The organism is Paenibacillus sp. FSL R10-2778 (genome assembly GCF_038593035.1).
Taxonomy (GTDB): Bacteria; Bacillota; Bacilli; order Paenibacillales; family Paenibacillaceae; genus Paenibacillus_AQ; species Paenibacillus_AQ odorifer.
Genome location: NZ_CP151956.1, coordinates 1,153,295 through 1,383,980 on the forward strand (window position 1 = coordinate 1,153,295; position 230,686 = coordinate 1,383,980).

Here is a 230,686-nt window from a genome sequence, read left to right on the forward strand (position 1 = left end):
CCGCAGGTTCCGCGGCGGTTGTTTTGGTCTTGGCTGTTTTTCTTTTGGCAGCAGGAGCCGCTTTAGTTTTGTTTTTTGTGTTGCCTGTTAATGAAGGACCAGGGTCTGAAGGAATATGCTGCACAGCTTGAATACTAGCCTGCAAGGCGGCCATTAGATCAATCACATTGCTTTCCTGTTTAGCAGGAGCGATATGAAATTCCTCGCCTGCAATTTTATGTGAGATCAGATCAAGCATACGCTGGCGATAATCATCGGTATATTTTGCCGGATCAAAAGGAGTGGATAGCTGTGAGATCAGCAGCTTAGCCATTTCCAGCTCTTTATCGTTCACTGTCCCTGCTTCGGGCAGACCAGGCACTTGCGAGATCGGCCGTACCTCATCAGGATAAAAAATGGTCTCAATCGCAAGGCAATCCTCAAGCACACGGATCGCTGCCAGACTGCTTTTTGAGCGGATTGAAATTTTGGCGATGCCAATTTTACCTGTCTGCTTCATGGCCTCCATAAGAAGTCGATAAGCATTTGATCCTGCCTGATCCGGGGATAAATAGTAGGTTTTTTGAAAATAAATCGGATCGATCTCCGTCAGGTCTACAAAGTCGAGAATGGAGATGCTTTTACTGGTCTCGTCGGATAGTTGATCCAATTCCTCTTTGTCGAAGAGCACAAACTTCCCTTTTTCATACTCATATCCTTTACCGATCTCTTCCCAAGCAACCTCTTTGTCACACACCGGGCATTTGCGTACATACGACAGCGGGCTGCCACACTCCTTATGGATATAACGCAGAGAAATGTCCTTGTCTTCCGTAGCGGAGAACATTTTAACCGGAACATGCACAAGCCCGAAGCTGATGGCTCCTTTCCAAACGGTATGCATGAGAAACACCTCCTGATCTAAGTTGATTTGCTTTGGGTTAGTATGAGGCAGGAAAGGCTTTTCTAGCCGGGTGCATTTTTTGAGAAGCTTGGGAAAAAATAAACTCGGACCTGTGAAGTTGAGGAGGAGAATCTAAGGTATGGAACCAAGAGATAACGAATGGAGCGATGCGCTGAGCGAGCAGGATATTCCGGCCACAGTTGTGGATTGGGAGAGCATTATTGCGTCCACGGAGGCCAGTCAGGTTTCCGATTCGGAAAAGCTGGATGCGGAACGAACCCTCGAAGATACGTCACCCTTAGAATCGTAAACTTTAGGAAAGATAAAGGAGGAGAACAGTTGTGGACGTCAAACGGGCACAGGATATTTATGCTTCTAAAGAAACTGTAAGTGTACATTTGGATGGGGAGCCTGTATGGATTGAACATGTGGATGAAGAGAACGGAATGGCTACGGTACAAGTTGGCTCTCGACCAACCAATACGCACACTGTGGGTGTTGAACGACTCGAAGAGCAAGAGCACTAACAAAGGTCTACTTAGAGCGTACGTTAAAGCTGAATTATAGTTTTAAAAAAAGAGACTTTTTATGCTTAAGTTTGCGTAAAGGTCTCTTTTTTGATTTGGAGCATAACTGACGTCAAGGTTGACGGTGTAAGATTTAAACCAATATATTGGATCAGGCAGGACAGTCCATTATTGTTACGCTGTGTTCAGGAGTTATTGCCACAGTATTATTCTTTCAAGCTACAGATATGGTAGGAGCAGCATGAGCGGATTAACGGCAGTCGAAGCCACCCATTCTCGCAGCGTTCGGTATCGAAATTCAGCTTAACCACGCAAGTGAAGAAGAGGGCTGTACCTCCTTCGGCTTAAACAATGGGCGGGACAGTTGTTGCGGTGGATGGACCATACCGATATAATTGAATGTAATGGTTTTCGACAGGTATATTTTAAAAGGTGGTAGTTGTAGTTGGACAAAACAGTCGAAACGGTGTTCACTTACCGTTCTTACAATCTGCAGGATACGGAGCAACTGGCAAGTGCAATAGCTGCTGCTTCAACGGCAGGCATGGTTATCGGTTTGGACGGTGATCTAGGCGCAGGAAAAACGGCCTTCTCGCAAGGTTATGCTCGCCATCTTGGAGTGAAAGGGATCGTAAACAGTCCTACTTTTACTATTATTAAAGAGTACGAAGGTCGTCTGCCGTTATATCACATGGATGTATATCGGATTTCACTTCAGGAAGCAGATGAGCTTGGATTGGATGAGTATTTCTATGGTCAGGGTGTTTGTTTGGTAGAATGGAGCAGTATTATTACGGAGTTAATGCCGCCGCGGCATATGCATATATACATGGAAACAGTTGGACCGGAGGAAAGAATCATTACGGTGACCGCAATCGGGGAGCCTTATGGTGAGCTTTGCCGGGAGCTGATCCAGAAGTGGGGTTAATAAAAATGACGAACGAGAATACAGAGCCGCGCAAGCGGCTTTTAGCGCTGGATACATCAACTGCCGTATTGGGGGTTGCAGTGACCGAGAATGGAGAATTATTGCATGAAATTAATGCTTCCGGTGAACGGAATCATTCGGTGCATTTGCTGCCGATTATAGAGCAGGCGCTGCAAGCTTCGGGAACAACCGTTGCTAATCTGGGCGGGATTGCGGTTGGTGTGGGCCCGGGATCTTATACGGGAACACGGATCGCGGTTACCGCTGCCAAAACACTGGCTTGGGCATGGAATGTCCCGGTAGTTGGTATTTCGAGCCTGCATGCTGTGGCATGGGGTGGGTATGAAATAGCCCTTAAGAATAAGACGACAGCAGAGTCAGGCCAAGCCACTGCGAACAGTGGCTACGGTCCAGACTGGATCATTCCACTGATGGATGCGCGTCGGGGACAGGTCTACACAGGATTATTCGCAGCGGATGGGAATAGTTCTCTTAGCCGCCTTGAACCAGATGCCATCCGGTTGATGGCCGACTGGGTGGAGTACTTGGCAGAACGTTTACAACAGGCTTCAGCTGAAGGAACTAAACCAGCTATTCTATGGTTTGTTGGAGAAACCGCTGTACATGGCAGCGAAGAATCACTACATCCGCTGGCGGAACTCGGCACTTCTGTAGCTGTTCCATATGAGCTGGAGGGCCGCTGGACAGGCTTCCTTGGTGAAGCCCGGCTGCAAGTAGAGAATGATGATATTCATAGCTTGATCCCTAACTATACTCAGATTTCGGAAGCGGAGGCCAATCTGCGGTTAAGTAGTAAAGGAGGCTTAAAACGATGACGGAAGTGGAAGCATTGAGAGCACAAGAGGCTGACCTTGTTTTTCGTCTGATGAAGCTGGAGGATATTCCGGACATTCTTATTATTGAGCGCGAAGCCTTTACCATGCCGTGGACGGAGGAAGCTTTCCGGAATGAGCTGACGCATAATCATTTTGCTAAATACATGGTCATGGAGCTGGCGGGTCATATCATTGGCTATGCTGGAATGTGGGCTATCGTGGATGAGGCGCATGTGACGAATATTGCCTTACTCGAAGCTTATCGTGGACGTAAATGGGGGGAGCGCCTGTTGGAGGAGTTAATGAATACAGCCTCTTACGTAGGCATGAAATCCATTACGCTTGAGGTACGGGTATCCAACGAGGTAGCTCAGAATTTATATCGTAAAAAAGGCTTTCGTTCTGCCGGCACGCGCAAAGGATATTATTCCGATAATCGCGAGGATGCGCTCATTATGTGGGCGGATCTACCGGAGTATAAGGAGCATGGCTATTTGGAAGGAAGCGTGGACTTGAAATGAAGACAGAAACGGGCGCAGATCAACCTGTACTAATACTTGCTATAGAGACCAGTTGTGATGAAACCTCGGTGGCCGTGGTCAAAAACGGATCAGAAGTGTTATCCAACATCATCTCGAGTCAAATAGAGACACATCGCGCTTTTGGGGGCGTGGTGCCAGAAGTGGCTTCCCGTAAACATGTGGAGGTAATTACGCTCGTAATCGAGGAAGCGCTCGCCAAGGCAGGCGTTACACCCGAACAATTGACTGCGGTAGCGGTGACTCAAGGCCCGGGTTTGGTGGGAGCTTTACTGGTCGGGGTAGTAGCAGCTAAAAGCCTTGCTCTTGCATGGGGCAAGCCGTTAATTGGCACGCATCATATTGCAGGCCACATCTATGCTAACCGTCTGGTTGCAGAGTTGCAGTATCCATGTATGACACTAGTGGTGTCAGGTGGACATACTGAACTGGTTCATATGGAGCGTGAGGGTGAGTTTCGAATTATCGGCCGCACGCGTGATGATGCTGTAGGTGAAGCATATGATAAAGTGGCTCGGGCGCTAGGGTTCCCTTATCCCGGCGGACCCCATGTAGATCGCCTGGCACGCGAAGCGACGGAAGTTGTTGCATTGCCGCGGGTATGGCTGGAGCCGAACTCTTATGATTTCAGCTTCAGCGGTCTAAAATCGGCGGTGCTGAATGTGGTGAATCAGAGCAAAATGAAAGGTCTTGAACCCAATGTCGCAGGCATCGCCCGGGGGTTCCAAGAATCCGTAGTTGAAGTGCTGGTGGAAAAGGCGGTACGCGCCGTTAAAGCCACTAACTCCAGACAGTTATTGCTCTGTGGGGGGGTCGCTGCTAATGGCGGACTCCGCTCGGCATTAATTTCGCGCTGTGAAACGGAGGGCATTGAACTTATTATTCCTCCACCGGTGTATTGCACGGATAATGCGGCGATGATTGGAGCGGCTGCATACGTGAAGTGGCAGCATGACGGTGGAATACCGCTGGATATGGTAGCTGACCCTGGATTCTCACTGGAACAATGGTCTGTATCTGCCTATTGACATCATTTGGAGCTAACGAGTATAATCAGTTCAATTAAACAAGGCAAACGCGATGAGCGGAAGTAGTAAGGATACTCTGGGATAAGAGAACTGCGGGTGGGTGCAACGCAGTCGAAGGAGTCCTGAACTCGTCTGGGAGCGGAGCGGTGGAAGCATTACTGGCAATTGTCGCCGGAACGTTTGTACACCGTTTACGGGTAACCTCCGTGATAGGGTGGTCTAGTACCTAACATACTGGACCGTAGAGTGGATGTTCAATTGGAATCGGTAGGAACTTAGCCGATACAGAGCATCAACAAGAGTGGTACCGCGAAGGTTAACAGCCTGTCGTCTCTTGAATGAGATGGCAGGCTTTTTTGTATGGATTTAGAGTGGTGAGTAATTTATATAATACACGCTAAGAACGGGAGTAGTAGAGTTTGACGGTGAACAGAGAGCTGCGGGTTGGTGCGACGCAGTCACCGGATTTCTTGAAGCTCGCCCGGGAGCGGAGCGGCGGAACAAGAGTACGCTGCCTACGGCTGTCCTCGTTATCGGACCTTTCCGGATTTAAGCTGGCATGCCAGCTTGAACCGGGAAGAAGAGCTGGACGCAGCTTTGAGGCTTGTTATTAGTGACAGCTGATGCGTCAAAAAGAGTGGTACCGCGGAGGGGTAACCCGCCGTCTCTTTATTAGAGACGGCGGGTTTTTGCGTTCTTGTAGAAGAAGTCCGGGGAATGGACTCAACGCTACATAAGACGCCAAAAGTGAACACTCTGCACATTGTGCAGAGATTCATTTGTTTCAGCTGCCGGCAGCAGTGGGTGGGAAATGAGCAGAACCGCAAGTCGACGTGTGGTTCTGCGCTGAAGCATAGGATAGAGATAAGGCATCCAATTACATGAAAACAAAACTAGGAGGAATTCAGATGATTATTCCAGTTAAGAAACGTATTCAAATTTTCGATACGACCCTGCGTGACGGTGAGCAGGCCCCTGGGGCTAGTCTGACTCCTGAGCAAAAAATATTGCTGGCTTATAAGCTAGCTGATCTGGGTGTTGATGTAATGGAGCCGGGGTTCCCGGTATCGAGTCCTGGAGATTTTGCAGCGGTGCAGACGATTTCGCGCAAGGTGCGCAACGTGGAGATTTGTGGTTTCGCGCGGGCCGTAAAAGGGGACATCGATGCTGCAGTCCGGGCCACTCAAGATGCTGAACGTCGGCGGATTCACTTGTTTATCTCCTCTTCTGATATTCATTTGCAGCATCAACTGCGTATGAGCAGAGCTGAAGTCGTAGCTAAAGCGCGTGAGATGACGGCTTATGCGCGACAATTCTGTGATGTAGTTGAATTCACGGCCATGGACGCTGCGCGGACAGGGATTGATGATCTGATTGAAATGGTTGAGGCGGTTATAGAGGAAGGGGCCTCCATTATTAACCTGCCGGATACAGTAGGATACGCATTGCCACATGAATATGGCGAGATGTTCCGGAGAGTGCGGCAGGGAGCAAGAGGTGGTGGCAAGGTCAGCTATAGTGCCCACTGTCATAATGACTTGGGGCTGGCTGTAGCTAACAGTCTGGCAGCGATTGATGGAGGGGCGACTCAGATAGAAGTCACCGTGAACGGTGTAGGCGAGCGCACAGGGAACTGCGCACTGGAAGAGCTTGTTATGGCGCTTGAAACCCGCGGCGATGCAATCGGTGCAGAAACAGGTATCGTGCTGGATAAACTGTATGATACTTCCCGGCTGATTAGTGGAGCGATGCATTTCCCAATCGCCTATAACAAGCCGGTCGTCGGAAGAAATGCCTTCCAGCATGAGTCCGGGATTCATCAGGATGGCCTGCTCAAGGATCGTAGTACCTATGAGATTATGGATCCCGAACGGCTGGGCATCCCCCGCAGCATGATCATTCTGGGCAAACATTCTGGCAGACATGCGCTGAAGGATCGGGCTGCGAAGTATGGAATAACGCTGGAGCCTGCGGAGCTGGATGCACTTTATGAGTCCTTTAAAGAGACCGCTGACCGTCAAAAGGTTGTCAGTGATGACCAGCTGCTGCAAATGGTAAGCAGTACAACTGGACAACAAGCTCAGGTCTATGAGCTGGGTGAGGTTCAGGTATTGGCGGGCAGTGCCCAGCGCCGTGTAGCTGCAGTTACGGTACGCCATCTGCAGACTGGCCGGGAAACGTCACATACCAGCACTGGCGAAGGCCCGCTTGAAGCGATTATCGCCGCTATTGGGCAAGGGATCGCTGAGGAGATAGACTTTGCAGGACTCGAGCTTCATTCGCTTGGAAGCGGAGAGAATGCGCAAGCAGAAGCAGCGGTGATGGTGGAGTGGGAGGGCCTTAAATTCAGAGGCACGGCCACTCACCAAGATATAATTATGGCGGCAGGCATCGCTTATATCGCAGCCTGTAATGCCGCCCTGCTCTCTACACAGATTGTCTAAAATACGACGTGCCCGCTGTCAGTTTAGGAGATAGCGGGTTCTTTTTTAGCAGAAAATCAGTCTTGTAAAATGGGGTTACGTCTTTTGTCAAGTTGTGGACAACGTTATCCACATATTCTGCCTGAGTTGTGTAAAAAGTGCGTAAAATCAGCAATAACGGCTTTTTTCAAAATGCTCTAATAAACAATTTTGTTGGCAATGAAACACTGTGAGAATTGTGGATAATGTGGATAGATCCGTGGATAATAATTCCTTTTCCTTGAAAATACCGATTTAACGCATAAAAAAGACCCCGAAGGGTCTTTTGAAGTAGGGAGTTATACACGAAACCTGTGTATAGAGCTGTGGATAACTATTTATGAACAAATCTAGAACGATGAAAAAATATTTATAAGGAGGATTTACATTATTCGTCAGCAAGGATTTCCCATTCGCTAAAGAAATCTGTCAGCTGAGATTTTTTGTTCTTCAGGTCCTCTTCATAACCTTGAAGTGCTAAATAATCCTGATAAACTTCAGGTTTAGTCATTTCATGCTCTATAAATACGATTGATTCTTCAAGTGAGGCGATGTTCTCCTCAAGCTCTGCGATACGCCGTTTGCGGTTACGCTCTTCACGCTTAGCCTGCTTGTCTGCTTCAAAAGAGGTTACAGCGCTTTTTTCAGGTACAGCAGTGTCCTTATTGACGTTTTTAGTAGCTAGTTCAGCGGCATCTTTTGCAATCTCTTCTAATTCTCGTTTCTTCTCGACATAGTCATCGTAGTTGCCGAGGTATTGGTCGATCCCTTCGGGATGTAGCTCCAGTACTCTTTCCGCCATTTTGTTCAAAAAATAACGGTCATGGGAGATGAACAGCAGGGTGCCTTCGAAATCAATTAAAGCAGATTCCAGAACTTCACGGCTGACCAGATCCAAATGGTTGGTAGGTTCATCGAGAATTAGCATATTTGCACCGCGGAGCATTAGTTTAGATAACGAAACCCGAGCTTTTTCGCCGCCGCTGAGTGCGGAAATCTTCTTAAGAACATCCTCTCCGCTAAAAAGGAAATTACCAAGGATCGTACGAATTCTGGCTTCCTCGATCATTGGATATTCACTCCACAGTTCTTCCATAACCGTATTTTGTGGATTAAGGCGGGTCTGTTCCTGATCATAATAAGCAATTTTTACTTTAGTGCCCCAATTCACCGTTCCAGCAGAAGGCTCACGGGTTCCGGTCATACACTGCAGCAGTGTGGATTTACCGATACCATTGGGACCGATCAGGGCAGCAGTCTCCCCCCGACGAAGCTCAAAAGAAGCGTCCTTAAATAAAGGTGAACCTTCATTAAAGGCAACCGCAACATTGCGCACTTGAAGCACCTCTTTTCCAGACATAAAGTCTGGCTCAAAGGAGAAGCTAGCCTTCTTCAGATCACCCATTGGACGATCTAGACGATCCATCTTCTCAAGCGCTTTGCGTCTGCTCTGCGCACGTTTTGTGGTGGAAGCCCGGACAATATTTTTCTGAACGAAATCCTCCATTCGAGAAATTTCATCCTGTTGCTTCTCATATTGCTTCATCCGTGCTTCATATTCGGCAGCCTTCAAATCTACATAACGACTGTAGTTACCCGTATAACGCCGGGACTGGTGCCGCTCGATCTCTACAATAGTGGTCACGAGACGGTCTAGGAAATAACGGTCATGGGATACAACCAGAATCCCGCCAGCATAGCTGCGGAGGTAATCCTCCAGCCACGTTAACGTTTCGATATCCAGATGGTTAGTAGGCTCATCCAGCATCAGAAGATCTGGAGCCTGAAGCAAAATACGGGCCAGCGCGAGCCGGGTCTTTTGGCCTCCACTAAGGGTAGAAATGGGTGTATCTGGTGGGAAATCACTGAAGCCCATGCCGTGTAGGACACTGCGAATCCGTGTATTCATTTCATAGCCGCCGTGGTCCTTGAACCAATCCGAGCGCCGCGCATATCGTTCAAGCAGTTCTTCGTACCGCTTGGGGTCTTCCGCGAGCTTAGGATCAGCAATACTTACTTCTAACTCTCTCAGCTCCGTTTCGGCTTCGATCAGCGGAGCGAAGACCGCCATCATTTCTTCATGAATGGTTTTGTCAGATTGCAGTCCGCTATTCTGAGCTAAATATCCGATTGTTGTTTCTTTTGATTTATGAATTTGACCGCTGTCATAAGACATCTCACCGGCCAGAATTTGTAGAAAAGTTGATTTGCCGGCACCATTCACACCCACTAGCCCGACACGTTCCTTTTCATTTACCTGTAGGCTTATGCCATCCAGTACGTTCTGTATACCATATGATTTAGTAATTCCTGTCGCTTGAAGAAGCATAACGATGAAACCTCCACCCTTGCATATTTCGCCTTGGTATTTATCCCTCAGCCGTATGAACAACTTATTCTATAGTTTACATGAAAAGCGTTTCCCAAGCGAGGGTTCGATCTAATGTAAGGAGGGAATAACGACCTAGTCCGATAACACAGTTCTATCCACCTTGGCGAACCGGGGAGAAGAGTGGTAAACTGGATTTACAAACAAGGATAAGCTAGGGATGAATAAGAGGGGGAGGCCGACAATGTCCAGCAAGGAGTCGGAGATCTCCAAAGTAAAGCAACAATTACGAACGGAGAAGACCATCGCCCGAAACGAGCTGTCTTCGGACCAGAGAAGTAAACTATCATCTGAAGTCTGCCACTATGCATTGGAGTGGCTGGAGACGAAGGGTATAACTTCACTAATGGCCTATGTGTCTTTTCGTTCAGAGCTTGATACCCGCCCACTTATCACACAGGCGTGGAAAGATCAGCGTAAGGTGCTGTTGCCGCGTGTAATTCCAGCAAGCGGTGAAATGAGTATCCACGCGGTGAATGCATGGAGCGATTTAGAGCCGGGGGCTTATGGTATCCAAGAACCTATTGTCTCCAGCAGAGATTTATTAGAGATTGAAGAGATTAAGCTACCTGCTGTTGTGTTCGTACCAGGGCTAGCATTTGATCTTCAAGGCGGCAGGCTTGGCTACGGTCGAGGATACTATGACCGGTTACGTGCGTCTTGGGAGAAAGCCGGGGACGTTAGCGCACAGCCCCCGATATGGATCGGGTTAGCTTACGGCATGCAGTTGGTTCCAAGGGTGCCGATGGATGAGCATGATGCTTTAATGGACATGCTGATTACTGAAAATGGTATAGTGCACTGCCGAAAAGGAGAGTGAGCCATGGAATTGACCCATTTCAACGAGCAGGGAAGAGCTCGTATGGTGGATGTGAGTGAGAAGGAGATTACGAAGCGGACAGCTGTCGCGCGGAGTATGATCAAGATGGCTGCTGGAACGCTGAGCGCCATTAAGAGTGGCAAGATCAGCAAAGGTGATGTCCTTGCTGTTGCACAGATCGCCGGGATTATGGCGGCTAAGAAGACGTCAGACTGGATTCCGATGTGCCACCCGCTGCCACTTACCGGTATTGATATCAGCTTCTCCGATAACAGCGAAGATGAACTTTATATAGAAGCAACAGTCCGTACTACAGGAAAAACCGGAGTAGAGATGGAAGCCTTAACCGCTGTTTCTGCCTCAGCACTAACGGTGTACGACATGTGTAAGGCTATTCAGAAGGATATGATTATCGGACCGACGCTTCTGGTATCTAAGAGCGGGGGCAAGAACGGAGATTATGCGCTCGAATAAGTATCAGCTGCTTTTGTTCGAAGCGCTGAGGCGAGCAGGCTGAACTGTACAGCCAACTATACATATAGAGAGGAAGGACAAACCTATGGCGTGGAAGACAGCAATCCTAACGGCCAGTGATAAAGGGGCCAGGGGCGAACGGGAAGACACGAGCGCCCAGGTTATTCGGGAGCTGGTGGAAGAGGAACTAGGTGGCGAGATCATTGAATATCGAATCGTTCCCGATGAACAAGATGAGATTATCGCAGCCTTGATTGAACTGACGGACTATTTTCAGGCAGATTTGGTACTGACCACCGGAGGCACAGATCTGGCGATTCGTGATGTGACCCCGGATGCTACTCGGCGAGTAGTAGAACGGGAAGTGCCTGGGCTCTCAGAAGCTATGCGAAGCACAGTGATGCAAAAAAACCGTGCAGCTATGCTTTTTCGTGGGATATGCGGCATTCGCGGTCGCACGTTGATTGTCAATTTACCTGGAACGCCGAAGGGTGTTCATGAGAATCTGGCAGCTATTATGGATCAATTACCGGAAGCACTGCTCATGGTAACTGGCCAATACCGCCAATAACCCTTTGTCATCTTCTTGTCACGTCACAATGATAATCTATTTATAGAAGAAAGTGGATGTAACTGTGACATAAGTTATGGTATTATTAAATTAAAGTAAACGATACCATGAACGGACAGGTGGACAAGGAGGAATAATAATGTTTAGTGGAATTGGTACTCCTGGTATTATTTTGTTGGTCATACTGGCACTTCTGCTCTTTGGCCCAAATAAACTGCCAGAGCTAGGCCGTGCAGTTGGACGAACCTTCCGTGAATTTAAGGAAGGCGCGCGTGAAATCATCGGGGATAATGAACCGGTGAAGAAGAGCGAAGCTCCTGTGCCGACGGCCCCGCAAACGGTCGCTGCAGATATTCCTCAGGACAAACGCCTGCCGGAATAATAGAAGATCTTTCAATGGGGCATTCTCAGGAGTCTACTAGACTTGAGGAGACGCCCCTTTTTCTTTGCTTTCCGCAGCAACGGACACTGCTTTGAAGAAAGTTAGTGTTATCTTTTTTACTCTTGTCATGGGATGGTGTCTGGATGTCTCTGAAATCGGAAGAAATGTCGGTGGTGGATCATCTCACCGAGCTGCGCAAACGGATTATTTATGTGTTAATCGTATTTGTCCTTGGATTAATAGGCGGATTATTTTGTGCAAAGCCCATTTACGATTATTTGATTAGCACGGACCTGGCGCAAGGTTTTGTTCTGCATGCATTCTCATTCTGGGATGGCATTGGGATGTACATGAAGATCGCGATGGCCGTTTCGCTAGTGATTTCTGTCCCGTTTATTGCCTACCAGCTGTGGGCGTTTATCAGTCCGGGCCTGCGGCCGGAGGAGCGAAGTGCGACACTTCGATATGTTCCCTATGTGTTTGTTCTTTTCCTTATCGGTCTTTCTTTTGCTTATTATATTGTTTTTCCAATGGCACTTTCGTTCACAATCTCAATTACCAGAAGCATGGGACTGGAAGAGACCTACGGGATTGCACAGTATTTCAACTTCATGTTCAGCCTGGTATTGCCGCTGGCATTGCTGTTTGAACTTCCATTGCTGGTGATGTTTCTGACCAAACTAAGAGTTCTCAACCCGCTACGCTTGCGTAAAATGCGTCGGTACGCCTATTTCACGCTTGTTTTTATTGCTGTAGTTATCACGCCCCCGGATTTTATCTCAGATTTTCTGGTGACGATTCCACTGCTCATTTTGTATGAGTTCAGTGTATTTTTATCTGCATTTGTCTACCGCAAGCAACTTGCTGCGGACGCGGCACGGGATGAACGGTATGTTCAGAAGCAGGAGTGAGGAGAGAGGCTGCCGCTAAGTAGATTTTCTACGAATGTGGCAGCTTTTTTGCTATAAGTTGATTTCATTAGTTGGATTGAATACACTTAGTAAGTAATTGTTATCGATCGATCAGGATCATTAGATGCAAAGGTCTAACCATTCTAGCAACGTTCATATCTATAAGGGGTGAGAGGAAAGCGCTGGAATCCTACGCATATTTTCAAAACCCGTGGATACAATGTAATAGAGTGTGTGCTTGGACAAGCATTGAAACGTATTTTTTTGCGAAAACTAATACGAATTTGTGTAAAAAGACTTGAAATCCGGGCTCAAGTTGAGTATCATAAAAATTGTTGTTAGCACTGCACGCTGTTGAGTGCTAACGCTCTTGAAAAATAGGAGATGGGCTGGAGATTAGCAGGGTTCCATTGATATTTTTCAAGAACATCACAGCATTCTAAGTTTGACCGGTAAGTTCTAAACTATGTTTTGAAGCAAAATAACATAATTTTAAAGGAGGCTATTTTTTCATGATCAAACCATTAGGTGAACGCGTATTGGTGCTACCGAGCGAGCAGGAGGAAACAACTTCATTCGGGATTGTGCTTCCGGACTCCTCGAAAGAAAAGCCACAAGAAGGAACTATTATTGCAGTAGGCAGCGGAGCTTTGAAAGATGGAGTACGTGTAGCACTTGAAGTTAAAGAAGGCGACCGTGTTCTTTTCTCAAAATATGCAGGAACAGAAATCAAATATGAAGGTAAAGAATATTTGATTATGAAAGAAAGCGACATTCACGCGATTCTTGACTAAGTAAGAGTCGATCATAAGCTAAATCTAAACTACTTAAAGTAATAGGATATACAAAAAATTCTAGGAGGTAATTACACAATGGCTAAAGAAATTAAATTCAGTGAAGAAGCTCGCCGCTCTATGCTTCGTGGTGTAGATGCTCTGGCAAATGCGGTAAAAGTTACACTTGGACCAAAAGGCCGCAACGTGGTGCTTGAGAAGAAATTTGGTAGCCCACTCATCACTAACGATGGTGTAACGATCGCTAAAGAAATCGAACTTGAAGATGCATTCGAGAACATGGGTGCTCAACTGGTTAAAGAAGTTGCTACTAAGACTAATGATGTAGCCGGTGACGGTACTACAACTGCAACGGTTCTGGCTCAAGCTATGATCCGCGAAGGTCTGAAGAACGTAACTGCTGGTGCTAACCCAATGGTTATCCGTAAAGGTATCGACAAAGCGGTTCGTGCAGCTGTTGAAGAATTGCAAAAAATCGCTAAGCCTATCGAAGATTCCCAAGCTATCGCTCAAGTAGCTGCTATCTCTGCTGCTGACGATGAAGTAGGTCAATTGATCGCTGAAGCTATGGAAAAAGTAGGTAAAGACGGTGTTATCACTGTTGAAGAATCCCGTGGATTCGCTACTGAGCTTGAAGTAGTAGAAGGTATGCAATTCGACCGTGGTTACATTTCCCCATACATGATTACTGATACAGACAAAATGGAAGCTGTTTTGGAGAATCCATACATCTTGATCACTGATAAAAAAATCAGCAGCACTCAAGAAATTCTTCCATTGCTTGAAAAAATCGTTCAACAAGCTAGACCGCTTGTTATTATCGCTGAAGATATCGAAGGCGAAGCACAAGCTATGCTGATCGTGAACAAACTGCGTGGAACATTCAACGCTGTTGCTGTTAAAGCTCCTGGCTTTGGCGACCGTCGTGAAGCTATGCTGCAAGATATCGCTGCCCTGACTGGTGGCCAAGTGATCACTGAGAAGCTCGGTCTTGATCTGAAGAGCACTTCCATTGAACAACTGGGTAACGCACGTCAAGTACGCGTAACTAAAGAAAACACAACAATCGTAGACGGAAGCGGCGACAAAGCGGACATTAATGCACGCGTAAGCCAAATCCGTGCTCAACTGGAAGAAACAACTTCCGAGTTCGACAAAGAGAAATTGCAAGAGCGTCTGGCTAAATTGGCTGGCGGCGTAGCCGTTGTCAAAGTTGGCGCTGCAACTGAAACTGAACTTAAAGAGCGCAAACTTCGCATCGAAGATGCCCTGAACGCAACTCGCGCAGCGGTTGAAGAAGGTATCGTATCCGGTGGGGGTACAGCTCTTGTGAACGTATATAACGCTGTTGCTGCTGTAGACGTAACTGGCGACGAGAAAACAGGCGTTAACATCGTGCTTCGCGCGTTGGAAGAGCCAATTCGCACCATCGCAGCTAACGCTGGTCAAGAAGGTTCCGTAATCGTGGACCGCTTGAAAAAAGAAGAAGTAGGTATCGGCTACAACGCTGCTACTGGTGAATGGGTGAACATGTTCGAAGCGGGTATCGTTGACCCTGCTAAAGTAACTCGTTCCGCGCTTCAAAATGCTGCATCCGTAGCGGCTATGTTCTTGACTACTGAAGCAGTTATCGCTGACAAGCCTGAGCCTGAAAAAGGCGGCGGCATGCCAGATATGGGCGGCATGGGTGGAATGGGCGGCATGATGTAAGGAAATCATTATCGAAGCAATTCGATGATGAGTTTCCTTGAGAGGAAACACCATTTGACCACATAGTACAAAAATGAGAGACCTTTCATAAGTTCATTGAACTTTTGAGAGGTCTCTCATTTTTTTGTGGGTATAATTTAATCTAATTCTTGCTCTAAAACAGTTTTTACTAAACGACGTACTTCATCTGTTGATCTTGTATCCATTAATTGATTTCTTAGTTCGCCTGCGCCTCTAAATCCACGAACATAGATTTTGAAAAAGCGAAGAAGTGGTTTAAATAAACGTGGCTCAAGTTCATTTGAATATTTATCGTGAAGATCCAACTGTAAAAGAAGTAAATTGAGGAAATCCTTCGCGCTGTGTTCTTTAGGTTCTTTTTCAAAGGCAAATGGGTTGGTGAAAATGCCGCGGCCAATCATGACTCCATCAACGCCGTATTGTTCTACTAATTTTAATCCTGTTGCGCGGTCAGGAATATCTCCATTAATAGTTAACAACGTATTTGGAGCAATTTCATCGCGTAATTTTTTTATTTCAGGGATTAGTTCCCAGTGTGCCTCTACTTTACTCATCTCTTTTTTTGTACGAAGGTGAATGGAAAGGTTCGCAATATCTTGTTTCAATATATGTCCTAACCAGTCGCGCCACTCGTCAATGTCAGAGTAACCTAATCTTGTTTTAACACTAACCGGCAATCCACCTGCTTTTGCTGCTTGAATAATTTCTGCTGCAACTTCAGGATGTTTTATTAATCCGGCACCTTTTCCATTCGATGCGACGTTTTGTGCTGGGCACCCCATGTTTAAATCGATACCACGAAAACCAAGTTTTTTCATATCAATGCTCATCTGTTCAAAAAATACGGGTTTATCACCCCAAATATGAGCGACAATCGGTTGCTCATCTTCTGTGAACGTTAATCGACCACGTACACTGTCTTTTCCTACAGGGTGACAATAGCTTTCTGTATTTGTGAATTCTGTGAAAAATACGTCGGGTTTCGCAGCTTCACTAACGACGTGCCGAAATACAACATCTGTGACATCTTCCATGGGCGCTAATATAAAAAACGGCTTCGGTAAATCAAGCCAAAAGTTTTGTTCGTTACTCATATTATCTCCTCTTGTTGTAATATATAAAAACGATATAAGGATAGCAAAGTCCTATACCCATCATACATAGTATCATTTTTTTTCGTTTGATGCACAGAATCAATGATATGAGAATGTTCATCCACGGCTATTTGTTTATAATCTGTTTATTGATACTTGTTATAATCCTGTAGATGAAAAGTTTGTAATATAAAGTCGAATTGTGTTAACGAATCGATTATAGACAAACGACATAACGCATCCAAAGAACAGGGGGATAAGCAAGTGAACAAAAAGCAATGGATAAGCTCTATATTGGCTGCTGCTGTATTATCAAGCCCTATCATTATGCCGACCAAAGGATCGGCAGCGGCTTCCTTTATTGATATTGATGGCTCATATGCAAAGAAAGCGATTGTTGAGCTATTCGATCAGGGGATAGTGACCGGTGTCGGAGAGAGTAAGTTCTATCCTACGTCGAATATTACAAGGCAGGATTTTGCAATTATTTTAGCAAAGACATTAAAGCTGGATGTTTCGAACCCTCCTGCACTGCCAACCTTTCTGGACGTTCCCACAAGCAACTACGCATACAGCTATGTAGAGGCAGCTGTCAAAGCCGGATTGATTAAGGGCACAGGCAGTAATCTTTTCGGTACGGGGCAAAATTTATCACGTCAGGATATGGTCGTCATGTTCGTGAGAGCATTGGGAGTCAATCCTACGGGTAAAGCTGGAACTTTGCAATTTGCTGATAGTAGCCAAATTGCTGATTATTCCAAAGATTTTATAGCTGCTGCTGTGGAATATGGATTGATTACCGGATATAATAATTTTTTTAATCCTGATGCCAAAGTAGATCGTCAGGCCGTAGCTCTAGTAGCCTCTAAGTTTCTGAAGTTTAAGGAGAACGGAAACACTGAGCAGCCCGCCTCCACCCCAACTGCTCAACCGAGTAAAGAGCCGGTAACAGTGCCTACTCCTGTTGTTGGAGGGTCTTCCTCTTCGCAAAGTGAGCATAGCAGCAATTCAGATACAAATGCACCTATGGTTGAAAGTACCAAGTTCGAGGCGATCGATAACTACAACGGGACACAAGATCAGCTTCGCGGGTTAGCGGGAGCCATTGGCGAGCAAGGAGCAGCGGTACAAGCCTACCTGTGGACGGATGCGAATGAGAACGGTGAAGTAGATGCCGATGAGTTAGGAACAGCCATCGCATTAGGCACCAGCGAAGCAGACGGATCTGTGAGTGCGGCCAATATTGGGGATCTGAACGCAGGAACGTATCGTTTCGTGATTACCGCTAAGGATTCATCCAATAATGAATCAGCGAAGAACGCTGCACATGCGGTTACGGTGACCTTAAGCAAAAACGAAGTTCCGGATACGAGTGCACCAGTAGTGGACGCAACTAAGTTCGAAGCGATTGACAACTACAACGGGACACAAGATCAGCTTCGCGGGTTAGCGGGAGCCATCGGCGAGCAAGGAGCAGCGGTACAAGCCTACCTGTGGACGGATGCGAATGAGAATGGTGAGGTAGATGCCGAAGAATTAGGAACAGCCCTCGCATTAGGCACCAGTGCAGCAGACGGATCTGTGAATGCAGCCAATATTGGGGATCTGAACGCAGGAACGTATCGTTTCGTGATTACCGCTAAGGATTCATCCAATAATGAATCAGCGAAGAACGCTGCACATGTGGTTACGGTGACCTTAAGCAAAAACGAAGTTCCGGATACGAGTGCACCGGAAGTGGACGCAACTAAGTTCGAAGCGATCGACAACTACAACGGGACACAAGATCAGCTTGGCGGGTTAGCGGGAGCCATCGGCGAGCAAGGAGCAGCAGTACAAGCCTACCTGTGGACGGATGCGAATGAGAACGGTGAAGTAGATGCCGATGAGTTAGGAACAGCCATCGCATTAGGCACCAGTGAAGCAGACGGATCTGTGAGTGCGGCCGATATTGGGGATCTGAACGCAGGAACGTATCGTTTCGTGATTACCGCTAAGGATTCATCCAATAATGAATCAGCGAAGAACGCTGCCCATGCGGTTACGGTGACCTTAAGCAAAAACGAAGTTCCGGATACGACTGCACCGGTAGTGGACGCAGCCAAGTTCGAGGCGATCGACAACTACAACGGGACACAAGATCAGCTTCGCGGGTTAGCGGGAGCTATTGGCGAGCAAGGAGCAGCGGTACAAGCCTACCTGTGGACGGATGCGAATGAGAACGGTGAAGTAGATGCCGATGAGTTAGGAACAGCCATCGCATTAGGCACTAGTGCAGCAGACGGAGCTGTGAGTGCGGCTAATATTGGGGATCTGACCGTAGGAACGTATCGTTTCGTGGTTACGGCTAAGGATTCATCCAATAATGAATCGGCGAAGGACGCTGCGCATGCGGTTACGATTGAGCTTGTTAATGGTATTCTGACCACACCTACGGTTACTAGCTCTATATATGGCTTTGACGGAGGTGGCGGTTCAAAAACAAAACAACTGATAACGGGTTCTACACAATCGCGCATTCGCTTCGACTTTTTCTCCGGGGAAAGCTTTACGAATGCTGAAATTCAGGTAACGCTGGAAGGAATTACCTTTACCGCAAACGACTATTATACCATTAGTGGATGGACACATCCGACGAGTGATCAAATTAGCAATAATGGGCATACGTTAACTTTCACAGGAAGTAACATAGGTGTTTCGGATATCGCTTTTGAACTTCATAATAAAGTGATGCCGGCACCCGGGACCTATCTCATTAAGTTCAAAGCAGATGCGGATGGACCTGGAACAGCCAGATCTTATTCCGAGGAACAAGTCATTACCTTAATTATTTTGCCACCGGCTTAAACTAGAAGCTTCTCATGAGTTCTTTGAACTTGTGGGAAGCTTCTTTTTTATGAAAAATAGGATTGCTCAATATAGTCTAAATGAGTATTATGAGTAAGGTATGTTCATATAAAAATAGAGATAAACAGGATGGAGAGCACCATGAAAACAACACGTCAGAACGCATTGATTTTCTCGTTTACTTTTATGGCTTTTATTCTGGGTACGACGGAGTATATTATTGTTGGTTTACTCTCTCAAATATCCTCAAGCCTCGGAGTTACGCTTGCGACAGCCGGGGGATTGGTATCTGGCTTCGCGATTTCTTATGCCATTGGCACACCAATTATGATGTCCTTGTGCAGCCGTGTTCCGAAACGGATTACGATTCTTGTATCACTTGTATTGATTTTACTGCTAAATTTGTGGAGTGCTGTAACTGGAACTTACAGTATGCTGCTGGTGACTAGAATAGTTACTGCCATACTATGTGGCTTTGTTCTTTCTGTAGCCATTACGGTAGCGAATGAAGCGGTTGATCAGGAGAAGAGAGGCAAAGCGATTGCTACAATTTTGAGTGGCTTTGCTATTGCGAATGTTTTTGGTGTGCCGATTGGTACTTTCGTCGGGCAGTTTTTTAATTGGCCAGCAGCGTTTGTTCTGAATGGGATATTAGCTGGAGTTGCCATAGTCCTAAATTATATCTATATACCACGCCAATTACCGAAACCTGTGCCTAGCTCACTTAAGGATCAGATCGGATTGCTCACAAACGGCCGCATTATTCTTGCATTTCTCATTCCGGTTACGGCAGTGGGAGCCGTATTTGTGATGTACACTTACATTACACCTATACTGGAGCAAGTCATGAACGTTCCTAAAAGCTCGGTTAGCGGTGTGCTGTTTGTATACGGAATTGCCACGATTGTCAGCAACTGGATTGGTGGCAAGGTTGCGACCGGGAATGCGGTTAGTAAGCTGAGATTCGTGTTCCTTATCCAAGCTGTGGTCTATGTTATCTTTAGTATGACCGCATCTGTTTCCATTCTAGGAATGATTGTGCTAATGGCTCTAGCCATGATGTCGAGTATTGTGAGCGCCCCTGCGCAGCTCTATTTGATTGACTTAGCTAAGCAGTTCTCACCAAAAACGAAGGATCTTGCTGCCTCATTGAATCCAGTAGCCTCAAACCTGGGAATTGCAGGCGGGTCCGCGATCGGTGGAGTGGTTGCCGGGCATGGAGGATTAATCTCTCTTCCTGTAGCTGCTGCCATCCTGGCGATATTGGCCTGTGTGATTACGTTGATATGTTATAAGATGGATCATCAAAGCCAAGCAGCGGTCATCACTCAGCATCATAACTTAACCTAATGAGATGATATAAAATATCCCGGCTTCATACGAGTTCATTGAACTTGTGTGGAGCCTTTTTTATATGGAAAGCTTCAAAGCGTTGACTTCCTACAGATTCAGTGCTAAACTTATCTTAAGTTAAAGATATTTAAAGTGAAGATAAAAACTCGATGCTATCCACCAAAGAGCTTGTACAGTAGAAAAAGATCTTTTTTTTAAGTAATATCTTAACATTAAGATAATTAAACTAAACTTTCTTGTTCTTGGGAATTATATTACGAGTCAAAATCAACTAAACATTAGGAGGGTATAACAATGAGAAACTTAAAAGGGATTCACCACGTTACAGCCATCACAAGCAGCGCAGAGAAAAATTACGAGTTTTTTACTTACGTGTTAGGTATGCGTCTAGTGAAGAAAACAGTTAATCAAGATGATATTCAGACGTATCATTTGTTTTTTGCAGATGATAAGGGCAGCGCCGGAACAGATATGACCTTCTTTGATTTTCCTAACATCCCTAAAGGGGTTCATGGAACTAACGAGATTGCGAAAACATCCTTCCGGGTACCAACAGATGCTTCATTAGACTACTGGGTTAAGCGTTTTGATCGGCTTGCAGTGAAGCATACCGGCATTAAAGAGCAATTCGGCAAAAAGACATTATCCTTCGTAGATTTCGATGATCAACAGTATCAACTTATTTCAGATGAATTGAATAAAGGTGTCGTATCAGGTACACCGTGGCAAAAAGGACCTATCCCTTTGGAGTATGCAATAACTGGTTTGGGACCGATCTTTGTACGAATTGCTGATTTCAACTACTTCAAAGAAGTATTGGAGAAAGTGATGTTGTTTAAAGAAATTGCTCAGGAAGAGACGTATCATTTATTTGAAGTTGGCGAAGGCGGAAACGGTGCACAAATTATTGTAGAGCATAATGAGTTCTTACCGAATTCACGCCAAGGTTTTGGGACTGTTCACCATGCTGCTTTCCGTGTAGAGGATCGTGCGATGCTGGACGAGTGGACAGAGCGTTTTGAAGGCTTTGGATTCCAAACTTCAGGATATGTAGATCGTCACTTCTTCGAGTCGTTGTATACACGTGTTGCACCACAAATATTGTTTGAGCTTGCCACTGACGGGCCAGGATTTATGGGAGATGAGGAATATGAGACCGTTGGCGAGAAGCTTTCATTGCCACCTTTCTTGGAACCTAAACGTGAGCAAATTGAGAAGTTAGTCCGTCCTATTGATACCGTTAGAAGTACGATCGACTTTGTGAAAGAGTGAAGAAGGGGCTGAGGAAATTGATTTCAATTGATCCAAAGCACAACAGTGAGCGGGAAAATTACAAATTATTAATTGGCACTATTATTCCTAGGCCAATAGCCTTTGTCACAACACAATCAGAAGAGGGTCTCTTAAATGGTGCACCTTTTAGCTATTTTAATATCGTTTCGTCTAATCCTCCAATGGTTTCATTGGCAATTCAAAGACCAGCAGGGCGTTTAAAAGATACAGCCCGTAATATTTACGATAATCAACAGTTTGTTGTGCATATTGTAGATGAGGAGAATGTTGCGAAGATCAATCAGACTGCAGCCACATTACCTGCTTCTGAAAGTGAAATTGAATTGGCGAATCTTACACCGATTCAAAGTACAAGTGTAGCTGTGCCTGGCGTTTTGGAAGCGAAGGTGCGGATGGAGTGCAAGCTTGTTCAAGCAATTCCTCTAGGGGGCGAAGAACCTGGGAGTGACTTGTTTATTGGCGAAATTGTTCAATTCCATATCGATGAATCGATCTATCAGGAGGGGCATATTGACCCGAGAGTTCTAAACGCTGTGAGCCGCTTGGCGGGAAATAATTACGCAACCCTTGGAGAGATTTTTACAATAGATAGGCCGGAATAAGCAACTATAGAATAGACCTGCTAGTAAGCAATGAAGCCTACTTAGCAGGTCTTTTTGTGTACCGAAGCTACAGCTCGTCCGCAACCCCCAACAAAGCAATCCCTAGAATCACAACGATAATAACGGCATATTGTGCCTTGCTTAGTTTTTCTTTGAGGAAGATTCGCGATAATATTACGGAAAAAATGCTGTATGAAGCAATAAGTGGTGCCGCGATAATCGCGTTGCTGGACATAGCAAATACGTAGAAGAATTGTCCGGTCGTTTCCAGAATGGCTGCGAAGCCCTTATCCCGTTCTTTAAATAGGTTGAACTTTACCTTTTTTAAAAATTTCAGGTATGTAAAAGACAAGATGGCACATATAAAGAAGGTGTATTCATACGCGAGCAGAGCTGCTTTTTCGCTAATCAGGCTGAGTTCATCCAAATAAATAGCATCGGCAAAGGTGCCAAGTCCATCGATTAGGCAGTATAGGATTGGAAAAATGATGGCGATCACACCAATCTGATATTTTTTATCAATCTGTGCGGCACTTTTTTGAAGCGCTTGGTGTTCTGCTTTCTTTTCCAAGATGGCGATCCCGATAATGCCCAAGGTGATAACGGCAACACCAACGATTTCAAGCGCCCCTAGCTCATGGGTGAAAAAGATAAATAATAATATCGTCGTTACAGCGCCTGATGAATTTTGTACGGGGGAGGCAATGGATAACTCAATATATCTAAGTCCAATATAACCAACTGTCATCGACAGGATATAGAGTGCAGACACAGGGAAATATCGGATTAAGTCCATAGGATCAAAGGTTAATCCTTGAATGAGCATATAAGCTGTTGCGTGAATACCCATGACTATCCCCACGATAATGACAATCTTAATATGGCTATACCGATCCTGACTATCGGTCCCCTTTTTATAAAATAAGTCAGCCCCTCCCCAAGCGAAGGCTGTTAATAATGCAAACATAAACCACATGATCATTGCTCCTTGCTGTAGATTAAAATCCCCGCCGATTATACCAGATTAGATTCTACACAGGGTGCTCATTTCGTCACACATAAAAAATACACCCGCTAGAATCGACTGGACAAACCAAAGGTTTATCAAATGTCTATTCTAAAGGGTGTACTTCATAACATAACAGAGGGGTAAGGCGTTCTAGCTTAACGTAGAGTTTTCAATGCGCCACTCCAAGCCAAGACTTGATCCAGCATCCCATTAAGATTGGTAAGATGCAGATCCGCCGGTTTAAACACAGTTCCGTTCTCGAAATCAGTGAACAGTGACAATGCAGGGTGTACACGAACGTCTGCTACAGATAGTTCTCCCAAGATTCCGCGTAGATGTTCAGCTGCACGAGCGCCCCCTACGGAACCATAACTTACGATACCTGCTGCTTTATTATTCCAAGCTTCACGGGCATAATCGAGCGCATTTTTCAGTGATGCAGAAATACTATGATTATATTCTTGTACGATAAATACGAAACCGTCTAGTGTAGCAAGTTTAGTGTTCCATGCTGTTGCTTGTTCAGTTGCATCAGCCTCACCCAATAGTGGAAGCTTGAAATCTGCAATATCTATGATCTCATAATTAGCATCCCCGCGTGCATCCGCAATCTTTTTAACCCATTCTCCTACTTGCGGGCTTAAACGACCTTGACGAGTACTTCCAAGAATAATACCGATGTTTAATTTTGACATTGTTTGTTCCTCCTCAAATTTTGTTCTACCAAATAGTTTGTCTAGAAATCCCATGAAGTACACAACCTTTAAAAATTATTTATCTCAAGAGTAGTAAACTCTGGTTGTCTTTAAGTTAAGTATCTTTAAGATGAGATAATAATACCGCACATAGTGTGCTTTGTCAAGCAACTTTATAATAGTTAGTTTATAGCTTTGCTTCACCTTTACAAAATTAGTTGTTAGGAATATAATTGTTTAAGCAACTATTAAAACAGTGTTAATTGAGAAGGGATACGATCATGACGACAAAGCATAACCAATCCGAGCTTACGTTAGGATTTATGATGGGCACGACTTATCGTAAATTAAGCATGTTATTTCAAAGTGGGCTGAAAGAACATGATATAACACCGGAGCAATGGTCAGTCCTTTTTCATATTGACAGAACGGAAGGTTTGATTCAGAAGGACATTGCTAAGCGCTCTGGTAAGGATAAGCCAACTACAACGCGAATTCTGGATCATTTGGAAGGAAAGGGACTGATCTACAAAAGAACCGGCGAGAACGATCGGCGTTCTTTTAAAGTCTATATTACGGAAAAAGGAAGGTCTCTGGTGAAGGAAACCGTTCCTATTGAAGATAAGGTGACAGAAGAGATTATGAACTGTATTTCTAGTAAGGAATATGAGTTGCTCATGGAATTGCTGCTAAGAATAAACAATCATGTAGATCAAATAACAGATGGAGAGTAGGAAGGCAAGTTATGTTAGAACAACAAGAACTACGTACGAAATTATGGACCAAATCTTTTATTGCTTTAACGATTAGTGCTTTATTTTTATTTATGAATTTACAGATGCTGTTATCTTCATTTCCGTCTTACGTAAAAAGCGAATTTCAGGCCGGAGATATCATGGTCAGCCTCGTTACCAGCGTCTTTGCATTAACTGCGATCGCTTCACGTTTTATGACCGCTTTTCTGATGCGGAAGGTTAGCCGCAATGTATTATTATATATTGGTTTAGTAATTGCCGCCGCTATTACCGGCCTTTATGTTGTAGCAGATTCCATTGGCTCGCTGCTGCTGATGCGTGTGGGCTATGGGATTGGATTCGGGATTGCCAGCACGATTATTCCAACGATTGTTTCGCAGATTATTCCGAGCAAAAGAATGGGTGAAGGGATAGGATATTTCGGTTTATCTACCAGCCTGGCGATGTCGATCGGTCCAATGATTGGTTTGAATGTGATGAAACAATCGGGTTTTGGAACACTGGCTATGATCGGTATGGTAACCTTACTTCTTGCCTTTCCAGTACTTTTATTTTCTCGTTCACTTCCAGCGCAACCGAAAAAAAAGCCTACCCCAACTCAAAGCGAATCCACCAAACCTCTCAAGGTTCCATTTAATACAAAGTTAGTATTGCCCGCCATTCTAAACGTCATGTTGGCAATTACCTACGGGGGATTGCTAAGCTTTATCGCTTTATTCGGCGAATCAGTTCATCTGGAGCAAGTGGGTTTGTTCTTTTTATTTAATGCGGTTACGATCATCATTATAAGACCTATCTCCGGCAGATTATTTGATAAAAGAGGACCAGCTTCTGTCCTAATCCCGGCGGCGGTTTGCGTCGTTGCAAGCTTAACTGTGCTTTCTTATACTACCTCTATGCCAATGCTCATCGTTTCTGCACTGCTATATGGACTTGGCTTCGGCGCTATTCAGCCAACGATCCAGGCTTGGATGCTTCGCACCTCAACTCCAGCACAATATGGTATGGCCAACAGTATGTTCTATAACTCAACGGATTTGGGTGTAGCCAGCGGAGCCATTATTCTGGGGGCAATCTCGGCAGCAACTGATTATGGGATAATGTATCGTTATTCGGCTGGGTTTATGGTGTTGTTCCTTATCGTGTATGTGGGAATTCAGATTAACAAGGCTAGAGTGAATCCATCAACCTTAAGTCAATAGGGTTCGGAGATTAAGCCAATCTTTATCTACTATTCATATTATTTTAAGCTAAGAGGGTTATAGTAATCACATAACCCCCTTATAATATAGACTTTGACCCTGCCGGACGTTGGCAGGGTCCTTTTTTTGTGTATGAAGAGAAGAAGTACATTATGTCGATGCACTTTTCTGGCAGGATGGATTATGCTTAGAAGAATAGGAATCGAAGGGGGAGAGATTTGCGGATGAATATGACATGGAACTTAGATAGTTTATATCCTTCCTTTGAATCGGAGCAGTTAAAAAGGGATCGCAAGCTACTGGACCAGCATATACAAGATTTAAAGCGGTGGGCTGAGCACCATTTGAAAGTAAAAGACGTTACAGCCATGTCTGTGGAGGGCTTTTTAAGAATTTATAATGATTATAAAAGCATATATGTATGCTTGTTAGCTTATGCAGAGTTAACACTCAGCGCAGATAGTTGCTACGAGGAAGCCATGAATCTTGCTGATGATATTGAGGAGGCCAATTCAGAAATCATAGGGGTAGTTGTGGCTTTTAAGCGCTGGTTTAGCACTTGTGATCATATGGATGAGCTTATCGTTAGCTCACCTTATCTAATGGAGCATCAATTTTGTTTGCGAGAACTCCTGTTACAATCCCGCTATGAGTTAAGCGAAGAACTTGAAATGGCTATAGCCAAAATGCAGAGTACAGGATCCAAAGCATGGAGCAGACTGTATATGGAGAGGACTTCAAGTGCACTTGCAGATTTAGTGGTAGATGGGGAAACTAGTCAAGTGACACTTGCGGAGCTAAGAAGTATGGCTTATGAGAATAATGCCAGCTTAAGAAAAGCTGCTTATGAAGCAGAGGCAGAAGCCTGTAGTCTTATTGCTGAGGTCTGCGCAGCCAGCTTAAATGGCATTAGTGGTGAGGCGGTGACGATTTATGGCATGCGGGGTTATCAATCTTCTCTGGAAAAAGTGTTAATCGCTTCGAGAATGGACAGTGAGACTTTAGCCGCTATGCTCACTGCTCTTCGGGAGAGCCTGCCAGCCTTTCATACCTATTATCAAAAGAAAGCCGAGCTGCTGGGACATCCGGCAAAGCTGCCTTTTTACGATATTTTTGCACCAGTCGGTGTAGAAAACGGGAAAATTACATACGCTAACGCCAAAGATACAATCATCTCGAGCTTCGCAACCTTTAGTGAGGAACTGTCTTGTTTTGCTCAGAAGGCTTTTGATCAGCAATGGATTGATGCAGAACCTAGATCAGGCAAAGGGGGGTATGGACTTTGCATTGATATTTTTCCGATTGGCGAGAGCAGAATTATGACCCAGTTCACCGGAAATGCCATAGATATTAGTATCCTTGCCCATGAGCTCGGCCATGCCTATCATAGCTCCTGTCTGGCTAATGAAACGATGCTGAATACGGATTACCCGATTCCGATTGCTGAAACGGCTTCGATTTTTTGTGAGACGATAGTGAACCATGCCATAATTACAAATTCAACGGAGAAGGAAGCTCTGCTTATTCTGGAGAGAAGTATTTCTGATGCCGGTTATTATCTTGTAGACTTTTATGCCCGTTATTTATTTGAGATCAAATTATATGAGAGAAGAGCATTAGGCCCGCTGTCTGTTCAAGAGCTAAATGAATTGATGATTGCCTGTATGGTGGAAGCCTATGGTGAGGGCATTGACCCGGGTACAATCCATCCGTACATGTGGATGAACAAAGCTGGATATTTTATGGCTAGTAATGAATTTTTGAATTTTCCGTATTCCTTTGGTTTGTTATTCTCTAAAGGGCTGTACGCGGAATATTTAAAGAGGGGCGAAGAGTTCGCCCCTAAGTATCGCCAGTTCCTTAGGGATACGAGCAAACATAATATTGTTGATGTAGCAAAAACAATGGATCTAGATGTTCACTCCGTCGACTTCTGGAGAAGTGCGTTGAAGCTGATAGAGAGCGATATTGGGGTGTTCATCGCTAAAGCCTAAACAACTCTCCAATTATGGTCACAGGCAGCTTCAATTTGGCCATGCTTTTCAATGTAGTCCGTGACAATTTCAGATATGTCGATCATAATTTCTTGAACAATCGCTTTACCCTTATACATCTCATAATCTCCGCCACCGCTGGCTCTATAATTGTTCATAACAACCTCATATTCTTTAGAGTCCTCTATAGGCTGTCCTTGGTACAGCAGATGGAGGACTCTTTCGCCTGCAGGTCTAGCGGTATCAAGCTCGTATTGTATTCCTTCCCACATATCATAATTGTAATGCTGCGGTTTAGGCTCGATGTAGGCGGGGTTAACGATTATTATTCCGTTCTCGTCTTGTTGGAAATAGTTAGCGGTTTGTTCTAAGGCCTCTCTAATATCTTGTCCTGTCAGTCTTAGGACGGTTAAGGTGTTGGGATAAATGAAGTTCGATAAAATGTCTCTGCGTGTGATGGTTTCGCTGAAACCCTTGCAATCGTTACTGAGTAAGGCTGCTGTAGAAATATCTACGCCAGTAGCCTCCATTTGTACCTTATTCATAAATTCTATAAAAGGGTGGTCAGCTAAGCGGCATTCATCAGCACTGGAAATAGACAGGTCCCCGATAACCGTTCCTATTCTCTCATCCAGCCAAGTTTGTGTTTCTGATTCAAGAGTACTGCTCAGCTCTAGGATTATTTCATCTGCAGCTGTTGTCTCATTAGCGTTAAGGAGCTCGGCATGTTTACGCTGAATCTTCCAGTGTGTATTTTCTTTTTGGAAAATAACCGAAATTTTACCGAGGGAAAGTCCATTACAACCAGGTTGTATGATTGTAACACCGTTCAACTCCCCAGCTATGGAGCGGTGCTGATGTCCGGTAATTAGCACATCTATGCCCTCTACCTCTGTACACATGGCGTAGGCTTGATTCTCCCCCGTTAGTCTTTCTACAGGTTCTCCACTGCTTAGATCGCGTTCGAATCCGCCGTGGTAAGCTACAACGAGCAGATCAGGCTGCTCTTCTGCCCGTATAATGGCACACCAATGCTTTACAGTCTCTAGCGAATCCTCAAATTGAAGCCCTTCAATATGGCTAGGGTTCTCCCAGTGGGGGATGTAATGCGTCGTAACCCCTAGAACGGCTACTTTGATTTTATCTACCCATTTGATGATATAGGGTTTACCAAAGGCGGGTTGATTTGTCGTGTTATCTATAATTCCAGCTGATAACCAAGGAAAGCGGGAATCCTGAACGGCTTTATTCAGCAGAGTTTTGCCAAAATTGAATTCATGGTTGCCAATAATTGCAGCGTCATATTTCAATTCATTTAGTGCAGCTATACCCGGATTCAGCTCATTACTATAATGTGTAGCTGCATAATAAGTTAACGGTGTGCCTTGAATAAGATCACCGTTATCTATAAGGATCAGCTCAGGAGTATGGGATCTTTCTTGTTTAATGAGGGTAGCAATTGTTGCTAAGCCTGCTGGTCGTTTCTCCCCCGTGCGGTAATCGACGGGCCCAAAATGTCCATGTACATCACTTGTTACGAGGATTTCACAGGTTATTGAATTCTCTTTATTCATAGGTAGCCCCTCCTGATAATAAGTTCAGACCTCATTCTAGCAGATAATTGGCTAACTTTAAGAGATTGGAATAAATTTTACATATATTTGATGCTTGGTTGCTATTGATTTAATAAAACACATCTATAGTTTAGAAGTACTCAAAAATAAAAATAGAAAACAGTGGAGGTCTTTCGTTTGAGAAAAATCAGTAAATTCGTATTGCCGCTAATGATGTCTATTACATTGCTTAGTGGTTGTGGCGCTAACAACACTACAAATAATGCAAACCAAGGATCGACAGAAGGGGCAAATGCACCGAAGGAAACGGCAGCTCCTGTAGCAGAGGGTTATGTTCCAGAGAAGCTTACTGTACAATTTGTTCCTTCTCAAAATGCAGATACGCTCGAAGCTAAAGCGAAACCTCTTGAAAAATTACTGGGTGACAAGCTCGGTATTCCTGTAGAAGTAAGTGTCTCTACTGATTACAACACCGTTATCGAAGCTATGGCCTCTAAAAAAGTGGATGTAGGTTTCCTTCCTCCAACTGCTTACGTGTTAGCTAAAGAAAAAGGAGCAGCTGAGGTTATTCTTCAGGCTCAACGTTTTGGTGTAAATGATGAAACCGGTGGTCCAACAGATGAATTAGCGGATTTCTATAAATCTATGATTATCGTCAAGAAAGATTCTGCGATCAAATCGGTTGCCGATTTGAAAGGTAAAAAAATTGCCTATCAAAACGTTACATCCTCTGCAGGATTTGTATGGCCGGCTGCAACGCTTATGGATGCGGGACTTGATCCGCTGAAGGATGTACAAGCCATTACGGTTAAAGGTCATGATCAAGGCGTGCTTGCTGTGCTGAATGGTGACGTAGATGCAGCAGCTATTTTCCAAGATGCCCGGAACACGGTCGTTAAGGATTATCCAAAAGTATTTGAAGATACTCAAGTTCTCGCCTTTACTGATAAAATTCCTAACGATACGATTTCGGTCCGTTCAGATATGAATAAAGAATGGATTGAAAAAATCCAGCAGGCATTCATTGATATCGCAGCTGACACAGAAGGCCATGAGATTATCAAAGACATTTACTCTCATGAAGGTTATGTGAAATCACAAGACAGCAACTTTGACATTGTTCGCGAATACAACAGTAAAGTAAAAACAGAGTAGAACAGGCCATTCAAGGATACAACGATGTTGGTGTATAACAGGCATTAAGGATAGCCAGCTCCGGATTCCCCCCCGGATCTGGCTATCTCTTTTATACGAATATACGAAAACACATAAAGGGATGATTTCATGATAGAGCTTCGTAATGTATCCAAAACGTATCTAAACGGAACCAAAGGATTAAACAACATTAACCTGACCATTCCAGCCGGAGAATTTGTAGCTATTGTTGGTCTTTCGGGAGCAGGGAAGTCGACCTTGCTGCGTTCCATTAACCGGCTTCATGATATTTCCGAAGGTAATATTCTTATTAACGGGCAGTCCATCACGAATGCAAAAGGAAGCCGGCTACGAATGATCCGTAGGAATATCGGAATGATCTTTCAAAGCTTCAACTTAGTGAAACGTACGACTGTGCTTCGTAATGTTTTGGCAGGACGGGTGGGCTATCATTCCACACTGCGGACGATACTTGGCAGATTCCCACAAAAGGATATCGATTTAGCCTTCGAATCCCTTGATCGGGTAAATATCGCCGAGAAGGCCTATACACGTGCAGATCAGCTATCTGGAGGTCAGCAGCAACGTGTAGCTATTGCCCGTGTTCTTGCGCAGGAGGCACAGATTATCCTCGCAGATGAACCTGTAGCTTCACTAGATCCGCTCACAACCAAGCAGGTTATGGATGATCTAAAGAAGATTAATATGGAACTCGGGATTACAACCATTGTGAATTTGCATTTTATTGATCTGGCTAGAGAATACGCTACCCGGATTATCGGGCTCCGGGCAGGAGAGGTTGTCTTCGATGGTCCTGTATCAGAGGCAACCGATGAGAGGTTTGCTGAGATTTACGGCAGACCGATTCATCAGGATGAGTTGTTAGGTGAGCCTGTACTCGGAGGCGTGTGAGATGAGTGTGAATGCAGAGAAGCTACATCCCAAACCGCCAAGGAAGATAAAACATTATTTCACAGCCATTATATTAGTAGTATTACTGTGGAGAAGTGCTGTCTTAACCGATTCATCCTTCGGGGAGCTGATCTCCGGTCTGCCGAATATGCTTGATTTGCTTAAGGAAATGTTTCCCCCGAACTGGGGGTATTTTGACAACATTATAGATGCGATGCTGGAGACGATCCGGATGGCGCTGGTTGGCACAACGTTTGGTGCCATTCTTGCGGTTCCGGTTGCGCTGTTGTGTGCAAGCAATATTACGCAAAGCCGTTGGCTTCATTATCCGGTTCGTATGCTGCTGAACCTGATCCGTACGATTCCCGATCTGCTGTTGGCTTCTATCTTTGTGGCTATTTTCGGCCTCGGTGCGCTTCCTGGGATATTTGCATTGACGATATTTTCGTTGGGGCTGATCGCTAAGCTTACCTATGAAACGATGGAGACGATTGATCAAGGACCTTTGGAAGCAATGACTTCAGTGGGGGCTAATAAGATTCAACGCATTATGTTCGGAGTCATTCCACAGGTACAGGCTCATTTTATGTCTTATGTCCTATATGCCTTCGAGATTAATGTTCGTGCTGCGGCGGTTTTAGGTCTGGTAGGAGCGGGTGGGATCGGCCACTATTATGAAGTCACCCTAGGCTTTTTGGAATACGATAAGACTTGCACCATCATCTTGTTCACATTAGCAGTAGTACTGATTATTGATTATGTAAGCACTAAGCTGCGGGAGAAATTAATATGAGTAAATCATGGAATACCCTTGTCCCTAAACCCCGTAAAAATCGTTTTCGTTGGCTGATTTATGTAGCCCTAGCCGCGTTATATATTTGGGCTTTTTCGGGAGTGCCGTTTAATGGATTCAAAGAAACCGCCGGGATCATTACTAAAGCAATTTTTGCCGGGATATTCTCACCTGACTGGGCCTTCGTTTATTTACCAGATGGGGAGGATCTCCTGCGGGGATTGCTCGAGACGTTAGCTATTTCAATCCTAGGCACTTTTATCTCGACCTTTTTATGTATTCCTTTTGCATTTTGGGCTGCAGTTAACATGAGCAAGGGAAAGGTAATTTCAGGTTCCGGCAAGCTGATGTTGAGCTTTATACGAACCTTCCCTGAGATTATTATGGCTTTGTTATTTATCAAGGCTGTTGGACCGGGTTCTTTTGCAGGTGTGCTGGCTCTGGGACTACATTCGGTGGGCATGCTCGGCAAATTGTTCGCGGATGAGATTGAGAATATCGACAACGGTCCACTCGAAGCTTTAATTTCTTCTGGTGCCAGCCGCATGCAGGTATTGTGGTTTGCGGTGTTGCCGCAGGTACTGCCGGGATTCTTATCCTATACCTTATATAGATTCGAAATTAACGTTCGTTCGGCTACGATTCTAGGTGTGATTGGAGCAGGGGGGATCGGCACACCGTTAATCTTCGCGCTCAGTTCACGGAATTGGGACCGCGTGGGGATTATACTGCTAGGTATCATTGCGATGATCACAATTATTGATTTGATTTCCGGCAAGATCCGGAAGAAGCTGGTGTAACCGAGTTGCATAATGATATGTGAGACAAAGACCTCCTTAGGGTATGAACCGAACCTAGGGGAGGTCTTTTATGATATGATCCATACTATATTGGACCATTCGAAAATGTATGAAAAAGTAATAATTATTTTTTCTGAAACATATGTTGGTCTATCCGACTTGTACCAAAGGAGTTGAAGGTTTGGAATCTGCGCTTATTGGCAGCTTTGTATCGGCAATGGCTACCGTTCTTGGAGCATTTCCGATCCTGTTCGTGAAGAGGTTATCCGAGAAGTGGAAAGATATCCTCGTAGCCTTCACTGCGGGGATTATGGTGTCCGCCTCCACGTTTGGACTCATGCCGCAATCGATCAAAGAATCGGGGATTATCGCTTTAACCTTGGGCTTGATTACCGGAGTGCTGCTGCTTGATTTAATTGAAAATAACATCCCACATATCGATGTGGAGAATAAGCCCGGTTATACCAATATGGATTCAAAAGCGCTGCTTGTTATGATTGCGCTGTTCATCCACAACATACCAGAAGGCCTCAGTACAGGTTTCAGTTATGCCAGCGAACAGGCCAGTTTAGGTCTTACCGTGGCGATTGCCATTGGCGCACAGAATATGCCGGAAGGTTTGATTCTTGCGGTCTTTCTGATGAATTCGCGAACTAGCAAGCTAAAAGCCTTAGGAATCGTTACACTTACCGGCTTGATGGAGATGGTATCTGCGGTGATCGGGTATTTTACTGCTAGTTACCTGCATAATGTTGTGGGTTATGGTCTAGCTTTTGCAGCCGGGGCTATGCTCTTTATCGTTTACAAGGAGCTGATTCCGGAGAGTCATGGCCATGGTTATGAGCGGCCTTCGACGTATTCGTTTATTTTTGGATTATTGATCATGGTGTACATCACGCAGATATTTGGGTGAGCAAATATAAGGATTTTCCTTGAGTCTTGTCGAACAAGATTAATTATGTGACGACACATAAACTTGAAAAACTACCATTTTACACTTTACTTATTTTTATCGTTGCTGGATCTATAGGAGCGGGGTAATTTTACCCTCGTTCCTTTTTGGCGTTGATGGCAGTGCTCCATGGAGTAACGGCTGCGCTGATCCTGGTTGTGATTGGAACCATTGCTTTTGTGTTCATTAATAGAAGCAGTAAGTGCATTTTGTTGGTGGTGGTTTTTCGTTTCTATACCCTTCTGTATATGTAATATACGTACATTACATAGTTTGCAGATTGCACTGGATGTCGGAGTGATCGGGGTGTTGGTGTTCATCGCAATGATGGGTATGTTGAATAAAGTGGATGATAGTCGAAAATAACACGGTGTATATTAAAAAATACATTGTGATTTGTTAGATTATGTTTTACTATAGGTAAGTATTTCCATAGCATACATATTTAATGAGGAGAAGATTATCTGCGGTTTTCTTTCTACTACAGGAGCTCCTATTTTTGAAGAAGGTTGTGGGAGGTATTCAGCGAAAGGTATGAAAAAGTTATTTGGTTCAGAAGAATCTTACTGAGATAATCCATTAGTAACCCAACGAGTAACCTAATGTTTTACATACTAAGGGATGCATCAATTACATCTAGGGGGTAATATGTTTATGCAAGTGAAGAAGTCTGTATTTATCAGTTCATTAGTAGTATGCAGCTTAGTGTTCGGGGTAGTTGGAGCAGGAGCAGCAAATGGTATCACAAAGATTCAAGCTGCTTTAAATTCAAATATCAAGTTTAAAGTTGATGGCAATTCATGGCAACCAAAAGATGGTAATGGAAAGAATCTCTCCGCGCTTGTCTATAACGGTACTACCTATCTACCATTACGTTCTACAGCAGAGGCTCTTGGTGTCAACTTGTCGTTGAACAGCGCAACACAAGTGATTTCACTGGATAGTGGTTCTGCAAACGGGATTCCTTATAATGATGCGACGACTTCAGTCGCAGCTCCGAGTACAAGCACATCATCGACTCCAGTCGCATCTCCAAGTACAAGCACATCATCGACTTCTAGTGATATCAAGGTACTTTCTGGAACTACATCACAAATGACTAGCAAATTAAAGGAACAAGCTGTGATTCTTCTTAAAATGTACGGAGATTCCCTATTAAGTGGAGATACTTCCAACTACGCCGCTTATTTATCGAAAAATGTATCTACTTCTCGTGAAAATTCGGGAACTTCTTTGGGGGATGACTACTTTATAGATAATTATTCTGATTTGGTAACAGGCACAAAGAAAGCGAATTCGGCATCAACTCTCAAGTCTTTTGCAAAGGCTTTACAGGATGTTAAACTTTCTGATATTGAGGTTGGGCTTATCAGTGATAAAAATGAGTACTTCCAACGTTTCAGCTTCTCTTTTCAGCCGAAAGACTTTAATGCTCTCAGTACTGTTAACGTCTATTTTTCATATGATGTAGAGACCTATAACAGTAGCACTTATATATTGTCCGAAGCCTACGTAGACTAGGAACTCGAACAAAAATATCTTTCAATCAAGCCTATTCCTCAGAATAGGCTTTTTATTTTGGCTTTAAAGTTGACTTCATTCTAATGAGTGCAATTGATCTCCAAGCTTTAATCTAAAATGTTAAAAAAACGGCCAATGAAGTGCCAGAGCAGCATAAGCTGCCTGATCTCATTGGCCGTATTGCAGAAACGGCTTCCACCTCTAAAAGTACGGTAATGCCGTTTCCTCTTGTTTAGTCCACAATTATCCCCGCAGAATTGCCTCAATTTGCTCTAGCTCTTCAGCGCTAAGCTCTGGGGCATTTAAGGAAGCGACGGCATCTTCAATCTGGCTTACCTTACTTGCGCCGATCAATGCAGAAGTTACTTTGTCTCCACGGAGTACCCAAGATAACGCTAGCTGAGACATTTTTTGTCCACGTGCAGCAGCAATCTCGTTCAGTTTGCGAACCTTGCCGATCGCCTCTTCGGTAATGGCATTCTCAGACAGGAATACACTTGGACCAGCGGCACGGGAATCAGGAGCGATTCCGTTTAGATAGCGATCGGTCAGTATGCCACCTTGTAGCGGGGAGAACACAATGGAGCCGATGCCTTCTTCAGACAATACATCCTGCAAGCCATCTTCAATCCAGCGGGACATCATGGAATAGTTTGGCTGATGAATCAGGCATGGCGTGCCTAGTCGACGCAGAATTTGTGCCGCTTCGCGTGTTTGTTCAGGTCCGTAATTCGAAATCCCGACATACAGCGCTTTACCTTGGCGTACCACGAGGTCCAGCGCAGCCATGGTTTCTTCCAGTGGTGTATTTGGATCTGGACGGTGGTGATAGAAAATATCAACATAATCCAGTCCCATACGTTTTAAGCTTTGATCTAGGCTGGAGACGAGATATTTTTTGGAGCCCCATTCACCATAAGGACCAGCCCACATATAATAACCAGCTTTAGTAGAGATAACCATCTCATCACGATAAGGGGTCAGATCCTTTTTAAGAATTTGGCCAAAACTTTCTTCGGCGGAGCCTGCGGGTGGACCGTAATTATTGGCAAGGTCAAAATGAGTGATTCCAAGATCAAAAGCTCTTCTTACCATGGCGCGGCCATTCTCAAATAAGTCGTTGCCGCCAAAGTTATGCCATAGACCAAGCGAGATCGCTGGCAGGAGTAGACCGCTCTTTCCGGTGCGATTATATTTCATATTGTCATATCTGGTAGCGCTTGCGTTATACATGATTTATTCCTCCTATAAACACTTATTACTTAGTACGTTACGTCCTTATTGTAGCGAAAGATCGCGGACAAACGTATGTCAGCAAGGAAGAAGTTTATAGTACAATGTCATTTTCGAGATGACGGCTACGGTATTCTTTTGGCGAACAACCTTTCACCTTCTTGAACATCCGCGAAAAGAGTAAGGGGTCCTGATAGCCCACAGAACGTGAGATTTCACCAATCGTGCATAAGGTCTCTGTCAGCAGCTCGCACGCCTTAGCGATGCGGAAATTTAATAAATACTGCTGTGGTGGCATACCTATTGTCCGTTTGAACAAGGAGGATAAATATTTGCGATCCAGCTTGAGCGAAGAGGACATCATCTCAACCGAAATATTTTCACAATAATGTGTATGCAAAAAGTGCAGGCATTGCTCGACGTAAATACTCTTTTGACGTGGTAAAGGAAGTACATCTGGAACTGCTGGCACCGCTCGAAGTAACAGAGAAAAGAACTCATACATAATTGCTTTTAGAGGTAGATCCAGACTGTCCGAAGCTTCAGCTGCTTGTGTCAGGAGCTCGTATAATTTCGGCATAAGCTGTTCATCCATTGGAAAGATCGGGTGCTCAGGTGACAAGGCGGTTTTGGCCAAAATATAATCAACCTGCTCCCCGGTAAAAGCTACCCAAGAATAGGTCCATGGATTTGCAGTGTCTGCTGTGTAGGCAGTTACGATATGCGGATAGGTGAGAAAAGCTTGTCCTGGCCTAAGATAATGGGTCTGTTCACCCACAGTAACTTCACCTGTTCCTGCATGGATAAAATGTATTTTATATACGTCACGGACCCCAGGTCCAAAAAAATGTCCGGGAAGACACTGCTCCCGCCCCCAGTAATGGAGATGCAGGTCGGGATTGCCTCGGAAGGGACGCTCAGAATTATAGTTAAATATCGCCATGGATGATTCCTTCTCTTTCTTCTATAGAGTTAATCAAGGTAGTTGTACCCGCTTACTTTTATTATACAGCATATTTTAGAAGGAATATTAACTCGGAATTGCAGACAATTCAAAGATCGTAGTTTATCCCTGTCCAGTTTGGTTAAGTAAGCTATGAAGCTGAACGTATGAGCTAACTACATCAATAGGAGGTAATGGAGATGAATAAGAGAATAGTGGGTGTCTTTGCTGCCGAATACGAAGCTTCGCGAGCTATTGAGGAGTTGAAGCGTCAGGGCTGTAGGACAGAGGATATTTCGATTATCGCGAGAAATAAAGCGGATGAGGAAACTCTTAGAGACGAGTCAGGAACCGTGGCCCCGGAAGGTATGGCTACAGGTGCAGCTACTGGTGGCCTGCTGGGTGGAGTAACGGGGCTGCTGATGGGAATTGGCGCTTTGGCTATTCCTGGTATTGGACCTATTATTGCAGCCGGCCCTCTTGCGGCAACACTAGCCGGAGCGGCGATAGGCGCAGGCAGTGGCGGGTTAGTCGGCGGACTTATTGGCCTTGGCATCCCTGAAGAGGAAGCAGAGAGCTACGATAATTACGTGGATGAAGGTCATATTCTAGTAATGGCGGATGTGGAAGGCGAGCAGAAGGAGCAAGAAGTGAAACAAATCTTCGCAAAGTATAACAGCCTGAACGCAGAACGCTTTGAGAAAGTTGCTAATATAGATCCATTAGCGAGTGAACGTATTGGAAATAAATAAGAAGCAATTAGCATTCAGTGTAAAAAAACAAAACAGGCTATCTCACTAGCAAAGGATACTGCTAGTGAGATAGCCTGTTTTTTGTGGTTTTATAGAGAGACAGCATTTTGCCTAACGGTTAGCGCAGCCGGTATTTCTTTTCCTGGCAGGAAATGAATGCTGCGGATATAGCGGATCGTCCCGCTCTGTGCCCGCATAATTACCGAATGTGTCTCCGCGCGTTCTTTACCGATGAAACGGACGCCGTTCAGGAACTCACCTGACGTTACACCCGTGGCGGCAAAGAGGACGTCGCCCGTGCCAACCATGTCTTCCATGTATAGCACTCGCGTTGGATTGGCAATTCCCATGCGTACACAGCGCTGTAGCTCTACTGGTCCATCCGGGAGCAATCTGCCCTGCATTTCACCACCAAGGCATTTCAGTGCAGCGGCAGCAAGAACACCTTCGGGTGCTCCGCCGGAACCCATATATAAATCGACATCGCTGTCTGGCAGTGCAGCCGCAATAGCGCCAGCGACATCTCCGTGACCAAGCAGCTTAATTCGTACCCCGGCTTCACGCAGGCTATTAATCAGCTGCTCATGCCGTTTGCGATCCAGCACCATTACGGTTAACTCGGAGAGGGATTTGCCAGTGTAATGGCAGGCTTTTTGCAGAGTGATCTCTACAGGGTCCTCGAGTCTAAGCTTACCGGCAAGTTCAGGCCCGCAGGCTAACTTTTCCATATAAATGTCCGGGGCATGCAGCAGGCTGCCTTTATCTGCTATAGCAATAACAGATTGCGCATTATGCAGGCCACAGGCAACAACCTCAGTTCCTTCGAGAGGATCGACGGCTACATCGACAGAGGGACCTTTTTGGTTCCCGACTTTCTCACCAATATAGAGCATTGGAGCATCATCCATCTCTCCTTCACCTATCACAACAGTTCCGTCGATGGACACAGAATCGAACATGGAACGGATCGCAGTCGTGGCTGCATCATCTGCCGCATTTTTATCACCCCGTCCAATCCAACGAGCCGAGGATAAAGCACCTAGTTCAGTTACCCGTACAATCTCAAGGGCCAGTTCGCGCTCCATTCTAATTCCCTCCAGTGCATTCTATATATTTTGTAAACTGAAATTTAGATATAACCCATAATAATACCAGCGGTTTCTTCTATAGCCTTGTCAGTAATATCAATTACAGGACAGCCCAGCTTGTTGAACAATGAAGCGGCGTATTCCATCTCTTCGGTGATCCGCTCCAGACTTGCATATTGGGAGCCTGTCGGTAATCCGAGAACCTTAAGCCGCTCAGAGCGGACCTTCAGCATGTACTCGGGTTTCATGGTTAATCCGATAAGCCGGTTCGGCGGCAAGCTTAATAGTTCTTGCGGAGGACCAATCTCCGGGATAATTGGATAGTTAACGACTTTTTTTCCTCTATGGGCCAAAAAGATGCTAAGCGGTGTCTTTGAAGTACGGGACATGCCCAGCAGAACGATATCGGCTTTGAGCATGGCACCCAGATCACGGCCGTCATCACAGGCGACGGTGAATTCTATAGCTTCTATGCGGCGGAAATAATTCTCGTCGAGCTGGTGGAGAAGACCTGGCCGCTGCTGAGGAGCATCGTCGAAGGTATCAATGAAGGCCTGCATCATAGGGCCCATGATATCAACGATCCGTAAATCAAGACGTACCGCTTCCTCGCGGATCATTTCTCTTAATTCTGGCTGAACTAATGTATAGGCGACAAAACCTTTATGCTGAGCTGCTTCTTCCATAAGGTTGCGTAGCTCGTCTTCATGCCTAATATTGCCGTATCTTTTAATGGTGACCTGCTGATTCTGAAATTGGTGAATAACGGCCTGCACGACAGCCTCTGCCGTATCTCCTATAGAATCCGAGCATATCGTTATTAAGTTGGAAGATTGCTCGATGCTCATGGGTTCCTCCTGTTATCCTTTGGCTTCAAGTTCGAGGAGAAGTTTGATGATGGAGGTTTTTGTTAAACGTCCTACCACATCCAGTTTTGTACCGCCGTCTTCAGCGGCGCTGGGAACAACCACCGGCAAACTGTCTACCTCGTGAAAAATCATCTTATGTGCAGCTTCAAGCACCGGCTCATCCGGTGAAGTTGTGACCACTTTGGGCTGGCGCGTCATAACCATGCTTACGGGCATGGAGACTGCACCGGGGTTACCCAAGGTTACCTTTAAGAAATCCTTACGTGAAGCAACGCCCGTGAGTTTACCCTCTTCGTCACAGATAATAAGAGTGCCTACATCCTGTAGAAAAAGCGTAACTACGGCATCTTGAATAGTTGTGGTCTCACGGATAACTATAGGTACACTTTGAATTTCTTTGACCATCGTTTCCTGCAGCAGATAACCGCTTCCCTGACGACTGGATGATTTCAATCCTGGGAAGTACCCGACCTTCGGCTTGGCGTCGATATATTTGAGCATAACCAAAACAGACAGATCCGAGCGAATTGTTGGCCGGGTAAGATTCAAACTTTCGGCAATCTGTTCGCCGGTAATCGGAGCTCTTTTGTTAACGATATCGATAATCTCTATTTGACGTGATGTCAGTTCGATCACAATTCCCTCCACTTCCGATAAAAAAGGCATTCCTCTTTAGAAAAGAAGCGCCGTTAAGCGAATCCTCCTTTCATATATGAGTCATATTTAGCTGTGTTTAATTTAACTTGTTTATATAATACGCAATAGTGGTCATAAATGCAATATATAGTACGTCATATATTTGATTTTTTTAACGCAACAGTGTTGATCTTCTTTTTTTGCAGTAATTGCTTTAGAGCATCAGCATTCACTAGGATTGTTCCGGCAATGATGGTGAACACTCCAAGAATTGTAATCCAAGATACGGACTCCTTGTAAAAGAAAAAGCCTACACCCACCGCAATCGGTGGAGAAATATAAAGCCAGGTAGAAGGAAACACTGGGTTGGTCTTAGCTACGAGCCAGTAGAACAAGGTATGGCCGACCATGGAGCCGATAACTGTGAGATAGAGCAGTGAACCTGCTGTTTCGAATGAGAAGAGAAATGCAGGATGTACTTTTTCCGTGGCAAAAGAAAGAATGAATAACAACGCACCGCCATACATCATTTGAGCCGCATTCAGCGCAATCGGTGAGACCTCAGGCATACTGTTAATTACTTTTTTGGAGTAAATCGCACCTACAGCATAGCAACACTCTCCAATTAGGACTACGGCGCAACCGATGAGCCACAGTGGTGAAATATCAACGGCGAGATTGGGGAGAACCAGCAGCAGTACGCCAGTGAAGCCGATGATGCAGCCATATAGGGAGATGGCGGGTGCTTTTTGCCGAAGAATAGAGGTTTGGAGCAGCAGGATCATGATCGGTCCAGTGGCAGAGAGTACAGCTGCAAGCCCTGAAGAAACATATTGTTCAGCCCAGTAGAGACCCGCGAAGGTGCCGAAGGTTAGAGCAGACCCGGTGAACAACATTTCTTTGCGCAACAGCAAGGAGAAGCTGGCTTTACGTTTCCAGACCATCCATAGGAATAGAACAGCGCCCGCGACAAAAAATCTTAAGCCCGCTGAAAAGAAAGGAGGCGCACCGGCATCTACGCCGATTTTGATAGCTAGAAAGGTCGTGCCGAAGATCAGACATACAAGTGCATAAGCAAATAAGATCATTTTGAAAGTCCCCTTTTGTGTGCTTTATAAAATATAAGAATTTATAAGCTGGCATTTTGTTAATCATATAGGGGAGAGGACAGAACAGATTGCCTTGTGTAGAACAGATTAATTCGGAAATCGTGTACAATATGATTACAAGGTTGTTCGGAGAGGAGTTGTAGCCAGATGAAAAAGGTTGTGGGAGCGGAGCATAATCATCCTTTGTTTCGGCAGGTCTATGAATTTTTATTAAATCGCATGGAGCGAGGGGAGTGGGTCGCACATGATAAGCTTCCTTCTATACGGCTGCTGGCGGAGGAGCTTAAGGTACATCGACTGACCGTATTCAAAGCGTACAGACGGTTGACGGAGGATGGAAAGGTTTATGTAAAAGATAAATCAGGATATTACGTGGCACCCATAATCTCGCTTCCTGCTATTGAAGTAGGAGCCGCAGTATCGGCTTATGCGCTCACTAACCCGCTGTCTGATATTCAGAGAGTGCCAGTTAAGTATCAGTTCTCGCAGGCGCTGATTGATCCGGGGCTGCTGCCGAATCTTTTTCTATCTGACTATGTTAAAAAAGTGTTCGATCTATATCCCAAGGTAATGGGAACGTATGCCTCGGTCCAGGGGGATAACGAGCTGCGTGAGACGTTAAGCCACCACTTTCGGAAGCAACATCGGCTGCAGTTAACTTCGGAAGAGCTGCTTATTACCTCGGGTGCGCAGCAGGCGATCAATCTGATTGCCCGGATTGTGCTTGGTCCTCTGGATACGGTGCTTGTGGAGCGGCCTACTTATAGTGTTGCTATGGATATTTTTCGCCGGGAGGGGGCACGGTTGGTTCCGGTAGAGATCACTCCGGAGGGATATGATCTGGAGGAAGTAGAAGCTTTGATGAAAAAGCATAAACCGCGTATGTTCTACATTAATCCAACGCATCACAATCCAACTGGATACACGGTGCCTGTGCAACAGCGCAAGCTGTTGGTAGAACTGGCCGAACGTTATCGCTGTTTACTGGTGGAGGATGACCCGTTCCGCGATATGTATTTTGATGAGGAGCCGCCGCCGCCCTTTTTTGCTTATGATACGGAGGGGTGGGTGATCTATATCAGCAGCTTCAGTAAATATGTAGCCCCTGGCTTACGAATCTGTGCGGTGGCTTGCCGATATCCATTTATGGAACGTCTAATCACGGCCAAATCACTCGCAGACAATGGCACTCCGCTGCTGAATCAAAAAATATTTCTACATTACTACACCTCCCCGCGCTTGCAACAGCATCTCGGTAAGCTGCGTATTGCGCTTCAAGTGCATAAGGAAATTGTAGAAGAGGAGCTGGCGGGGACTGGCTGGGAATGGACGACTCCGCAAGGCGGACTAAATCTATGGGTGAAACTACCGGAGCAGCTTACGATGGATCGCCTGTTTGCTTCAAGTATGGCGCAGTCGATCGCTTTTGTTCCTGGGGAGTTATTTGATCCACTGGGGGAAATGAAGTCAAGGCTTCGCCTAAGTTATTCCTTTGCAAGCGAAGGGGTGCTGCGCGAAGGAATACAGCGTTTGATTGGGATCGCACACAGTTTGTGAGTGGTACAGCAGGTATGGGGGATTAATGAAGAGGATATGAGGAGTTAAAGAAGATTAGGGTAATTAAAGAAGAGGATTAGAGGAATTGCTACCGGATAAACTTGTATCACTTATTTGGGAATTCCTGTAACACTTTCCACGTTTGCTCCGTCTGTAAGGTAAAGAAGGGGGTTATCAAAGTGCGAAAGATCAATTTCCGAAAGATCAATTTCCGAAGTCCAATGATGATATTTCTAGGTGTCCTATTAATATTTACGGCTTTGCTGACGGTACGGCCCTCGGTCACTTACGCATGTTCCTGTGTTATGCCTGCAGAGCCACTGGAAGCTCTTGAGAAAAGTACAGCTGTTTTTGTCGGGAAAGTAGTGGATATGAAGGAGCCGTCACAGGGGAACATAATTTCTTCTGCTGATCCAGTAAAGGTAACCTTTGAGGTGGATTCCAGCTGGAAAGGGGTCGAGGGGAATCAAGTTACATTAACTACGGCATTATCTTCTGCAAGCTGCGGCTTTGAATTTGTGGAAGGGGAAAGTTACATTGTCTATGCTTATGCTAGAGACGGCGGAGACTCTGGTAATCTGGAGGCTAGTTTATGCAGTCGAACTAAGCGGCTAACCGCTGACTCAGTGGATCTGAAAGAGCTGGGACCGGGTATTTCGCCTACAACGCCTACCGCTTCTCCGGAGGTAACCCCGAATAATTCACCGGAGTCAGAAGCTGGGAGTAATGAGCCTGATCAAACGGGGAACCCGGCTGGGGACAGTGATTCCTTTCCACTTGTTAATGTGGGGATTAGTGGAATAATTATCGTTCTAGCAGCTATAGCTGGGGCTGTTCTATACCGTCGTAGAAATGATGGAACGCGCAAAAAATGACTCTAACTGTAGAGTCACGTCATGTAATGTAATGGTGGGATCAAGTTAGGACGTAAGAGTATATAAGGGGTTGTGATAAAATAAGCGGTCGCTCGGGATAAACATCCGAGCGACCGCTTATTTGTTTGAGAAGACCTTGAGTAACTGGTGTTGGGCTGTGTTGGTGGACCAGTGGTGGAGTATGTTGGTGGGCGAAAAGGTACTGATGCTAATGCTGGTGTGTGCTGAAGGGCGGCGTAGGTCTAGAGTTGGTATGTGTGGAAGGGCGATGCAGGTCTAGTGCTGGTGCTGGTGCTGGTGCTGGTGCTCAAGTGTAGCTCGGAATCATCTAGAATCAATAATTAGGGAAATCCTCCCTGATTTTATCGTGTTTTACTCATTAATAGCGATAATTGGGGAATTCCTCCCTAAAATTCTGCGGAAATTGCCCTTTTTGCCTATAATCGGCTAATTATTAGGGAGAAATTCCGCAATAAGTTTAACGCGCGCCTATAAAGTTCGATTATTAGGGAGAAATTCCCTAAATATGATTTCAAAGTGGGCGGAACTTTGTGAAGCAAATTCTAGTTATTGTTGGGTGTTGCAAAGTGAAGCAAGATGAACTCTAGATATTGTAGGGTGTTGCAAAGGGAAGCAAGTTGAACTTTAGATTGTAAGGTAAAGTAAGGTGAATTCCGTGTAGCAAGGTTAATTTGGGTGATGTGATTAAGGTGAATTTAGTGAGTTAATGATGAATTTTTGCGATGTAAGTTGAAATCAGTTGAAGTGAGTTGTGAAGTCAGTTGAAGTTACTTGAAGCTAGTTGAAGTCAGATGAAATCAATTAAAGTTAGACGATGTCACTTGAGTTTAGATCGCAAGCCTACCTCACCCTCGTCACACCCACCCAAATAACCGGGCAAGCTGAGCGACAGCAAAGGTTACTCCGATGGCGATACCCAGCGGAATGACTGCTGAGAGAACGGCCCACTTCATGCTTTTTGTTTCCTTGTAAATGTTCACGAGTGTCGTACCACAAGGATAGTGGAGCAGGGAGAACAGCATCATGTTGAGTGCGGTCAGCCAGGTCCAGCCATGTGAGAGAAAGACATCTTTGATACTGCCTAAGCTGTCGATATCAACCATAGCGCCTGAGGACATATAGCCCATAAGCAGGATAGGCAATACGATTTCATTCGCAGGAAGTCCAAGAATAAAGGCCATGATGATAAAGCCATCCATGCCGAGCAAATGTGCGAACGGATCAAAGAATGCAGCCATATGATTCAGTACAGAATCGCCGCCAATAAACAGATTGCCTAGAATCCAAGTGATAATCCCGGCAGGGGCAGCAACGACGATAGCCCGGGTAAGTACGTTAAGGGACTTATCTTTGGAGGAAATAAGTATGGTCTTCCAGATTTGTGGACGGCGGTAGGGAGGAAGCTCCAGTGTGTAATGTGTGGGAACCCCACGCAGCGCAGTTTTGGACATGACCCAGGAAACGGTTAAGGTAACAATGATGCCGATTAGAACCATTCCCATTAGGACGGAGGCAGTGGTGAATGTACGAAGCGCGCCTGTCGTAGCGGCTCCTGCCATAAATAAGGAAGACAATAAAATCAGCGTGGGCCAGCGGCCGTTGCAAGGGACAAAATTGTTGGTCAGTATAGCCAGCATTCGTTCACGCGGCGATTCGATGATTCGTGTGGAGAGGATCGCAGCCGCGTTACAGCCGAAGCCCATGGACATGGTTAAAGCTTGCTTGCCATGACCACCTGATTTTTTGAACAGTCGGTCCATGTTAAAAGCTACGCGTGGCAGATACCCGAAATTCTCAAGCAGAGCGAATACGGGGAAAAAGATCATCATCGGTGGCAGCATGACACTGATTACCCATGAGGTGCCCCGATATAATCCAAGCACAAGCACGCCGTGCAGCCAAGCTGGGGCATGGAGAGCCTCAAATCCCGCTGTCAGATATCCTTCGATGAAGCCAAAGAAGGAAGCGAGCCAGCTAGAAGGGTAGTTAGCCCCGGCAATCGTAATCCAGAATACGACACCGAGAATGGCGAGCATGATGGGAAAACCCCAAATTTTGGAGGTCACGATATTATCCAGCTTATAAGTGCTGTTCAGTTTCTTCTTATCCCGATAAGTAACTGCATCTCCGCAGATGCCTGCGGATACGCCATATATACCACTGACAATCTCATCCCGAATGGCTCCGCCGTCAGCGAGCTTTTTTGCGGTGGACAATAGGGAATCTAGAGCGTCAGATCCCTTAGTGATAGGCAGTGACTCCATGGCCGATGACCTCCTTTGCTTCGGGTAAATCCTTGCTTTTCATATGCTCTTTAAGTGAAGTAAGCAGGCTGTCATCACCGTCCAATAAGCGCAGTGCAATCCAGCGAGCGGGATATTTGGTACCGATGGTTTGCTCTACCAATGGTGTAAGCTCGGCAATTCCCCGTTCGATCTCTTCGTTGTAACTAATCCGCAGCGGCTGCGCTGTGAATGAGCCTGTAGCCACTCGCTCCACTTGATCCAATAAGGCATCGATCCCTATTTTATTGCGTGCCGATATCGCAACGACGGGAACGCCGAGACGTTTGGAGATACTCTTCAGGTTGATGTCGATGCCCAGCTTACGTGCTTCATCAATGAGGTTGATGCAGACAACCGCCCGTCCGGTAATCTCCAGCACTTGCAAGGCAAGATTGAGATTACGTTCCAGCGAAGTAGCGTCAAGCACTACAAGTGTCACGTCTGGCTGTTCAAAAATAATATAATCTCTAGCCGCTTCTTCATCCGCGGAATTTGAGTATAGGGAGTACGTTCCTGGTAAATCTACCGCGAGGTATGAATGGTTATTGTGTTTGAATTCGCCTTCGGCAGTAATGACGGTTTTACCTGCCCAGTTTCCAGTATGCTGTCGCATGCCGGTTAGCAGGTTGAATAGTGTGCTTTTTCCGGTGTTAGGATTGCCTGCAAAAGCGACGGTGAACTGACTCATGCTTCTACACCTCCAATTAATTCTCCGAAGATTAAAGAACTTTCTTCTCTACGCAGTGCAATGGTCGTATTGCTTACCCGAAAAGCTATAGGATCTCCTAATGGACTACGCCGCAACACCTCTACGATATTCCCGACTACGAACCCGAGGTCCAGTAATCTTCTTCTAAGCACACCTTGAACTTCAATGTCGCTGATGCGCAGCGTGCTACCCTTTGCAGCCTCTGATAAAGGAATAGTTGTTCCAGTCATGAGATCCCTTCTTTCATTTATATTTTTACCGCCTATGGTTTTTATTTTGTGTATTAGAACATTTCTTGTAGTCTGGCACAACATTAGTATATGGCAACAACTTTGTCCCTGCAACAAGAATGTTTCCCTTAGGCAAAATAAAATTAAGCAAAAAAAGCCCCTGACGAAAGAGAGCTTGTACGCTCTTTTCCGCAGGGTTGAGCTTAATTCCTAATTCCTAATTAACATTAAAATTACGACCAGCTGCCAAAATCAAGTGTACCTCCGGTTTCGACCAAGGTTTTAATATTACTCAGAACCTGCCACCAGGCGTTGATACTGCCAGCATATGAAGGATCATCAGGATGCCATTCATCGTGGATAAGCGTAAGCTTAGTAGTTCCACCCACCGGTTCAAGCAGCCAAGATATACGCGATTCATATCTTTCTGTCCCCTTATGATAGGAGGGGCCGACCTTATGCGTGAAACGAAACGCTTTTTGTGGAGTGAACTCCAGCAGAGTCCCATATACATGTATCGTTTCATCGCCATCTGCACCGGGACCAACATATTCCAGCAATTCACCTTCTTTAAAGGTGGATTGGATTACGCTCCCGTAGTAAATCTGTTTAGTACCTTCGGGAGAGATCAAAGTCTCCCATACCTGCTCAGGTGTTCCGCCAATATAAAATTCATAGTGAAGTTCTTTCATTCCTTATTCCTCCTTGGTTTGTACAATCATTTATTCCCTTAGACTTATTTACACTATACAAAAGGATCACTGACAACTACGGTCAGTGATCCTAAAATAATCATTTTAAGTCTTATAATAAGCTGCCAGATCGGTAGCTATAGCGGACAGCTTTTGTTTCAGAGCTAAAGGCTCTAGGATTCGTAGTGTTGATCCATAAGGCAACAAGAAGTAAGGCGCATAAGTCAGTAAGGAGGTCTCATCGACTTGAAAACGGGCTTGTCCGTCAATGCGCTGCACCAGCGTATGTCCAAATAGCCAATGACTGCATAGATCGTTCAGGATTCCTTCATCGGCGGCGATGACTACTGCTATGAGTTTCTCTGGAGTATTTGGTGTTGGCAGCAAGCTTTTTAATAAAAAATCCCGTGCAGAGAATTCAGCAGGACGGGCAAACAGAGCTTCTGTGCGGTGCAGTTCAGTTATTCTATCGACTCGGAAAGACCGAATTTCTTGCCTCTGATGGCAATAAGCAACGGTGTACCATTGCCCTTTCCACAGGACAAGTCCATAAGGATCAATAGCGCGGGAAGAAATCGTCTCCCCGTTTCCCTTTCGATATTCCATCTGGAGGGTATGTCCGTTCGCCGTCGCTAATTCAAGCTCTTGCAGCAGGTGGGGAAGCGGCGCAGCAGGGGAGTGGATGGTTTCTATCCCGCTCTCATGACGCTCCATCTGTTCTAATTGCTGCGCATTGCTGTACCGTTTCAGTTTGGCGATTGCTTGATCTAGAGCTTCTACATAAGGATATCCAGTTCCCCGCGCAAAGGAGGCGGCTTGCAGGAGGGAACGTTGTTCGTCGGAGTCAAAGAATAACGGGGCCTCGGAAAAATGCTCCGGAAGGCTATAGCCACCACCAGGTCCACTATCCGCGATAATGGGTACGCCACTGATGCATAACGCGTCGATGTAACGATAGACAGATCGGACACTGATCTCTAGCGCTTCTGCTAGTTCCCCGGCGGTTCTTCCCCGTTGCTTGAGCATCCAGAGAATGGATAACATGTGATCAGCCTTGGACATAAATCAGGAACCTCCTTGCTTCATTAATTAGTAATAGTTTACTAACTATAGCAAATTGCCTATTGATCAGCTAGAGAACCTTTTGGTGCTGCCATAAGTTCCAAGCCGCGAAGTACATCCAGGGTTACGATTCTTTTCAACATGGTGTTACACCATTATTTTCTTGAGACTATGAATGTACCGTGATCTCGCGATAAGGAAATAGATAGTTTGCACAACCAGAAATACAGCAGATGTAGTAAGCACGGGCACAGTTACATTTGTGATATTAATCTGTTTCAGTATCGGGCGTATCACGACAAGGGTCTGAATGGTGGCAATAATAATCGGAATATAGAAAAGCACAGAAATCTGTTTGGTAGCAGAAGCTGACATTTCTTTAGTGCTTAAACCGATTTTGGACAAAGCATTATACATTTGCTTATCTGTGTTGAGCTCAGTATGAAGTTTAAAAAAGAGAAAGCTGGCCGATGAAAGCGAGAAGATCAGAGCGATAAAAATCCCTATAAAGCTAAGCATGGCGGCTCCCTGTTTGGTCGATAGATAGCTGTCTGCTCGCGATCCCAGTATAGAGCTGTATTGATGGTTAGCCTTGTTAGCGGCTTTATTCCATTGGATGAGGTCTCTGGTGACAACAGCTTCAGCTGAGCTGTCATTAGGTGTAGGACCGTCCCAAGCAGGGATTTTGTATAGATATCTCACATAAGGTCTAGTGTACTTCTCTGCTGAATTAGAAATCTTATGATATAAGTTATCATCTACGATTAGAAGTGAGGTGGCCATTGGATCTACTGGATGCACCTTTGGTGTTCGTAATTCTTTTAACATCAGTTCCTCATCTTTTTGAACCTTCAAATGAATCGCTCGATTAGCAGCATAATTCTGTGAATCCATATGTGGGTTCAGCAGTAATACAGCTTCTTTTTCAGACAAGGGTCCAACCTCGGACACATCCATCTGTAAGCCCAGTTGATTGAACTGTGAGCGGGAGATCAGATCAATTCCAAGTATTATTTCCTTATCGATTCCTTGAATGGAAGCAGAGATCAGATCTACTTTATTCTCTGTATACTCGACTTTAGCATTCTTTAATTTAGTGTGAATGGGCTCTAAATCTGGTGCTTCATCCTTCGGATCATAAATCGTATAACTCACAGCGAATGGGGATTTTTTATAGAGGTCTGAGTTCGCTTGATTAATCGATAAAAGAATTCCTGAAGCCATGCAGGCAAGCGAGGTAACCACAGTTACAAGGAACAGCATTCTTGCATTGTCTTTAATCTTATAACTCATCTCGGAAATCCACAGCAGATTGGTTCCGCGCCACAACCGTTTGCGTCTTAGTTTTAGTAGGCGAATGCCCAATACAGATAACTGAGAGTAGAAAAAGTAGGTTCCAGCGATACCTGTGACAGCGGCGACTAACAGTGAGGACGGGGACAATTGCTTCCGAATCGCGAGAGCGCCGACGGTCAACAGTAGAAGCCCAAAGAGCGAGAACAACAAGGAGACACGGGGTTCTTTTTTAGGTTTAACATTTCCCTTAAGCAGTTCAAGAACTTGATGTTTACGAATGAACAATAATGTGAAGATCGAAATGACTAGAAATAATGAAATGAAAGAGATAGAAGTAATCATTAACGCCTTCATTGGCCAATAAAAGGGCAGTGGCTCCATGCCCATAATTGTCGTGCTTAGCAGCAAGAATAACTTGGATAAAAGCATGCCGAAAGACACACCTGTTACTATAGAGAGCAGTCCGATCAGCATGTTTTCTATAAGAATCAGCTTGTTGATCTGGCCAGGGCGTGCGCCTAAAATCATCAGTATGCCGAACTCCAGATTACGCATTTTCAGAAACGCGCTAATCGAATATAGTACGAAAAAGAACGCAAAGATAAATACGATGTAAGAAGCAATTTGCATGCCGGAGGCTGAATTCGCACCCAGCGCGATGTTCGTAATACTAGGGTGATAAATAAAGACTGAATAAGAGAAAAAGATCATGACCATAAAAGCACTGCTTAAGAAAAAAGCAAAATAAGCGCGCGAATTACGGCGTACATTATTAAACGCGAATTGAGGAAAGTTCATGACTATTCCCTCCCCAGAACGAAAGTGTGTCGATAATCTTTTGGAAGAAGGCCTGACGGTTATCTCCCCGGTGAATTTCCGCTGCTAGTTTGCCGTCTTTTATAAAAACAATTCGGTTGCAGTAGCTCGCTGCCAGTGGATCATGTGTTACGAGCATTAGCGTGGTGCCTTCTTTGTGGTTAATATCTTCCAGCGATTCCATCACCATCCGCGAAGAATTGGAGTCAAGCGCACCCGTAGGCTCATCGGCCAATATAATCGAAGGAGAGGTGATGATCGCCCGGGCAATTGCGGTCCGCTGACGTTGTCCCCCTGAAATTTCATAGGTGCGTTTGCTCAGAATATCGGTAATGTTTAAGCGTTCAGCGACTCTTTGAAGCAAGATTTCCATCTGTGAGAGCTTACGGTTATCCAAAGTCAGGGGCAGCACAATATTTTCGGCGACGGTTAACGTCTCAAGCAGGTTGAAGTCCTGAAACACAAAGCCTAGCTGTTTTCGGCGAAAGTGGGCGAGCTCTTTTTTATTCAAAAGATAAGGGTTGCTGCCATTGATATTCACTTCGCCAGAGGACGGCTGGTCGATTGTGGATACCATATTGAGCAGTGTTGTTTTACCGCTACCAGACGGTCCCATAATTCCGACAAATTCACCTTTTTCAATATTAAGATGAATATCGGTGAGGGCTTGGGTCACTATTTTGCCGGGGTATACTTTATGAAGTCCTTTGACTTCCAATACGTTCATATCATTCATTCCTTCCAATACAAAATTGATTTCATCCGCCTTATTTGGGGGACGGGTTATGTATATAATTTATAAGATCGAGAGATTAGCTGCTATGGATTTACCTTAAGGTTTCCTTACAGAGACGTTAAGGTTTTGTTCGCCTTTCTCCTTGTGGAGAATGGGTTGAGAGATAAGTAGCCTATAAAGAAGAAGGAGGCTTCAAAGCCATGAATAATGACGATGAAGTCCCCTCAATATTATTTCTGTAGATGATCACTGTTGCTAAAAATAAGCCGCACGCGGGTTCCATCCCCGAGCCGGGACTGAATATCCACCTTGTGTTCGAGCCTGTTGCAAATCTCCCGGACGAGATAAAGTCCCATCCCCGTCGATTCATGATAATGTCGTCCGCGGTCACCCGTAAAGTAGGGATTAAAGACCCGCTTCAGATCCTCAGGAGAAATGCCGATCCCTTGATCGGTAATATCCAGAATCGTGTCGGTGCCCACACGCTGAGCTGAGAGGGTAACGGTTTTGCCAGTACCGGAGGTATAGTTTACGGCATTGGTTAAGATTTGGGCCAGCATAAACATTAACCATTTAGCATCGCTATATACCGCGAGATTGGCATCCATCTGTACATCTACTTTTATGCCCCGGCGTATGAATAATCTGCGATTTTCGGCTACCGCCTCACTAACAGTTTTGCGCAGAAATAACGGTTCAACTTGAAAATCATTTTCAAATTGGTCAAGTCTTGAAGTGTAGATAACCATCTCCAGCCCTCCGCGCAGACGTTCCAGTTCCTCCTGAATACTTGCGGCAGCCTCCTCTTCAAGATCCTTTAGCGTAAGCTGAATTACAGAGAGCGGGGTCTTCATTTGATGAACCCAGCGATTCATGAATACGATATGCTGATCCATCTGGCGCGCATGCGCATTCACTTGCTCCTGATACTGGCGGTCAATCAGCTGCAATAACTCATGGATAGCTTCTGAAAGAGGAGTGTCTCCTAAGGAAACAAGATGTTTTTGGAGCATGTCCATAGGTTCGCTTAATGCTGCATACAATCTCCGGTGCTGAACGTATCGGTAGCCTAAATATAGCAGTAGAACTACGGTACTCAAGGCGATTCCATAAAGCATGATAGAGATCGGTCTGTTCTCACCAGACAGCCAATACAGCAAAGGGATAAGCAGCATCTGAAGCAGATAGAATAGGATCAGAGAGATCTGGTCTCTCCAAAAAAGCCTCATGGCGTATCCTTAGAAACATTAAGCCGATAGCCAGCGCCTCTTACGGTTTCCACAATGTCGCCAAGACCGAGATCCTTGAGCTTTTTGCGGACACGGGTTATGTAGACATTTAATGTATTGTCATCTATGAAATGCTGATCCTTCCACATGAGATCGAGCAGACGCTCCCGGTTAACCACTCGTCCTTCCTTAAGCAGTAAAGCTTCCAGTAGAACCGCTTCCTTTTGGGTTAGCTCACTCGTGTGACCGTCGTATTGGATCATATATCGTTCAGGATAGAGGATTAAACCTCCAGATTGGAGTTTATGCTCTTCTTGAGTCTGTGAGTATGAACCGTATGCTCTACGTATGTGGCTGCGGATTTTGGCAAGTACAACCTCATAGTGAAAAGGCTTAGTAATATAATCGTCCCCGCCATTCTCAAGCGCCATCACCTGATCCATTCCACTATCCCGTGCAGAAATGAACAGAATCGGGCAGAGTGAGAGGGAACGAATCTGGCGGCACCAGTAGAACCCATCGTATTTAGGCAGATTGACATCCAGTAAGATAAGGTCAGCCGAGCTTTCATTAAAAGTCTCCAGCACCCTGTTGAAATCCTCTACAATAATTGTACGGAACCCATATTTCGATAGGTACGTGCTCAGCAAGCTTGCCAGCTTGGCATCGTCCTCTATGATTAGAATCGTCTCCATAATTTCACTCCTTTGTTCAGTTATACAGTAACATGGACAAGGAAAATTATGCAAAAAGAGTACTAATGGTCACTCAGAATTAGAATCTAGCTAGATTTATCGAAGGGAAATTTAGCTGATCTAAGTCGAGCTGATCTAGCTGTAGCTGACCTAGCTCTAGCTGATCTAGCTTTAGCTGACCTAGCTCTAGCTGATCTAGCTCTAGCTGATCTAGCTCTAGCTGATCTAGCTTTAGCTGACCTAGCTCTATCTGATCTAGCTCTAGCTGACCTAGCTCTAGCTGACTTAGCCTAGCTGGCCTAGCTCTATCTGATCTACCGCTAATCGATCCAAATCTAACTGATCTAAAATCTAACTCATTTAGATCTAAGCAATCCAGATTTAGCTCAAGCAGCTTATTCAGACTTAATTGCACTTTGTACACTTATTTCTGCGTAGATAGACCCTAGAAGCCGTTTAGTTGCACTTCGTGCAGCTAAAAAGGGTGAATTCGGTGCAATTAAAGGAAAACCGGAAATTTAACTGCACGAAATACAACTAAACTAACTTTTGAATGAGCATTCTGAGGAATAGTTGCACTAAATGCAGTTAACGGATGCGTGGAGCTCATAATTATCGCTTGAAAAAGCTTGATCAGTGACTATTTCCTCCCGAAGAAGACTCCCACTACAAAGCTTTCTCTAAATGCACTTTGTACACTTATTTCTGCGTAGATAGTCCATAGAAGCTATTTAATTGCACTCTGTGCAACTAAAAAGGGTGAATTTAGTGCAGTTAAGGGAAAATCGGAAATTTAACTGCACGAAATGCAACTAACTATCTTTTTAAGTAACTTTCTGAGGAATAGTTGCACTAAATGCAGTTAACAGATGCGTGGAGCTCATAATTATCGCTTGAAAAAGCTTGATCAGTGACTATTTCCTCCGGAAGAAGATCGCCCACTCCAAAACTTTCTCTAATTGCACTTTGTACACTTATTCCTGCGTAGTTGGTCATTAGAAGCCATTTAATTGCACTTCGTGCAACTAAAAAGGGTGAATCTAGTGGAATTAAAGGAAAACCAGAAATTTAACTGCACGAAATACAACTAACTATCTTTTGAAGGAGCATTCTGAGGAATAGTTGCACTAAATGCAGTTAACGTATGCGTGGAACTCATAATTTTCACTCAAGAAATGTTTGTTTTGTGAACGTACGGATCATATTCGGTAGTATAAAATAATAATAACTAATTATGATATATGCTTCATTTTTACATCTCCCTTAATATGAAATTAAAGAAAGGGGCGTGGAAAATGAACATTAATTTTAGAAGCTACCGTTCTGAAGATCTGCTGAAGGTACGTCATTTTCTTATACAAAGTTATAGTAAGCTAAAGACTCCAAATACCTGGCTTATAGACCGCTGGGAATTTGTTGTTTTTTTTCAGGAGACGAGAAGTGGAACGCTGGAGCAGTGGGAACAAAAAGTGGGCTTATGGGAGTATGAGAATGGAGAGCTTGCAGCTGTAGTGTGCAGGGACGATGGGTTCTATTTTCAGTGTGCTGAGATGAATCCTCCGGAAAAATTACTTGAAGAAATGTTCGCTTTTGCTGAACAAAAAGCTGAGGAAGAGAACGGTGGTTACGTAGAGCTGTATGTGCCAATACCGGAGAATATGACTTCTGCGGCGGAGGTTGCTCGTAAGAGGGGGTATCATCAAACGGGTGGTAAGGAAAGCGTAAACTCCTTGCGATTGGATAAGGAATTCCCTGTGGAGCTCCCCTCTGGCTTTAGAATATGCAGCGGAGATGAGATCGAGGTTACTGCAAAAGCGCTTGGACATATTATGGCCTTCGACTATGCAGAAACGGCGGAGGCAGAGCTCACGCTGCTGCATTATGGGAATATGAGTAACGCTCCAAGCTATAATCCGCAGCTCGATCTTAGCGTTGTGAATGACGCGGGCGAAGTGGTTTCCTTTTGTAATATTTTTTGGGACAGCAGCAATAGAATTGGTGCTCTGGAGCCTGTAGGCACATCCATTAATTATCGAAAGCTGGGACTGGGACGGGCGGTTCTACACGAAGGATTTAACCGTTTAAAACAACTCGGAGCTAGTAAAGTTTACGTAGGTTCTATGCAGCCTTTCTATGAGAAATTGGGCTTTATTACAGAAGTTTGGTTACAGGTGTGGGAATATTCAGGTCACACAGATTAAGTTGCACCGGCTGCCCCCGACATTGGATCTGTCAGCAGTACCTAAACTGGCAACGTACTATGAAAAATCCCCTTGATGGGTAAGTCATCAAGGGGATTTTTGGGTTTGAGCTCGGCAATCATATGCTGCACAGTAATCTCATACGTCGCACAGCAATCATACCGCCAGAGCAATTATGCGCTGCAAACTGCCTCAGATTGCACTTTGTACAATAGAATCATATATTCTTAGTAGCCGAAGCCGAAGCCGAAGCCGAGCAGTAGCGTGGCTGAGCCAAGCCAAATCACGAAGCTCAGCACTCGCAACTAGCCGTCTGGCCAAGAGATTTTATTGATATTTGACTACAATCGCATTGCTGATCTGACGCCCAGGGGACGTAAGATATTTGCCGTTGTAGTAGAGCCCGCTGGATGCACCACCATCCAGATTCATGGCTTGATACGCTCCAGCTTGCTTCATCATTTCTGCCAGCTGTGGGATGGTGGCTCCACCAGTGGTCAGCAGAATGAGCTTATGGTCGCGTGTTAATCCGAGCGCGCTGCGTGCTCCGCCGCCGGTTAAAATTTTTGGATCTTTGAAGCCTTCTGTCGCGACATTTAGGGATACCTTGCCGTTCACAAGAAGACGCGGGCCGGCTTGAAGAGCTCCTTCCATAGAACCGGAAGCGAAGCGGCTTGTGAATTCCAGCCCAGGAATCAGTGACGCCAGATGGTTGCTGTCATAGGTAAAAATCGTCCGGCGATCCCCGGAGCTATTTTTAAGCATTTTTCCGCCGCTGACAATGTACCCGTATGGAGCTTTGTATGCTCCTTTTGTATAGGCATCAAAAAATGTTCCGTTAATCGCAACTACGGCATTATTACGCTTAGCCAGACTGCTTAGGTCCTCTACTTTTCCGACCGTATTTCCAGCCAGTACGACATCAAGTTTCACCTTAGGATGCAGCAGGGACACTGTAACCGTCTGAGCTTTGAAGGATCTGCCGCCAACTTTGAAGGTTTTACTAGCGCTGACAACTGGAGAAGAATCCGCTTTGATTAGTGCGCCGGACTGTACAGGAACAGTGGTTGCAATATCATTACTCTTAAGGGTTAATGAAGAGGCTTCCTTATCCCAGGTTAATTGAATGCCAAGCGTTGTGCTGATAAAAGACAACGGGATATATACCGTGCCATTATCACTGAAAGCAAGATCAGTTAGTGTAACCGACTTTTCATTGACGAGCGCAGCGGTTTGACCTAATGTAAGCGTTATGGTGGTGTCTGCATTCGTAATGCTTATACGTTTTTCGTTAGGATTCCATACAGACTGTATACCAGTGAAGCTATTTAAGAGACGCAGTGGTATGTATGAATGGTTATTCTTGTCCACATAGACGGTGTTTTTAGGAACTGGTGTTGCACCAACAGTGGATGGGCAAGTGGCGACAAGTGGAACGAGCAGTAAGAAGGTAAGAAACAGAGTGGACCCTAGCTTTTTCATCATAAACAATTACTCCTTATCTTGTAGCTGTTGTAAAAAACGACAAGGTTTATTATACCTCATGTTCAAAAACTTGGATAACCTTTATTTTTAAATGTTCATAGGGTGAATCTGATAGAATATAGATTATATTATTTATATTAGCACTGAAATTGCACTGAGATTAGCACTATAACTAGCACTATAACTAGCACAATAACCACCACAATAACCAGCATCACAATTGCCACTAGACTCAATAGCTAAAAGGAGATTTTTATGACTACGATAGGTTTAATTCGCCATGGAAGTACCGCGTGGAATAAAGAAGGCAGAGTGCAAGGGCATACGGATAATTCATTGGATGCTGAAGGCCTGCAACAGGCACAACTACTGGCTGAACGTCTTAGCACAGAACAATGGGATTACATATATTCAAGTGATTTACTCAGAGCGCGGCAAACGGCAGAGGTTATTGCAGAAAGATTAGGCCTTGAGATCACGGGTTTAGCGCCGGGCATTCGAGAGATGTATGCGGGACTTATTGAAGGAACTACGCAGCAAGAGCGGATTGAACGATGGGGAACCGATTGGAAGACGTTAGATTTGGGTTTGGAAACTCCAGAAGCCAGCGAGCTCAGAGGCAGCGAAGTGATTGAAGAAATTGCGGCGAGACATCCAGGCAGCCATATTCTGATCGTTAGCCATGGTGTAATTTTACGCAGTAGCCTTAGAAGACTACTTCCAGAACTGGACGGCACAGTATTATTGAACAATACGTCAATTACGCGAATAACAAAATCCGAATCGGATGGCTCCTGGAACTGCGAGTTATATAATTGTGCGCGGCATTTGGAGAAAGAGTAAGTGTTCAGATAATGTTCAGAGCTTTTTTATATATTGGTATCGCAGTACAGTAAGCTAATTAATTGTAGTTCAGAAGGATGTGCGAATTAAAGGTGGTAGAGGTTCAGATTTATTTACAAACGTTAATGTCCATTATCATCGCAGGGGTTGTAGGTTATTTAGTATTGAGATTTTACCGGGATGTTGCTAGTAAGGAACCAAAACAAAGAGCAGTTTACACGGGCCTTTCCATTATAACTATTGTCGTTGGATTATGGGCAATGCATCAGCTAGGCAAAAAATCCTTAGAAGAAACTATAGAGGTCAATGGGGGGATTTTCACTCCGTTATTGATATACGCGCTTACGATAGCTGTTTTAATGTTTTTGCTTACACGGCTGAACCTTGTTTTGGCGGAAAGAGAGCAGCTTAAGGAACTTGCCTATAAGGATGGCTTAACGGGGCTCTTAAACAAGAATGGAATGGATCACTTTTGGGATCGCTGCAAAGTAAATGAGCAACTAGCCGTATTGTTTATGGATTTGAACCGGTTCAAATCAATCAATGACAGCTTAGGACATCATGTGGGCGATTTACTGCTGCAAGAGGTGGGAGGAAGGTTAAGTCAATTCTCCAGCAAAAGAAAACGCCATATTTTCCGCATAGGCGGCGATGAATTTGTGATTGTAGCTAAAGGCTGCAATCAGAAGGAAGCGGAGCAGTTAGCGGTGCAGATTCTGGAGAAGACGACCAGACATTATCAGCTGGGAGAGCATAACCTCTTTGTATCTGCGAGCATAGGCATCAGCATTAGTCATGGCAAGGTGGATCATTTCAGGCTGCTGCACGAAGCAGATACAGCGATGTACACCGCCAAACAGCTCGGGACAGGTCGTTATTCAGTTTATAAAAATTAGTTTGTTAAATGTAAAATATAAGCGTCAGCCCTGGACATAAATAGATGTCTAAGGCTGACGCTTTTTTTTAGGCTCCCGGTGTGTGAAACTTGTGGGGGACTTGCTTGCGTCCCTTCATCAAGAAGAGGCAGAGCAGGGCAACCGCCATACTAATCGCTGCTACATAGAACAGGATGGAGTAATCAAAAATATCAATCATTAGCCCCAGCAAAGGTGGCGAGCTGATCGCTGCCAGTGAAGAGACCAAATAATACATCCCTGTTCGAGTACCGATACTCTCCTCAGTTCCCGTTGCAACAACATAAGGATAAGAGTTGATGTTGATACAAGCCCAGAAGAGTCCTCCTGTCAGGAGTAACACTCGAAGCACCAGCAGGTCCTGTGCAAACCCAACAAGCGCAAACACCGTCATCAGGCCACATACGCCGACGATAATGATCTTCTTTTTCCCGAATCGCCCACCCAGCCAACCGCTCGGAATAGCGAACAGCACAAAGGCAAGGGAGAAGAAGGTAAGGGAGAAGGAGGCTGCTTGTTCACTGAGGCCCAGATGGTTTTTGCCATACAATGTAAACAAGGTTTCGACCCCTTGATAAGCTACAAACCAGAAGAAAATCGCTGCCAGTAGAAAGACTGTAGTACGATCCAGTTGGCCGCGAAAGGAGACTCTGGAAGGCTTAACTATCGTCGTAGAAGGGCTCCCCGCTGTATCGGATAGAAGCGTAGGGCTTATATTCACACCATCCCGTTTTTCTTTGATGAAGCGCGATACGATAAACAGACATAACAGGGTAATCAGTCCAGCAACGAGAAATGGCAGCGCAGGATTTGATTTATAGAGGATCGAACCCACGCCGAAAGCCAGAATTGATCCGAATCCACCCATGAAATTAATTAATCCGTTAGCCTTTGTACGCTGCTCTTCAGGTGTTATGTCGGGCATTAGAGCGACGGTAGGGGAACGGTATAAACTCATGGCTAGATTCATCAGCATCATAAATAAAAGCAGTGTAAATAGTCCGGTATGAAACGGAATCAGCATAGTCAGCACGGCAGCGAAGGGCATACCGATCATAAGATAAGGCATTCTGCGTCCAAAACGCGAGGTCGTGCGGTCACTCCGATTACCGATCCAAGGCTGCAAGAATAAGGCGAAGTAATTATCAATCGTCATCATGAAGCTGATTAGGGCTACACTATGTACATATTTTTCGAGGAAAAAAGGTACAAATGCGTTATACAGACTCCATGTAATGCTGATGCTGAAAAAGCCGAATCCGAGCAGCCAGACTTTTTTCACACCATCACACTCCCTTGTCAGCCAGAAGTCCAGCGAGTAGGTCTGGATGATCGGTAATAATGCCTGATACACCAGCTTCAATTAAATATTTCATCCGCTCGGGATCGTTAACGGTCCAAGGATGGTAGACAACGCCATGCTTCGCCGCTTCTTCGACGAATTCAGGCAGTACCGCAAAATGATACGCATGCAACGCAGTCGCTCCAAGTGTAGCTGCATAATCCCAAGGACGATACAAGCCTTCCCCGTACAGAATTCCTGTTCTGATCTCCGGTGCCAGCGACTGACAGTAAGCTAGTGAATAATGGTTGAAGCTCGAAAAAATGACGCGATCGCTCATCTTGAAATCCCGTACGGCCGCGATCACTTTTTCCTCCATGCCCGGATATAAAAAAGTGCCATTTTTAAGCTCGATATTTAGGGTGGTATCTCTACCTTGCAGCAGATCTAATAAATCTTCCAGCAATGGAAGGCGCTCATCTTTGAATTCAGGTCCGAACCATGAGCCTGCGTCCACTTCCAGCAGTTCTGCGAGTGTATGATCCTTCACATAGCCGGTGCCGCTTGTTGTGCGGTTTAGAGTTTCATCATGAATGAGGACTAGGCCGCCATCCTTGGTCATTTGTACATCAGTTTCTATTCCGGTTGCACCCAGCTCAAGACCTTTGCGAAATGCTGCCATAGTATTTTCTGGACACACTGCCGACGCTCCACGATGCGCAAAATTAATGATGTTGTTCATAAGTTATTGTCCCTCCAACTTTAGTGTTTGCTATGCCCCTATAGAATGGGGGCTACTTGTCATATTCCACAGAGAGTAAAGAAACCCTGTCTGGAATTTTAAATCAGTTATTCATAGCGCCATACGGGATTCGTTCCAAAAGTCCAGCTTCATAGATGCTCCGCAGCTTCAGCTCGGGCATATGAATATAACCGATATAACAATCGCATACCTTCATTCGGCAGCTTCTAACCGCAGAGAGACCCTCTAGCCCATCACGGTAAAGATTGCCTATGACCCCTCTGTCCTTATAGCAGCGTTTCACAAGCCCAGCGCCCTGTACGTAAAAAACATCTTTTCCTGCATTGCAGGCTTGGCCAAGGCTTTCATAATCCATAGCATTCACAGAAAAATGTGGATCAATCTCGCTAAGGAAGACAAAATCCTCAGCTGTATAATAATCAGGTTTATCTTTGTAAGCATTGACCCATAAGTACACGTTCTCTGGTAACGCAGAACGAAGTGAAGCTATAGCTGAAAAAGCGCTGCGTATTCCAACGCTTCCCACACTAAATGGAACGTCGTTCTCATATAAAGTCAAACATTGCGCCAGAAATTTATCCTCCCGCACTTGTCCGGGGTGGTAGGTGGCCCAAAAGGCCACTTTTTTACGATTCATCTGGGAGACGAAATCCAGGTTGGCAGAAAGGTTGGTCTGAATCGCTACCTTCTCAACATGGTCCATATTGGAGAGAGCAATCATTGCTTCTTTGTACCAGCGATGAATCAGCCCTTCGCCATAGGGATTAAAAAATATAGAAAGCCGATGACCTGCCGCACCTTGCTCAGAGGCCCACGCTACAAAGGCTTCCAGCCCCTGGCGGTCCTTGGCGAGCGTAGCTGCGCTGTCTCTTGTTTTGCCAAAAGGACAATAGGGGCAATCATAGTTGCAGGACGTGAGGGAACCGCGGTAGTAGAGGACCGCATTCATGGCAATACGAACCTTTCCATCTGCTCTCGGATCTCCCCAGAAATAAACCAATCCCCAATCGAATCAGAGTAACCCATCCCTTCGGTGGTAAGGCGCAGGATGCCATCTTCCTCCTGCCCAAGACCGGAATGAAGCAGGTTGGACAACTCAGGATAATCGCTCCAGAGCGATTGATCGAAACGCTGGCTGTAATCTTTAAGCTTCAGCCCTTCGCTATGTAGAATCGCCTTCAGAATAAAGCGGCGTTTCTGTTCTTCAAGACTCAGCACAATCCCGTAATCCGCAGTATCGTAACGATCCGTCGCAACGTAATCAGCAATAATGCTCTCGGTTGCTTTACGGCTTACCCCATAACGGGAAGCGTAATGCACATGGCGGGTGTAGGATCTGGCTCCGCAGCCCAAGCCGACCATTCCTTCTTCTTGGCAGCTATAATCGAGAATGGGTTTAGCTGTTCCTGCGTCTTCCTTGGCGAAACGACGCATGGAGTATTGGCGATATCCTCTCGCTCTAAGCAGCTGCCCAGCGGCTTTGTAGCAATCTAGGCGAATATCGTCCTGACGCTGGATATCACCAGGCTTCACAATCGTATGCTCACGGGTGTAGAGCGGATAGATGAAAATTTCCTCTGGCTCAAAGCTGATCGCTTGATTGAGCGAATATAGCCAAGAGTCGACCGTCTGCCCCGGAAGCCCGTAGATCAGATCTAAATTTAGTATGGGAAAATCATATTTCCCCAGCAGCTCTAGTGCCCGATATACCTCATCCGGATTTTGTGGGCGATAGATGGCCGCCGATTCAGCAGCGACAAAACTTTGGATGCCCATGCTGACCCGATCCACCGTATACTCTTTTAGAATATTCAGCTTCTCTTCGGTAATCGTCTCCGGTGAAGTTTCCACTGAGATGGAGGCTGTATTTGTGTCCAGTCCCATCGTATCAACGGCAATGTGGAACAAGCGGCGGAGCTGATCTGCTGCCAGCAGGGTGGGAGTTCCACCGCCGATCGCAAAACGCGCATAAGGTTTATGTCTGGTGAATTCCGCCCATTGCTTTGCTTGGCGTTCCAGGGCATCCACGTATGTGGCATGAACATTTGCGCGTTTATCAGGCAGGGTAAATAGGTTGCAGAATCCGCAGCGTGCGCCACAAAACGGAATATGCATATATAGAAAGAAAGATTCCGCAGGCTCATCACGCCAGAGTGTTTCTAGCGGCATCGGAGGCTGCAAATCCCTGTAAGCCGTTTTGTGTGGATAGGAATACAGATAAGAACGGTAAGGGTGAGCAGTAATGCAGTCTTTCCACTTGTGAAGCTCTTCTAAAGAGAAGGACGATAACGTCATATCAGTTCTCCATCCTTTCCTTGTTATAAATATTATAAAATAAACTCCCGATAAGGGACGTTCCATACCGTCTCGTGGGCAAGGCGATGCCCCTGATAGCCATCTTCCCCATAAGCGGTTCCATGATCTGAAAAAGCCAGGCAGAAGACAGGATTGCCGCGTTCCCGGAACGCATCGAACAACCGGCCCAGTTCACCGTCCACATAACGAAGAGCGGCGCGCTGGCTGTCTACGGAGTCTTTTTTAGCACCAGGTACAAAATAATGATTTGGTCCGTGAATGGCAGAGACGTTGAGGAACATAAACAATCTTTGCTCGCTAGGAGTATCCTTTAGCAGCTTCAAGGCATGGTTCACCTGATGCTCTGTGGAACGCGGATTGGTCACACCGAAGGTCATCCGCCAGTAGCTTTGCTGGAAATAGCTTGGCAACACACGAGCGAGTGGATTTTTTTTGGTGAAAAAAATAACACCTCCAATACAAACCGTGCGATAGCCCTCGGCAGCAAGTCCTGACACGATATCCGGCGTATCGAAAAGCCATGTATGAGGATGCGTCTTCATTCCGGTATTTCGGGAATGGAACATACGGATATGCTCAGTCTTATCCGTTGTAGCTGGAGTAGGCAAGAAGCCGCCGAAAAAAGCGTGATGGGCCGCATAAGTAAAGCTGCCGGGAGTATGTCTTTTCTCCCAGGATCCCGTTCCGCACAGGTTCGGGCAGTTCGCTTCCTCCATCGTAGCTGCATCGTATCGAAGGGTATCAAGCGTGATCATTAGAATGTCATGGGTGCCAACGATAGTGTTCATATCCATTAAGAGGATCCTTCCTTTATAAGCGGTGTTGAGGGATGAGTAATATAGTCTCTGGCGGTTAATACCTTCATTTCCCATTCGTAGGTGCTGCAGCCACGGTATTTTACATCGTACAGCAAATCGCCAAAAGGATTAACATCGGCGACAAAACACTGCTGCGATCCTCCAGATATCAGCACGTCTATCCCGGCAACTCCAGAACGGGGAAATGCCGCCAGCGCTTGCAACGCGGTATTTCGTACCTGCTCCTGTATGAATTCTGATAAACCGGCTTCTGAAGGAGACATCCGCTGGCTGCGTAAATGCAGATTCGTAATTGGGGTGGAACTTACACGAGCAATTGCATGACAGGCCTCGCGGAGAACCACGAGCTGGCGGATATCGAAGGCTTTACCGTTATGGCCGATCTTAGGAATCCATTGCTCGGCATAACCACCATGCCGATAAATCCAGTTAATAATGCCGGAGATCGTGGCGGTATCTGTGTACCGCCGCAGTTTACCGGAATTATAGTAAATGGGTGGTCGGGTGATGTAATTCTCGACCCCCACTGTAGTTAAGGCAACCTCGGCACCTGTAACGGGATGGAGCTGATAGGCGATCACCCCGGAAGCGGCAGAGCCGAAGGCTAGCTTAATGAATACCCGGTGCATTCGCCGGGAGATCATCATCTCACGGAGAGAGGCATAGTCGGTAGGCTGTTGTTCCTCGCCTAATGGACGAGGAATAGTGATGCCTGCCTCACTCAGAATCTGTTGTGCCCGCCGTTTATCGGTCATGGCCGCAATGTCAGCGGGGTCATTTAACCATAGCGAGCCTGGACAAACCTCTTTGGCTTCGCGCTGTAGTCTAGCCAGCATGCGGCAATAACCGCGGAACCATTGCGAAGGATGATGCAGGACACCCTGCATCTCCTTCAATTGATGGGCTACCTTCACACGGAGTGGGCGCGGATCAGGTCTTTCAGCGTAGGGATGCAGCGAATCGTCAACATCAACGGCATCAGGTGCGCCAAGAGCGATTAAGGCACGTTCTACTTCAAAGCTGCTGCCAGGCGATTCCAATCTCAGCAGCGGGGGAGCCGCACTGAGATCTATTCCGTTATAAACAGCCGGCTGGCTGGATAACTGCTGCTTCTGCACTTCCAGCAGATCACCTAACGATTGGCCTTGCAGAAATTCAGCGTACGATAAAATGATGGCAGGTGGCATTCCGAGATCGGAACGTGCTTGCTGAATGCCGCTAGTCCGTTTATCCCCAGGAATACCGATAACGATCATCGGCCGCATAGGGGGCTCACTCTGTGATGGAAGGATAACGCCAGTCTTCCTCATCATCGCTTTCCTGTTTGTCGCTGACATCGACAGGCAATCCGCTCTGCTGCCACCGGCTGATCATCTCGTCGGACATAAAATGATGGCTTAGATTCAATGCTTTTAGTCCTTTGATTCTCTCACTGGCAAGAAGCAATTCAGCACCTTCGTCGCTGAGGGTACCCAGAGATAGATCTAGCGTATCCAGCTGATCTAAGATAGGCGCATTTGCTACTGCACCGGCGATTTCATCTTGTATTTCGCTATTTTTTAATCCCAGATAGGTAAGTTTAGGGAACTTTCCTACTTCTATAAGAGGTAGAATATCTGCGAGGCTTCCGTCAAAGCCGTAGTTATCTACGCCAAGATATAGTTCCAGCTTGCGTAAATTCGGCAATTGGCTGGCTGCAATATTATCAAGTACGGCTTTACTTAAGCCGCCGCTAATAATTATCAGTTCCTCCAGCTTGTCATGCTTTAGCTCTGAGAGGCTCAGCTCATTCCCGCCTTGAATCGTGAGTGATTGTAATTCTGGAAAAGCAGGGAGCAGCGGTGATAGATCGCTTTGGGTAATCCATGAAATCTCGCATTCCTCATAGCCCATCTCACCAATAAAAAGCTTGCGTAAAGCAGGGAAGCTGGCGCTATGCGTAACCAGTGCCTCTACAACCTCTTCCGAGCTATTCTCGTAGGCTTGCCCCCAATCACCGATAATTAGGCTGATCAGCGACGCACCTTCAGGGCTGCTGCTTAACTTCTCAATTGCTTCGCCAATTCTTTGACCTTCTTCGAATTCGTCGTATCCAATACTAAGCTTTACTTCCGTCATGGGTGTTCCCTCCCGGAAAAATTTAACTTCGAAAATACCCTATCATCTGTAGCCGAGGGAGTCAAATAGCTGAATATAACTATAGTTAAACTCTCCATATTATTGAGGTGAAATTTTGTGGTAGGTTTATACTAGAGGCAATTTTATTTTTTTTGGAAGGAGTTATTCGTATGAAGAATAAACTTCAGGAATGGATTATTGAGACGGATATAATTAAAATGCAAGAGGCTCTGGAAGCAGGTTTAATTACCTCAGAGGATATAGTTCAAGTATATTTGGAGCGGATTCATAAATACGATATAGACATAAACTCTATTTTAGAAATAAATCCAGAGGTTATACAAATCGCGCGAGCACTCGATAAAGAACGAGCAGAAAAAGGGAGCCGCGGGAGCCTGCACGGTATTCCTATTGTATTGAAGGATAATATAGACACCGCGGATAAAATGCATACGAGTGCCGGTTCTGTAGCTTTAGCTGGATCAATTGCGGCAAAAGATTCATTTGTAGCGGCCAAGCTTCGATTGGCGGGGGCTATTTTACTTGGGAAGGCGAATATGTCGGAGTGGTCTAATTTTATGTCTAGTACAATGCCTGCGGGATATAGCTCGCGGGGAGGGCTTGTACTGAATCCGTATGGACCTGGCACGGTATTTGTCAGTGGTTCCAGCTCCGGGCCTGCGGCAGCCGTAGCAGCGAATCTGGCAGCAGCAGCGATCGGAACGGAAACCGCAGGATCTATTGTCGGTCCAGCCAGCCAACATGCTCTTGTCGGAATCAAACCTACGGTGGGATTAGTCAGCCGTTCTGGAGTCATTCCCATTTCAGTAAGCCAGGATACCCCTGGGCCTATAGCTAGAACGGTTACAGATGCGGCAATTATTTTAGGGGCGTTAACCGGAGTGGACGACAACGATTCAGCAACATTTTCAAGCGAAAAATACGCTTATACAGACTATACTTCAAGTTTAGATAAAAGCTTTATACGACAAGCAAGAATAGGTATTCCACGGCATTATTATAAACATTTAGACGCTGAGAGGCTTGCAATTATGGAAACAGCTATCTTGACCTTGAAGAATGAAGGGGCTACCATTATAGATCCTGTCACAGTACATGTTGAACAACAGAATTGGAATAATGATGTGATTTGTTATGAATTTAAAAAAGGGCTCAACCAGTATTTAGCACAAGTAGATGATTCCGTTCCGATTCATTCTTTGCAAGAATTGATAGCCTATAATGAAAGACATGCTGAGATTGCCTTGCGATATGGGCAAGACACCCTGACAAGATCAGAAGAAGTAACATTAACTGAAGAGGCCTATCAAGAGAAGAGACAAGAATACAAGGAATTAGCGCTTGAACAAGGAATAGATTATGTGTTGGAACAGTATAGTTTAGACGCGTTATTGCTGCCTGGTGATATAGATGGCATGTATATTGCGGCACGCTTAGGTTATCCATTAGTTACTGTTCCGGCGGGATATGTATCTCAAGGCATTATTGATGCGGATGGGGATTCGACCAGGGGACCTTTTGGTGTTGTTTTTTCCGGAAAAGCTTATAGCGAGCCTACGCTCATAGCCTTAGCATACGGGTTTGAACAAGCAACGTATCACCGGATTCCACCTCAATTGGAGTAGAATTAGGCTAACTTAGAATAGAAGGAAGCGATCAGTTTGAAGTATTGCCTGGAATGTGGGACAGAGTTAGTAATGAAAGAAAGTGACGGGGAAGGGCAGGTACCTTATTGTAACGCGTGTGAAATGTTCCGATTCCCTATTTTCAGCACGGCGATTAGTACAGCAGTATTAAACAGGGAGAAGAACAAGATTTTATTAATTCAGCAATATAATCGGCCAGACTACATATTACTCGCAGGATACGTGAACAAAGGTGAAGATGCGGAAACGACTCTCGTACGTGAGGTAAAAGAAGAGGTAGGACTTGATATTGTCGCTTATGAATATATGCGCAGCTTGTACTTCGCACCATCCAATACGCTAATGCTGAATTTTATAGGTGTTGCAGATTCGGAGGACTTGAGCCAGGTGAGTACTGAGGTTGATCATGCTGAATGGTTTACTTTGGAAGAAGCCGCCAGAGCGATTAAAAAGAACAGCCTAGCCGAAACCTTCTTACTGGCGATTATTGAGAAATTGAACGCGGGACAGGTACAGGTCAATCCGGTAGCTGTTGGAGGAAAGTAAAAAGGAGCCGTGAGGCTCCTTTTTATTGTTTCATGTAGGGGGTCTAGTTTATTTAAGCTTATACACACGAGCTTCATAAGGACGAAGCTGAATTGTGTTTAGTTCTTCTTCTGGATTTACTTCGTAATTGGCAATAAGCAATGCCTTCGCTTGGAACTTCACAGTAGAAGGAAGTTCGAAGGTCGCAGGCTCTCCGAAGAAATTCAATACAACCAGTAGCTGTTCTTCTCCAAGAGTACGCAGATAAGCATATACCTGTTCATTCTCCTCAGCCAGAATTGTATAATTTCCGTATACGATAATTTCATGCTGCTTGCGCAGCTCAATAAGTCTCTTATAATAGTAAAAAATAGAATCAGGATCAGCCAGCGCCTGCTCCACATTAATTTCCTTGTAATTAGGATTTACGGCTAGCCAAGGAGAGCCCGTCGTGAAGCCAGCCTGCGGCTCGGCGTTCCATTGCATCGGCGTACGGCCATTGTCCCGGCCTTTAATGTAAATGGAGTTCATGATAGCTTCTTCCGAATGTCCGGCAGCCAAGTATTCTTTATACATATTCAAGATTTCAATGTCTTTGTAATCGTTGATGGAATCAAACTGTACATTCGTCATGCCGATTTCTTCGCCTTGATAGATGTAAGGTGTGCCTTGGAGCGTGTGCAGCAGTGTTGCCAGCATCTTGGCAGACTCTTTCGGATATAACTTATCATCTCCGAAGCGGGATAGCATACGCGGCTGATCGTGGTTGTTCATATACAGACTGTTCCAACCTTTACCGTCCAGCGCGATTTGCCATTTGGAAATGATGGACTTGATGTCCGCCAGCTTCCAAGGCTGCACATTCCATTTGCCTCCAGGTCCGGAATCGACGTCCATAAGCTCGAAATGGAATACCATGTTCAGCTCGTTGCGATCCTCGGAAACGTACAACGAAGCCTCCTCGGGAGTGACATTAACGGCTTCGCCCACTGTCATGATATCGTACTTGGACAGGACCTCACGGTTCATTTCCTGCATATACTCATGTACGCGTGGTCCGTTAACGAAATAGTCTCCTCCGAAGTGGTACGTAGGCTGTTCTCCGTTATTTTCTGGGGCAACGCTAGGTAATTCCGGTACTTTGGAGATCAAGTTGATTACATCCATACGGAATCCGTCAATGCCCTTGTCCAGCCACCAGGTCATCATATCGTAGACTTCCTGGCGCAGCTTAGGATTATCCCAATTCAGGTCGGGTTGCTTTCTCGAGAAGAGATGGAGGTAATATTCCTCCGACTTCTCATCGAATTCCCAAGCCGAACCGCTGAAGAAGGAACCCCAGTCGTTAGGCTTCTGTCCGTCCTGGCCCGGCCGCCAGATATAATAATCACGATAAGGATTATCCTGCGATTTGCGGGACTCCACGAACCAAGCGTGCTCATCAGAGGAGTGGTTGACCACGAGATCCATAATCAGCTTCATGCCGCGGCTGTGAAGTCCAGCTAGCAGTTCCTCCCAATCAGAGAGTGTTCCGAAATCATCCATAATACTTTGATAGTTACTGATATCATAGCCGTTATCGTCGTTTGGCGACTCGTATACCGGGCATAACCAGACTACGTCGACGCCAAGCTGATTTAAATAATCGAGTTTCGAGATAATGCCCTGCAGATCACCGATGCCGTCCCCGTTACTGTCTTTGAAGCTGCGGGGGTAGATTTGATAAACTACGCTTTCTTTCCACCATTTCTTATCCATGTATAACTCTCCTATCTCTCTATATAAATCTTAGTTATTTAATGGACCCTGATGTTAGTCCACTGATAATCCATTTTTGCGCGAACAAATAGACCACGAGCATCGGGGATAAAGCAAGCAGATACGAAGCAAAGGCTAAGTTGAAATCTGTGCTGAATTGACCTTGGAAGACATACTGTACAAGCGGAAGTGTGTATGAATCCTGATCACCTAGCAGAATCAACGGCAGCATAAAGTCATTCCAAGTCGACAGACAGGAGAGGATACCAATTGTTGCACTGACCGGAGCAAGAAGTGGGAAAATAATCTTCCAGAACGTTCCGAATGTCGTCGCACCATCTACTGTGGCAGCTTCCTCTAGCTCATAAGGAATAGAGCGGATATAGCCAGTGTATACAAACACGTTAAAAGCCAAGCCATAAACAATGTATAGAATAATAAGACCCAGAATGTTGTTCATATGCAGATCCGTTGTCACTTTGACCACAGGCAGCATAATAATCTGGAAAGGAATAAACATTGCGCTGATAAAATAAAAGTAGAGCGCTTTGAAGAATTTTCGGTTCATATTGCGGGCAATCGCGTAGGCTACCATGGAGTTGGTAAGCAAGATGAACACTACTGATGTTATTGTGATCGTGGCGCTATTTCCTAAGGCGTTGAAGAAATTGGTTGCCTTAATGGCATTGGCGAAGTTCTCAAAATGCAGGCCAGTCGGCAGTGAAAAGATGGATTGAGCCATTTCCTCGGGATTTTTTAGCGCGATAGCAATAGTCATGTACAGCGGAAAAAGGATCAGTAGTGAGCCTAGCGCGATAAGAATCGTTGCAGGCCAGTTGCTTGATTTTTTGATCATAAGTCCATCTCCCGTTTCTGCAGAAATTTAAGCTGAAGGGCGGAGATCACAACGATCACGATAAAATAAATCACGGCGTTCGCCGATTGATAGGCAAATTCTCCGCCTTGGAAGCCGCCTGTATAGATTAAGTGGGCAATGGATTGTGTTGAACGTCCAGGTCCCCCACCTGTCAAGGCTACGATTTGGTCGAATACCATTAAGCCGCCCTTCATCGCCAGCACCATGTTGATCGTGAAGAAGGAAGCAAGCATTGGAAAAGTAATGCTCCAGAATTCTCTCCAGCGGCTAGCGCCGTCCAGATTGGAGGCTTCGTAAAGATCTTGCGGAATGGTCTGTAGACCTGCCAGATAGAGAATCGTGTTATAAGCAATTCCCTGCCAAACGGCTACAATGACGATACCGATCCAGGCCCAATCGGAGTTGCCGAGAATGTTCTGCGAAAGGAATTCGCTGCCAAGCTTCTCGCCCCAGATAGGGAATACATTTGCGAACAAATAGTTGAAAATAAAGCCGACAATCAGCACGCTGAGGATATTAGGCAGGAAATATACACCGCGGAAAAAGTTTTTGGCTTTAATCTTGGCGTTAAGCCCAAGCGCAATCAACAAACTGATGATATTGATGAGAATAGTTGTTAAGATGGCATATTTAAAAGTGAACACATATGAATTCAGCACATTTTCATCTTGAAAAATGTTAATGAAGTTCTTAAATCCTACGTAATCAAAGCTGTCACTGAAGCCGTCCCAGTTAGTGAACGAATAATAAATACCCTGCAGTGCAGGAAAGGTGTGAAAGGCAAAGAAAAGAAGCAATGCCGGTATAGTCATTAGATAAAAGGCGACTCGGCGTTTGGCCATCATGTAATCCTCCTTGGAAAAGAGAAAGAGAAGGGGGAGTCCCGTTCTCTTTCTCGGCTCTTATTTGTCAGGTCTCGTTATTTCCGGTCAGCTACCTTATCCCATTCTTTATCAAGCTGTTTCAGGTACGCATCAACATCTTTCTTTTGCAGGAAGGCTTGATTGATGGTATCCACTTTCATTGCACTTGGGATGTAGTGGTCCGCAAAGTCGGCCAAGTTACCTGAGGTAAATGCTGCTTTGAAGCCGTCCATTGTTGGATCATCTTGTGTTACACCTTGCACAGCTGGGAATGCTTTTTGCTCGTTAATGTAGAGGCTGACATTCTCAGGCTGGAGCAGGAATTCAACGAATTTTTTAGCTTCTTCTTTATGTTTAGTGCTCTTAGAGATAGTCAACAATGTGTCTACGCCAGAAATGACCTTATTGTTAGCAGCATCATTTGTCGCTGGGAAAGGGAATACACCAAGCTCAATGGATGGATTAGCCTTCACGATTTCTGGGATCGCCCATACCCCTTGCAGATACATTGCAGATTCACCTTTAGCGAAAGCTGTGTTGCCGTCATTGTAGCCTTTTCCAAAAATATCTTTTTGACCAAACTCCGTCAGCTTAAGCAGCTTTTCAGCAATTTCGGTGAAGCTGTCTGCGAAAGTCACAGTACCTTCAGTACGTTGCTTGAAGAAATCATTGCCTTTAATGATTGTAGAGAGGGAGTTGAACGGCGTAAGGGTTGTCCAGGAATCCTTAAGGGTCAGGTAAAAAGCATTTTTACCGCTGTCCTTGAACTTTTGAGCGACGGCAATGAACTCATCCCAAGTGGTTGGCACGGTAACGCCGGCTTCAGTGAACATCGCTTTATTGTAAATGACACCACTTGCGTTCGAAGAGAATGGAAGACCATTCAGCTCGCTCGAACCTGTCAGGTCTTTCAGCATTTGAACATAAGCAGGCTGGATATTTTCAGCAAGTGGATCACTTGAGAAGTCTTCAAACAGACCACTTCCGGATAATGTTTTGTAGGTGTCAGTGGCACCGATACCGACCACGTCAGGGATGTCTTTTTTAGCTGCACGAGTCTTCAGCACTGTTTCGGCATCCGGTGGGTTCACTTGAGTGACTACGATGTTCGGATTGGCTTCATTAAATTTCGCAACCAGCTTGTCGAAGGTGGCTTTGGCTTCGGTCTTATTTTGGAAAAACTCGATTTTTACCTTGTCACCGGAGGAGTTCCCGCCGCTAGATGTGTTGTCAGCCGCATTGTTACCACTATTGCTACCGCAGGCGCTAAGCACGGACATAGCCAGTAGACTAACCATTACGGGTTTAATTGTTTTTTTCATGATAAATCCTCCTAATAATGTGTTGGTATTATGGTGAATTTGCTAAGGGTAAACGTTTACGTTGACGGCAAACTTAAATGATGTTCGTGTTCTTCTAAGCGACGGGTATGCAATAAAGTGAACAGTAAACGTTTACGTAATATTGATAAAAAGACTTAGGTAAGCGATCTTACCGTTTGTCTTTCCACAATTGTGTGATCGACAATCTGGCTGTTGACAGACTCGCCTGTTTCAATCATCTGAATGAGCTTCTCCACGGCGATCTTTCCAATATCGTACAGCGGTTGGCGTACTGTTGTTAAAGGCGGAATAACCATTTTGGCTAATCCAAGATCGTCATATCCCATAATGGAGATATCCTCGGGCACGCTTAGACCATTTTTGATAACGGTAGAGAGGGCACCAATCGCCATTTCATCACTAGCAGCAAAAACGGCAGTCACATCAGGCGCTTGCTCCAAAAGAGTCTCCATAGCTATACTTCCGCTCTCATACAAAAAATCTCCGTAAGCAAGATAGCGGCTGTCAAAAGGAATACCATTTGCTTCAAGCGCATGCTTATAACCTTCTGCTCTTGGCGCACCAGCGATAAGATCGCTAGGGTTTCCACTAATCATGGCTATTTTGCGGTGACCTTTTGAAATTAAGTAGAGGATAGCGTCAAAAGCTGCTCGATAATCATCTACTTTCACATAAGGGACCTTGGCGAATTCTGTTTGGGAAGAGACCAATACAACGGGGATCCTCATGGTTTCGAGCACATCGTAATATTCTTTCTTAAGGACTTCACTAGAAAAAATAATGCCATCAACCTGTTTCTCTCTCAGGAGCTGTAAGTACTTCAACGTTCTTTTACCGTCCTGATCGGTATTGCATACCATCACACTGTAGTTCCGGTCATTGGCCAATTCTTCAATACCTTTGAGCAGATCGGAAGAGAAGGCACCAGAAACACTAGGGAACATAACACCAATGGTTTGTGTACGCTTATTGATTAGACCCCGGGCAATCGCATTGGGTTGATAACCAATTTCTTTGATCGCCTCATTTACCTTTTGTTTCGTTTTGTCCGAATACCCACTTAAATTGTTTAGCACGCGAGAGACTGTGGCAATGGAAACGTTCGCTTTCTGTGCAACATCTTTAATCGTTGGGTTCATTCCTATGAGCTCCTTAAACTACGGTTATCCTTGAATTAAACGCTTACGCTGATGAGAGTAAGTTATGAAAGAAGAGAACGTAAACGCTTACCCCGAATATAAATGCTGGTAGGCGCTTTTGTCAACTGTACTTAAAAAATAAAAAAATGATCAAAACTACGCAAGAGCAGTAATCTTTTAATAGGAATGAAACCAATGTATATACCAAAAATTCACTTAGAAATATCGGAATTGACAAAAGAATATTGGAGGTCTAACATTTAGAGAGTAAACGCTTACGTAAAATTTTTAAATATGGTATGCAAGCTCTAGTTATAATGATTTACTCGGATAAGGAGTTGCATTTATGAATATTTATCTCGAGATTCCGGATGTGGATAAGCACTTTCCTTACCGCAGTTTACTCTGCAATGGTGATACGTTGTGTTATCCGCATTGGCATAAAGAAATTGAAATTATTTATGTTACCAAAGGAAGCCTGAATCTGGGAATTAACGATACCCCTATTCACATGGAGCAGGGCGAAGTTCAGTTTATCAATGGTGGGGATGTGCATTATTTTCTCTCTTCACCTGAGAGTGAACGGGTAGTGATTCAATTTGACCTGAATTTGTTTCAAGAAGTAGCCGCTTTGAACGGTAATGACTACTCACTTCGTGAGGTCTTTACGCTTATGGAGTATTCCAGTTCTAGATGGCCCGTGGCAACTGCCGCGAAGGTCAAAGGGCTGATTGAGAGTATTTACGAGGAAGATGTACAGCGAAGAGAAGGATATGTTTTTCTAATCAAGGCTAGATTGTTTGAACTGCTGACCGTTATTCTACGGGAGGTACCGAAGAGTCCGATCAAGAAACAGCCTAAGTTCTCGGAAGATACACTGAATCAATCCAGAGAAACACTGGAGAGACTAGAGCGGATTTTTATCTATGTGGAGCAGCATTACCAGGAGGCTATTACGCTGAATGAGGTAGCTAATTATATGGGGTTTAGTCCTTATTATTTTACCAAATTGTTCAAGAAAAACACGGGCATGACCTTTATCGCGTTCTTAAACGAATACCGGCTTAACAAAGCCAAATGGATCTTGATCAATGAAGATCTGCCGATGTCTGCCGTGGCGGAAGCAGCCGGGTTTGGCAGCGTGAAGACCTTCCATCATTTTTTCAAGGAAGCAACGGGGATATCCCCGCTGAAATACCACAAGACAATATTCGGGAATAATACAGCAAGATTACAGGAAGAAAGCCCTTCCTCAGCTTTGTATGATAGAGATATCAAAACAGGAATAAGTGGAGGTTAGACCAGAATGACTTTAACAGTAGGAATTATCGGCTGCGGAGGTATTGCGAACGGCAAGCACATGCCCGCGTTAAAAAAAGTAGAAGGTGCGCGTATGGTTGCTTTTTGTGATATCGTCGCTGAACGTGCCGAGAAGGCAAAAGCGGAGTTTGGAGATGAGCAGTCCGTAGTTTACACAGATTATAAAGAGCTTCTTAACGATGCAAGTATAGATGTGATACATGTATGTACGCCGAATATTTCCCATGCGGAGATTTCCATTGCGGCTATGGAAGCAGGCAAACACGTAATGTGTGAGAAGCCGATGGCTAAAACCACGGCAGAAGCACAAGCGATGATCGAGGCCTCAGAGCGAACTGGGAAAAAGCTGACCATCGGTTATCAGAACCGTTTCAGACCAGATTCAGCTTATCTGCATGCGGTATGTGAGAATAATGAGCTTGGTGAGATCTATTACGCCAGAGCTAAGGCTATCCGTCGTCGCGCGGTCCCAACTTGGGGTGTGTTTTTGGATGAAGAAGCGCAAGGCGGCGGCCCGTTGATTGATATCGGTACCCATGCGCTCGATTTGACCCTGTGGATGATGGATAATTACAAACCTAAATATGTCGTGGGCAACGCTTATCATAAGCTGTCCGGTCGTAAAAATGCTGCGAATGCTTGGGGCCCGTGGGATCCTGAGAAGTTTACAGTTGAGGATTCCGCCATTGGATTCATCACTATGGAGAATGGGGCTACCATCGTCTTAGAGGCAAGCTGGGCACTGAATACACTCGATGTCGGTGAGGCCAAAACGGTACTTTGTGGGACTGAAGGCGGAGCAGATATGGAGAAGGGTCTGCGCATTAACGGAGAAGCCTACGGTAAAACCTTTGAAAAGCATATCGGTCTGGATGCCGGTGGCGTCGACTTTTATGATGGTGCAGGAGATGATCCTGCGGTGATAGAGGCAGCTCAGTGGATTGACAGCATTGTAAATGACACCGAGCCTGTAGTGAAGCCGGAGCAGGCGTTGGTTGTGACTCGCATCTTGGAGGCTATTTATAAATCCTCTGAAACTGGAATGCCTGTGTTTTTTGAATAATCAAGCAAATTCGATGGTCATAGATAAATATGAACTAGGAGCGTGTCTCAAGTGACAAGAGTAACCGTATGGAATGAATTCCGTCATGAACGGCAGGAAGAAAGAATTCTTAAGGTCTATCCGCAAGGTATTCATGGACAACTGGCAAGTTTTCTGCAAGAGGCAGGACTGGACACTCAGACAGCTACGCTGGATGAACCAGAGCACGGACTGACGCAAGAGGTATTGGATAACACGGATGTACTGATCTGGTGGGGACATATCGCCCATCATGAAGTAAGTGATGAGATTGTAAACCGTGTACATGCGCGAGTGCTGCAAGGTATGGGACTTGTAGTGCTTCATTCGGGCCATATGTCCAAAATCTTTATGAAATTAATGGGCACCAGCTGCGATCTGAAATGGCGTGAAGCTGAGGAGAAGGAGCGCCTGTGGGTCATGGACCCAAGTCACCCGATTGCTGAGGGCATTGGTGAATACATCGACTTGGAGCAAGAGGAAATGTACGGTGCGCATTTTGATGTGCCAGCACCAGAGAGTCTTGTATTTGTCGGCTGGTTCGAAGGCGGCAACGTCTTCCCAAGCGGATCGACCTACCGTAGAGGCAGCGGGAAGATCTTTTATTTCCAGCCTGGTCATGAATCTTATCCAACCTATTACAACAAGGATATTCAAAAAGTCATCATCAATGGCGTGAACTGGTGTGCACCAACGAAACGTGACTATCCGGTTTACGGACATTCTGAAGCCTTAGAGCCTATCAAAGAAAAGGTGGTCGTATAAATGAAATTAGGCGTATTTGATCCTGTATTTGGAAGCTTGAGTCTTGACGAGATGTTAGATAAAATCGCCGCCGCAGGTTTGAATGCGGTAGAGATCGGCTCGGGCGGTAATCCCGGCAATGCTCACTGTCCGACAGATGAGCTGCTTGCGAGCGAGTCAGCACGTCAAGAATATTTGGAAAAGTTCACGAAACGTGGCATTATGATCAGTGCCTTCAGTTGCCATAATAACCCGATTTCACCAGATAAAGAAGAAGCCCGCGCCGGGGATGAAATTCTCCGTAAATCGATCAAGCTGGCTTCACTCATGGGTGTTAAGGTCGTGAACACTTTTTCGGGAACGGCTGGGGACAGCGATGAGGCAAAAGCACCGAACTGGCCAGTCACACCTTGGCCTACCGTGTACAGCGACATCAAAACCTGGCAGTGGGAACATAAGCTGATCCCTTACTGGAAGGAAATCGGCAAGCTGGCCGAGGAGCATGGCGTTAAGATCGGCATCGAGCTGCATGGCGGCTTTCTGTGCCATACCCCTTATACGATTTTGAAGCTTAGAGAAGCAACCTGCGATGCTATCGGAGCCAATCTGGATCCGAGCCATCTGTGGTGGCAAGGTATTGATCCTGTAGGTGCCATTAAGATTCTCGGTAAAGCTGGCGCGATTCACCATTTCCATGCCAAGGATACTTACTTGGATCAGGACAACATCAATATGTATGGTCTGACCGATATGCAACCTTATGGCGATGTGCAGACCCGCGCATGGACCTTCCGCTCCGTTGGTTGCGGCCACAGCATATCTGAGTGGTCAGATATCATGAGCGCGCTGCGCACTTACGGTTATGATTATGTGGTGAGCATCGAGCATGAAGACCCTCTTATGACGGTTGACGAAGGCTTCCAACGTGCAGTAACCAATTTGCAATCCATTCTTATTCATGACCAGCCCCAGGGTATGTGGTGGGTGTAAGGTCGAATTAGAAAGCCTTGATTCTCTATTTAGAGAATCAAGGCTTTTTTTTGCGTGTAGTGGGGATGTAGGGAGAGCGGGAGAGCGGGAGAGCGGGAGAGCGGGAGAACGGGAGAGCGGGAGAGCGGGAGAACAGGAGAACGGGAGGGGAGAGCGGAAGAGCGGAAGAAAGAACGGAAGGGAGTAGAAACGAGCTGACAAAGAGATAGGGAGGGGGTAGGGACGAGTAGTAGCTAATAAGAAACGAACTAGAAACTAATCAGAAATGTACTGGAAACCAACTAAAAACCAACCTGAAACTAACTGGTTTGCCAAAGGACTCAGATGCAGCTATTCGCGAGTTTTAGACCTTTTGGAGCGAGTTTCGGACCCGAGAGACCTTATTGGTCCCGAAGAGCAAGGAATTCGAGGGTATTTGAGCAAATAACTGCGCTGGAGTCCGATAGCATCTCAAAACAGCGGATTTGTTGCAAATAGGGTCTCTGGAGTCCGCGACTTATGCGCTTATACGCTAGCTGATCTGCGATGGTAAAACCGTAGTTAGTTTGGTGTTAGAGCGTTAGAAGCGTGGTGGGGTGTGGGAGTAGATAACTGTGCTAACGGACTCAGATGCAGCTATTCGCGTGTTTTAGGCCTTTTTGAGCAAGTTTCGGACCCGAGAGACCTTATTGGTCCCGAAGAGCAAGGAATTCGAGGGTATTTGAGCAAATAACTGCGCTGGAGTCCGATAGCATCTCAAAACAGCGGATTTGTTGCAAATAGGGTCTCTGGAGTCCGCGACTAATACGCCAGCTGATCTGCGATGGTAAAACCGTAGTTAGTTTGGGGGCTGGTGCGTTGAGCTTCGGGAGAATGGGATACGGGCAAATGTGCAGCGCAGTTAGTTTAGGGCTGGAGCGTCAGGAGCGTGGTGGAGATGTGGCGGAGATGTGGTGGAGATGTAGTGGAGATGTGGTGCAGATGATGTGGTAGGTAACTGTGCTAACGGTAACGGGCAAATGAGCGGACGCAGTAATGAACGCAGTAATGTATGAGACGTAGGGCAGAAATGTATGAGACGTAGGGTGGAAATGTATGAGACGTAGGGCAGAAATGTATGAGACGTAGGGTGGAAATGTATGAGACGTAGGGCAGAAATGTATGAGACGTAGGGCGGAAATGTATGAGACGTAGGAAAGAACAAGGTAGAACTGTGCTAACGGACTTAGATGCAGCTATTCGCGTGTTTTAGGGTTTATGGGGCGAGTTTCGGACCCGAGAGACGTTATTGGTCGTGAAGAGCAAGGAATTCGAGGTGTTTTGAGCAAATAGCTGCGCTGGAGTCCGAAAACATCCCAAAACAGCGTAATAGTTGCAAATAGGGGCTCTGGAGTCCGCAACTTATGTGTTTATGCGTATGCTGATCTTTGCGTATCTAAAGATCGGCTTTTTGTCATGCATTCACTGGTTACAGTATTGCAATCTCTGCGTCAAGCGGGAGTGGACGAGTTGAAAAGAATAGGTACAGGCTGGTACGCAACATATTTGAAATGATTTCGTCTTTATATAACGGAGGTGGAGCAAGATGAATTTATGCTTTTCGGGAGGCCGGTTTCAAACTTTTTTACAGCGGAACATTAAACTGATGCTTGTATTTGGACTTTTGTTCGCTGCTTGCTTTACAGGAGTTGGAAGGGTGGAAGCTGCTGGCTCAGATCTGATCATCGTGAACAAAAAAACAAACAAACTCGCGTATTTCAGTGACGGCAAGCTGGTGAAGACTTTTCCGGTTGCCACAGGAAAGTCGAAGGAACTGACGCCAGAAGGTAGCTTCAAAATGGTGGTTAAGGTAAAAAACAGACCCTACTACAAAGAGAAAATTCCCGGTGGGGACCCGGCCAATCCGCTTGGCGACCGCTGGCTGGGGCTGGAAGTGAACGGTACCTATGGCACGACGTATGCGATTCACGGCAATAATAATGAGTCATCGATAGGGAAGTATGTTAGCGCTGGTTGTATTCGAATGCATAATGATGATATTCATTGGCTGTATCCAAAAGTAGCCAAGAATACTCGAGTTATCATTACAACGAGCACACTGGCTATGGAGAATATTGCAACTAAAAACGGGTACTCTGTGGGAAGTAATAAGTTTGCGGGAACTTTTGAGATCAATGGGACGACAACAAAGCTGAAGGATCCTTTTATATTGGAAAATTCCCGTGTGTTTGTTCCGCTGAGAGAATCCGTGGCCTTACTGGGTGGTACTTTGCAGAGTGAAGCGGGGACAGGAGCACTGATAATTACGATCGGCAATCGTACGGTGACACATAAGCCATTATCCAATAAGGCTATTGTGAATGGGAAATCCATTACGATTTTACCGTCACGCAATGAAAATAACCGATTACTAATTCCGCTGAGTATCCTGCCTGATTTATTTGCTGTTCAGGTGCAGTGGAATGCGCAGACTCAGGTGGTAAAGATTAAGTTATAATTGTTCTTGGCCTTTTATTTCTGATTTAAATTGTTATATACTGTACTTATTCTAAAATACGGACAATTACGGAGGGCCACCGACTGATGAATAACTAACACGTTTCCTGAAACAGACCATAAAGTTTGTGAAGTGCATATGCACAAGTCACGGAGCACCCGCGCAGGGTGATAACGGTCAGGGATACGTGTGTCGGTCGGGGGTCTTACGATGCTTTTATATGGATAGTTCTATCTATTGTGTTGGTTTACTCTGCATCCAGCAGGTGAACACGGCCGTAGTCTATCCATGTCTGGGCACATTCCCCCTTCATACGCTATTCGACCGCAGACCGCTGGCTGCGGTTTTTTATTTGCAATGAAATCGGAGGAATGAAAGATGACTGTAATTAAAGTGAAGAATTTACGTAAGGAATGGAATGGGGTCCCTTTATTTAAGGAGGTATCCTTTGAGATAGCAGAGGGAGAGCGCGTGCTTTTATTCGGACGAAACGGGATTGGCAAAACCACACTGCTTAAGGGGCTGATCGGTCGCCTTACTTTTGAAGAGGGAGGTATCTATCATGGTTTACCATCTGAAGAATGGGGTGTGCTCGATCAACAGCTTGAGGTACCGGGGGAAGTAACCGCATTGGACTACGTTCTTTCAGGGTCAGCACAGCTGCCTGAATTAAAACGCCAGCTGGAAGCCCTCAGTCAGAGACTGCAGGAGCAGAAAGCTGATAACGAAACTGAATTGGCTGAATATACAGAGGTGTACGATCGTTACTTGCAGCTTGATGGATATGGCTGGGAGGTCAAAGCGGAAAAAAGTCTAAAGCAGCTCAAGCTTGAACATGCGGTCTGGGATTTGCCATACGTCTCACTTAGTGGAGGGCAAAAGACACGGGTGCAATTAGCAGCATTATTAGCCCGGCAGCCCAAGCTATTGATTCTGGATGAACCGACCAATCACATAGATGGAGAAACGATGGAGTGGTTGGAGCATTGGGTGTGCACCTACCCTGGAACCGTGTTTTATGTATCACATGATCGAACATTTATTGATCGAACTGCGACGTCTGTGCTGGAGCTTAGTCCGGAGGGATGCCGGCGTTATTCGGGTGGATATACACAATACCGGGAGCAGAAGACTATAGAGCTGAGAACATTGGAGGGACAGTATAAAAAGCAGGAGCAAGAAAAGGAGAAGCTGCTGGAGAGCATTAGGCGGTATGCAGAATGGTTCCAGCAAGCGCATCGTGCTGCCGGACAAAATGATTTTCTGCGTTCGAAATCCAAGAAAAATGTGTCTCGTTTCCATGCCAAGGAAGCTGCACTGGAACGGTTAAATAAGAACCGTGTAGAATTGCCCCGTGAGACTGGCAAGCTGAAGATGAAGCTGGAAAGCGAAGAGTTTCTGGCAGATTCTTTACTGACACTCCGTGAGATAGAGTTTGCCTATCAGGGGAGTGCGCCTTTTCTTAGGGATTTCAGTTTGTCGCTAAACCGGGGAGACCGACTGTCTATTCTGGGTCCTAATGGTGTTGGAAAGTCTACGCTGCTGAAATTGATTGCAGGGATCAATAAGCCTACAAAAGGTGAAGTGCGGCTGCATCCACGGACGACAATCGGTTATTTTGCACAAGAGCTAGATAACTTAGAAATGAACTCTACGATTCTGGATAGCTTGCTTGAACTGCCGGGAATGACCCAAACGGAGGCGCGGACGATTCTAGGTTGCTTTTTATTTACGCGGGACGATGTATTTAAACGGATTGGGGATTTGAGTCTGGGAGAGAAATGCCGTGTGGCTTTTCTCAAGTTGTATTTTGGAAAAGCGAATTTATTGGTTTTAGATGAACCCACTAATTATCTGGATATTGACACTAGGGAACGAGTAGAAGAGGCACTTATGGTGTATCCCGGCGGGTTAGTAATGGTCTCGCATGACCGTTATCTTCACTCTAAAGTGGCTAATCGCTTGGTGATTTTAGAGCCGTCTCAGGCACCAAAGTTTTTTCAAGGAACGTATGCTGAATACTTCGCAAAAGACAGAACCCGTCTGCTTACTGGTATAGAACAGGCTCGGGAGGATAACCTTGCCCTCCTGCAGCTGCGTCTGAATCAGCTGATTCAGAGTAGCGGTGTGGATTCTGAGGCGGAGAATGCAGCGCTAGTGGCGGAAATCGTTAATTTGCAGCGACAAATACAGGAACTAAGGGGCGAGGGGAAACCCGCATCCTCCTAAGCTGATAAAAAACACAACCTTGCTCAGGATAAATTTATCTTGGGCAGGTTGTGTTTTTAGGTAGGAGTCGTAAGGTGTAAGGTGTATAATTTGGAGGAATGTGGATTTTTTGGCGATAAAGAAACCTTGAGAGGATGGTTGCAGAATTGCTGAAATTGGGCTCTTTTATATTGGAATTACTTCGCTTGTGTATATTGCTTGTGCTGACTTTGTTAGTTTTGGGTTGGGCAGAAAGATTGATTTATCAATTGATATTTGGTCAGCCCGTGTATAACTGGAGTATGGGACTCGGGAATTTATTGTTATTTTTTATGCTGTACCGGAATCATTTTCAGTTTAAAGGCTGGTATAAATCAGAGAAAAATAAAAAGCTAAACCTCCTCACCACAAGAATAATCACCGTAATTTCTATAGGACTAATAATCCTGCCGACAGGGCTAGGCTGAGCTTATGAAGATTAGAATCATTGGAGCTTGCGGCAGTGGCAAATCCTATATCGCCCGGGAGTTATCTAAAAAATACGGTGTAGAGTATTACGAGACTGACAACTTGGTATGGGACAGAAGTGCCGAGAATTTGCGCTTTTCAGTTGAAGCAAGGGATGCTCAGTTGGAGGAAATCCTTGATAAACCCTCATGGATTCTGGAAGGCGCACATTACAAATGGGGACAAGAGAGTTTTAAAGCTGCTGACTTAATCGTTATTTTGAATCCTAATAAAGTGATCAGGGATTTGAGAGTGTTTACAAGGTTTATAAAAACAAGACTGGGTTTAGAGCAAGCGAATTACAAGCAGTCATTTAAGAATCTGTATGTGATGATTTTTGAATGGAACCGTGGATATGATCAGGAGGCCGCACATAGGATTATAGAGTTAACGGATACTCTGTCTGATAAACGGGTAATTGTGAAAAATAACAAAGAGCTGGAGTCCATTATCCAAGAGCATCTGAGGAAGGGATTGTTAAATAGGGATTGAGCGACAAAGTAAATGATAGAGAGAGGAGTGCTTGCATGGATAACATTCTACCCGAGCATTTGGATCAGGAGAATTTTATAGGCTTTTGGAAAAGAGTGCTGGCTTCCATTCTTGATTTCCTGGTCATTGGAATACCTGGGGTTATCGTATACTGGATACTCAATTCATTAGCTGTTTCATTACATTCGGAGATACCTATTATCCTGGAGTACATTTTGTTTATCGCATTTGATATCTTTATGATCGTTAGATTTGGCGGAACTCCAGGGAAGCTGATTTTAAAAATAAAAATTGTCAATGAGCAAGGGAATTACCCTACAGTGAAGGAAGCGCTGATTCGAAATGTTTTCCGAATGATTAGTATGATTCTTTCAATGGTAATTGCGGTCAGCAGCTATGACTTTACCGTTATTTCCGCCAAATTATCCTTATGGTCGGATTTGGCTTTTGACCTCACTCAAATCCTGGGTCCAATCATGCTGGTGGATTACTTGTTGGTTGGATTACATCGCCGTAAACGTGCGATTCACGATTTGCTGGCTGGCACTTATGTTGTTGAGAAATCCGCAATTTGAAGAATGCTTTTCACCAAGCATTCTTTTTTTAAACATTATGTATTTTACTATTAAATATTTTAGTGTTAAAATACTTTTATAAGCAGCTGATCATCATGAATGCCAAAGGAGAACCTCTTGGAAAATCCAGATATTTTTAAGCTAATACATGCAGTTGAATTATTTACGAATGAAGTTATTGTCCGATGGATGAACGCATTTGATCACAATATTGGGATATCTCCAGTTCTAGTCTTGGGCGAATTGAATAAAAAAGGTCCCTTGAAGCAGACTATTTTGGCTAAGAGACTAGGATATACGCCGGGAGCAATGACAAACATTGCTAATCGACTAATTAAGCAGGAGATGGCCGAGCGAAAATATAACGAAGATGATCGACGGAATGTACTTCTATCTATCACGGACAAAGGAAAAGACGTTCTGAAGGAAGCACAGCTTAAGGGACAGGAGCTAAGAGCTGAAATGTTCCAAAAGCTCAATGAGGAGGAACTGCAGCAATTCTTGAAAATCTATGAGAAGTTGTTAACGAGCTTTGATAGCTCTGAAACATAAACCAAGTCATCTTAGAAGCACAATAACATTATAAAGGGGTATGAACATGGGAAGAGTTCAAGGTAAAGTTGCATTAGTAACTGGAGGCGCTTCAGGTATTGGCTTATCAGCTGCCACTCTATTAGCTAGAGAAGGAGCAAAGGTTGTTATTGCCGATTTTAATGTGGAAGCAGCCAAAGAAGCAGCATCTAAGATTAAAAATGAAGGCGGAGAAGCTGAAGGTCTTTTCTTAGATGCCTCCCAAGCGGATTCGATCAAGGAAGCTGTTGACTTCACAGTTGCTCAGTATGGCACCATCACAATATTGTTCAATAATGTCGGTCTAACTAATCTGCAAAAAGACCTTGATGTGGTCAATATAGATTTGGAAGAGTGGGATCGCCTGATGAACGTAAATACCAAAAGTGTTCTGTTAGGCAGCCGTTTTGCTATTCCTCATATGATTAAAGCGGGCGGAGGCTCGATCATTAACACGGCTTCGATGTCAGCATTTGCTGGCGATTCATTGCGTACTGCTTATGGCTCCTCTAAGGCAGCGGTTGTGAACCTTACTCGTTACATCGCTACACAATATGGTAAAGAGAAAATCCGTTGTAATGGAGTGGCACCTGGGCTGATCCTGACACCTGCGGCAGCAAGAAATATGCCGCCAGCTGTATTGGATATTTTCCAAAAATTCAACGCGCTGCCTTATCATGGTGAAGCTGATGATATCGGCAATACGGTTTTGTTCCTGGCATCGGATGAATCCAAATTCATCACAGGCCAAACAATTGAAGTAGAGGGTGGCCACTATATGTCTAACCCAAGTATCACGGATTTCCAGAATTACATGATGGAAGCTAAATCTAAATAAAAGATTATGTGTAATTAAAAATCCGGTCCATGCTCGAATTTGTCGAGCGGGACCGGATTTTTGTTTATTTTAATGAATTAGCGTACCTCTAAAACCTCCTGCATAAAGGTCTTCAGAGCGGAGGGTTTGGCACTTGCAATCCATTGCTTCAGCACATCCGTCTGACCGTTCACGTACCATTCAAGCTTCTCTTTTAACTCTTGGTCAAAGACTTTAGGTTGATTTTTTCGTTCCGCTAACAGTTGTTTAATCATTCGTGGCCAGCGATACCCACTATGACCAAAGCTGAGTTCAGGATAACGCTCAGCAAGTGTCATTACCGAAGAGAGTGATTCACCAGCGTATAATTCTGCCGCCAAAAAGCTGCCAATAAAACGATGGCTATCATCATACTTTAGGGCGATCGCGAATTGTTTACGAGCTTCTTCCAGCTTCCCTTGTTGCATGAGTGCTGTGGCGTTAATAGAAAGTACATAACCGTTAGTATTGGGTCGGTTTAGTTCGTTGTAGTAGGAATAATATTCGTTATACGACTTCCAGTCCGCATGGTCAAAATAGTACTGCGATAATGTGAAGGCGTAATTAGTAGAAGGCTGTAGTTGTATTAGCTTTTCGAGTAAAGGAATCGCCTTATCTTCTAATGTTGTATCCTTTGTGAGGGATGATTTTGCCAGCATCAACTTTACTAGCATGTGCAGGGCATGAACATCCTGTGGGTCATCGGCAATATTTTTTTGGTACATTTCTAGTGCCTGATCCGGTTTCTTATCCAGTAAGAGTTGGTCAGCCGCAGTAAGCTCTCTTTCCTTGAGATAAAAGAACGGCAGATTGCCGACGGTGTCTTCGTTCAATCTGTAGCCATTACTGCGGGTAATCAGGCGTCCATCTGCATCTAAGGCTTCAATATTCCAAGAAAAGCGCACTTCGGGATTCATAAATCCGAGAAGGGAGAGGGGATCAATAGATTCCCAGCCATCTCCACTGCTGCCATAGGAAAAACCGCCGCCATCGTAAAGTTCTTCTACAGGAATGGAGATATGGTTATCTACAATACGATCCCGAATTTGTACGCCCAACACGGCCCCCTCCCCGCCACCGCTTAAACGATAGTAAGCTGCACCTTCAACAGCTTTCCAGCGGAAATCTATGGTCTTGCCTGTTAGGGTTTCCTGATTAATGGGAGACTGCAGCTCAAGCAGAGGTTGTAGAACTATGCTCTCATTCAACCTGTCATCTGGTTTAACTTCAATCCAATCGTCATATTGTACAGGCCAAGTCCAGCCGTCGATCTGATCATAGCCAAGTCCAAGCTGTAACTGATAAAAGCCCGGAATCACACCGTGAAATTCGAAACGTCCTTCAGTATCTGTGACGATTCGGTAGGGTTCAGCAGAAGTGATGCTATGGTTAACTTCGCTTTCAGCGCGAAGGAAAATACCTGCCCGCGGAACTGGGGTGCCATCGCTTCGTGTAAGGGTACCGGAGACGACAGCAGTTGAGGTGTTTCCCATATCTATAGCAGACTGGATTGCGGTTCGAAGCGATTCCAGCTGTCTTTCAGTATCTGAAGTCCCAGCTTCTGGTGCTGCTGCTGATCCTGTATTGTCTGTGGAGCCTTCGTTCGAACTGCTGGTGGCAGCGTTCATTTGTTTATGAATATCCTGCCAGAATTTTTTGTAGCTCTCCAAGCCATCTTTTACTACGGCAAGTGCTTCCTGCGCTTCGCCTTTTGTAAAGAGTAAACGCCCGGTAAGCCATGCTTTTTGTGCGTTTAGCTCTTCCTGATACTCGGATGGAAAGGGGGTTTGTTCAAGAATCGTTTCAGCGGTTGTTATATCGCCACTATTTAGGGCCCGCTCCGCTCGAAGGAGCTCCAGCTGTTTAGCTACAGAGGAGCTGCTGTTTAACTGTTTCGCTGCGGTGATTAGCGCTTGATCTCCATCTTCCTTTCGGCCAAGAGCATCATATTCATAAGCTAACTGCTTAGCCGCAAATATACGTGTATTATCCGAAGGCCCCTCAAGGATATATTCCTCAAGTAAAGGTACTATGTCCTCCGGTAACAGACCGGAACGCTGGGTTTCATCATTACTCCACTGGCTCATCGAAGGACTGACATTAACGTCATATCTGTAGGGATCATAGCTGTGATCCTTATCAAGGATGTTTGTACGAATTAGCTCGATACGTTTACTCCCGGTTGTGGAAGCCAGCTTATGCAGAAGATCAGTCCTAGCAATGTTAGATTGAATAGCTGTGCTCTGATCTACCTGCGCCTGTGAAGGTAAGAAGTTAAACAGAAGAATAAGCAGGGAGGCAGGGAGCAACACGAATAACACCAGATGTTTGATTTTTATCTTAATTCTCATGTTTTTTCACCGCCTGCTCGTAGATATCCTTCCAATACGTATTGCCTCCAGCTTCGATTAGTTCTCGGTTCGCACGCTGCGGGGTGTTTTGTTGTGGCTGCTGTTTAATCTCTGGCTGATGCAGGGTCAGCGAAACGATTAGAATTATGGCACCGATCGCACCTATAGGTTTGACAGGGATCTCAATTTCCTTATTCCACAGCGCCAATAAACGAGCTCCAAAGGTTGGAGGGTGAGTCTGCTTAATGACCCGGTCGTGTCCAGTGAACTGGAGGTTTTTTAATTCTTCATCAAGCTGCTTTTTGACCACATCGCGTTCTGTATTCATAAGAAATGTCCCTCCTTCACCAAAATCTTTTTTAAGAGCGTCCGGCCTCTGGCGAGTCTGGATTTGATCGTATTTTCAGATGTATTTAATTGCTCGGAAATTTCCCGGATATTCATTTCATGAAAGTAATATAAAGTCAGACATTCCCGGTATAGATAATCTAGATTTCTCATGGACTCGGCGAGCTTGACATTATGCCATTCCACCATAAAAAGCTCTTCCGCTCCGGCTGTGAAGTCAGCATCTTCGTTGGTTTGCAGCTCTGACCCTCCCGCCGGGAAAATATTACGCCAGCTCCAAGTCCGTTGCCTCATGCGGCAGCGATTGACCACTATCCGTATTAGCCATGCCTTCAGCCGGTCCGGCTCCTTTAACTGACTCATTTTGGCATAAGCTTGAATAAAAGTATCTTGTACCGCTTCTTCGGCACTTTGTCTATCTTTAAGCAGTAAAGAAGCGGTTCGCAGCAGCATATCTCCATATTCGTCCATTAACAGGCGGAGAGCTGACTCATCTTTTGCCACAATTCTCTCTATAATATTCAGATGCAGCTCCCCTCCCTTTACTAATAAGATGCGGCTTGGAGGATTAAGGTTGCGTTTTGATGGAAAATTCTTCAACAAATGTCGCGATTACAGTTCGTGTACTCAGAAGGACGAATCTATTGCACAGAATGCAATGGATTGCTTTTTCAAGCAGGATTAGCTCCTTTCTATTGTACGTTCTGCAATGAAACCTTCGAGGCTGGGAATGACGTCTAAGGCCATATGGTTCATGAGTTTATGAGCTTATGAGCTTATGAGTTCACGAGTTTATAGTTAAATGGAGTTATGTGGAGATTTTAAAAGAGAAACTAACTTGAGTTAGGTGTCGGAAAAAAGGGTTTTATGTAGAAAAATAGAGTGTGTGTGAATTTAAGTTGGGAGATATGGGTAAAAGAGGGTTAGCCAGAAGAATTGCCGCTATCCTGCAACTATTTGATTTTCCCCTCGTCTGTATGTTCAGTTTCATTTTTTGCAAGACGACTTTAAGGTAATCCACTAAGGAGATGACATCATGTCAGTACAGATAAAATTAATTGCTTGCTCAATCCTGCTCACAGGAATGATTGGGCTTGCTGGATGCAGTTCGAATAATGAGGCGGGGAATTCAGAATCCCAGGCAACGGCCCCAACAGAAACAGCTGTAACAGCAACCTCTGAGCCGGAAGTTAGTCCATCAAGCACCCCAGCAGAAACTGCACCGGCAGCGACTTCCTCCCCTACGGAGACTGATAAAGATTCAACCAGCTCAAATTCACAAAATAGCGACAAACAGCTTAAAGAGTTACTCGAGCTTGCCAAAAAGGGGAAGGTACCCGGTGTGAAATATGCCGCTCATACCGGACTCATTGATGAGGTCGAAGCGGATTGGGGCAAACCTGATCAACAAGAGTCAGCGGGAAAAGGTATTTATGCAACCTACACTGACAAACATGTCGTGTTTGGATTTAATAAAGGAAGTTTAATCTTCGATGTTCGTTCAAGTGATTCCACACTGCAAAAGCTGACGCTGAAGCAAATTGAGGCAACACTCGGTAAGCCTGACGATACCAAAGTGAACGGAGAGGATAAGATTTACACCTATCAAGCCAATGACCAATACCAGCTGAAATTTATTATTCCAAGCTCGACCGGTACAGTAGATCATATATCCGTATTTAGTGAACAGGATTCTTTTAACAATATGGCTGGGTAAGTGGCATGGGTTAGAAGAGGAGAGAGCAATCATGCAGAGGAATCTGGGGGTTGCTCTTTTTGTATGTTCTTTTTTGAGGTGGAGTAGGCCTTGGACGGACTGTTATAATGAAACTAATGAGCGGGTTCGGGGAAAGTGAGGTTCTATCATGCAGCTGGAATTAAATGAAAGTGAATATAAAGTGACCGCAGAAGGGATAACGATAGAATTATTCCCAAAAGAATTTACGCTTTTTCAGTTTTTGTACAAAAATAGAGGGCGTACATTCAGTCGAGAACAACTGTTGGATAAAGTATGGCCGCTTGAATATCCGGTAGAGCGAACGGTAGATGATCATATTTATCGGCTTCGTAAAAAGCTAGGCAAGCTTCAAGACTTAGATATTAAGACTGTTCGGGGATTTGGTTATAGTCTGACTATGCAGGAGCCCTCAGCTGCTATGGCCAATCCGACTACATATGACTTAGAGATGCAAAAGACGATGCGGGAAGTATTCAAGAAATATCACCTATATGGCCAAGGTCGCTCGATGTTAATCCTCGCACGCCAACAGGATGTTTTGGGGTATGCGATGGATCCGTTTTATTCGATCTATATTCATTTTGTACAGGGAGATTTGGATTGGCTGCTGAACACAACCGAGGTGGGGATAGAGGAACGGTTTTATTCCTTATTAATCTGTTATGTTCTATTGGGTGATCCTAAGAAAAAACTAGAGTTCTGCGAGTTAGTCCTTGAGAAAAAGATTCTTTTGCCGCCTCAGCATCGAGAAGTGGAGATTCTAAATATTCTGGATTTGTACACGCTGGCAGGGCAACCGGAAAAAGCACTGGAACGGCTAAAGCTAACATATGAAGTGATTAAAGAGCCGGGGTATGAGAGTTTCATTCCTATAACGGCGACCTCAGAAATGCTTACACACTTATGGATGGGAACAGAAGATCACGTAATAGAACGGATGGCAACAGACATTGAAGCGCTTTTGCTGGAGAAGCCTTATTTGCGTGAGATCGGTAGTTATAAAGTTACAAGGGGCTTGTGGTTTCTACGGCGCAAGTCTTGGCGTGAAGCCGAGCAACTGTTGGATGAGGCACTTCAGGTGCTTGAGATGTCAGGGTTCGTGCCGATGCGGATATATGCATTGTATCGAATAGTTCATTTTTGTAACGAGTTTCCACCCAAGCCAGCTTTGTATCGCAAATATGTGAATTTATTTGAACGAGAGAAGGAAGAGCGGGGGTTCCATCGGTTAGAACAATCCTTGGATGCCGTGCTTACGAACCTTGTGACTGCCCCCTGATAATTCTCTGACAATTCTCCATTACATTAAGGTCATGCTAATAAGTTCTTAATTGTAATTTGGAGGAATGTTTAATGAATGCTTCACCACAAGCAGGCACGAGCCTGCTTAAGAACAAGGTGTATATGCGTGTGTACAGCGCATTTGCGACAGCGACCTTTGGGGATTGGTTCGATGCCTTGGCGATTCAGGTACTCGTAGGGTACCGCTGGCAGGCCAGCCCGCTAATGCTGGCTTTGATTCCGGTCTCCATAGCTTTGCCGGGGATTTTGCTGGGCTCGTTCGCAGGGGTAGTGGCTGACCGACTGAACAAGCTGAAGCTGATGCGGATGTGTGATCTGCTTACGGCATTGTTAACCGTATTCGTATTATTTGCTCCCAGTATGGTGTGGTTGCTCCCGTTATTGATGTTGCGTGCTGCCATTTCTACGTTAAACGTGCCTGCTCAACAGTCGATGACCCGTAGTATGGTTAGAGAAGACCAACTGCTCCAAGCTACCTCGCTTAATGGGCTTGTAAATCAAGGCTCAAAAATCGCGGGACCTTTACTGGGCGGTTTCGCGTTGTCTGTTCTTACGCCTCAGTGGTGTATATTGATCAATGCTTGTCTCAGAGGCTGCTCTTATTTGCTCTTACTTACCGTTAAAAACAGTGAGGCAGGACAAGTCAGCTCAGAAGGTAAGGGTGATCAAGAGGAGCGTGTTGCTCTCCGCACGATGTGGAAAGAAGGCTGGAGCTTTATGCTGCGCAGTAGACTGCTTCTAAACAGCATGCTGTTTGGTTTAGTTGGTGCGTTGGCCATTCAGATGATCGATTTCCAGTTCACTAGTCTATTCAGAATTATTGCACCTTCTGAGGAATCTATGCTGGGCTGGCTTGTTGCGGCAACAGGCGTGGGGGCTGTATTCATGATCATGGTCCTGAACAAATTGAACAGGGGAACAGGCTACGGCTGGAAGCTGGGTACAGGTTATATGCTTATTGGTATATCGGTCGGAGGGCTGGGCCTGCTTCAGCCGGGCGTCTCCATCCTTACTGTATTGTTGCTAGGATTTTTATTGGGTCTCGGGAATGGAATGTTTATGATCACCTTCAATTATTGTCTGCAAAAAGAAACACCCCCGCACATGACAGGGCGTGTGTTCGGTATTCAGAGTACCATTCTTAGCGCTGTTATGATCGGCGCGCCACTCCTCGGCGGAATGATGGTGCAGATTGCTGGGCCTAGCCGTATCTTTTTGGATTTTGGCATCGTAATCGCTCTGATTGGTGTGCTGGGCATCGCATTTGGGCGCGTGCTGTGGCCCGCGCAGAAAGAGATGAACGATAGCTCTGCGGAGCAATCTAGGGCGGTTGAGGTGATGGAAGGGGGCTAGGAGGTAGCACGCTAGTCTAGCTAGCAGGACTTCCTAGCTGGACTAGCAAGCTTGAGTGGCAGAGAGAACCTGGCCAATGCCAGTACTCAGCGGGACTAGAATGCTTGAGTGGCAAAGACAATCTAGCGTGACTCTCTAGCATTTAGTTGCAGAACGTACAGTTAAATTCTCTTTCAGCGATCGAACTGGGATTTAGTTGTACTTTGTGCAGTTATTATTTGATTTTCTCCCTTTTAGTCTTGGAAAGATGATTTTTAGTTGCACAGAGTACACTTATTTGCTCAGGAGGCCTCTTTTACCGCTTAATAGTTGTATATAGTGCAATTAATAGTCTCCTTAGTCATAGTCGCCTTAATATGTGACTTCTCAGTAAGCGATTTCTCAGTAAGTCTCAATAAGTGACCTCTCAATAAGTATTTCCTCAATAAGTGACTTCGCAATAAGTTATTACTTTGTGATCTAAAGCAACTGCTGCACAAAACGTTATAAGTTACAATATTACCTAGCCCGATAGGACAGTTTCTCGTCCGTAAGGGCTTTTTTAGTGTGTAGAGGAGATAGGTTAGAACATTAGAATTTGTAGAGGGAAAGGAGGGAAAGGATGGCTACTTTTATTTATATGGTGAGGCACGGTGAGTCGCCCAAACTGCCCGGAGGAACTGAAAGGACTCGCGGACTAACCGCGAAAGGGGAGGCAGATGCCCGCAAGATAACGGAAAAATTACGTCTGGAAGGAATTCAAGTCTTCTATTCAAGTCCATACCTTCGGGCTATACATACGATTTCTGGATTGGCGCAGGAGTTAGGAGCAGAGATTCAAAGTGTTGAAGACCTGCGGGAGATCCATTTCTCGGACGGAAGTACGATTATGACTGATCAGGAACTGTATCCACTACTGGCAAAAATGTTTGAAGATCCGGATTTTGTCCCAGTTGGTGGGGAATCCATTCATGCGTGTCAGAAGCGTTCAGTTAGTGTACTGGCAGAAATTCTGAGTAATCACAGCGGTCAAAAGGTTGCTATTGGAACTCACGGGGCAGTCATGACGCTTATGATGAACTATTTTGATGCCAAATATGATCTGAATTTTTTACTTCAAACCACAAAGCCAGATATTTATAAAATGGAGTTCGCAGGCGGAACATTAGTGGGTGTGGAGCGGTTATGATTATTGGGGGCTGCCAACAAGCGGCCCGAGCATCATCAACTTGAGGCTTACGGACCCAGATGACATTATTCACAGATTATTAGCCTTTGGAGCATGGTTTCGGACTCCAGCGTCGTTATCCCTTAAAAAGAGCACCTTATTGGGTATTTTTTATACCAATAGCGACTCTGGGGTCCGTTCTCATCCCAAAAATGGGGAATTGCTGCATATAAGGTCAGCTGTGTCCGATAGCGGCTTCACACGCGTAAATACATACGAGTGAATACGTACGAGAAATACATACATGTAAATGGGTACGTCTAACTACGTATAGGTAAATAAGCACGTAAACTACGTACACGTAAATACGTGCATGTATAAGTACACGTAAACTACGTACACGTAAATGCATACGCAAAAATATGTACGCGAAAATATTACCGAATTAAACGAAAATCGGTAAGGGGATCTGGATTAAGTAAGGTCGGCTTGTGACCAGTACTTCCACTATGAAAAATACGGATTCACAAGCCAAGCTGTGTTTATTCATAATGTTGGTCTGGCGTTAGGCTAGGCTAGCTAAGGCCCTGACTTTCCTCTACTCCTAGAATAGATCTATCTATAAGCTATATATCTATCTACAAGCTATAGTTTTATCTATAATCTATAGACCTATCAACAAGCTATAGAGCATCTACAAGCTATAAAATCGCTTAGTATTCGCAGTCAGTAACTCTTCCGCTTCGCCGGGAGTGTAACCATGGAGCGCTCCCCAAGCAGCGGCGACTTCCCGAATCATAGACGGATGGGTGATTTTCCCTGCAAAAGGTCCTTCGAACGGCCAAGGACCATCGGTTTCAGCCATGACTAGCTCTGGGGGATAACGGCGGGCAAGCGCCTGTATCTCCGGCTCATACAGGATATCCGGGGTGAAGGAGATATAGTAGCCGTTCTTCATCATGCGGGCAATGGCTTCTTCCGGACCTTTGAACCAGTGGAAGTGGGCATGCTGTATGTTATGTTTCTCCAGGAGATCACAAGCAATAAGCGCATCTTCATAGACAGCATGCAGCACCACAGGTTTATTGAGACGGGAAGCTAACCCAAGCAACTGATCCAGCAGCTCAATATAGGGCTCCATATCAAAGGTTTCGCCACGTTCTAAGGCTTCAGCACGCGAATAGTAAGGTAGCCCGATTTCCCCCACAGCAATATAATCCTCACTAGATTGACTCTCGATCCATTTCAGTAGAGCAGCCAGCTCAGCATCCTGCGGCAAGGGTTGCTCTGGATGAAAGCCATAAGCTGGACGGACCACGCCGGGATTTATGGCTGCAAGTCTTTGGGTGCGTATACAAGAGTCCAAGTTCATAGAGACAGCGATAAGGGCTTTAACTCCCATTTCAGGCAGTTCACTCAGTATCTGTTCGGCAACTTCAGGTTCATATTGCTCTAAATGTATATGGGCATCAATCATAACTGTTCACCCTCCACGTAAGAAGCTAATTCCTCATGAACCTCAAAGCGAATAGAGTCGGGTTCCATTCCATCTTTTCCCGGTTTGTAGGCAAAAGTTAGTGTGCCAATACTCTCCAGAAATCCAATATAAACATTTGTTTCCGCCTTTAGCTTGCCCTCTTCCACTATGTAGTGAGTAACAGCACCAATGCCGGCTTCTTCGCCTAGATTGCCATCCTCAGCACGATCTGGATATCGCAAAGTCACCATGGATGGAGTTGAGCCTTTAACTTGAATTTGAATCAGGGCGTCCCCTTTTTCAGTAGAAATTTTTGACGTAACCAATGCGGAGGCAGCTTTATCTGCAGAAGGGACAGTGACTTCTTCCCACTGGTTAGGCTTAATCACGTGAAGCTCTTGCATGGACATGCCCGTACCTGTTCCGAGCCACAGAATGACAACGATTTCTTCCTGCCCATCCTGATCGACATCGGCACAATGAATCTCAGGAGGGTAACTTAGGAGTCTGGGTGCTTCCCAATCAAATGTATGCTTGTTACCGTTCACCTCTACAACAAATCCCTCATAGGTACCGCCATCTTTAAGGGCAGCATACAGCTTCACTTGGTCATTTTCTGTAGCAATAGCAAGAGGTTCGCTGGGTGTTCTGACGGTAGTACTAACATCCCCTGATGTTATTAATACTTCAGTTTCAGCTGCATTCAGCTGCGCAGTGGCACCAGACAGAGAGTTTAAGGAATCGGCTGGAATATATAAAATACCGTTTCGTAGAATAGCTGGTCCTTCAAGTGAGGTTTGATATCCGTCAGCTTGCATATACTCATTGTCCGGTTTCAGAACATAACTACTGCTTCCATCAGAGATGGTTAAGGTCTTTAAGTTATTATCCCATTTTTGTTCTGAGGTGTAGTATTCCATTAATACTTTTGCAGGTACATAGACCTTATCATCTAGGAAAAAAGGGGAGAGGGTAGGAAGAACGGCTTCGCCGTCGACGATTAGTTTCAGTGGTGCTGAAGTAGCTTGTGTTTGGTTAATAGCCATTGTTGTATCCATATCTATGGTTGCCGATGCTCCGCATCCGGCCAAAAAGAGCGTGATAGCTCCGATAGCGATGATTTTATTCATAATTACCTCCAGGATAAAGTCCAGTCCCCTTAAGTATAGAATAAAACAGCGCGTTGTAGGTCACTTTCTATTAACAAAGAGAATACAAGCTTGTTACAGTTCGCTAGTTTTTAATAAAATGCAGGCATCCACGCAATAAACGACGAGTGTAATAGAAAGAAATGAACAAAAGTAAGGAGAGGCAGAGACCGATTGGAAGGCTGAGAATGTTCGGTAAATCATAATCTGGAAAGGCATTTAGTCCTATTCCTTGGATGCCAACAATACCTAGTACACCACCGATAGGTGCAATGATTGCACAGACAACGCTCCCCGCGGCCCAGACACTAAGGATTGGTACACAGAATAAGATGATGGCTCCTTTGGCGATGTTTTTGAGCACAGTGGCTCCTGACAAATGAGTGCTTTTTTCCATGTAAACTCTCCTTTATGGGTTTAAAAATACAGTTCGGTCAACTTGCGACTTAAGATCCACCGTCAGACTTTTGCTATAGCGGATTTCCCCAATGGTACAACCTGGTCCGACGATGATTTCTTCACCGCACACAAGGTCAGCTGTCGTCCGGTATAACGTTATGTTAGTTCCTTCAATTGTTGTGCAGGTAAGTTTTCGAAAAGGGTGCATCAGCGCATTAATCAACTTGGAAGAGGGTTTAACGATAATGTTACCGCCAGCTCTCATAACCCCGACAGTGCTTCTATTGCCTAAACGGATCTCAATCGATGAATCTGCAGTTAGTCTCTTTATCTTCACGGCACCTTCAGCATAAAAAGTCCCAGCTGCAGCATTTTCTGCTACGGACATGTATCCAGAAGAGCGGAGATTATCTGCTTGGATATTTTGAATGCGTAGGCTCCCTAGATTGTTTACCTGATTGGCCTTACAATTCCCCCCAATTGTACAGTCACCAGATACTTTGAGTTTAGAAGTCGAGACGCTCCCTTTGGTACTTAAGTGGCCAAACACATCAACCGTGACCGCATTAATATTCTCTCGAACAAACTGCGAACCTCTTACCTTCAAGGGTGGATCAATCATGTCAGTACGTTCATAAGTATTGTTATTATTGGACATTTACAGTACCGTCCTTTGAAATATATTTTAATAATTAAAATATATATTCATTATAATATATAGTCAATATAATAATTTGGGAGTTAAACCTAAAAAAACACTGCCGTCAGTTTCCTGACAGACAGTGTTTATAGAAAAGAGTATAGCTGATAAGGAGCAAAATGAAGGCTGTTAGTGCATCATTTGTTCCATCAATTTATTTATTTGTTCTAAAGTTCCGGAGATTTTATTCAGATCAGGGGTAGGAAATGCTTCAAATATTGTATGGATACGCTGATCACCTTGTTCTGTAAGGACAATATTGACAACTCTGCGGTCTTCTTTAGTCCGCACCCGTTCAATAAGTCCAGCTTCCTCAAGCTTATCGCACATGGAAGAAGCGGCTCCGGGTGTAACCACGAAGCGTTCAGAGATGTCAGTAATGTTCAAGCTTCCGGTAAGCCGGAGTTGAAACAGCAGCATGATCTGATTGTGAGTCAGGGTTTCCTTTTTAGTGATCATATCAATGAAAAACTGGGATTTCTGCTGCACATTTGCCATAGATTCCATGACCTTATGGATAGCATTTTGTTTCTCTTCCTTTATGCTCATAACATTGCCTCGCTCCAATTTACTTTAATTACTAAAATATATAGAAGCTATAATAAGCTTGTCAAGTTGCCGGGTTACTGTAGCTTGGTTAGAAAGACTGAAATTAGCGCTGGAACTCTTCTTTTTTTATATCTTGTAATGAAATTGAAAATGTATCGTATTAACTGATGATTTTACTTAGCTAAGTGAAAATTTGGTGGGAAAGGAGAGTTCGATTGATGCATGAGCGCGCACTGCTTCATCCTTTTGTAAAAGAGAATATACAGGAAAATGCTGACATAGATGTTTTGTTCACAACGATTTTTGAAACCTACTATAAAAGAATATTCAACTACATCGCTTACCGGGTTAGTTCTCTCTATACGGCTGAGGATCTGACAAGCCTCGTTTTTGAGAAAACGTTGGCGAAACTATCGACCTATTCTCAGGAAAAAGCTCCTTTAGAGGTATGGTTATTCGCCATTGCCAGAAATGTGGTCAATGATCATTACCGGAGTTTTAAAAGGAAAAGTTTCTTTTCGCTGGATGCCGTCAAGGAACAGGTTTCTAGCAGGAAAGATCCGGAAAGCTTGATCCTCCAAGGAGAGCGTAGTGGAAGGCTTAACGAAGCCTTGAATACATTGAGCTCAAAGGAGCGGAATATTGTGGCTCTAAAATTTGGTGCTAATCTGAGAAATAGAGAGATTGCCCAGGTTACGGGAATTTCGGAGAGCAATATCGGTGTGATACTCTACCGGACTATGAAAAAGCTGAAGACTGAAATAGGGAGCGTGGAGCAGCTATGAACAGTAAAGACATACAGCAGAAGTTCTCAGCAGATTTAGATGAAAGTATATATGGAGCGGCAAATGATCTAAAGGGTGCTGGGGAGTACAAGGAGCTGCTGGAGCTAGGCAGGGTTCTGGCCCATCAAGATTTCAGCGAGGGCTCTGACAAAACAGCCATTCTGAATAAGGCACGAAGAAAGTATGCCGGCCAAAAGGAGGAGATAGGATTGCGTACAAAACATAGATTCAGACGTCCTGCTGTTATGCTGGCAACTTTGCTAGTGGTTAGCGTATTAAGTGTAACTTTTGTGCAGCCGTCATTTGCGCAGGAGGTGTTAATGAAAGTATTGCAAACGATAAACTTAGGCCATATTGTAGCCCATGAAGTAGAATTTTCTGCGGATTCCAACGTGATTCCGGATGACTTTAAGGGGAAGATTTTTGATAGTAAAGGAAATGCGCTTGTGACCCTCGATGCTGCTCAAAAGGCAGGTGATATCTACAATGCTGATGGGGAAAAAATCGTCGGAGTTGAAGACGGCAGACTGGTTACGCAATCTGAGAGGGATCAAGAGAAAGCGGAATTGCTGATCGAGAGGGATTCTAGCAAGCTAAACGAATATACGATTTTTGATGTGGGCTTACCGGCGTATTTACCAGAGGGTTATACCTTTGATCGTGCAGAGTTTTATAAGGATAGCAATGGTGATGTGATCCATAGCAAATATATTAATTTATATTTTGTTAATGAAGCTACCGATGAGATCATCTCGATGCAGCAGCGGCACGCTGATTCCGAAACGGCTTATGAGATGTCGACGGATGGCACCATCGAAAAAGTGAAGATTAACGGAGTTGATGCTGTATTGGTTAATGGAAAAGGGTTGGACTGGGAAGCCAATGAAGTGTTATACGGTGTAACATCAGCTAGCTTGGACAAGAATGATTTGATCAAAGTTGCTGAGTCTATCCGCTGACTGATTTTTTAGAAAGATAGGCGGTTACTATTCGAGTATATACGGGTAAGGGGATGATCCATATGGATCTCCCCTTTTTCGTTTTATTGAGGGCACATGCAAACAACGATTGGGAGGATATAGCTGTACTTTGTACAACTATATTTCTGCGAAATATCTTTCCAATGAAAATAGCTGTATTTCGTACACTTATTTTCACGATTTACACTACTATAGGAAGTTTCTCTGCTTTTTAATTGTATAGAATACACTTAAAATCAGAGTAACCCCTTTTGCATATTGAATAAGTGTATAGAATGCAGTTATCTCATAGATTTCGGCAGGGTCCGGCCAAAGCTGGCGTACAAAGCTGAAGACCAGCTTCCACCTGCGCATAATCTGCTCAAGCAAAGCTGAAGATCAGCCTCCGCCGACTTCATTTACTCCAATAAGCCGCTGAAGAGTAAGAACACCAGGCAGCGATTCTCCAATAACCGGAAAATCGCTGCCTGGTTGTTTTTTAAAATAAATCGAACGATTTATTCTCTATTTACCAATACATAGTGTAAGACCGAAGGAGGGATTGAGAGGGATGAAACATCCAAATGAATATTCTCAGCTCATTGCGCTTACGCTAGCCGGCAGCCGTGAAGCGTACAGTGAACTATATGAAGCAACGATTCGGGATGTGTATCAGACCGTTCATTTTCTCGTTCGCGAAACCTCCGATGTGGATGATGTTGTTCAGGAGATTTATATTCAGATGCACCGGTCGCTTGAGCAATTTGACGTCAATCGTCCTTTTAGGCCTTGGCTTATGGGGCTGGTTATGCGGCAAATTCATGCCTATCGAAGAAAGAGATGGACGCATCTCCGAACGGTCAAAAAAGTAGAGCATAATGATCTAAAGATGGAACCTGATTTCACTAGTGATGTTGTGGACAGGTTAGCTAACCGCCGTCTACTAGCAAGTGTTGATCGTCTTCCATTTAAGCTGAAGCAGGTGATTATTCTGCACTATTTAAATGAATATTCACAGGAAGAAAGTGCCGCGATACTGGGTATCCCTCTGGGTACGGTGAAATCCCGTATTCATGCTGCACTGCATAAGCTTCGTCAGAAGCCAGAAAATCATACTCTTTTTAAGGGAAAGGTGGAGGACCTGCATGAATTTCAATGAAGAGTTACGGACAGTTCTGCAGGAAGAGGCGAGAAATCTAAGTGCCCCACCGGAACTGAAGGAGCAAATACTAAATCAGACCGAGACTAGGTTAGGGGGAAGACGAATGAAAAAATGGCTTGTAGCAAGCATTTTGGCGGCTGCATTATTAATTCCTACTGGAGCATATGCCGGATATAATTATTTGGCTGATACCCTGTATGGCTCACAAGCAACTGCTGCTACGATTGGAGTAACCCAGCAACAATATGACAGGCTTGAAGCCAAGCTGCAGAGCGCGAAGCAAAGTTTTAACGAAGAGGAATTCAAAAGATTGATGTCATTACTAGAGGAATTGGGAGCTTACAATCTGCAAATGACCGATGCTGAAGGAGTCTTTCACCTGGAACAGTTAAGTGCAAAGGATCAAAAGGCATATAACGATTTACAGGTTGAGCTTAAACCTTATTTTGAGAAAATGAATGAAACGGAAATCCCTAAGGCAAAGTCGGCTGTCGTTGATCGTGATACTTTCTGGGATGGCTTGCTGGAAAAAGCAGAACAGAGGCTTACTAAAGAAGAGTTTGCGGAGATCGAACAATTAATAAATGAGTTGCAAAGCTATGATGCCAAGGTATTTGATGCAGATGGAAGTGTTCATATGGATCGGCTTTCGAAAGAGGAGATACAAAACCAAGAGAAGTTAATTGAAGCGCTCGGCCCTTATATAAATAAGCTGGACATGATGATTAAACCTAGTTCTTAGTTGAATTTAAATGCATGTATTGAATAACGATGGATAGAAGTAACATTAGAAAAGCCACCAGAAAAGGTCTAATACACCTTGTGTTCTGGTGGTTTTTTACATTCGGCTAATTTGTATTTTATACATCACTAATTGAATAAATGTATAATCAATTGAGTCAAAAAAAGTATTTGACCACTGGAATAATTAGACATATTATTATTTAAATACTATTGATCTATATATGAATCATGATGGCGAAAGGTGGCTTTGATCATGAAGCAGATGACCATTCGTGCAGAACTGGCGGACTACCTCAAGAAGAATGGAATAACAATTAATCAATTCGCAGAGGTATCTAAAGTAAATTCAGGCACGATTAGCAACATTATGAATGGGAATCGTCCTATAGCCATGCAGCAATTAGATCGGATTACAAAAGGTATGGGATTAGAGGAAGGCTGCTTTTACGATATGTATGTGGAGGAGTGTTTTATACATTCCAATCCCAATTGGAGACGTCTTCGACCTTTTCTATATCGCTGTGCTGAACTAGATAAGCTGGAATGTATAAGCCGGGTGATTGGAATCATGATGGACAGCCTATCTTATACACACCCGTTGTTTGATACAGCAGAAGATTTCTTTGCACAAGGAAAATATGAAGCTGCAGCGCTGTTATACCGGAGTGTGGCGGAGAGTGAGAAGTATCAGCATTCAGAGCGGCTGGCTTTTTGCCAATACAGATTGTTTACGATTGCTCTAGGGGGCGATCAGGATGTGAATTTGCGGGCAGCGGTGCAGTTTGAGGGCTTTGTAAATCGGCTTGATGAAGTTGATCAGCTTGACGCACTGAAGGTTCTGGCGAATACATATAGCGCTTTGAGGCATTGGGATAAGGTAATGGTAATGACTAAGGAATTGGGCAAAAAAGCATCCATTCAATATAATTATAATAATGAGCGAGCCAGAAAAAACGGGGTACAAAAGGAACCTGCAATGCCCTTATTTTCATATATTTTATATTCTTATGTGTTACGTTCAGTAGTTTACAGAGAGCTTGGAGATTATGATAGAGCATTGCATTATATCAACCTTTACATGGACATGAGCTGGATTCGTGAGGATACGGAGGAAGCTTTGCAACTCATGAATAAATGTATGGGTTGGGCGCAGGCTAATATTTTTTTGCTGAAAATTTTAAAAGGTGATGCAGCAATGCTTCCGGAATATGTGACCTATATTGAAGATAGAAAAGAAGAATTTCTTCCAGGCCTGTTCAAAATCCTTCAGGCAGCCAATCACTATGATTTTAATGTGGATGATATTCTTCAGCGGTTTGAGCCAGAAATATCAGATTTTAGAGATCAGCAGAGAAATCTTAAATGTTATAATCGACAAATTATCGAAGACAGATACACTTTTTTTATGGCTGAAATAGCATTGTATTATATAAGAAGAGGAAAATATGAGCTTAGTATAAAATATATAATGGATAGTTTAGAGAATTCTGTAAGGATTAATAACGAATCATGTATAATTAAGTGTGTCGGAATGTTTGAGCAGCTTCGGCATATTGCATCTTTAGAAACGCAGAAAGAGTACCAGAATCTGCTTAGAATCAATGAAAAGAAAAATTGTTTTGTTATTGACAGTGCTTAGTAGTGATAGTTTCATAGAAGATATCAATCAAGAGAGTTCCCTGATTAAATCTGGAATCGCTTTTTTTGAATTCTAGTAATGCACTTCAATGTAAAATTAAGAATTTGACATATACCTCTAGAATATTTCATTAGGGAGGTAGTGTTAATGAATGATCAGGAAATTATCCAAAAGAGAATAGAGGGTGCTAGAAACAAACTTTATTTGATGGAGAGGCAACATGGAGGGCTTTCGCATCCAAATGTGATCAGACAGTCCATGAGATTAGATGAATTAATTAATCAGTACAATAAAGCAGTACATAGTGATAACGAGAATTGAAGAGAATGGTTAAAACACCCTACATAATGATATTGCAACTTCTGATGAAGTATAGAGCCAGCGCTGTGCGCGGGCTTTTTGGCTTGTTGGAGCTCATAAAATAAATCAATGCTGCACGCTTGTCATGCCCGTCTGCATATTGCGGCCAAGTCCCTCATAGACATGTACTAATCAATGCATTCAAAACAGGTTAAGGGGATGATGTCATGCGCCGGATAACATGGGTACTCGCGATCATTATGAGCGTGGCCCTGGTGATGACGGGGTGCGGGAAGAAGGATGCCGCTTCCGTAGTCAAGGATTTGAACAATGTGGCTGACAAGTTGGAAAGTAAGCAGGGAACGTACCAAGGTTCTGGCACAATGACCCTGTATACCGGGGAACAGCCGCAGGAGTATAAGGTAGAGGTATGGTACAAGAATCCTTCCTACTACCGGATCAGCTTGGCAAATGTTCAGAAGGATATTACGCAGATCGTACTTCGTAATGATGAGGGAGTATTCGTACTCACACCAAGTATGAATAAGAGCTTCCGCTTCCAAAGCGATTGGCCGGATGATCAAGGTCAGGTCTATCTGTATCAGACGTTGGTTCGTGGCATAGTTTCGGATAATAATCGGCAATTTGTGGAAGATGGGGATAACTATGTGTTCGAGGTAGCCGCGAATTATCAAAGCAATGCCCTTGTACGACAAAAGATTTGGCTTGATAAAAAGACTTATGAACCTAAGCAGGTTCAAGTCTCGGATTCTGAAGCGAAGGTAGTTGTAAACGTGAAGTTTGACACCTTCAAATTCGATACGGATTTCACCAAGGATTCTTTTGATATGGAAAAGAACATGGCCTCGGGTAAGTCCGCAGAGAGCACAGTAGCTGAGGTTGATGAGAATGGTAATCCAATTACAGCTCCTGAAGGCCAAGAACCGGCTGAGCAACCAGTGGCTGCAGAGCTTGGAGACTTTGGGATCATTGAACCTGATTATATTCCAGCTGGTGTCGAGTTTAAGGACTCGCATAAATTGGAGGGGAACAAAGACCATGCTGTTCTCATCCGATATGATGGGATTTATCAGTACACTATTATGGAATCCCGTCCACTGGACCGTGCGGTAGCACTGGCGCCTGGAACCCTGAAAGACCTTGGTTTTACATGGGGAGTTCTGAGTGGGGATGAGCAGCAGACATTGACTTGGATGTCTGAGGGAGTAGAGTACCGAATTACAAGTGCCAATCTTCCTGCTAATGAAATGATGCAAATTGCCGCTTCTATGGAGGCACAATCGGGTAAATAATAAAAAGTAGGCGGATACTGCGTTTTGTGGGATTCTTTCCTCTACAACGTAGTATCCGCTTTTCTTTATTTGCCGGGGCTCCAGCACACATTGACAGCCACCTTCTGTAGCATTACCATTGGTACTAAGACAATGATTAATGCAATGCAGCAATGACGTTTTACTACAACGTAAGAAGGTGACTTGAAGTGCAAGCAAGCTATCGACCGACAGTAGCCGAAATTAATCTGGATGATTTGCGTGCCAATTACGAAGCCTTTCGCCGCTACTTGCCGGCAGAGACAAAGTTTATGGGATGCGTCAAAGGAAATGCGTACGGCCATGGAGCAGTGGAAGTGACACGGGAGCTGGAAAGACTCGGAGCAGATTATGTTAGTGTGGCTTTTTTGGATGAAGCATTGGAGCTGCGTCAGGCGGGAATACTGATTCCTATACTGGTGCTTGGCTACACTTCCCCAGAAGGAATAGCCGTTGCCTGGGAGAACCATGTAACTGTAACACTGTTCACACCGGAGGTACTGGAGGCTATAAGACAGCTTCCTATAGATCCGGAACATCGGCTGAAGGTGCATATCAAGATTGATAGCGGGATGGGACGACTGGGTCTTTTACCAGCTGACGCACCTGCATTTATCTCTGAAGTGCAGTCTGTTGCGCAGGCGGAGCTGGAGGGTATGTTTACCCATTTTGCCAAGGCAGACGAACAAGACAAAAGCTATACACTGGAACAGCATCGACGGTTCATGAGCGTGGCGGAAACGCTGCGGGAGCAGAACATTCAGATCCCGATCATACATACGGGCAATAGCGCTACGGCCATTGATTCACCTTATTTATCCAGCAATATGGTGCGTGTAGGCATCAGCTTGTACGGATTTTATCCCTCCACAGAGGTGAACCGTCAACTGGTAGAACTACGTCCGGTATTGACGCTGAAGACGCAGGTTGTATATGTCAAAAGCCTGCCTGCCGATTGGGGCGTCAGTTACGGCACTAGGTACATCACAGAGAGCGAGGAGATTATTGCAACGCTACCTGTGGGGTACGCAGATGGATATTCCCGCATGCTAACTGGCAAAGCGGAGGTGCTAATACGTGGACGCCGCGTTCCTGTCGTCGGAACAATCTGCATGGATCAGTGTATGGTATCACTCAAATCTTTCGCTGCAGAAGCGGAACAAATTAAAGCAGGCGAAGAAGTTGTTCTCATCGGCCGTCAAGCTGACGTGATGATCACGGCAGACGAGTTGGCTCTCCAGCTTGGAACAATTCACTACGAGGTTATCTGCATGTTGGCTCATCGGGTGCCCCGCGTTTATATAAGTGAAGGCACACTTCCTAAATTAGTAAATGCTCTGCTCACAAACTGAAAGTTCTTGACAGTGATGTTATACAAGGGAGAAAATAGAAGGAATTGTATCGTATTAGGAGATGTGACTAAAAGCCTATACGAACCACCATTTCTAGTTTATAATGGGATGCAGCATACTTGATATACTGGCGGCATATATTCCTTGTATAAAATTCCTTGTATATTGTAACACTGGAACACAAGGGCAGAAGGTTTGTGGGGGTGGAAGAGAAGGTGGCTAATTTGCAGAACACCAAAAGAATCATGATCAGCTTGCCCGATCATCTCTTGCAGGAAGTGGACGGAATTGTTCAATTGGAGAATTCCAACCGGAGTGAATTGATTAGGCAGGCCATGAAGCTGTACTTGAGCGAACGGAGGAAACGTTCCATCCGGGAGTCCATGCAGCGCGGCTACATGGAAATGGCTAAGATCAACTTGACCATGGCATGCGAGGCTTTCCTCGCGGAGGAAGATGCAGACAGCACTCTTGGCCGCTTAGTAAGCGGGGTGTAGACATTGATCGTTAAACGTGGCGATGTTTTTTTTGCTGATCTTTCGCCGGTTGTAGGTTCTGAACAAGGCGGAGTAAGGCCAGTTCTGGTCATCCAGAACGATATTGGCAATCGCTTTAGCCCGACGGTAATTGTGGCTGCAATCACAGCCCAAATCCAGAAGGCTAAGTTACCTACACATGTGGAAATTGACGCAGCTGCTCATGGCTTTGACAGAGATTCTGTTATTTTGCTGGAACAGGTTAGGACGATTGACAAACAACGCTTAACTGACAAGATCACCCACCTTGATGATGAAACGATGAAAAAGGTGGATGAATCGCTGCAAATCAGCCTTGGTCTGATTGATTTTTAATCACCCTAGGTTATAGATAACTCATGAGATTGGCGCTCGGGTACGAATCCGGGCGTCTTTTAATGTGCGTTTTTGCGTATAGTAAATAAAGAATCGTTAGGTCTTCACTTTTTGAAAATGATCTGATATTATTAGACCGTACGGTCGGTTTAGGAGGTGCTTAGAATCAAAGGACGCTCAGACGGAGAAGAAACTAAAAAAAGAATTGTGCGCAAGGCCACGCAGCTGTTTGTACAGAAGGGTTATGCTGCCGTAACTATGAATGAAGTTTGTGTAGCCTCGAATGTCAGTAAAGGCAGTCTTTATCACCATTTTCCGAGCAAGGATGAGCTTTTTCTATTTGTAGTGGAAGTGGATACGTTAGAGTGGCTGCAAGCGTGGGATGATAAGAAACAGGAAATTGTAGGAATCGAAGAACGATTTTATGCGTTAGCCGAACACTACGCAAATGATTTTCAGAATCCATTGATTCATGCGCTCGAGGAATTCTCCAGAAGCAGATGCCACCCGGAAGAGATTAGCAAGCGGCTTTCACTTCTTTATGAAGCAGCCTCACATGCTTGTCGTGATCTTTTGAAGGAAGGTATTGAAACGGGATATTTGGTAAAGGGCGACTTAGAGAACTATGTAATCATCGTGAGTGGCATGCTTGAAGGGATTGGAAGAGTTTCTGAATTCTCGATTCATGAGAAGACCCAGGAGGATATAAAAAAATATTACCGGGAAGCAGTAAATTTATTATTACAAGGGATCCGTACGGGGTAAGATAACGAGGGGCATGAAAAGAAGCTTTACATTCAGGAACATGAAGGCTGAAGCTTCTCAAAGGCACCGGAATAGGAAGGGTTATTTTTTTACTATTATTTAGACCGGATGGTCGGTCTTAACATGCATAATATTCGAAGTTTTGGCTTTAAACACACGGAGGGTTAATACAATGTCATTGTTACTTAGAAACAGAGGCGCTATGCTGCTTGTTATGCTTAATATTTTTCTGGCTTTTACTGGAATTGGGCTAGTAGTCCCAATAATGCCAACCTACATGAATGAGCTTGGGATCAGCGGAAGTACTGTCGGGCTCTTGGTCGCCTCCTTCTCGCTTGCCCAATTATTAATATCGCCATTTGCCGGCAGATTATCCGACAGAATCGGTAGAAAAAAGGTGATTGTAGCAGGTTTGATCGTGTTTGCGATATCGGAGCTGATTTTTGGTCTGGCCAATGTACCTTGGCTCTTGTTCGTTTCGAGATTGCTTGGTGGTGCAGGAGCTGCTTTAATTATGCCGGCAGTTATGGCTTATGTAGCGGACACGACTTCTTTTGAAGAGAGAGCTAAAGGAATGGGGCTAATTAATGCAGCCATTACCACCGGCTTTATTATTGGTCCTGGGATTGGCGGTTATCTTGCTGAGCTTGGAATGCGGGTACCCTTTTTCTGTGCAGCGGGTGCAGCTGGAGTTGCAGCTCTAATTACAGTTTTAATTTTGCCTGAGTCTCTATCTGAAGAGAAACGTAAGGAAGCGATGTTATCAAAAAATAATCAGGAAAGCTTCTTGACGCAGCTGATGCGCTCTTATCGCGAACCGTATTTTTTCGGCTTAATTATTGTATTTGTTATGGCTTTTGGGCTGGCTAATTATGAAACGGTGTTCGGATTGTTCGTGGACCATAAATTTGGCTTTACGCCTAAGGATATCGCTTTTGTAATTACCTTTGGTTCTATTGCAGGTGCGGTGGTGCAGGTGTCCGCGTTTGGCTGGATCTTGAATAAATTCGGGGAGAACAAGGTGATCTCCACTTGTCTTATAGTCTCATCATTGTTTATTCTGCTGACCTTGTTTGTAAGCGGCTTTTGGGCGATTATTACGGTTACCTTTATTGTGTTCTTTGCAATGGATATTCTGCGTCCAGCAGTAGGCACACAGCTTTCCAAGATGGCCGGAGAATCGCAGCAAGGTTTCGTAGCGGGAATGAACTCAGCTTATACAAGTCTCGGAAATATTGCTGGGCCTATCGTCGCAGGGTATTTGTTTGATCTTAGTATTAACTTCCCATATGGGGCAGCCGCGCTCGTTCTGGCTTTGTGTTTTGTATTGTCACTGAGTTCCGGCAAACGGGGAATGGGACAGCGGGCGTAATCGCCGAATCCGGGCTTGACCACTCTACCATGCCTCGCTTTATCGCACAGCGGTTCAGTACAAAGCGCGCTATTCGGGCTGGTCTTTGGTGCAGAGCCGAATCTGTGATACTATTTTAATTATGAGATCAAGATATGTATAAGCAGATTGTGTACGGGAAGAGGGATACTAATGGCGGTAGATAACAGCAATACGGAAGTCATTACGGATGAGGCAAACGCACAGCGGGAGCAGGAATTGATAACCGTAGCGATTGCCAAGGAATTGAACATTAGTTTGAAACAGGTACGCACTACGGTAGGACTGTTGGATGAGGGAAATACCATTCCGTTCATCGCCAGATATCGGAAGGAAATGACGGGTGAGCTGGACGAGAATGCGCTTCGTGATATTGAAGAACGGCTGGGTTATCTTCGCAATCTAGGCGAACGTAAAAAAGACGTTATACGCAATATTGAAGAGCAGGGCAAGCTGACCAAGGAGCTTCATGAGCAAATTATCAATGCGGTCAAGCTTCAGGAAGTAGAGGACTTGTATCGTCCCTTCAAGCAAAAGCGTAAGACGCGGGCTAGTGTTGCGAAGGAAAAAGGACTTGAGCCGCTTGCTAACTGGATCTTGGAGCAGCAAAGACAAGGGGATCCACAGACTGAAGCATCGAAATATATTGATGTGGAAAAGGGAGTAGAGAGCGCAGACCAAGCGCTGCAAGGCGCACTGGATATCATTGCCGAGAACATAGCAGATGATCCTGCGATCCGCTCTTGGGTTCGCCAGTATACAGCAAGTCAAGGTATTCTTGTGTCTGAAGCAAAGGATGCAGAACAAGAATCTGTATACGAAAATTACTATAGTTACCGTGAACCTGTACACAAAATGCCACCTCACCGCATCCTAGCAATTAACCGTGGTGAGCGTGAAAATATATTAAAGGTAGGCATTGAGGTCGTCACTGATAAAATTCATGCCTATATCGCACGGAAGATCATTAAAGGGCCATCCCCGGTGAAGGAACTGCTGGAAGCAGTGACTGAGGATGCCTACAAACGTTTGATTGCTCCTTCTGTAGAGCGTGAAGTTCGTGGAGAGATGACCGAACGTGGGGAGAACCAGGCGATTTCGATCTTCTCTGGCAATCTACGTAGCCTGCTGCTGCAACCGCCAGTAAAGGGACGTTGTGTGCTGGGTGTTGACCCTGCATACCGTACTGGCTGTAAGCTGGCTGTTGTAGACGATACAGGTAAGCTGCTAGAGGTAGCTGTGACCTATCCGACGCCGCCGAACAACAAGAAGCTCGAAGCTGCTGCTAAGTTCAAAGAGTTGATTGCTAAGTACGGCATTCAGCTCATCGTAATCGGCAATGGTACAGGCTCGCGTGAAACGGAGCAGTTTACAGCAGAAGTGATTGCCGAGATTGGTAATCCAGAGCTGGCGTACCTGATCGTTAATGAAGCGGGAGCGAGTGTCTATTCGGCTTCCAAGCTGGCGCAGGAGGAATTCCCGGATCTGGATGTAGCGGAGCGCAGCGCGGCTTCTATCGCCCGTCGTGTGCAAGACCCGCTGGCGGAGCTGGTGAAAATCGATCCGAAAGCTATTGGTGTGGGACAGTACCAGCATGACGTCTCCCAAAAGCATCTGGAGGAGAGTCTTAAAGCCGTCGTGGAATCAGCGGTAAACCATGTTGGTGTGGATGTGAACACGGCATCTCCTGCTTTGCTCTCTTATGTGGCAGGGGTTAATGGAACAATTGCTAAGAATATCGTTAAATTCCGGGAAGAGAACGGCAAGTTCACGACTCGGAAGCAGCTGCAAAAGGTACCTCGTCTAGGTGCCAAGTCCTATGAGCAATGTATCGGCTTCCTGCGGATTCCGGGTGGAGACAACACCTTGGACCGCACGCCTATTCACCCCGAGTCCTATCCGGTGGTGGATCGTTTGTTCCGTGAGCTAAGCCTCGATGTGAATAAGCTTGGCAGCAAAGAAGTAGCCTCACAGCTTGAGGTGCAAAATGCCGAGGAGCTGGCTGTGAAGCTGGATGTTGGCGTACCTACGCTGCGTGACATCCTGGAGAGCTTGCAGCGTCCGGGCCGCGATCCGCGCGAGGAGCTGCCGTTGCCGATCTTCCGCACCGATGTGCTGAAGATCGAGGACCTGGTTCCTGGCATGGAAATGCAGGGAACCGTCCGCAACGTTATCGATTTCGGCGCATTCGTCGATATCGGCATCAAAAACGATGGGCTGGTGCATATTTCCCAGCTCAGCGGCAGCTTTGTGAAGCACCCGATGGACGTTGTCTCCGTAGGAGACAATGTCACCGTCTGGGTGATGGGGGTTGACCTGAAGAAGGGCCGGGTCAGCTTGACGATGCGTCCGCCGCGTGTTGAGGCGGGAAGCGTAAAGTAGACAGATCGCAGTGATCCTCAAAGAACGACAACAAGAAGCCAGCCTCCATTATTGGGGACTGGCTTCTTGTTGATTATTTTTAGTTGGAACCCTTTTTGTCATTATAGGAGTGAAGGACGTGCACTCTTTGGGTAAGTTTAGAGTAACAGTTGAACTAATGGCTTATTACTAGGAGGAGATAGATGTGGGAAATCCATTGAAAGAATTAAAAAATAGTGTGAATGGCCTGAAGCAATCCCTTGACGGAGTTAAGCAATCAGTAGAGGGGTTGAAAGAACCTATAGATGAGATGAAGGAAAACATTCAGATCACGTTGGAGCAGGCGAAGGACAGATCTGAGGGATTCAAATCGGAGATCAATCGTATGAAGGAATGTGTGGAGGAAACTAAGCTGGTTGTTAATGAGGCGAAGGAAACGGTAATGGAGGCGGGTGAGGTGCTTTACACTCAGAAACGCTATAAAAGATTGTTGAAGAAGCAAAACCGAAAAATGCAGCCTGCAAAGGCAGGCCGCCGTTTACTATAATCAGCCGGAAGTCCAAACATTCACCGCAGTTACAACCCGTACCTTTTAATTATAGGAATGAGAAGGAACCGCATTTAAAAAAATCTGCAACAGCTCATTTACCGAAGCCTCCATATTGGAACGTTGCTCAGCTGCAAGCCAATCCTCTTGAATGATGATGTAGCTGCAGGAGCTGCTTTTTAAATAGCTGTATATTATTTGTGCTTCGTCAATTTCATGGCGGCCGATCGCTGCCGGGGTCTGATTGGGTTCACTGTGAAAAGTGGTCATAATCGCTGACTTTATTGCCGCTTGCAGGTGGGTGATATCCGGTTGATCATATTGTAGCTTGGTATGGGACAGGATAAGGTTGCCCTTGAGCAGAATGAGTTTAAGCGTCTGTTCATTCATGGCCTCAAGAACTGCAATATTCTGATTCTCTTGAGCGAATTCGATGACCTTCTCTTTGTGAATCAGGAAGCTGACAGCTCCAATATAATCCCTGTATTTGGCGGCGGTTTCGAAGTCATAGTGCTCCGCGGCCACTGCCATCCGCTGCTCCATTTCCTCGAGGATGCTGGAATCTGAGCCGTTTAGTAAGCCAATGACCCGATCAATAATTTTATTATATTGAACAGCGGCATCTCCGCCTGCACACATCCCTATGCATAGGCCAAGCGAATGGTTTAGGCATAGGGAATTTTTAAAGCTAGGGTTGCTGCAAAGGATTTTTGAGCTTTCTTTAATGCCTTGTACTGCCCGTTCAACCGTGCTTCTGCTTGTATAGGGACCCAAAACCTGAGTGCCTTCTTTGACCGCAGGATCATACGTAATCTCTAACGAACGTATTTTTTCATTCGCTCCTATTACGATATAGGTATAAGCCTGCGGATTTTTCATTTTTTTATTGTACATGGGTTTGATCTCTTTAATTAATTTGCATTCCAGCATAAAGGCTTCGAATTCGGTATCCGTAAGGATGATTTCCAGATCTTTAATATTTCTTACAAGCTGCTTAACCTTTGGGGAATGAGATTTTGAGTTTTGAAAATAGGATTGGACTCTCCGTTTTAACTGTTTTGCCTTGCCAACATATATAATATGACCGAGATTATCCTTCATGAGATAAACGCCGGGAGTTAGGGGAAGGCTTTTAAGTTTTTCTGTTAAATGAATGGTAACCCCGCCCTCTCATAAGAGTTGTATGATTGATAGTTTTAGTATAAGCTTGCAACCTTCATTTGTTCAAATCAGTCTAAAGAGTGAAGGATCGAAGCTAAGGAGGGATCTTATGTACTTCGCAAAAAAAATCGGTGGGCTGGCGCTGATAGCAGCAATGTTATGGCTTACAGCATGTAGCGGAACGCCAGAAGCAGGGACGGAGCCGAAGCAGACGCCAGAGCAGACACAAGAGCAGACGCCAGAGCAGACACCAGTGCACACGCAAAAGCCGATACCCGAGCAGGCACCAGAGCAGACACAAAAGCAGACGCCAGAGCAGACACAAACTGCACAGTCAGCGGTTACTACGGAATCACCACAGGAGACTGAGACATCAAGTACGGGGCAGCCGCAGGATCTAGAGGGATTGCCGCCATTAGTTGAGGAAGCGGCGTCTACGGTAATGAACTCCATTAAGAATAAGAATATGAAGCAATTAGCGGCATGGGTACATCGGGATAAAGGGCTACGTTTCTCTCCATATGCATACGTGGATACAAAAAATGATCTTGTATTCACCCGGGAGGAAGTAGAAGGATTAATGAATGACTCTACCAAAAGAGTCTGGCGAACATTTGCTGGCTCCGGTGATTTAATCGAGCTGACATTTGCAGATTACTACAAGCGGTTTGTTTATGATGCGGACTTCATTCAGAAGGCCGAAATTGCTGTGAACAAGGGGCTTGGGCAAGGGACGACGATCAATAACTTAAACGAAGTGTATCCTAAGGAGCAATATGATTTCGTTGAATATCATATTGCTGGTATCGATCCTTCTGTCGAGGGTATGGATTGGCGCAGCCTGCGCCTAGTCTTCGAAAAGATCGGAGAAGACCATGCATTAGTCGGCATTATTCATGATCAATGGACGCCTTAGCTTACGGACTCAGACGGCGCTATTATGGACGCTGTTTGCCTGCTTCAACTTATTATTCACGTCCGTTGGTATACGCTGATCCTTACGGACCCAAATGACGCTATTCGCGTGTTTTTAGCGATTAGAGCACAGGTTCGGACTCCAGTGCAGCTATTCATTACAAAAAGGAACATTTATGGTGCTTTTTGTGCCGATAGCGACGATGGAGTCCTTTAGTAGTCCAAATGTGCGATTATACTGCGAATAAGGTCATCTGGGTCCGATAGCTACTGCAACCCCATCCGCTGCAAATCCTTCTGTTGCACACCTAGTGCTGCACACCTAACTGATGCATACCTAACAGATGCACACCTAGTTACTGAACACCTAGTTACTGAACACCTAGTTACTGAACACCTAGTTACTGAACACCTAGTTACTGCATACCTAACTGCTACACACCTAACTGTTGCACCTAGCGGTTGCACACCCATCTGCTACGTTCGCATACCGCAAACATTGGAGCATCGCTGATCTGTATTTTGTTTTTGGGTACCTGCTTCAGCGGATTTTCATATTCGTTGATACAGGATGAGCCTTACGGACCTAGATGACGTTATTCGCGTGTTTTTAGCGATTGGAGCACAGTTTCGGACTCCAGTGCAGCTATTCATTACAAAAAGGCACATTTATGGTGCTTTTTGTGCCAATAGCGACGATGGAGTCCTTTAGTAGTCCAAATGTGCGATTATACTGCGAATAAGGTCATCTGGGTCCGATAGCTACTGCAACCCCATCCGTGCAAATCCATCTGTTGCACACCTAACTGATGCATACCTAACTGATGCATACCTAACTGATGCATACCTAACTGATGCATACCTAACTGATGTACACTACCTGCTGTACACTAACTGCTGTGCCCTACCTGCTGCACACCTCTCTACTACACACCCATCTGCTACGTTCGCATACCGCAAACATTGGAGCATCGCTGACTTGTATTTTGTTTTTGGCTACCTGCTTTAGCGGATTTTCATATTCGTTGATACACGCTGAGCCTAACGGACCCAGATGACGCTATTCGCGTGTTTTTAGCGATTAGGGCATAGTTTCGGACTCCAGTGCAGCTATTCATTAGAAAAAGGCATATCTATGGTGCTTTTTGTGCCAATAGCGATGGTGGAGTCCGATAGTATCGTGAAATTGGCATTTTTCTGCGAATAAGGTCATCTGGGTCCGATAGCAGCTGCGTCCGTGCAAATATGATCTAATCGCTCGAAGTTTGATGTTCATCCCCGTCAAGTAGCTTCATGCACACAAATATGATCTAATCGCTCGAAGTTTGATGTTCATCCCCGTCAAGTAGCTTTGCACACGAATATGATCTAATCGCTCGAAGTCTGATGTTCATCACTGCTAAGTAATCAGCATTTCTGAGCCTGAGTTAGCTTGCGAACCCAGCGACGTTATTTGCAAATTTATTGCGATTGGAGCACAGTTCGGCCCAGTGCAGCTATTCGTTAGAAATAGGCCCATATTGGATGTTTTTTAAGACAATAGCAATTATGTAGTTCGATAGCGGCTGCATTCGTTACCTAATGAATCAGAGTTTGGAGTTGGGATAAAGGGGGAAGGAACAACAAACAACAAATAAGGGATGCTTCAGTAGCCATATGATGGCTTTTGAGGCATCCCTTATTTGTTTATAAAAATGAACTTAGATACCTGAGGAAAGGGAAGAGAGGCGAAGGGGAACTTTAGAACTGTAAGAGTGATAATGCCCTCCCTATAGCTTTCCACAGGAAAGCCATCTTCGTAAGCATAAGCTTCTCCGTTTCTCAGCCATCATAAACGGCAGCTGGAAGCCCAAATATTCACCGCAGCTGCGACTGGCCCTTAACTCTAAAACCCTCAAGTTCAATTTATATTATTGTGCCGCGCTAGACGAATAAGAGGCGGAGCCAGTTACAGGTTGAGCGATAGCTTTGTATCCATCTGGCAGATAAGTGGCAACAGATGCTTTTGTGATCACCTGCGCGTACATTTTCCCTGGTTCAGGAGCAGTCACGTTAAAGTAAATTACAGCCGTATTGTCTTTACCAAATTCGATTCGCTCAATCACCAGCCCATACCCGGGGTTAGGTAGATTATTAACGGTAAGGGTGGCTTTATTTACGCCTTCACCCGCTTTGGTCAACGTAACCTCTGTTTCGTAGGTTGGAGTAGTGGGACTGCCATTAGATACAATTACACGTTTAGCAAAAGCGGCTGCATCATAGATCAGAGCGGCTGCTTCAGAGCGGGTAATAGCATCATTCGGCCGGAAACTACCGTTCTTATCGAGTGTAGCAATATGTGTATTCAGCAGGATCTGGAGACTATTTATAACCTCCGTAGAGAGTTTATCGCCATCCTTAATGTCTACATACATCAGCGTAACAGGGAAGTTACCTTTACTTTGCAACGCTTGCGTCAATAAGTGCGCGAACTGAGCACGGGTGATAGTTCCATTAGGATCCACTGTCCGGTCGAGTGAAAGGCCATTTTGCTTGGCAGTCAGGAAAGCCGAAGCATACCAGGCCTTGTCGTTCACTTTATCAAAATAATCACTGGCTTTGGAAGAACTACTACCTGCCGCTGGTTGCGGAGTCAGATTCAGACCCCCAACGATGAATTGTATCCCTTGCGCAAAGCTTACTTTAGATTTAGGAGCAAACTTATCTTTGTCTACTCCGTTTATAATCCCCTCTTTATGCAAAGAGTTGATTTTTGCTTCCGCAGGATCACCTTTCAAATCTGAAAAAGCAAAAGCGGATGCCCCAAAAGACACACTCGCTGCCAAAATGCCGCAGGCTATAGTCATTTTTTTAGCGTTATTTATGAATAATGGTTTTTTCATTTGCGTCACCTCCATACTCTTAGATGGTAGATTAGACCAAAATGTTGCATAGAATTTAAAATATTATAACGATTCAAGTAAAATATTATCCACGCAGTAGCGATTCGGCACCGTCTACATAAATTTCAGTTCCCGTCACATGAAAAGATTCATCCGATGCGAGAAATAATACCAGATTGGCAACCTGCTCAGGCTTACCTGGTGCATTTTCCAGCGGATGATTACCTTCCGGAAATTCCACAGGAATCTTCACTTCTTGAAGATCATCGCTTTTATACGTATTATCTCCAATTTGTGTATCGATTGATCCAGGACAGATGGCATTTACACGGATGCCGTATTGCGCCAGCTCTAGTGCCGCCATTTTCATAAAAGCAACTTGTCCTGCCTTGGAAGATGAGTAAGCGGAAGCGCCAATGTTCGAGAATACTCGGTTGCCGTTAATGGAGCTGGTGATAATGATGCTGCCGCCATTTTCTTTCATATGGGGGATGGCATATTTTACTGTGGCAAAGGTGCTGCGTAGGTTGGTATTCAGTGTCTGGTCCCAATCTTCGATTTCTAGTGTTTCGATGGGAGACCATGTACCATTAATGCCAGCATTGGCAAAAATAATATCAATCTTCTGGGCCGCCTCCCCAACCTTACGAATACTTTCTTCGACCAGACCTGGATTGGAGACATCGCATTCAATTACTGTTGCTGTACCGCCAATAGTTTCAATCTCACGTTTAGTTTCATAGGAATCCTCGGGAGTGCGGTCAAGCATATATACCTTAGCTCCCTGTTGGGCAAACCGTATCGCTGTAGCTTTTCCAATACCGGAACCAGCACCTGTAACCACTGCAACTTTATCCTGTAAACGTTTATCTGTCATGATGAATTTCCTCCTCGGCGTTAAATTTCTTATATTAGTAATTACATACCCGGCATAGCTGAATCTAACCATTTGAACTGGAGGGTGGAACAACGTGGATGGATATATTACTATGGAACATAAGGATGTAAATAATATAAATTCAGATAAATTTAGATAAATCTAGCTCATGATAGGGGAACTATAGATGATTCAGCAGCAGGGAGCAGAACGGATTAATGTGGGGATATTTGCCCATGTGGACGCCGGGAAGACAACAACAACGGAGCATATTTTGTATGAAAGCGGTCGCATTCGAGCGCTTGGCAGCGTAGATACGGGGACGGCATTGACGGATTCTATGGATGTGGAGCGGCAGCGGGGGATCTCCGTACGGGCGGCATTGGCTTCTTTTGCTTGGAAAGGTGTGCAGATTAATCTGGTCGATACCCCGGGGCACGTCGATTTTCTGTCCGAAGTTGAGCGGTCTTTGCGGGTGATGGATTGTGCGGTGCTTGTTCTTTCAGCCGTGGAGGGTGTGCAGGCCCAAAGCGAGATGATCTGGAACGCGCTGCGCAAGCTGGGAATCCCCACACTTATTTTTGTGAACAAAATGGATCGTGTAGGTGCTGACTCTGAAGCTGTGCTGGCAGAGGCGCGAAATTATTTGTCTAGTGATATCATTCCAGTTCAGCAACCGATCGGCAAAGAGAAGGAGTACATAGGAGCAATAGATTTATGGGAGAATGAAGCTGATGCTAACAAGCGAACAGAATTATTAGAGGCTTTAGCTGAACGGGACGAAGAGCTGTTGGAGAAGTATATGTCAGGTAGTCCGATTGATTTGGCTGAATGGAAAAAATATATGAAAACAGCCTCCTCATCAGGTCGCTTTTTTCCGATGGTTTATGGCGTCGCCGCCAAGGGGCTTGGGATTACTGCCTTGCTGGATGCGATGGTTGAGTATTTTCCGCGCGCTGGTGGTAATGTGGAGGGTCCGGTGTCAGGCATCGTATACAATATTCAACGTGATAAAAGTATGGGACGGATGGCGTTTGTCCGCCTTTATGAAGGGACGATCCGTAACCGCGATACGCTGATGAATTATACGCAGGATATTCAGGGAAAAGTGACCCAGATCCGCAAGGTCGAAGGTGGTCGGACCGAGGATGTCGGAGCGCTTGAAGCGGGAGATATTGCTGTTATCTATGGTCTTTCCGGGGTGCGCATCGGAGATGTGCTCGGCCATCCGGGGGCCATTCCGGAGGAGGCGAAGCTGGCTGTACCGCTGCTAACGGTGCGTGTATTCTGGGAGCCAGAAATGGATGACCATAAGGTTATCGGGGCGCTGCAGGAGCTGGCGGATGAAGATCCGCTTTTGGATGCACAGTGGCTGCAGGATGAGCGGGAGCTGCATATCAAAGTAATGGGACCGATTCAGCTGGAGATTCTGAACAGTGTTCTGGAGGAGCGATATGCGCTGAAGGTTACTTTCGGTCAGCCTTCTGTCATATATAAAGAAACGCCAGCCCGTGCCGGCGAAGGTTTTATCGCTTACACGATGCCGAAACCGTGCTGGGCGATTCTACGCTTTCAGATTGAGCCTGGACCTCCGGGCAGTGGTTTAGTCTATGATTCGATAGTGCGGAGTTCCGATCTGCTGCCGCAATACCAGAGCGAAACCGCACGTCGTGTACCGGAAGCCTTGCAGCAGGGTTTGTATGGCTGGGAGGTTACCGACCTTAAAGTGACCTTGACCGAGGGACAGCATCATGTATGGCATACCCATCCGCTGGATTTTGCTGTGGCGACTCCGATGGGAATTATGGACGGACTCGCTCGGGTAGGCACTAAGCTTCTGGAGCCGATTCTGCAGGTTCGCATCGTGGTTCCTGAGGAGAATGGCGGCCGGGTGATGAACGACCTCGTGCAGATGCGCGGCACGTTCGAGCCTCCCGTGCTGCAAGGCGAACGGATGATTATCGAAGGACGTCTGCCGCTGGCAACGTCGCTCGATTATCCTGTCAGCTTAAGCTCCTACACGAAGGGGCGCAGCACGTTTACTTCTTTTTTTGCCGGCTATGAAGAATGTCCACCAGACGTATCTGCTGAGCGCACCCGCCGGGGCGTGAACCCACTTGATCAGGCGAAATATATATTAAGCGTGCGAAAGGCACTGCAAGGGTAAATTGAGGTAGAAGGACTATTGAGACTAATAGGCAGGGTGAAGACAAAGGAGCGTGTCAGCGATGTTAGTACTAAGATATACTCAGAAATTATTAAAAGATATGAAAGTAGCTCCAGTAGAAGTAGAAGACATCTCCTCCTTTTTTAGTTGGCATGTGAATATTATGCAGCTCAGAAAAAAACATATTTTATTTGTACATGATGCAAGCCGGTTATGTATATTATTGGATGGAATAAGAAGTGGTCAAGCTGATAAATTGGTTGAAAAGTTCAGAATAGAACTTAAGGAGTATTTATTGCAGGAGGGTTTTAAGAAGCAGCTCATAAATCAGTATTTATTAGAGGCCGGAGAAATCACTATATCCCGTACAAATAATAAAAGTGTACTTGGAACAATGAATGAAATAACACTATACAATTCGGTAGCTCAAAGTGATTTCAGCAGCTTGCTTGAGAGGAATAAGTGGTTGAACACTATTATATATAAACCTATTGATTATAAAGAGCCCATTAATGTCTTTAGAGAATCCTTAAATAGTTACTATTCATAAGCAAGTACTGTCAATCTTGGACTAGCTGAAGCTTTTATCGGAAATCTGAGGGGGAAATAAATTGAAGATTAGAGAAGCAACAGCTAGTGATATAGACGGGATCGCTTTTGTCCACGCTGCGAGTTGGAAAACCACGTACAGAGGGCTAATTTCGGACGAGTTTCTCGATAAAATCACAGTGGAAGCAAGAAGAAAGCTCTGGATTCGGAATTTTGAAAACCCCAATAAAGACGAGGTTATGTATGTGGCCGAAGATGGGGCTGGGACGATTATTGGTTTTGCAAATGGAGGAGCGCGAAGAGGGTCAGATCTCTCTGATCTCTATGATGCGGAGCTATATGCACTCTATTTGCTTAAGGAACAGCAAGGAAAGGGTCTTGGAAGGCAACTCATAAGAAGCGTAGCACAGAATTTATTGGAGAAAAATTATAGCTCGTTCATGACTTGGGTGGTAACAGGAAATCCCGCGATTCATTTCTACCACAAAGTGGGTGGGCAATCTGTTGCGACAAAAGAAGTGAAGATTGGGAATGAGCTCGTTGAAGAGATCATGATCGGGTGGAGGGATATTGGGGTTGTTGGGGGTTAAGAGCCAAGGAGAGCGATGTGCAGAAGCTTTTAACTGTATTTTGTACAACTATAATCCTGCAAATAACCCGCCAAAGGATATAACTGTATTTCGTACATCTATTTTTGTGATTTATTACTCTATGGGCACATTTTCTAGTTTTTAAGTGTACAGAATACAATTAAAGTCTTGATGATCCCCTTTGGATGCGGAATAAGTGTATGAAATGCAGTTATTTTACGAGTTCATAAAGCTCTGCCAGCCTTTTTCCACTTGCCCATAATCTGCCGTAGCAAGCCACCGCAAACCGGAGTATCGTTGCTACAACCGCCTATTCCCTCTCAGACTCAGCCTTCTTCCGCGCCCGGAAGCGCCGCACCTTCATAAGGTTGCCACAAGCTTTGTCATCGCAGTACCGCTTGGAGCGGTTGCGTGTATCATCATAATAGACCCAGAGGCAATCGGGATTCTCGCAGATGCGGAATCTTGTGGGTTCTTTTTCAAGCAATGCCTCGGCAAAAGACGCCGCAATCTCCGCCATCACCTGTTCCCAACCGCTATGGATTGGCAACAGCTTTATTTCCGCTTGCTCGTCGCTTTTCCATACAATTCGCCGTGTAACAGGACCCTTGTCCAAATAGATATTGAGCTGTTCAAGCATTTCTCCATACACTGTGTTTCCTTGCACAATAGCCTGTACCCAGTTCCATAGTAGTGAGCGAAGCTTTTTAAGCTGCGCCATTTCTATCGTGTTCGGCATCTGTGTTTCTAAAAGAGAATACTCCTTCAGCCATTTAAAAACCCATTCTTCTTCATCGAGCCTGTCCCGATCTTTATTCTTATCTCCTGTTCGCCAATCCCGCCAGTAGCTGTTAATGAAATCCTCCCACAACACGGTCTGTTCATCCTTTCCGATTCAACGCTCATTACAAATCATTGTAACAGTTAAAAATAAGTTTAGCTAGTTACTTGAATACAATCTGGAAATATGCTACATTTCTTTTGTAACCACTATATTATGGTTTAAGTCGTTACATATTAGTTCGCTTTGAAGTAGTTCTTTTTGAAGCTACACCATGAAGTTTATGTTTACACAAATTTTTAGGAGGTTGAACATGCAAAATAAAATCAGTGAGGTCTTGCTCCAAAATTGGGATTATTGCATGGATATCGAGGATTGGGCTCCGCCGCTTAGCGATGCGCTGGAAGGTGTGGATAGCAAACAGGCTCTCTGGAAGCCAGAGGGTGGGGCGGCCAATTCTATCTGGGAAACGGTTAACCATCTAACTTATTATAAGGTGCGTTTGCTGCGAAAGCTAAAAGGGTTGCCCAAACAACCCGATGCTGAAAGCAACGATGATACCTTTACTGTAACAGCTGAAGGAGAAGAAGCATGGGCGAAAGCCGTTGCAGACCTGAAGGACGTGCATGCTGCTCTTAGAGAAATCATTGAAGCGTTGGAAGAAGGCGCGTATGATTGGGGCGGTTCGGGTCATGCGCCAGGAGAAGAGGTAATGAGCCTTATCCTACACGATTCTTACCATACTGGACAAATTATTATGCTGCGTAAATTGCAGGGTTCATGGGTGTCCAACCGTAGTTTTAATTAGAACCTCCACATTTAAAAATACAAGCCGTACACTGCTATTCCGGTATACCCGGGTCAGCGGAGGTACGGTTTTTTTGTGTACAACTCTGGTAGGCACGAGTATATATTCTATATTGTTTTTTTTGGTTGATTTGGATAAATTAAAACGCGATATGGATATGGGCTCAGAAACTAATCACTGATATCATATAATCCAAAGGCTAAATTAACAAATAACTAGAGCTGCAGATGATTCCTGAAGATTTAAGGGTCATCTTTTTTGATGAGGAATCAAGTCTATCAGGCGGAAGGGAGTGTAAAGATTGACGAGGTTTGGACAGTTAAACACATTGCGTAATCAAATTTTCCTGGGTTTCATGTTTGTCATGGTGATCGTACTCGCCACGGTTGGTTTTTTTATGTACGGGCAAGTTTCGGTTCTATTACGCAATAGTGCGGAGAAGCACATTGAACAGACTGCAGTTCAGGCAACGGGCAAATTGGATGTACTGATCCGGCAGATTAATACGTTGACGGCGCAAGTGGCAACCAACGCCTCCATTCAGCGATTGCTCGCTCAAGAGGCTGAAGGAAAGCCGATCAGTTTCGCCGAACGTCAAACCATCCAGCAGGAAGTACGTAAATATGAGGCGTATGCGACAGGGATTCGTTCCATTGAGCTGTATGCAGGTGATTATCAGAAATTACTTTCGGTTGATGACGCCAGCCTGAACAATCGAGTATCCGAAGAATGGATCAGCCGGGTGGACGAGGGCAAAGGACGTCTCGTATGGTTTGGACTTGACCCGCGGAATTCGGATATCGTCATTGCGATTCGTAATATTAGACTGATTGATCATTCATTCACGAAAGCTGGCTATATTATGGTTCAAATTGAGAAAAGTTACTTCCAGCTTACGGATGAGGTGGACAGCTCACAGGCGGAAACGCGTGAATTAATGAGATTATTTGATGAAGCGGGACGGCAAATTTCTTCCGATTTTTCCGTAAATGTCAATGCAAATAAGATACTGGATCATGGAGGAGAAAAGGTTGAGGTTGGCGGAGAAGACTACATTGTAATTCAGAAGCAGTCCAAGGCAACAGGCTGGAGGCTAGTAATCCTCACTCCAGTTGACTATACGACAGAGGGGATATCTGTCCTTCGTACAGCGATCATCGTATCCGGTGTTGTTGGCAGTTTATTGTTTCTCATCTTTACTTTTATTTTATCCACGATGATTACACGTCCCATACTGAATTTGATTAAAGTGATGCGTGGTTCGCGATTTGGAACCTTGAAACCGATTTCAGTCACTTCTACCACTATGGAGATCAATGAGCTCAATAATACTTATAACCAGATGGCTCACTCTCTGAATGAACTAATTGAAGTCGTCTATCAGAAGGAGATCGTCCAGAGTCGCACAGAATTAAAGGCACTTCAGGCTCAAATCAATCCGCATTTCTTATTTAATACATTAGAAGCATTCTACTGGGCCCTAGATGAAAAAGGTGAGGAGGAATTAGCCCAAATTGTGGTTGATATGTCGGGGCTTTTTCGTTATGTCATCAATCGAACTGATGATGATGAATGGGTGACTATCGGCGATGAGCTCGATCATGCCGAAAGATATTTGAAGATTATGGAGATGCGTATGCTCGACAGGTTATCCTGGCGGATTGAGTCAGATGAAGCTTGCCGAAGTGTCCCGCTACCGAAGCTGTTAATCCAGCCTCTTGTCGAAAATGCGATTCTTCATGGCGTAGAGCAAAGGGTTGGACCGGGGACAGTCATGCTAATTGTCAGACCTTCAAGTCGTCCGGGATATACATTGGTTACGGTAACTGACGATGGTCCAGGGATGGATGCAGCAAAGATATCGTCTATCTATCACACCATGGAGAAGGGGAGCATGAGGTCTTCCAAAGGGACTGGGATTGGTATTGCTAATATAGAGCGGAGACTGAAACTCAGCTACGTAGACAATACGGACGGGCTTGAAATACGAAGTGAAGAAGGTTATGGAACTAGCATTTCTTTTGAAATACCGAATGAACCTGGAGAGGGGAAAAACACGTGAAAACTATACTCATCGTAGATGATGAACCGAGAACAAGAGAAGGGGTTCGTAAAACATTAGAAGCCTGGTCATCCGGTCAATATCGCATCGAAACCGCAGCAAGCGGTGTTGAAGCACTGGCATGGCTGCAAAATAACAAAGTTAATCTACTTATTACCGATGTGCGCATGCCTGAGATTGGAGGGCTAGAATTAGTTGGAAAGCTGAACGAAATGCCTCATCCTCCAGTGGTTATTGTGATCTCCGGCCATCCTGAATTTGACTATGCACAGAAAGCCTTGCAGTTTGGTGTAGTTGAATATTTACTGAAGCCACTCGACAAAACGAAGCTGGTCCGAGCAGTGGAATTAGCATTGAAACGCAAGGATGATATTTATCGAATCGAACGAATGGAGAAGCTGATCGATCCCAAGCTTATGGAAACGGTACAGCAGGAGAAAGTGTATAGCACTCAAGTGCGTGAGGCACTCCAATACTTAGACGAACATCTTCACGAATCGATATCCATGCGTGATATAGCGGATCAATTACACATGAATGCCAGCTATTTCAGCGTCCTTTTCAAAGAGCAGACGGGACTGACTTACAGTGAATATGTAACGAGAAGGAGAGTACAACGAGCCAAAGAACTACTGGTGAGCACCCGGCTGTCCATTGCTGAAATCGCGGAACAAGTAGGCTATCAAACGGCTAAATATTTTGTGAAGGTATTTCGTGCACTCGAAAATGTTAGTCCAGGGCAATACCGGCAGAACGTCATGACCACGGAGGAAAGAATCCAATAATAGTGGTATTAGTCCCAATCCTTATGACCTTACGACATCATGGGATCCAAGCTACAATCTAGTTAAGCGGTTACAAGGCCGCTAGACAACAATAGAAAAGGGGTTGTAAGCGTGCGCAATAAAAAATGGACAATATTGTTCTTAACGATGTGCCTCGTTCTTGTCACAGCTGGTTGTGGTCAAAAAGATAACAATGCAGGTGAATCTAAAGGTAGTGCAAATGGGGGAAGCGACAAAGTCACCGTTAACTTCATGCATTTATGGCCAGAAGGTGTTTCTGCCGGACAAAATAAAATTGTTAATCAAATCATTAAAGAATATCAAACAGAGCATCCCAATGTTGTAATCAAGCAAGAGGTTCTTGACAACGAGCAATACAAAAATAAGCTGAAGGTATTATCTGCTTCTAACGAATTGCCAGACGTTGGGGTAACTTGGGCCGCTGGCTTTTTGCAGCCTTACGTTGAAGGAAATCTGTTCGCACCTGTAGATGACTTGTTGAATGGTGAATTAAAAGACAAGTTCGTCGCAGGAACTACAGAAGCTTATGCTATTAACGATAAAACGTATGCGCTTCCACTTGAGTTTAACATCGCACCTATCTACTACAATAAAGCTATTTTTGAAAAGTATAATCTTGAGGTTCCACAAACCTACGATCAGTTTAAGCAAGTTGTAAAAACACTATCTGATGGGGGCATTGCACCGATTGCTCTCGGCAATAAGGATCGCTGGACAGGATCGCTTTGGTATATGTATCTGGCTGATCGGATCGCAGGCCAACAGGCACTTGCAGGTGCGATCAGTGGATCAGGCTCATTTATGGATGAAGGATTAGTAAAGGCGGCATCAGAGGTCCAATCACTTGTAGACAGCAATGCATTTGTTAAGGGATTCAACGGTTTATCAAATGAAGAGGCAAAATCAGAGTTCGTAAATGGCAAGGCGGCAATGTACATGATGGGATCATGGGATCTGCCAAACTTCACAACGAATGAAGAAATTCCACTGGAATTCCGTAATAGTGTTGGTTTCTTCAAATTCCCGACAGTTGAAGGCGGGAAGGGAGACATTAACAGCTGGGTAGGTGGACCAGGTGTAGGATTATTTGTTGCTGAGAACTCTGAGGTAAAAGAAGAAGCAAAATTATTCGTCGAGTATTTCGTATCCAAATGGGGAGAGCAATCCGTAACTGGAGCAGGCGTTATTCCAGCTACGAAGGTGGACACCGCCACACTGGATCTACCACAGCTCTACATCGATTTGTTTAACGAAATGAACAAAGCTAGCAGCATCACTTTATTCGCAGATGTTCAAATGCGTGCCAATGCAGCAGAAACGCATCTGAATATGATCCAGGCTCTTTTTGGCAAAGCGGTGACGCCAGAGAAGTATTCCGAGGAGCATGACGCGGCCATCTCTAAAGGCAACTAAAGCTTCGACAACTAGGCGAAGGGGACAATTAGCTTATCCGGCAGCGTGATGCCGGATAAGCCTTTCCTCAAACGGTTTATGAAGGAAAGGAGTCGGACACTTTGGATAAAGTGATGTCTAACAAAAAAATAATCGCGTTATATGTATTTCCCGCCTTGCTTCTCATTCTGGCTATTGTATATATTCCGATTGTTCTAACGGGTTATTATGGACTGAATAAATGGAATGGCATAGGTGCTCTGACTTTTATTGGATTTGATAACTATAAAGCTTTGCTAACAGACCAAACCTTCTGGAATAGTGCTTGGCATTCTCTGCAGTTAGCGTTGTTTTCTACCCTAAGTCTCATTATTTATTTGGCAATTGCTATGGTATTAGCCGCCCGGATCAAGGGAGCTAACTTGTTTCGCAAAATATATCTGATTCCGATGCTGCTATCGTCCGTTGCGATTGCGCAGCTTTGGCTAAGAATTTATCATCCGACGAACGGAATTGTGAACAGCTTATTAGTATCCATTGGTTTTGCTAATCCTCCTGCATGGCTTGCAGAGCCTACATTAGTTTTGTTTGCTTTATTTATTCCCATTCTGTGGCAATATGCTGGTTTCTATATTCTGATCTATTACGCAGCACTCAAGAATATCCCGACCTCTCTGGAAGAGGCAGCAAAGATTGACGGAGCCTCTGCCTTACAAATCGCTTGGAAAATTAAGCTTCCACTCGCAATGGAAGTCATTAAAGTTACGATTGTTCTGGCCGTTGTAGGTTCTCTGAAGTATTTTGACTTAATCTTTGTTATGACGGATGGAGGTCCTAATGGCTCTAGTGAAGTGATGGCGTCTTATATGTATCATCAGGCTTTTCGGGCTTATGATTTTGGCTACGGGAGCGCAATTGGTTTCTTCCTGCTCGTCATCTGTCTCGTCATTACTTGGGTCATTCGCAAATTAACTGCTACGAAAGATTCGATCCAATACTCATAAGGAGGGGCGCTTCATGATGTCTGGAACTGCAGGAAGGCTAGAAATCGGGCCAAAGCCAGGCGGCGCTGGCACGGAGATCACACGTAAATTAGGCTACTCATTGCTATATATCGTGTTGATTGCCGTTGCTGCTCTGCAATTGTTTCCGCTTGTATGGCTGCTGTTTTTCTCATTAAAAAATAATCAGGAAGTGTTCAACCTTCCTGCTCTATCGTTGCCGATGAATCCTCATTGGGAGAATTACGCGAAGGTCTGGAATGTAGGGAACATCAACGTGTATTTCTTCAACAGCGTATGGATTACCATCGTGGCTACGGTGTTAACGGTTATCTTCGGGAGCTTGGTTACGTATGCAGTTACCAGGATGAAATGGAAGGGAAGCTCGTTCGTACTGGGATTGTTTATGGTAGCGATGATGATTCCTGTTCACTCCACGCTTATTCCGTTATTTAGTATATTCAATAAGATTGGCTTAACGGATCACCCCTTGTCACTTATTTTGTCTTATGTCGCTTTTAACATGCCGATAACGATTATGATTTTGCTGGGTTTCTATTACGCACTGCCACGCGAAGTGGAAGAGGCTGCAGTAATTGATGGTTGTTCCGTGAACAGAATGTTTTTTAGAATTATACTTCCTATGACAAGCTCGGTGATCGCGACTACAGCCATTATTAATATGATCTATAACTGGAACGAATTTATTTTTGTAAACACATTTATTAGTTCTGATTCTTACAAGACGCTGACCGTGGGGGTGCAAAACTTCATTGGTCAATATACGACGGATTGGGGTGCGATCGGGGCAACGCTTATGATCAGTATTTTGCCTATTCTGATTACATTCCTGTTCCTCAGTAACCGTATCGTTGAGGGAATTGCGGCGGGTTCGGTTAAAGGGTAAGTAGAAAGAAGACCTGAATTTCTCAGCTCGAAAAGCTGAAGAGAATTCCGGTCTTTTTTTTAATCCAATCTAGAATTTTGATTCAATCTTGAAAGCCTCGGGTTAATGGAGGCTATCAAAGATGAACATTCGAAAGGAGAGATTGCTGATGGAACCGGGCTATAAGGATAGAAGTGTTGAGGTGGAGCATAGGGAGGTACAACGGAAATCGGATTCCAGCGTTGTCGCATCTACCTTTATTAAATATGCTGCTTACATTATTATATTTTTTGGTTTTCTGTTCTTTTTGGTTAAATATGTATTTCCTAAGTTTTAATAAGGATTGATTCTTAAGGCGGAGTCTTATTGTTTCTCTGCGATGATCTTTTTTATTACTGCTATAGTTTCTGGTGCAGCATTCTCCAGCATAAACTCAATTGCAGCGAACTGCCGCATAACGTATCTGTGCTCAAGCTTTTCTAAAGGGTTGAAAAAGCCTTCTGGATAATCGATAATCTTCAGATCCCGCTCCGTGACCTGTCCTATGTATTCAAAGGCGTATTCGAATGTACCTTCCGAAATATATAAATCGTCGATTTCTTCAATTCGCTTGCGATCAATATGATCCACGACAGTTAGATAATTAGGTGCACTCCAGTAGGCCCCATTTAGACAAGCACCACTTTGGATGTAGTCTTGTCGGATCGCTTCGATGTTCTTGAAGGTGTAGAAATCCGATGCCCAGCGGGAGCGGTCAGGGAATGTGACTATGACATAGAGATTATAATTATCCTCTTCCTCAGTCTCACTTTCCGGAGACAGCTGTATATGTCTTGTTCTACTGATCATGATTATAAGTCCCCTTTCTTAACAAAAGCGGATACCGTCTTTTTAAAAGACGGTATCCGCTGCTTTAAATATGACCTAGATCTTAATCATCCGAGGCTATAACTTCATCTCATTACTCGATTCCGCAGAATTACGATAAAAGAACCAGCACTCATTCAGCAGCTTGATCTGACGGCGGTCTTTTTTGTAATAAGCTTTCATTAGCTGATGGCAGAGCCACTGTGGCAAGCGAATCCCTCCTCTAACAACTTACGTAAGTTAGAATATGGAGAAATAAGCCTAAAGGTGCGGATTACAGTAGGCTTTCTGCTTCCTCTTCGTACCACTGCTCCAATTGAGCCTGTAGTGCTCGTATCTCAGTAAGCAGGGAGATCAGTGGGTAGTTCTTCTGCTCTTGAACAGAGGCGAAGGCTTGTTCCAATCTATTGATATAATCCAGACCGGACTCCAGGGAGTAATCCTCACGTAACAGATCCAGCGAATCGCACTCGGCGATGGCTAAGGGCAGATCCGGAACATTATCGGCTGTCAGCTTGTCGATTTCTTTGTTCAGGCGTAAATTGAGCGCACTTAGTTGGTACGCATATTCCTCAGGCATTTCCACGAATTGTAATTCTTGATTTTGCTGCAAAATTACATACCGCATTTTCGGCATTGTTCATTCTCCCTCCGTACTTGTCTTCCTTCTTGACAGTTTAGCCTATGCACAAGTTACAATTCAAGTAGAGATCTTATTTCCCGTGGAAAGGACTTGTGATAGAACGCTATGGAAACTATGAGCAACGAAGAGCTACAGCTGTGGATTGAGCAGGTATCACGGGACAGCTTTGGCGTGCCGTTTAGGCATAAGGCGAGCTTTAACAGCCGGTTGTCCTCAACGGGTGGCCGATATTTTACCAAAAGCCATAATATAGAGATTAATCCCCATCAGCTTGCCATGTTTGGCAGAGAAGAGACGGAGCGGATTATAAAGCATGAGCTCTGCCATTATCATTTGCATTTGGCTAAGCGAGGGTATATGCATCGTGACGCTGATTTCAAAAGCCTGCTGGCGCAAGTCGGCGGAAGCCGCTACTGTCAGACACTGCCGGGTGCAAAAGCTCGGAAGCCGCTGCCCTATCGATATAAGCTTGTATGCAGTGCCTGTGCCATGGAGTATCCGCGTAAGCGAAAAGTAGACCCTAAGCGTTATCGCTGCGGTAAATGTTCGGGCAAGTTGAAGTTATTTATTTTATAACCAAACCTAATAATCCGACAAAAGAAACAGCTTGCTGAGGCGAAATGATGCATCCTTCTAAATCTTTGATATCCACGATCAAGCCACTGAACTCGCAGTCACTAAGGTCGATCCCATTAAGCTTTGATCCTGACAATGTGGCTTGATCCATATTACACTCGCTGAAGCTGATTTTTTGGAAATTTGACTGATAGTAGTCGGAACTCATTAATGAGCTGTTCTCAAAAGAAACCTGCTTCAGATTAGCGAATCGAAACGTAGCAAAATCCCCGATACAATCTACTACACGAACATTCTGGAATCTGCCTCTTGTAAAGTCTGTGCCAATGAGCTTGCAGTTTCTAAATTCAGTTCGATGAATAATGCCATTCGTAAAATCCACATTAGATAGATCACAGCGATCAAATATCACGTCCATAAGCTCGATCCCAGTTAGGGAGCACTCCGTAATCGTTACATTTTTAAAAATCACGCGATCAAAGCTGACCTTATTAGCCTCTTGATTATCAATAACCGTATCGCTGATGCTGCAACAGCTGAATTCGTCCTTGGTTTGCAGCGAATATATTTGCTCAGGAAGAAGAGAGTCTGGATCTGCTATTTTTGGCGAATCAATTTTGAAATTCATATGTACCTCCGTTTGTTTACTCCTTGCGGGTAGCTAAAACTAACTATCATCGCGTTAAACCGATTTGTCAATCTTCATGAAGGTTGTAGGGATTGGATATCCGTACAAATACACCTTTTTCTGGATAAAATCGCACATCGTTTTGTAAGCGTTCCCAAACTAATATGAAAAGGAAGTCCATATTAATTAGAGGGGGCACATGTATGAAACGAATCAGGTCCGCAATGGCGGGTCTGCTCGCGCTGCTGCTGATTTTTTCAAGCTTGCCTGTAATGGGAACCGGTAGTGGTTCCGTGGGAGCAGAAGGGGTTGGAGGAACAGGCGCTGAGCAAATTCCATCAGGTACGGTACTCATCAAGAATAAGTGGAAAAACAACTTTTTATATGAGACATCCGCAGGAATCGTGCGTTATGGCATGACCAATCCAGCCGATGCTTCAGCGCATTGGACGGTTGAGACGGTGAACGGGCTGTCACGAATCAAGAATGTGAAGACAGGCCATTACATTACAATGGCTGGTAACAACGGCAAAGAGGATTCACTTAAGGCGGCAGAACACCAAGGTTCTGGAAGTGTTGCGGATCAGTGGCTAATTGATACTTCCAATCGCAATGGATACATGATCATCCGAAGTGCGACTGTGCCAGAGGGGAAGTTGGTTATCCACGAGGAGAATCAGCTTGGTTATGCGCAAGTAAGCTCGGATATCAATGTTACGTTTGAGAGTCCGCAGTGGGCTTTTATAGATCTAAATGCAGCACCTGTACGGCTAGAGAGTCGTCTCCGCCCCGGTCAGGTAATGTATGAAAGTGAAGGGAATGTTCTTTACGGTAAACAGCCTGTCAGCAATGAAGCGGCCCAGTGGTATCTTGAATCAGGGACGGATGACGGAACAGTAATGATTCGCAACCGTGCGACAGGTCATTATATTAAGCAAAATGAAGTGACCTGGGCTGGGGTTTTTTCGCAGGAAGTCGATATGGATCACGTGAAGCTAAGTGAATGGGTCCAAGAGCATGCACCAGGCTCTGATGGGACGGGCTTCATTACCCTTCGTAACAGTGGTTTAACTGAAGAGGGGAGTCCATTATGGCTAAATCCACAATTCAGCGATGACAATAATGTGCGATCTAACAGCTGGCCGGGTTCAGCCTCTAATCCAAGCGCGCAGTGGAGAATCGTGCCTATTTCCGAATTACAGCCTGTACGTCTGGCAACTTATACGGATGCACAAGTGGCTACAGATTTCTTATATGAATCCGCAAACGGCGAGCTTAAGCATGGAATTATTACACCAGATGCCGCTAACACCTCTGACTATCTATGGTATATAGAAGATTATGACGGCAATAAGCGTATTCGTAATGCGGCAACCGATCATTATGTTTCTTATAGTGAAGGTACTGCCAAGGCCTTGCAGATTAGCGGAAGTCAGCCGTCGGATCAATGGATTTTTAATGATTCCGATGATTATGATGATTACCAGACGCTTCAGAATCTCGAAAGCACAGGCATTTATTTGTCTACATTGGGTGGAGAACATGCGGGTGCGATTGGGGATGCGACTTCTTTGAGCGCTCAGTGGCAGCTTTTAGATCCTAACACACCGACTGACGGCACCGTGCCCTATTACCGGATTCAGAATGGCTGGAAGTCATTTTATTGGTATGAGAGTGTTGATGGTCTTTTAAAATATGGAAATATGCAGAAGGACGGCTCCGATCAGTGGCTCGTGGAGAAATATAACGGCCGCAAGCTGTTCAAAAACAAGAAAACAGGCCATTACATGAACACGATGAATATGCCAAATGGCCACCTTCAGGTCACAGAGCTTCCAGACAGAAATCATGTGGAACGAGAATACATCTGGACAGGCAAAAATGTTGGGAACAACACCTACGTAATCAGTAGCGTTCTCGACAAGGAACCTAATAAAATCCCAGAGAAGTATATTTCACTTCAAAACCTCACTAAATATGCTGAGTACGGAGTGATCAATCCAGGTTGGGGCAGTCCGCAGTGGAGATTTGTTCCGGTCACCGAGAAAAAACAAGATTTGTTCCGTTTTCAGCTAGATGCTGTAAATGGAGAAGATCAATATCTTAAGGATGGTCCTTTGCTGACTTCTTCAGCCGCACTAGAGGAATTGCCTGAATCCAAGACGGTTACTGAAGCTGTCTATGCTGACCTGGAATCTGCACACTCTAACGAAAATCTTGCACCTCTAGCTGCTGAGAACGAGGATGTAACAGTAGGCCAGGCTACTTATGGTCCACTTGATTTGAATGACGATTCCTTTGTCTGGCAGCTGCAAGAAATAGCGGGCAGCAATGGATCGGTGAAGATAAAAAATAAAGGCACTGGACGTTATCTCTCCCTTGAGCATATAGGTGGGGCTGTAGATGAGATTGATCCTAAAGTTAGCGTTCAAACTTTGCAAACAGTGTACGATGTATGGGCCAGCATTAAGTGGAAGGTTGATATGCAACCATCCGGTGTGACTACCATTATGAGCTCATGGGCTGGTCACTATATCTATGGTGCGCCGGATGATAACGGCAACCCAATTCTCCGAATCAGTAAAGCTGCAGATACAGCGGAAAAAAGCAGTGCACATTTTACTGCTGAAGCGGTTGAAGCGATTGCTCCGCCACTGCCTGATTACTCTGTAAGATTCAAGAATGCAAGCAGCGGAGAGTATTTATACGAAAATGAGCATGGGGTTGTTCTGTACGGGCAGCCGTCAGCAGACAATGGATTTTCGCACTGGAATGTATCTGTGCAGGAGGGCAAACAGACGATCACCAACCGGGCAACAGGTCATTTTTTAACGCTGAATGGTGATTATTCATATTTGGAGAGCAGGAGTACAGATCCTGCTGTAGACGGAGCATCCGCCTGGGAAGTAAGCTTGGCTTCCGATTATACACATTACACCATTCGTAGTCTCTTTGGAGAATACGACGATGAATTAATAAACATTGCCAATAAGACAGGATATGCTGAACGTGCGCTTTTGCTAGAAAGTGAGGGTACGGCACTATGGACACTTGAGGCGGCTCCACAGGAGTTTACTACTCCATCTGGAGAACTGCGCAATAACAATACAACAACTCCAGTTCAAAATGATACCAACATCATAACCATTGTACCGAAAGGCATGGCTGGTAAAGTATTGGCCGAAAAAGAGGGGGCTGTCCTATATGCAGATGCTTCCGATATGGCGGCTCAATCCCAGTGGCTGGTCCAGGAGATAAACGGACGCAAACGGATTATGAATGTTCAGACACAACATTATCTTTCGCTCAATGAATCGGGCCAAGTGGTCTTGTTAGCTGCTGGAGATACAGAAAGATCCCAATGGAAGCTGGAAGAGAAGTTAGGTTATGCTCTTCTGCTAAGTGCGAACGGAACAGGTCTTCTTTCTCACAGCACATCGGCTGTTCAGCTTGGTTCTGCTGCAAATGGAACTGATAGTGAGCTCTGGAGCTTCTTACCTATCCCTGCTGATGCAATTTATGCAGGAGGAGAAGCATTCAAAGGGGAACGTGTTATACGGTTTGCAGTCAACGCCCAGCAGGCTGGGGAATACGATGCTGTTATTCGATACAAAAATACCGCTGCTGCCGCAACGGATCTGGCACTAGAGGTGAATGGATTAAACGAAGGGGGCAAGGTTAGTCTTGGCAAGTCTGCCTCTTGGAAGACTGTAGCGGTAAAATTGCAGCTTCGTGCAGGCATCAACACGGTTTCTCTAAGTAGTGACAATGTGGATTGGAGTAAAGTAACCCTTGATAGCCTGACCGTAAAAAACAGCGTTAACAAAACATACCGTGGAGCAACGGTTCCATATATCAGCTATGAAGCTGAGGATGCGGCAACAAACGGAACGCTGATTGGCTCGTCGCGGAAATATCTCAGCATGGCTTCTGAGGCTTCTGGACGACAAGCGGTGGCCTTGAAGAATACGGGAGATTATCTAGAGTTCAAGCTTGCAGAATCAGCTAACTCCATCGTTCTTCGATATTCTATTCCTGATAGTCCAGATGGGGCTGGTGCGGAAGAAACCTTGACTCTATATGTGGATGGAGTTAAGAAGCAGCTTAAGCTGACATCCAAATATGCTTGGGAATATGGCAGCTACCCATGGTCAAATGACCCTCGCCAAGGCAGTGGGCACCGCTTCTTTGACGAAATCCATGCTCTGATCGGCGATGCTCCTGCCGGAGCAACTATTCGCTTAGAGAAGGGAACAGGAGACAACGCAGCTTCTTACGTCATTGACCTGGTGGATATGGAGCAGGTTGCCCCTGAGTTGGCTCGCCCGGACGGATTTATTTCCGTAACGGATTTTGGAGCGGCAGCGAATGATGAGGGAGATGATACCGCAGCCTTCAAGGCAGCCCTTGCCGAAGCGAATGCGACAGGTAAAGGTGTGTGGTTCCCGGCGGGTACCTTTAATGTCGGTGAGGGGCTGCTGGATCTGGATACCGCTGAAATACGTGGTGCCGGCATGTGGTATACAGTTCTGAATGGAGCTAAGTTTTATGGTCACGGCGGTAAGGTTGGTGTTTACGATCTGATGATTGAAGGCGGCATTAACGAACGGGATGATGAAGCGATCACCAACGCTTTCCATGGTGCTTTTGGCCAAGGTTCGATTATACAGAACGTTTGGATAGAACATACCAAAGCAGGCTTGTGGTTAACTCAGCCGATGGGTGAAAAGGCGCGTACGAAGGGTCTGTACATGGCAGGTCTGCGGATCCGCAATCTTATGGCAGACGGGATTAACTTTGCCGTAGGGACTGGCAACAGCATGATGGAACAAAGTGACATCCGCTATCCAGGGGATGATGGAATCGCAATGTGGTCGTTTACAGACGGCAAGTTGACGGATGTGAATGGTACGGAACGTACACCGAGCTATAATAACACGGCACGTTTTAATACGGTATCCTTGCCTTGGTTAGCGGATAACATTGTAATCTTTGGGGGGAAAGATAACAAAGTCCAGGACAACGTGGTAAAAGACACTGTGACTAATGGAGCCGGGATTGCAGTGTCCACCCGTTTCACCGCCGAGCCATTCCAAGGAACAACGATTGTGGAGCGAAATACCTTGCTTAGAACTGGCAGCTACGATTCCGGTTACGGCGTGAATCTGGGTGCGTTATGGCTTTATGCTGGTGAGAGTGATCTGAAAGGAAAAGTACTCATTCGCAACAATACGGCACTGGACAGCACTTATTCGGGGCTGATTGCTCAAGGTGATCTAGAGGGAGATACTCTCACTTCCATTGATGGAGTTGTGCTGACGAATAATGTATTGGATGGCGCAGGTACAAGCGGTATAGAAGTTACGAAAAATCTGAAGGGGAGTCTGCTGGTCGACAACATGATTATTCGTGGCGAACGGATGAACCTACTGACCAATGCCTCTCCTGATTTAAGCATTAAAGAACAAAATCAAGGAATAGCCTCAGCCATTAAACCGTTCTCTATCAAACTAGCAGATGGACAGAGCGGGCCTGTGGTATTAGAGCAGGGTAAGTCAGCTACGCTTAAGGTACTAGATAAACAAGGCAGAGATCTTACCGCACAAGCTACTCTAAATATTATGAGCAATGAGATTGCTACATTTACCAACGACAGTCTTAATGGAATTAAAGCGGGTATCACAGACTTCACGGTAACTGTGGGCAGCGATAAGAGGGGATATACAATTGAGGTGCTATCACTTGGCGGGACAGATCCTGTAGACCCGATCGATCCTGTGGATCCAACAAGTACTCCTAGTCCAACGAATACTCCAGAACCAACAAGTACTCCTGGTCCAACAGACCCTACAGGGTCAGTGAACCCTGTTCAACCCGGCACACCGACGGCTACACCAGCACCTACGCCAGCAGCTAATCATGATGCGCAGCTAAAAGCTAAGGCGACTGCAGGGCAGGCTGTTATCGAGATTTCAGCTAACGGTGACGGCACAGCCCGGTTTAGTGCAGATGCTTTACGTAAGGCGGCGGCACTTAGCCCCAAAGCTGTGCTTGTTATTGAAAGTGGGGGGATGAGCTACCGCTTCCCGTTAGAGCTTGTGGAGAGTGTGCTCAAAGCCGCACAAATGCCGACAGGCACACTGGAGTTCAATGTAAATTTGCTAAGCGGAAAAGGATTGGAACAACTGCTTGCCAAAGCTAAGCAGCAAGGCTTTACTGTGCAAGGAACACCGGCTAATTTCACTCTAAAGGTAACGGATGGAAAAACCTCTGTAGCAGCAAGCGGGTTCGGTACCACTTATGTAGATCGTACATTTATGCTTAAGGAGGCGCTGGATGCGAAGACAGGTGTAGTCCTTATTTACGATGAACAGACGGGTTCCTTCCGTTATGTACCGGCATTGTATGAGCTCGTTAATGGGATGACCAAGGTTACGGTTAAGAGCAGTATTGCGAGCGGTGTATTTGTCGCTGCGCTGCACCCTGTGACTTTTGGAGATATTTCCACACATTGGGCGAGAAATGAGATTGAGAGACTTGCCAGCCGACTGATCTTGACCGGACAATCCACAGATACCTTTGCACCTCAGAAATCTGTCAGTCGTGCCGAGTTCGCAGCTATGCTGATTCGATCGTTAGGTCTTGTAGCTGCGAACACGACGAAGACCTTCAGTGATGTGTCCGATTTATCTTGGTATGCAGCGGACGCCAGAGCTGCTGCAGCCTTAGGACTGGTTCAAGGCTATGAGGATGGAACCTTCCGTCCGAACGCCCCTATTACACGGGAGCAAATGGCTGTTATGGCAGCCAGAGCAATGAAGCTGCTGAACCTAGAAGCTGAAGGATCTGGAACAAACGATGCTACAGATGTTTTCACAGACGCTTCAACTATTTCCTCATGGGCTAAAGAAGCAGTGTCTGACCTGGCTGCAAAAGGTATTATGAAAGGTCAACCATCAGGAAGCTTTGCACCTAGCAGTGATACTAGCCGTGCAGAAGCCGCCATAATTCTTGTCCGGTTGCTTAGAGCAGCTGAATTATTGAATTAGCTACCGCAGTAGAAGCTACAATATGGCATAAGTAAAAAGACAGCAGAGCAGCGATCCTCCGGTTATTGGAGGATCGCTGCTCTGCGTTTTTGACGATGGCTGGTCTGCTATAAAAGCTTATGAGCAAGCGAAAGCTCATTGGCTTTGAGTAACCCAATCACTTGCATAAACACCAACACCAACATCGACACCTGCACCAACACCAACATCGCCGAGCTATCATTGGCTGAGGCTTGCGGACCCCAATGACGCTATTGGCAAGTTTTTAGCCTTTTGGGCAGGGTTTCGGACTCAAGTGACGCTATTCGTTCGAAAGAGGCTCATATTTGGTGTTTTTCGTGCCAATAGAGGCAATGGGGTCCGATAGTATGCCAAATATGCGATTATGCTGAGTATAAGTTCAACTGGGTCCGATAGTAGCTTCATATCCGATTCCGATACAGACTTATTTCAGTTTTCCCATCGATAGATTGACTCTGTAATTTCCGAACTTCAGCAGTTCGTCGAGAAAACTATTCAACTCCTCTTGGCTTCCGGTACGAACACGTATCCAGTAGCAGCCTTCTCCGCTGACCCTATGTATTTCTTTTACACTATCATGCTGCTTTGCGAATGTCTGAAAGGCTGGGTGAACCGTATTCGAACCCAAAAAAACAGTAATAAAGGCATGAATAGTCTCCCCAACCTTATCCGGATTCCAGCGTACCGTGTAGCCTTCAATCACTCCGGTGTCCTGCATTTTGCGAATACGTGCGCCCACAGCCTGACCGGTCATATGCACTTGCTGCCCAATATCTTTGTGACTGATCGTGGAATCTTCAATTAGAAGCTGCAGGATGCGAAAATCCACATCATCTATAAAATAAGAACTCATTATTATCTAAAATCCTTTCTGCGTGAAAGTAGAACAGGCCAATCTTTTTCCAATCTCAATGTATTCTGTTTCAAGGTCCAACTATAATTAATTGTAGCAGAAGATATCTGAAAGAAAGAAGGGCTTCCGATGAAAATACAGCATATCCGCAACGCGACCCTATGGCTAGAGTATGGTGGCAGTACATTTTTAATTGATCCTATGTTGAGTGAACAGGGTGCTAATCCGCCTATTTTTAATACTGACAATGATCGCCGCAATCCGCTCGTTCCTTTGCCGGGAGCCGTAGAACAATGGCTGAGTCCTAATGCAATTCTTGTCACACATCTTCATCAGGATCATTGGGATGCTGCTGCCATTTCTTTGTTGCCGCATGATCTACCACTATTATGTCAGGAAGGAGATGGAGATAAATTAGCGAAGCAGGGGTTTGAGCATACCACGGAAATTAGCGGTTCTCTGACGTTTAATGGAATAACTATAACACGTACTGATGGACGGCATGGCACTGGAGTGACTGGTAAACTTATGGGTAAGGTATCCGGGTTTGTGTTTCAGGCGGAAGGCGAACCTGTTCTATATGTGGCTGGGGATACGATTTGGTGTGATAAGGTGAAAATGGCATTGGATGCTTTTAAACCTGAGGTGACCGTTGTGAATGCTGGTGGTGCGCAGTTTTTAAGCGGATGCCATATTACAATGAATGAGCAGGATGTCGTAGACCTATGTGAATATGCTCCTTCTACTAAAGTGATTGCTGTGCACATGGACGCCATTAACCATTGTTTGGTTACCCGAGATAAGCTAAAAGCTCATTTAGAGAAGGAATCGTTGGGGGATCGGGTACAGCTTCCGCAGGATGGAGAATGGTGTAATCTATAGACGGAGAGGGATGGAAATCTCTTTAAAAAATCTAGCAAGCGGCCGAATAATAGCATAAATTTGAAAACGATCACAAAAATTATTTTGCCCGCTTGACTAGACCTTGAAATCATGATAAATTAATTCATGTTCACTTGTAATGTTCCCTGATAGCTCAGTTGGTAGAGCACTCGACTGTTAATCGAGTTGTCACAGGTTCGAGTCCTGTTCGGGGAGCCATTTTCATGGAGAGATACCCAAGTGGCTATAAGGGGACCCTCTGCTAAGGGGTTAGACTGCGTAAGCGGTGCGTGGGTTCGAATCCCACTCTCTCCGTTCTGAATTACATAAGAAGAGCTTCCATTCTGGGAGCTCTTTTTTGTTGTGTGAATTTATTTTTCGGTTGCTATATGCGATTCTGAGAAACGGTGAATTCAATATTTTGGAAGGGGAATGGTGTGGAGGGATCGAATGTTTAATTGATAAGTGTGAAGAGTTTAAAGGAGGGAGCATGAAAACAATAAATCAAATACAAACAAAACCGTCAAGCCGATATGATAGTTTTGATCCGGATCAAGAGGGAAATAAAAATACTATTTTTGCCGACGTAATAATTGATGGTAGATCTCTTTACCAAATGTTAAAAAAATATGATAGGGTTCCTTCGCTCGGGTGGGGTAGTGAAGAGCATCAAAGGAAAATGATTAATTATTTTTTGTTAAACGAAATGCATGAATATTTGTACTACAGGTACCCAATATTAGTCTGTCCCTGGTGTGGCGATGAAGAATGTGGCTTTATATCAGTATTTATTGAGAGAGAAGAGGATCTTATTATATGGAGAGATTTCAAATTAGAATCCGGTAATAAGACTATTGATATAGGCCCTTTTTGCTTTAAATGGGATGAATACGAAAAAGTTATTAAAGAGACATTTGGAACTGCGGGGTTTCAATAAAGTAAACCTGAAAACCCATGGAAGAGATGTGCTCAAATAATTTATATGGGAAAGATCTATGAGTGAATCCAATAACTACATGATCAGAGGAGTGGAATCAACATGGAACTGTTTAAGCAGATCCCCTTGTACAGATTTTTGGCATTATGCAATGAAAGTGGTATGGAAAAAAACATATTAGACTGCGGGGCGGGAGGGGATTCACCTCCACTAAGTTTGTTTGCAAACTATGGATACAGTACATACGGTATTGAGATGAATGACGAACAAATTAAAAGAGCTAGTCAGTTCGCAACTGAAAGAGGACAGAATCTAAATATACAACAAGGCGACATGAGACAGTTGGCACTAAGTGATGAGTCGATGAGTTTTGTGTATTCATATAACTCTATTTTTCATATGAGAAAACAAGATGTGAAAAAAGCGATAAATGAAATGAAACGCGTTCTAAAACCTAATGGATTATTATTTGTAAATTTTTTAACCCTAAAGGATTTTAGAGTCGGCGATGGAGTTGATTTGGGGGATAATCAGTTTGAACAAATAGAAGACGATGAATTCGTAATACACTCTTATTATGATTATCATGAGGCGGATTCTATGTTTGATGATTTGCAGTTAATATACAAAGAAGATCGAGTACTGGAAAGAAAGTTTGAAGGCGAATGGATACGACAAGGATTTATCGATTACATATATAGAAAATAGCTGGATGCTGAAGAACATATTAGTAGCTTCGAAAAAGCTAGATAGCTGCGAACAATACGTTCACGCCGTGGACCACGAGGTGTTGGTTCGATAAAGGTAAAGGTTTGAAGAAGAGTTAGCTAGGTGGACAACCCCGCGAGTCTAGTGCTAGCGACTGTTTCCTAGGTAATAAGTCGGAAATAAATAAGGTTATTTTTATATGTTTCGATGAAGCGAACTATGAACTATATAAGAATGAATTAAAGAGATTTTGTTAGAATTTTGATGTTTACCAGAAAAGGAGATGTGCCAATGAATAACAGATCAGATTTGCTAAATCAGTTTAAGGAATGGAATGGATTTGTTCTAGAAATTATTGATTTAGATTGGAAAACACCCATCGCTGAAGGAAAATGGACCACTCATGATGTTGTTAGTCATATTTTGTTATGGGATAAATACTTCTATGAATCGACGATCGAACCGATAGCATACGATAAAGCGATAACACTTCAACTTATTGATTTCGATCAATTCAATAATGATGCTGTTACATATGGTAAAACAAAAACCAAAGACGAATTAATAGAATTGACTGTGAAGTATCGTAACTTAATATTAGATTGTATAAGTAGTCTTGAGGAGGGAAAATACTCAGGCAAATATGTGGACGGAAGGTTTTCCTTTGAGTCCTATTTAAAGGATTTTATATCGCATGACCTACATCATATGATGCAGATTAAAGAATTAAACAAGAAAATGATGAGTAATTGACTCGTGACGGAAGTGCAAAGAATGGAGCTGACCACCCTAATTAGCTTTCTCTCACTCGAATTATTGTGTGGGACAGAGCTTTTTTTGCGCAAAAATAGAGAAACAACTTGACCGGTAACTCATAATAAACTCGAAAAACACATATCCAAAGAGACAAATGTTATATTATTTATCATTAAATGCAATCTGTAGGTAAAATCAAAGACTCCCCCTCTGAAAATCAAACTTTAAAAATCTCCATAATTCTCCTGTTTTCTACTCTTTACCCACTTTTTATTTCTATACATCTCAAAGCATTAACTCAAAGTGTTATGTAATATAACATTAAATATTGAATATTATAGTAAAAACCACAAATTTTACTGACGCATGTATAGTACTGTGTTAATATAAGTGACATAAAACGATGAAAATGAATGTAAGCTAAAGAAAGGTGTTTTTAAAAATAAATATGGGGATTGGGGGACGGCGATGGAGTATTTCATTCAACAGTTAATTAACGGGATTTCTGTAGGGAGCATCTATGCTCTGATCGCACTAGGGTACACCATGGTTTACGGGATTATTAAATTGATCAATTTCGCCCATGGGGATGTGTTTATGGTTGGGTCGTTTATTGGATTGTTCAGTGCCAGGTACTTGGCTTCAGCAGGGCTTCCTCCGATACTGGTCTTACTTATCTCATTGGTGATTTCTATGACAATCAGTGCGTTGCTGGGGATGTCAATCGAACGGCTAGCATACAAACCTCTACGAAAAGCTTCGCGAATCGCTGTGTTGATTACTGCAATTGGCGTTTCTTTTTTGCTGGAATACAGCGGTGTGTTTGTGCTTGGTCCTCAGGCTAAAGGATTTCCGGAGATTCTTAATAAGCAGCAATACAACTTGTTTGGTTCCTCGATTCAGGTGGACTCCAATCAAATCATGATCTTGGGCACGACGGTTATTTTGATGATCATCCTTCAGTATATTGTGCACCGAACAAAGATTGGTAAAGCGATGCGGGCCGTTTCTTTTGATATGGAAGCAGCACGGTTGATGGGGATTAATGTAGATCGGACCATTTCAGCCACCTTCGCTATAGGATCTGCACTTGCGGCAGCGGCAGGCGTTATTTTCGGAATGACTTACAATTCAGTGGATCCGATGATGGGGGTACTTCCGGGGCTTAAAGCTTTTGTGGCTGCGGTTCTAGGTGGCATTGGCAGTATTCCTGGTGCTCTGGTAGGGGGACTTCTGCTGGGCACAGTCGAGACAGAGGTTTCTTCTCTGGGATATTCTTCTTGGCGTGATGGTGTGGCATTTGCTGTACTCATCCTAATCCTTATCTTTAAACCATCCGGGCTATTTGGTAAAAATGTCCGCGAGAAAGTGTAGGGAGATGCCTATGAAGAAGATAAACAAGTCATTTTGGATAGGCATTGTATTTTCTGTCATGCTATATATCGTCATTCAAGTTCTTCTAACAACGGGAATATTTGATGATGTCATGGAGTCTACGCTAATTCTAATTTGTATAAATGTCATGCTGGCGGTGTCTTTGAATCTGATTAATGGGATAACGGGGCAATTCTCAATCGGGCATGCTGGATTCATGTCTATTGGTGCTTATGTTTCTTCCATTTTAACTTTGAACTTTGAGATGCCATTCGTGCTGGCGCTAGTGATCTCTGGACTGGTTGCTGCATTTTTCGGTGTACTTATCGGGATTCCGACCTTGCGGCTGAATGGAGACTATCTGGCGATTGCTACGCTGGGATTTGGTGAGATTATCCGGATTGTCCTGCTCAATACAGAATATGTGGGCGGAGCTTCAGGCCTAAGCGGCATTCCTAATCAAACGACTTGGACGATTATGTTTCTGTTCACATTGGTCACGATTGTTGTGATCAATAACTTTATACGTTCCACTCACGGCCGGGCTTGTATAGCGATTCGGGAGAATGAAATTGCTGCTGAAGCGATGGGGATTAATACAACCTTGTACAAAGTCATTGCTTTTTCACTTGGAGCATTATTTGCGGGAATAGCGGGTGGTCTCTCTGCTCATAAGTTCTACGTCATCAATCCTGGCAGCTTTAATTTTCTGAAATCATTCGAAATTCTAGTCATGGTAGTGTTAGGTGGGCTAGGAAGTACAAGCGGGGCCATCGTGGGTGCGATTGTACTGACGGTGCTCTTCACGGTGCTTCAGGAATATCCGGAGCTGCGGATGATTATTTACTCGGCGATTCTAATTCTGATGATGATTTTTCGGCCTAAAGGGCTGCTTGGCAGCACGGGTTTTTCTTTCTTGAAATGGTCTAAAAAGGAGGTCAAGCCAAGTGACAGCATCAACAGTGGAAGTGCTTCTTGATGTTCAACACGCAAGTCGTGCATTTGGCGGGCTTAAGGCGCTTAACGAGGTATCTCTCCATATTAATAAAGGCGAGTTGATTGGGCTCATCGGACCTAATGGCGCGGGAAAAACAACCCTTTTTAACTTGCTGACAGGTGTATACCCGCCTTCCAGTGGCGATATTATCCTCAGCCATCAGGCAGTAGGCGGGATGAAGCCTTATCGGATTAACCGAAAAGGGGCAGCGCGGACATTTCAGAATATCCGTCTATTTACTTCTATGACGGTGCTGGATAACGTTAAGATCGCATTTCACCAGCATGCCAGACATTCGATGTTCACTTCCATGCTCCGTCTGCCTAAGCATTTTGTAGAAGAAAACGAAATTACGCAAAAGGCTATGGATATTCTCAAAATATTTAATCTTGCCGATCAATGTGATGAATGTGCCGGGAATCTTAGCTATGGAAATCAAAGGCGTTTGGAAATTGCGCGCGCGCTTGCAGCAGGACCTAAGCTTTTGCTATTGGATGAACCAGCCGCAGGGATGAACCCGAATGAAACTCGGGAACTAATGAATCTTATTGCCTGGATCCGTGAAGAGTTTGAGCTGACGATCCTGCTTATCGAGCACGATATGTCCCTGGTTATGGGGGTGTGTGACCGGATTTATGTGCTGGATCGCGGAATGTTGATTGCTGAAGGTACGCCCGTTGAAATACGGAATCATCCCAAAGTCATAGAAGCGTATTTGGGACAGGAGGCGTAGTGGACCATGCTTAGCGTACAGGGGATCAATGTATATTATGGGGCTATTCATGCCTTGAAGGATTTAAGTATGAATGTAAAAGAAGGCGAGATTGTAACTCTAATCGGCGCAAATGGAGCAGGCAAGTCCACGTTGCTTAAGACGCTTTCGGGACTGCTGAAACCCAAAACAGGCAGTATAGATTTCATGGATAAATCTATTACGAATCAGAGTGTTCAGTCCATCGTAAAACAGGGGCTTATTCATTGTCCGGAAGGCAGGCGTGTATTTGCTAATATGTCTGTGGAAGAAAATCTGGAGCTAGGAGCTTTTTTACAAGATTCGGGCAGCTTAGCTGCTGATTTTGCCAAGGTTTACTCCACCTTCCCGCGTCTTTTAGAAAGAAAAAAACAGCTTGCCGGCACATTATCCGGCGGGGAGCAGCAGATGCTTGCTATGGGGCGCGCGATGATGGGGCATCCCAAGCTTTTATTATTAGATGAACCCTCGATGGGGCTTGCTCCATTGCTCGTTCAGGATATTTTTCGGATCATCCAGGAAGTAAATGCCTCTGGAACAACAGTACTTCTTGTAGAACAAAATGCCCATCAGGCGCTAAAAATTGCTCATCGGGCTTACGTTCTTGAGACGGGCAGAGTGGTGCTTGAGGGAGATGCCAAGGAATTGGCAGATTCGGAAGAGATCAGAATGGCTTATCTGGGACATTAATTCATCGGCTAGTTCACAACAGCATCACAGAAAGAACCTATAAAATATTTATTTTGGGAGGCTGGAAGAGGATGAAGAAAATCGGGGCCATATTGCTGACTGCATTGCTGGCTGGTGGATTGCTGGCAGGCTGTGGGAACAAGACAGACAACACTACCGCTGAAGGTGGGAATGCTGGTGGAGGGACCATCAAGATTGGAGCAGACCTTGAGCTTACAGGCGGCCAGGCTTCCTTCGGTGATTCTGCACTCAAAGGGGCAAAGCTGGCGGTAAAAGAAATTAATGACGCAGGTGGAATACTCGGCAAAAAACTTGAACTGATTGAAGCGGATAATGCCTCCAAGTCGGAAGAGGCGACACGCGCAGCGCAAAAGCTGATTACTACCAATAAAGTTGTAGCTATTATAGGTGCAACTACATCTACGAATACACTCGGGATTGTTCCCGTTGCTCAAGAAAAAGGCATCCCGCTGGTTAGCTCCTCAGCCACCAATCCCAAAGTAACAGTTGATGAACGTACTGGAGATTTGAACGAATGGGTATTCCGGGCCTCATTTATTGATCCTTTCCAAGGCGAAGTAATGGCTAACTTTGCTAAGGATACACTTAAAGCGAAGACGGCTGTTATTTATACGGATGCTTCAAGCGATTATTCCAAAGGGCTGCAGACCTTCTTTAAAGCAACGTTTACTAAGAACGGTGGCTCAATCTTAAGCGAAGAATCCTATCAACAAAAAGATTCTGATTTTAAAGCCGTATTAACACGTATTAAAGAAGCTAATCCCGATGTTATTTATCTTCCAGGCTATTATGAGGAGGTCGGCAAAATCGTAAAGCAAGCTCGCGAAATGGGGATCACCGTTCCGTTTATGGGCGGGGATGGCTGGGATTCACCTCAGCTGGCTGAGATTGCCGGAGCGGATGCCCTAAACAATACGTTTATGTCCAATCACTATTCACCTGAAGATAGCTCGCCAGAAGTAAAATCGTTCGTAGATGCCTTCAAGGCTGCTAACGGTGATCTTGTTCCAGATGGGATGGCTGCGCTTGGATATGATGCTGTGAAACTAGTGGCAGACGCGATTACACGTGCGGATTCCACAGAACCTGAGAAGCTGAAGGATGCACTGGCGGGGACAAAGGATTTACAACTGGCCACGGGTAAAATCACAATGAATGAAACGCATGACCCGGTAAAAGCAGCTGTGGTGCTAAAGTTTGTAGATGGGGTACAAACCTTTGAGGCAAAAGTAAACCCATAAGCGTTGTGATTAGAGGCGCGTACCTTTATTGGTGCGCGTTTCTTTTAGTTTAAACTTTTTTTAAAAAAAGGCTTGTCAAAATTCTTATGGTTTGATATACTCATTTTTGTTGTGACAAGAAAATAACTTGTAAAGCATGGCCCGTTGGTCAAGGGGTTAAGACACCTCCCTTTCACGGAGGTAACATGGGTTCGAATCCCATACGGGTCATATTATGCGGTAGTGGTGGAATGGCAGACACGCTATCTTGAGGGGGTAGTGGGTGTATACCCGTGGAGGTTCGAGTCCTCTCTACCGCATACAAATAAAAAGTAAGAAACCCTTTGTTCGCAGAGGATTTCTTACTTTTTTTTATAAGATTAGAAGTGAAATTCAGTGACGTCAGGTCATCTCTTAAAAGCCCCAGCATACTGGGGATAGAGCTGTCTTATGCAGTCTGGGCAGATATCATGAGTGAATTGCAAAGAAAGCTGATGCTTTAAGAAATGTTCAATGGTGATCCATTCATCCTTGGGATTACGAATACATTTACAGGAAGCACAGATTGGGATTAGCTCAAAAGATGATGGTAAGGTTGAACGGAGGTTTATGATCTCCGGATGAAGAGGTTCTTCTTTATAGGGGCCCACATCATATAGTGAAATTATAAAAGTGGCTTCTGGGTGCGGATCTGAGAGAAATGGGTAGATCTCCAAACGGAAGATTCGTTTCCCTTTATTAGCGGTTTGTATGGAGAATTCGGAAGTATAAACCTGATGCTCTCTGCGGAGTATATATTTCACTGATTCATAAAGCTTGGCCCATTGATCGGGATCGACAATCACATCTTGCATGAGCTCTGAGTAATACGCGCCAATCCATTTCTTATTAGTAGAAAGACCATATTCATGACTAAAGGCCTTCCACCTGCTGTTGGTGAACTGGATAATCCCATGACTGTTGATTACCACCGCATTGTGCGGTAAAGCTTCAAGTGAATGGATAATGGAAGATGATAAGCATTTTGACAAAAGTCACCGCTCCCTCCTAGAGATCATTCAGGATGATAAGTTAACAAAGGGGGCCAGACGGTATTCTACAGATACTTGTCACCTGAGTCGCCTCTTATCGTCACTCCAGCCATATGATATAATCGGATAATACATAACAATACTAATTATATACTTTTTTACGTTATTTTACAATAGGTAATTACGTAAATAAGTAATTTATTTTTAGATGGAGGGCGATTCACCGATGCAGACCATATACGAACGTATAGAATACCTGATTAAGCAGAAAGGTTTGACCAAAAAATCATTCTGTGAGCAGTTAAATATCAGCACAGGTAATATGGGAGATTGGAAGCGGGGAAAGACTACTCCAGGAACACATAAGCTGATTGAGATCGGTGATTTTTTTCATGTTAGTCTGGACTGGCTCATTCTCGGCAAAGATACACCGGATACTGTACGAGAGAGCGGCGTAGACTATGATTTGAGTGATGTTCAGCTATCGGAAAGCCGAGTAGATGAATTACTTCCAGCAGAAAAGAATTTTATCAAGGAATATATAGCTTTTGCTGAATATCGTAAACAGAAAATGGTCGACGAAGAATCTTAAAATCTGCATCTTTACTTTTGAGAAAAGTACATTTATAATAATGAATGTTGACCTCAAACAAATTTATGTTCTATGTTTAACACACCGCGCGGTAGTGGTGGAATGGCAGACACGCTATCTTGAGGGGGTAGTGGGTGTATACCCGTGGAGGTTCGAGTCCTCTCTACCGCATACAGAATGAAGAAAGAGGCCTTGCGATGCAAGGCTTCTTTTTTTGTTCAATCCTCAATCACACAACCTACTTCTTTACAAGCGGCACGCATAGATTGGCTTCGAATCCTTCATCATCCGGACCGGACTTTTCCGTGTATTGGATGTAAAAGACTCCATCAGGGTTGAACTTATAACCGGAATCCGGCAGCCATTCATTATGTATATAATTCCAGGTATGTTGAAAAGCCAACTGAGGGAATCCTTTTGCAGTAAATATAGCATAGGTAGACGCAGGAAGTTTCTTATGAACAAGGCCTTCAGGGATACAATCTAACTGCTCGACTTCAACGCAAAGGAAAAAATCAATATCCCATGCGGTATGCTCCCACAGTTTAGGCACGGATGTACGGTTCTGAAATAGACCGAGATAACAACCGCTGCTTTGAACTTTTGTGGGTATAGCATCAAATTTTGCATCAATATCCAGCTCGCCAAAAACATATTCCCAAAGATTCGCATATGGCTCCCCGGATGAGTTTACATTTGCCCAGCCAATAACATTTAGTTCGGGTATATCAAGCAGTTGAACAGTCACCGATTGTCCCTCCCAGCAAAAATATTTCAACAATATTATAAAATATTCCAAGAGATTAAAGGGTGCTGATATATAGCGATATTATGACGTTCTTTCTAGTTAAAAAGGATACTTTACCGCATAACAACAGGGGGCTGTGTGATGTGGTGAGTATCCTTTTTCTAATGAATTATTTTAAAAGCTTGGAAATATCGGATTCGATCTGCTGTGGAGTGGTCTTAGGAGCAAACCGTTTTAGAACACGGCCATCTTGGTCAACCAGAAACTTCGTAAAGTTCCATTTCACACTTTTTGAGCCTAAGACACCAGGAGCTTCTTTGGATAAGTATTTGAATAATGGATGTGCTTCATCGCCTTTTACGTCAATCTTCTCGAACATAGGGAAGGTTACCCCATAATTAATCTCGCAGTATTCCGCAATTTCATCACTTTCGCCAGGCTCTTGTCCAGCAAATTGATTGCTTGGAAATCCTAAAACTTCGAACCCGCGGTCCTTGAATTTCTCGTACACTTCCTGAAGACCTTTATACTGGGGAGTAAATCCACATTTGCTGGCAGTATTCACAACCAGGAGTACTTTACCCTTGTACTTTGACAATGATTCCTCTTCACCCTTAAGAGTGTTGACCTCAAAATCATAAATACTCATGGATGACACCTCCATAGCTAATTTAAGTTTTTAACAATTTAATTGTACACTATTTATGATCTGGAGCCAAATAAGAAAGTATTATGAATCATTCCTCATCATCGTTTCAAATCATACCTGTTGTTTAAAGTATAAAGTATGAGCATGACCAATACAGCTTGATGAAGGAGAAGATGACTCATGAAAGCATTATACACAGCAACTACAACAGTCCATGGCGGTCGTGAAGGCTCCATTGAATCCTCGGATGGCGTGTTAAAGCATAATTTAAGCATGCCTAAAGAGCTTGGAGGGCCGGGAGGTTCCGGTACCAATCCAGAGCAACTATTCTCGGCTGGTTATGGAGCGTGTTACGAGAGTGCACTAGCGAATATCGCCCGTAAAGAGGGCGTGAAACTCCATGACGTGGAGGTAACTTGTAATGTGTCCATTGGGAAGGATGACAGCGATGGAGGCTTTAGACTTGCTGTGAGAATGGATGTGAAGCTGCCAGGGATCGAACACGACAAAGCAGAGGAACTGGCGAAGAAGGCTCACGAATTCTGTCCTTACTCCAAAGCAACCAGAGGTAATATCGAGGTTGAATTAAAGATTGTTGATTAAATGTATCTGTATATATTTTATGGAAATAATGGCTAAATAGAGACGTAAATCATAAAAGAGTAATAAATAGCTGCCGTGTTAGGCGTCTTTGGTTGACATCACCCTTAAAATTCTTTAATATGTCTAAGTATCTGAGAATGTGCCTGCGTGTGCAATTTACAACCAAAAATTTAAATAATGGGTGATGAAGATGTCTTACAGACCGAATATTACGAATGTGACCAAAGCCAGCAGCAACGATAAGGAAGGATTGTACGAGTTCATTATCAAGCTTGCTGATGGAACGGAGTGCCGCGCGTTTTATCATCGGTTTCCGGAATGGAAAATGACGAACATCAGCCGCCTGCTTAAAACTCCATGTCCAATTTGCCGCAAAGATTTCATCTGCAAATGCATGGAGGCATTCACTGCTGATTTCGAAGGGCAAATGATCGGGGATCAATGGATTGAGAAAGCAATCGCAGAATAATTAAAGAACGGCACTTGATGGCGCGGGAGGTTATCCCGCGTTTTTGTTTACCCAAAAAAGCAGAAATTTACGCCTTTAAGACGGAGGGGGAGCCATGAACGAGGAACTGAACCTTATGAAAGATAAGTCCATCGTATTGATAGACGGAGTGTGTCATCTTTGCCAGAGGGTAGTTCGTTTCATTATCCCGCGTGACCCCGACGCTAAATTTCTATTCGCACCTTTACAGAATGAGATTGCGGCAAAGCTAATGAAAGAGTCCGGACTTCAGCCTGGACAATTAAACACGGTGATTTTACTGGAGAACGGAGTGTATTATACAGAGTCGGCCGCTGTGCTAAGAATTGCCCGTAAATTGAGATTTCCTTGGCCTGCCGCATACGTGTTCATCTTAGTACCACGCCCATTGCGCAATGCCCTTTATCGGTATGTAGCCAAGAACCGCTATCGTTGGTTCGGACGTGATGAGCAGTGTATGCTCCCTACCCCAGAGATCAAACGGAGATTTTTGTAATCCATAATTTGGGAGAATGTTATAATGAAACTATAAATGGGTATAGTTTTTTCATATTATGACTAGGGGTGAACGAATAGTGAAACGGAAAGGGCTTCTGTTTTTTATAGTCATGTTATTATCTTTAAGTATGATCGGTACGGCCTCAGCTGCCCCCAAGCTTCGCATTATGGTGAACAATTCAAGTGTGGATGTTGGTGTGCAAATCGTGTCGGGGAAGACGCTGGTTCCGCTGAAGGCTTTTGAAAGATTCAAGAATACTTCTATTCAATGGGATGCCAATACCAAGCAAGCTACGATTGCTAGAGATTCTATGAAGATTAAGCTTACGGTTGGCTCACGGACGGCTTGGAAGAACTCGGATGCTGTACAACTGGATGTATCGGCCAAAATAGTGGATGGAAGAGTAGCGGTACCCCTGCGGTTTATTGCGGAGGCTCTTGGAGCGAGAGTAACAGTAGATGCTGCTTCGAATACAGTCTGGGTTCAGGAACGGGCCAATGCTAAACTTGTGCAGAATTATAATAGTAATGACTTAGTTGTTTCCCGCATAGCTGCTCTGCAATTCCCGGTTGAAGAAAGAGAACCCTCCAAATTGACGGGTGATAATGAAGCGTTGTCTATGACGTATTATTTTCCTGAAGGCAGATCTGATGGTTATTTTATATTGTATGGACATTTCGTAAAGTATTATGAGATCAAGGATAATATTGTAAAAGTAGTTTGGGAAGCTGATCTGGATATGTCCAAGGAGGCTACAAATAAAGATTTTACCGCGATATTCGGTTACCCAGTTGCGAAGGAATATGGTAAAGCACCTGTTCTAGCTCCATCCTATGCCTCTTTTTATACGAGTGTTTGGGGAAGTCAGATTATTTATGGAATGGTTGATGCGGATGGAACTACTAAAGTTTCAGGACAGTCTCTGTACTGGGGGAATAATGAACCTTTTGTCGTAGCTATTCCCGGAGAGACTAAGCTTTAAGCAATATATAAGTCATATAAATATGGAGATGAATTATGAACAAGGGGAAGCCTAAAGGTTTTATGCGTTTTGATTGGCCTTATCATTTTGTAACTATGCCGCTAGCGCTGATTATATTTGTATGGTCGGGAATTTATGTCGTTCAGGTGTTACGTGATGATGGTGCTCTAACAGTGCCCTTGCTATTATTTGGTTTATCTCTATGCCTATTATTTGCGATTACTCGAATTCGAATTTATGCCACAAAAAATCAGGATCGAGTAGTGAGGGTAGAGGAGCAGTTCCGGTATTTCCGATTGACAGGTGAAGTATTAAATCCAGAGCTTGAATTAGCTCAGATTATCGCGCTTCGGTATGCAGGAGATGAAGAGTTTCCGGCACTATGTCAGCGGGCGGTGAAGGAAAAGCTTAGTCCTGCCGATATCCGGTCTGCCATCAAGAATTGGCGTGAAGATACGATGAGAGTCTAAAAACCACTTGATGTGCGAAAAAACTTATTGCTGCCTTCTTATATATATGCTACTATAGCTGTAAATTAAAGGGATAGTAACGGAAGCACCGTTCAATGTACCGTATCCACGGTTATTGTCGGTGCTTTTTTGCTGTCTTTTTTTTGACAATATTTATGAATTTCTTGCGAAAGGAGAGAGGTTTTATGGCGGCAAGGATTGTACTCGCAGTGCGTGAAAGCCAATATATCGAACCATTGCTACACTATCTTCATCATAGTGAGTATGGAGAAATGCTGCGAATCACGGCTTTTAGTCGGCTGGATGCTTTTATCGATTTTATGAGGGGAGAGGATATGCCGGATGCTGTTGTAGGTGACATTACTTTTATCGAGGCTTGGCTTGTGGAGGGAAGAACTAAGGTGCCTTGGGCAGTTTTGAGTGAGGAGGGAGCTTATCTTAGCAGGAGTTCTAAAAGCCTGGCTGGAGGCATCATGATTGCGAAATATCAGGCACTGCCTTCTCTGCTGGGAGCATTTATTCAACTATGTGAAGTGAAACGAGCTAGAGGTTCCTCTGTATTAGATGAAACGCTGCTGCTCGGTATCGTCTCCTCAAGCGGGAACACGGGCAAAACTACAGTAGCTATGAATATGGCTAAGCAGCTAGGTGAATTGGGGCTTTCGGTCTTTTATTTGAATCTTGAAAGTGTGGACAGCAGTGGATTATTTTTACGGCCCCCTGCAGGAAATACGCCTGGACTAGAGCGGCTCCTTTATGAAATCAAAGCCAGCCGGGATAAGGGTGGAGCCGATACGATTGATTTGGGGCAATACGTGATTAGGTATGATCACCTTCGAAGTGCTGCTTTTAGGCCAATTATTAATGTAAAAGAAATGCTGCAGATGACTACGCAGGATACGCTAGATTTGTTGGCGCTGTTGGTTGCGGAAAGAAATTTTGACGTAGTTATAATAGATACCGGCAGTATTGAAGAAGAACGTGCCAAAGCTGTGTTACATAAATGCGGAATTCTATTGTGGGTAGTTAGAAATGACGAGGTAAGCATTCATAAGACCATGAGATGGCTATCCCATTGCAATGCTCCTAATTCTGGTATGCCCAGCCAAGTGATGGACAAAAGTAGATTTGCCGTGAATTTTGCCGCAGAGGGTTTAGAGGTGTGGGCACCTCCGGAAGGAATTACCGTTGAAGGTGTACTTCCGTATATCCCATCTTGGACGCTGCAGCACCGTGAGGAGCTTTTTCTGAACTCACCACAATTCCAAAAGGAGATCTTACAGCTGTGCAAGCAGGTTATAGAACCGTCGCTTCCGCAAGTATTCACTGGTAAGGGTTTACATGAATGAGGAAATGTTTAAGGCACTTCGCAGTGACATCCGGGCAGGATTAGATGTTACTTCTGCAGTTGGAAATCGTGAACTCACCCAATATATTGAAAGGACAATTTTGGACAGCGAAAATCTGCGTTATTTAACAGCACAGGAGAAACATGAGCTCGTGAAGAGATTGTTCGATTCTTTTCGAGGATTGGATGTACTCCAGCCCTTAGTGGATAATCCGGCGATCACTGAGATTATGATTAACAGCCATACTGAGATTTTTGTAGAAGAGGAGGGGCAGATTCGTCGTCTCCATTTGGAATTTGAGTCCATCAGCAGGTTGGAGGATATTATCCAGACGGTTGTATCCGGTGTGAACCGGGTTGTAAATGATTCTTCGCCTATCGTTGACGCTCGGCTAAAAGACGGATCGCGTGTAAATATCGTGCTTCCGCCGGTAGCTCTGAAAGGCCCGGCGATGACCATTCGGAAATTTCCTGAAACACCGATGACGATGCAGGATTTAGTCCATCGTGAAGCTTTAAGCTTGGAAGCCGCAGAGTTGCTGCAAATTTTAGTGGCTGCTAAATACAATATTTTTATTAGTGGCGGGACAGGCTCTGGAAAGACTACTTTTCTTAATGCATTATCTCAGTATATCCCCCCACAGGAGAGGGTCATTACGATAGAGGATTCCGCTGAACTGCAGATTGTAACCGTGCCGAACCTTGTTTCACTGGAGACCAGGAATGCTAACACGGAAGGTAGAGGGGAGATTTCCATCCGAGATTTGATTCGTTCTTCCCTGCGAATGCGCCCTAACCGGATTGTTGTGGGGGAGGTACGGGGAGCGGAATGTCTCGATATGCTGCAGGCTATGAACACCGGGCACGATGGAAGCTTGTCTTCCGGCCATAGTAACAGCGCACACGATATGGTCAGTCGACTGGAGACGATGGTGCTAAGTGCTGCGGAGCTTCCGGTAGCTGTCGTTCGCCAGCAAATTTCATCGGCAATTGATATCTTCGTACACTTATCACGTCTCCGTGATCGTTCCAGGCGGGTGATGGAGATCAGTGAGGTTGCGGGGTTGAAAGACGGGGAAGTGATCTTGAATCCCTTATATGAATTTCAAGAAGCTGGTGAACGAGAGGGAAGGGTGCAAGGGGGGCTGCTTCCCTGTGGTAACCCATTGTTGCATACAACGAAGCTTAGGATGGCTGGTGTAAACTCCTATCCATTGGCTCAATAGAGATTCAAAATTCCAGAAGGGGGGGAGGTCATGCTTAAGTTTAAATTTGTTGCTGCAAAGCCTGTAGAAGCGGATCCTGACGGTCCTTCGTTATTACCAGATTATAAGGTATACGAATTGACCTTGCTGCAGAGGATTCTGACCCTTACTGCAGGTGGACTGCTGATGTATGGAATTGGATATCTTTTTTATCATCATTGGCTGCTGTCGTTGCTGCTTATGCCTGGCGGAGCTTATGCCCCGCATATGCTGCGTAACTATCTACTGAAAAGACGTCGAAATGCACTGAATTTACAATTTAAGCAGACGTTATTTTCGCTGTCTTCCTCCCTTTCAGCTGGGCGTTCGGTGGAGAATGCATTCCGAGAGGCGGTTCAGGATTTACGTATGCTCGACCCGGAGGGAAGCAGTGATATGATCTCCGAGTTAAACATTATCTGTGCACGCATGGAATATGGACAGCCTGTGGAAGAAGCGCTGAGGAACTTTAGTGAAAGAGCGGGAATGGAGGACATCGAGCGATTTGCGGATGTGTTCTCTGTCTGTAAACGTACTGGTGGTGATCTTGTAGAAGTGGTGCGCCGTACATCAACGATTATCGGTGAGAAGCTGGATATTCAGCAGGATATTGCTGTAAGTATTGCTCAGAAGAAATTTGAGGCTAAGGCACTGCTGATATCTCCGCTGATCATGGTGATGTTTATGAGTTTGACGGCTGGAGAATATATGCAACCTATGTATACAGGAGCGGGTATAGCCATATCGACATTAGCGCTTGTTGCTTTATTCCTATGTTATCTCTGGACTACTAAAATAATGGACATTCCACTGTGAAGGGGGGGAAATCATGCGCTGGCTATGTGCGGTGGTTACTGTTATTTTGCTGATAGTCTGGGTTCTACTGCGAATTCAATGCGGCAACAGATATGTCGCGTTACGCAGTCTTCCTATGGAAGGATTACGGCTTCGGAAGTTAGGCGAACCGTTATTACTGCTTATTGAGAAGAGTGGTATCGCCAGTCGGTTTCCCTCACTGTTATTCAGAATTCAGCGTTCTCTACAGCGCAGTTATGGTATGCGTTATAGCGCAGAGCGGACCCTGCTGTTCATGGGTGAGATGCTAAGTTACAGCTGGCTGTTGCTTGTAGGTGGAAGCTTGATTACAGCATTTAGTGGCGAACAGGCAGGTATGATATTGGGTGTGTTTTTGGCAATTGCTCTACCAACCGCTATGGTTAGTGATCTGCACAAAAAGGTGAGAGTTAGGGAGCAGAATATTATGCTCGAATTGCCAGAGCTGCTGAACAGTATTGTGTTGTTGGTTGGCGCAGGAGAGACCGTGCAACGAGCTATTATTCGCTGTGTGGAAAGCCACCGGGGGGATACGAATCATCCTCTGTATAAGGAGCTAATGACTATGACTAGTGAATGGGAGGGCGGATATTCTTTCCAACAGGCGTTTGAAAATTTCAGCAAGAGATGCGCTGTACAGGAGGTATCGGTATTCACAACGACAGTTTTGCTGAATTATCGCAGAGGTGGAGCGGATTTTGTGCTATCGCTACGTGATCTGTCGCGGATGTTGTGGGATAAACGAAAGGCACTTAGCCGGACGCGCGGAGAGCAAGCATCCTCTAAATTAGTTTTTCCGATGGTAGTTATCTTTTTAATAGTAATTGTACTGGTGGGAACGCCAGCATTTTTGATGTTAAAAATGTAGGAGGCTGAAGCTGATGGTATCAACAATGTTGGACAGTATGAAGAACTTTTGGGAAGACGAGGAAGGTTTAGGAACTTTGGAGATGATTTTGATTATTGCTGTCTTGATTGCAGTTGTTCTTTTGTTTAAGGACAAAATTCAAGAGGTAGTAGAAGCCTTAATTAAAACGGCGGGTGAAAAGAGTCAGGAAGTATTCGATTGAACAAGTTTAAGGGTGATCAAGGCAGTTTTACTATTGAAGCGTCACTTCTGTTGCCGATCGTCATGTTTATTACGATGCTTCTTTTGTTTTTTTGCTTGTATAGCTATCAGAAGTCCATGCTGTTGCAAGTGGCCTCAGGAGCTACTGAGCGTGCGGCTTACAACTGGGACAACAGTCACAAGGAGGTCTCTGGTTCTTACATGGCTGGTGAGTATGACTCCCTTTATTGGAGAATTGGGGATGATGCCTTGTTAGCCTCATTATTTGGTGGAGAAGCTGGCAGTGCTGGCGTGACAATAGAGTTGCCCGGTGAATTATCAGAGAAGAGTGAATTGCCAGTGCTTAAACTGGGCCAATCGTCTACTATGATTCCGGACAATATGCCAGGAACTATGCGTTATGCTCACAGCCTTACAGGACGGAGAGTAAAGGCCGAGTTAAATCGTCTACTGAGCTTGCCTGTGCTTGATAGCGTTCTATCGGATGAGGCTAACCCAACTGTTGAAGCCCAGTCTATCATTGTCGAGCCTGTTGAGTTTATTCGTACGGTCGACCTGATGCGTTATTTTGGAGCTAAATTTAAAGGGGGCTCTGAGGGTAGTGGATCTGCAGTTTACATGGATAAGAAGGATGCTTCTGCTATGCTGACCAAGCTTCAGGATAAGTAAAATCTCTGTTCAAGGGAGGGGGTTTTAATGAAAAGTATAATTACGGGTTGTCCTGCTAAGGGCAAAACAGAAGGCTCAGTTACAATTTTTCTAATCATGGTGCTGGCTTTCATCTTTCTATTTACTGCCGTGCTGATTGATTATGCGCGAATCGCTGCGTTCAACGTTCAGGAGGAACGATTAGCGAGAGCCAGTATCCGCTCTGTTATGTCTTCATATCATGTTGAATTGCGTGAGAGATACGGTTTATTTGCATTAGGTGATAGTGATGGTGATATGCTGCTGTCCAAAGTGCTCAATGAAAATTTGCATAAAAGTGGGCGGGGGGATACGTTCAATCTCTTACCCTTTGCACTGGAATCCTCCTCTTTGGAATGGAGCCGGCCGCTGGGAAGTTATGATGTTTTTCGTCATCAAATACTGGAAGAGATGAAATATAAGGCTCCGGTTGATTTCGCCTTGGAGCTGGCAGGTAAATTCAAGCCGCTGTCGGGCGTAATGGCAGAGGCCTCAAGAGCTACTGAATTACTTAGTAAGCTGCAACCTTTATATGATGAACGTGAAGAGAATTTGGATCTAATGTTAGAGCGGAGAAGCCAAGCGGCGGAGAGTGGAAGAAGAGTACTGCTATGGATTATGAATCCGCCCGGAGATTCTATCTCGGCCCATTCGCTCGGAAGCATGCAAGCAGCCGCGGATATACCAGCACAGTATAGTGACTATCTTGGGAAATATTACGAAGATCTATATCGTGATAGTAAAAAGCCTGCAAAGTACACTTATCAGTTGGCACTTTATCAGAGCCGAACTTCAGAGATGTTGTCGCGGCTCCCATCCTTATTAACAACCTTTCATGAAGAACATGGACAATCAATGGAGGAAGCGAAGGATGCGTTAAACAAAGCGCAGCAATTGAATGACCGGATGAGAGATGTTTTGGCAGCTTCCCGAATAAGTGGCGTAAATCTGGCAGACGATCCTGCTAAGGACTGGGATATTCCGGGAAACTCGGGGGAAATAAGCGCTGAGCCACTTAAAAAGCTGCATGAACAGGAAGATGCCTTGATCCTCTCTTCGACTGACATTAGTAGTATGGAGAATAGTTTATTTATGCAGCAAAGTGCGTACGAGTCCATTGAACCGACGGTAACAGGATTATCAGGAGTGTTGCATGAAGCTTTGGGAGTCAACGGTGATTCCTACCAAATGATTTCCTCTGTTCTAGGAGCTTCGCATGTAGTGGACAACTATTATAAAAAATACGGTAAGAAGGGAAGTGTTATCGCTAGTGATTTGGCTTTTCTTGAAGAGTATCGCAGCTCGGATAAAGCACGTAAGCAAGTAGAGGGGGAAGCCAAATCCAAGCTGGGCGAGGTTAGAGCACTGCTGGACAAAATTAGAATGCTAGGTAGCGGAGCGGCAGCTTCGATGGAACGTTATCAAATCCTTCATCAATTTTATGAGGACAATGTTTCATTTAACAACGGATTGGAGTCTCAATCCTCTGATAAATCTGAAGTATCCTCAGATCCCTATGCTGCTGGAAGCTCGGCGATGAAGGATATTGACGGGATTTATGCAGCAATGAGTGGCATTATGGGGGGCGCTAGAGACAGGCTTTTTCAAACGGAGTATTCCGCGCTTTATTTTCAGCATTTTGATGTTTCAAAGTTAGCTAGTCTGGCACTGAATTCTCTGGAAGACACTAGTGAGCTCACAGATCAGCTTGATCCTCGCGCTCAGGAGCTGGAATACATTTTATACGGATTTCATAATCCCGCAGGGAATGTGGCCGCAGCCTATGCCGAAATATTCGCGATGAGGTTGTCCATTCGCACAATGGAAGGATTTATAGAGAAGGCAACCTTGGGAAATCCACTGGCTGTTCTAGCGGCGGCACTGTTGTATGGAATCCAGCATGCCATTCAGGATATGTTGCAGCTTTGTGAGAAGGATGCGATTCCTTTATCCAAATATATGCCGGCGCAGCTGACTTACCGTGATCATCTGCGACTGTTCATGATAATGCATGGAGGCGGGGAAGTGCAGCTATCGCGGATGCTGGCTCTGATTCAACTGAACACAGGAATAAATCCAGAGGAAAGAAACACCTATGTATCATCGGACATTAAGCTCCAAATGCAGTTATGGTTTCTGCCAGGTGTAGTTAAAATGTTGAATTATACCGCTGCTTTTCCGGGAGAGGTACAAGGGAATAAGTATCTGAGGGCAGTAAAAGCTGATTATTCTTATTAGCGGGAGGTTGGTAAGGAGATGGGGGATGGGTATGGAATCAGAGGGGAGGACAAGGAAGAAGGTAGCATGGTAGTAGAAGCGGCGATGGTTCTTCCGTTCTTCCTGCTATTCGTCCTGTTCCTGATTTCTATCGTACAGATGACCTTGTATTCGACAGCTTTGCAAAGTACAGCATCAGACACTGTAAAGTCTATTTCAACTCATATGTATCCTGCGGCTTTGGCGGTGCAGAAATGGGGAATATCCAGCGAAGTAAGTGATGATTCAGGAGGGGATGACAGTGATCATTCTGCTGGCCTGAATTGGACTATTCCTCGCTTGTCACTTACTGATTGGGGCGATAGTTATGCTGAGTCTTTACCCAAGCCGTTAAATGAGTGGGTTATGTCGGCTTTAGAAAGTGGTGAGGGACCGTTGCAGAAGCTTCAGGCAGAGACTAGTGAAAGTGTACTTGATCTTGCGATCAAACCTTTATTGAAACCATACCTGACATCAGATTTACTGGATTATGAGCGAATTCATGTATCTAATGTTATGGTGCCGGAGCTAAAAGAGGGTACTCGTCCCTACCTTGGGCTAGTGGTTAGTTATAAGCTGCCGATGAAGGTCCCCTTTCTAAACCAAAGTATTGTTTTAGAAGCAAGTGCTGTTGAACGCCTCTGGATCGGGGATACGGGAGAAGGCACAGCCAAGGAGGGGAACGGTACTGGCCAACCAGATGAATTCATTGAAATCTTAGAAAAGCCGAACCCGGCTGTAGCGAATAAGCAAGGCAAGGTTCGTGCCAGAATACCGCCGAATGCTTCTGCCAGCTTGTCAGTCTTTTATAAGAGCGGGGGCAGTACTGCCAAATATTTAGGCTGGAAACAAGCGGATGAAGATGGATATATCGAGTGGGAATGGAAAATTGGTGTAAATACCACACCGGGCTCGTGGCCGTTTGTTATACAACTGGATGATGGTAGATCTGTTGAGGTTATGTTCACAGTAGTGAAGTGAAAGGGTGGAAAAAGGAGTGTAATAAATGGCAGAGTGGACATTTTGGGGATGTCTACCGTTTTTAGCAGCGGCACTGATTACAGATTTGAAGTCGATGAGAATACCAAACTGGATCACCTTGTCAGGCTTGCTCACCGGTCTGCTTGCACAAGGGGTGATCAATAGCTGGCATGGACTGCTGAGGGCTTTCGGGGGAGCTGCTGTAGGATTTACAGTCCTTCTGATCATGCATTTATTAGGGGCGGTTGGCGCGGGGGATGTTAAGCTTTTTGCTGGAATCGGAGCGTGGACAGGGATGTTGTTTACGCTGCAAGTCGTCATGTACTCCGTACTATTTGGTGCTTTAATAGGCTGGTTAATTGTTTTAAAGAGACGGGAGGCGGTCAGTCGTTCGCGTAAGATCATCAGCAGAATTTCTGGATTTATTTTATGGAAGAGCCCGTTTCTATTAAAAAATAACGATAGTGAACTGTTGAAATTCCCTTTCATGCTGGCTGTTATCCCTGGTTCCATATGCGCTTATCTATACTTTTAGTTCGGGAGGTGATGTTTGTTGTTCGGATTAACCCGTGATTTTATACAACAGGATGGTATATATATGATCCTTGGTGAACCCGAAGGAATACACGCGGAGAAGCTTAATTTGATTCAGGCGCGCATGCTGATGAACACTGACATTCCTCATCATTTGAGGCTGTTACTTAGAGAAATAGATATGAAGGTTACTATGGAATACGCTGTTTTACGCAAAAAAATGCTTAGTCATCTACTCAAAGGAGAGAAGCTAAGTATGAGCTCATTTTTCGGGTTATTGCTGCAAATTGCCCAAGGCATGGAAGATGGCAGATTATATATGCTGCGGGCGGAACAGTATGCTTTGCATGCAGATTACATTTTTATTGAAGGGTCGTTACAGAGCGGTAAAGTATACCTGACCTACATACCCATTCAGGAGAATAAGTCTGGTTCAAAGCTTGGAGAGTCACTCAAGTCACTAATCATGGTGTTAATGGCATCTATCACAGAGCTAACTGGCAGTGGTGTGCAAAGACTATTGCAATATTGCAGTGAAGAGGGATTTACTCCAGCTGGCTTAAAGATTCTTTTATCAGAGTTGCTGACAGAAAGAGAGCCCGTTACACCTGAAAGACAGCTTCATGAAGGCGTAAAAGAATATCTAGTGAAAGAGGCAGCAGCTCCACCATTAAGAAAAATATATGAGCATCGCGAAGATAAGGGATTGGAGCAGCCGACTGCTACTCCTTGGATCAGCAGCTATCCTAATCTTAAGATAAAAGAGGAGGAGAGCGTGTCTCTAAGCTTGGAGGATGAGCAGGTAACGAATCCGCAAGCCTCAAGCACAAGAACCTATATAGTGCTAGGGTGTCTATTAGGAGATGCACTACTGTGGAAGTTTCTATATTTGGATAGTACAAAGCCGTTATGGCTTGCCGTCTGTGTAGTTGTGACGATTGTATTGGCTGTTTTAAGTTGGATGGTTTGGAGCGGAAGGTTAAAGCTTGGTAAAGAAGATGATGATAGTCTGAGTGAAGATTCTGAAGATACTAACTGTAATCCGAGTCGGAAAGAATTGGAGTGGAATTTTGGCAGGAACCCTGTGACTTCTACGCGTCCTCCAGCAACAATCCCAAAGGTAACTCCGCAATTCTCAGATTCAGCAGCTAACGTTCCGGCAACCCGTCATGAATCAATAGCAGAGGAACATTGTTCTTTTAAAGCACCAGAAGCCATAGCACCAACAACTTTATTATCACGGGAGAAAATGCCTGAGCAGGGACGACAAATTGAAAAGCTGGATCGGAGTATTCCTTATCTCCAAAGAAGCGGTGAGGAGGGTGAAGAGGCGGAAATGATCGAGTTAAATCGAACTAGCTTCATTATCGGCCGATCGGCAGAGGTGGCTCAATATGTGGAAAGATCAGAAGGAGCCTCTAGAGTACACGCTGAAATATCTAGAAGCACCAGCGGATATATTCTGAAGGATCTTGACTCCAGAAATGGAACGCTTTTTCAAGGTGAAGCCATGGTCCCGTATAAAGAGTATCCACTAACAGAGGGGACCACATTTAAAATTATAAAAGGAAGCTACACATTTCATACAGCATGAAGGTGAGTTCTAACGATGAATGTGGCTCTACAATTTTTGTTTTTTCAAATTTTCTAAAGAGACTTGAAGTGTAGGGAAGGTAAAGTCAAAGCCATGATTTAATGCCGCTGCGGGCAGGACGCGCTGACCTTTGAGTAAGATTTCGGATAATTCCCCGACTGCTGTTTTTAACAGGAAGGCTGGCAAAGGGAACCAGTGCGGCCGTTTGTAGACTTTGCCAATCGTTCTGCCGAACTCTTCGTTCGTTACCGGATTTGGAGCAGTCGCATTAACAGGTCCGTTAATCGTTGGATTTTGCGTACAGAAATCAATTAGACGCACAATATCCGTCAGATGGATCCAAGAGAGCCACTGCTTTCCAGAGCCAATGTTGCCGCCAAAACCTAATAAATAAGGCAGCTTCATTTTGGGGAATGCTCCGCTCTCATTGCCGAGCACAACTCCGGTACGCAGCTTGACCACGCGGATATCATGGTAGGTTTCATCTGAAGCCTCTTCCCATGTCTTAACTACTTCTGAAGGGAAATCCATGACCTGGGCTGGTGAGGATTCACTAAAAGTATCCTCTAAAGAGGTACCGTAAATCGCCACGGCGGAAGCCTGAATGATTACGGAAGGCTTTTGCTTCATTTGATCTACTAACTTAGCTGCTGCGGAAACGGTTGCAAGTCGGGACTGCATAATCGCTTTTTTGCCACTTGGACTCCAGCGCTGGCTAAGGGAAGCTCCGGCGAGATTAATTAGGGCAGCTGCATTTTCCACTGGATCGGGATTAGAACTTAGACTGTCCCAGGTGTGGTAACTCAGCTTAGGATGAATTGTTGTTGCGTCTTTTGGTAAATTCCGACCTACAATAGCAACTTCATTACCTGCTTGCAGCCAGTATTTTGCTAGTTCGCTACCTATAAAACCGGTGCCGCCACATATCACATATTTCAAAGGAGGGCCTCCGTTCTAAATCGTACAATTCATTAAAAATTACTTAAACAAATGCTGGTAAGCAGAGTAATCAATTTTATTCTTTTCGAGAAAATTGACAAGAAAACGGTTATCGCGCCGCGGTGTGGCAACTATGTAACCTTTAATGCAGTGATCGCGAGTAACTTCTTTTGCATTGCTCTCGACGGCGATTTTTCCGATCTCGGCAGCAATAGAATGCTTCGCAATATCACGAAATGGACCAGGTACAGGCTGAACAAGCTGGTCCAAAAAGGCTTTTGTTTCGTCACTCCAGAGCGGGCGGCTACGTTCTACCCAGTAATTTTGCCAGTCTAGCTTTGACTTTCCATCAGCTTTGGGCAGGACCTTTAGGAATTTGCGGAACATAAAAAAACCGCCGATACACATGGAACCAAGCAGCATAAATGTCCAGAAAGCGATAGAGTTCATAAACCAATTGCTCGGTGTGGATAATAAACCAAGTCCTGATTGGATAAACATGCATACACCACCTTTTGGCAATGAGGATTCTCACACGAATTATTCTCATATTAAAGTATAGCTTATTTCCAAAGTTTTGCGAAGCAGAACCCGGCATATTGGCCTCGTCTAGATTTATTTTTCCGATCACGGTAGAATAGGGGTTAATTCGTGAAGGAAAGAGGGAAGAAGTATGCTGAAAATAGGTTCACACGTGTCTTGCTCGGACAAGGGTCTTTTGACCGCAGCAAATGAAGCAAATGAGTATGGTTCCAGCTCGTTTATGATATATACAGGAGCGCCGCAGAATACGCGCCGCAAGCCGATTGATGCCATGTATCCCAACGAAGGGAAGCAGGTTATGAAAGAGAATGGTGTAGAGGAGATTGTTGTCCATGCACCTTACATTATTAATCTCGCTTCCTATAAAGAGAATACGTACCAACTGGCTGTTGATTTCCTGCAAGAGGAAATTCGCCGTACCCATGCACTTGAGGTCAAGCATATTGTATTACATCCAGGTGCGTTCACTGATAAAGATGCTGAATATGGTATTCAGCGGATTGCAGATGGCCTGAATGAGGTGCTTGGAGGCACGAATGAAACGGAAGTGCATATCGCTCTAGAAACTATGGCTGGTAAGGGAACAGAGATCGGCCGCAGTTTTGAAGAAATCGCTTCTATTATTGCTAAGGTCGAACATAACGAACGTCTATCGGTCTGTCTTGATACTTGCCACATTCATGATGCTGGTTATGATATCGTTAATGATTTGGACGGTGTTCTCAACAAATTTGATGAGACTATCGGGTTGAACCGTCTTGGTGTAATCCACATTAATGACAGTAAAAATCCATGTGGCGCTCGCAAAGACCGTCACACGCCAATTGGCTCAGGTTGGATTGGGTTTGATACGATTAACAAAATCGTACACCATGAAAAGCTGGAAGGTCTGCCTTTCATTCTGGAGACCCCATGGATTGGTAAAGATGCTAAGACACAACGTCCGATGTATGAGGTGGAGATCGCTTTGCTGCGTGGTAACGTAGCTGAACGCTTTGGACCGGAATTCGTGCAGGATGTTGAAACATTACGTGAATTTTTTGCCAAGCAGGAGATGGATTCCCGTCAATATGTACTTAATGTCTGGGAGCTGCTGAAGAACGATGCCAAAGCTAAAAAAGCTGATCCACGTGAACCACTGGAGCGTCTGTACGATGAAGTTGTCGCAGCCCAGTTGTTTCCGCAACTAAGCGAGGAAGCTATTAATCATCGTTTAATTGCTTGGTTAGCAGGCAATTAAGTGCTCGTGAACGCTTAAGCTATACTTCAGATTGCGTAGGTAGATGAGAGGATGGGAAGAGGGTCATGGAATTACACGTAAAAAGAAACAATTCGTCGGGTGTCGAGCATTATTCCAACCGGGCACGTATGCTTATTTCCTGCCCTGACGGACCGGGAATTGTGGCGGCTGTATCACACTTTCTGTATCAGCATGGCGCAAATATTGTGCAGTCGGATCAGTATACGATGGATCCAGATGGCGGAATGTTCTTTATGAGAGTCGAGTTTGACCTACCTGAATTAGGCGATCGTCTGGAAGAGATTCGCTCTCAATTTGGCGGAGTGGCGGAGCGTTTTAAGATGGACTGGAAGATCTTTAATGTTCGTCATAAGAAGAAACTTGCCATATTCGTCTCTAAAGAAGACCATTGTCTTGTTGAACTGCTCTGGCAGTGGCAAGCGGGCGATCTCGATGCCGATATTGCCCTCGTCGTTAGTAACCATTTGGATATGAAATCTTATGTCGAGTCGTTTGGCATTCCATTTCATCATATTCCAGTCACAGCGGATACTAAGGATGAAGCAGAAAAACGCCAGTTAGCGGTCATCGGAGACGATATCGATGTTATTATATTGGCACGGTATATGCAGATTATCTCGCCGTCCTTTATTGAGCATTATCGCCATCAGATTATTAATATTCACCACTCTTTCCTGCCTGCCTTTATTGGCGGCAATCCATACGCCCAAGCGTACCAACGTGGGGTGAAAATTATCGGGGCAACCGCTCACTATGTTACTGAAGAACTAGATGGTGGACCGATTATTGAACAGGATGTGCAGCGGGTAAGCCACAGTGATGATGTTATTGAGCTGAAACGGATTGGGCGTACCATTGAACGTGTTGTTCTGGCTCGTGCGGTGAAATGGCATATCGAGGACCGGATTCTCGTCCATCAGAACAAAACTGTAGTATTTAAATAAAGGTATTCTCCGGTGAAAGAAACGGTTATGCCCGAGGGCTTTCACCGGAACCCTTTAATTTAATGTTCACTAAATCTCTATCAGGTAAAAAAGCATTTTACCAGCAGCTTGGCTATTTATGCCAAGGTGCTTTTTGTCGTTCTCAAAAATCATATAGTTAAGGAGGTGGAAGGTTTGGCGTTACAGCGAGGACGTTTGCTAAAACGTAATTATTTTTTCGCAAGTCTCATTTTGATTACTGGATTCGGGGGATTGCTAGGTTATGATCTCTATTTCAAGCCCTACGTGCTTTCCCAAACCGTGGTCAAAGTTAAGGTGCGAGCTGGGGAATCTCTACCTAAAAATTATGAGCTGAAAGCAAGTGATTTGTATCTGGATTCTGTTCAGACCAAGGATATACCCTCTGGTGTAATTACGGAAATCGCACAAGTGGAGCACAAAATTACGAATGTGAATCTGACTAACGGTAGTATTTTGACAGCATCACTGGTGGATGTTAGTGATTTAGAGCCTTTGCAGGATGAAGGTATATTTCCTATTCCGAAGGAGGCTATTTATGCCATCAATGGTTCGTTGCGAAGCCGGGATAAGGTAGACATTTATCTTGTAGAAGGTGAGCGAGAGAAGCAGCGAGAGGCGCTTGGTTCAAATACAGTTAAAAAAGAAAACGAGGAACAGGTGAAAAAACAAAGCTTGCTTAGCGATCCTGCTAAAGAGATCTTTTTATCTGGAGTTACCGTGAACTATGTGCGAACAGAAGACAATAATGATGTGCAGGATTCTGAGAAAGGCAACAACAATAACCGATTCACTTCTACTGGCAAGGTGGCGACACCAGAATTGAAGCTGAAGAAAAGTGAGGGTCAACGGCTAGGACAATTTTTGGAGCAGGGCAAAAAACTGTGGATCGTACGGGTAGAGTAGGGGGAGATTGCCTTGAAAATATTTAGTCTCGGCATAGATCAGTTAACGATTATTGATATCAAAAACGCGGGATTTAATGTAGTTACACAAAACGTGTATCCCGATCCGGCGCATACCGAAGGTCATATGTTAATGGTTACTAGTGACCAGGTATCTGTTCAAGCGCTTAGCGAGCTGCGATACAAATATCCAAGCTCTATGATCCTGTATTTATATCTGCAAAAGGGAATTCGCGGCTATCAAGCTGTGCATATGTTGTGTGAAAGCTTAGGTCTATATTTTATTCCTCCTCGTTCTACCTCGTCAGCAGTGATAGAGAAGATTCGTTTTATCCTGGAAGAGGATGTCGAGGAACGGAGCAATTTGGTTGGCTTTTTTGGCTCAGGTCCAGGCATTGGCTGCACGAGTGTGGCGAAGCTGTTCGCAAGACGAATTGCTGCGGCAGGTCTACGTGTTCTTGTACTTGGTTTGGATTTATATGACCCCGGGTATGACCGCAAAGCGACGATAAGTCTAGACAAACTGCGCCCCAAGCTTACAGGGAAGATGATTCATGATGAAGATTTCGAGCAATTGATTAGGCAGGATGGCTATTTGTATCTACCGGGGAATTACGACTACTTAAGTGTCCAGGATTATCTGGAGGAGGAGATCGAATATTTCTTGGCTAGAGCTGGAGCAAATGCGGATGTGGTTATTGCTGATTTCGGTTCAATTCCCGAGAGTGCTGCGTGGTATGTCGGTATGCAAAAGTCGTCGTTACGCATGATTGTCACTCATCCTAAACATGAACACAGATTAGAACCTCTATTCGAGCTTGCGGGGCATATAGATCTGCGTCCGCATGATTTCCAGCTGATCATTAACCGCAGTAATGTGGAGGAAATATCTTCGTCCAAAAATATGGCCCTTAGATTTGGTACTGAAATGTTGCTGGAGCTACCGTATTACCAGCCCTTGCAGGAAAGCTTGCCTCTAGGCAAAAAAGAGCTACAGCATGTGGATGATAAGGTACATTCTCTATTGGTGTCGATGGGATTAGCGCCAGAGGCCAAAAAGAAAGGGATATTTCTATGATTGAAACTCTCGCGAGTCGTCCACTCTTTTCTCTAAAACAAAGCGTGCTGCGCACTAGCAAACCGGGCAAGGAAGATTTTTATGCTTTTTTACAAAAAATGAAAACCGAGATGAACGAAGGGTTAGAACGTGAGGATGACGCTTACTTCGAGCTAAATGCAAAGGCATTAATTGGCGATCCGCAGGCAGTTAGCTTTTTTATGAATGAGATTGAGAAGTACTTACGAAAAACACCTTTTACTGGAAAGGTTCCAGAAGCGTACGGAACGGCGGCAGAGGCCCTGTATCACGAGTGGAAGGGTTTTGGACCAGCGTATCGTTGGTTTACTGATCGTGCATACAGCGAGTCAACCGGATTACAAATGATTGGGAAGCAAATTTTTTATAACCATAAAGGTGAGTTTATAGCTTACCCGTATGAGATGCCTTCACTGGATCGGGTGGAGCAGCTGAAGCGTTCCTTGCTAAAAAGTGATCCCAATAAAAAGCTGAACAAGGATAATCCTTCGGTGGAGTTCAAAATGGATGATCCGCTTTGGCCAGGTAGATTTATTCGGCTTGCGATTTGGGTATCACCTAGGGTTTGGGAGGGTTTTACTACGATATCACTGCGGCGACAGGTTGTGGAATTTCTGGATTTGGAGGATCAAGCGGGTACGGAATGTATTCCTGCCGAGGCGGTTGAGTTCATTCGGGCGTTATCGTCCACGTTTCGCAATACCATTATTGCGGGTGCTGTAGGGTCAGGAAAAACAACCTTTGCCAATACGATCGTTGGTGAGCAACTGCTTGGCTCTTCCTCCTGCATGGGAGTAGTGATGATAGAGAAACACCCGGAATCCATTTTACCGTATCAAATTAAAGGGCATCGAATTATTCCAATTCAAGCTGCGAATGAGGAACTGATGGAGGTGGGAGTAGAGTCGCTGCGGCATGACCCAAATATTTTGTATATGACAGAGATGCGTTATAACGAGTGGGAATTTTATTTGTGGAGTGGGGAAAAAGGATACGACGGGATCACCGGAACCTTCCACACCGTGGATTCGGAGGACATTCCTTATCAAGGTGCGTTTGCTGTGTCGACAAGAATTGGCGGGAGTCTAAAGGGGCATTTGATTTCTGCGCTGAAATCATGCGAGCTGGTGTTTATTTTGGAGAGTGTCCCGAACGGGAAGAAGCGGCTGGCGCGAATATCAGAAATCTTTTACGAAGAGGATAGAAATTCAGTGTTTGCTAATGATCTTATGCGCTGGGAGCCGCAGGAAATGTGTTGGTCTTATAATGACAAGCTGACGAAAAATCTGATGCTAAAAATGACTAAGAAAAATGCGGAGGCTACACAGATTGTCCAGAAAGAGCTGGGACGACTTGCTTCAACAAAACCAATGGATCAGCCGCTTAAAGAAAGCTTGAAATCTAAGATAGTACTTAATGAGTGAGGAGGTACAGCTATGGATTTACTATTTTATATTTTTCGTTTTGTCCTTCATTTATGGATTGTGTGGGGACTGTGGTTACTCACCAAACTGCTCATCGAAAGGCATTTACGGCAGGTAGTCCAGAAATTCGATTTTCGAATTAAACATAAGATGAGTATTTTTGGCAAAAGAGTTAGCTCGGTTAAAAAAAGGCTGTGGCTCTACCGCCATCTGGACAAGCTTCTGTATTTCGTACACCGGAAGTATGAACCAGGTATTAGCGTTATGCGTTTTGTTATGCGTACAGCTATTTTATTTATTGCGGTTTTCTTATCAGGACTACTGACTCTTAGTGAGCTCCCTGGAAGGTTGAGTTTTAACAATCCTTTTCTGGAGGGGATTACTTTTAATGAAGGACAGCCGATTCAGGGGGCGTGGAGATTTCCACTTTTTATAGCTGTAATATCTGCGACGATTCCTTATTTTCGTATGAGATACATCTATGCACAGCGGAAGGTACATGGAAGCTACGATCTCCTCGATGTAGTCAAAATCTCCACCAAATTCACACATTTGTCGGTAGATTCGATCCTTGATCGGACAGCGGATTTTCTTACGGATAAAAATGTACTAAAGAGGCCTCTGAAGCTGCTAGGTGCCGCATTTTCTAATTACAGTAATGAGAAGGAGCTTGTTGAGGAAGCAGGGAGATTCTCCAGTGCGATCGGCACCACCTTCGCTTTAGAGTTTATATCAGATCTGCTCTATGCCGAGAAGGAGGGAACCCGTTATTTAAAAAGCTCGCTAATGCTGTTGAATCGTTCTATGGAGCAGCAGAGAGAGACGATTTTAACTGTAAAAGCAGGAAGCAGAGATGCGATCAGCCTTGGCTTATATGGGAATCTTCTGGTGCTGGTATCTACGGTTGGTACCTTTATGTATATGCTGAAGCCCGATATCTATTTTCAACTGCAGTTCGAAACTGCGGTAGGTCTTTCCTTTTTGATGGTGATCGTCTCCGGCCTTTTTATCTCTTTTGTGATCAGTACTATTCTTGCCAGGCCCAAACTGGACTACCACTAAGGTGATGAACTATGGATAGATTATTACTACTAATTACAGTGATCGGGATCGTGTATGTCGCATTACTTGTGTTTGTGAGCAGCAGCAGTAAGCAGGAACGATATCTTGTCCGACTGGGCATCCGGTGGAATTCGCTGGGTGAACACGTGCAGAGTGATAGATTTCAGCAATTGTTGAATGAATGCAATTTATCAATTTCGGCTCGAAAAGTTACGCTATTTCGTTATTCAGCGGCAATCATCTATTTATTTAGCCAAGTCGTCAGCGATTTCATCCGATCTGTTCCTTTTTCATTCTATGACCCTCTAATTGCTCTACTTATTCTCGTAATCAGCAGTCCGATGCGTTATCTTCCGCTTGGTTGGGTGTTGGCGTGGCTTCACCAAAAGACGAATATTCAAAAAGATGGCGAGTTGATCTCCTTCATTCGTCTCTATGAGAATAATCGCCTACGTAAGCGCGGATATGTGCAGTTTGGTGCTTTTTGTGGGAGTACAGCGGGACATTTTCAATATATACGTCAGGATTTGTATGAGCTGTCAGAACGGGCAGTAGATGAGGGTGTGGAGGGGGCGATTGAATGGTTTTGTGCCAAATTTCCGGATAACCATCACTTTATTAATGACATCCGGTCCATTTTGCTGGCGACAGAAGGCATGGATGATGACACGGAAGCTGCAAACTATTTGCGTGAACAAGGCAAGATTATCTCCAAAATCTCCAGCGATCAGTATTTTAAAAAATGGTCTTTCATCGGTGATCTATCGACGATTATTAATGTTATTCCATCGATTGCTACTTTTTTGATGATCGTTGCCATGGCGATGCAGTACATTTTGCTAATCAAAGGAAATTTTAATGGAGTCGGCATGTTCCAGTGAAAAATTGTATATTCAACCTTATTTTTAAAACCTAAAATAAAAAAGGAGAAATTAACAATGAAAAAAGACGCTATTTCTACAGGTTTGTTTATCGCTATCGGTTTTTTGTGTGTGGCCATCGTAATTGCCATTTTGATTCCTCTGGTGCGTGACGTGATTAATGCTGCCGATGATAATAGACCGACGATCCCGGGGGTATCTCTAACTCAACCGCTGGATTCCAGCCAGACTGCACTAACTATGTCCATGACTCACGTTTCGGTATAAGTCAGATGAAAAAAGACTCTATTTCCGTCGCTATGTTTTTGGCCATTGGCTTTGTAATTGCGGGGATGTTTGTCACGGTAGCTACGCATATGATCGGCAGCAGTCAGGACGATATCATCTCACATACTAAGCAAGTGGAACAGTATTAGAAGGAGGCGTGTCTAATGAAGGAGACCGTCCTCCGGGCATTGTTCATGTGGCTAGTCCTGTTTATTATCCTGCAGCCTATCTTCTCCTACATAGATTATCTGCTAGATTTACAGGTCAAAGCTAATACGTCCTATATCACACAAAAAGCAGCAACAGAGGGGATGGTTACAGCTTCTATGCGGAATGAAGTAATTTCAAATCTGAAGGCGATTGGATTTTCTGAAGCTTCGATAGAAATTACTAGCAGTACAGACACCGTTCAAGAGCGAAAGCAACGAATTGATGTGTATGTAACCGCGCCACGGATAAATCTGTTTCCTTATAATTTTTCTACGGTTTCGCAGCCGACTCGATATTATGGGCATGGATCAATTATGAGTGAGTATCTCGATTGACTAAGGGATGAGCGTAATTTATGGATTACATTATTAAGCTGGCATTTGTCCTACTGATCTTTATCTACTCCTGGTTCTTTCAGATCCAGAATCAGGAGTGGGACCAGCTGCGCAACATGTTAAAAGACGCAAATAATATCGCTGTTCACGATGCCGCACAGGAATTAGATGAGACCGAATTGACTCGTGGTCGTCTGATTATAGATCCTACAGAAGCGTACGATACTTTTCAGCAAACCCTGCAGAACAATCTAGGCCTTGATAGCGGCCTTTTCCCCCAAGGGAGCAGTCGTTTTAAGACACAAGTAAAGATTGTGAAATTCGATATTATTGATGATTCCGATGGTGTGACGTTTCCACTTTTATACGAGGATAGCGAATATGGCATAACCAAATACATCGCAGGTCCTTCGGTTATTGCCGTCATAGAGACGGAACACCCGGTTCTGATCTCCAGATCCAAAACACAACAGCCCATCAGGGTGCCAGCAGTTCAGGAGTATAAGTTCAATAAGTAAGAAAAGCGAATTAAAGAAAAGGGAGAGATTCAGTGATGAAGAAGAACATTTTAAGAGCAGCTTTGACTACAACAATGTTACTTAGCATGGTATTGGGGCAAAACGTGATTACTAACGCAGCAGCGGTTACACCAGTAACCGCATCTACACCATCAGCTACAGCAAAACCTGCTGCTACACCAGCACCCATTATGAGGGATAACTTAAGTAAATATGGTTTGAAAAAGGATTTAGAGTTGCCGGTTACGGTTACGGCGGGTGGGCTTAGTTATACGCTGGAGAAGTTTATGATTTATGATTTTAAGTCAAAAGATGCACAAAATTTAGTGAAACAATTTAAATATGACTCATTTGGAGTAATGGTTAGCAAACCTAAACATTTCATATGGACTAAGATTACGATTAAGAATAACAGCAATAAAATTGTTAAAAGATCCTTAAATGATCAAAAAGAAAAATGGGTTTTATCACTAAAAGATGGGGGGGAATTAGACCCGATTTGGCCGAAGGTAAATGAAGAGAAAATCAACAATAAAAGTGCATTCTATTACTACACGCTCAAGCCAGGGGAACAACTATCCACTTATCAAGCATTTTTATATGAAAAAGATTTTGACTATTTTGCAATTCGTATGTATCATGCTGGTGGATTTGATGAAAAATTAATAGTCAACTATTAAAAGGACAGTCAATATGAAAAAAGATATTTTAATATGTCTGTGCTTTTTGTTACTTGTTCCTTTTGCATTCTCCACATCTGTGCAAGCTGCTGAAACAAAATTAACTTCAATTTCTGTTCCTATTACGACTGGTTTGCTTGGATCTAACAATTCAGCTAAAGATTTTTATTTGGAGCTACCTAATGGTATAACTGGCTCTTCTATCAAAACAGACACTTTAAAATATACTGGATCTAATGGAAAAATAAGCATCTCGTTGGAAAATGGGAAAATCAAAGTTGCACTTAAAGGAGTGCCTAATCAAAAATATATTAGTAATGTAGTAGGATATAAAGCTTCTTGGAAAGCAATGTATAGAACAGACATATACAACTCGATTTGGTTGTATTCAGACGGAAGAAGATGGCAAATAAATCAATACGATGAAAGAAATGATCGGATGGTGACAGATGATAAAATTGCCACTGATGGGTATCCCTCAAAAAATCCACCTAGAACAAAGGTAACGGCAGGACCTTATCAAGATAAAGAATATCTAAAATGGTATAACGGATCGGTAAATGATGTTATTAATGATCAAGATATCATTCAATCTACTATAAAAGTTGTGCCTTTTGAAAAATCATCATATGCAGACGATCCTAAATTTAAAAATGGGAGAATTATATTGAATTATATGATCCCTGACGGTGTTCCTTGGGATAAAGAAAGTAATGACGGATTATCTGGAAAAGCGGAAGGACGAAAGTATAAAGCATTCGCATCCTATTATTACACGGCAGACGCTAAAGTAACCACCTACAGCTACGGGGGAACAGTCAGCTTTGAATATGGTCTCCCAGATGAAGCTACACTCACAGGTTCTGCAATTCTAGAACAACCTAATCCAAACCCAATTAAGTTTGATAATAAGAATGTTTCGGTTAAGATCGCATTGAAGGGTGAGCTGCTATCCTATAAAGATATTTCGAATATTTCAGAATGGATTTTTTATGCCAAAGAGAAGGGTAATGACAGTTCACTCCAGACAAAAAAGGTGTATACCAAAACTCTAACGACAAACGAAACTTTCAAGTTTGAAATTCCGAAGGAGAAAGTGGCAGGTAAAAGTAACTACAGTCAAGAGTACGAACTAAGTATAGTAGTGAGATTTAAGAATGAAGTCGTGACCAAAAGAAGTAAGTTCGATTCGTTAAAAGAATCTTTTACAGTCAAAGCAGGAGTGTATACAACCTCAGGTCCTCCGGGAGGAGGGTTTCCAGGTCCTACATCACCGCCAGAACTACCGAGAGAGTTAAAACCTCCAGCAGCTCTTATAAATGCACCGAAAACTGTAAAAGCAGGACAAGAGTTTGTAGCCAGTGCAGCAGGGTCGTATGACCCCGATGGTTATATTACGGATTACTTTTGGGATACCCCTAATGCTAAGGGAGAATTGAGCACTTTGCCAAGGGGAACGCTTTGGTATGATAAAGACCATTTGGGGGAACAAACACTTGCTTTGACTGTAATGGACGACGACAAAATGACTGGAAGTACTAGTACTGAGGTTAATGTCATTGAGCCAAAACCAGATGCATCTATCAGGGTAGATGGTACATTAAAGCAAAATCGAAAGGTTATCATACAAAGTTACGTTAGTAGCCCGACCCACTACCCAATAGTAGATGCTAAGACTAAATTCACCATCACAGCCGTATCAGGTGGAATGAATTCTGATATTAAATATAGCGGATCGCTGAACGGAGTATATAGCAAAGATGTGCTATTCAAGAAGCCAGGGAAATATAAAGCAACCATTTATGTGGAGAATACATTAGGGCTAACTGCGAGAAACGAAACAACTTTTGATATAGCACCAGACCAGAAACCTTTTGCATACTTTACGATGGCTGGAACAGCGTATCGCAATCCTTCAGATGGTAATCAAGCGACCCTATCAATAGATGATATGTCGTATTCACCAGACCAAGATATGGTGGCTCGAAGGCTTTGGGAATACCGCTACGATTCTGATAACAACGGAAATTTTTCAGGGGAACCATGGGTTGTTTTTAATAATGAGAATTTAGATCGTTTGAATCTCAAGGTAAGAGATGTTGGGCAATACGAAGTGCGACTAACTGTATTCGAAGAATTTGGCCAGCCGACCATCGATGAGTATGTGACACAGGCTGATCGGCAATCCATTAATTCGGAAACTACACAAAATGTGATCGAACGGATCTTCACGGTTAAAAATCAAGCACCTGATGTCGATTGGTCATGGTAGAGAGGATTAGAGATGCGGAAATTTAAAAAAACAATTTCAACGTTTATGGCCCTTGTATTACTATTTCTCTTACTCCCTGAATTTTATTCGGGGAGTGTTAAGGTAGAGGCTGCAGGTGACCCAAACATCGTCAATTATATGGACATACGAGTGGAGGGTTTTCAAAAATACGCTCCTACTTTACCGAGCGCAGGAAAAATTGGTTCTATAACGCTAGACGTACCTGGATTTACACTCACTAATGTTCGATTCGATTTAACTACAAGGAAATTTTTATATGATATCGTCTTGGATGGACCCATTATTATGAAAACTGGAAATGAAGCAAGATGGTGGCCTGATATGCAACGTACCAGATATGTTACCATTTCTACGGGTTTAGGAGATATCAATCATTATATAACTGCTAACTGGAGACAACATAAGGTAGTTGAAGGTCCAAACATAGATATTGGGGCTAATCATACATTTATTACGAATTCAAATGATTTTAATATAATAGAAACAAAGAGATGGGAAACGTGGTATGGAGATTTTCCAACTGAAATTTCTATCAATGTCGCCGCCGCTGACGCTCAACATCAGCCAGATCAATATTTGAATGGTTGGTACAATCAAGCATATACGTATATGTATAAATCATTAATTATAAATAGTGCACCAAGTCTTACAGTGACTACACCAAGCGAGCAGCAGCTACTAAATGAACCAGGATTCAGTGGAATGAACATCGAGGGATATGTTCGAGATGTGGACAATAATGATCTAGTCGTTAGTGCTGAAATCCCTAATGTGTTCTATAAACAAGTTCATGTCCAACAGGCACTAAATAATAAATGGTTTTCCATCCCAATAGATGTTTTGGCAGACGGAATTCCTCCTGGACGACACAATATCATTATCAAGGTTGTGGATCCCTATAATTATAAGGATGAGAAATCGTTGGTCGTTAATGTATCCTATAGGCTTAGGAATAAATCCTTTATATTGATTAACACTCCTATAGACTTATCAACCACATACAAAGACTATGAAGGAGATTCTAAATATCAAGAACGCTATAGATACGATCATAACCCGTATTTCTTCGATAATTCGATGGGTATCATTTCGGATAGTGGGTTATGGCGTTCAGAAAGGTATACCTCCTTTCCATATAGCGGACTCTATAACGCAACCTTTCAAGCACGAGATAATCCTAAAAACGATGACCGATTCGATGACTATCGTTTATGGAGTCGAGATAATTTATCTTCAATGACCTATCATGTTCATCGGAAGCCAATTGCATTGTTTGCTGCCAAACTGACGTGGGGATCTCTTCAGCTAACAGATAGTTCCTACGATTTGGACCACATCACGGCTGTTAATAAGGGACTTATAGCTTGGCAATGGCAGTATAAAAAAACTGATTCTGAAATATGGACAGATGGTCAACCGCCAGCTCAATTACCGAGTTCTGGACAATATGACATACGCCTTAGAGTGCGTGATGTCGATGGCGATAATGGGTTGGGGGTCTGGAGCGACTGGTGTGTTAGGACGGTGGGGGCTACAGGTAATCTACCTCCCGTAGCGGTATTTACCGTTGATCCTAATATCGTTTCCTACCGCAAGGCTACTAGCATAACAGATAAATCGTTTGATCCGGATAATGATCCATTAGATGTTTATTACTGGACGGTTATCAAAGACGGTTGGAATAAAATTTGGGAGCATTCGGGAGGAGCTACAACGCCACCTAATATTGCAGCTTTTGGGATTGGTAATTATCAAATTAGTTTACAAGTGCATGACAATCGAGGGTTATGGTCGGATTGGTATCGCCAAAATGTCCAGGTGATTAATCACCCACCCGCAGCAGCATTTAACATGCCAGCTGAAGTATATCGAGATACAGTAATTACAATGGATAATCTGACACCAAACCCTGATGAAGATGGAGATTCGCTTGCTTATTTATGGTACGCCAAACTCAACAATAGTCCTTATTATTATGCTGGTAGTAACCGCAACCAATCTTTGACGATACGAGATCTTCTTGCTGCAAACAGAATTTCACCGCAGCAGGCTATATCAGAAGGATGGGAAATGCGCCTTAAGGCAACAGACGTACCTAATCCCTCAAGTATTGGAGCTTTAAGTTCCAATGCAACACGCGTATTTACTGTTAAAAATCATGTTCCAACAGCTGCTATTAATGGTCCATCGGCAGTATTCCAATATGATACCCGACAATATACATCTTTTGATGAGGATGGAGATCCCTCCGACGTCGCTAGTCTGCAATACTTCTGGAAAGTAACAGATAGTGATGGCCTTACGCAATGGTTTCGAACTCCTAGTATTGATGTTAATTTTCCTGAGTCCGGTATCTATACATTGGAACACTGGGTTATCGATCAGATCGGTGATAAGTCTAATATAGCTACGTTGAAGGTGAGTGTTACTAAAAATCTAGCGCCCTCAATGACGTTGATAACCCCGGCGGGAACCGTAACCAATCCATCCGTTATAGATGCCGAAATACAAGGAGATCCATTAATTAAATGGAATTATACAGACCCAGAGAGTGATCCGCAGGAGAAGTACCGTTTAGAATTTTTTTCAAAAGACGGACTCTTAGTTAAGACAGTTGAAAACCTTGACACCACAGGTCAGCTGCGGCAGTATCAACTCCCTAACCATACATTCAATCGATTTGAATACTTCACCGTATATGGTCGGGCTTATTCCAAATTAAGCTGGTCAGAAATATCTAACGAAAAAACGTTTATCATCGACAATCCGCCGCAGCCCGGATTCACACTTATCACGGATACAGGCAGAGATGCTGCCAAAGAGCCGATTTATCGCACGGATCTTCTAAATATCAAGAGCAAAGCGACGGATCCAGACCTTCCAAAAGGAGATACGATCAGCCATAAGTATGATTTGAAATCATCTAACGGGACGGAAGGATTGGCTAGTACTCAAGATGAATTTACGAAGAAATTCACCTCAAATGGCGTCTTTACCTTGAAACAAACCGTTACGGATTCTCTAGGACTGTATCGAGAGCTATCTCTGAGTATCACCGTAGCCAACCGTAAACCGACCGTAACGATAACGTACCCAACAAGTACTGACTCAAGTAAGCCTATGATCGCAAGTACGCTTACACCAATCATCAAGTGGGATTATCAAGATGAGGATGGAGATGAACAACAGCGGTATAAGGTACAAATTATCAACTTGGCGACAGGGATGGTTAAGGTTCAATCTGGCGAACAAAATTCAAGTGCCGAACAGTGGCAAGTGCCAACTGGAATATTGGTTGAGAACGAAAAATATGCCGTGGAAGTGGAAGCTTTTGATGGTTATAACTGGAGTAATATCTCAGCGCGTAAATATTTCATGGTTAATCTACTGAGTATTAAAGGTGGGGTCCAGCACACAGAGGAATGGAATAACAACCGTAAAGGCTACAATTTGAACAAGAGCGGTAATGAGGAGAGTCCAAGAGGCTACAATGTGTTTTGGGCAGGTGAGCGATTTATATTGCAAGGGATAGCAACCGGTCTACCTGATACTGTTGAGGTAACGATGACGGGAGGTTATTCTACGCAACTAAATCCAACGAACAGTGACAAAACCTTGTGGACAGGCGAATTATATGATCCAGCATTTGTGAAACTTCCCGATGGTCCAGTGAAATTTACCTTCACAGCTAAGAATGAGTACAATACCAAAATTGATACAGTTACTGTTGTGATTGCTGGCGATTGGTCTGAATATTTTCGGAACCATCGTGTGAAGTAATGATACATCTACGACTTTATCCTTTTTCCATCTAAAAAGGCTACGCGGAAATACGATCCGCATAGCCCTTTTTTACGAGCAACAACTTATATAACTCCTTCAGTCCGTTCTTCATTCATTCTCATCATTCTTGTCGCAACGGAAGGGGTATGTAAAGGTATATTCGTCGAACGTGCAGAGGCTCTTTGAGCTCTACGCACATAATAGGATAACTTGCCGCTGAATATTTTATGGGAACAGAGTGAAAGAGCGAAATCCTCCGGGGTAACAAAGCAAGAAGGCTTATTCACAGGCTGAACTGCGGTATTTTCAAATAAGGAAGCAACAAAATGAGAGCAGAAATAAGCGTTCTCTCGATCTATTTTAACATTTAGAAGTACGCCGATAAGGCCTAAAAGATGGTATTTATAACGTTCCTGATTTTTCATCATCCCTTGGACATGATTGTACATGGCATCGTATTCCGTGGCACTGACACGTAACTGATAAATAGAGCAATTTGCGCTGCTATAGAAAGGGTGAATGAAATTTTCTTGAATCAGACCCGCGACGAATGGATTGTGCATTTTTTTTCTTCCGAAGCTGTACACCTCACGTAGTTCACTATCAAAGGCGATCGAAGCATGGTTCAGATCAGCTTTTGTAAACCACTTAATGAAACCACTGAAGGCTGTACCTGTACCGGTAAGCACAATATAAACATCCTTTTTCGACGTCATGTTCAGAATTCCTTTCCACTTGGAGATATTGGATAATGAATGAAAATTTTACTTGAGTAACTCCATCTTACTTTATATTCGAGCATAGTAAAACAAACTTTAGTCGCAATAGAAAACTAGACCATAGGCTAAGTAAAAACCCGTCTCATGACATAGTTACTTTTGCGTATATAAATGCGTAGATATTGCAAAACATAAGCTGTCAAACAAAGAGTTTTTAAAAACAATTGGAATTGCTTCCACACTAGTGATACAATAAGAGTCAAAATGACATTCTTGAGATTTCAGAGGAGGAACTATTAAATGAGTGAACAAGAACAAGCGATCCAGAAGGAAGAAAACTCAACAGTAGATAACCTGTCGATCACAACAATTCGTACGTTGGCTATTGATGCTATCGAAAAAGCGAATTCCGGCCATCCAGGTATGCCAATGGGTTCTGCACCAATGGGCTACCAACTGTTTGCAAAAACAATGAATCATAACCCTGATCATCCAACATGGGTAAACCGCGATCGTTTTGTATTGTCCGCTGGACATGGTTCCATGCTTCTGTACAGCTTGCTGCACCTTAGCGGCTATGATCTTCCTATGGAAGAATTGAAACAATTCCGTCAATGGGGTAGCTTAACTCCTGGTCACCCGGAAGTTGGTCACACAGCTGGTGTTGATGCAACTACAGGTCCGCTTGGACAAGGTATTGGTATGGCCGTTGGTATGGCTATGGCCGAAGCTCAATTGGGCGCAACCTACAACAAAGAAGGACATAACATAGTTGACCACTATACTTATGCTATTTGTGGTGATGGTGACCTTATGGAAGGGATCTCTTCTGAGTCCGCTTCTCTTGCTGGTCATTTGAAACTCGGAAAATTGGTTGTATTGTATGATTCAAATGATATTTCCCTTGATGGTAAATTGAATCTTTCTTTCTCCGAAAATGTAGCTCAACGTTTTGATGCTTATGGTTGGCAAGTTCTGCGCGTAGAAGACGGAAATGACCTTCCGGCTATTGAAAAAGCTATTAATGAGGCGCAAGCTGAGACTAGCAAACCGACTTTGATCGAAGTGAAGACAGTTATTGGTTATGGTAGCCCTAACAAACAAGGTAAAGGCGGCCATGGCGGTACTCACGGTTCCCCACTTGGAGCAGAAGAAGCTAAGCTGACCAAAGATTTCTACAAATGGGTATACGAAGAAGATTTCTATGTGCCTGATGAAGTTCGTGCACATTTTGCAGAAGTGAAGAAAAACGGAATCGCAGCTAACAAAGCTTGGGACGACAAATTTGCGGCTTACAAAAAAGCATATCCAGAGCTAGCTGCACAATTCGAAACAGTAATCAATGGCGATCTTCCAGAAGGCTGGGATGCTAACCTTCCAACTTACACTACTGAAGATAAAGCAGTATCGACTCGTGTCGCTTCCGGTAGTGCGCTTAACGGTCTGACTGCTGGCGTTCCTCAGCTAGTGGGTGGTTCCGCTGACTTGGAAAGCTCCACTATGACGCATTTGAATGGTTTGACATCTTTCACACCAGAATCTTATGATGGCCGCAACATTTATTTCGGCGTACGTGAGTTTGGTATGGCTGCTGCAATGAACGGTATTGCTCTGCACACTGGTCTTAAAGTATTCGGAGGAACATTCTTCGTATTCACAGACTACCTGCGTCCAGCAATTCGTTTGGCTTCGATCATGAAATTGCCAGTAACCTATGTATTGACACATGACAGTATTGCAGTTGGTGAAGATGGTCCTACGCATGAACCAATCGAACAATTGGCTTCCCTGCGTATCATCCCAGGTCTGACTGTTATTCGTCCGGCTGATGCTAACGAAACTTCTGCAGCATGGGCTTATGCTATGGAAAACAAGGAGAATCCGGTTGCTTTGGTTCTGACTCGTCAAAACTTGCCAATTCTTGCTGGAACCGTAGATGGCGTTCGTGAAAACATCAAACGTGGTGGTTATGTTGTCTCTGATTCCAAAAATGGCACTCCACAAGCACAACTTATCGCAACTGGTTCTGAAGTACAGTTGGCAGTTAAAGCGCAAGCTGCTTTGGCAGAAGAAGGCATCGATGTTCGTGTAATCAGCTTGCCAAGCTGGGATCTGTTCGAAAAACAAGACAAAGAATATCGTGATTCCGTAATTCTTCCAGGAGTCAAAGCCCGTCTTGCTATCGAAATGGCACAAACCTTCGGATGGGAACGTTACACTGGTGACCAAGGCGATATCCTAGGCATCACTACTTTCGGAGCTTCCGCGCCTGGCGATAGAGTTATGAAAGAATACGGCTTTACTGTAGAGAATGTAGTTAGCCGTGTGAAAGCACTTCTGTAATTAACTGAATAATCATTAGGGGGAGAACAAGTAATGAGTCAGTTTAACAACGCAACGATCGAAAAAGCAGCCAATGTATATTATGGCGGACAAGTAACCAGCCGTATGGTAATTTTGCAAGATGGATCTAAGGTGACACTGGGCATCATGTTGCCGGGTGTGTATGAATTTGGTACAGATGGTCCTGAAATTATGGAGATTCTGTCCGGCGATCTTAAAGTGCTGCTTCCCGGCACTGAGGTATGGCAGGAGATTAAGGGAGCGTCAACGTTCAATGTTCCTGGCAACTCTAAATTTGCGTTGGAAGTATTTGAAGTAACTGATTATTGCTGTTCTTACCCGGTTCTATAGAAAACAGACTTTTCTAAGGGCTGTCCTATAAGTAGCTTTTTTCTATGAGTGAGACGACCCGGATTCAATTTAAAAATCGTAAAAGTCAGCAAGGCAGCGGTTCTCCTGTTATTGGAGGATCGCTGCTTTTTGTGTTGTTGGTTGGTGATATTGCTTGATGTTCAATTATGTATTCATCATTCTATTTTGAGGCTTAAGGACTCAAATGACGTTAGGGCTGAATCGGATCATCACCAAATTAGCACTGAGTCATAACCATCCCCACCGCGTACGGACCCAGAGGACGCTATTAGCAAATTTATAGCCTTTTGAGCAAGTTTTCGGACTCCAGTGCAACTATTTCATAGAAATAGGCTCATAATTGGCGCTTTTTATGCCAATAGCGACTATGGAGTCCGATAGCATGCCAAATGTGGGATTATACTGCGAATAAGGTCAGCTGAGTCCGAAGGTGCTGTGTCATCACCAACTTGGCACCTGGTTAGCGCCAACCCACCGCGTACGGACCCAGATGGCGTTAGCGCTGGAGCAACACCAATTTAGTACCGGATCACCACCAATCCTACCGCTGTAGCACCTGGTCACCACCAATCCTACTGCTGTAGCACCCGGTCACCACTAATCCTACCGCGTACGGACCCAGATGACGCTATTAGCAAATTTATAGCCTTTTGAGCAGGTTTTCGGACACCAGTGCAGCTATTTCATAGAAACAGGCTCATAATTGGCGCTTTTTATGCCAATAGCGACTATGGAGTCCGATAGCATACCAAATGTGAGATTATGCTACAAATAAGGTCAGCTGAGTCCGATGGCGCTGTGTCATCACCAACTTGGGCACCCGGTTAGCGCCAACCCACTGCGTAAGGACCCAGATGGCGTTAACACTAGATCAACACCAATGTAGTACCGGGTCACCACCAATTCTACCGCTTAAGGACCCAGCTGACGCTATTAGCAAATTTATAGCCTTTTGAGCAGGTTTTCGGACTCCAGTGCAGCTATTCCATAGAAACAGGCTCATAATTGGCCTTTTTCATGCCAATAGTGACTATGGAGTCCGATAGCATGCCAAATGTGGGATTATACTGCGAATAAGGTCAGCTGAGTCCAATAGAGATAGCTGTGTACCGCAGAGGTTACTTAGTTAAAGGAGCTTAAGGTTTGGAGCGAGGGAGAGGTTCCAGAAAATACGGGATATACCGTAGTCATCAAGCGATCATCTTGGTAACCAATTTGCAACTAAACAGCAGCTCACCCAGTGACTCCTCCAGTAACTAAGCAGCAACTAAACAGCAGCTCACCCAGTGACTATCCAACAATTTCTCCAGTATCTATCCAACAATTCAGCGCTCCTTCAGTAACTTTTCTGAAATTATCTAACAACTCAACCAGTAACTTCTCCAGCACTTACCCAACATTTCAGCACTCCCTCAGTAACTTTTAAGCGACTATTTAGCAACTCATCAGTAACTCCACCAGCACCAATCCACCGTTTCATCACTAATACAGTAACTTTTGCGACAAACCAGTACTTCACGACCTTCTTAGTAACTATCCCACCAACACCACCACAACGTTCTGAGTAACTCCACAGCAACCAATATTTTCTTGCACTACAACTGTTAATTTGGTATTATAATTATACAAACAAACGTTCGTATAATTGGTTCGACAATGGGATTGTCCATAAAGAAAAGACCGCATCGCAATATCATGTGCGAGGCGGTCGTAAATGTTCTTATGAAGTAGGTTTTGAGCTCTTGGATTTATTTATTGGATACATTTGCACCCATCTTTTGGCCGATCCACTCTTCGTAACATTTCACTACGGCAGAGAGATCTTCTTCACCATAACCTTGGGTGAATCCAGCTTGGAACATGCTTTTAGCCAAGCCCAGCATAGGAGAAGGAACGCCTGTTGCATCGCTGTGGGCAGAGGCAAGCTTCAAATCCTTAAGCATTAGAGCGAGGGAGAATTGATTGCTGAAATCATCTTCTATGATTTTACGGCCTTTAAGCTCAGCTTGTTTGCTGCCCGCAGAACCAAGTTGTACCAGTTCCAGGAACTTGTCTGCTGGTACGCCTGATTTAACAGCAATGGCGAATCCTTCGGCTAGGGCAACATTATGAATACCAACCATAGCATTGTGAGCCAGCTTGGCCACAGCGCCGCTGCCGTTCTCACCCATATGTAGCAGCTTCTTACCCAAAGTATCAAAGATATCACGATGTTGTTCTATGACCTCAGCACTACCGCCGACCATGAACACTAAGGTTCCTTCAATCGCTGCCGGTTTGCTTCCAGTTACTGGCGCGTCTAGGAAATGTCCACCGCGCGCTTCTACAGCAGCGGCAATCTCACGAACTAGTCCTGGTGAAATTGTGCTGGAATCAATAATTAGTCCACCAGGCTTCACAGCATCAAGTATACCATCTTGACCATAAAACACTTCACGAACCGAATCATCATTGCTGATCATGGTAATAATAACATCCTTACCCTCAGCCGCTTCGCGGGGCGTGAGAGCAGTCTGGGCACCTTCTGCTTCAAGAGGTTTACACTTGGCTGCCGTACGGTTGTATACCGTAACCTGAAAGCCGCCACGTAGTAAATTGGAGGCCATAGGCGCACCCATTGTTCCGAGTCCGATAAAACCGATTTGTTTCATTTATATAGCCACCTTCCGTTTTCTTTATTCTATCACGGCACTTTGTCCAGCACCACAGCACACCTATGTCTTTTGATACAGGAAACGCTTCCAAGGAACTTTGGAAAACTTGGTTCTAATGCCCTCTATGTGCCCTAAGACCTTGCCAGTCAAGGCAAATTAAAGTATCCTAATTATAAAGTTGTAACAAACGGTTTTAAATTTAAAGAGATAAAACAGGAGGTTACCATTACCGATGTCTAAGAAGATTAATTTTGACTACACAAAAGCTCTTTCGTTTTTTAACCAACAAGAAATCGACAACCTTTCCGCCCCAGTTAAGCTAGCACACGAACAGTTGCATAACAAAACTGGTGTAGGCTCTGACTACCTTGGATGGATCGATCTGCCGACAGCTTACGATAAGGAAGAATTCGCTCGCATTCAACAAGCTGCTAAGAAGATCCAAAGCGATTCCGAGGTACTGATTGTAATTGGTATCGGAGGTTCTTATCTGGGAGCACGCGCAGCTATTGAGGCGCTATCGCATTCTTTCTACAATAACCTTTCTAAAGATAAACGCAAGACTCCAGAAGTTTATTTCGCTGGTAATAACATTAGCTCTACATACATCACGCATCTGCTTGATCTAGTAGAAGGCAAAGACTTCTCCGTGAACGTAATCTCCAAATCAGGAACTACTACTGAGCCAGCGATTGCTTTCCGCATTTTCCGCGCTGCTCTGGAGAAGAAATACGGCAAGGAAGTTGCTCGTAAACGCATTTACGCTACTACAGACAAGGAAAAAGGTGCCCTTAAGAAATTGGCAACTGAAGAAGGTTATGAATCCTTCATCATTCCAGACGATGTTGGCGGACGTTACTCCGTATTGACACCTGTAGGCTTGCTGCCAATTGCTGTAGCTGGCATTAACATTGAAGAAATGATGCAAGGTGCTGCTGCCGCTGCGGATGAGTTCAACAATCCAGATGTAGCTACTAACCAAGCTTATCAATATGCTGCAGTTCGTAACGCTCTATACCGTAAAGGTAAAACAACTGAAATCCTCGTCAACTATGAGCCTTCCTTACACTTTGTATCTGAGTGGTGGAAACAATTGTTTGGCGAAAGTGAAGGTAAGGACTTCAAAGGAATTTATCCTTCTTCCGTTGATTTCTCCACAGATCTACACTCCATGGGTCAATTTATCCAAGAAGGTAACCGCAACATTTTTGAAACGGTTATCCAAGTAGATCAAGTAGCTCATCATGTTACGATTGAGAATGATCCGGATGATCTGGACGGCTTGAACTTCTTAACAGGTAAGACTATGGATTTCGTGAATAAGAAAGCTTTCCAAGGTACAATGCTTGCACATACAGATGGTCAAGTACCTAACCTTATCGTTACTATTCCTGATCAAACACCATACACCTTTGGATATTTGGTGTACTTCTTTGAAAAAGCCTGCGGTATCAGCGGATACTTGCTCGGTGTTAACCCATTTGACCAACCAGGCGTAGAAGCATACAAGAAAAACATGTTCGCATTGCTTGGCAAACCAGGTTACGAAAAAGAAAAAGCAGAGCTGGAAGCAAGACTTACTGAATAGTATTGCAGTAGGTTTTACAATGGCTATTAATCACAGAACATTCATACTAATGTAAGTCACCAGGAGCAGTCCATAGGTAATCCAATACCGGGACTGCTCCTGACATTATATGAAGACATCATATGTAAATAAGGACTGGAATAATTATGTTAGAACAATATCAAACGGTCCGCTCTTCCGGCTCAAAGGAAGTTGTGATCCGTAAATCCCGTTTCATTGGTCATGTTATGCCAGTGGAGAATGAAGAAGAAGCTTTGTTGTTTATCGAGGACATCAAGAAGAAACATTGGAACGCAACGCATAACTGTTCTGCTTATGTGATTGGGGAGAGAGACGAAATCCAGAGGCAATCGGACGACGGGGAGCCGAGTGGGACAGCCGGCAAACCGATTTTGGAAGTAATCCGCAATCAGGGAGTTAAAAATGTCGCAATCGTAGTTACCCGTTATTTCGGAGGCATTATGCTGGGTGCCGGTGGGCTGATTAGAGCTTATACGGATGGAGCAGTGCTTGCGCTTGAAGCAGGAGAAGTAATCACCCGTGTACTGAGACGAGAGGTATTCGTAGAGATCGAGTACACTTGGCTGGGCAAGGTTGAGAACGAACTTCGAGGAAGAGGGATTCAGACTGGCGAGACTTTGTTCACCGACAAAGTAACGTTGTTATGTTTGCCGCGAAATGATGAGGGTGAGACTTTTATGGCATGGATAACAGATCTAACCCAAGGGCAAGCCCTGATAACAGAAGGGCGGCGGATTTACTACAGCGAAGGGGATTAGTATATGGCAAGGAGAGCAGTGGAGCAGGAGTTGTCGAGGGAAAGGATTCTAGAGGCCGCTAGGCATCTGTTTATAACCAAAGGGTATCGGGCGATTTCAATGCGAAGTATTGGTCAGCATTTGGGATATAGCCACGGCTCTCTCTATTATCATTTCAAGGAAAAGGCGGAGTTGTTCTACGCTATTGTTGTAGAGGATTTTAATCATGTGGCTGCTTTACTCAGTCAAGTGATGAATAAACCGCCTGAAGAAGGAATGACAAGGGTAGAACAGCTGATTATGGAATTTATTAGATTTGGAATAGATCATCCCTATCAATATGAAATTATGTTCATGATTCGCGATGAGGAATTGCTAGCTTATTGTAGAGCAGAACAGGGACGATGTTTTGATTTATTCTCAAGTATTGTGCGCCGTCATATGAAGGAAGAGGGATATGTGTCTGAGGACTGGCAGAATGTGCCGTTGACAATGTTCTTGTCTGCACACGGATTTATTTCTTATTATATCCAGGATAAAGTATCGTTTGACGATGTGAAAGAGGCAGCGTTAGCTCATATAAAGGTTTTATGTCGCAGCCTTTAAAATGCTGTTTTTTTTATAGATCTTCACTTTAAAGCTGTGCATTGGTATAACACTGCTTCTCTGCTTGATGAAAGTATTACTAGACTCTAGTTATAGTCTAAATGGCCGCTCCGCAGCGATAACGGAAGCGGCCATTTGTATGTTTATTATCCCTCTACTATTTTTAAGAAACATTGCCGGCGTCTAGGTCCATCGAACTCACAGAAATAAATACCTTGCCAACGACCGAGAATTAATTCACCTTCGTGGATGATCAGGGTCTGGGAAGGCCCGGTAGTAATAGATTTAAGATGAGAGGCAGTATTGCCTTCCTCATGCCGATACTTCGGATGCTCCCAAGGGTAGACCTCATCCAAACGCATCAGAACATCATGCTTCACATCAGGATCTGCATTTTCATTAATAGCAATACCAGCAGTGGTATGAGGACAATAAACTACAATCAATCCGTCTTGAACTCCACTTTTTTTCACATAAGAAATGACTTCCCGAGTAATATCACGTAATTCATCCCGCTTTGTAGTAGTGATCTCCAGAGTATGCAACATAATCAATCCCCTTCCAGTGAGGTGCCATTTTTTAGTGTACCTTTGATACATATATTTTAACCTAAATTCACTTGAAAGTAATTGACGGCGGTGAGAAGGATTTGGTAAAGTAGTAATAATATAAAACCAAGTATATAAATAGGAATAATTAATGAGGATTTTGGTTAGTATACCGACCGGTTATCCGGAGGTGGGAGGGCAAAAATCATTGAATTCGCTGCTTAGACACAAAGGCTGGACTTGGGGTTTCCGAACTACAATTTTGCTCTATTTTGTAGTATTGATCGTGTTGCCCATACTCGGGGTCTATTACAACTCTTTTTCTCTTGGTTTTGGCAATTTTGTGGAAAGCGTCAGCGATCCAATTGCTTGGAAGTCGGTGCTGCTAACCTTAAAGCTGGCGATTTTCGCCACTTTAATTAATGTTTTGTTAGGAACTATGATTGCTTGGGTCCTTATTCGTTATCAATTTGCTGGTAAAGCGCTGCTAAACAGTCTGGTCGATTTACCTTTTGCACTACCAACAGCTGTCGGAGGTTTGATGATTCTACTGCTGCTTGGACCAGGTAGCCTTATCGGCAAAGCAGCTGAGGCACTTGGATTTGAAATTGTTTTTCATCAACCGGCTATCGTAATTGCTATGGTGTTCGTGACGTTTCCATTCGTGATTCGAGCGGTTCAGCCCTTGCTGGAGGAATTGGACCCATCCGAAGAGGAAGCAGCATATACAATGGGTGCCAAGGGGGCAAGGGTATTCTGGCAAGTTATTCTTCCATCAATGGCGCCTGGGATGATCAGTGGTGGGATGCTCGCATTTTCAAGGGCGCTTGCGGAATTTGGTGCAGTGGTACTCGTCGCAGGTAATATTCCGGGCCGTACGCTTGTATCTTCTGTTTTTATTTTTGGTGAAGTTGAAAGTGATAATCCGGTCTCCGCCGCTGCGGTTTCTGTTATTCTCTTGACCTTATCCTTTCTCATTCTTTGGCTGATTAATATGCTGCAGATGCGGGGGAGACGCTCATGAGGAAATTATGGATTGCTCTTACTTATTTAGTGTTTTTTCTGCTCATTGCTGCTCCATTAGGAAAAATGGCTATCGGTGCTTTTAGTGAAGGATTTGGTGGTTTCTGGAATGCTCTGACTAGGCCCGAAGCGCTGCATGCGCTCATGATGACTGGGCTTGTTGTGATAGTAGTTACGTTATTAAATACATTGTTCGGTATTATGATGGCTCTGTATCTTGTTCGGGCGAACTGGATCGGCAAGCGTCTAAAAGGATTATTGAACAGTATTGTGGATTTGCCTTACGCGGTATCCCCTGTAATCGGAGGATTGATGATTGTCCTGTTGCTGGGTCCCGATAGTACCTTGGGAGCGATTTTTGAGGGGATTGGACTAAAGATCGTTTATGCGATTCCCGGGATGATCATTGCCACTTTATTTGTTACCTTTCCTTTAATGGTGCGTGAGGTTATGCCGGTGCTTCAGGAGATTGGTTCACAGCAGGAGGAAGCGGCTTCGACATTGGGCGCTCGTAGCTGGACTATTTTTTGGAAGGTAACTTGGCCTTCGATTCGTTGGGCGGTTGTGTATGGTGTCATTCTTACGGTGGCACGTTCACTTGGAGAGTTCGGCGCGGTACTTGTGGTTTCGGGGAACATTATGAACAAAACTCAGACGGCGACAACTTTAGTCTATCAGGATGTTGAGAATTTTAATGTGACGGCTGCTGGAGGAATAGCGCTAGTTCTGGCTGCATTTTCCGCAGGTCTGCTGCTGTTGATGGAATGGACCAAGAGAAGAAAGGAAGTGCAGTAATATGCATGTAGAAGTGCGGGGGTTAAACAAGCATTTTGGAGATTTTCATGCGGTCAAGGACGTCAATTTCACCATTACAAAAGGTCACCTGATTGGATTGCTCGGCCCAAGTGGAGGCGGGAAAACCTCAATTCTACGTATGCTGGCGGGACTGGAGTCACCGGATACCGGAGAGATTATTTTTCATGGTCAGACGGTGAACAATCTTCCTCCTCAAGAACGTGGGATCGGCTTCGTCTTCCAGAACTATGCACTCTTCAAACATATGACTGTATTTGATAATATCGCTTTTGGCTTAAAGGTTAAAAAGGCTAACAAAACAGCTATCCGCGATCGCGTTATGGAACTTGTGGAGCTTACAGGGTTAAAAGGGTTCGAGAAACGTTATCCGCATCAGCTATCAGGGGGACAACGTCAGCGTGTGGCTTTTGCACGTGCGCTTGCGCCTGAACCACAGCTGCTGCTTTTAGATGAACCTTTTGCCGCTATTGATGCGAAGATCCGCCAGGAGCTGCGCGCTTGGCTGCGTGAACTGATCGAGCGTGTAGGTATCACCTCTATTTTCGTAACCCATGACCAAGATGAAGCGATTGAAGTAGCGGATGAAATTATGATCATTAATCAAGGACGTTTGGAACAAAAGGGTACCCCGTGGGATATTTACAAGGAACCCAAAACACCGTTCGTGGCAACATTTATCGGCGAATCTACGCTGATTGAGAACGCTTCTGAGGTTAAAGGCTTTACAGGTGCGGGGGACGGCAAGCCTACCAAAGCGCTGATTCGTCCTGAATACATTGAAGTGGGTAATCTGCATGAGTTCAAGATGGCTTCTGCCACGGAAAAAGGTGTTGTGAAACATCTGCATTTCCGCGGCAGCGAATGGCTCGTTGAGGTTGAAGTAAATGGCCACAAGCTGGTCACCTACCGTTCGTTGGAGAAAGAAACCTTGCAGCCGGGTCAGGAAATCTCAGTACTGGTACATCGGGCTTATCTGTTTAATGATGAGCGCAGCTGGATCCAGGAGAACAACCTGAAAGAAGATCCAATGCCGATTTTTATTTAAAAATCATTACCTCGAAGGATGTGGGCCGCAATGAATGTCAAAAGGAGCAGACAACTGCACGGATGTTTTGCTGCCCTAATGCTGGCCATACTCACGCTGACAGCAGTCGGTTGCGGGAATGAGAAGGCAGCTACGACGATGGCAGAGCCTTCGAAGCAAGGGGATGTTACGCTGGTAATTGGCGCATACAGTGTGGCTAAGGATGCGATGCAGGATATTTTGCCGTTATTTGCTGCCAAGTGGAAGGCGGATACGGGTCAGGATATTAATTTTCAGGAGTCTTATGAGGCTTCAGGGACACAGGCGCGAGCGATTGTAGGTGGATTTGAAGCGGATGTGACGCTGCTAGCCATGGAAGGTGATGTCGAGAAGCTAGTTAAGGCTGGACTCGTAGCGCCAACATGGAAAGAGCAGGGTGAACAAGGCATGGTAACACGTTCAGTAGTAGCTCTTGGTACCCGCGAAGGAAATCCCAAAGGCATTCGCGATTTTGCGGACTTAGCCAAGCCAGGGATTAAAGTGTTATATCCAAACCCGAAGACCTCTGGTGGTGCGCAATGGGATATCAACGCGATCTATGGGGCTGGTCTGAAGCTGTCAGAGGAGCAGGAAGGGGCAAAGGATCCAGCAGCAGCCAAAGCTTTTTTGGAAAGCATCCATGCCAATGTAGAGTCTCTGGATAAGAGTGGCCGCGCTTCTATGGCAGCCTTCGAGTATGGAGTGGGGGATGTAATTGTCACCTATGAGAATGAACTGCTGGCCCGGATTGCTCAGGGTGTTAAATACGAAGTCATTATTCCTAAAAATACAATTCTGATTGAGAATCCGGCGGCTGTTGTAGAGAAATATGCGGATGAGCATGGGACACGCATAGCATCAGAAGCACTGGTTGATTTTTTGATATCCCCACAGGCACAAGAGATCTTTGCAAAATATGGCTTTCGTCCCGTGGATAAACAAGTCTATGCTGAGCACAAAAGCGATTACCCTGATCCGGCGGGCCTCTTTGATATTAACTATTTAGGAGGCTGGGATGAGGTGCGAAGCTCACTTTATTCCAAGCGTGGAATTTGGTATCAGGTACTTGCCGGAATATAAGGTAGAGGTATAACAAAAGAGTCATCCCAGCAGTTCATCTGTGGTGGGGATGGCTTTTTTTGGTGGGTCTCTTTAAGATAGAGAGAGGGTAATTTAGATTTATTACTTCGTTGAAGAGAACCTGAAGGAGAGATAGCAGATGGATACGTTGGTGTTTTTGGGTACAGGGGATGCCATGGGGGTTCCTCGGGTATATTGCAGTTGTGAGACCTGTACAGAGGCAAGGGAACAGGGTAAAAATATTCGCCTGCGCTCTTCTGTACTTATAGATAATGGCAGTGACTTTTTAGTGATCGATTGTGGGCCTGACTGGCGGCGTCAGATGGAGGCGCAGGGAGTACGGAATATGCGCAGACTGCTGGTGACACACGCTCATTTTGATCATATTGGTGGGCTGCCGGAATGGGCGGATTCTTGCCGCTGGATGGGATATAAGGGCCAGCTCTATGCCCCAGCAGAAGTGATCCCGATAATAGAGCGGCAATATCCATGGCTGCGCAATCAGATCGAGATGATTCCTTGTGATGAAGGCATAGAGCTAGACGGCTGGACAATTGATACCTGGAAAGTGAACCATGGCAAGAATGGATACTCGTATGCTTTTCGTCTGGAGAAGGAGGGCTATGTATGGGTGTATTGTCCAGATTCCATTTCTCTTGGAGCTGAAGAGACACGCCTGATGCATGGAGCTGACTTGCTGGTATTAGGTACAAGCTTCTATTACGAAGCAGCGGAGTTATCGACTCGTTCTGTATACGATATGACGGAAGCAGCGGAGCTGCTGCAAACTGTGAAGCCTCAAAAGGCAATCTATACCCATATGTCGCATGATGTGGATATGAGAAAATCATATATTTTACCGGAAAATGTTACGCTGGCCGAGACGGGGATGAGAATACCCTTAGGATCTTCGGAGATCAGCTGAAATTTAGATAAAAAGAAAACTCCCTTTTGCTGGAAGGAAGTTTTCAAGATCCTATTTAAACCTGTTATATTCCGCCTTGTTGAATATGTTTAATGAACTCTTCAAGCCAATAAATGGAGTGGTCCGCTTTAGTTGAGATATTCACTAAATCAAAAAGGGACATCATTCGGGCAACTTCAGCCTGTTGATGTTCCTTTTGTGATTTCTATTGCATTCAGTATTCAGATCCCGATATATACTATATAATCAAAAAGCATATCGTATTATTTTTACATATTTAGAATAATTATCATCGCCAGAGGAGGAGTACGAAGTGGCTGACTCCAAGGATCAAATCCTGCTTGATTTTCCCGAGAGTTTTGAAACAGAGAGGCTGCTCATTCGTGCCCCTTTATGGGGAGATGGAGTTAGCATGAATGAGGCTATCCGTGAAAGTATAGATGAATTGAGACCTTGGATGGCTTTTGCTCAAGTAATACCCACATTAGAAGAATCAGAGAAAGTTACTAGAGAAGGCAGACTGGAGTTTCTAAAAAGGGATAAGCTACATATGCGTATTTTTAGAAGGGATACGGAGGGTTTTATCGGCTGCATTAGCCTGCATCATCTAAACTGGGAACTCCGCAATTTTGAGATTGGTTATTGGATCCGGAGCGCCTGTGCAGGCAAAGGATATATGACAGAAGCCGTAAATGGAATCACCAATTTTTCCATACGGGAATTAGGGGCGAATCGTCTCGAAATCTTTTGTAGTGCACGAAATATCAAAAGTGCCGCGGTAGCCGAACGTGCGGGTTTTACACTGGAGGGGATCCTGCGCAGTGCGAATCTTGGGTATGACGGGGAACGGCATGACAGTAAGGTGTTCGCTAAGGTTAGAGGTATAGAATTTTAAGTGAGAGGGCTGGTTCTTTGAAGCAGAAAGGCGTATTTTCAAGATTAAGTACATATATGTTAAGGCACAAGCTCTTATATACGATTTTATTATTTACGACTTTATTTGGAATTGTTCTGGATTTAACGATTGCTTGGCTGCTCTCAGTAATTACGGATGCTGCGGTTAGACTCGATGTGAAAGCTTTTAAAGGGCTGGTTATTTTCGGATTAATCTACTTATTAGTGAGTGCAATTAATGGTTTCATCGATCGATATCTCAAAAATAAAATCGCAGCTAAGATCAGAAATGAGCTGCGGTTGGATATGATGCGGCATGCCTTAGCTCTTCCTCAGTCTTATTTTGACCGTAATCATTCCGGGGATTTATTGTCCCGCTTTACTAATGATAATCAATCTGTTGGTAATGCTACAGGCGAGGTAATGATTGATCTAATCCGTAACCCTTTACTAGCCCTCGCGGCATTTGGTTATTTGCTCTATATTAACTGGCTACTGGCATTGATCTGTTTTTCAATGGGGCCTTTGATGTTCCTTACGGGAAAAATCTTTGGTTCAGCGATGCGTGAGAACAGTGTGAAGATTCAGACTAATATGAGCAAGATTACTTCCTTTTTACATGACATTCTAGGCAGTAGTATGGTGTTTAAATCCTTTAGCATTGAACGCAGACTAATGAAGCAGTATCAGGAGCATAGTGAGAATATTACTTCTGAAGAATTGAAGCGGGGAAGAATTGAGGGAGCTACTGGCTCATTCTCCTCTTTTTTGGGAAACTTTACGTTTCTTCTGGCGCTGGTCGTGGCTGGTTATTTTGTGGCAAAAGGATCACTTGAGGTCGGTGCGATGATTGCTTTCATCCAGCTCATGAATTATTTAGTGATGCCGTTCTCTTCACTGCCGGGACTGATCAATTCGATGCAGCAATCACTTGGGGCGGCGGGACGGATCTTTGAGGTGTTGGATAGCCCGGTGGAGGTTGAGACCCTTCCAGAAGTGGAGACTAAGCAACCAGAATTTGAGAGTATGGTTATGTCGTCGATCTCTTTCTCGTATCCGGGAGCAGAGAGACAAAGTATAAACAAGATTAGCTTAGAGCTTCAAAAAGGAACCCAGATGGCGGTTGTGGGACCGAGTGGTGGAGGTAAATCTACGCTTTTCAAACTATTGCTGGGATTGTATGAACCCGATGAAGGCGAAGTAATAATCAATGGGCAGCGGATCAACGAGATGAGTCTGGCTAAGCTTAGAAGTTATTTTTCCTATGTGCCGCAAGAGGCAGGTCTTTATACAGGAAGCATTCGTGATAATATCCGGAATGGAAATCCAGAGGCGGATGAGCAAGAAATTCTGGAAGCTTTGCGAAAAGCGAATGCCTATGATTTTGTAATGGAATTGCCTGAGGGACTGGATACTGATATTGGTGAGGAAGGCTCACGACTGTCCGGGGGACAACGTCAGCGGCTTTCCATTGCAAGAGCAATTCTGAGAAACGCTCCTATTCTACTGTTGGATGAAGCTACTGCTGCACTTGACAATGAATCAGAAAAACTGGTGCAGCAGGCCATTCGTAAACTAATGGGAGACAAAACTACACTCGTTATCGCGCACCGTTTATCTACGATTCAGAACGCTGATATCATTCTCGTGATGGAGAATGGTGAAATTGTGGAGAGTGGAACGCATGATGTACTGCTTGCTGCTGAAGGAAGATATAATGATTTGTACTATTCTCAGCTAGAGCAGGAAGAAGAGAGTGGAATGGGACCCGAGAAAGTGGAATTAGCTTCTACAGGAGTTTGAGTTTTGGAATAAAAAAGGGTGCAGCAACGTCATGAAATATGGCGTTGCTGCACCCTTTTGCTTAAGGAAGTTTAGTTCACTTTATTAAGAATGAATTTATCAATCGCATATTTCACGCCATCGTCATTGTTGCTTAAGGTCACGAAATCAGCAATTTCTTTCAGAGCAGGAATAGCATTCTCCATAGCGACGCCAAGTCCGGCAGCTTCCAGCATCTCATGGTCGTTCCAAGAATCACCTACAGCGATGGTCTCGGAAAGATCACAGCCGTAATGTTTGGCTAGGAATTCAAGTGCAATGCCCTTGGTTCCTTCATGATGCATGATTTCCAGGAAGTGTGGTTTGGATTTGGTAATATGCACGGAATCACCAAGCAATTCATGCAGGATTGGAGCCAGTTCATCCAAGAAATCAGGATCATCGATAATTAGCATTTTTGGTGTTTTTTGCGGGACAAGCTTTTCCCAGTCAGGCTCAATAAAATATTGCGTTTTATTCAAGTCCGTATAGTCTTTGATCTTTTGGTTGTCTTCACGGGCATATAGCTTGTCGTCAATGTAAGTTTGCAGATGCAGATTATGCTCCACGCAGTAAGTGAACAGCTTGCGGACTGCATCTTGCGGGACGTAACGCTCATACAGTACTTTTTCATCGAGCAAGTTCTTAACGAGTGCACCCTGGTAAGTAATGATAGGTACGTTTAGTCCAGTTTGACGGGCAATGGCTTGAGCGGAAGCGTAAGCACGGCCTGTAGCAAGGGTTACAACAACACCTGCGGCAACAGCCTCTTCAAGCGCAGTTTGGGTAGCAGGTGTTACTTCCTTGTCGTCATTAATCAGAGTGTCATCAATATCAATCGCGATCAATTTGTACATTTGTCTCTCTCCTTATCTCTTTCTAAATAGATGTAATTTGGAAAAATAACTCTTCTTATGTTGATTCTGACCCGGTTCCGGGCTCAGCTCTGCCATAAGCATAGCCCCCAGAATACAACTACAACCGAGCAGAGCGGACAACCCGAGTGTTTCCCCGCCAAAGGCTAAGCCCGTCAGAACGGCAAATACCGGTTCTGTGGCATAAATAATGGCTACCCGTGATGGGGTAGTATATTTCTGACAGGCGGTTTGAATCCAGAAGGCAAAAGCGCTGGTTGGCCCGATGGAGATCAGCAGAGCCCAAAGCACATCTGGGTCCTTAATCAGCTCCCCGCTGTGGGCGAGCGGTGTTGCCCCTTCAAAAATAAGCGAGGCAGCAATACTGAACAGCCCAACGAAAGCAAGCTGCAGAGTAGCTAGCGGCAACGCCGGATAATGAGGTGCATAAACGCCAGTATAGGCTACCTGTAACGCAAAAGCTATGGCACACAGAAGAATCAAGGCATCGCCTTTATTCAAGGATAATGCAGAGCCCGTGAAGGTCAACAGATAAAGCCCGATTGCGGCGAGTGCCGCACTGAACCAAGTGTATCGTGAAATCGCATGCTTCAATAGGGCAAGAGACAGAAAGGGAACTAGGACAACCGATAGCCCGGTAATAAAGCCGGTATTAGAGGTTGTTGTATATAGAAGTCCCATCGTCTGAAAGCCATAGCCCATAAACAAAAAAAGGCCAAGCAGCAGAGAATCGCGTACCATGCGGAAACTAAGCTGTTTCCAATCCTTGCGGTAAAAAATAACTGTGATTAGAGCCAGCAACAGGGCAGCGCCCATAAAGCGGATACTATTAAACGCGAGCGGTGGCAACACCTTGACAGCATTTTGTACAATCAGAAAGGTACATCCCCACATCATCGCCACTAACAGCAGGCTAAAATCGGCTATACGGGAACGCTTCACTACTTAGGTCATCCTTTCTTCAGCAGCTGCCGTCTCTATGTAGACGACAAGGTCAAGTTGTCCAAATTGTATCGTATATTCATGGGGAGGACAAGATAGAAATCGCGTAAAGGCTTATATACTAAGCGATTTCAGCGTTTTATGTAGACAAAAAAACCGGGTCTTGATATACTTCGATAACCGCACATTTGTTCTTGTTTTTGCATCTTAGAAAGGAGCGGTTTCACTATGATGGGCAGATCCCATTTAATTATCAGCACCGGGGTTACCCTATCTGTTATGAGTTTGATGGCCCATGAGATTACAATCCCGGTTATTGCCGTCGCCGCATTAAGCTCGCTCCTGCCAGACATTGATGAACCGAATTCGTTACTGGTACGCAAGGCGATTCCTGACTTTCTGCTCAGGGTACTACAGGTTGCTTTAATAGGAGCAGCGATTTATCTTTATTTTGCAGGAATCGTTGAAAGCCCTTGGAATATTGTACTGGCCCTACTTGTGGGGAGTGTGACTTTCCTGCCGGGAAGAAAGCTGCGGCATCTGGTGATGGTACTAATCGCTACTGCGGTATTTGCATACGGAGGGGCATATGACCCTTGGAACTACATAGTAGCTTGTATACTCGTAGTTACATCACTTGTCCCGCATCGTGGATTGACTCATACCTTATATGCTGTTGCAGGCTGGAGCACTTTATTGTATTTTGCTTCATCGGGTATACAGGATGGTGGCAGTCTATGGATTGCAGGCGGCATGTCTTATGCGCTTCATCTATTAGCCGACTCTCTCACCCAAAGGGGAATTACGCCCCTGCCGCCCATTCCATTTAAGCTGCGTCTAAAGCTAATGAGTACAGGCACGAAAAAAGGTGGAGCTGTAGAGAATGTTTTTATCCTGCTGACACTCGCCCTAGTTGTATATGTATTTATACTTTCTCCTTGAGATTTACGGATATGAAGCACATAATGAATTACCGCTAGAACACACAGGAGGCGGCTGTTATGCGGGGGGATTCCTTAGTGAAGTGGTTTGGAAGATTGCAGATTCGTAATAAAATTATCCTTATTTTTATACCGTTGATCATTTTTCCATTGCTTGCTTTAGGCTTGCTCTCAGGACAGATGTTCAGCCGTTCGATGATCGAAAAGGCTAAGTACAATTTTAAAGATGAATCTAAGCTCATCATGCAGCAAATAGATACGATTGTAAAAAATACGGAGAGTAGTGCCAACATTATAACTACCGACATCCATCGGATGTATGCTGAACGTCCGTTGTTATCCTCGACAGTGGAGCAGACGCGGTTTCGCAATTTAATGCAGAGCCAGCTTTCTATCGATCTGATTATTTTTCCGGATGTCGATTCTGCTGTGTTTGTGGATACGGAAGGCCAGATTTATTCCTCTTACGCCTACGGTAATTCTAACGAGCAGAAGGTATTCACCAGCGATATGCTGGAGAAGGCTAAAGAAAAAGGCAGCTACGGAGTCAACCGTTGGCTTCCTATGGAACAGAGAGATTATCTGGTTAGTGATCCGGCAGTTCCGGTGCTCACACTAAGTAAAGTCGTGTACAATCTTAAAACGGGCAACCTAATAGGTACATTATTTGTGAACGTAAAAGAAGATGCTCTCTCTGCTTTTCTGGAAACCGCTAGAGAAACCTCTTCGGACAAAAAATATTTTATAGTGGACGGAACGCAAAGGACCGTGTCTACACCTGATAAATCAAAGCTTCTACTGAAGCCTGAGGACAGACTGAACGGCAGTCTTAGGAAGACGGGAAGCTCTGTCTCGGAAATTATCGGCAGGGGGAGCGGGCGAGAGCTGGTCACTGTGACGTATTATGATAAGCTGAATTGGAAGCTTGTGAATACCATTTCGCTGCAAAAGTTAACCGCTGATATTCATCGCAATATAACGTTAACTATATTCGTGGGAATAGGATGCCTGTTACTGTCTCTGCTGCTTGCAGGAAAGCTGTCACAGATTATCGTAAATCCGCTTCTTCAGGTGACGAAGGCGATGCGTAAAGTAAGGGAAGGCGATCTGAATGTCACCTCACCAGTGACTACAGAGGATGAGACGGGGCTGATCTCCACCGTATTCAATTCCATGGTTGGTCGTATCCAGGAGCTGATGCGGACGATTACGAACGAACAAGTCCGGAAACGTGAATATGAACTAGCTCTGATTCATGCCCAGATTAAACCACATTTTCTGTACAACACACTGGATACGATTTATGTACTCAACGATTTGGAGCTTAATGAAGCAGCTCGGGATACGACCAAGGCACTGGCAGACTTCTATCGGGTTGTTCTTAGCAAAGGAAACGAGGTTATTCCACTGTCCGAGGAAGTATCAAATGCAGCTGATTATTTGGCTATTATGCAGGTTCGCAACCCCGACGTATTACGTTACGAGATTAATATCCCGAAATCTCTCGAAGGAGTCAAGGTACCCAAATTGTCCCTACAGCCACTCATAGAGAATGCAATCTACCATGGATTAAAAACAAAGGGTAGTCAGGGGCTTATCTCAATAGAGGCTTATACACACGGAAGAGAAGTTATCATTACCGTGGAGGATAACGGTGTTGGCATGTCCGAGGAGCAGGTGTCCCGGATTGTAGAATACCGCTCACGAGAAGGAAAACCGGCATCCATTGGCATTTACAGCGTTCATGAACGGATTAAGCTGTATTTTGGAGAACCATATGGCCTATCGGTGGAAAGTAGACTGGGAAAGGGTACTGTTATGAAAATGACGATTCCCGGAACGGAAGTGCAGGGGGGCAGCATAGATGTATAAAGTGATGGTTGTAGATGACGAGCCGCTGTTTCGTTATTATATGCGGACCAAGCTGGATTGGAGTAAATATGATTTCAGTGTCTGTGGTGAAGCGTCAAATGGCAGAGAAGCGCTGGAAGAAGCGGAACGGACGAAACCTGATTTGGCTTTAGTGGACATTAGCATGCCCTATATGGACGGTATGGAGCTGGTTACCCGGTTACAGGCCAATGCTCCTGATATGCTGATTGTTTTTGTAACAGGGCACAATGAATTTGATTATGCGCAAAAAGCGATTCGCTTAGGTGTACAAGATTATTTATTGAAACCGTTTAACCAGCAAGAGTTTAACGAGATGATGATCAAGGTGAAGCAGCGCCTTCAGTCACATAAAATAGGTGCACGCAAAGCTGGTAAGCCGGAAATAATTGCAGAAGGGACGGCTTCTAGTAAGCTCTTTCCACTCCAAATGGACGAGCAGAATTCCTCTGAAGGGATAGAGGAGTTCTCCTTTCCATCCAAAGAAATCACTCATCTTGGAATTCAGGATGCCATGCTGATGGCGTTAAAGATGGGGGATGGCGATGCAGCGGCGAAGGACATAAGCAAATTAATTGAGATTCTACGACGCCAGAGAGGGGGAGGCAGCTATTCCTTTACTCTTTTAATGAGTATAGTATCCCTTTGCCTTGCCTATGCTGGAGAAAGAGGGATCAATCCGGAAAGTTTCTGGAAACCAGCAGGTTCATCAGAGCAGCGGCTACGGGAGATGGATAACTGGGATGAGACTGAAAGCTGGATAAAAGGCTTGTACAGTAAAGTCATTGATCAAGGTCGTGAGCACCGCCCCTCTAAGTCGTACAATTTATTCATTGCCGCCAAAGAGTACATCCGGGAGCATTATTCCGATTGTGAGCTGACAGTTGACCAGGTGGCGAATGGCGTGTATGTAGATACCAGCTATTTACGGAAGGTTTTTCGAAAAGAAGGTGGAATCTCTGTACTTGATTTCATTACCTATACTCGTATGAAGCAGGCCAAGGAACTGCTTGCTGGAGGAAATGTGAGACTGTCTGAAATCGCCGGTAAAGTGGGCTATAATGATCCGAATTATTTCAGTAAATGCTTTAAAAAACACTATGGCATGCCGCCGTCTGAATTTGAGCAGCTGGCTGCCCGTTCCCGCCATATTGGCGTTAATAATGAAATTTAATAAACAAATTTGGTGGCGGCTCTCTGGTGAGGCCGCTTTCATTTTGTCCTGTTTATTACCGATTGTGCCCGATATGGCTCTTTTTGGGTCTTCAAGGCTCAAATATAATAGAAACAGGACGATGAAAACGCTAACAAATAGCGGATTCAACTAGCTCCACTAAATAGAGCATCAGAAAGGGGATTCATTATGAGCAACAAGCTATTCAGAACACTGGGGGTTGCAACCGTTTTATCCTTAGCTTTCTCACTTACAGCCTGTGGTGGTAACAATGCCGGAAACGGTGGTTCAACCTCTGAAGATTCCAATACGACCGCTGGGAACACCGATAAGAAAATTCAAATAAAAATTTATGCACAGCATTTTGACGAAGATACTTCAAAGCCATTTGATTATGCCGTAGAGGAATTGAAAAAGGAAATGCCGGAGGTGGAGATTGTACTGGATGAGGCTGTTCAAGATGGCTACCAGAAGCTGAAAACATATGCCGCGACTGGGAACATGCCGGATATTTATGAAACAGACTGGCCTACACTGCAAACCTTCGCCAAATCTAAAAATGTCGAGCTGCTTGATGAATACCAAGCCACCAAAGATTTCAAAGCGAATCTAAACACAGGGAATGAGTCCCGTCTGATTGCCCCAGACGGTCATGTATACGCATTTCCATATACGGGAATCGAATTCCAAATGTTGTTTTACAACAAGGATATCTTTAAAGAGGTAGGCATCGAGATGCCGATCAAGACGATCGATCAGCTGGCTGAAGCGGCTAAGAAGCTTTCTACAGCAGGGTATACACCGCTCTCAATTTTCGCGAAGGAGAAATGGATCACTACTTCTTTTTATAGCGGACTTGTGACTCGTGAGGAGACGAAAGGGTTTGGCCCACTCGAAACGAAGGGAACGACAACATTGCCTTCGCCTTATGTAACAGCAGCAGAACAAATGAAGAAGCTGGAAGAAGCAGGCTTGTTCGACGTCAATGCTACGAATACCAATTATGATCAAGCTTCATCTTTGTTCTACCAAGGAAAAGCTGGCATGTTCGTCAACGGTCAGTGGGAAATCTACAGCAGTGCTGAGAAGCTTGGGGATAAAGTGGATTGGATGTACTGGCCAGCTAAGGACGAAGCGACTTATGAGAACAACAAAATGTACATTAACGGTGCAGGAGGTCCTGGTGGCTTTGCCGTTTCTCCTAGCAGCAAGAATGTTGAGACCGCAGTGAAAGTAGCTAGTTTTATCGCACAAAAATATAGCGAATACAAATATACACAGCTGGGTAGCCCGATCGTAGCGACTAAAGTGGATAAAGAAATGACCGGTGAAGTGCCTGCCATGATGAAAAGAATCGCTGAAGAAGTGCTGCCAAACGTGAAGGGTTACGCCAATGCGGTAAGCAGTGTTCAAATTAAAAATGCACTGGACGACAATACACAAAATATGTTGATCGAAGGATTCTCGGCTAAGCAGTTCACGGATAACATGAACCGAGTGCTGAACAAAGAAAATAAATAATTAGAGAAATAAAATAAATAAAAATTGGTCCATGCCCTGCAGCTCACCCGGATCGAGCCCTTATATCGGGTGAGCAGCTTGGTAAGGAAGGAGTGGAATCTTACCGCATGCATAAATACTTAGGTAATAAGAAAGCCATAATGCTGTTTCTGCTTCCCGCTCTGTTGATTTATAGCGTAGTGATTATCTATCCGGTGCTTCAATCCTTTTATCGTAGCTTTTTCGAGTGGGACGGGCTCAGTACGGCTACTTTTAACGGATTGTCCAACTATGTAGAGATGTTTGATGATCCATTGCTTTTGACATCCCTTCGTAACGGCCTTATTTTTGCACTGGTGCTCGCTGTATTTCAGATCGGATTGGGAACCATTCTTGCGCTTGCCTGTGCCGATCCGCGAATCAAAGGGCGTAAGTTATTGAAAACAGCTTATTTTATCCCCGTAGTTCTGTCGGTTACGGTTGTTTGTCAGCTATGGATTGCCATCTACGATCCGAATAACGGATTGATCAATAGGCTTTTTGAAATTTTGCATATTCCTTATCAACAAAACTGGCTCACTTCTCCAACCACATCCATAATTGCGATTGCCTTTGTTAATGCCTGGCAGTTCATGGGTTACCAGTTCAGTCTTTTATATGCGGGGGTTAAATCTGTCCCTGAGCAGTACATGGAAGCTGCCACGATTGACGGTTGCTCCAAGTGGATGGCGCATCGTAAGGTGACGATTCCAATGATGAAGGAGACGTTCAAATTCTGTCTGATCATTGCCATTACTTCAGGAATCGGTGCTTTTGTACAAATGTTGATTATGACTAACGGCGGACCGGGAACGAGCAACTATACGCTTACCTTTATGATTTATCGTTATGCTTTCTTGGAAAGCAACTACGGCTATGCCTGTGCGGTATCGGTTGTGCTTGTCCTTCTGTCGCTTCTGGCCACCATTATTATCAACAAGACATTTGACCGAAATGAAGCATAAGGCAGTACGCCGGAAAGGAAAAGGAACGTTATGAAAAAAGTGAGAGCATTGCTCATACAGCTTCCCTTATGGATTTATTTTATCATTTCCATCTATCCGCTATTATGGATGATTTCTTATTCTCTGAAAAATAACGATGAGATTTTTGTCACCAACCCTTTCGGATTTCCGACTAATTTCCGGATTGAAAACTATGTGGCCGCTTGGTCACAGTTCAATATACCGCGATATTTTACGAATAGCTTGGTAGTCTCTACGATTTCAACGCTACTTATTATCATATTATCGCTGATGTTCTCATTCGCAATTTCCCGGCTGCGGTGGAGATTCCGTGAAGGGGTCAGATTGTATATGACGATCGGAATGTTCATGCCGCTGCAGGTAATTATGATTCCACTTGCTATACTCGTGCGGGACTTACATCTGACTAATACCTACGGTGGGCTGATTGTTCCTTATGTCGCCATTGGATTGCCGTTCTCTTGTCTGGTATTCTACGGCTTTATGAAGGGTATTCCTGGGGAGCTGGAGGAATCCGCTTGTATGGACGGCGCGAATGTATACCGGATGTTTCTGCAGATTATTGTGCCGGTTGTAACGCCAGCTGTCGCAACAGTAGCCATTTTTCAATTTCTGAACAACTGGAATGAATTTTTGCTGGCTTATATTCTGATCTCTGATGAGGGGATGAAAACACTGCCGCTGGGTCTATTGTTCTTCCAAGGCCAATACAGCACAGACTGGGGTGGCATGGGGGCGGTTATGACGATGGCGAGTCTGCCAATGGTTATTGTCTATTTGTTCTTTAGTGAGCAGGTAGAACGGGCTATGACAGTTGGATCTGCTGTAAAAGGATAAAGCGAAGAGTATTAATTCATGCAAAAGAGGACTTCTGGCGAATGCGCAGGAGTCCTCTTTTTGATTCAAATCATGACCAGTGAATTCATCCTATTCCTCTAGGAAGACCAATCCGATAAAATCCTCCGGCTCAATACGGCCGAAATAATGCTTCAAATCGAGATCAGCTAATGCTTCTCTAACCTCAGCCTCGTCATAACGTTTGCCACGAAGTGCATTTTCAACATCTACTACGTCACCGACTCCGAAGAAGTCACCATAGATTTTGATGTCTTTAATGAGGGAATCTTCAATATCCATCCGAATATCAATAATTCCGGCAGGGAATTTGCGCGTGTGTTTAACGTTGCTTTTTGGTGACAGACCGTAGTTCCAGTCCCAGTTCTGGTAGTGCTCCTTGGAGATCTCATTAATTTTGTCCCAGTCGGCTTGTTGCAGCTTGTACTGAGGAACCTCCGAAGGATCCATACCAAAGATCGAACGCAGCAGGCCGGCGCGGAACTCCTCGATCGTCATATCTGTACCCAGCAGTTCTTTGATATTCGCTACACGACTGCGTACGGATTTGGTGCTCTTTGATTTAAACTTCTCTGGATTCACTTTTAGAGAGGCTTGTACATCATCTAAATTAAGATTGAACATCAAGGTACCATGGCTGAACATACGTCCGCGTGTGGAGAACTGAGCGTTACCGGAAATCTTTTGCTCACCAACTTGCAGATCATTTCGTCCGCTTAGCTCGGCGTTAACACCCATGCTTTGCAGGTAATCGATGACCGGTTGGGTAAATTTCAAAAAGTTATGAAAGGATTGGCCGTCATCCTTGGTAATAAAGCTGAAGTTCAAATTTCCAAGATCGTGATAAACAGCTCCACCGCCGGATAGACGACGTACGACCTGAATATTATTATCTTTTACATACTCTTGGTTAATTTCTTCGATAGTATTCTGGTGTTTCCCTATGATGATGGATGGGCTGTTGATATAAAAAAGCAGGTAACTCTCGTCCATCGGCAAGTGCTTCAGCGCATATTCCTCAATCGCCAAATTGATGGATGCGTCAGTAATCCCTGTGTTATCAATAAAAAGCATAGTGAATTCCTCCGTCGCAGCAAAATTGATTACAACTTTCATTTTAAACCAAAAGCGGTTTTTTAACAAAAGAGATCACATTGTTGAGATTCATGTCGGTTTGAGGGAAGCGGGGGATTTAGCTGATTCCTTCTGCGAAAGCATTGACGTTCTTCCGGCAAAGAGGCAATAATGGTGGCAATGACATACATATCGTGCTAGAGAAAGTAGATAGAGGGAGTGTAAATATGCTTGAAAAATATGGCCATGGCGGTGATTTGCTGACGGCAGCGGAGCTCTATGGGGAAGCTGGAGGCACATTTCTCGACTATAGTGCTAACATCAATCCGGTCGGTCCTCCACCGCAAGTTTTGGAGCTGCTCAGAACAGCACTGTCAACGGTGGTAGCATATCCGGATCCTGGACACCGACGCTTCAAACGCCTACTGGCGGAAAATCTTGGCGTAGATAATAGCTGGTTAACTGTGGGCAACGGAGCAGCGGAATCTATGGCTTTGCTGCTGCTGGCGATAGCTCCGCAAAAGGTTGGCATCGTGGAGCCTTGTTTCTCTGAGTATCGGCAGCTTTCCGTACAATTTGGCGCTGAAGTATTATCGGTTCAGGGGACAAGGGAACAGCATTTTCGCGCTGGAGTGGAGGAAATTGTCGGGCTGTTGGAACAGGTGGAGCTGTTATTTCTCGGACAGCCGAATAATCCCAATGGCGTTCAGTATGCTGTGGAGGAACTGCGCTTGTTAGCGCAGAAGGCTGAAAGCTGCGGGACTTATTTGGCTGTGGATGAAGCTTTTATTGACTTTATCCCGGAGTCAGAGCGAAATACACTCCTGCCGGAGCTGGAGCGGTTTCCGCATACGGTTCTGGTGCGGTCGATGACGAAGTTTTATGCGATTCCCGGCTTGCGTCTCGGGTTTGCGATTTCACACCCGAAGCTGGCGAAGGCGATGAGCGGAAAGCAGGTCACCTGGAGTGTGAACGGCTTGGCGCTACTCGCAGGGGAAGCCTGCCTTACAAGTGGACGTGACTATGAACAGCGCACGCGTGAGCTTATTACAGCAGAACGCGAAAAACTGCGGCAAGGTCTTATGCAGCTGGGCTGCGATGTCCCACCAGGAGAAGCCAACTTTCTGCTCTGTGGCTTGCCATCACCGTGGAGCGCGGCTGAGTTTCAGACTAGGCTTGGCCGCGTAGGTATACTAGTGCGCAGCTGCGCTATGTATGCAGGGTTAGGAGCTGAGCATATTCGAGTTGCCGTTAAGGGACATGAGGATAATGCCCGCCTTTTGCTGCAGATGGCGGAGATTCTAGCGACTAAGTGACAGGTGCATGTAGTCTTTAATGACTCTATGTGCGGAGCGAGCTGACAGTGCGATTGGCGGGGCATCCTTTCGAGGATAATTGTAAGTGTTCAATGAAACAAATGAACGATGAAAGGAGCGGGATCGGCTATGGTGGAAGTGAAGATTCCATTTAATCTTACAGGGGGAATCAGGGAGTATCGTCCGGCCGTCTGGCCAGGGCTTGCTCTGCAATGGAAGGATAAGCATCTGCTGCTGGAGCTGCCAGCAGAAGCCGATGGTTTATCGAGCGCGTTCTACGGCGGAGGAATGAACCGGCTGCAGCGGGCCGTCAATTTATATGTTGATCGCAATTACGAATGTAGTGATCCTGTCCAGGATATGGAGAATAAGCTGCGCGATTGGGGTTATCCTTTATCCGGCTGTGCTGGTCTGATGACGGCTGTGCCGCTAGAGCATGCAGCGGTAGCTGAAGAGGACACGGGTTCAGCGGGAATATTTGTTTGCGTTACAGCCGCCGCAGGAAATGCTGCGCGCGCAGGTGTGGAACGCAATGTGCTGGCTGTGTATCGGCCGGGTACGATTAACATCATGCTCTGCATTGATGGCCGCCTGACACCGGCGGCCATGGTCAATGCTGTGCAGACAGCTGTCGAAGCCAAAGCTGCTGCGCTGGCAGATCTCGGGATTACCGATCCCGAGAATGGCCTGATCGCTACCGGCACGACTACGGATGCTATTGTACTCGCTGTGAGCCAAAGTGGCCGATACAGCGCCGAGCATGTATATGCCGGCACAGCAACCGATCTTGGAGGCGCTATCGGCCGGCTTGTATATAGTGCTGTGACGGGCAGCCTGCTGTCGGTGCAGGCAAGGAAGGATAGCTAATGAGAATGGATAGCTGGAGAAGTAGAAGCTTGTTCAGAGGTGATTGCTTGTGACAATCGCTTTGGTGTTGCTTGCGGCTTACGTAATTGACCGGATCGTAGGTGATCCGCGTAACCTGCCTCATCCCGTAATTGGTATGGGCAAAGCAATCACGGCTCTGGAGCGGGTGATCCGTCGTTTATGGTCCCGCCCGCAAAGCCTGCGCAGAGCAGGGGTGTTGCTTCCGCTATGTGTGGCGGGCGGTGCTTGGGCACTGACAGCCATCCTGCTATGGCTGCTGTCATCTATCTCACCGTGGCTCGTCTGGATAGCCGAGGTTTGGTTGATTTCAACCACGATTGCCTCCAAGGGACTAAAGGATGCAGGAATGGCGGTGTACGTGGAATTGCAGAAGGGCGATATTCCTGCTGCCCGCAAGGCGTTAGGGATGATCGTGGGACGTGATACGAATTCGCTAGATGCACCGGAAATTGTCCGTGGAACGGTGGAGACCGTAGCAGAAAACATCGTCGATGCGATTATTTCTCCGCTTTTCTACGCGCTGATTGGCGGTGCACCGCTTGCTATGGCTTATCGGGCGGTCAATACACTCGATTCAATGGTCGGTTATAAGAACGATAAATACCGTGATCTCGGCTGGGCATCTGCCCGGCTCGATGATGTGGCTAACTTCATCCCGGCACGGATTACAGCATTGCTTTTGGCTCTATGTGCAGGGATGCTTCGTCTGGATTGGCGCAGATGCCTGCAAATGGTGAAGCGGGATGCACATCTACATCCAAGCCCTAACAGCGGTTATCCAGAATCAGCTGTGGCTGGCGCACTTGGCATCCGACTCGGAGGCGAAAATGTGTATCATGGCGTCGCTTCTTTTCGGGCTTATATGGGTGATCCGGTACGTACGATGGAACCGGATGATATCATCCAGACCTCGCGGATGATGATGCTCTGCTCTTCAATATTTGTAGGTCTATGCGCGGTTGTGGCATGGATATGGATTGGAGGCTGAGCGTCGGTATGGCAATTCCCTCTATAGAGCTTGAGCTAGTGCTTATCCGACACGGGCAGACGAAATGGAATGTTGAGCATCGTTACCTGGGACATACGGATCTTCCATTGCTTCCTGACGCAAGTGAGCGGCTATCCCAACCTCAGCAGCAGATCTGCATGCAGACTGAGTTATCAGGTGGTTTTTGGCGTGTGTTCTGTTCCGATTTGCTAAGATGTCGGGAGACCTTGGCTTTCGTATCACCTTCACTAGAGCAGGACGCTGTTTACGATCAGCGGCTTCGTGAAATGAACTTCGGAGCTTGGGAAGGCTGCACTTATGAGCAGTTGAAAGATAACTCTCTATATAGACGTTGGATTGATGATCCTTCAAAGGTTACACCGCCAGAAGGAGAATCGTGGACAGCATTCGATGCTCGGTTGCGTAGTTTCCTGTTGGACTTAGGTCAAGCTGCTGTGGCTGCGTTTGGATGCTGTGCTATCAAGGAGAAAAAAAGTGAGGTTACATCGAATAGAGTATTGGTAGTGACGCATGGGGGTGTAATCAGGAATTTACTTGCACAGTTAGTTCCTGGTCTCACATTCTACAATGCAGTGGCTCCTTCTCCCGGGAATGGAATGGTACTAAAAATACTCTGGCAGCATGGACAATGGTCAGCTGATAAAGCTCATATTTTGGAAAAAGGATGATTACATGAAAAAAGGGTTCCACGTCATTAGGAAAACCTAATAGGTGGAACCCTTTATGTTTGAACTATCGTTTGCTGTCAGCAGAATAACATGGTTAATTAGATATTAGATATTAGGTAATAGGTAACCATTCCTTATAGGTATCTGCACGTGATTGTAATTCATTAAACAGCATGCTGGCATGGTAACCGTCACACACGGCATGGTGGAATTGCCCCGAGATGGGTAATAGTATTTTTTTGTCTTGCTGAAAATATTTCCCTATCGTAAAGATGGGAAGTAGGTAGGTTCCCTCGTTATACACATTCAGGTTAAAGCTTGTGAAGCTGACCCACGGAATGCTGGAAATAGGGAAGGTGTTCGGTGGTTCGTTTGCTTTAGCGATAAATTGTTTCACGCTTCCGTACATTTTCATATCATCGAGATAACGGTTATAGAAATCATTAAACTGTTCACCGTACGAAGTCCAGATGCTTGAGAAAGTCTTATCATCATCATGGAAAATTGTAAAACTAGGGGACAAGCTATCCCAATAACCTAATCTACCTTCAGAATCAAAACATGTGCGGAATTCACTATGACGGTTCACCACCGTAGTTATCATGTGGATTAGTGCTGGGTACAGCTTAATTCCCTTATGCTTAAGCTCTGACAGTAGAAGGGTGATATCAATATTTACAGTCATGCTGTAGGTGCATCTGACATTGTTTAAATAATGTTCAAAATAGGGTTTTCTACTCCAGTTATCAATGCCAATCGGGATAAAAATCATTTATTATGACCTCCTAAAATTATTTCATTTTTCATTTTAGGAGGTCTGCTGGGCTGATTTCACCATATCCTTATCACAATCCCTTGAGAAAGTATTTTGTAACGATGAGTATACCATCAATTGGAAGGGAGATGCATTTATAATGCTGACCGAAAAGTTGGTTATTGAAAAATTGCTTCAGCAAAAGCGTACGAGTGTTGCTTCCAGCGTAGTGATGATGTGTGGTGTAGCGGGGTCGGGTAAAACAACCTTTGCTAAAAAGCTGGAGAAAGAGGGATTCGCCAGACTTTCGATAGATGAAGATATTTGGGCCACGCACGGCCGTTTCGGGGTGGATTATCCAGAGGACAATTATGAGTCCTATAAGGAAGAGTCGGAGATAAAGCTGCGGGGGGAGCTGGTGAATCTGCTTCAGGCAAAACATCATGTTGTTATCGATTTCAGCTTCTGGCAACGTCAGAGACGGAACGATTACAAGCAGCTCATTGAGAGTTATGGTGGCGTGTGGGAACTGATTCACTTAAAGGTCCAGCCGGATGAATTGCGTCAGAGACTGCTTATCCGGAGTGAACGTTTTGACGCCAATGCCGCATTTCCGATTACGGAGGACATATTAACCCGGTTTTTAAATGGTTTTGAGATCCCTTCTGGAGAAGGGGAGCTTGTGATTGAGCATAGATCTGTAACTTGATTTTTTGGGCATTTTTCCTCTTATAGAACCACAGCCGGATTAAAATCCCATGGCTGTGGTTCTTTTTTTAAGCGAGTGATTGTGCCATGATAGTCATGGGGGCGATTGAGAGATGTTTAAGGATTTTAAGCTCATAGCCGGACGGCCGGTGTATATACAAATTAAAGACTATATGAAGCACTTAATCATAAAAGGCGGTCTGCAAGGCAATCAAAAGCTGCCCTCCACACGAGAGCTCAGCACATTGCTTAAGGTTAGCCGCAACTCCGTAATCTCTGCTTATGCAGGGCTTGAGGATGATGGCTTTGCTTATGCCGTGCAAGGGCAAGGAAGTTATGTTGCTGCTACGCCGCCCGGCAGTGAAACGATCTCTTCCTGGACGATGGACTGGAAGTCACGTCTCAATGATCACGCGGTGCTGGCAGAGGAACTGGATATCATGAAGCGCGGGATTCGAGCGGAGAAGGGGACGATCTCCTTCACCAGCATAGCGCCTGATGAGAGTCTTTTTGATCTGGATAATGTGAAGCGGTCCTTTATGGATCGGATGTCGGTGGAAGGCAACGTTCTGCTAAATTACGGCTATGCCAAAGGGTATAAGCCTTTAATAGACTATTTGAAGCAGTATATGGAGCACAAGGGCGTTGAAATGAAAGGCAAGGATATATTGATCACCAATGGCTTTACTGAAGGGTTCGATATTGTATTGTCTGCTCTGAGTAAAAAAAATGGTTCGGTCATTTGTGAGAATCCGACGCATCATACAGCGATCAAAAATTTGAAGCTGAACGGTTTTGAGATCACCGGGATTTCGATGGAGCGTGATGGGATTGATTTGGCGGAGCTGGAGAAAGCATTGCAACAGCAAGCTTTTGACTGTGCATACTTCGTCCCTTCTTATCATAATCCGACCGGAATTGTAATGTCTCCAGAGAAAAGACAGCGGCTAATGAAGCTGATGAATCGCTACCAAGTCCCGGTGATTGAGGATGGTTTTAACGAGGAATTACGATATTCGGGCTCACATGTGGCTCCACTTATCGCAGCAGCAGGCAGCGGCAACAGCGTGATTTATCTCGGCAGCTTCTCCAAGGTATTATTTCCGGGACTACGTGTAGGTTGGGTGCTGGCGGATCAGGAGTTGATCAATTCCCTCGAAAGCGTCAAGCGCGCCCGTACCATTCATACCTCGACGCTGGATCAATCCATTTTGTATCAGTATTTATTGGGTGGTCATTTAGAAAAGTATTTGAAAAAAGCCAGAGCGGAATACAAACGAAAGTATGAATTAACCCTGCAATGCTGCAAGGATTGTATTCCTTATACGGCGCTGTCAGGGGACGGTGGCCTGCATCTTTTTGTAACCTTCGCGGAGGGCTTTAATACAAGGACGCTGTTGGCGGCCTGTCATGAGCAAGGGGTTATTTTTACAGCAGGAGATATATTCTTCACAGACGGTAAGGGTCAAAATACGATACGGATCGGTTTCTCCAGAGTGACGGATGAGGATATCCGCAAGGGGATCGAGATTATTGGCAGAACAGCTCGACAACTAATGGGATAAAGAGGTGCTTGAGATGAAGGTAGGCGTAATTATGGGCGGGGTATCCTCAGAGTATGAGGTATCCATGAATAGCGGTAGAGAAATATTGAAGAATCTAGACCCCAATAAATATGAAATTATTCCAATTGTGATCAACAAGCGTGAGGAGCTTATTGAGCAGGCAAAGGGGATCGATATCGCACTGCTTGCACTTCATGGAGCTTACGGCGAGGATGGTACGGTTCAGGGAACGCTGGATACGATGGGGATTCCGTATACGGGCAGCGGGGTTTTGTCTAGCAGCATTTGCATGGATAAAGATCTCTCCAAAAAGCTTATGCGCTGCGCAGGCGTCAATACAGCAGATTGGCTATGCTGGGACAGCATGAAGGATTATTCGGCTGAAGCGGTGGAACGGCTCGGATATCCTGTTATGGTGAAGCCATGTTCAGGCGGCTCGAGTATCGGAATGGAAAAAGTGAGCAGCAGCGAGGAGCTGTTGTGCGCAGTGCAGAAGGCTTTTGCCTGTGATCAGTCGATTTTGATCGAAAGCTACATTCAAGGCCAAGAAATCACCTGTTCTATTCTAAACGGAGAGCTGCTGCCTATTCTGGGAATTACCTCAGCAAATGCCGAGTGGTTCGATTACAGTGCTAAGTATGATGAAGGCGGAGCAGATGAACGGGTCATTGAACTGCCTGCTGAGGTGCATGAGCGGGTACGCGAGGCTGCCTTGAGCTGTTACAAAGCACTAAAATGTAGCGTGTATGCACGGGTTGATATGCTGCTTAAAGAGGGTATTCCTTATGTGCTGGAGGTGAATACGTTACCAGGCATGACGAAGGCCAGTCTTTTACCCAAAAGCGCGCAAGCGGCAGGCTACACCTTCAGCGGACTGCTGGACGAAATCATCTCCCTTTCCCTAACGGAAAAGAGTGCAAAAGAAGAGGTGTACAGCCATGCATAATGAATGGATTGCTCCACGTGTGCGGGAGATTGCACCCTCGGGGATTCGGGCTTTTTTTGACCTAAGTGCGGGGAATCAGGATATTATATCGCTGGGTGTAGGGGAACCAGATTTCGTTACACCGGAGCATGTAAGAGCTGCCTGTATTCGTGCCTTGAATAACGGGGAAACGATGTATACGCCAAATTCCGGTTTACTGGAGCTTAGAGAGGAGATCGCTTCTTATCTGCACACAAGTTTCAAGCTTCGCTATGAGCCAAACGATGAGATTATGGTTACGGTGGGAAGCAGCGAGGCTGTGGATTTGGCATTACGAGCTTTCATTACACCTGGGGATGAGATTATCGTCCCTTCTCCGAGCTATATCGCATATTCGCCGATTACCCATTTGAACGGGGGGGTTACGGTGGAGGTAGAATCATCGGCCGAGCAGGGGTTTAAGCTTACTGCTGAAGCGTTACGGAAGGTGATTACTCCGCGTTCCAAGCTTCTTATGGTGAATTTTCCGACTAATCCTACAGGTGCAGTAATGACTTATGAAGATTGGCTGCCTATTGCACAGATTGTAAAAGAGAATAACCTACTGGTCATTTCAGATGAAATTTATGCCGAGCTTACGTATGACAGTCAGCATGTCAGCATCGCCTCTCTTCCCGGGATGCTGGAAAGGACGATTGTGATTAGCGGCTTCTCCAAAGCTTTTGCAATGACTGGCTGGAGAGTGGGTTATGCTTGTGGCGATCGAGAATTAATTGCTGCGATGCTAAAAATCCATCAATACACTGCGATGTGTGCCCCAGTGCTCGGTCAAATTGCTGCGATTGAATCATTACGCAATGGAATGCAGCATAAGGAACACATGAAGCAATGCTTCGATGAGCGGAGAAAGCTGCTGGTTAGTGGATTTCGATCCATAGGACTACCTTGCCATGAACCTGCGGGCGCATTTTATGCCTTTCCTTCCATCGCTCACACCGGAATGAAATCAGAAGACTTCGCTTTGCAGCTGCTCAGGGAGGTCGGTGTCGCTGCGGTTCCGGGCCATGTGTTTGGATCAGGCGGAGAGGGTTATATTCGCTGCTCCTATGCCGCTTCCTTACAAAAATTGACGGAGGCGCTGGAGCGAATCGAAGATTTTATGAAAGTGAAGTTGTAATTCTAGAAGTCCCCCTCTATCATAGATGGGGGCTTTTCTGCGAATATGAGATAGAATAGGTTATACGGATACATTTAATAGGAGGTCGTAATTATATGCTTTCAGATATTCAAGACGTAATTAAACAAATCATTCCGGCTGATGATCAGTCCATCCTCAAGGCGGAGCATCGGCTGAACATTCTGACTAAACCTCCGGGCAGTTTGGGACAATTGGAACCTCTGGCCGTTAAGCTCGCTGGAATTTCGGGTACGGAGCAGCCTAGTTTCACCAAACGAACAGTTGTTGTGATGGCTGCTGATCATGGGGTGTGCTGCGAAGGGGTTAGCGCATTTCCACAGGAAGTCACGCTACAGATGGCCCATAACTTTCTCAGCGGTGGAGCGGCTGTGAATGTATTGGCACGTCAAGCTGGGGCAGAGGTACAGTTTGTTGATGTCGGCATAAACGGCGATCTTAGTCATGTCGATCTGATTGATCGTAAAGTGCGCCGGGGAACGGATAATATGGCTGTGGGACCTGCGATGAGTCGTGAGGATGCCATGAATGCTCTTCTTGTTGGGATAAGCGTTGCGCAGGAAGCGGTTAAGAACGGCACGGAGATTTTTGTAACAGGCGAAATGGGCATTGGGAATACTACGGCTAGTGCAGCCATTCTATGTGCTCTCAAAGGAATAGCCCCTGAAGTAGCCGTGGGACGAGGAACGGGAATTGATGATGAACGTTTATTACATAAAATTGCAGTAGTGGAACGCGCCTTAAAGGTAAATCAGCCGAATTCAGCAGATCCGTTGGATGTATTATCTAAAGTTGGCGGACTGGAAATCGCTGGCTTGGCGGGACTGATTCTTGGTGCGGCTGCTATTCGGACACCTATCATTTTGGATGGTTTTATTTCGGGGGCGGCAGCGCTTGTGGCAAAAGCCCTTGCACCTGAATCCATCGCTTATATGATAGCCTCTCATGTATCAGGAGAACGGGGTCATAAGCTAATGCTGGAGCAGCTTGGACTTGAACCGCTGCTTAACCTAGGTCTGAGATTGGGTGAGGGAACAGGGGGAGTATTGTGCCTTCATTTAATCGAGGCGATCTGCCGCATTTTGAGCGAAATGGCAACCTTTGAAAGTGCAGGCATCTCTGGAGCTGGTCAACGATGAGCATTCTTGTAACGGGTGGCGCACGTAGCGGGAAAAGTGGTTTTGCAGAAAAACTGATGCAGTCACTGGCAGATCAGGCCTTCTATGTAGCAACCGGACAGGCTTTTGACGACGAAATGAAGGAACGGATTGCTCTGCATCAGCATCAACGAATGGAAAGTGGTTACGCTTGGGAGACGCTTGAGGAACCGTATGATTTACCAGATCTGCTAAAGCGATTATCGGGTGAAAAAGCGGTGCTGGTAGATTGTTTAACCTTATGGTTATCCAATGCATTATTGGCCGTGGAAGGTTTTGAAAATAGACAGGAGCTTGTTGAGAGTGAAATAACAAGACTTGAAGACAGTGTGCGTTCTTTTCAAGGGACGCTTATTCTGGTCACTAATGAGGTTGGCGACGGGATTGTCCCGGAGTATGCGCTTGGCCGATTGTATCGTGATCTGGCGGGAAGAATGAACGCCCTGATCGCACGGCAAAGCGAACAGGTCTTTCTAGTAACTGTTGGAATTCCGATTGAGCTGAAGAGCAGGGAGTATCGTTTATGAGGGAGCGTAGGGATGCGGCCGTAGCTGCCTTTCAGTTCTTATCCCGATTTCCTGTAAAAGGTGATCCGGGATTCTCTCCTGAACTGCTGCGCCGGAGTGTAATCTTCTATCCCATGGTAGGCGCAGCAATTGGGCTGTGTGTAGCTGCTGGAGCAGCCCTGACGGGATTGCTTTTACCTGCTTGGCCAGCAGCTGTGCTCACTCTGATTCTGTGGGTAGGCCTCACTGGCGGGTTGCATCTTGATGGCTGGATGGACAGCGCGGATGGTCTGCTCAGCTATCGGCCACGGGAGCGGGCCCTGGAGATTATGAAGGACAGCCGTGTGGGTGCGATGGGCGTACTCGCCTGCGTGCTGCTCCTGCTGTTTAAAGCATCTTTACTGGCAGCTCTAATCGAAGGCTTCGCCTACTACGAGCTGCCGCTGCTCTTGGTACCAGCGGTCTGGAGCCGCTGGTATATGGTGCGGGCAATGGTGCGTTATCCCATTGCCCGTGGAGACGAGGGGCTGGCCGCGAACTTCGCCGGCCTAGCTTCCTCGCATGAGCGGCGCGCGCTGGCAGTCGCCGCGCTGCTCTCGCTGGCCGCCGCCGCTGCGCCACTGGCGCTCGGCGCTGGCTTAGCCGCGTGGCCGCTGCATCTGGCGGCAGCTCTGCTGCTGCCGGTCGCGGCCTTGGCCTGCGGCACCGCAGCTGCGCGGTGGATCAGCAGCCGGCTCGGCGGGCTCACCGGCGACGTGTACGGCGCGCTGAACGAGCTGCTGGAGGTTGTGCTGCTGCTAGTGTTATTGCTGCTCCAGCACAATTTAATGTGAGCTCCATGGGGAATCTTGAGTAATTTGGTGTAGGTGGTACTACGGATGAACCTTGAGTAATTTGCTGTAGGTGGTACTACGGATGAGCCTTGAGTAATTTGCTGTGAGTAGCTCTACGGATGAACTTTGAGTAGTTTGCTGTAGGTGGTACTACGGATGAACCCTTAGTAATTTGCTGTGGGTAGCTCTACGGATGAGCTTTGAGTAGTTTGCTGTAGGAGCACCACGGATGGGTCTTGAGTAATTTGCTGTAGGTACTTTACGGGTAAACCTTGAGTAGTTTGCTGTAGGAGCTCTACGGGTGAACCTTGAGTACAATTTGTTGTGAGCAACCTTTGCGTTTTTATGAGATAGATAGGGAAGAGGGATGACATGTTATTTGCCATTCTGCTGTTTATAATTGCTGGGCTTGCTGAGATCGGTGGCGGATATTTAGTATGGTTATGGTTGAGAGAATCACGGCCACTTTGGTACGGTTTAGTGGGGTCTTTGATTCTGATAGCGTATGGGATTATCCCTACGTTGCAGAAATTCCCTTCCTTCGGTAGAGTGTATGCGGCTTACGGCGGGGTGTTTATCGTACTCGCGGTCTTATGGGGATGGCTTGTAGACAAGAAGACACCAGACGTATACGACTGGGTCGGAGCTGTTATTTGTGTGATCGGTGTAACGGTCATCCTCTGGGCACCGCGGCACTAGGTTGAGTGAGGTTTGCTTAGTCATAAAAGCTGAAAAAAGCTGAGTAACCTAGTTTTTACTAAGTGAGTAACTTGGCTTCGGACTCAGGAGACCTTATTTGCGATAAAAGGGTTAATTTGGAGCGTTTTCGGACATCAGAGGCGCTATTTGAACAAAATAGGCTGAGTCTGGGTTGATTATGAGGCAATAGCGTCTCTCGAGTCCGAAAAAGTCTCCGAATGGCAGTTTTTCGAGTAATAGCGGCATCTGAGTCCGCAAGCCAGCAGCAAATGGCGTGCTGAGTCTAAGTGAGAGCTTCGCGCAAGCTAGCGCATGTAGCCGAGTCTATTGCAGTAAGTAGCATCCACGTAGGAACTTTGAGTAATTTGCAGTAAGTAGCATCCACGTAGGAACTTTGAGTAATTTGCAGTAGGTAGCATCCACGGATGAACTTTGAGTAATTTGCAGTAGGTAGCATCCACGGATGAACTTTGAGTAATTTGCAGTAGGTAGCATCCACGGATGAACTTTGAGTAATTTGCTGTTGGTAGTGCCACGGATGAACTTTGAGTAATTTGCTGTTGGTAGCGCCACGGATGAACTTTGAGTAATTTGCTGTAGGTAACTTGGCTCCGGACTCAGGAGACCTTATTTGTGATAAAAGGGTTAATTTGGAGCGTTTTCGGACACCAGAGGCGCTATTTGAGCGAAATAGGCTGAGTCTGGGTTGATTATGAGGCAATAGCGTCTCTCGAGTCCGAAAAAGTCTCCAAATGGCAGTTTTTCGAGTAATAGCGGCATCTGAGTCCGCAAGCCAGCAGCAAATGACGCGCCGAGTCTAAGCGAGATTATCGCGCAAGCCAGCAGCAAATGGCGTGCTGAGTCTAAACGAGAGGATTGCGCAAGCCAGCAGCAAATGACGCGCCGAGTCTAAACGAGAGTATCGCGCAAGCCAGCGGCAAATGGCGTGCCGAGTCTAAACGAGAGTATCGCGCAAGCCAGCGGCAAATGGCGTGCCGAGTCTAAACGAGAGTATCGCGCAAGCCAGCAGCACATGAAGCGCCGATTCTAAGCGAGAGCTTCGCGCAAGCCTAGCGTATGCCCCCAAGTCTAAGCGAGCCATCGCAAACTAAAAACCCCCTGTTCAACACTTTCGTGTGAACGGGGGTTTTGGTTTACAAGCGTTAAATCTTAAATTGCTGCACAGCTTCTTGGAGTTTCTTGGCTTGCTCATACAGATGTTTAACGGTTTCTGCATGGCCTTCCAGTTCGACGCGCTGCCGCTCTGAGTTAGCAGCGAGTGTGTCCGCACTTTCTTGCGATCTTGATGTAATTTGTGCAGTTTCTTCGACGGAAGCACTGACTTCTTCTGTACTTGCTGAGATTTGCTGTGTAGCCGCAGATACGGATTGGATGCTGTGATTGATGCTTTGGATAAGAATCAGGAGGTGATTAAAGGCATCACCTGCTTCTGCTACTTTGCCGACTCCAGAGGCAACCTCAGAATTCACGTGGTTCATCTCGGTAACGGAGCGGCTCATATCTTCTTGAAGCCCAAGTAGGAAGTCACGGATCTGTTCGTTTGCGTTACGGGATTGTTCAGACAGCTTGCGTACTTCTCCCGCAACAACAGCAAAGCCGCGTCCATGCTCTCCTGCGCGTGCAGCTTCAATTGAAGCATTCAGCGACAGCATTTGGATCTGTTTCGTAATTTCAGTAATGCTGTGAACGACTTCTCCGATCATTACTGAACGCTCATTCATGATTTGTAATTGATCCAGCGACTGTAGGGAAGCACGTTCAACCTGGCGCATTTGCAGCACAGCGCTTTGAGCAATTTCATTACCGCCACTTGCTTCAGCGGAAGCCTCACTGATTTGCTCCGTGACTTCATTCGCTGCTGAGGCAATACTTTGAATGCCTAAATTGATTTCTTCCATTGCTCTCGAGTTATCTGATGCACTGCTAGCGATAGTCGTACTACCTTTGCCGATTTCTACTACCGATGAGCTGGAGTGTTCCGCCATATTATTGAGAACCTCAACACGTTCTTTTAAAGAGTTGGAATCCGCAACGACAGTATTAGAGGTTACCAGTACATGTCCAATCATTTCTTTCAGGCGTTGGGTCATCGCTTGGAAGCTTACGGACAACTGTGCAACTTCGTCATTTCCTTTAACTGATAATTCTTCGGTGAAATCTCCCTCTGCGAGCCGGGCACTATAAGCTGCCAGTTTTGAGATTGGACGTGTTATACGCACACTCATGAACCATGCACCAGTTAGGCCGATGATCAACGTCAGAAGTGTGATTCCGGCACTTGTCCATAGAATACTGTCTGTTTTTTCTTGAATGAAGCTTACGTCACTGCTTACACCGATAACCATCGTACTTCCGGGAATACCGATATAAGCTGTTTTATGTATACCATGTGCGTCGCTATATGTATCGCTTAGTCCAGTTTTTCCTTTAGAGGCTTGTTGCATTGCAGAAGATACGGTGACACTTTCTGCCCGTTGCAATTTTGCATCGTGATCTGCGGATAGAATCTCAGCTTCTTTTCCCTTCAGATTGACCAGAAAAATGGTTTCCACTCCATGTTGTTTCCTCTTTTCCTGAAAATAGAACTCGAGATTGGTGGCAGACTGATCGTTCTTATTTAGGGTTTGCTGGGCGTGCATTACGTTGAGATTCTTATATACGTCCTGAGCAGCGGCAGTAAGGATTTTGTTAATCTGCGGCATAACATAGCTGTTGAAGATACTGATAGAGATAAAATAGAAGCTGGTGCTTAACAAAAGAGACGTGAGCAACAGAACAACAAATAATAAACGCGTAAATTTGCGACTGATCGAATGCTTGATACGAAACATATCGTTCTCTCCTTTTTTTATGGACGGTGAGGTCATTTCTTTTTTGGTCTTCACTAGATACTCCATGCCAACTGCTGGAAATTGGCGACCCGAGATATATTCCATAGTTATGTCATATTTCTACTAAATGGATCGGGAATAAGGTGTTTGATACTATTCTATAGAATTAACCTCTGGATGAATAGTGAAAGTTTTGTCCTATAGAGCATTTTTTTCTGAAAAAAATGAATTATTGCTGACTATTTTAGATAATTGGCGAAAAAAAAGAAATGGAACTACCAATTTCATATAAAAATATTATTTTTATGGATTGTTAAGCGCTATTGTGATAGAGTATTAATGTTTTGTTCCGAAATTTAATATTGTAAGCCGCGGTTCGTAACCATCCCGCGTAAACAAAACTAGGAGGAATTTCAGTAATATGTTTAATTTGCTGTGGGGAGTTTTATTTGTTATTGTCAATTTTGCTTTTTTTCTACTCTGTTACCGCTTGTTCGGGAAAAGTGGAATGTATGCCTGGGTAGGTATTGCTACTGTAATTGCTAACATTCAGGTAGCTAAGACGATTGCTATGCCATTTGATATTGTGATGACACTCGGAAATACGATGTATGTCACTTTATATATGACCAGCGATTTACTTAATGAGAAGTACGGAAGAGCGGAAGCACGTAAAGCGGTCTGGTTTGGTTTCTTCACCTTGCTTATGACTACAGTCATTATGCAGATGGTATTAGTATTTAAGCCGCAGGAGACCGATATCGCTCAGTCTTCTTTGGAGACGATTTTTGGGCTGATGCCTCGACTAGCTTTGGGTAGTCTTACTGCTTACTTCATTAGTCAGTTCCTAGATGTTCGGTTGTACTCTTGGATTCGTAAATATTACAGCACCTCAAGTCAGCTGTGGATTCGTTCCAACGGTAGTACGATGATTAGCTCCTTTGTGGATACACTTATTTTCTGTACCATTGCGTTTGCGGGCTTGTATGACTGGAATGTATGGCTTGAAATTTTGCTTACGACTTATCTAGCGAAGTTCTTACTAACCGCAGTAAGCACACCTATCTTATATATCGCCCGAACCTTTACTTTTGCTGAAGAGGGTTCACCATCATCCGTTCAAAAGAAGGACTAAACAACAATACAGCCAGCGCGTACCGATCATAATCGATGCGTGCTGGCTGTTTTTTCGTTGTAAGATGGACTTAATCGTTACATGAAAGATGTGTACATAAAAATAATATAAAGCTAAAATAAGCTATCGTAGCAATTCTAGCGGGTTAGTTTAACAGGAGCGCCGGCGCTTATCACATATCCTTTAGTTTGGGCTGGACTTGCGGGGCAGTCCGATTGAAGAGAATGTATATAATCGGTAGTCACAGAAATTACGAATAGGTGTGATCAGGATGAATCTAGTAGTTCCTATACTGCGTCATGCAGCACAGCAGCCCGACAGCATTGCCTTAACCCATGACCAAGCAAGTCATACCTATGCCACATTAGTAAAAACGATGCGGAGAATCGCGAATGGCTTACAGCAAAAGGGTCTGAGGCATGACAAAATCGCGATTTTATCTACGAATCGTATTGAATTTGTTGAGGTTTTTTTGGGGGCGATTTATGCGGGCTGTGTTCCCATTCCCTTAGATCCCAAATGGAGTGCTAATGAACTGCAGGTTATTATAGAGCAGTGCCAGCCGACAATGATTTTTGCCGAGCTGGAAACCGCAAAGAATCTGGTTTTCAAGGATCAAACGATCCCAACGCTGACCTTCTCAAATGAACGAACAGGTTCCTATGATCAGTGGCTGGCTGCCCTGAAGCCGGAGGCTGAGTTGGATGAGACGAATGAATTATTATTTATTGGCTTTACGTCAGGCACAACCGGATTGCCCAAAGGTTATATGCGTACCCATTTATCATGGTTAAAAAGCTTTGAGGTCTCGAATATTGCTTTTGAATTGGACGCTATGAAGGATGTTTTGGCACCAGGTCCATTTGTGCATTCCCTATCCTTATTCGCCGTAATGCAGAGTCTATATGATGGAGCAACCTTTCATATCACACAAAAATTTAGTGCCACGCAGGTGTTAGAGCTGTGCCAGCAAATTCCGGGCGTGGTGCTGTTCATCGTACCAACAATGATCGAATCCATGATGCAGCAGGCTGTACCTGGGCAGATACAGATTGATGCGATTATTAGCTCAGGTGCAAAGTGGTCGGGGTTGTCCAAGAAAAGGGGCATGGAAGTGTTTGGTGGAGCGCGGCTTTATGAATCCTACGGTTCTTCAGAAGCGAGCTATATTAGTTATTTGGATGTTCTGACCGAGCATAATCCGACCTCTGTAGGCAAACCTTATCCCGGGGTGCAAATTTCCATTCGTGATGACCAGTTCCGGGAAGTCCCTCCTGGGGAGATTGGGCAGCTATATGTGCGTAGTGATATGATATTTTTAGGCTACCATCAATTGCCGAATGAGACAGCAGCAGCTTTTAGAGAGGGATGGCTTGTTTTAGAAGACTATGTTTATCAGGATGAAGCTGGTTATTTATATATGGCGGGACGTTTGAAGAATAAAATCATATCCGGAGGGCTGAACGTTTATCCGGAAGAAATAGAGAGGGTGCTGGAGTTTCTTCCGGAAATAGATGAAGTGATGGTGCTTGGCGTGCCTGACGATTACTGGGGAGAACAGCTGATAGCCCTCGTGAAGTGGAGCGGAGAACAGCATTTATCTGTCGAAGAAATTAAGAATTATTGCCGCCAGTATTTAGCGAGCTACAAAGCGCCGAAGCAGCTGCTAACCCTGGATGAATTTATCTATACAAGTAGCGGGAAAATTGCCCGGCAAGCGATGAAAGACTATGTGAAAAGAGCGATGATATGATAGAAGCAGTAATTGTCATGGCAAAACGTACACCGGTTGGCAGAATGGGTGGCTTATTAAGTACACTTGAGCCGGAGGCATTACTGGCGCCGCTTATTCAGCATATTGTAGCCGAAACGAACTTGCCTAAAGAACTGATCGATGATGTCATTATTGGGAATGTTGTGGGCCCAGGAGGTAATATTGCCCGGGTAGCTGCGCTTGAAGCGGGGCTGCCTGTTTCGGTTCCGGGTGTCACCGTGGATCGTCAGTGCGGATCTGGGCTAGAGGCAATTAATATAGCAGCAAGACTGATTCAAAGCGGCGCTGGAGAGATTTATTTAGCGGGTGGTGTCGAAAGTACGAGCCGTGCTCCATGGAAAATGGCTAAACCACAGACGTTAATGGGGGTTCCACAGCTGTATACCCGTGCACATTTTACGCCTAGCTCTTACGGTGATCCGGATATGGGAATTGCTGCAGAGAATGTAGCTAGGAAATACGGGATTTCTCGAGAAGAGCAGGATCAATATGCCTTAAAAAGCCATCAAAAGGCGGTTCATGCTCAGCAAAGTGACCGGTTTCAGCAGGAGATAGTACCTCTTCAGGTAGAGGGGCAGTGGGTGAACACCGACGAATGTCCTCGGGCAAATACGAGTCTGGACAAGCTGCAAAAGCTGCCGCCAATTTTTGAAGAAAAGGGTACCGTCACTGCTGGAAATGCCTGTCCTATTAATGATGGCGCAGCGCTTCTATTAATGATGTCTCGTGAGAAGTGCCAGCAGCTTAAGCTTACCCCTATTTTGCGGGTCGTGGATGCGCAAGCTGCGGGTGTAGATCCGAACTATTTGGGTATGGGGCCTGTACCAGCTGTGCAAAAGGTGTTAAAACGCCAAAAGCTTACCGTTGCCGATTTAGATATCATAGAGTTTAACGAAGCTTTTGCTTCACAAGTATTGGCATCACTGAACGAGCTTCAAATTCCACAGGAAAAGGTCAATCTTGGCGGGGGGGCATTAGCAATAGGCCATCCATACGGAGCTTCCGGGGCTATGTTAATGACTCGCTTATGTGCTGAAATGCAACATGCCCCTTACCAACGAGGGCTTGCTACTCTGGGAATCGGCGGCGGGATAGGTCTGGCAACACTCGTGGAGGTTATAGAATGAACAGTGTCCGACATCAGATCCATATGACTGCTGAATGGATTTCGGACTATGCACAGAGTATTGAAGCACCCGTGCAGACGATAAATGGAAAGCTGATCGCTCCTGCGACGATGCCTATTATTTTCTGGCAAGACTTCGATATTCCTTGGTTAATCATCGGTGAATCCTTGCTTCACGGCACTCAGAAATTTTCATATCAGGCTCCGATTACGGCGGGGATGATTTTGGATTGTGAATTAGCGTTAACGGGCGAGGTGCAAAAAGAAGGCAGACAGGGTAAACTGACTTTTTACACACATACGCTGGTTTGTAGGTGTGAGGGTAAGCTAATAGTCAACGCAGAAACGGTGTTAATTCGGGTAGGTGATGATCATGATAAAAAAG

The 230,686-nt window shown here is 44.8% G+C and carries 218 protein-coding genes, 5 tRNA genes, 1 pseudogene, 1 riboswitch and 2 other annotated features (3 of these 227 running past the window's edge); of the genes and pseudogenes, 158 read left to right on the forward strand and 66 right to left on the reverse strand.

The genetic code is table 11. The features are described from left to right. Positions 1-883, reverse strand: partial view of a Ku protein gene (locus tag NST40_RS04965; protein ID WP_342410457.1) — the 5' portion only. 89 nt of this gene lie to the left of the window's left edge; 883 of the gene's 972 nt are visible here — the first part of the coding sequence; the start codon lies at positions 881-883; its stop codon lies off the left edge, out of view. A 139-nt stretch (positions 884-1,022) separates the two neighbouring features. On the opposite strand from NST40_RS04965, the gene NST40_RS04970 reads away from it, so the two are divergent. The 8 genes and pseudogenes from NST40_RS04970 (at position 1,023) to NST40_RS05005 (ending at position 7,185) form a co-directional block, all read left to right on the forward strand. Continuing rightward, entirely contained in the window at positions 1,023-1,193 is a 171-nt protein-coding gene (locus NST40_RS04970) for a hypothetical protein (protein WP_175617343.1), read from the forward strand. Between the two features lie 31 nt (positions 1,194-1,224). Next, positions 1,225-1,410 carry an H-type small acid-soluble spore protein gene (locus tag NST40_RS04975; RefSeq protein WP_036676525.1) on the forward strand — a complete coding sequence of 62 codons (186 nt, stop codon included), beginning with the start codon at positions 1,225-1,227 and terminating at the stop codon, positions 1,408-1,410. A 149-nt stretch (positions 1,411-1,559) separates the two neighbouring features. Further along, positions 1,560-1,643, forward strand: a pseudogene (locus NST40_RS04980) (multidrug resistance efflux transporter family protein); the annotation flags it as partial. A 233-nt stretch (positions 1,644-1,876) separates the two neighbouring features. Beyond that, positions 1,877-2,338 carry a tRNA (adenosine(37)-N6)-threonylcarbamoyltransferase complex ATPase subunit type 1 TsaE gene (gene tsaE, locus NST40_RS04985; protein WP_256716125.1) on the forward strand — a complete coding sequence of 154 codons (462 nt, stop codon included), beginning with the start codon at positions 1,877-1,879 and terminating at the stop codon, positions 2,336-2,338. Positions 2,339-2,343: 5 nt separating this feature from the next. Beyond that, positions 2,344-3,174, forward strand: a complete 831-nt coding sequence (gene tsaB, locus NST40_RS04990; RefSeq protein ID WP_342410460.1) for a tRNA (adenosine(37)-N6)-threonylcarbamoyltransferase complex dimerization subunit type 1 TsaB — start codon at positions 2,344-2,346, stop codon at positions 3,172-3,174. Next, the gene (gene rimI, locus NST40_RS04995) at positions 3,171-3,695 is read left to right on the forward strand and encodes a ribosomal protein S18-alanine N-acetyltransferase (protein ID WP_076219610.1); all 525 of its coding nucleotides are present in this window, start codon (positions 3,171-3,173) and stop codon (positions 3,693-3,695) included. Before tsaB ends, rimI begins: the two co-directional genes overlap by 4 nt. After that, entirely contained in the window at positions 3,692-4,741 is a 1,050-nt protein-coding gene (tsaD, locus tag NST40_RS05000; protein ID WP_076219611.1) for a tRNA (adenosine(37)-N6)-threonylcarbamoyltransferase complex transferase subunit TsaD, read from the forward strand. Before rimI ends, tsaD begins: the two co-directional genes overlap by 4 nt. Positions 4,742-4,784: 43 nt before the next feature. After that, positions 4,785-5,079 (forward strand) — a binding site (T-box leader). A gap of 52 nt (positions 5,080-5,131) precedes the next feature. Beyond that, positions 5,132-5,413: a binding site (T-box leader), on the forward strand. 236 nt (positions 5,414-5,649) lie between these two features. Further along, positions 5,650-7,185 carry a 2-isopropylmalate synthase gene (locus NST40_RS05005; RefSeq protein WP_036676518.1) on the forward strand — a complete coding sequence of 512 codons (1,536 nt, stop codon included), beginning with the start codon at positions 5,650-5,652 and terminating at the stop codon, positions 7,183-7,185. A 406-nt stretch (positions 7,186-7,591) separates the two neighbouring features. Here NST40_RS05005 and NST40_RS05010 read toward each other — a convergent pair whose 3' ends face one another. Then, positions 7,592-9,532, reverse strand: a complete 1,941-nt coding sequence (locus tag NST40_RS05010; RefSeq protein ID WP_076219612.1) for an ABC-F family ATP-binding cassette domain-containing protein — start codon at positions 9,530-9,532, stop codon at positions 7,592-7,594. A 244-nt stretch (positions 9,533-9,776) separates the two neighbouring features. Between NST40_RS05010 and NST40_RS05015 the strand changes: the two genes are divergently transcribed. The 7 genes from NST40_RS05015 to groL all read left to right on the forward strand — a co-directional run bounded on the left by NST40_RS05015 (position 9,777) and on the right by groL (position 15,254). Next, positions 9,777-10,412, forward strand: coding sequence for a 5-formyltetrahydrofolate cyclo-ligase (locus tag NST40_RS05015; RefSeq protein ID WP_341001260.1), 636 nt, complete (start codon positions 9,777-9,779; stop codon positions 10,410-10,412). 3 nt (positions 10,413-10,415) lie between these two features. Further along, positions 10,416-10,886 carry a cyclic pyranopterin monophosphate synthase MoaC gene (gene moaC / locus NST40_RS05020; RefSeq protein WP_076129224.1) on the forward strand — a complete coding sequence of 157 codons (471 nt, stop codon included), beginning with the start codon at positions 10,416-10,418 and terminating at the stop codon, positions 10,884-10,886. Positions 10,887-10,971: 85 nt separating this feature from the next. Then, complete coding sequence (locus NST40_RS05025; protein ID WP_036676512.1) at positions 10,972-11,457, forward strand: MogA/MoaB family molybdenum cofactor biosynthesis protein; 486 nt, start codon at positions 10,972-10,974, stop codon at positions 11,455-11,457. A gap of 139 nt (positions 11,458-11,596) precedes the next feature. After that, positions 11,597-11,839, forward strand: coding sequence for a twin-arginine translocase TatA/TatE family subunit (locus tag NST40_RS05030; RefSeq protein ID WP_036676510.1), 243 nt, complete (start codon positions 11,597-11,599; stop codon positions 11,837-11,839). Positions 11,840-11,982: 143 nt separating this feature from the next. Next, positions 11,983-12,750, forward strand: coding sequence for a twin-arginine translocase subunit TatC (gene tatC, locus NST40_RS05035; RefSeq protein WP_038568942.1), 768 nt, complete (start codon positions 11,983-11,985; stop codon positions 12,748-12,750). Between the two features lie 512 nt (positions 12,751-13,262). Beyond that, positions 13,263-13,544, forward strand: a complete 282-nt coding sequence (gene groES / locus NST40_RS05040) for a co-chaperone GroES (RefSeq protein ID WP_036676506.1) — start codon at positions 13,263-13,265, stop codon at positions 13,542-13,544. 78 nt (positions 13,545-13,622) lie between these two features. Beyond that, entirely contained in the window at positions 13,623-15,254 is a 1,632-nt protein-coding gene (gene groL / locus NST40_RS05045) for a chaperonin GroEL (RefSeq protein ID WP_076129222.1), read from the forward strand. A gap of 137 nt (positions 15,255-15,391) precedes the next feature. On the opposite strand, the gene NST40_RS05050 is transcribed toward groL, so the two are convergent. Then, complete coding sequence (locus tag NST40_RS05050) at positions 15,392-16,369, reverse strand: tRNA-dihydrouridine synthase (protein ID WP_076129221.1); 978 nt, start codon at positions 16,367-16,369, stop codon at positions 15,392-15,394. A 264-nt stretch (positions 16,370-16,633) separates the two neighbouring features. Here NST40_RS05050 and NST40_RS05055 point away from each other — a divergent pair, with 264 nt between their 5' ends. The 4 genes from NST40_RS05055 (at position 16,634) to NST40_RS05070 (ending at position 22,464) form a co-directional block, all read left to right on the forward strand. Beyond that, entirely contained in the window at positions 16,634-19,216 is a 2,583-nt protein-coding gene (locus tag NST40_RS05055) for an S-layer homology domain-containing protein (protein WP_342410461.1), read from the forward strand. 141 nt (positions 19,217-19,357) lie between these two features. Further along, positions 19,358-20,566 carry an MFS transporter gene (locus NST40_RS05060; RefSeq protein ID WP_342410462.1) on the forward strand — a complete coding sequence of 403 codons (1,209 nt, stop codon included), beginning with the start codon at positions 19,358-19,360 and terminating at the stop codon, positions 20,564-20,566. A 297-nt stretch (positions 20,567-20,863) separates the two neighbouring features. After that, positions 20,864-21,841 (forward strand): ring-cleaving dioxygenase, encoded by a 978-nt coding sequence (locus NST40_RS05065; RefSeq protein WP_076187299.1) that lies wholly within the window; start codon positions 20,864-20,866, stop codon positions 21,839-21,841. A 17-nt stretch (positions 21,842-21,858) separates the two neighbouring features. Further along, complete coding sequence (locus NST40_RS05070) at positions 21,859-22,464, forward strand: flavin reductase family protein (RefSeq protein ID WP_038568951.1); 606 nt, start codon at positions 21,859-21,861, stop codon at positions 22,462-22,464. A gap of 67 nt (positions 22,465-22,531) precedes the next feature. Here the strand turns inward: NST40_RS05070 and NST40_RS05075 are convergent, their stop codons facing one another. After that, positions 22,532-23,440: an EamA family transporter gene (locus NST40_RS05075; RefSeq protein ID WP_341001266.1), complete on the reverse strand. Its 909-nt coding sequence runs from the start codon at positions 23,438-23,440 to the stop codon at positions 22,532-22,534. Positions 23,441-23,628: 188 nt separating this feature from the next. Then, positions 23,629-24,168: an NADPH-dependent FMN reductase gene (locus NST40_RS05080; RefSeq protein ID WP_036676495.1), complete on the reverse strand. Its 540-nt coding sequence runs from the start codon at positions 24,166-24,168 to the stop codon at positions 23,629-23,631. 281 nt (positions 24,169-24,449) lie between these two features. Between NST40_RS05080 and NST40_RS05085 the strand changes: the two genes are divergently transcribed. The 3 genes from NST40_RS05085 to NST40_RS05095 all read left to right on the forward strand — a co-directional run bounded on the left by NST40_RS05085 (position 24,450) and on the right by NST40_RS05095 (position 28,119). After that, positions 24,450-24,902: a MarR family transcriptional regulator gene (locus tag NST40_RS05085; RefSeq protein WP_036676493.1), complete on the forward strand. Its 453-nt coding sequence runs from the start codon at positions 24,450-24,452 to the stop codon at positions 24,900-24,902. Between the two features lie 11 nt (positions 24,903-24,913). Next, a complete protein-coding gene (locus NST40_RS05090) occupies positions 24,914-26,125 on the forward strand; it encodes an MFS transporter (RefSeq protein WP_076220506.1) in 1,212 nt (403 codons plus the stop codon). Positions 26,126-26,349: 224 nt separating this feature from the next. Beyond that, positions 26,350-28,119 (forward strand): M3 family oligoendopeptidase, encoded by a 1,770-nt coding sequence (locus NST40_RS05095; protein WP_342410463.1) that lies wholly within the window; start codon positions 26,350-26,352, stop codon positions 28,117-28,119. Here the strand turns inward: NST40_RS05095 and NST40_RS05100 are convergent. Beyond that, positions 28,116-29,693: a bifunctional metallophosphatase/5'-nucleotidase gene (locus tag NST40_RS05100; RefSeq protein WP_342410464.1), complete on the reverse strand. Its 1,578-nt coding sequence runs from the start codon at positions 29,691-29,693 to the stop codon at positions 28,116-28,118. The genes NST40_RS05095 and NST40_RS05100 overlap by 4 nt on opposite strands. A 177-nt stretch (positions 29,694-29,870) precedes the next feature. Here NST40_RS05100 and NST40_RS05105 point away from each other — a divergent pair, with 177 nt between their 5' ends. The 6 genes from NST40_RS05105 to NST40_RS05130 all read left to right on the forward strand — a co-directional run bounded on the left by NST40_RS05105 (position 29,871) and on the right by NST40_RS05130 (position 35,826). Beyond that, positions 29,871-30,848 (forward strand): phosphate/phosphite/phosphonate ABC transporter substrate-binding protein, encoded by a 978-nt coding sequence (locus tag NST40_RS05105; RefSeq protein ID WP_076220235.1) that lies wholly within the window; start codon positions 29,871-29,873, stop codon positions 30,846-30,848. 129 nt (positions 30,849-30,977) lie between these two features. Further along, positions 30,978-31,760: a phosphonate ABC transporter ATP-binding protein gene (phnC, locus tag NST40_RS05110; protein ID WP_038568965.1), complete on the forward strand. Its 783-nt coding sequence runs from the start codon at positions 30,978-30,980 to the stop codon at positions 31,758-31,760. A gap of 1 nt (position 31,761) precedes the next feature. Then, on the forward strand, positions 31,762-32,553 hold the full coding sequence (gene phnE / locus NST40_RS05115) for a phosphonate ABC transporter, permease protein PhnE (protein ID WP_036676482.1): 792 nt from the start codon (positions 31,762-31,764) through the stop codon (positions 32,551-32,553). Continuing rightward, positions 32,550-33,353 carry a phosphonate ABC transporter, permease protein PhnE gene (phnE, locus tag NST40_RS05120; RefSeq protein WP_036676480.1) on the forward strand — a complete coding sequence of 268 codons (804 nt, stop codon included), beginning with the start codon at positions 32,550-32,552 and terminating at the stop codon, positions 33,351-33,353. The genes phnE (NST40_RS05115) and phnE (NST40_RS05120) overlap by 4 nt, the downstream gene beginning before the upstream one ends. Before the next feature lie 181 nt (positions 33,354-33,534). Beyond that, on the forward strand, positions 33,535-34,266 hold the full coding sequence (locus tag NST40_RS05125) for a ZIP family metal transporter (RefSeq protein ID WP_342410465.1): 732 nt from the start codon (positions 33,535-33,537) through the stop codon (positions 34,264-34,266). 693 nt (positions 34,267-34,959) lie between these two features. Continuing rightward, a complete protein-coding gene (locus NST40_RS05130; protein WP_076220905.1) occupies positions 34,960-35,826 on the forward strand; it encodes a hypothetical protein in 867 nt (288 codons plus the stop codon). A 243-nt stretch (positions 35,827-36,069) separates the two neighbouring features. Here NST40_RS05130 and NST40_RS05135 read toward each other — a convergent pair whose 3' ends face one another. Further along, entirely contained in the window at positions 36,070-37,062 is a 993-nt protein-coding gene (locus tag NST40_RS05135) for an aldo/keto reductase (RefSeq protein WP_076187312.1), read from the reverse strand. A gap of 91 nt (positions 37,063-37,153) precedes the next feature. Further along, positions 37,154-38,002, reverse strand: a complete 849-nt coding sequence (locus NST40_RS05140; protein ID WP_076220789.1) for an AraC family transcriptional regulator — start codon at positions 38,000-38,002, stop codon at positions 37,154-37,156. Positions 38,003-38,202: 200 nt separating this feature from the next. Between NST40_RS05140 and NST40_RS05145 the strand changes: the two genes are divergently transcribed. Next, positions 38,203-38,754, forward strand: a complete 552-nt coding sequence (locus tag NST40_RS05145; protein ID WP_076220788.1) for a general stress protein — start codon at positions 38,203-38,205, stop codon at positions 38,752-38,754. An 89-nt stretch (positions 38,755-38,843) separates the two neighbouring features. Here NST40_RS05145 and glpX read toward each other — a convergent pair whose 3' ends face one another. The 4 genes from glpX to NST40_RS05165 form a co-directional block, all read right to left on the reverse strand. Further along, entirely contained in the window at positions 38,844-39,839 is a 996-nt protein-coding gene (gene glpX / locus NST40_RS05150) for a class II fructose-bisphosphatase (RefSeq protein WP_076278048.1), read from the reverse strand. A 44-nt stretch (positions 39,840-39,883) separates the two neighbouring features. Next, positions 39,884-40,684, reverse strand: a complete 801-nt coding sequence (locus NST40_RS05155) for a pyruvate, water dikinase regulatory protein (protein ID WP_342410886.1) — start codon at positions 40,682-40,684, stop codon at positions 39,884-39,886. A gap of 18 nt (positions 40,685-40,702) precedes the next feature. After that, positions 40,703-41,347, reverse strand: coding sequence for a helix-turn-helix transcriptional regulator (locus NST40_RS05160; protein ID WP_081383827.1), 645 nt, complete (start codon positions 41,345-41,347; stop codon positions 40,703-40,705). A 155-nt stretch (positions 41,348-41,502) separates the two neighbouring features. Next, a complete protein-coding gene (locus tag NST40_RS05165) occupies positions 41,503-42,435 on the reverse strand; it encodes an EamA family transporter (RefSeq protein WP_076130627.1) in 933 nt (310 codons plus the stop codon). Positions 42,436-42,603: 168 nt separating this feature from the next. Here NST40_RS05165 and NST40_RS05170 point away from each other — a divergent pair, with 168 nt between their 5' ends. Continuing rightward, on the forward strand, positions 42,604-44,013 hold the full coding sequence (locus NST40_RS05170) for a PLP-dependent aminotransferase family protein (RefSeq protein ID WP_076220446.1): 1,410 nt from the start codon (positions 42,604-42,606) through the stop codon (positions 44,011-44,013). Between the two features lie 179 nt (positions 44,014-44,192). Continuing rightward, positions 44,193-44,888, forward strand: a complete 696-nt coding sequence (locus NST40_RS05175; protein ID WP_076220491.1) for a hypothetical protein — start codon at positions 44,193-44,195, stop codon at positions 44,886-44,888. Between the two features lie 875 nt (positions 44,889-45,763). Here the strand turns inward: NST40_RS05175 and NST40_RS05180 are convergent. From NST40_RS05180 to NST40_RS05225, 10 genes are all read right to left on the reverse strand, one after another. After that, positions 45,764-47,173, reverse strand: a complete 1,410-nt coding sequence (locus tag NST40_RS05180) for a nucleoside recognition domain-containing protein (RefSeq protein WP_076220490.1) — start codon at positions 47,171-47,173, stop codon at positions 45,764-45,766. Then, positions 47,151-47,882 (reverse strand): FeoB small GTPase domain-containing protein, encoded by a 732-nt coding sequence (locus tag NST40_RS05185; protein ID WP_076130631.1) that lies wholly within the window; start codon positions 47,880-47,882, stop codon positions 47,151-47,153. The genes NST40_RS05180 and NST40_RS05185 overlap by 23 nt, the downstream gene beginning before the upstream one ends. Then, positions 47,879-48,133: a FeoA family protein gene (locus tag NST40_RS05190; RefSeq protein ID WP_036679839.1), complete on the reverse strand. Its 255-nt coding sequence runs from the start codon at positions 48,131-48,133 to the stop codon at positions 47,879-47,881. Before NST40_RS05190 ends, NST40_RS05185 begins: the two co-directional genes overlap by 4 nt. Before the next feature lie 233 nt (positions 48,134-48,366). Next, positions 48,367-48,825 carry an SRPBCC domain-containing protein gene (locus NST40_RS05195; RefSeq protein WP_342410466.1) on the reverse strand — a complete coding sequence of 153 codons (459 nt, stop codon included), beginning with the start codon at positions 48,823-48,825 and terminating at the stop codon, positions 48,367-48,369. Between the two features lie 105 nt (positions 48,826-48,930). Next, complete coding sequence (locus NST40_RS05200) at positions 48,931-49,887, reverse strand: YafY family protein (protein ID WP_342410467.1); 957 nt, start codon at positions 49,885-49,887, stop codon at positions 48,931-48,933. A gap of 147 nt (positions 49,888-50,034) precedes the next feature. Next, a complete protein-coding gene (locus NST40_RS05205; protein WP_342410468.1) occupies positions 50,035-51,981 on the reverse strand; it encodes an ABC transporter permease in 1,947 nt (648 codons plus the stop codon). Further along, a complete protein-coding gene (locus tag NST40_RS05210; protein ID WP_036679832.1) occupies positions 51,956-52,726 on the reverse strand; it encodes an ABC transporter ATP-binding protein in 771 nt (256 codons plus the stop codon). The genes NST40_RS05205 and NST40_RS05210 overlap by 26 nt, the downstream gene beginning before the upstream one ends. A 239-nt stretch (positions 52,727-52,965) precedes the next feature. Beyond that, positions 52,966-53,964: a sensor histidine kinase gene (locus tag NST40_RS05215; RefSeq protein WP_342410469.1), complete on the reverse strand. Its 999-nt coding sequence runs from the start codon at positions 53,962-53,964 to the stop codon at positions 52,966-52,968. Continuing rightward, a complete protein-coding gene (locus NST40_RS05220; protein ID WP_076278054.1) occupies positions 53,961-54,659 on the reverse strand; it encodes a response regulator transcription factor in 699 nt (232 codons plus the stop codon). The genes NST40_RS05215 and NST40_RS05220 overlap by 4 nt, the downstream gene beginning before the upstream one ends. Before the next feature lie 79 nt (positions 54,660-54,738). Continuing rightward, on the reverse strand, positions 54,739-55,083 hold the full coding sequence (locus NST40_RS05225) for a hypothetical protein (protein WP_342410470.1): 345 nt from the start codon (positions 55,081-55,083) through the stop codon (positions 54,739-54,741). Positions 55,084-55,954: 871 nt separating this feature from the next. Here NST40_RS05225 and NST40_RS05230 point away from each other — a divergent pair. Further along, a complete protein-coding gene (locus NST40_RS05230; protein ID WP_076278154.1) occupies positions 55,955-56,860 on the forward strand; it encodes a GNAT family N-acetyltransferase in 906 nt (301 codons plus the stop codon). 327 nt (positions 56,861-57,187) lie between these two features. On the opposite strand, the gene NST40_RS05235 is transcribed toward NST40_RS05230, so the two are convergent. Next, complete coding sequence (locus NST40_RS05235) at positions 57,188-58,342, reverse strand: phosphodiester glycosidase family protein (RefSeq protein ID WP_076278164.1); 1,155 nt, start codon at positions 58,340-58,342, stop codon at positions 57,188-57,190. Between the two features lie 258 nt (positions 58,343-58,600). On the opposite strand from NST40_RS05235, the gene NST40_RS05240 reads away from it, so the two are divergent. Further along, entirely contained in the window at positions 58,601-59,188 is a 588-nt protein-coding gene (locus NST40_RS05240) for a histidine phosphatase family protein (RefSeq protein ID WP_076219732.1), read from the forward strand. Between the two features lie 77 nt (positions 59,189-59,265). Beyond that, positions 59,266-60,084: a GGDEF domain-containing protein gene (locus NST40_RS05245; protein WP_081387703.1), complete on the forward strand. Its 819-nt coding sequence runs from the start codon at positions 59,266-59,268 to the stop codon at positions 60,082-60,084. A gap of 67 nt (positions 60,085-60,151) precedes the next feature. Here NST40_RS05245 and NST40_RS05250 read toward each other — a convergent pair whose 3' ends face one another. The 7 genes from NST40_RS05250 to NST40_RS05280 form a co-directional block, all read right to left on the reverse strand. Continuing rightward, on the reverse strand, positions 60,152-61,384 hold the full coding sequence (locus tag NST40_RS05250) for an SLC45 family MFS transporter (RefSeq protein ID WP_342410471.1): 1,233 nt from the start codon (positions 61,382-61,384) through the stop codon (positions 60,152-60,154). 4 nt (positions 61,385-61,388) lie between these two features. Beyond that, entirely contained in the window at positions 61,389-62,126 is a 738-nt protein-coding gene (locus NST40_RS05255; RefSeq protein WP_340012007.1) for a glycerophosphodiester phosphodiesterase, read from the reverse strand. Positions 62,127-62,229: 103 nt separating this feature from the next. Beyond that, positions 62,230-63,096, reverse strand: coding sequence for an STM4011 family radical SAM protein (locus tag NST40_RS05260; protein ID WP_341164760.1), 867 nt, complete (start codon positions 63,094-63,096; stop codon positions 62,230-62,232). Beyond that, entirely contained in the window at positions 63,093-64,442 is a 1,350-nt protein-coding gene (locus NST40_RS05265) for an STM4012 family radical SAM protein (protein ID WP_342410472.1), read from the reverse strand. Before NST40_RS05265 ends, NST40_RS05260 begins: the two co-directional genes overlap by 4 nt. Before the next feature lie 32 nt (positions 64,443-64,474). After that, a complete protein-coding gene (locus NST40_RS05270) occupies positions 64,475-65,257 on the reverse strand; it encodes an STM4013/SEN3800 family hydrolase (RefSeq protein ID WP_076129567.1) in 783 nt (260 codons plus the stop codon). Further along, a complete protein-coding gene (locus NST40_RS05275; protein ID WP_076195180.1) occupies positions 65,257-66,546 on the reverse strand; it encodes an STM4014 family protein in 1,290 nt (429 codons plus the stop codon). Before NST40_RS05275 ends, NST40_RS05270 begins: the two co-directional genes overlap by 1 nt. 7 nt (positions 66,547-66,553) lie before the next feature. Further along, positions 66,554-67,399: an STM4015 family protein gene (locus NST40_RS05280; protein ID WP_076219683.1), complete on the reverse strand. Its 846-nt coding sequence runs from the start codon at positions 67,397-67,399 to the stop codon at positions 66,554-66,556. A gap of 170 nt (positions 67,400-67,569) precedes the next feature. On the opposite strand from NST40_RS05280, the gene NST40_RS05285 reads away from it, so the two are divergent. After that, positions 67,570-69,045, forward strand: coding sequence for an amidase family protein (locus tag NST40_RS05285; protein ID WP_342410473.1), 1,476 nt, complete (start codon positions 67,570-67,572; stop codon positions 69,043-69,045). 36 nt (positions 69,046-69,081) lie between these two features. Then, positions 69,082-69,612 (forward strand): NUDIX domain-containing protein, encoded by a 531-nt coding sequence (locus NST40_RS05290; RefSeq protein ID WP_076278163.1) that lies wholly within the window; start codon positions 69,082-69,084, stop codon positions 69,610-69,612. 48 nt (positions 69,613-69,660) lie between these two features. Here the strand turns inward: NST40_RS05290 and NST40_RS05295 are convergent, their stop codons facing one another. From NST40_RS05295 to NST40_RS05315, 5 genes are all read right to left on the reverse strand, one after another. Beyond that, positions 69,661-71,349 carry an alpha-glucosidase gene (locus tag NST40_RS05295; protein WP_076219686.1) on the reverse strand — a complete coding sequence of 563 codons (1,689 nt, stop codon included), beginning with the start codon at positions 71,347-71,349 and terminating at the stop codon, positions 69,661-69,663. A 34-nt stretch (positions 71,350-71,383) separates the two neighbouring features. Continuing rightward, positions 71,384-72,202: a carbohydrate ABC transporter permease gene (locus tag NST40_RS05300; protein WP_038574152.1), complete on the reverse strand. Its 819-nt coding sequence runs from the start codon at positions 72,200-72,202 to the stop codon at positions 71,384-71,386. Beyond that, positions 72,202-73,068: a sugar ABC transporter permease gene (locus tag NST40_RS05305; protein ID WP_038568998.1), complete on the reverse strand. Its 867-nt coding sequence runs from the start codon at positions 73,066-73,068 to the stop codon at positions 72,202-72,204. Before NST40_RS05305 ends, NST40_RS05300 begins: the two co-directional genes overlap by 1 nt. A 77-nt stretch (positions 73,069-73,145) precedes the next feature. Then, positions 73,146-74,411, reverse strand: a complete 1,266-nt coding sequence (locus NST40_RS05310) for an extracellular solute-binding protein (RefSeq protein ID WP_076129561.1) — start codon at positions 74,409-74,411, stop codon at positions 73,146-73,148. A gap of 155 nt (positions 74,412-74,566) precedes the next feature. Further along, positions 74,567-75,571, reverse strand: a complete 1,005-nt coding sequence (locus NST40_RS05315) for a substrate-binding domain-containing protein (protein WP_036680403.1) — start codon at positions 75,569-75,571, stop codon at positions 74,567-74,569. 346 nt (positions 75,572-75,917) lie between these two features. Here NST40_RS05315 and NST40_RS05320 point away from each other — a divergent pair, with 346 nt between their 5' ends. From NST40_RS05320 to NST40_RS05375, 12 genes are all read left to right on the forward strand, one after another. Continuing rightward, positions 75,918-76,871 carry an AraC family transcriptional regulator gene (locus NST40_RS05320; RefSeq protein WP_076195168.1) on the forward strand — a complete coding sequence of 318 codons (954 nt, stop codon included), beginning with the start codon at positions 75,918-75,920 and terminating at the stop codon, positions 76,869-76,871. A gap of 6 nt (positions 76,872-76,877) precedes the next feature. Beyond that, entirely contained in the window at positions 76,878-77,954 is a 1,077-nt protein-coding gene (locus tag NST40_RS05325) for a Gfo/Idh/MocA family oxidoreductase (protein WP_076129559.1), read from the forward strand. A gap of 51 nt (positions 77,955-78,005) precedes the next feature. After that, a complete protein-coding gene (locus tag NST40_RS05330; RefSeq protein WP_038569006.1) occupies positions 78,006-78,737 on the forward strand; it encodes a ThuA domain-containing protein in 732 nt (243 codons plus the stop codon). Continuing rightward, positions 78,738-79,706, forward strand: coding sequence for a sugar phosphate isomerase/epimerase (locus NST40_RS05335; RefSeq protein ID WP_036680409.1), 969 nt, complete (start codon positions 78,738-78,740; stop codon positions 79,704-79,706). It abuts the gene before it with no gap. 837 nt (positions 79,707-80,543) lie between these two features. Next, entirely contained in the window at positions 80,544-80,678 is a 135-nt protein-coding gene (locus NST40_RS05340) for a hypothetical protein (protein WP_342410474.1), read from the forward strand. 592 nt (positions 80,679-81,270) lie between these two features. Next, complete coding sequence (locus NST40_RS05345) at positions 81,271-82,182, forward strand: L,D-transpeptidase family protein (RefSeq protein WP_076129557.1); 912 nt, start codon at positions 81,271-81,273, stop codon at positions 82,180-82,182. Between the two features lie 378 nt (positions 82,183-82,560). Beyond that, on the forward strand, positions 82,561-84,411 hold the full coding sequence (gene abc-f, locus NST40_RS05350) for an ABC-F type ribosomal protection protein (RefSeq protein ID WP_076277890.1): 1,851 nt from the start codon (positions 82,561-82,563) through the stop codon (positions 84,409-84,411). A gap of 146 nt (positions 84,412-84,557) precedes the next feature. Continuing rightward, the gene (locus NST40_RS05355) at positions 84,558-84,857 is read left to right on the forward strand and encodes a hypothetical protein (protein WP_076277916.1); all 300 of its coding nucleotides are present in this window, start codon (positions 84,558-84,560) and stop codon (positions 84,855-84,857) included. 4 nt (positions 84,858-84,861) lie between these two features. Next, the gene (locus tag NST40_RS05360) at positions 84,862-85,389 is read left to right on the forward strand and encodes a hypothetical protein (protein WP_076186750.1); all 528 of its coding nucleotides are present in this window, start codon (positions 84,862-84,864) and stop codon (positions 85,387-85,389) included. A gap of 35 nt (positions 85,390-85,424) precedes the next feature. Beyond that, entirely contained in the window at positions 85,425-85,964 is a 540-nt protein-coding gene (locus NST40_RS05365) for an RDD family protein (protein WP_076277891.1), read from the forward strand. 117 nt (positions 85,965-86,081) lie between these two features. Beyond that, the gene (locus NST40_RS05370; RefSeq protein WP_076129552.1) at positions 86,082-86,516 is read left to right on the forward strand and encodes a MarR family transcriptional regulator; all 435 of its coding nucleotides are present in this window, start codon (positions 86,082-86,084) and stop codon (positions 86,514-86,516) included. A 46-nt stretch (positions 86,517-86,562) separates the two neighbouring features. Further along, positions 86,563-87,372, forward strand: coding sequence for an SDR family oxidoreductase (locus tag NST40_RS05375; RefSeq protein ID WP_076277892.1), 810 nt, complete (start codon positions 86,563-86,565; stop codon positions 87,370-87,372). Positions 87,373-87,449: 77 nt separating this feature from the next. Here the strand turns inward: NST40_RS05375 and NST40_RS05380 are convergent, their stop codons facing one another. Genes NST40_RS05380 through NST40_RS05390 form a run of 3 tightly spaced genes read right to left on the reverse strand, consistent with a single transcriptional unit; the run spans position 87,450 to position 90,593 of the window. After that, positions 87,450-89,741 carry a carboxypeptidase-like regulatory domain-containing protein gene (locus tag NST40_RS05380; protein ID WP_342410480.1) on the reverse strand — a complete coding sequence of 764 codons (2,292 nt, stop codon included), beginning with the start codon at positions 89,739-89,741 and terminating at the stop codon, positions 87,450-87,452. Beyond that, positions 89,731-90,069, reverse strand: a complete 339-nt coding sequence (locus NST40_RS05385) for a hypothetical protein (RefSeq protein ID WP_076129549.1) — start codon at positions 90,067-90,069, stop codon at positions 89,731-89,733. Before NST40_RS05385 ends, NST40_RS05380 begins: the two co-directional genes overlap by 11 nt. Next, on the reverse strand, positions 90,066-90,593 hold the full coding sequence (locus tag NST40_RS05390) for a sigma-70 family RNA polymerase sigma factor (protein ID WP_256719094.1): 528 nt from the start codon (positions 90,591-90,593) through the stop codon (positions 90,066-90,068). The genes NST40_RS05385 and NST40_RS05390 overlap by 4 nt, the downstream gene beginning before the upstream one ends. Positions 90,594-91,125: 532 nt before the next feature. Between NST40_RS05390 and NST40_RS05395 the strand changes: the two genes are divergently transcribed. The 4 genes from NST40_RS05395 (at position 91,126) to NST40_RS05410 (ending at position 95,650) form a co-directional block, all read left to right on the forward strand. Next, positions 91,126-91,806: a DUF4309 domain-containing protein gene (locus NST40_RS05395; protein ID WP_342410482.1), complete on the forward strand. Its 681-nt coding sequence runs from the start codon at positions 91,126-91,128 to the stop codon at positions 91,804-91,806. Between the two features lie 148 nt (positions 91,807-91,954). Next, positions 91,955-93,106 (forward strand): winged helix-turn-helix domain-containing protein, encoded by a 1,152-nt coding sequence (locus NST40_RS05400; protein ID WP_081387657.1) that lies wholly within the window; start codon positions 91,955-91,957, stop codon positions 93,104-93,106. Positions 93,107-93,180: 74 nt separating this feature from the next. Next, positions 93,181-94,482: an MFS transporter gene (locus tag NST40_RS05405; RefSeq protein ID WP_342410484.1), complete on the forward strand. Its 1,302-nt coding sequence runs from the start codon at positions 93,181-93,183 to the stop codon at positions 94,480-94,482. A 601-nt stretch (positions 94,483-95,083) separates the two neighbouring features. Beyond that, positions 95,084-95,650: a histidine phosphatase family protein gene (locus tag NST40_RS05410; RefSeq protein WP_076221148.1), complete on the forward strand. Its 567-nt coding sequence runs from the start codon at positions 95,084-95,086 to the stop codon at positions 95,648-95,650. Between the two features lie 673 nt (positions 95,651-96,323). Here NST40_RS05410 and NST40_RS05415 read toward each other — a convergent pair. The 5 genes from NST40_RS05415 to NST40_RS05435 all read right to left on the reverse strand — a co-directional run bounded on the left by NST40_RS05415 (position 96,324) and on the right by NST40_RS05435 (position 99,902). Then, positions 96,324-97,106: a TatD family hydrolase gene (locus tag NST40_RS05415; RefSeq protein ID WP_076277896.1), complete on the reverse strand. Its 783-nt coding sequence runs from the start codon at positions 97,104-97,106 to the stop codon at positions 96,324-96,326. Continuing rightward, positions 97,103-98,236: a copper amine oxidase N-terminal domain-containing protein gene (locus NST40_RS05420; protein ID WP_076219266.1), complete on the reverse strand. Its 1,134-nt coding sequence runs from the start codon at positions 98,234-98,236 to the stop codon at positions 97,103-97,105. Before NST40_RS05420 ends, NST40_RS05415 begins: the two co-directional genes overlap by 4 nt. 103 nt (positions 98,237-98,339) lie before the next feature. Further along, the gene (locus NST40_RS05425) at positions 98,340-98,651 is read right to left on the reverse strand and encodes a hypothetical protein (protein WP_076277897.1); all 312 of its coding nucleotides are present in this window, start codon (positions 98,649-98,651) and stop codon (positions 98,340-98,342) included. A 12-nt stretch (positions 98,652-98,663) separates the two neighbouring features. After that, the gene (locus tag NST40_RS05430) at positions 98,664-99,311 is read right to left on the reverse strand and encodes a hypothetical protein (protein ID WP_076277898.1); all 648 of its coding nucleotides are present in this window, start codon (positions 99,309-99,311) and stop codon (positions 98,664-98,666) included. A gap of 171 nt (positions 99,312-99,482) precedes the next feature. Beyond that, positions 99,483-99,902 (reverse strand): MarR family transcriptional regulator, encoded by a 420-nt coding sequence (locus NST40_RS05435; protein WP_076219269.1) that lies wholly within the window; start codon positions 99,900-99,902, stop codon positions 99,483-99,485. A gap of 218 nt (positions 99,903-100,120) precedes the next feature. Between NST40_RS05435 and NST40_RS05440 the strand changes: the two genes are divergently transcribed. The 14 genes from NST40_RS05440 to NST40_RS05505 all read left to right on the forward strand — a co-directional run bounded on the left by NST40_RS05440 (position 100,121) and on the right by NST40_RS05505 (position 114,088). Continuing rightward, a complete protein-coding gene (locus NST40_RS05440) occupies positions 100,121-100,687 on the forward strand; it encodes a sigma-70 family RNA polymerase sigma factor (RefSeq protein WP_076277899.1) in 567 nt (188 codons plus the stop codon). Then, on the forward strand, positions 100,684-101,646 hold the full coding sequence (locus tag NST40_RS05445) for a DUF4367 domain-containing protein (RefSeq protein ID WP_342410485.1): 963 nt from the start codon (positions 100,684-100,686) through the stop codon (positions 101,644-101,646). The genes NST40_RS05440 and NST40_RS05445 overlap by 4 nt, the downstream gene beginning before the upstream one ends. 571 nt (positions 101,647-102,217) lie before the next feature. Next, positions 102,218-102,805: a sigma-70 family RNA polymerase sigma factor gene (locus NST40_RS05450; RefSeq protein WP_076277902.1), complete on the forward strand. Its 588-nt coding sequence runs from the start codon at positions 102,218-102,220 to the stop codon at positions 102,803-102,805. Continuing rightward, the gene (locus NST40_RS05455) at positions 102,792-103,550 is read left to right on the forward strand and encodes a DUF3600 domain-containing protein (RefSeq protein ID WP_076277903.1); all 759 of its coding nucleotides are present in this window, start codon (positions 102,792-102,794) and stop codon (positions 103,548-103,550) included. Before NST40_RS05450 ends, NST40_RS05455 begins: the two co-directional genes overlap by 14 nt. 255 nt (positions 103,551-103,805) lie before the next feature. Continuing rightward, entirely contained in the window at positions 103,806-105,191 is a 1,386-nt protein-coding gene (locus NST40_RS05460; protein ID WP_076277904.1) for a helix-turn-helix transcriptional regulator, read from the forward strand. 147 nt (positions 105,192-105,338) lie between these two features. Then, positions 105,339-105,512: an aspartyl-phosphate phosphatase Spo0E family protein gene (locus NST40_RS05465; protein ID WP_076129534.1), complete on the forward strand. Its 174-nt coding sequence runs from the start codon at positions 105,339-105,341 to the stop codon at positions 105,510-105,512. A gap of 206 nt (positions 105,513-105,718) precedes the next feature. Continuing rightward, the gene (locus tag NST40_RS05470; protein ID WP_076129533.1) at positions 105,719-106,804 is read left to right on the forward strand and encodes an outer membrane lipoprotein carrier protein LolA; all 1,086 of its coding nucleotides are present in this window, start codon (positions 105,719-105,721) and stop codon (positions 106,802-106,804) included. Positions 106,805-106,992: 188 nt separating this feature from the next. Beyond that, on the forward strand, positions 106,993-108,174 hold the full coding sequence (gene alr / locus NST40_RS05475; protein WP_036686775.1) for an alanine racemase: 1,182 nt from the start codon (positions 106,993-106,995) through the stop codon (positions 108,172-108,174). A 215-nt stretch (positions 108,175-108,389) separates the two neighbouring features. After that, positions 108,390-108,671, forward strand: a complete 282-nt coding sequence (locus tag NST40_RS05480; RefSeq protein ID WP_025698676.1) for a CopG family ribbon-helix-helix protein — start codon at positions 108,390-108,392, stop codon at positions 108,669-108,671. 3 nt (positions 108,672-108,674) lie between these two features. Then, a complete protein-coding gene (locus NST40_RS05485) occupies positions 108,675-109,025 on the forward strand; it encodes a type II toxin-antitoxin system PemK/MazF family toxin (protein WP_036686777.1) in 351 nt (116 codons plus the stop codon). 156 nt (positions 109,026-109,181) lie between these two features. After that, complete coding sequence (locus tag NST40_RS05490; protein WP_081383506.1) at positions 109,182-109,790, forward strand: TetR/AcrR family transcriptional regulator; 609 nt, start codon at positions 109,182-109,184, stop codon at positions 109,788-109,790. A gap of 172 nt (positions 109,791-109,962) precedes the next feature. Next, the gene (locus NST40_RS05495; RefSeq protein WP_076277905.1) at positions 109,963-111,162 is read left to right on the forward strand and encodes an MFS transporter; all 1,200 of its coding nucleotides are present in this window, start codon (positions 109,963-109,965) and stop codon (positions 111,160-111,162) included. Between the two features lie 171 nt (positions 111,163-111,333). Next, complete coding sequence (locus NST40_RS05500) at positions 111,334-113,562, forward strand: Tex family protein (RefSeq protein WP_076129532.1); 2,229 nt, start codon at positions 111,334-111,336, stop codon at positions 113,560-113,562. A 184-nt stretch (positions 113,563-113,746) separates the two neighbouring features. Next, on the forward strand, positions 113,747-114,088 hold the full coding sequence (locus tag NST40_RS05505) for a hypothetical protein (RefSeq protein ID WP_076277906.1): 342 nt from the start codon (positions 113,747-113,749) through the stop codon (positions 114,086-114,088). A 45-nt stretch (positions 114,089-114,133) separates the two neighbouring features. Here the strand turns inward: NST40_RS05505 and NST40_RS05510 are convergent, their stop codons facing one another. Next, positions 114,134-115,189: a GIY-YIG nuclease family protein gene (locus NST40_RS05510; RefSeq protein WP_342410486.1), complete on the reverse strand. Its 1,056-nt coding sequence runs from the start codon at positions 115,187-115,189 to the stop codon at positions 114,134-114,136. A 169-nt stretch (positions 115,190-115,358) separates the two neighbouring features. Between NST40_RS05510 and NST40_RS05515 the strand changes: the two genes are divergently transcribed. Next, positions 115,359-116,165: a hypothetical protein gene (locus NST40_RS05515; protein ID WP_342410487.1), complete on the forward strand. Its 807-nt coding sequence runs from the start codon at positions 115,359-115,361 to the stop codon at positions 116,163-116,165. Between the two features lie 1,909 nt (positions 116,166-118,074). On the opposite strand, the gene NST40_RS05520 is transcribed toward NST40_RS05515, so the two are convergent. After that, positions 118,075-119,046 (reverse strand): S-layer homology domain-containing protein, encoded by a 972-nt coding sequence (locus tag NST40_RS05520; protein WP_076187528.1) that lies wholly within the window; start codon positions 119,044-119,046, stop codon positions 118,075-118,077. Positions 119,047-119,131: 85 nt separating this feature from the next. Further along, positions 119,132-119,923 (reverse strand): SDR family NAD(P)-dependent oxidoreductase, encoded by a 792-nt coding sequence (locus NST40_RS05525; RefSeq protein WP_076277909.1) that lies wholly within the window; start codon positions 119,921-119,923, stop codon positions 119,132-119,134. 187 nt (positions 119,924-120,110) lie between these two features. Here NST40_RS05525 and NST40_RS05530 point away from each other — a divergent pair, with 187 nt between their 5' ends. The 3 genes from NST40_RS05530 (at position 120,111) to NST40_RS05540 (ending at position 123,229) form a co-directional block, all read left to right on the forward strand. Then, positions 120,111-122,090, forward strand: coding sequence for a TetM/TetW/TetO/TetS family tetracycline resistance ribosomal protection protein (locus NST40_RS05530; protein ID WP_076277910.1), 1,980 nt, complete (start codon positions 120,111-120,113; stop codon positions 122,088-122,090). Between the two features lie 61 nt (positions 122,091-122,151). Then, positions 122,152-122,640, forward strand: coding sequence for a hypothetical protein (locus tag NST40_RS05535; RefSeq protein WP_036686793.1), 489 nt, complete (start codon positions 122,152-122,154; stop codon positions 122,638-122,640). A 61-nt stretch (positions 122,641-122,701) separates the two neighbouring features. Next, positions 122,702-123,229, forward strand: coding sequence for a GNAT family N-acetyltransferase (locus tag NST40_RS05540; RefSeq protein WP_076277911.1), 528 nt, complete (start codon positions 122,702-122,704; stop codon positions 123,227-123,229). 310 nt (positions 123,230-123,539) lie between these two features. Here NST40_RS05540 and NST40_RS05545 read toward each other — a convergent pair whose 3' ends face one another. Next, entirely contained in the window at positions 123,540-124,103 is a 564-nt protein-coding gene (locus tag NST40_RS05545) for a CGNR zinc finger domain-containing protein (RefSeq protein ID WP_076277912.1), read from the reverse strand. 220 nt (positions 124,104-124,323) lie between these two features. Between NST40_RS05545 and NST40_RS05550 the strand changes: the two genes are divergently transcribed. From NST40_RS05550 to NST40_RS05580, 7 genes are all read left to right on the forward strand, one after another. Then, positions 124,324-124,818, forward strand: a complete 495-nt coding sequence (locus NST40_RS05550; RefSeq protein ID WP_036686798.1) for a DinB family protein — start codon at positions 124,324-124,326, stop codon at positions 124,816-124,818. Between the two features lie 301 nt (positions 124,819-125,119). Continuing rightward, a complete protein-coding gene (locus NST40_RS05555; protein ID WP_342410488.1) occupies positions 125,120-126,880 on the forward strand; it encodes a sensor histidine kinase in 1,761 nt (586 codons plus the stop codon). After that, positions 126,877-127,665: a response regulator gene (locus NST40_RS05560; protein WP_342410489.1), complete on the forward strand. Its 789-nt coding sequence runs from the start codon at positions 126,877-126,879 to the stop codon at positions 127,663-127,665. Before NST40_RS05555 ends, NST40_RS05560 begins: the two co-directional genes overlap by 4 nt. Positions 127,666-127,776: 111 nt before the next feature. Further along, positions 127,777-129,099 (forward strand): extracellular solute-binding protein, encoded by a 1,323-nt coding sequence (locus NST40_RS05565; protein WP_038569072.1) that lies wholly within the window; start codon positions 127,777-127,779, stop codon positions 129,097-129,099. A 101-nt stretch (positions 129,100-129,200) separates the two neighbouring features. After that, positions 129,201-130,082, forward strand: a complete 882-nt coding sequence (locus NST40_RS05570) for a sugar ABC transporter permease (RefSeq protein ID WP_036686803.1) — start codon at positions 129,201-129,203, stop codon at positions 130,080-130,082. 13 nt (positions 130,083-130,095) lie between these two features. Continuing rightward, positions 130,096-130,986 carry a carbohydrate ABC transporter permease gene (locus NST40_RS05575; protein ID WP_076280203.1) on the forward strand — a complete coding sequence of 297 codons (891 nt, stop codon included), beginning with the start codon at positions 130,096-130,098 and terminating at the stop codon, positions 130,984-130,986. A gap of 121 nt (positions 130,987-131,107) precedes the next feature. Then, a complete protein-coding gene (locus NST40_RS05580) occupies positions 131,108-131,302 on the forward strand; it encodes a hypothetical protein (protein ID WP_036686806.1) in 195 nt (64 codons plus the stop codon). A 26-nt stretch (positions 131,303-131,328) separates the two neighbouring features. Here the strand turns inward: NST40_RS05580 and NST40_RS05585 are convergent, their stop codons facing one another. The 3 genes from NST40_RS05585 to NST40_RS05595 all read right to left on the reverse strand — a co-directional run bounded on the left by NST40_RS05585 (position 131,329) and on the right by NST40_RS05595 (position 132,469). After that, the gene (locus NST40_RS05585; protein ID WP_076129519.1) at positions 131,329-131,814 is read right to left on the reverse strand and encodes a hypothetical protein; all 486 of its coding nucleotides are present in this window, start codon (positions 131,812-131,814) and stop codon (positions 131,329-131,331) included. A 96-nt stretch (positions 131,815-131,910) separates the two neighbouring features. Continuing rightward, positions 131,911-132,042, reverse strand: a complete 132-nt coding sequence (gene cmpA / locus NST40_RS05590) for a cortex morphogenetic protein CmpA (protein ID WP_094903512.1) — start codon at positions 132,040-132,042, stop codon at positions 131,911-131,913. Positions 132,043-132,106: 64 nt separating this feature from the next. After that, a complete protein-coding gene (locus NST40_RS05595; protein WP_036686808.1) occupies positions 132,107-132,469 on the reverse strand; it encodes a hypothetical protein in 363 nt (120 codons plus the stop codon). A 120-nt stretch (positions 132,470-132,589) separates the two neighbouring features. Between NST40_RS05595 and NST40_RS05600 the strand changes: the two genes are divergently transcribed. Then, the gene (locus NST40_RS05600) at positions 132,590-133,051 is read left to right on the forward strand and encodes a SprT family protein (protein ID WP_081383508.1); all 462 of its coding nucleotides are present in this window, start codon (positions 132,590-132,592) and stop codon (positions 133,049-133,051) included. On the opposite strand, the gene NST40_RS05605 is transcribed toward NST40_RS05600, so the two are convergent. Then, a complete protein-coding gene (locus NST40_RS05605) occupies positions 133,041-133,679 on the reverse strand; it encodes a pentapeptide repeat-containing protein (protein ID WP_076129517.1) in 639 nt (212 codons plus the stop codon). The two genes, NST40_RS05600 and NST40_RS05605, sit on opposite strands and share 11 nt — an antisense overlap. 203 nt (positions 133,680-133,882) lie before the next feature. Between NST40_RS05605 and NST40_RS05610 the strand changes: the two genes are divergently transcribed. Then, complete coding sequence (locus NST40_RS05610; protein WP_342410490.1) at positions 133,883-140,728, forward strand: S-layer homology domain-containing protein; 6,846 nt, start codon at positions 133,883-133,885, stop codon at positions 140,726-140,728. A gap of 445 nt (positions 140,729-141,173) precedes the next feature. Here the strand turns inward: NST40_RS05610 and NST40_RS05615 are convergent, their stop codons facing one another. Then, entirely contained in the window at positions 141,174-141,602 is a 429-nt protein-coding gene (locus tag NST40_RS05615; RefSeq protein WP_076277914.1) for an Lrp/AsnC family transcriptional regulator, read from the reverse strand. A gap of 129 nt (positions 141,603-141,731) precedes the next feature. Between NST40_RS05615 and NST40_RS05620 the strand changes: the two genes are divergently transcribed. From NST40_RS05620 to NST40_RS05680, 13 genes are all read left to right on the forward strand, one after another. After that, complete coding sequence (locus tag NST40_RS05620; RefSeq protein WP_076277915.1) at positions 141,732-142,484, forward strand: MBL fold metallo-hydrolase; 753 nt, start codon at positions 141,732-141,734, stop codon at positions 142,482-142,484. 143 nt (positions 142,485-142,627) lie between these two features. Next, positions 142,628-142,703: transfer RNA gene (locus NST40_RS05625), tRNA-Asn, on the forward strand. 7 nt (positions 142,704-142,710) lie between these two features. After that, a tRNA-Ser gene (locus tag NST40_RS05630) sits at positions 142,711-142,799 on the forward strand. 175 nt (positions 142,800-142,974) lie between these two features. Beyond that, positions 142,975-143,421, forward strand: coding sequence for an oxidoreductase (locus NST40_RS05635; RefSeq protein WP_076278195.1), 447 nt, complete (start codon positions 142,975-142,977; stop codon positions 143,419-143,421). A gap of 102 nt (positions 143,422-143,523) precedes the next feature. After that, entirely contained in the window at positions 143,524-144,129 is a 606-nt protein-coding gene (locus NST40_RS05640) for a class I SAM-dependent methyltransferase (protein WP_076278193.1), read from the forward strand. 291 nt (positions 144,130-144,420) lie between these two features. Next, positions 144,421-144,882, forward strand: coding sequence for a DinB family protein (locus NST40_RS05645; protein ID WP_076220224.1), 462 nt, complete (start codon positions 144,421-144,423; stop codon positions 144,880-144,882). A 471-nt stretch (positions 144,883-145,353) separates the two neighbouring features. Then, positions 145,354-146,259: a branched-chain amino acid ABC transporter permease gene (locus NST40_RS05650; protein WP_038569087.1), complete on the forward strand. Its 906-nt coding sequence runs from the start codon at positions 145,354-145,356 to the stop codon at positions 146,257-146,259. 10 nt (positions 146,260-146,269) lie between these two features. After that, entirely contained in the window at positions 146,270-147,238 is a 969-nt protein-coding gene (locus NST40_RS05655) for a branched-chain amino acid ABC transporter permease (RefSeq protein WP_076128228.1), read from the forward strand. Further along, positions 147,207-147,989: an ABC transporter ATP-binding protein gene (locus tag NST40_RS05660; RefSeq protein WP_076309316.1), complete on the forward strand. Its 783-nt coding sequence runs from the start codon at positions 147,207-147,209 to the stop codon at positions 147,987-147,989. The genes NST40_RS05655 and NST40_RS05660 overlap by 32 nt, the downstream gene beginning before the upstream one ends. Before the next feature lie 6 nt (positions 147,990-147,995). Further along, positions 147,996-148,697, forward strand: coding sequence for an ABC transporter ATP-binding protein (locus NST40_RS05665; RefSeq protein WP_076106949.1), 702 nt, complete (start codon positions 147,996-147,998; stop codon positions 148,695-148,697). A 71-nt stretch (positions 148,698-148,768) separates the two neighbouring features. Continuing rightward, positions 148,769-149,959: an ABC transporter substrate-binding protein gene (locus NST40_RS05670; RefSeq protein WP_076099058.1), complete on the forward strand. Its 1,191-nt coding sequence runs from the start codon at positions 148,769-148,771 to the stop codon at positions 149,957-149,959. 138 nt (positions 149,960-150,097) lie between these two features. Beyond that, positions 150,098-150,169, forward strand: a tRNA-Glu gene (locus tag NST40_RS05675). A 6-nt stretch (positions 150,170-150,175) separates the two neighbouring features. Continuing rightward, a tRNA-Leu gene (locus NST40_RS05680) sits at positions 150,176-150,258 on the forward strand. A gap of 87 nt (positions 150,259-150,345) precedes the next feature. Here the strand turns inward: NST40_RS05680 and NST40_RS05685 are convergent. Then, complete coding sequence (locus NST40_RS05685) at positions 150,346-150,969, reverse strand: hypothetical protein (RefSeq protein ID WP_076128220.1); 624 nt, start codon at positions 150,967-150,969, stop codon at positions 150,346-150,348. Positions 150,970-151,195: 226 nt separating this feature from the next. Between NST40_RS05685 and NST40_RS05690 the strand changes: the two genes are divergently transcribed. Further along, on the forward strand, positions 151,196-151,561 hold the full coding sequence (locus tag NST40_RS05690) for a helix-turn-helix domain-containing protein (protein ID WP_036681672.1): 366 nt from the start codon (positions 151,196-151,198) through the stop codon (positions 151,559-151,561). An 88-nt stretch (positions 151,562-151,649) separates the two neighbouring features. Next, positions 151,650-151,732 (forward strand) — tRNA-Leu (locus NST40_RS05695). Between the two features lie 67 nt (positions 151,733-151,799). On the opposite strand, the gene NST40_RS05700 is transcribed toward NST40_RS05695, so the two are convergent. Together NST40_RS05700 and NST40_RS05705 are read right to left on the reverse strand one after the other, a co-directional pair. Next, on the reverse strand, positions 151,800-152,309 hold the full coding sequence (locus tag NST40_RS05700; protein WP_076128218.1) for a GyrI-like domain-containing protein: 510 nt from the start codon (positions 152,307-152,309) through the stop codon (positions 151,800-151,802). A 169-nt stretch (positions 152,310-152,478) separates the two neighbouring features. Further along, positions 152,479-152,958, reverse strand: coding sequence for a glutathione peroxidase (locus tag NST40_RS05705; protein WP_038569095.1), 480 nt, complete (start codon positions 152,956-152,958; stop codon positions 152,479-152,481). A 180-nt stretch (positions 152,959-153,138) separates the two neighbouring features. Here NST40_RS05705 and NST40_RS05710 point away from each other — a divergent pair, with 180 nt between their 5' ends. From NST40_RS05710 to NST40_RS05780, 15 genes are all read left to right on the forward strand, one after another. Next, complete coding sequence (locus NST40_RS05710) at positions 153,139-153,561, forward strand: organic hydroperoxide resistance protein (protein ID WP_036681676.1); 423 nt, start codon at positions 153,139-153,141, stop codon at positions 153,559-153,561. 190 nt (positions 153,562-153,751) lie between these two features. Further along, positions 153,752-154,030: a hypothetical protein gene (locus NST40_RS05715; RefSeq protein WP_036681678.1), complete on the forward strand. Its 279-nt coding sequence runs from the start codon at positions 153,752-153,754 to the stop codon at positions 154,028-154,030. A 94-nt stretch (positions 154,031-154,124) separates the two neighbouring features. After that, positions 154,125-154,544: a thiol-disulfide oxidoreductase DCC family protein gene (locus NST40_RS05720; protein ID WP_342410491.1), complete on the forward strand. Its 420-nt coding sequence runs from the start codon at positions 154,125-154,127 to the stop codon at positions 154,542-154,544. A 79-nt stretch (positions 154,545-154,623) separates the two neighbouring features. Beyond that, on the forward strand, positions 154,624-155,529 hold the full coding sequence (locus NST40_RS05725; RefSeq protein WP_076219299.1) for a copper amine oxidase N-terminal domain-containing protein: 906 nt from the start codon (positions 154,624-154,626) through the stop codon (positions 155,527-155,529). A gap of 35 nt (positions 155,530-155,564) precedes the next feature. Next, complete coding sequence (locus NST40_RS05730) at positions 155,565-155,999, forward strand: DUF6526 family protein (protein WP_076185827.1); 435 nt, start codon at positions 155,565-155,567, stop codon at positions 155,997-155,999. A 185-nt stretch (positions 156,000-156,184) separates the two neighbouring features. Next, positions 156,185-157,348, forward strand: coding sequence for a hypothetical protein (locus NST40_RS05735; protein ID WP_342410492.1), 1,164 nt, complete (start codon positions 156,185-156,187; stop codon positions 157,346-157,348). Continuing rightward, complete coding sequence (locus NST40_RS05740) at positions 157,341-158,573, forward strand: CpaF family protein (RefSeq protein ID WP_342410493.1); 1,233 nt, start codon at positions 157,341-157,343, stop codon at positions 158,571-158,573. Before NST40_RS05735 ends, NST40_RS05740 begins: the two co-directional genes overlap by 8 nt. Positions 158,574-158,603: 30 nt before the next feature. Next, positions 158,604-159,407 carry a type II secretion system F family protein gene (locus tag NST40_RS05745; protein WP_076277686.1) on the forward strand — a complete coding sequence of 268 codons (804 nt, stop codon included), beginning with the start codon at positions 158,604-158,606 and terminating at the stop codon, positions 159,405-159,407. 13 nt (positions 159,408-159,420) lie between these two features. After that, positions 159,421-160,293: a type II secretion system F family protein gene (locus NST40_RS05750; RefSeq protein ID WP_172628783.1), complete on the forward strand. Its 873-nt coding sequence runs from the start codon at positions 159,421-159,423 to the stop codon at positions 160,291-160,293. 13 nt (positions 160,294-160,306) lie between these two features. Next, positions 160,307-160,495, forward strand: a complete 189-nt coding sequence (locus NST40_RS05755) for a Flp1 family type IVb pilin (protein WP_036681690.1) — start codon at positions 160,307-160,309, stop codon at positions 160,493-160,495. Then, positions 160,492-161,163 (forward strand): TadE family protein, encoded by a 672-nt coding sequence (locus NST40_RS05760; protein WP_076277687.1) that lies wholly within the window; start codon positions 160,492-160,494, stop codon positions 161,161-161,163. Before NST40_RS05755 ends, NST40_RS05760 begins: the two co-directional genes overlap by 4 nt. A gap of 27 nt (positions 161,164-161,190) precedes the next feature. After that, entirely contained in the window at positions 161,191-163,419 is a 2,229-nt protein-coding gene (locus tag NST40_RS05765) for a hypothetical protein (protein WP_342410494.1), read from the forward strand. An 18-nt stretch (positions 163,420-163,437) separates the two neighbouring features. Beyond that, positions 163,438-164,418, forward strand: coding sequence for a TadE/TadG family type IV pilus assembly protein (locus NST40_RS05770; RefSeq protein WP_076277688.1), 981 nt, complete (start codon positions 163,438-163,440; stop codon positions 164,416-164,418). 25 nt (positions 164,419-164,443) lie between these two features. Further along, a complete protein-coding gene (locus tag NST40_RS05775) occupies positions 164,444-164,953 on the forward strand; it encodes a prepilin peptidase (protein ID WP_076128203.1) in 510 nt (169 codons plus the stop codon). Positions 164,954-164,971: 18 nt separating this feature from the next. Beyond that, positions 164,972-166,546, forward strand: coding sequence for a DUF6382 domain-containing protein (locus NST40_RS05780; RefSeq protein WP_342410495.1), 1,575 nt, complete (start codon positions 164,972-164,974; stop codon positions 166,544-166,546). A gap of 27 nt (positions 166,547-166,573) precedes the next feature. Here NST40_RS05780 and NST40_RS05785 read toward each other — a convergent pair whose 3' ends face one another. After that, positions 166,574-167,476, reverse strand: coding sequence for a TIGR01777 family oxidoreductase (locus NST40_RS05785; protein ID WP_342410887.1), 903 nt, complete (start codon positions 167,474-167,476; stop codon positions 166,574-166,576). Between the two features lie 48 nt (positions 167,477-167,524). Beyond that, entirely contained in the window at positions 167,525-167,986 is a 462-nt protein-coding gene (locus tag NST40_RS05790; RefSeq protein WP_036681700.1) for a DUF2621 domain-containing protein, read from the reverse strand. Positions 167,987-168,158: 172 nt separating this feature from the next. Here NST40_RS05790 and NST40_RS05795 point away from each other — a divergent pair, with 172 nt between their 5' ends. The 14 genes from NST40_RS05795 (at position 168,159) to NST40_RS05860 (ending at position 183,702) form a co-directional block, all read left to right on the forward strand. Continuing rightward, positions 168,159-169,268: a deoxyribonuclease IV gene (locus tag NST40_RS05795; protein WP_342410496.1), complete on the forward strand. Its 1,110-nt coding sequence runs from the start codon at positions 168,159-168,161 to the stop codon at positions 169,266-169,268. Between the two features lie 65 nt (positions 169,269-169,333). After that, positions 169,334-170,233: a formyltetrahydrofolate deformylase gene (purU, locus tag NST40_RS05800; protein ID WP_076219715.1), complete on the forward strand. Its 900-nt coding sequence runs from the start codon at positions 169,334-169,336 to the stop codon at positions 170,231-170,233. A gap of 174 nt (positions 170,234-170,407) precedes the next feature. Beyond that, the gene (locus NST40_RS05805; protein WP_342410497.1) at positions 170,408-171,157 is read left to right on the forward strand and encodes an SAF domain-containing protein; all 750 of its coding nucleotides are present in this window, start codon (positions 170,408-170,410) and stop codon (positions 171,155-171,157) included. Between the two features lie 12 nt (positions 171,158-171,169). Then, positions 171,170-172,234 (forward strand): hypothetical protein, encoded by a 1,065-nt coding sequence (locus NST40_RS05810; protein WP_342410498.1) that lies wholly within the window; start codon positions 171,170-171,172, stop codon positions 172,232-172,234. Then, the gene (locus NST40_RS05815; RefSeq protein ID WP_342410499.1) at positions 172,231-173,676 is read left to right on the forward strand and encodes an ATPase, T2SS/T4P/T4SS family; all 1,446 of its coding nucleotides are present in this window, start codon (positions 172,231-172,233) and stop codon (positions 173,674-173,676) included. Before NST40_RS05810 ends, NST40_RS05815 begins: the two co-directional genes overlap by 4 nt. A 12-nt stretch (positions 173,677-173,688) precedes the next feature. Beyond that, entirely contained in the window at positions 173,689-174,738 is a 1,050-nt protein-coding gene (locus NST40_RS05820; RefSeq protein ID WP_342410500.1) for a hypothetical protein, read from the forward strand. Between the two features lie 11 nt (positions 174,739-174,749). After that, complete coding sequence (locus NST40_RS05825; RefSeq protein WP_076220819.1) at positions 174,750-175,619, forward strand: hypothetical protein; 870 nt, start codon at positions 174,750-174,752, stop codon at positions 175,617-175,619. Positions 175,620-175,676: 57 nt separating this feature from the next. After that, on the forward strand, positions 175,677-175,886 hold the full coding sequence (locus NST40_RS05830) for a hypothetical protein (RefSeq protein WP_076137569.1): 210 nt from the start codon (positions 175,677-175,679) through the stop codon (positions 175,884-175,886). Between the two features lie 5 nt (positions 175,887-175,891). Continuing rightward, on the forward strand, positions 175,892-176,035 hold the full coding sequence (locus NST40_RS05835) for a hypothetical protein (RefSeq protein WP_162636675.1): 144 nt from the start codon (positions 175,892-175,894) through the stop codon (positions 176,033-176,035). Positions 176,036-176,050: 15 nt separating this feature from the next. Beyond that, positions 176,051-176,431: a hypothetical protein gene (locus NST40_RS05840; RefSeq protein ID WP_076220818.1), complete on the forward strand. Its 381-nt coding sequence runs from the start codon at positions 176,051-176,053 to the stop codon at positions 176,429-176,431. Positions 176,432-176,451: 20 nt separating this feature from the next. Continuing rightward, positions 176,452-176,949, forward strand: coding sequence for a hypothetical protein (locus NST40_RS05845; protein WP_076277696.1), 498 nt, complete (start codon positions 176,452-176,454; stop codon positions 176,947-176,949). 35 nt (positions 176,950-176,984) lie between these two features. Beyond that, on the forward strand, positions 176,985-177,629 hold the full coding sequence (locus tag NST40_RS05850; protein ID WP_076277697.1) for a hypothetical protein: 645 nt from the start codon (positions 176,985-176,987) through the stop codon (positions 177,627-177,629). A 13-nt stretch (positions 177,630-177,642) separates the two neighbouring features. Next, positions 177,643-179,901 (forward strand): PKD domain-containing protein, encoded by a 2,259-nt coding sequence (locus tag NST40_RS05855; protein WP_076277698.1) that lies wholly within the window; start codon positions 177,643-177,645, stop codon positions 179,899-179,901. A 12-nt stretch (positions 179,902-179,913) separates the two neighbouring features. After that, positions 179,914-183,702: a hypothetical protein gene (locus tag NST40_RS05860; protein ID WP_076277699.1), complete on the forward strand. Its 3,789-nt coding sequence runs from the start codon at positions 179,914-179,916 to the stop codon at positions 183,700-183,702. Between the two features lie 86 nt (positions 183,703-183,788). On the opposite strand, the gene NST40_RS05865 is transcribed toward NST40_RS05860, so the two are convergent. After that, positions 183,789-184,421 carry a hypothetical protein gene (locus NST40_RS05865; protein WP_036681725.1) on the reverse strand — a complete coding sequence of 211 codons (633 nt, stop codon included), beginning with the start codon at positions 184,419-184,421 and terminating at the stop codon, positions 183,789-183,791. Positions 184,422-184,724: 303 nt separating this feature from the next. Here NST40_RS05865 and tkt point away from each other — a divergent pair, with 303 nt between their 5' ends. Then, positions 184,725-186,767 (forward strand): transketolase, encoded by a 2,043-nt coding sequence (gene tkt / locus NST40_RS05870; RefSeq protein ID WP_076185782.1) that lies wholly within the window; start codon positions 184,725-184,727, stop codon positions 186,765-186,767. A 33-nt stretch (positions 186,768-186,800) separates the two neighbouring features. Further along, positions 186,801-187,118, forward strand: coding sequence for a pyrimidine/purine nucleoside phosphorylase (locus tag NST40_RS05875; protein ID WP_076277700.1), 318 nt, complete (start codon positions 186,801-186,803; stop codon positions 187,116-187,118). Between the two features lie 1,387 nt (positions 187,119-188,505). On the opposite strand, the gene NST40_RS05880 is transcribed toward NST40_RS05875, so the two are convergent. Both NST40_RS05880 and NST40_RS05885 read right to left on the reverse strand, forming a co-directional pair. Then, positions 188,506-188,718, reverse strand: coding sequence for a hypothetical protein (locus tag NST40_RS05880; RefSeq protein WP_076185779.1), 213 nt, complete (start codon positions 188,716-188,718; stop codon positions 188,506-188,508). A 169-nt stretch (positions 188,719-188,887) separates the two neighbouring features. Beyond that, positions 188,888-189,790, reverse strand: a complete 903-nt coding sequence (locus NST40_RS05885; RefSeq protein ID WP_076218826.1) for an NAD(P)-dependent oxidoreductase — start codon at positions 189,788-189,790, stop codon at positions 188,888-188,890. A 235-nt stretch (positions 189,791-190,025) separates the two neighbouring features. Here NST40_RS05885 and NST40_RS05890 point away from each other — a divergent pair, with 235 nt between their 5' ends. The 3 genes from NST40_RS05890 (at position 190,026) to NST40_RS05900 (ending at position 192,745) form a co-directional block, all read left to right on the forward strand. Continuing rightward, positions 190,026-191,381: a glucose-6-phosphate isomerase gene (locus NST40_RS05890; RefSeq protein ID WP_076277701.1), complete on the forward strand. Its 1,356-nt coding sequence runs from the start codon at positions 190,026-190,028 to the stop codon at positions 191,379-191,381. Positions 191,382-191,527: 146 nt separating this feature from the next. Then, complete coding sequence (locus tag NST40_RS05895; RefSeq protein WP_076128170.1) at positions 191,528-192,160, forward strand: YigZ family protein; 633 nt, start codon at positions 191,528-191,530, stop codon at positions 192,158-192,160. Between the two features lie 3 nt (positions 192,161-192,163). Further along, entirely contained in the window at positions 192,164-192,745 is a 582-nt protein-coding gene (locus tag NST40_RS05900; protein ID WP_036681739.1) for a TetR/AcrR family transcriptional regulator, read from the forward strand. Between the two features lie 146 nt (positions 192,746-192,891). On the opposite strand, the gene NST40_RS05905 is transcribed toward NST40_RS05900, so the two are convergent. Next, positions 192,892-193,293: a secondary thiamine-phosphate synthase enzyme YjbQ gene (locus tag NST40_RS05905; RefSeq protein ID WP_076128168.1), complete on the reverse strand. Its 402-nt coding sequence runs from the start codon at positions 193,291-193,293 to the stop codon at positions 192,892-192,894. Between the two features lie 208 nt (positions 193,294-193,501). On the opposite strand from NST40_RS05905, the gene cysT reads away from it, so the two are divergent. The 7 genes from cysT (at position 193,502) to NST40_RS05940 (ending at position 200,897) form a co-directional block, all read left to right on the forward strand. Further along, positions 193,502-194,317, forward strand: a complete 816-nt coding sequence (gene cysT, locus NST40_RS05910; protein ID WP_076128166.1) for a sulfate ABC transporter permease subunit CysT — start codon at positions 193,502-193,504, stop codon at positions 194,315-194,317. Beyond that, positions 194,314-195,111, forward strand: coding sequence for a sulfate ABC transporter permease subunit (locus NST40_RS05915; RefSeq protein ID WP_076104839.1), 798 nt, complete (start codon positions 194,314-194,316; stop codon positions 195,109-195,111). The genes cysT and NST40_RS05915 overlap by 4 nt, the downstream gene beginning before the upstream one ends. A gap of 1 nt (position 195,112) precedes the next feature. After that, positions 195,113-196,177 carry a sulfate ABC transporter ATP-binding protein gene (gene cysA / locus NST40_RS05920; RefSeq protein ID WP_076104838.1) on the forward strand — a complete coding sequence of 355 codons (1,065 nt, stop codon included), beginning with the start codon at positions 195,113-195,115 and terminating at the stop codon, positions 196,175-196,177. A gap of 30 nt (positions 196,178-196,207) precedes the next feature. After that, positions 196,208-197,275 (forward strand): sulfate ABC transporter substrate-binding protein, encoded by a 1,068-nt coding sequence (locus NST40_RS05925; protein WP_076277702.1) that lies wholly within the window; start codon positions 196,208-196,210, stop codon positions 197,273-197,275. Between the two features lie 139 nt (positions 197,276-197,414). After that, positions 197,415-198,200, forward strand: coding sequence for an MBL fold metallo-hydrolase (locus NST40_RS05930; RefSeq protein WP_076185771.1), 786 nt, complete (start codon positions 197,415-197,417; stop codon positions 198,198-198,200). Positions 198,201-198,513: 313 nt separating this feature from the next. Then, complete coding sequence (locus NST40_RS05935) at positions 198,514-199,095, forward strand: GNAT family N-acetyltransferase (RefSeq protein WP_342410501.1); 582 nt, start codon at positions 198,514-198,516, stop codon at positions 199,093-199,095. Between the two features lie 17 nt (positions 199,096-199,112). Then, positions 199,113-200,897, forward strand: coding sequence for an ABC transporter ATP-binding protein (locus NST40_RS05940; RefSeq protein ID WP_342410502.1), 1,785 nt, complete (start codon positions 199,113-199,115; stop codon positions 200,895-200,897). Positions 200,898-200,968: 71 nt separating this feature from the next. On the opposite strand, the gene NST40_RS05945 is transcribed toward NST40_RS05940, so the two are convergent. Both NST40_RS05945 and NST40_RS05950 read right to left on the reverse strand, forming a co-directional pair. Next, complete coding sequence (locus tag NST40_RS05945) at positions 200,969-201,772, reverse strand: Cof-type HAD-IIB family hydrolase (protein ID WP_036681768.1); 804 nt, start codon at positions 201,770-201,772, stop codon at positions 200,969-200,971. 12 nt (positions 201,773-201,784) lie between these two features. Next, entirely contained in the window at positions 201,785-202,732 is a 948-nt protein-coding gene (locus NST40_RS05950; protein ID WP_076277704.1) for a DMT family transporter, read from the reverse strand. 228 nt (positions 202,733-202,960) lie between these two features. Between NST40_RS05950 and NST40_RS05955 the strand changes: the two genes are divergently transcribed. The 6 genes from NST40_RS05955 to NST40_RS05980 all read left to right on the forward strand — a co-directional run bounded on the left by NST40_RS05955 (position 202,961) and on the right by NST40_RS05980 (position 210,099). Further along, a complete protein-coding gene (locus NST40_RS05955; protein ID WP_076128159.1) occupies positions 202,961-203,674 on the forward strand; it encodes a metal-dependent hydrolase in 714 nt (237 codons plus the stop codon). Positions 203,675-203,733: 59 nt separating this feature from the next. Beyond that, positions 203,734-205,545, forward strand: coding sequence for a sensor histidine kinase (locus NST40_RS05960; protein WP_342410503.1), 1,812 nt, complete (start codon positions 203,734-203,736; stop codon positions 205,543-205,545). Next, the gene (locus NST40_RS05965) at positions 205,538-206,737 is read left to right on the forward strand and encodes a response regulator (protein WP_076185759.1); all 1,200 of its coding nucleotides are present in this window, start codon (positions 205,538-205,540) and stop codon (positions 206,735-206,737) included. Before NST40_RS05960 ends, NST40_RS05965 begins: the two co-directional genes overlap by 8 nt. Before the next feature lie 189 nt (positions 206,738-206,926). Further along, a complete protein-coding gene (locus NST40_RS05970) occupies positions 206,927-208,258 on the forward strand; it encodes an extracellular solute-binding protein (protein ID WP_076128153.1) in 1,332 nt (443 codons plus the stop codon). Between the two features lie 107 nt (positions 208,259-208,365). Next, on the forward strand, positions 208,366-209,241 hold the full coding sequence (locus NST40_RS05975; protein ID WP_038569153.1) for a sugar ABC transporter permease: 876 nt from the start codon (positions 208,366-208,368) through the stop codon (positions 209,239-209,241). 30 nt (positions 209,242-209,271) lie between these two features. Next, the gene (locus tag NST40_RS05980) at positions 209,272-210,099 is read left to right on the forward strand and encodes a carbohydrate ABC transporter permease (protein WP_036681776.1); all 828 of its coding nucleotides are present in this window, start codon (positions 209,272-209,274) and stop codon (positions 210,097-210,099) included. Between the two features lie 90 nt (positions 210,100-210,189). Here the strand turns inward: NST40_RS05980 and NST40_RS05985 are convergent, their stop codons facing one another. Further along, positions 210,190-211,191, reverse strand: coding sequence for a lipoate--protein ligase (locus tag NST40_RS05985; protein ID WP_076128152.1), 1,002 nt, complete (start codon positions 211,189-211,191; stop codon positions 210,190-210,192). 227 nt (positions 211,192-211,418) lie between these two features. Between NST40_RS05985 and NST40_RS05990 the strand changes: the two genes are divergently transcribed. The 4 genes from NST40_RS05990 to NST40_RS06005 all read left to right on the forward strand — a co-directional run bounded on the left by NST40_RS05990 (position 211,419) and on the right by NST40_RS06005 (position 215,072). Then, positions 211,419-212,507, forward strand: a complete 1,089-nt coding sequence (locus NST40_RS05990; RefSeq protein ID WP_076277707.1) for a threonine-phosphate decarboxylase — start codon at positions 211,419-211,421, stop codon at positions 212,505-212,507. Between the two features lie 129 nt (positions 212,508-212,636). Then, positions 212,637-213,374 carry an adenosylcobinamide amidohydrolase gene (locus NST40_RS05995; RefSeq protein ID WP_076218820.1) on the forward strand — a complete coding sequence of 246 codons (738 nt, stop codon included), beginning with the start codon at positions 212,637-212,639 and terminating at the stop codon, positions 213,372-213,374. A gap of 49 nt (positions 213,375-213,423) precedes the next feature. Next, positions 213,424-214,383, forward strand: a complete 960-nt coding sequence (gene cbiB, locus NST40_RS06000; protein ID WP_076277709.1) for an adenosylcobinamide-phosphate synthase CbiB — start codon at positions 213,424-213,426, stop codon at positions 214,381-214,383. Positions 214,384-214,391: 8 nt separating this feature from the next. Next, positions 214,392-215,072 carry a histidine phosphatase family protein gene (locus NST40_RS06005; protein WP_342410505.1) on the forward strand — a complete coding sequence of 227 codons (681 nt, stop codon included), beginning with the start codon at positions 214,392-214,394 and terminating at the stop codon, positions 215,070-215,072. Positions 215,073-215,184: 112 nt separating this feature from the next. On the opposite strand, the gene catA is transcribed toward NST40_RS06005, so the two are convergent. After that, positions 215,185-215,844, reverse strand: coding sequence for a type A chloramphenicol O-acetyltransferase (gene catA / locus NST40_RS06010; RefSeq protein WP_076277711.1), 660 nt, complete (start codon positions 215,842-215,844; stop codon positions 215,185-215,187). A 142-nt stretch (positions 215,845-215,986) separates the two neighbouring features. Here catA and NST40_RS06015 point away from each other — a divergent pair, with 142 nt between their 5' ends. From NST40_RS06015 to NST40_RS06050, 8 genes are all read left to right on the forward strand, one after another. Continuing rightward, on the forward strand, positions 215,987-216,535 hold the full coding sequence (locus NST40_RS06015) for an ATP-binding protein (protein ID WP_339281772.1): 549 nt from the start codon (positions 215,987-215,989) through the stop codon (positions 216,533-216,535). A 112-nt stretch (positions 216,536-216,647) separates the two neighbouring features. Beyond that, a complete protein-coding gene (locus NST40_RS06020) occupies positions 216,648-218,099 on the forward strand; it encodes a PLP-dependent aminotransferase family protein (protein WP_076277713.1) in 1,452 nt (483 codons plus the stop codon). 13 nt (positions 218,100-218,112) lie between these two features. Beyond that, a complete protein-coding gene (locus NST40_RS06025) occupies positions 218,113-219,045 on the forward strand; it encodes a D-alanine--D-alanine ligase (RefSeq protein ID WP_076277714.1) in 933 nt (310 codons plus the stop codon). Next, a complete protein-coding gene (locus tag NST40_RS06030; RefSeq protein WP_342410508.1) occupies positions 219,038-220,201 on the forward strand; it encodes an aminotransferase class I/II-fold pyridoxal phosphate-dependent enzyme in 1,164 nt (387 codons plus the stop codon). The genes NST40_RS06025 and NST40_RS06030 overlap by 8 nt, the downstream gene beginning before the upstream one ends. A 95-nt stretch (positions 220,202-220,296) precedes the next feature. Further along, a complete protein-coding gene (gene cobT, locus NST40_RS06035) occupies positions 220,297-221,358 on the forward strand; it encodes a nicotinate-nucleotide--dimethylbenzimidazole phosphoribosyltransferase (RefSeq protein WP_342410509.1) in 1,062 nt (353 codons plus the stop codon). Further along, positions 221,355-221,903, forward strand: a complete 549-nt coding sequence (gene cobU / locus NST40_RS06040; protein ID WP_076277717.1) for a bifunctional adenosylcobinamide kinase/adenosylcobinamide-phosphate guanylyltransferase — start codon at positions 221,355-221,357, stop codon at positions 221,901-221,903. The genes cobT and cobU overlap by 4 nt, the downstream gene beginning before the upstream one ends. After that, positions 221,900-222,715 carry an adenosylcobinamide-GDP ribazoletransferase gene (gene cobS, locus NST40_RS06045; RefSeq protein WP_342410510.1) on the forward strand — a complete coding sequence of 272 codons (816 nt, stop codon included), beginning with the start codon at positions 221,900-221,902 and terminating at the stop codon, positions 222,713-222,715. Before cobU ends, cobS begins: the two co-directional genes overlap by 4 nt. Before the next feature lie 372 nt (positions 222,716-223,087). Then, positions 223,088-223,414, forward strand: a complete 327-nt coding sequence (locus NST40_RS06050; protein WP_342410511.1) for a YnfA family protein — start codon at positions 223,088-223,090, stop codon at positions 223,412-223,414. A 1,163-nt stretch (positions 223,415-224,577) separates the two neighbouring features. Here NST40_RS06050 and NST40_RS06055 read toward each other — a convergent pair. After that, positions 224,578-226,266 carry a methyl-accepting chemotaxis protein gene (locus NST40_RS06055; RefSeq protein WP_076282004.1) on the reverse strand — a complete coding sequence of 563 codons (1,689 nt, stop codon included), beginning with the start codon at positions 226,264-226,266 and terminating at the stop codon, positions 224,578-224,580. Between the two features lie 365 nt (positions 226,267-226,631). After that, positions 226,632-226,677: riboswitch (PreQ1 riboswitch) on the forward strand. 10 nt (positions 226,678-226,687) lie between these two features. On the opposite strand from NST40_RS06055, the gene NST40_RS06060 reads away from it, so the two are divergent. Further along, entirely contained in the window at positions 226,688-227,401 is a 714-nt protein-coding gene (locus NST40_RS06060; RefSeq protein WP_076128125.1) for a queuosine precursor transporter, read from the forward strand. A 271-nt stretch (positions 227,402-227,672) separates the two neighbouring features. After that, positions 227,673-229,154 carry an AMP-binding protein gene (locus NST40_RS06065; protein WP_342410512.1) on the forward strand — a complete coding sequence of 494 codons (1,482 nt, stop codon included), beginning with the start codon at positions 227,673-227,675 and terminating at the stop codon, positions 229,152-229,154. Continuing rightward, positions 229,151-230,302, forward strand: coding sequence for a thiolase family protein (locus NST40_RS06070; protein ID WP_342410513.1), 1,152 nt, complete (start codon positions 229,151-229,153; stop codon positions 230,300-230,302). Before NST40_RS06065 ends, NST40_RS06070 begins: the two co-directional genes overlap by 4 nt. Further along, on the forward strand, positions 230,299-230,686 hold the 5' portion of the coding sequence (locus NST40_RS06075; RefSeq protein ID WP_076278027.1) for a MaoC family dehydratase N-terminal domain-containing protein. The gene runs 14 nt beyond the window's last position; 388 of the gene's 402 nt are visible here — the first part of the coding sequence; it begins with the start codon at positions 230,299-230,301; its stop codon lies beyond the right edge, outside the window. The genes NST40_RS06070 and NST40_RS06075 overlap by 4 nt, the downstream gene beginning before the upstream one ends. After that, positions 230,675-230,686: the 5' portion of a MaoC family dehydratase gene (locus NST40_RS06080; RefSeq protein ID WP_076308066.1), read on the forward strand. The gene runs 330 nt beyond the window's last position; only the first 12 of its 342 coding nucleotides appear in the window; its start codon is at positions 230,675-230,677; its stop codon lies beyond the right edge, outside the window. The genes NST40_RS06075 and NST40_RS06080 overlap by 26 nt, the downstream gene beginning before the upstream one ends.

What these genes read in the sequence shown, in the direction of transcription:
- NST40_RS04970 (WP_175617343.1), top strand. Translation starts at nt 1,023, where the DNA reads ATGGAACCAAGAGATAACGAATGGAGCGATGCGCTGAGCGAGCAGGAT.
- tsaB (WP_342410460.1), top strand. Translation starts at nt 2,344, where the DNA reads ATGACGAACGAGAATACAGAGCCGCGCAAGCGGCTTTTAGCGCTGGAT.
- rimI (WP_076219610.1), top strand. Translation starts at nt 3,171, where the DNA reads ATGACGGAAGTGGAAGCATTGAGAGCACAAGAGGCTGACCTTGTTTTT.
- tsaD (WP_076219611.1), top strand. Translation starts at nt 3,692, where the DNA reads ATGAAGACAGAAACGGGCGCAGATCAACCTGTACTAATACTTGCTATA.
- NST40_RS05005 (WP_036676518.1), top strand. Translation starts at nt 5,650, where the DNA reads ATGATTATTCCAGTTAAGAAACGTATTCAAATTTTCGATACGACCCTG.
- NST40_RS05010 (WP_076219612.1), bottom strand. Translation starts at nt 9,532, where the DNA reads ATGCTTCTTCAAGCGACAGGAATTACTAAATCATATGGTATACAGAAC.
- NST40_RS05015 (WP_341001260.1), top strand. Translation starts at nt 9,777, where the DNA reads ATGTCCAGCAAGGAGTCGGAGATCTCCAAAGTAAAGCAACAATTACGA.
- moaC (WP_076129224.1), top strand. Translation starts at nt 10,416, where the DNA reads ATGGAATTGACCCATTTCAACGAGCAGGGAAGAGCTCGTATGGTGGAT.
- NST40_RS05025 (WP_036676512.1), top strand. Translation starts at nt 10,972, where the DNA reads ATGGCGTGGAAGACAGCAATCCTAACGGCCAGTGATAAAGGGGCCAGG.
- NST40_RS05030 (WP_036676510.1), top strand. Translation starts at nt 11,597, where the DNA reads ATGTTTAGTGGAATTGGTACTCCTGGTATTATTTTGTTGGTCATACTG.
- tatC (WP_038568942.1), top strand. Translation starts at nt 11,983, where the DNA reads ATGTCTCTGAAATCGGAAGAAATGTCGGTGGTGGATCATCTCACCGAG.
- groES (WP_036676506.1), top strand. Translation starts at nt 13,263, where the DNA reads ATGATCAAACCATTAGGTGAACGCGTATTGGTGCTACCGAGCGAGCAG.
- groL (WP_076129222.1), top strand. Translation starts at nt 13,623, where the DNA reads ATGGCTAAAGAAATTAAATTCAGTGAAGAAGCTCGCCGCTCTATGCTT.
- NST40_RS05050 (WP_076129221.1), bottom strand. Translation starts at nt 16,369, where the DNA reads ATGAGTAACGAACAAAACTTTTGGCTTGATTTACCGAAGCCGTTTTTT.
- NST40_RS05060 (WP_342410462.1), top strand. Translation starts at nt 19,358, where the DNA reads ATGAAAACAACACGTCAGAACGCATTGATTTTCTCGTTTACTTTTATG.
- NST40_RS05065 (WP_076187299.1), top strand. Translation starts at nt 20,864, where the DNA reads ATGAGAAACTTAAAAGGGATTCACCACGTTACAGCCATCACAAGCAGC.
- NST40_RS05075 (WP_341001266.1), bottom strand. Translation starts at nt 23,440, where the DNA reads ATGTGGTTTATGTTTGCATTATTAACAGCCTTCGCTTGGGGAGGGGCT.
- NST40_RS05080 (WP_036676495.1), bottom strand. Translation starts at nt 24,168, where the DNA reads ATGTCAAAATTAAACATCGGTATTATTCTTGGAAGTACTCGTCAAGGT.
- NST40_RS05085 (WP_036676493.1), top strand. Translation starts at nt 24,450, where the DNA reads ATGACGACAAAGCATAACCAATCCGAGCTTACGTTAGGATTTATGATG.
- NST40_RS05090 (WP_076220506.1), top strand. Translation starts at nt 24,914, where the DNA reads ATGTTAGAACAACAAGAACTACGTACGAAATTATGGACCAAATCTTTT.
- NST40_RS05095 (WP_342410463.1), top strand. Translation starts at nt 26,350, where the DNA reads ATGAATATGACATGGAACTTAGATAGTTTATATCCTTCCTTTGAATCG.
- NST40_RS05100 (WP_342410464.1), bottom strand. Translation starts at nt 29,693, where the DNA reads ATGAATAAAGAGAATTCAATAACCTGTGAAATCCTCGTAACAAGTGAT.
- phnC (WP_038568965.1), top strand. Translation starts at nt 30,978, where the DNA reads ATGATAGAGCTTCGTAATGTATCCAAAACGTATCTAAACGGAACCAAA.
- phnE (WP_036676482.1), top strand. Translation starts at nt 31,762, where the DNA reads ATGAGTGTGAATGCAGAGAAGCTACATCCCAAACCGCCAAGGAAGATA.
- phnE (WP_036676480.1), top strand. Translation starts at nt 32,550, where the DNA reads ATGAGTAAATCATGGAATACCCTTGTCCCTAAACCCCGTAAAAATCGT.
- NST40_RS05130 (WP_076220905.1), top strand. Translation starts at nt 34,960, where the DNA reads ATGCAAGTGAAGAAGTCTGTATTTATCAGTTCATTAGTAGTATGCAGC.
- NST40_RS05140 (WP_076220789.1), bottom strand. Translation starts at nt 38,002, where the DNA reads ATGGCGATATTTAACTATAATTCTGAGCGTCCCTTCCGAGGCAATCCC.
- NST40_RS05145 (WP_076220788.1), top strand. Translation starts at nt 38,203, where the DNA reads ATGAATAAGAGAATAGTGGGTGTCTTTGCTGCCGAATACGAAGCTTCG.
- glpX (WP_076278048.1), bottom strand. Translation starts at nt 39,839, where the DNA reads ATGGAGCGCGAACTGGCCCTTGAGATTGTACGGGTAACTGAACTAGGT.
- NST40_RS05165 (WP_076130627.1), bottom strand. Translation starts at nt 42,435, where the DNA reads ATGATCTTATTTGCTTATGCACTTGTATGTCTGATCTTCGGCACGACC.
- NST40_RS05170 (WP_076220446.1), top strand. Translation starts at nt 42,604, where the DNA reads ATGAAAAAGGTTGTGGGAGCGGAGCATAATCATCCTTTGTTTCGGCAG.
- NST40_RS05180 (WP_076220490.1), bottom strand. Translation starts at nt 47,173, where the DNA reads ATGGAGTCACTGCCTATCACTAAGGGATCTGACGCTCTAGATTCCCTA.
- NST40_RS05185 (WP_076130631.1), bottom strand. Translation starts at nt 47,882, where the DNA reads ATGAGTCAGTTCACCGTCGCTTTTGCAGGCAATCCTAACACCGGAAAA.
- NST40_RS05190 (WP_036679839.1), bottom strand. Translation starts at nt 48,133, where the DNA reads ATGACTGGAACAACTATTCCTTTATCAGAGGCTGCAAAGGGTAGCACG.
- NST40_RS05195 (WP_342410466.1), bottom strand. Translation starts at nt 48,825, where the DNA reads ATGAAAGAACTTCACTATGAATTTTATATTGGCGGAACACCTGAGCAG.
- NST40_RS05200 (WP_342410467.1), bottom strand. Translation starts at nt 49,887, where the DNA reads ATGTCCAAGGCTGATCACATGTTATCCATTCTCTGGATGCTCAAGCAA.
- NST40_RS05205 (WP_342410468.1), bottom strand. Translation starts at nt 51,981, where the DNA reads ATGAACTTTCCTCAATTCGCGTTTAATAATGTACGCCGTAATTCGCGC.
- NST40_RS05210 (WP_036679832.1), bottom strand. Translation starts at nt 52,726, where the DNA reads ATGAACGTATTGGAAGTCAAAGGACTTCATAAAGTATACCCCGGCAAA.
- NST40_RS05215 (WP_342410469.1), bottom strand. Translation starts at nt 53,964, where the DNA reads ATGAGGCTTTTTTGGAGAGACCAGATCTCTCTGATCCTATTCTATCTG.
- NST40_RS05220 (WP_076278054.1), bottom strand. Translation starts at nt 54,659, where the DNA reads ATGGAGACGATTCTAATCATAGAGGACGATGCCAAGCTGGCAAGCTTG.
- NST40_RS05230 (WP_076278154.1), top strand. Translation starts at nt 55,955, where the DNA reads ATGAACATTAATTTTAGAAGCTACCGTTCTGAAGATCTGCTGAAGGTA.
- NST40_RS05235 (WP_076278164.1), bottom strand. Translation starts at nt 58,342, where the DNA reads ATGAAAAAGCTAGGGTCCACTCTGTTTCTTACCTTCTTACTGCTCGTT.
- NST40_RS05240 (WP_076219732.1), top strand. Translation starts at nt 58,601, where the DNA reads ATGACTACGATAGGTTTAATTCGCCATGGAAGTACCGCGTGGAATAAA.
- NST40_RS05245 (WP_081387703.1), top strand. Translation starts at nt 59,266, where the DNA reads ATGTGCGAATTAAAGGTGGTAGAGGTTCAGATTTATTTACAAACGTTA.
- NST40_RS05255 (WP_340012007.1), bottom strand. Translation starts at nt 62,126, where the DNA reads ATGAACAACATCATTAATTTTGCGCATCGTGGAGCGTCGGCAGTGTGT.
- NST40_RS05260 (WP_341164760.1), bottom strand. Translation starts at nt 63,096, where the DNA reads ATGAATGCGGTCCTCTACTACCGCGGTTCCCTCACGTCCTGCAACTAT.
- NST40_RS05265 (WP_342410472.1), bottom strand. Translation starts at nt 64,442, where the DNA reads ATGACGTTATCGTCCTTCTCTTTAGAAGAGCTTCACAAGTGGAAAGAC.
- NST40_RS05270 (WP_076129567.1), bottom strand. Translation starts at nt 65,257, where the DNA reads ATGGATATGAACACTATCGTTGGCACCCATGACATTCTAATGATCACG.
- NST40_RS05275 (WP_076195180.1), bottom strand. Translation starts at nt 66,546, where the DNA reads ATGCGGCCGATGATCGTTATCGGTATTCCTGGGGATAAACGGACTAGC.
- NST40_RS05280 (WP_076219683.1), bottom strand. Translation starts at nt 67,399, where the DNA reads ATGACGGAAGTAAAGCTTAGTATTGGATACGACGAATTCGAAGAAGGT.
- NST40_RS05285 (WP_342410473.1), top strand. Translation starts at nt 67,570, where the DNA reads ATGAAGAATAAACTTCAGGAATGGATTATTGAGACGGATATAATTAAA.
- NST40_RS05295 (WP_076219686.1), bottom strand. Translation starts at nt 71,349, where the DNA reads ATGGATAAGAAATGGTGGAAAGAAAGCGTAGTTTATCAAATCTACCCC.
- NST40_RS05305 (WP_038568998.1), bottom strand. Translation starts at nt 73,068, where the DNA reads ATGGCCAAACGCCGAGTCGCCTTTTATCTAATGACTATACCGGCATTG.
- NST40_RS05310 (WP_076129561.1), bottom strand. Translation starts at nt 74,411, where the DNA reads ATGAAAAAAACAATTAAACCCGTAATGGTTAGTCTACTGGCTATGTCC.
- NST40_RS05315 (WP_036680403.1), bottom strand. Translation starts at nt 75,571, where the DNA reads ATGAACCCAACGATTAAAGATGTTGCACAGAAAGCGAACGTTTCCATT.
- NST40_RS05320 (WP_076195168.1), top strand. Translation starts at nt 75,918, where the DNA reads ATGAATATTTATCTCGAGATTCCGGATGTGGATAAGCACTTTCCTTAC.
- NST40_RS05325 (WP_076129559.1), top strand. Translation starts at nt 76,878, where the DNA reads ATGACTTTAACAGTAGGAATTATCGGCTGCGGAGGTATTGCGAACGGC.
- NST40_RS05335 (WP_036680409.1), top strand. Translation starts at nt 78,738, where the DNA reads ATGAAATTAGGCGTATTTGATCCTGTATTTGGAAGCTTGAGTCTTGAC.
- NST40_RS05345 (WP_076129557.1), top strand. Translation starts at nt 81,271, where the DNA reads ATGAATTTATGCTTTTCGGGAGGCCGGTTTCAAACTTTTTTACAGCGG.
- abc-f (WP_076277890.1), top strand. Translation starts at nt 82,561, where the DNA reads ATGACTGTAATTAAAGTGAAGAATTTACGTAAGGAATGGAATGGGGTC.
- NST40_RS05360 (WP_076186750.1), top strand. Translation starts at nt 84,862, where the DNA reads ATGAAGATTAGAATCATTGGAGCTTGCGGCAGTGGCAAATCCTATATC.
- NST40_RS05365 (WP_076277891.1), top strand. Translation starts at nt 85,425, where the DNA reads ATGGATAACATTCTACCCGAGCATTTGGATCAGGAGAATTTTATAGGC.
- NST40_RS05375 (WP_076277892.1), top strand. Translation starts at nt 86,563, where the DNA reads ATGGGAAGAGTTCAAGGTAAAGTTGCATTAGTAACTGGAGGCGCTTCA.
- NST40_RS05380 (WP_342410480.1), bottom strand. Translation starts at nt 89,741, where the DNA reads ATGAGAATTAAGATAAAAATCAAACATCTGGTGTTATTCGTGTTGCTC.
- NST40_RS05385 (WP_076129549.1), bottom strand. Translation starts at nt 90,069, where the DNA reads ATGAATACAGAACGCGATGTGGTCAAAAAGCAGCTTGATGAAGAATTA.
- NST40_RS05395 (WP_342410482.1), top strand. Translation starts at nt 91,126, where the DNA reads ATGTCAGTACAGATAAAATTAATTGCTTGCTCAATCCTGCTCACAGGA.
- NST40_RS05400 (WP_081387657.1), top strand. Translation starts at nt 91,955, where the DNA reads ATGCAGCTGGAATTAAATGAAAGTGAATATAAAGTGACCGCAGAAGGG.
- NST40_RS05405 (WP_342410484.1), top strand. Translation starts at nt 93,181, where the DNA reads ATGAATGCTTCACCACAAGCAGGCACGAGCCTGCTTAAGAACAAGGTG.
- NST40_RS05410 (WP_076221148.1), top strand. Translation starts at nt 95,084, where the DNA reads ATGGCTACTTTTATTTATATGGTGAGGCACGGTGAGTCGCCCAAACTG.
- NST40_RS05415 (WP_076277896.1), bottom strand. Translation starts at nt 97,106, where the DNA reads ATGATTGATGCCCATATACATTTAGAGCAATATGAACCTGAAGTTGCC.
- NST40_RS05420 (WP_076219266.1), bottom strand. Translation starts at nt 98,236, where the DNA reads ATGAATAAAATCATCGCTATCGGAGCTATCACGCTCTTTTTGGCCGGA.
- NST40_RS05425 (WP_076277897.1), bottom strand. Translation starts at nt 98,651, where the DNA reads ATGGAAAAAAGCACTCATTTGTCAGGAGCCACTGTGCTCAAAAACATC.
- NST40_RS05430 (WP_076277898.1), bottom strand. Translation starts at nt 99,311, where the DNA reads ATGTCCAATAATAACAATACTTATGAACGTACTGACATGATTGATCCA.
- NST40_RS05435 (WP_076219269.1), bottom strand. Translation starts at nt 99,902, where the DNA reads ATGAGCATAAAGGAAGAGAAACAAAATGCTATCCATAAGGTCATGGAA.
- NST40_RS05440 (WP_076277899.1), top strand. Translation starts at nt 100,121, where the DNA reads ATGCATGAGCGCGCACTGCTTCATCCTTTTGTAAAAGAGAATATACAG.
- NST40_RS05445 (WP_342410485.1), top strand. Translation starts at nt 100,684, where the DNA reads ATGAACAGTAAAGACATACAGCAGAAGTTCTCAGCAGATTTAGATGAA.
- NST40_RS05450 (WP_076277902.1), top strand. Translation starts at nt 102,218, where the DNA reads ATGAAACATCCAAATGAATATTCTCAGCTCATTGCGCTTACGCTAGCC.
- NST40_RS05455 (WP_076277903.1), top strand. Translation starts at nt 102,792, where the DNA reads ATGAATTTCAATGAAGAGTTACGGACAGTTCTGCAGGAAGAGGCGAGA.
- NST40_RS05460 (WP_076277904.1), top strand. Translation starts at nt 103,806, where the DNA reads ATGAAGCAGATGACCATTCGTGCAGAACTGGCGGACTACCTCAAGAAG.
- NST40_RS05465 (WP_076129534.1), top strand. Translation starts at nt 105,339, where the DNA reads ATGAATGATCAGGAAATTATCCAAAAGAGAATAGAGGGTGCTAGAAAC.
- NST40_RS05470 (WP_076129533.1), top strand. Translation starts at nt 105,719, where the DNA reads ATGCGCCGGATAACATGGGTACTCGCGATCATTATGAGCGTGGCCCTG.
- NST40_RS05495 (WP_076277905.1), top strand. Translation starts at nt 109,963, where the DNA reads ATGTCATTGTTACTTAGAAACAGAGGCGCTATGCTGCTTGTTATGCTT.
- NST40_RS05500 (WP_076129532.1), top strand. Translation starts at nt 111,334, where the DNA reads ATGGCGGTAGATAACAGCAATACGGAAGTCATTACGGATGAGGCAAAC.
- NST40_RS05510 (WP_342410486.1), bottom strand. Translation starts at nt 115,189, where the DNA reads ATGAAGGATAATCTCGGTCATATTATATATGTTGGCAAGGCAAAACAG.
- NST40_RS05515 (WP_342410487.1), top strand. Translation starts at nt 115,359, where the DNA reads ATGTACTTCGCAAAAAAAATCGGTGGGCTGGCGCTGATAGCAGCAATG.
- NST40_RS05520 (WP_076187528.1), bottom strand. Translation starts at nt 119,046, where the DNA reads ATGAAAAAACCATTATTCATAAATAACGCTAAAAAAATGACTATAGCC.
- NST40_RS05525 (WP_076277909.1), bottom strand. Translation starts at nt 119,923, where the DNA reads ATGACAGATAAACGTTTACAGGATAAAGTTGCAGTGGTTACAGGTGCT.
- NST40_RS05530 (WP_076277910.1), top strand. Translation starts at nt 120,111, where the DNA reads ATGATTCAGCAGCAGGGAGCAGAACGGATTAATGTGGGGATATTTGCC.
- NST40_RS05535 (WP_036686793.1), top strand. Translation starts at nt 122,152, where the DNA reads ATGTTAGTACTAAGATATACTCAGAAATTATTAAAAGATATGAAAGTA.
- NST40_RS05550 (WP_036686798.1), top strand. Translation starts at nt 124,324, where the DNA reads ATGCAAAATAAAATCAGTGAGGTCTTGCTCCAAAATTGGGATTATTGC.
- NST40_RS05575 (WP_076280203.1), top strand. Translation starts at nt 130,096, where the DNA reads ATGATGTCTGGAACTGCAGGAAGGCTAGAAATCGGGCCAAAGCCAGGC.
- NST40_RS05580 (WP_036686806.1), top strand. Translation starts at nt 131,108, where the DNA reads ATGAACATTCGAAAGGAGAGATTGCTGATGGAACCGGGCTATAAGGAT.
- NST40_RS05585 (WP_076129519.1), bottom strand. Translation starts at nt 131,814, where the DNA reads ATGATCAGTAGAACAAGACATATACAGCTGTCTCCGGAAAGTGAGACT.
- NST40_RS05595 (WP_036686808.1), bottom strand. Translation starts at nt 132,469, where the DNA reads ATGCCGAAAATGCGGTATGTAATTTTGCAGCAAAATCAAGAATTACAA.
- NST40_RS05600 (WP_081383508.1), top strand. Translation starts at nt 132,590, where the DNA reads ATGAGCAACGAAGAGCTACAGCTGTGGATTGAGCAGGTATCACGGGAC.
- NST40_RS05605 (WP_076129517.1), bottom strand. Translation starts at nt 133,679, where the DNA reads ATGAATTTCAAAATTGATTCGCCAAAAATAGCAGATCCAGACTCTCTT.
- NST40_RS05610 (WP_342410490.1), top strand. Translation starts at nt 133,883, where the DNA reads ATGAAACGAATCAGGTCCGCAATGGCGGGTCTGCTCGCGCTGCTGCTG.
- NST40_RS05615 (WP_076277914.1), bottom strand. Translation starts at nt 141,602, where the DNA reads ATGAGTTCTTATTTTATAGATGATGTGGATTTTCGCATCCTGCAGCTT.
- NST40_RS05620 (WP_076277915.1), top strand. Translation starts at nt 141,732, where the DNA reads ATGAAAATACAGCATATCCGCAACGCGACCCTATGGCTAGAGTATGGT.
- NST40_RS05635 (WP_076278195.1), top strand. Translation starts at nt 142,975, where the DNA reads ATGAAAACAATAAATCAAATACAAACAAAACCGTCAAGCCGATATGAT.
- NST40_RS05640 (WP_076278193.1), top strand. Translation starts at nt 143,524, where the DNA reads ATGGAACTGTTTAAGCAGATCCCCTTGTACAGATTTTTGGCATTATGC.
- NST40_RS05645 (WP_076220224.1), top strand. Translation starts at nt 144,421, where the DNA reads ATGAATAACAGATCAGATTTGCTAAATCAGTTTAAGGAATGGAATGGA.
- NST40_RS05650 (WP_038569087.1), top strand. Translation starts at nt 145,354, where the DNA reads ATGGAGTATTTCATTCAACAGTTAATTAACGGGATTTCTGTAGGGAGC.
- NST40_RS05655 (WP_076128228.1), top strand. Translation starts at nt 146,270, where the DNA reads ATGAAGAAGATAAACAAGTCATTTTGGATAGGCATTGTATTTTCTGTC.
- NST40_RS05665 (WP_076106949.1), top strand. Translation starts at nt 147,996, where the DNA reads ATGCTTAGCGTACAGGGGATCAATGTATATTATGGGGCTATTCATGCC.
- NST40_RS05670 (WP_076099058.1), top strand. Translation starts at nt 148,769, where the DNA reads ATGAAGAAAATCGGGGCCATATTGCTGACTGCATTGCTGGCTGGTGGA.
- NST40_RS05690 (WP_036681672.1), top strand. Translation starts at nt 151,196, where the DNA reads ATGCAGACCATATACGAACGTATAGAATACCTGATTAAGCAGAAAGGT.
- NST40_RS05705 (WP_038569095.1), bottom strand. Translation starts at nt 152,958, where the DNA reads ATGAGTATTTATGATTTTGAGGTCAACACTCTTAAGGGTGAAGAGGAA.
- NST40_RS05710 (WP_036681676.1), top strand. Translation starts at nt 153,139, where the DNA reads ATGAAAGCATTATACACAGCAACTACAACAGTCCATGGCGGTCGTGAA.
- NST40_RS05715 (WP_036681678.1), top strand. Translation starts at nt 153,752, where the DNA reads ATGTCTTACAGACCGAATATTACGAATGTGACCAAAGCCAGCAGCAAC.
- NST40_RS05720 (WP_342410491.1), top strand. Translation starts at nt 154,125, where the DNA reads ATGAACGAGGAACTGAACCTTATGAAAGATAAGTCCATCGTATTGATA.
- NST40_RS05730 (WP_076185827.1), top strand. Translation starts at nt 155,565, where the DNA reads ATGAACAAGGGGAAGCCTAAAGGTTTTATGCGTTTTGATTGGCCTTAT.
- NST40_RS05735 (WP_342410492.1), top strand. Translation starts at nt 156,185, where the DNA reads ATGGCGGCAAGGATTGTACTCGCAGTGCGTGAAAGCCAATATATCGAA.
- NST40_RS05740 (WP_342410493.1), top strand. Translation starts at nt 157,341, where the DNA reads ATGAATGAGGAAATGTTTAAGGCACTTCGCAGTGACATCCGGGCAGGA.
- NST40_RS05745 (WP_076277686.1), top strand. Translation starts at nt 158,604, where the DNA reads ATGCTTAAGTTTAAATTTGTTGCTGCAAAGCCTGTAGAAGCGGATCCT.
- NST40_RS05750 (WP_172628783.1), top strand. Translation starts at nt 159,421, where the DNA reads ATGCGCTGGCTATGTGCGGTGGTTACTGTTATTTTGCTGATAGTCTGG.
- NST40_RS05755 (WP_036681690.1), top strand. Translation starts at nt 160,307, where the DNA reads ATGGTATCAACAATGTTGGACAGTATGAAGAACTTTTGGGAAGACGAG.
- NST40_RS05765 (WP_342410494.1), top strand. Translation starts at nt 161,191, where the DNA reads ATGAAAAGTATAATTACGGGTTGTCCTGCTAAGGGCAAAACAGAAGGC.
- NST40_RS05770 (WP_076277688.1), top strand. Translation starts at nt 163,438, where the DNA reads ATGGGGGATGGGTATGGAATCAGAGGGGAGGACAAGGAAGAAGGTAGC.
- NST40_RS05775 (WP_076128203.1), top strand. Translation starts at nt 164,444, where the DNA reads ATGGCAGAGTGGACATTTTGGGGATGTCTACCGTTTTTAGCAGCGGCA.
- NST40_RS05790 (WP_036681700.1), bottom strand. Translation starts at nt 167,986, where the DNA reads ATGTTTATCCAATCAGGACTTGGTTTATTATCCACACCGAGCAATTGG.
- NST40_RS05795 (WP_342410496.1), top strand. Translation starts at nt 168,159, where the DNA reads ATGCTGAAAATAGGTTCACACGTGTCTTGCTCGGACAAGGGTCTTTTG.
- purU (WP_076219715.1), top strand. Translation starts at nt 169,334, where the DNA reads ATGGAATTACACGTAAAAAGAAACAATTCGTCGGGTGTCGAGCATTAT.
- NST40_RS05815 (WP_342410499.1), top strand. Translation starts at nt 172,231, where the DNA reads ATGATTGAAACTCTCGCGAGTCGTCCACTCTTTTCTCTAAAACAAAGC.
- NST40_RS05820 (WP_342410500.1), top strand. Translation starts at nt 173,689, where the DNA reads ATGGATTTACTATTTTATATTTTTCGTTTTGTCCTTCATTTATGGATT.
- NST40_RS05825 (WP_076220819.1), top strand. Translation starts at nt 174,750, where the DNA reads ATGGATAGATTATTACTACTAATTACAGTGATCGGGATCGTGTATGTC.
- NST40_RS05830 (WP_076137569.1), top strand. Translation starts at nt 175,677, where the DNA reads ATGAAAAAAGACGCTATTTCTACAGGTTTGTTTATCGCTATCGGTTTT.
- NST40_RS05835 (WP_162636675.1), top strand. Translation starts at nt 175,892, where the DNA reads ATGAAAAAAGACTCTATTTCCGTCGCTATGTTTTTGGCCATTGGCTTT.
- NST40_RS05840 (WP_076220818.1), top strand. Translation starts at nt 176,051, where the DNA reads ATGAAGGAGACCGTCCTCCGGGCATTGTTCATGTGGCTAGTCCTGTTT.
- NST40_RS05845 (WP_076277696.1), top strand. Translation starts at nt 176,452, where the DNA reads ATGGATTACATTATTAAGCTGGCATTTGTCCTACTGATCTTTATCTAC.
- NST40_RS05850 (WP_076277697.1), top strand. Translation starts at nt 176,985, where the DNA reads ATGAAGAAGAACATTTTAAGAGCAGCTTTGACTACAACAATGTTACTT.
- NST40_RS05855 (WP_076277698.1), top strand. Translation starts at nt 177,643, where the DNA reads ATGAAAAAAGATATTTTAATATGTCTGTGCTTTTTGTTACTTGTTCCT.
- NST40_RS05860 (WP_076277699.1), top strand. Translation starts at nt 179,914, where the DNA reads ATGCGGAAATTTAAAAAAACAATTTCAACGTTTATGGCCCTTGTATTA.
- NST40_RS05865 (WP_036681725.1), bottom strand. Translation starts at nt 184,421, where the DNA reads ATGACGTCGAAAAAGGATGTTTATATTGTGCTTACCGGTACAGGTACA.
- tkt (WP_076185782.1), top strand. Translation starts at nt 184,725, where the DNA reads ATGAGTGAACAAGAACAAGCGATCCAGAAGGAAGAAAACTCAACAGTA.
- NST40_RS05875 (WP_076277700.1), top strand. Translation starts at nt 186,801, where the DNA reads ATGAGTCAGTTTAACAACGCAACGATCGAAAAAGCAGCCAATGTATAT.
- NST40_RS05885 (WP_076218826.1), bottom strand. Translation starts at nt 189,790, where the DNA reads ATGAAACAAATCGGTTTTATCGGACTCGGAACAATGGGTGCGCCTATG.
- NST40_RS05890 (WP_076277701.1), top strand. Translation starts at nt 190,026, where the DNA reads ATGTCTAAGAAGATTAATTTTGACTACACAAAAGCTCTTTCGTTTTTT.
- NST40_RS05895 (WP_076128170.1), top strand. Translation starts at nt 191,528, where the DNA reads ATGTTAGAACAATATCAAACGGTCCGCTCTTCCGGCTCAAAGGAAGTT.
- NST40_RS05900 (WP_036681739.1), top strand. Translation starts at nt 192,164, where the DNA reads ATGGCAAGGAGAGCAGTGGAGCAGGAGTTGTCGAGGGAAAGGATTCTA.
- NST40_RS05905 (WP_076128168.1), bottom strand. Translation starts at nt 193,293, where the DNA reads ATGTTGCATACTCTGGAGATCACTACTACAAAGCGGGATGAATTACGT.
- NST40_RS05915 (WP_076104839.1), top strand. Translation starts at nt 194,314, where the DNA reads ATGAGGAAATTATGGATTGCTCTTACTTATTTAGTGTTTTTTCTGCTC.
- cysA (WP_076104838.1), top strand. Translation starts at nt 195,113, where the DNA reads ATGCATGTAGAAGTGCGGGGGTTAAACAAGCATTTTGGAGATTTTCAT.
- NST40_RS05925 (WP_076277702.1), top strand. Translation starts at nt 196,208, where the DNA reads ATGAATGTCAAAAGGAGCAGACAACTGCACGGATGTTTTGCTGCCCTA.
- NST40_RS05930 (WP_076185771.1), top strand. Translation starts at nt 197,415, where the DNA reads ATGGATACGTTGGTGTTTTTGGGTACAGGGGATGCCATGGGGGTTCCT.
- NST40_RS05945 (WP_036681768.1), bottom strand. Translation starts at nt 201,772, where the DNA reads ATGTACAAATTGATCGCGATTGATATTGATGACACTCTGATTAATGAC.
- NST40_RS05955 (WP_076128159.1), top strand. Translation starts at nt 202,961, where the DNA reads ATGATGGGCAGATCCCATTTAATTATCAGCACCGGGGTTACCCTATCT.
- NST40_RS05960 (WP_342410503.1), top strand. Translation starts at nt 203,734, where the DNA reads ATGCGGGGGGATTCCTTAGTGAAGTGGTTTGGAAGATTGCAGATTCGT.
- NST40_RS05965 (WP_076185759.1), top strand. Translation starts at nt 205,538, where the DNA reads ATGTATAAAGTGATGGTTGTAGATGACGAGCCGCTGTTTCGTTATTAT.
- NST40_RS05970 (WP_076128153.1), top strand. Translation starts at nt 206,927, where the DNA reads ATGAGCAACAAGCTATTCAGAACACTGGGGGTTGCAACCGTTTTATCC.
- NST40_RS05975 (WP_038569153.1), top strand. Translation starts at nt 208,366, where the DNA reads ATGCATAAATACTTAGGTAATAAGAAAGCCATAATGCTGTTTCTGCTT.
- NST40_RS05980 (WP_036681776.1), top strand. Translation starts at nt 209,272, where the DNA reads ATGAAAAAAGTGAGAGCATTGCTCATACAGCTTCCCTTATGGATTTAT.
- NST40_RS05985 (WP_076128152.1), bottom strand. Translation starts at nt 211,191, where the DNA reads ATGCTTTTTATTGATAACACAGGGATTACTGACGCATCCATCAATTTG.
- NST40_RS05990 (WP_076277707.1), top strand. Translation starts at nt 211,419, where the DNA reads ATGCTTGAAAAATATGGCCATGGCGGTGATTTGCTGACGGCAGCGGAG.
- NST40_RS05995 (WP_076218820.1), top strand. Translation starts at nt 212,637, where the DNA reads ATGGTGGAAGTGAAGATTCCATTTAATCTTACAGGGGGAATCAGGGAG.
- NST40_RS06005 (WP_342410505.1), top strand. Translation starts at nt 214,392, where the DNA reads ATGGCAATTCCCTCTATAGAGCTTGAGCTAGTGCTTATCCGACACGGG.
- catA (WP_076277711.1), bottom strand. Translation starts at nt 215,844, where the DNA reads ATGATTTTTATCCCGATTGGCATTGATAACTGGAGTAGAAAACCCTAT.
- NST40_RS06015 (WP_339281772.1), top strand. Translation starts at nt 215,987, where the DNA reads ATGCTGACCGAAAAGTTGGTTATTGAAAAATTGCTTCAGCAAAAGCGT.
- NST40_RS06020 (WP_076277713.1), top strand. Translation starts at nt 216,648, where the DNA reads ATGTTTAAGGATTTTAAGCTCATAGCCGGACGGCCGGTGTATATACAA.
- NST40_RS06025 (WP_076277714.1), top strand. Translation starts at nt 218,113, where the DNA reads ATGAAGGTAGGCGTAATTATGGGCGGGGTATCCTCAGAGTATGAGGTA.
- NST40_RS06030 (WP_342410508.1), top strand. Translation starts at nt 219,038, where the DNA reads ATGCATAATGAATGGATTGCTCCACGTGTGCGGGAGATTGCACCCTCG.
- cobT (WP_342410509.1), top strand. Translation starts at nt 220,297, where the DNA reads ATGCTTTCAGATATTCAAGACGTAATTAAACAAATCATTCCGGCTGAT.
- cobU (WP_076277717.1), top strand. Translation starts at nt 221,355, where the DNA reads ATGAGCATTCTTGTAACGGGTGGCGCACGTAGCGGGAAAAGTGGTTTT.
- cobS (WP_342410510.1), top strand. Translation starts at nt 221,900, where the DNA reads ATGAGGGAGCGTAGGGATGCGGCCGTAGCTGCCTTTCAGTTCTTATCC.
- NST40_RS06050 (WP_342410511.1), top strand. Translation starts at nt 223,088, where the DNA reads ATGTTATTTGCCATTCTGCTGTTTATAATTGCTGGGCTTGCTGAGATC.
- NST40_RS06055 (WP_076282004.1), bottom strand. Translation starts at nt 226,266, where the DNA reads ATGTTTCGTATCAAGCATTCGATCAGTCGCAAATTTACGCGTTTATTA.
- NST40_RS06060 (WP_076128125.1), top strand. Translation starts at nt 226,688, where the DNA reads ATGTTTAATTTGCTGTGGGGAGTTTTATTTGTTATTGTCAATTTTGCT.
- NST40_RS06065 (WP_342410512.1), top strand. Translation starts at nt 227,673, where the DNA reads ATGAATCTAGTAGTTCCTATACTGCGTCATGCAGCACAGCAGCCCGAC.
- NST40_RS06070 (WP_342410513.1), top strand. Translation starts at nt 229,151, where the DNA reads ATGATAGAAGCAGTAATTGTCATGGCAAAACGTACACCGGTTGGCAGA.